The organism is Streptomyces sp. NPDC055632, assembly GCF_053618675.1.
Map to the genome: position 1 here is coordinate 312370 of NZ_JBSHHY010000001.1, position 230686 is coordinate 543055.

Consider the following 230686-nt stretch of genomic DNA (forward strand, 5'->3'; position numbering starts at 1 on the left):
CGATAAGGCCGTCAGCTCTTGGCCACCAGCTCCTTGAGCGCGGTGTTGAGCCGCAGGACGTTGACCCGGGGCTCGCCCACGAAGCCGAGGACGCGACCGTCGGTGTGGTCGGCGACCAGCTTGTCGACCTGGGCGACGGTGAGGTGGTTCTTCTCCGCGACCCGGTGGACCTGGAGCTTCGCGTACTCCGGGGAGATGTGCGGGTCCAGGCCGGAGCCGGAGGACGTCACGGCGTCGGCGGGGACGTCCGACGGCTTCACCGTGTAACCCTTCACCGAGTTGTCCTTGACCACGGCCGCCTTGGCGTCCTTGACCCAGGTGATCAGGTCCTCGTTGTCGCCGGAGCGGTTGGTGGCTCCGGAGAGGATGATCTTGTACTGGGTGTTGACGCTGTTGGCGCCCAGGCCGTTGGAGGGGCGGGGCTGGAACCACTTCAGGTCCGGGGCCGGCGTCTCCTCACCCTCCTTCACCGGCAGATTGTAGGTCTGGCCGATGAGTGCGGAGCCGACGACCTTGCCGCTCGCGTCCTCGATCTCGGAGCCGTTCGCCTTGCCGGGGAAGGCCACCTGCGCGATCCCGGTGACGGTCAGCGGGTAGAGCACGCCGCACACGACGGTGAGGACGAGGAGGGCACGCAGGCCCGCCCAGAGCACGCGGCCGGTGTTCGCTGCTGAGTTGTTCATCGTGGATCAGCCGATTCCGGGGACGAGGGAGAGGAGCAGGTCGATGATCTTGATGCCGAGGAAGGGGGCGATCAGGCCGCCGAGTCCGTATACGCCGAGGTTGCGGCGCAGCATCTTGTCGGCGCTGGTCGGCCTGTACTGGACGCCCTTCAGGGCGAGCGGCACGAGCGCGATGATGATCAGCGCGTTGAAGATGACGGCGGAGAGGATCGCGGACTCGGGCGAGGCCAGGCCCATGATGTTGAGCCTGTCCAGCGACGGGTAGGCGACCGCGAACATCGCGGGGATGATCGCGAAGTACTTCGCCACGTCGTTGGCGATCGAGAAGGTCGTCAGCGCGCCGCGGGTGATGAGGAGCTGTTTGCCGATCTCGACGATCTCGATGAGCTTGGTCGGGTTGGAGTCGAGGTCGACCATGTTGCCGGCCTCCTTCGCGGCCGACGTGCCGGTGTTCATCGCCACGCCGACGTCGGCCTGCGCGAGCGCGGGGGCGTCGTTGGTGCCGTCGCCGGTCATCGCGACCAGCTTCCCGCCCGCCTGTTCGCGCTTGATGAGGGCCATCTTGTCCTCGGGGGTGGCCTCGGCGAGGAAGTCGTCGACGCCGGCCTCCTCGGCGATGGCCTTCGCGGTCAGCGGGTTGTCTCCGGTGATCATGATGGTCTTGATGCCCATGCGGCGCAGTTCGTCGAACCGCTCCCGCATGCCGTCCTTGACGACGTCCTTCAGGTGGATGACGCCCAGGACGCGCGCGCCCTTGCCGTCCTCCAGAGCCACCAGCAGCGGCGTGCCACCAGCCTGGGAAATCCGGTCGGTGAGCGCCTGCGCGTCCTCGGAGACAATGCCGCCCCGCTCCTTCACCCACGCCACGACCGAACCGGTCGCGCCCTTGCGCACCTTCTTTCCCTCGAAGTCGACACCCGACATGCGGGTCTGGGCGGTGAACTCGATCCACTCGGCACCGGCCAGTTCGCCCTGGTGACGCTCGCGCAGGCCGTACTTCTCCTTGGCCAGGACCACGATCGAGCGGCCCTCCGGCGTCTCGTCGGCGAGGGAGGACAGCTGGGCGGCGTCGGCCAGTTCGGCCTCCGTGGTGCCCCTGACCGGGACGAACTCGGAAGCCTGCCGGTTGCCGAGGGTGATCGTGCCGGTCTTGTCGAGCAGCAGGGTGGAGACGTCGCCGGCGGCCTCGACCGCACGCCCGGACATGGCCAGGACGTTGCGCTGGACGAGCCGGTCCATGCCGGCGATGCCGATGGCGGAGAGCAGCGCGCCGATGGTGGTCGGGATCAGGCAGACCAGCAGGGCGGTGAGGACGATCAGCGAGGTCTGCTCGTCGGCGCCCGCGTAGATCGCGAACGGCTTCAGCGTGACGACCGCGAGCAGGAAGACGATGGTGAGGGACGCGAGGAGAATGTTGAGGGCGATCTCGTTGGGGGTCTTCTGACGTGCCGCGCCCTCGACCAGGTTGATCATGCGGTCGATGAAGGTCTCGCCGGGCTTCGTCGTGATCTTGATGACGATCCGGTCGGAGAGCACCTTGGTGCCACCGGTGACCGCGCACCGGTCGCCGCCGGACTCGCGGATCACGGGGGCGGACTCGCCGGTGATGGCGGACTCGTCCACGGACGCGACGCCCTCGACGACGTCACCGTCGCCGGGAATGATGTCGCCGGCCTCGCAGACCACCAGGTCGCCGACGCGCAGGTCGGTGCCGGGGACGCGCTCCTCGTTCTTGCCGATGAGTCGGCGGGCGACGGTGCCGGTCTTGGCCTTGCGGAGGGTGTCGGCCTGGGCCTTGCCGCGGCCTTCGGCGACCGCCTCTGCCAGGTTGGCGAAGATCGTGGTCAGCCAAAGCCAGGCGGTGATCGCCCAGCCGAACCAGTCCGTGGGGTCCATGACCGCCAGGACGGTCGTGACCACCGAGCCGACGAGCACCACGAACATGACCGGCGACTTGATCATCACGCGCGGGTCGAGCTTCCTGACCGCGTCCGGGAAGGACTTGACCAGTTGCTGAGGGTCGAAGAGACCCCCACCGACCCGCCCCGGGGCGTGGTGTCCCCCGGACAGGTCGCCGTGGGGCGCCTTGGTCGTAGTGACGGTGGACATGTCGTCCTCGTGCTTCTTTACGTCGTTGGTCATGCCGCGAGCCCTTCGGCGAGCGGTCCCAGCGCGAGCGCCGGGAAGTAGGTGAGACCGGTGATGATCATGATGGTGCCGACCAGCAGGCCGGTGAACAGCGGCTTCTCCGTACGGAGGGTGCCCGCCGTCTCCGGGACCGGCTTCTGCTCGGCCAGCGAACCGGCCAGGGCCAGGACGAACACCATCGGCAGGAACCGGCCCAGCAGCATCGCGATGCCGATCGTGGTGTTGAACCACTGCGTGTCGGCATTGAGGCCCGCGAACGCGGAGCCGTTGTTGTTGGCGCCCGAGGTGTAGGCGTAGAGGATCTCGGAGAAACCGTGCGCGCCGGAGTTGGTCATCGAGTTCGCCGGGGTGTCCAGGACGAACGAGGCGGCCGTGAAGCACAGCACCAGCGCCGGGGTGACCAGGATGTAGCAGGCGGCGAACTTGATCTCGCGGGTGCCGATCTTCTTCCCCAGGTACTCCGGGGTCCGGCCGACCATCAGGCCGGCGAGGAACACCGCGATGACCGCCATGATCAGCATGCCGTACAGGCCCGAGCCGACACCGCCGGGCGCGATCTCGCCGAGCTGCATGCCCAGCATGGTGATGCCACCGCCGAAACCGGTGTAGGAGGAGTGGAAGGAGTTCACCGCTCCCGTCGAGGTCAGCGTGGTGGCCACCGCGAACAGCGACGAGCCGGCGATCCCGAACCGGGTCTCCTTGCCCTCCATCGCACCGCCGGCCAGCTCGAACGCCGCTCCCCTGCCCGCGAACTCGGTCCACATCATCAGCGCCGTGAACCCGAGCCAGATCGCGGCCATCGTGCCCAGGATCGCGTACCCCTGCTTCAGCGAGCCGACCATCCGGCCGAACGTCCGCGTCAGCGCGAACGGGATGACCAGGATCAGGTAGATCTCGAAGAGGTTCGACAGACCGTTGGGGTTCTCGAAGGGGTGAGCGGAGTTGGCGTTGAAGTAGCCGCCGCCGTTGGTGCCCAGCTCCTTGATGACCTCCTGGGAGGCGACCGCGCCGCCGTTCCACTGCTGCGTGCCGCCGGTGAACTGCCCGACCTCGTGGATGCCGGAGAAGTTCTGGATCGCTCCGCACGCCACCAGGACGAGCGCGCCGACCACGGAGATCGGCAGCAGGATCCGGACGACGCCGCGGACCAGGTCGGCCCAGAAGTTGCCCAGCTCACCCGTGCGCGACCGCGCGAAACCGCGCACGAGGGCGACCGCCACGGCCATGCCGACCGCCGCCGAGACGAAGTTCTGCACCGCGAGGCCGCCGGTCTGCACGACGTGGCCCATGGCCTGCTCGCCGTAGTACGACTGCCAGTTGGTGTTGGCCACGAAGGACGCGGCCGTGTTGAACGCCTGGTCCGGGTCGATCGAGGCGAAGCCCAGCGAACCGGGCAGCGACCCCTGCACCCGCTGCAGCAGATACAGGAACAGCACGCTCACCGCGGAGAACGCCAGGACGCCACGCAGATAGGCCGGCCAGCGCATCTCGACGGTCGGGTTCGCGCCGATCGCCTTGTAGATCAACTTCTCGGGCTTGTAGTGCTTCTCCGAGGAATACACCTTGGCCATGTGGTCACCGAGCGGCCGGTACGACAGGCCGAGCGCGACGATCAGCGCCAGAAGCTGGAGGACTCCAGCAAGAACAGGACTCATCTCTTGACTCAGAACCTCTCCGGCTTGACGAGGGCGAGGACGAGATAGCCCAGGAGGGCGGCGGCCACGATCAGACCGACAACGTTCTCGACAGTCACAGCTTCGCCACCCCCTTGGCGATGAACGCCACCAGCGCGAAGACCGCGACCGTGGTGACGACGAAGGCCAGGTCGGCCATCGTGAACTCCCGATGAAGAAGAAAAGCGGATTCTCGGACGAGATGAGGAAACGCCCTTTTCAGCCGCCCACCGCCTTCGTTGACGACGCCCTTACGCCTTCGGCCCCCGTCTTGACGCGTCTCCTACGCGCAGCCGCTCCCGCAGGGGCCGGAACCCGGCCGTGACCCCTCCCTGAAAACGGCCGGACAAGAGCTCCACCTCACCACTAGTTCACGTACACCTGAATTCAGAACACCGTGTACCGTGGCCGAATGTTGAGCCTCACCTCCGACATCGACGTACTGACCCGTTTCGGCCGAGCCCTCGCCGACCCGATCCGCTGCCGCGTCCTCCTCGCGCTGCGCGAGGCCCCGGCCTACCCGGCCGACCTCGCGGAAGCCCTGGAGGTCTCGCGGACCCGGCTCTCCAACCACTTGGCGTGTCTGCGGGACTGCGGGCTCGTGGTGGCCTCCCCGGACGGCCGCCGGACCCGGTACGAACTCGCCGACGAACGCCTCGGCCACGCCCTGGACCACCTGCTCGCCGCCGTCGTCGCGGTCGAGTCGGACAAGACGTGCCCGGACGCCGACGAGAAGGGGTGCTGCTGATGGCCACCGGCATACCGCTCGGGCCGTCGCCGGCCCGCCGCGACACGCTCGCCCGGCGGATACGCCTGCTCGTCGCCGCAACCATCGCCTACAACGTCGTCGAGGCGGTCATCGCGCTCACCGCGGGCACGATCGCCTCCTCCACCGCTCTCGTCGGCTTCGGCCTCGACTCCGTCGTGGAAGTCTCCTCCGCCACGGCGGTCGCCTGGCAGTTCTCCGCCCGTGACCACGCCGTCCGCGAATCCCGCGAACGGCGCACCCTGCGGATCATCGCCCTCTCGTTCTTCGCGCTCGCCGCCTACGTCGCCTTCGACGCCGTCCGCGCGCTGACCGGCTCCGCCGGGGCGGACCGCTCGCTCACCGGCATCGCCCTGGCCGCCCTGTCCCTGGCGGTCATGCCGTTCCTCTCCGCCGCTCAACGCAGTGCGGGCAGCGAGCTCGGCTCCGCCTCCGCGGTCGCCGACTCCAAGCAGACCCTGCTCTGCACGTACCTCTCCGCCGTCCTTCTGGCCGGCCTGCTCCTCAACGCCATCGTGGGCTGGTCGTGGGCCGATCCCGTCGCCGCCATCGTCATCGCCGCCGTCGCCGTCAAGGAGGGTCGCGACGCCTGGCGGGGCAAGGGCTGCTGCGGGCCCGGCACGCTTCGGCCCGCGGTGTCGGCGGACACCTCCGCAACCAACACGCGCGGCTGCCACCCGGGATGTTCCTGCTGCTCCTGAGCGTGTGGAACCGGCCGCGGCCATGCCTTCGCCGGCACCCGTGCCCCGTCCGTGTCCATAGGACGGCCCTCGCTCCGGCACGCCCGGATCCCGCGCCAGGCCGGGCACCCGGTCCGTACGGCCTCAGGGTTCGGCGCGTACGGGAGTGGCAGGAGCGGGGCCTTCCGCGCGGCGCAGGGAGACCGCCATGGTCAGTCCGCCCCCGGGGGTGTCCTCTGGGGTGAGCGTGCCGCCCATCGCCTCGGTCAGCCCGCGGGCCAATGCCAGGCCGAGTCCGACGCCGGTGGTGTTGTCGGTGTCGCCGAGCCGCTGGAACGGCTCGAAGACGCGGTCGCGGTCGGCCTCCGGCAGGCCGGGTCCGCGGTCGACGACGCGTAGTTCGGCCCGGCCGGACAGGGCGCTGACACTGACGAGGACCGGCTGTCCGGGCGGGGAGTGGCGGACCGCGTTGGCAACGAGATGGGTGACGACCCTTTCCAGCAGGGGCGGGTCGGCGAGCACGAGCGGTGCATCCTCCGTTTCCCGCGCGATCACCCGGCTCCCCGCGTCCGGGAGCCCACCCAGGGCGGCGGGAAGGACCTCGTCCCAGGCGGTGGGACGGAGAGTGAAGGTCAGAGCCCCGGCGTGGAGGCGGCTCATGTCGAGCAGGTCCTCAACGAGCCGGCTGAGCCGGGCCATGGACTGGTCGGCGGCGGCGAGCAGTTCGTCGCGTTCCGCGGCGGTGAAGTCCACATCGGGGCTGCGCAGCGAGGCGACGGCGGCCCAGCCGGCCGCGAGGGGAGTCCGCAGGTCGTGACTGACGGCGGAGAGGAGGGCGGTCCGCGTCCGCTCGGCGGCCTTCACGGGTTCCGCCTCGGCCGCCGACTCGACGAGACGGGCGCGCTCGACCGCCGCGGTGATGTGAGCGGCGAAGGCGGCGAGGACCCGGTGTTCGGCGGCGGGCAGCACGCACCCCCGCAGGACGAGAAAGGCGTCGTCGCCGACGGCGACCTGGCTGGCGTCGGGGTCGTCCACAGGGCGGTCGACCAGTTCGGCGGAGTCTGCGCCGAAGGTCTCCCGCGTACGGGCGAGGAGCGCCGGAACGGTGTTCTCGCCCCGGGCGACGGACCCGGCGAGCGCAGCGAGGGTCCCCGCCTCGGCGGCGGCGCGGCGCGCCAGCCGCAGTGACCGATCGACGACCACCGTGCCGACTCCCGCAACCAGGACGAACACGCCGAGGACGATCATGTCGTCGGTGTCGTGGAAGGAGAACGTCCCGACGGACGGCAGGAACCGGCGGTCGAGCAGAAGGGACGCCGTGACCACGGCGAGGAACGCGGAGAGGAGGCCTCCGATACGGGCCGCCCCGACCACGGTCACCAGGAGGAGCAGCGCCTCGCCGGTCGGGTTCAGGGTTCCCCGGGCCCGATCGAGCAACAGGGTCAGCAGCACGGGGAGGACGATCCCGGCCGCCGGACCCGCGATACGGCGGGACAGCGGCAGAGCCCGGTGTCCCGCAGGCGCTCCGTGCCCTCGCCCGGCCCGCTCGTGCGTCAGCATGCGCACGTCGATGCCTCCGGAGAACGTGACGGCGGTCGCACCGACGCCGCGTTCGGCGAGGACCCTCAGTCCCCCTGGCCGCCGGAAGGGCGGACCGAGATCCGGGCACCCGTCCGGTGCTCCCGTCCCCGGACGCCCGGCGCCGGTCAGAACTTCTCCGGGTTGATCAGCGCGGCTGCCAGGTAGCCGACGATGCCGAGGGCAACGATGAGACCGACCACGTTCTCGATGGTCACGTACGATCAACTCCTCTTGGAGGAAGGCGGACGCCGGGACGCGGTTGTCCTCCCTGATCGAAACGGGGGCGGAGCAGCCGCTCATCCACTTTGACGCCGCCCTGTCGCGCAAACCGTGCACGCTGATGAAGCCTTGACGGGTCTCGTACGGGCGGATCACACGATCGGACGAGTCCGGCCGGCGAACGCGGATTCCGGAGGCACAGGGCGAGTCTCGTCACGGACACGTCCGGTACGCGCCTGGCCTGCGGCCACCTCCTGTCCCCACAGGCCGGAACCTCCTCGCGTCCGGTGCCCTCGATGGACGGCTGCCCCATCCCCCGCGAGGTGATCACCCTGCACCGCGTTCCGGCCCGGAAGAGCCCCCGACATGGTGCGGCGAAGGCGCATCGATCTCGGCGATGCTCAAGCGGCTTGGTTCACCCGCGCCCGGAGGTGATGCGGTCAGGCACTCGGGGGCAGGGACGCGGGCCTGCGCGACAACCACTGCGAGAACGCCCGCCGCGAGGGTCGCACCACCACCCTGCCATGGGTCTTCCCGCCGACCAGTTCGACCCGCAGCGTGGTCGGTGTGCAGGGCGGTGTCCGCACACGGGGGTGGCTGAGCCTGCAATGGACAAGGGTCAGGCCGTCGACGTCGACCTCGATGCCGGGCCCCGTGACCAGCGTGAGCCTCTTCCCCGTCATGGCCACGTCGATCCGCAGGGTGTCCTGCGTGATCACGGCCTCGGTGAAGTCGAGCGTCACGTCGCACCAGGTCACCGCGAGCTCCAGTCGCCGCGGCAGTACCCAGCGGCCCGTCCGCTCGACCTTGCCGCTGAAGACCTGCTCGATCCGGACGACGTCCTTGATCTCCGTGATCCGCGCCGGGCTGCCGTCGGCGCAGTCGGCAGATCGGCGGTGAGCACGGCCAGTTCGCTCAAGGTCCGCGCGGAGAGGGCGGTTTCCAGGCGCTCGTCCAGCTCGTCCGCGGTCAGCAGGCCGTCTCCCGCCGCGATGCGCAGCACATCGACCGCTCGATCCCGGTCCGCGTGGGAAGCCCGCAGCTCGGGCGGTGATCCGGGCGCGGAGTGCTTCGCGGTGGGTGAGTTCTCTCCCGACACGCTTCCGTCCCGGTCCTGTCGCAGATCTCCGCGCGACGCAGGCGGCGAAGTCATGACCTCGGCCGCCCGTCAGCCTTCACCGGGAAACCTGGCGGTCACCGAACTCGGCTGACAACGCCCACCACTCGCCGTGACGGATCGGCTTTCTCCGAGGTCTTCCTGACGCTCCTTCACCACATCAGTACAGTGCTTCGGCGGAAACCACCCATACGTCGTATGAGCCTCGTCAAAGCCTACGCTTCACCGCCGACCACAGGGTCCCGGGCGGCTAGATTCGTCTTCGGCGGCTCACCGGTCCGAGGACGTCAGTGGCTCGACCATCCCGGGTCGACAGGGGTGCGGGCCGTCTTGCCGTCCGACGCCCGCGCCTCCAGCCCGCGGCCCCGTGGTCCGTCCGCAGCCGTGCCGCGGGTGCCGGACGCACACACTCCTCCGGCACTCGCGTGCCGCGGACCCCGGTCGGCCCGTCCCCCTCTCCGGGGTTTCGGCCGCATGGACGGCCCGGTCTTCCCCAAAGCCTTCCGCAGCACGCTCCACCGTGTTCCCGAGGGGTTCGCGGCAAGCAGTGCGCGGCCCCTCGCCTCCGGAGGTTTCCCGTGATCCCGCACCCCGCCCACCAGCCGCCGGCCCCCGCACGGGCCTTCCGCACCGGAGCGCCCGGCATCGCGGCACTGGCCGAGCACGTCCTCGCCACCCGTCACGGCACCTGGTGGACCGACCGCGCCGCGTACCCCCGTGCCATCGCGGTGACGTGCGGTTCCCACGCCCTCCTGGCGGGCGATCCGACCGCGCTCGCCCCGGCCGACCTCTTCCCCTTGGCCGATCGGCGTGTGGCGGCTCCGGACCGGTTCCTGCCCGTCCTGGGCGCGGCCTTCGACCTGCTGCTTCCCTGGCACCGCATGTTGTACGTCCACCGTGCGGCCGGCGTGTCGACGCGGGTGCCGCGCGGAGTGATCGTCCGACGCCTGCGTGCCCAGGACGGACCGGCACTCGCCGCCGCACCGGGCCTCGGCCGGATCGACTCCACCTGGGACGGTCCCATGGCGCTCGCCCGGTCCGGGCACGGCTGGGCCGCCTTCGGCAGGAACGAGGTGCTGGCGGTGGCCTGTACCCGGTTCGTCGGAAGTCGGTACGAGGAGGTGGTCTGCGCCGCCGGCCCCGGAGAGCGGCGACGGCGCCTGGGCCCGGCCTGCCTCGCCGGGCTGACCGCCGACATCGCCGCCCGGGGGCGCACCGCCACCTGGAGCTGCTCACGCGACGACCGTGCGAGCCGTCTTCTCGCCTGGACCGGTGGTTTCCGGCTGGTCCGCGAGTACGTGGACCACACGACCGGCCCCCTCCACGTCAGCGGCGCGTCAAATCTGTCCACCGCCGCGTAAACAACGCGTAGCTCCACCCGGTTCCTCCGTCCCGAACGCCTAGCGTCAGCGCCATGCAGCCCCCGCTTCCCGCTCCCCGACCCGTACCCGGCCCCGTCGACGACGTACTGCACGATGCCGGCTGGGCGGGCGAAGCGCGTTCCGCCCTCGCGTGCGCGGGGCTGCTGCTCGGGACGTCGCTGGGTGTCGACGCCTGCGTGCACGAACCGACCCTGCTCGGCACAGCGGGGTGGATCGCCCTGGCCGCACTCCTGCTGGTGATCCTGCTGCCCGCACGGGTGGGCGTCGCACCGGGCCTGCTCGTGGTCCGGGGGCTGTGGCTCACCAGGACGGTCCGCATCGACCGGCTCACCTCGGTCTCCTGGCCGGAGGGCACCTCCCGGCGTCTGGTCCTGCGGGACGACGAGGGGTCGCGGGCCGAGGTCGACCTCCGGGTCCTCCTCGCCAACCCGGGGTTGTGGCTGCGGATCGAGGCAGGCGCCCGCGCCTCCCGGCAGCGCGGCTTCCTCACCCGTGGCACCGACGACCTCGCCCGACTCTCCCTGCACGTCCACGCGGAGACCACGCGCTCCGTCTTGAAGGTCTCCGGCCTGGAGTAGCCCTTCCGGAGCGTCCAGCACAAGCGCGGCGAGGACGGCCAGGTCGCTCGCCACGAGCCGGGCCTCCTCCGGCACCGGTAGCGATCCGGGCACGGGTGTCATCACGAAGTACCCGTGGCACCGTCCACGCGTGACGACCCGCAGCTCGATCTCACCGTCCGGCCGTCCTTGCCTGTCCAGGTCCCGGATCCAGCCTTCCACGGCCAGCGTTCCGTCCGGCCGGAGCCGTGACAGCCGATGGCGCCACGCATTCGGACGAACGCGAAGGCCTCGGTCCAAAGCCCTCCGGTGGCACCTGCCGACGAGGAACACCTCCCGAGCCCGACGAGTACGTCTTGACGCTTTCCTGACGCGCCCGCCCGGAAAGCCCGGGCAGACGCTGCTTACGCTGACTCGGCCGTCCGCACGATGGCCGGAAATATCCCCTCACCAGCAGTTTCAGGAGCACTCCATGGCCACCACGAAGGACAGGCACGTCGAAGGGTCCGGGCGGCTGCGCGCGTGGATGCTGGAGGGGCTCTCCGACATGGGCAAGGGCAGGCCGTCCCGTCCCAAGGAAGCCGCCCCGGACGCCGGGCACAAGGGCCAGCCCTGGTACCGGGTGATGTGCCTGACCGGCGTCGACTACTTCTCCACCCTCGGCTACCAGCCCGGCATCGCCGCCCTGGCCGCCGGGCTGCTCTCGCCCGTGGCGACGATCGTGCTGGTGGTGGTGACCCTGGCCGGCGCGCTGCCGGTCTACCGGCGGGTGGCCGAGGAGAGTCCGCACGGTGAGGGCTCGATCGCGATGCTGTCGCGGCTGCTGTCGTTCTGGCAGGGCAAGCTGTTCGTGCTCACGCTGCTCGGCTTCGCGGCGACCGACTTCCTCATCACGATCACCCTGTCGGCGGCGGACGCCTCCACCCACCTGGTGGAGAACCCGCACCTGGAGTCCGCCCTCCACGACAAGCAGCTGGTCATCACCCTGATACTGATCGCCCTGCTCGGCGCGGTGTTCCTCAAGGGCTTCCTGGAGGCCATCGGTGTCGCCGTCGCCCTCGTCGGAGCGTATCTCGCGCTCAACGTCGTCGTCGTGGTCACGGGCGTCTGGCACGTCGTGACCGAGGGCCACGTGGTGACGGACTGGTCCACCGCTCTGACCCAGGAGCACGGCAACGTCTTCGTCATGATCGGCGTGGCCCTGATCGTCTTCCCCAAGCTCGCGCTCGGTCTGTCCGGCTTCGAGACGGGCGTGGCGGTCATGCCGCACGTCAAGGGCGATCCGGAAGACACCGAGGCGAATCCCGCCGGCCGGATCCGCGGCACCAAGAAGCTCCTGACGACGGCCGCGCTGATCATGAGCGTCTTCCTGATCTCCACGAGCTTCATCACCACCGTGCTCATCCCCCACGAGGAGTTCGAGTCCGGCGGCGAGGCCAACGGCCGCGCGCTCGCCTATCTCGCGCACGAGTACCTGGGCAACGCCTTCGGCACCGTCTACGACGTGTCGACCATCCTCATCCTGTGGTTCGCCGGTGCCTCGGCCATGGCCGGCCTGCTCAACCTGATGCCGCGCTACCTGCCCAAGTACGGCATGGCCCCGCACTGGGCACGCGCCGTGCGTCCCATGGTGATCGTCTTCACCCTCGTCGCCTTCCTGGTCACCTGGATCTTCGACGCCGACGTCGACGCGCAGGGCGGTGCGTACGCCACCGGTGTCCTGGTCCTGATCTGCTCGGCCGCCATCGCCGTGACGATCGCGGCCCGCAAGGCCCGTCAGCGCGGCTGGACGATCGCCTTCGCCGTCATCTCGGTCGTCTTCCTCTACACCACGGTCGTCAACGTCATCGAGCGACCGGACGGCGTGAAGATCGGTGCCTGCTTCATCGTCGGCATCATCCTGATCTCCCTCCTGTCCCGGCTCGGCCGCGCCTTCGAGCTGCGCGTCACCCACGTCGAGCTCGACGAGATGGCGCGGCGCTTCGTCCAGGACACCGCCCGCCGCACCCCGCGCTTCGTCGCCAACGAACCCGACGCCCGTGACCTCGCCGAGTACCGCGCCAAGACCGAACAGGTCCGCGCCGACAACGACCTCCCCGACACCGAAGACCTCGTCTTCGTCGAGGTCACCGTCACCGACCCCTCCGAGTTCGAGGCCGGGCTCACCGTCCGCGGTGAGGTGCTGCACGGCCGCTACCGCGTCCTGACGGTCGAGGCCTCCTCCGTACCCAATGCCATCGCCGCCCTCCTCCTGCACACCCGTGACACCACGGGCACCTGCCCCCACGTCTACTTCGAGTGGACCGAGGGCAACCCGTTCAAGAACTTCCTGCGCTTCTTCCTCCTCGGCCAGGGCGAGGTGGCCCCGGTCACCCGCGAGATCCTGCGCGAGGCGGAGCCCGACCGGGACCGCCGCCCCCGCGTCCACGTCGGCTAGCGCGGCCCGAGCCGGAACCTCAGCCGGCAGACCACGGCGTCGGTGTCCCTGCGCACGGCGTGGGCGACGACCGCGCCGCGCTGGTTCTGCAGCAGGCGCTGCCACAGGTGCTCCGGCTCCACCTCGGGTACGAGAACGGTGACCCGAGCGCCCGGCTCGACCGTACGCAGCTCACGTACGTACGCGGAGACGGGGCGACCGAGCGCGCGCTTCTCGGACGAGAGCCGAATCAGCGGTACACCGGGGTTCCACAGCGCCCAGTCCCGTTCCAGGGCCTCCGTGGCGGCCAGGTCCTCGGCGTCCGGATGGCAGACGGTGACGGCCCGCACCTCGTCGCCGAGGGAGACGGCGGCGGTCAGGGCCTCACTGGTGAGCCGGGTCAGGGAGGAGACGGGAACGAGGACGAGGGAGCGCTCGCGGTGCGGCGGCTCGGGGATCCGGCCGACGCCGAGGCGCTCGCCGATCGTGCCGTACGCCCGGTGCACGGCCTCGAAGAGGAGGACGAGCAGGGGGAGGGCGATGACGATCAGCCAGGCGCCGTCATGGAACTTGACGGCCGTGACCACGATCGCGGAGACGCCGGTCAGGACGGCGCCGAGGCCGTTGAGGAAGGCCTTCGCGACCCACCGGGTTCCGCGTTCCCGTCGCCAGTGCAGGACCATGCCGGTCTGGGCGATCGTGAAGCCGACGAACACGCCGATCGCGAAGAGCGGCACGAGGGTGTTGGTGTCGCCGCCGGAGAAGACCAGGAGGCCGGCGGCGACGGCGGCGAGCCAGAGGACGCCGTGCCGGTGCACCTGGCGGTCGGCCTTGAGGCCGAAGACGTGCGGCAGGTAGTTGTCGCGGGCCAGGATCTTGAGCAGGACGGGCAGACCGCCGAAGGAGGTGTTGGCGGAGAGCGCGAGCAGCACCATGGTGGCGAACTGGACCACGTAGAAGGCCTCGTTGTGGCCGAGGGAGGCGTCGGCGAGCTGGGCGAGGACGGTGACGCCTTCCACCGGCTGGAGTCCGAAGCGGGAGATCAGTACGGACAGGCCGATCAGCATCACGCCGAGCAGCGCGCCGAGCGCGGCCTCCGCGCGCATCGCCCGGCGGGCCGCCGGGGCGCGGAACGACGGTACGGCGTTCGCGATCGCCTCGACCCCGGTGAGGGCCGAGCAGCCCGAGGCGAACGCCTTCAGCAGGAGCAGGGCGCCCACGGTGGTGGCGTTGTCGGCGAGGACGGGGGCGTGACCGGTGGAGGCGGCCGTGGAGACGGGGGCGTCGCGGAACAGGCCGACGACGATCAGGAGCAGGATCGCGCCGATGAAGACGGCCGTCGGGGCGATGAAGGCGCGGGCCGAGTCGACGATGCCCCGCATGTTCACCGCCGTGATGAGCCCGAGGACGCCGAGGCAGAGCACCAGCCGGTCGTCGTACAGCCCGGGGAAGGCGGAGGTGAGGGCGGCGACGCCTGCGGTGACGGCGACGGCCACGTTCAGGACGTAGTCGAGGACCAGCGAGGCGGCCGCGACCAGACTCGTACGACGCCCCAGGTGGGACTTGGCCACGGCGTAGGAGCCGCCGCCGTCGGGGAACGCGGCGATGACCTGGCGGTAGGAGGCGACGAGGACGGCCAGCAGTCCCGCGATGGCCAGGGTGACCGGGAGGGTGAAGCCGAGTCCGTGACCGCCGGCGGCGGCCAGGACGAGGACGATCGCCTCGGGCCCGTACGCCACCGACGCCATCGCGTCCAGCGACAGCGCGGCGAGACCGGTGACGGCCGTCAGCTTGTGCCGGCTCCCGGTGTCGGGTGGTTCGGCACCGGTGCCGCTCTTCTCGGTGGCCGGAGCGGTCGGAACGGCTGGAGCGGTCATGCGAACGGATCCCTTCGGACGTGGCTCCGCTCAGGGTGAGCCCCGGGGAGGAGGGTCCTGTTCACTCCTGCCGCGTTCTTGACGCGGGTCGGCCCGTTCCTCACGCTTCCCTGACGCCGGTCCGGCCTCGGCGTCAGGGAAGCGTGAAGACTTCCGGCGCGAGGGCCTGCCCGGAGGTCCGTCGGCCTACAGTCCTGCCATGAACAGGTACGACGGGAGGACGTCCGCCGACCGCCGGGTGCGCCGCATCTCGATGGCCCTCGCCGCCGCGGTCGTTCCGGTCGGCTCCTTGGGTGTGATCACCGACAGCATGTGGTTGCTCGGTGCAGGCGCGTGGCTCCTCATCGTCGCCTTCCTCATGGAGCTCGTGTACCGCCCCTGACCTGCCCTCGTGCGTCCCGAGTGGCGCGGATCTCCTCGTCGGGGAGGTCCGCGAAGAGGGAGCGGTGCCGTTCCTCGGCCCGTGCGGTCACGCGGGCCGGCGCGTCCTTGCCGGCGGGCGTCGGGGCGGACAAGGGCTCCACCAACCTGTCCGAACAACACACCTAGATGCGTGACTTCCGCAACGAGTGCCAGGCCGCACCCGCCAGCGCACGCGCGGACCGCGGTACCGAGAGGTGTTCGTGCTCCCGGTACAGCGCCCAGTTGAACGGGATCAGCGCCAGCTTGTTCGAGGACAGCGACCCCGCCCGTCCGGCCCGGTAGACCGCCAGCGGTTCCCGTACCGACCGGGCGTCCGCACCGTCACGCATGATCGACAGCCACATCGCGTAGTCCTGCCGCCGGGTCATGTCCGGCATCGGCCTCGTCCCCAGGACGTTGCGGTCGTACATGGCGGTCAGGGCCCCGATGTGGTCGTGGACCAGCATCGCACGGTAGTCCACCCGGGCCGGCGCCCACACCACCCGCCCGTTCGGGACGAAGTCGACGGCTTCCCCGGTGTGGTCGGCATCCATCTTATAGTAGGAGGTGAACGTCAGCGGCGTCCCGGCCGTCGCGGCGAAGGCGAGTTGCTTCTCCAGCTTCGTCGGGAGCCACCAGTCGTCGCTGTCGAGGAAGGCGACGTAATCGCCCCGGGCCCGCGCGATGGCCAGGTTCCGGGCCCGGGCCGCGCCTCCCTGCCGGTCCGCCGCCTCGAGCAGGACCCGCTCGTCCTGCCGGGCCAGCTCGCGCAGCAGGTCCATCGAGTCGTCCGAGGACGCGTCGTCGGTGATCAGCAGTTCGAGATCGGTGTGGGTCTGTGCCAGGACCGATCGAACCGAGGACCCGAGCGTGGCCGCCGAATCGTGTACCGGCATCACCACAGAAACCAGGGGCACAGCCGCTCCTCACCCGGACGGGATTCGTCATGAAGGTCGTCGTCGCCGGTCAAGGCTACGTGGGACTTCCGCACGGCTCCGCGCGGTACTCGACAACTCCCGCCGGTACGACATCACCGCCACTGGCCGTCGGCTTCGCGAACTGACGCTCCGAATGCGCTTACGCGGCAGGGCATCAGCGGTCTCGCCGCGCTGCGCATACGCAAATCCCGTCCATTCGATCCTTGCCTGACCCATCGTCAGGAAAGTCGGCGTGAAGCCGGCACCAGTACCGCGCGGAACCGCCGCTCACCGCCGCGAAACGCCAAGATCGACAACTTGCCTCACCCTCTCCGACCTGCGAAAACATTGTTCAGCGGCTCACCTGCCCATCTCGCCGGGAGGTACCCATGAGGATGCTGATCAACGTCCCCCAGTTTGGCGCGGCCGCAGGTCAGGGCCATGCTGCGGGTCCACTGGTCAGCAAACTCCCGGCATGAGTAAGGAGCGGTGTACATGGCGACCAGACTCATCCGTGGGATGGGCCGCTGTTTCAAGACCTGCAACTGCAAACGGCAGGGCGGATGCGCACACCCCTACGCTATCCGGTTCCGGGACGGAACGGGGAGGCAGCGCGAAGAGTCGGGCTACCCGACGCAGGACGACGCCCCGACCGCCTCACGCAGGTCTACAACGAGAAGCGCAGCACTCCAGTGCAGCAGGCCGAGATGAAGCGCACCCTGGGGAAGCAGCGCTTCGGGGAGTACACAAGCACATGGCTGCCGCGCCAGCGCCATTACGCGCCTGGCACGGTACACACAAGCGCCTGCTCGACAGTCGGATACTCCCAGCCCTCGAATCCCGCCGGATCAACAGCTTCTCGCCGACCGTCGACGACTTCACCATGTCGATGGAGGAGCGCAAGGTCGGCCTGGCAACCCAGCAAAACGCCTTCGACACCCTGAAGAAGATCCTGCTGGATGCCCGCCGCAGGGGCGGTATCACCGATGCCCCCTTCCAAATCCTGTCAACCGGGGCAAGAAGGGCTCGAAGATCCACTTGATCACGGAGCGTACGGGTCCACCCCTCTCGATCGGGATCTCCGGCGCGAAACTCCACGACAGTCAGGCCCCCCGGGCCCCTCGTCCGCGGTATCCCACCGATCCGAGTTGACCACGGCCGCGGGCAGTATCACCAAAGCCACCCGTGCCTACTCCCAGACCGGCGCCCCACGGTCATCCGGACGGCGGTGAATGGCGCCTCGACGGGCCACAAGCTGGACGTACTCCTCTCCGACCACCAGGGCACCGTCAACACGGTCATCGCCCTGGCGGCCGGCCAACAGATCACCCGCCGGACCTTCAAGCCGTACGGCGAACTGCGCGGCGCCAAGCCCTCCGCCTGGCCCAACAACCGCACCTACCTGGGCGTCGGCATCGGAGACGCCTCGGGCCTGACCCACATGGGCGCACGCGAATACGACCAAGCCGCGGGCCGCTTCGTCTCCGCCGACCCGCTCCAGATGAACGGGTACGCGTGCAGCCACAACAGCCCGATCTCCCGCAGTGACCCGACGGCCTGCGCGACCCGGACGAGTACAACTACTGGTCCCGCCAGCGGCAGGACATGTGGGCGGGCACGCCCTTCCCGCCCATCACCTCCTTCATTCCGGACGCCAGCAAGCCGCGGGCCGACATGCCCACTGTGGCCAACAAGGCCCTGCAGGGCGCGCTCCAGCAGGTCTATGCCAAGCCCCAGGCCCAGAAGGTCTACGGCGACGGGAAGATGGCGACCGCCCTGCTCCACGAAATGGACACGGGCACGAACCTCCCGAACAAGGACGAATGGCACATGAAGAAGGGCTGGAAGACCCTGAAGAGCCTCGGGGACATCCTGGAGAAGAACGCCAAGGCCAGGGCCGGGCTGGGCAAGGACAAGGACAAGGACATCCTCTCCGACGCCGACATGAGACTCGCCCGGGCGGAAGCGGCGGAGCTGTGGAACGCCCTCAACGCTCCCGACAAGACCGGCAGGATCAAGACCGTGGTGGACGGCGACCCCCAGATGAAGTCGGCCATGCAGAAGGCCCGGACCGCGGTCCTGAACACGGCGGCGCTCTCGCCGCTCACCGGTCGGACGTTCGAGGTCGTCCCGTTCAAGCCGCCGAAGCCGGTGGACGACGCGAAGAACCTGAGGGGCTTCGGCAAGACGTTCGGCATCGTCGGCGTCGGCGCCGGCGCCCTCTCGTACCCCGTGGATGTCTACAACTACGGTTGGGGGGAGGCATCCAAATCAGCTGTCGACTCGCTCCTGGACCCCTTCGGGATGAGCGAGACGATGTCGGGATACAGCGTTCGTTGCGGACTCTTCGGCGAAGGATGCCCCGCTCCTCCGATGGCTTGACAGGAAGAGGTGATCAGGAATGATCGCGGACCACTTCCTCGGGCACCTGCTCGACAGGGTTCCCGAGACGAGGCCCTTTCTGGAGGAGATGTACGAGGGCGGGCCGATCGAGGCGCTGCCGACCTGGGACACCGACCTGGACCTCTACGGGATCCTGCTCGACGGGCTGGTCAGGCCCGTCCTCCAGCCCGCCCTGGCCTCGTCGGAGCGGGACGAGAACCTGCTGAGGCGGTGCTTCGGCTACGTCGAAGAGGTCTATGAGGCCGACACCGACTTCACCCGGGGCGCGGTGTACTTCCAGGTCCTGGAGAGCCTCCTCGACGCCCGTGAGTACCTGGACAACGCGATCCCGTTCCTGCGGGGACACCTCGGGGAACCTGTCTCCAAGATGCTCAGGAACTATGAGGTCAAGGGCTACGAGGACGGCCTGCCGCCCCTCTGACCAGGAGCGGTGGCGGTACGGAAGGAAAGCGCCGAAGTGGGGGCCCGGGGCCCCCCCGCCCCCGGCGCCAAGGAAAAGGCCGCCGGACGAGGGCCCCCCCCCCCCCCTCCCCGGGGGGGGGGGGGTTCGGCCCTCACCGCCCCGTGGGGGCGCCCGGTTCCCACCGGGCGCCACTTCGGCGTTCCGCGTCGTGCGGGCCGGTCGGACGAGGACTCCCGAGGATGTGCCCTGAACTCCTAACGAAATGATCTTCGAGATGGCTGGATCGCCCGAGGAAGTATTGATCCGGGGGTGTGAGGTGGCTCGGCCGAAGCCGTGGCATGTCGATGACGAGCTGTGGGCGGTGGTCGAGCCGCTACTGCCCAAGGTGGAGCGTCGGGTCCGGCATCCGGGACGGAAGCGACATCCCGACCGGTTGGTGTTCCAAGGCATCCTGTTCGTCCTGCATACCGGGATCGCCTGGGAGCACCTTCCGCAGGAGCTCGGCTTCGGCTCAGGCATGACGTGCTGGCGGCGCCTGGCCGAGTGGGCCGAGGCCGGCGTCTGGCGCCGGCTCCACCCTGTCAGCTCCCCCCTTTCAGGGCCCGCATGTCCACCGAGTCGATCGCGCGGCGGGACCAGTCCGGCTCGCCCCGCCCGCCCGGTTCGTCCAGGACCGGACGGTGCAGCTCGGCCCACACCCGTGCTCTGCTCCACTCGGTGAACCGGCGGTGGGCCGTCGGTCCCGAAGGCCCGAACGAAGGCCCGAACGACGGAGGCAACTGCCGCCATGCACACCCCGACGTGGCCACGAAGATGATCGCAGCCAACACCTCACGGTCTCCCTACCGACGGCGACCGCCGCCCTGCGGCCGAGACGGAGCAGGCGGCACCACCCGCTCGAACAGCTCCCACAACTCATCCGGCACAAGACGCTCAACGATCCCCACGACGCCGGACTATCGGACAGCCCAAATGAGACGACCTCTAAGACCGTGTCCTATGTGGTGAGGCGGGCGAGTCGTTTGTAGCAGCAGAGGGCTGCGGCGAGGCCGAGGAAGGCCAGGTAGTTGTGGGGATGGCGTTCGTAGCGTCGATGGAGTCGGCGGCAGCCGGTGAGCCAGGACATGGTCCGCTCGATGACCCATCTGTGGTGTCCGAGCCGTTCTGATGACTCGATGCCTTGCGGGCGATACGGACTCCGATGCGCTTGCCGCGGAGCCACTTTCGCAGCTCAGGGATGTCGTACGCCTTGTCGGCGTGCAGGCGCCAGGGGTCGTTGACCCGCAGGATGTGCTCGTCCAGTGCCCGGCTCAGCCGGCGCAGGGTGCCGGCGTGCCGGGGATCGCCGGCCAGGTTCCTCACCTGGTCGGGGTCGGCGCGCAGGTCGTACAACTCCTCGTGGGGCTTGGGGCGCCAGAAGCGTTCCTGGGTGGTGTTCAGCCGGCCTGCGAGGTGCTCGCGTTCCCAGGACTGGTAGCCCTTGGCCAGCCAGGCGAACGCCTGGTGCTGTCCCCAGGGCCGGTGCGGCGCGTAGTTGCGCAGGTAGCGGTAGCGGGTGTCGCGCGGTGCGCACCATGTCGTGGCGCTCGTCCATCCGGTCCCGGCCGCCGAAGGCGTAGGGCGCGGGGCGATGCCTGCGGACGCCGAGGAAGGGCCGTCCCTGGACGTGGTCGGGATCTCCACCCCGGCCAGGGCCAGGACGGTGGGCCCGTGGTCCACCGAGGTCACAGCGCCCTCCTCCACCGAGCCGGCCGGCCGGCCGCGGGGCCGGATGGGCCCACTTCCCGGGGAACCGCACGATCAGGGCCGTGCGCATCCCCTCGTCGTAGCAGTGGCGCTTGCTGCGGGGCAGTACGCCGCCGTTGTCCGAGTAGAAGAAGACGACGGTGTCCTCGGCCAGTCCGGCCGTCTCCGGTTCGGCGAGCCGTGCGGCGATCCGGCCGTCCAGGGTCTCCATCGCGTCGTAGTAGTGGGCGAAGTCGGCGCGGATCTCCGGGGTGTCGGGAAGGTGGGCAGGCAGCCGGACCTCGGACGGCCGGGTGCGGCCGTCCCGCGCCGCGAACAGGCTGGACTCGTGGGTGGTCATGTCGTTGATCACCGCGAAGAACGGCGCCCCGGCCGGACGGTCGCGCCAGTGGGCCGTGGCGCTGGACTCGTCCCAGGTGGCGCCCATGTCGACGACGGTGTTGTAGTCGGTCTTGCTGTTGTTCGTGCAGTGGTAGCCGGCCCGGCGCAGGTACTCGGGGAAGCCGCGCAGGAAGTCCGGCACCTTGCCCAGCGCCCGCATGTGCTCGGCCGGGCCCGCGCTCTGCGGGTGGACGCCGCTGAGCAGCGCGAAGCGCGAGGGGGCGCAGACCGGGGCGCCGGAGTGGGAGTGCTCGTAGCGGATGCCCTCGCGGGCCAGCCGGGCCAGCGTGGGGGTGCGGGCGGTCCGGTCGCCGTAGGAGCCGAGGAACGGGTAGTGGTCCTCGGCCACCAGCCACAGGATGTCGGGCCGGTCCGCGGGCGGGCGCGGGACTCGGGCGGGCGCCGCCTCCCGGACGGGGGCGGCGGTGGCGGTGGCGGTGGCGGCGGGTACGGTCAGGGCGGCCGAGGCAGCGGCGATTCCGGCGAGGGCGGCGAAACCGCGCCGGGACAGCCCCGCGGAGCGGGGTGTACCGGAGGGTTCCCGACCGGGGTGCGGTGAGGACGAGGGCATGACGAAGCTCCAGGGGACGAAACGGGACGGAGCCGGATCGGGGTCCGTCGAGAGGTGAGGGGTCAGTTCGTCCGGGAGCGACACGGAGCGCTCGACTGCCGCACCAGATCGACGTGCGGGCGCGCGACGAGCAGCGGCCGGGCGTACGGGGCGGCGGGGTCATGGTCACCGCCATGAGAACGCGGTACGGAAGCGGTCAACGGCCGTCCGAGAGGTGGACGTCCCCGCCTCTGCCGCCGGGAAAGCACCGGGCGTCACCCGAGTGCCCGGACAGGAAGCGCCCGACCTGCCGGAGACCTAGCCTCGCCCTATGCGCACGACACGCACCGTGGACCTTGCCGACACCCGCCGGGTCATCGATGCGGCCATCGCCGGAGCGACCCGTATTTCCTCTCCCAGCAACATCGCCGTCGCGGACGCGGACGGGAACCTCCTGGCACACGTCCGGATGGACGGGGCGCAGCTCGGCAGCATCGAGCACTCCATCGACAAGGCTCACACCAGCGTCCTGTTCCGTTCGGCCACCGGCGATCCGGCACGGAACTCCGAGCCGGGCGGCCAGTTCTGGGGCATGGCCCTGTCGGGACTGGGCCGTGTACTGGTCTTCGCCGGAGGCGTGCCGCTCACGGTCGACGGCGAGGTGGTGGGCGCCGTCGGAGTCAGCGGCGGCTCGCGCGAGCAGGACACCGCCGTGGCCGAGACGGCGGCCACGGCCCTGTAAGCCCGCCGTTCGCGGGTACGAGCGGGTCGAAGACACCCGGTGTCCGGGGAAGCCGGGCACCAGCACGGGAAAGGCGTGACGACATGGCAGGACCGATCCTCATCACCGGCGCGGGCAGCGGCTTCGGCAAGGAGGTCGCGCTGCGGCTCGCCGGGGCCGGGCACGAGGTGATCGCGGGCGTGGAGATCATCGCCCAGGTCAGCGCGGTCCGCGCCGAGGCCCGGGAGCGGGGCGTCGAGCTGCGGGTCGAGAAGCTGGACGTCACCGACCCCGGCGACCGCGAGAACGCCTGGACCTGGGACGTCGAGGTCCTCCTCAACAACGCCGGCGTCTCCGAGGGCGGCGCCACGGCCGATATCCCCGAGGAACGGCTCCGGCGCCAGTTCGAGGTGAACGTCTTCGGCCCCGTCCTGCTCACCCAGGGCATCGCGAGGAGGATGGCGGCCCGTCGCAGCGGCCGGATCGTCTTCATGTCCTCGGTCGCCGGGCTCACCGTCGACCCGTTCACCGGCGCCTACGCGGGCTCCAAGCACGCCGTCGAGGCGTTCGCCGACGCCCTCGACCAGGAACTCGCCGAGTTCGGGATCACCGTGGCCACGATCAACCCCGGCCCGTTCCTCACCGGCTTCAACGACACGATGTTCGAGACGTGGAAGGAATGGCGCGACGATCCCGCCGACCGCCTCTTCGACTACGCGGAACTGGCCTTCCCCCACGAGCAGTACGACCCCGAACCGGTCTACGAGAAGACCGTCGAGGTTCTCCTCGGCAAGGACCGCCGCTACCGGCACCTGCTCCCCGCCGCCATGGAACCGCAGGCCCGCGAGCAGATCGACGCCCAGTGGGACCGGCGGCTCAACGACGGCCGGCGCCACGAACTCGTACAGAAGGCCCACGACATCACACCGGGCACGTCGGTCGAGTCCTGACGGGCTCCGACCGGTGTGCCGCCGTTCACCGGCCCTTTCCCGGTGGCGACTTGGAACGGCTCACGCGGGCCCCCGGAGGCACGAGGACCGTGGTGTTCAGTCTCCGGTCGTCGCCGGCCCGGCAGCATGCGGGAGCGGTTCGCTGGATCCGCGGATCACCAGGCGGGTGGGGACCGTGACGGTTCGGGCGCGGGTGCGGTCGCCGTCCAGACGGGCGAGGGCGGTCCTGGCTGCTGCCTCGCCGATGGCCGCCGGGTTCTGGGCCACGACGGTCAGGGCCGGTTCGAGCACGTCGCCGAGAGGCAGGTCGTCGAACGTGACCAGGGCGATGTCCTTGCGCCTCGCGCGGGTCAGTTGGGCCACGACCCCGAGGGCCATGATGTTGTTCGCCGCGAACAGGGCGGTGGGCGGGTGCGGCAGGCCCAGCAGTGCGGTGGTCTCGGCAGCGGCTGTTTCCTGGCTGTGGGCGCCGGTCACCAGGGTCCGGTCGTAGGGCAGGCCGGCCTCGGCGAGCGCCGCACGGTAGCCGGCGAGCCGCTCGCGCTGGGTGTAGAGCTTGGCGGGGAGGTCTCCGACGAAACCGATCCGGCGGTGGCCGCGGGCGATGAGGTGGGAGACGCCCTCGTGGACGCCCGTCCGGTTGGAGCTGACCACGCAGTCGGCGGAGAGGCCGACTCCCGGCCGGTCGAGGAACACCAGCGGCAGACCGGCCGTGCGCGGTGCCTTGAGATGGCTGTGGTCGGCGCCGAAGGCGGGGACGACCATCAGCATGCTGACCCGCCGGGCGAGGAAGGTCTGGATCAACGCCCTCTCCCGGTTCGGGTCTTCGGCCGAGGAGCCCATGAGCAGGGTGAGCCCCCGGCTGCGCACGAGGTCCTCTATGCCGCCGGCGACGGTTCCGAAGAAGGGGTTGCCGAGGTCGGGCACGACCAGGCCGACGGTGGTGTCGGGGCCTCCGACACGGATGTTGCGGGCCATCAGGTTCGGCTGGAAGCCGAGCTTCTCGACCGCCGCGAGCACCCGTTCGCGGGTCTGCGGGGAACTCGGCCCGTCCTCGTTGAGCACCCGGGACACCGTCTTGGCGCTGACGCCCACTTCTCTGGCGACATCGGCCAGTGTGGGGCGGCGGCTCGCGGCCATGTACCACCGTTCCTGTACGTTCGTCGGGCCCGGCCCCGCCGGGGAGCCGGGCCCGCTGTCCTGATCGTGCGGCGACCTCACGGTCTGCGCGGTGTCGCCTCTGCGGCGACTCAGTGGGCGGACACGCCTGCCGCTTGGGCGGCATCCGCGTCAGCCACGACCGTACCTCCATCGTCGTTCACCCGGAGCGCTCCCGTCATGATGGCGACGACTTCCGCCATGGAGTGGTCGGACGGCTTGATCAACGCCTCGCGCCGGCCGAGCCGGTGGATGTGGATGCGGTCGGCGATCTCGAAGACGTGCGGCATGTTGTGGCTGATCAGGACCACGGGCATGCCCTTGTCGCGGACCCGGCGGATCAGGTCGAGGACCTGCCCCGACTCCTTGACGCCCAGTGCGGCGGTGGGCTCGTCCATGACGACGACGCTTCTCGCCCAAGCGACGGACCGCGCGACCGCCACGGCCTGGCGCTGACCGCCGGAGAGGGTCTCCACCGGCTGGGTGAGCGACCGCAGTCCGATCTTGAGGTCGGCCATGTGGGCCGCCGCCTCCCGGCGCATGCGCTTCTTGTCGAGCATGCGCAGCGCGCTGCCGAGGAAGCCCGGCCGGCGCAGCTCGCGCCCGAGGAACATGTTGGACGCGATGTCCATGGAGGCGGCGACGGCCAGGTCCTGGTAGACGGTCTCGATGCCGTGCTGCCGGGCGCTCTGCGGTCCGGTGAACCTGATGGGTTCGCCGTTCAGCCGGATCTCGCCCTCGTCGGGGGTGATCGCGCCGGTGAGGGCCTTGATCAGGCTCGTCTTGCCGGCGCCGTTGTCGCCGATGACGGCGAGGACCTCGCCGGGCAACAGGTCGAAGTCGGCTCCGTCGATGGCGGTGACGTGGCCGTACCGCTTGACCAGGCCGCGGGCCTGGAGCACGGGCGTGACGTCGGCGGTGCTCATCGTGACTTCCTCCGGGAGATCTGGTCGACGGTCACGGCCAGGATGACCAGGACGCCGGTGATCAGGGTCTGGTAGATGGAGGCGACGCCCATCAGCTGGAGGCCGTTGCGGAACACCCCGACGATGAGGACGCCGATGAAGGTGCCGAGGACGGCGCCGCGGCCGCCGAAGAGGCTGGTGCCGCCGAGGACGACGGCGGTGATGCTGTCCAGGTTGTCGGTCTGCCCGGCCTGCGGGTCGCCGACGCCGGTGCGGGAGATCAGGAGCAGCGCGGCGATCCCGTAGACGGCTCCGGCCAGGGTGTAGAGGCCGATCGTCAGCCGGGACGTGCGGATGCCGTTGAGGCGGGCGGCCTCGGGGCTGTTGCCGAGCGCGTACACGTGCCGGCCCCAGGACGTGCCGCTCAGCGCGTAGGCGAAGAGCAGGAACAGGGCGATGGTGACGAGCGAGCCGTAAGTGATGTCGGTGTTGCCGAGCGGGAACGTTTCACCGAGGGCGGTCAACGGCGCCGGAAGGTTGGTGATCGTCTGCTCGGCCGAGTAGATGTGGGTCAGGGCGAACGCCACGTTCAGCATGCCGAGGGTGACGATGAACGGCGGGAGCGGGATCATCTGCACCAGCAGGCCGTTGACCAGACCGAAACCCGCGCAGACGACCAGACCGAGAGCGATCGCGACGAGCGGTGGCAGGCCGCCCTCGACAGCCGTCTTGGCGATGACGATGCTGCCGAACGCCATGACGGCGCCACAGGAGAGGTCGATGCCGGCGGTGAGGATGATCAAGGTCTGACCGATGGCCAGCGTGCCCACGACCATGACCTGCTGGACGATCAGCGAGAAGTTGCCGCCGGAGAGGAACTGATCGGTCGTCAGGGAGAAGAAGACGCAGGCCAGCAACAGGGCGACGAGTGGGCCCGTGGTCGGGGTGGCGAGCAGCCGGCGGACCGTGGTCGGTCCTTTCAGCTGGTCGTAGGGCAGGGGTGTGGCAGTCATGGTGGTCCTTGCCGGTGGTCGGCGGTCGACGGAGCGGGGTTCGTCAGGAGATGCCGGAGGGCTGTCCGGCGCGGGAGGCGTGCGCCGGAGCGCGCCGCGGGGGCGGATCCCCCGAAGGGCGCGGGCGGCTCGCCCTCAGGGGCGGGGAAGCCGGGTGCGGGCCGTTCGGCCGCAGGAGCGGCCGGTCGGGAAGGGGCTTTCGCGGCGCGCTCTGATACCGGCGCTCAGCCCCAGCACTTCTCCAGGCCGTACGCGGTGTCCTTGGCGTCGACACCCGCCTTGGCCGCGTCGGTGATGAGCGTGACGCCGGTGTCGGTGTAGCCGGAGGCCTTCTTGCCGTCCTTGGCGAAGTCGGCGACCGCCTTCACGCCCCGGGACGCCATCTCGAGCGGGTACTGCTGCGAGGTCGCCGCGATCTTGCCTTCCTTGACGGCCTTCGTGCCGGTGCAGCCGCCGTCGACGGAGACGACGAGCACCTTCTTCTCCAGCCCCTTCGCCTTGAGCGCGGTGTAGGCACCCAGCGCGGCCGGCTCGTTGATCGTGTAGACGACGTTGATGCCCGGGGCCTTCTGGAGACAGTTCTCCATCGCCGTCTGACCCTTGGCCTGGTCGCCGCCGGTGTCCTGCATGCACACGATCGACGGGTCGCCCTCCGCGACGCCGAAGCCCTTGAGGAAGCCCTGGTGGCGCTGCACCCCCACCGCGACGCCGGGCGCGAGGTCCAGCGTGGCGATCTTCGCCTCCTTGCCGGCCATGGCCGCCTTGGCGTACTGGCCGATGAGCTCGCCCGCCTTGACGTTGTCGGTGGCGAAGAGGGCGTCGGTGGCGTCCTGCGGATCGGTCGGGCTGTCGAGCGCGATGACCAGGATGCCCTTGGCGCGTGCCTTCTCGAGGGCGGGAACGATCGCCTTGGAGTCGTTGGGCGTGATGAGGATGCCCTTCACCCCGGAGTTGACCATGTTCTCGATCGCGGTGACCTGGCCCGCGTTGTCGCCGTCGAACTTCCCGGCCGCGCTCACGAGTTCGACGCCGTTGGTCTTCGCGGCCCGCTCGGCGCCTTCCTTCATCTTCACGAAGAACGGGTTCGTGTCCGTCTTGGTGATCAGCCCGACCTTGACCCCGCCGCCACCGGACCCGCCCTGCGCTCCGGAGCCGCAGGCCGTCAGGGTCAGCGCCGAGACGGCGGCGAGAGAGGTGAGCCCGATGGAGGCGAAGGTGATGCGGTTTCTGTGAAGCATGGCTGATCTCCTGCTGGACGAGGACGGTGTGGCCGGGATCGAGGTACCGCGGAGCGAAGGGGCTGCTGCTGCCGAACGCAGCCGAGTGGTGTCATCGTTGACCGATGTCATCGTTGACACCACTTGCGGAGGATGATGAACTCCATCACCCGGAAACGTCAATGCCTTCTCGCCGTCACAAATCGGCAACGCCGTCCGCCCGCACCGCCTCACGCCGAGAGCACCGCTCTTCGTGAGCCTCCTCAAAAGCCCTCGAAAACGCAGCCCTCCGCGCTGCCCACCTGGAGAGAACGAGCCATGCGCCTGCCTCTGGTCACCGTCCTCGGAGAATGCGTCGCGGACGCCTTCACCGTCCCCGCGCCCGTGCCGGGCGAGCTTTCCCTGCGGGTCCTGCCGGGCGGCGGCCCGGCGAACACGGCCGTGGCGCTCGCCCGTCTGGGAACGCCCGCCCGCTTCCTGGCGCGGCTGTCCGACGATGTCTTCGGCCGCCTGTTCCGCGGACATCTGGAAGCCTCGGGTGTCGACCTCACAGCCGCGATACACGCGCCCGAGCCCAGCACACTGGCCGTCGCCGAACTCGACGTCCAAGGACAGGCCGCGTACTCCTTCCACGCCCAGGGCACCGCGGACTGGCAGTGGACGGCGGACGAACTCGCCGCCGTGGACCTGACCTCCACCGCCTGCCTGCACTCGGGGTCCCTGGCCCTGGTGCGCGAGCCCGGCGGCACGATCGTGGAGGACTTCCTCACCCGCGCCTCCGCCACCGCCACGATCTCCGTCGATCCGAACGTCCGGCCGTTGCTCGTGGCGCCCGGGATCTACCGCGAACGCCTGCCGCGCTGGTGCGCGAGCGCGGACATCCTCCGCCTGAGCGAGGACGACCTGGAACTCCTGCTGCCCGGGTACACGATCGAGCGCGCCTGCGACGCCTGGCACGTGGCGGGTGTGCCGCTCGTCGTGATCACCCGCGGGAAGCGCGGCGCGGTCGCCTCGCTGAACGGCGAGCGGGTCGCCGTGCCGGCGCCTTCGACCGACGTGGTCGACACCGTCGGCGCGGGTGACTCCTTCACCGCGGGCTTCCTGCACCACCTCGGCGCCAAGGGGCTTCTCGGCGGGCGGCTGACGGACCTGCGGATCGACGATGTCTTCGACGCCTGCGCTTTCGGCTCTCGGGTGGCGGCGCTGACCTGCGGCGTCGTCGGACCGAACCCGCCGTGGGCCGACCAGTTGCGGCTGCCGGCGCCAGTGGCCGGACACATCGCCGGCTGAACCGGCGGCCAGAACGAACTCGGGCCGAACCATTGACGCGCGACCCCATGCCCGCACATCATCACTCCGCACTGGGTGTCATCGTTGTCTTATGTCATCGATGACACCCATCCTCCGGGTCGCCCCCACCGCCCGGCACTGCGAATCCCCCGGCGTCGTACCACCGCAGCGGACGCGGCCACGACGCCGCCGCCCCCAGTGCAGGAGAAACCATGAGCCGAGCCCCCGTACTCCGCCGTGTCCCGCTGCGCCTCACCGCCGCCGTGATGGCGACGTGCGCGCTCACCGTCTCCGCCGTCGCCCCGCAGGCGGCGGCGGAGGACAGCCGGCCGTACACGGAGACGCACCGCCCGCAGTTCCACTTCAGCCCCGCGAAGAACTGGTTGAACGACCCCAACGGACTGGTCTGGTTCAAGGGCGAGTACCACCTCTTCTACCAGTACAACCCGAACGGCAGCACCTGGGGCGACATGTCCTGGGGCCACGCCGTCAGCAAGGACCTGGTGCGCTGGCAGGAGCTGCCCCTCGCCATTCCCCACGACGACAAGGAAATGGTCTTCTCCGGCAGCGCGGTCGTCGACCACGGCAACACCACCGGGTTCGGCACCGGGCGGAACCCCGCGATGGTGGCCGTCTACACCAGCCACTACAAGGACACCGGCAAGCAGGCCCAGTCCCTCGCCTACAGCACCGACCGCGGCCGCACCTGGACCAAGTACGCCGGCAACCCCGTGCTCGACATCGGGTCGAAGGAGTTCCGCGACCCCAAGGTCCAGTGGCACGCACCCACCAAGAGCTGGCTGATGACGGTGTCACTGTCCACCGAGCACAAGGTCCGGTTCTACTCCTCCAAGGACCTCAAGAGCTGGACGCACCTGAGCGACTTCGGCCCGCGGAACGCCGTGGGCGGAGTCTGGGAGTGCCCGGACCTGTTTCCGCTGCCCGTCGACGGCGACCCCAAGCGCACCAAGTGGGTGCTCGTCGTCAACATCAACCCCGGTGGCATCGCCGGCGGTTCGGCCGCCCAGTACTTCGTCGGCGACTTCGACGGCACGAAGTTCACGGCCGACGACGACGGCTCCTACACGCCTCCCCCCGGAGTGGTGACGCAGGACTTCGAGGGAGCCGACTACGGCACCTGGCAGACGACCGGCACCGCCTTCGGCGACGGACCGGTCCCCTCGCCGGTGCCCGACCCCTCGGGCACGAGCGGGTTCGAGGGCAGGGGCTACGTCGACAGCTTCCACGGCAGCGACGCCGAGACCGGCACCCTCACCTCCGCGCCCTTCACCGTCACCAGCCCCTACCTCAACTTCAAGGTGGGCGGAGGCCGCCACCCGCACGTCCCCGACTCCGTGACGGGCGACTCCCCCGCACCCGCGGGCAAGGTCCTCGCCGACTTCGAGCAGGACGCGTACGGATCCTGGACCACCACCGGTACCGCCTTCGGCAACGGGCCCGCCCGCGGCACCCTCCCCGGGCAGACCCCGGTGTCCGGACACACGGGCACCGGTCTGGTGAACACGTTCCTGGGCGGCGACGCGACCACGGGCACCCTCACCTCGCCCGAGTTCACCATCACCGCCAAGCACCTCAACCTCCTCGTCGGCGGAGGCAACCACCCCTCCGGATCCGACGCGCCCACCGCCGTCCGGCTCGTCGTCGACGGCAAGACGGTGCGCAGCGCCACCGGCACCGACTCGGAGGCGCTCAACTGGGTCTCCTGGGAGCTGGGCGACCTCGCCGGCCGGACCGCGCGCATCGAGGTCGTCGACGAGAACACCGGCGGCTGGGGACACATCCTGCTCGACCAGGTCATGCTGTCCGACACCCCCGCACAGCCCCGCTCGACGGAGACCGCGGTCAATCTCCTCATCGACGGCAAGGTCGTCCACAGCGCGACCGGCGCGGACAGCGGAGTCCTGGACTGGGCCTCCTTCGACCTCCGCGCCCACCAGGGCAAGCGGGCCACCGTCCAGATCGTCGACATGAACACGGGCGGCTGGGGCCATGTCATGGCCGATCACTTCGTCGCCGCCGCCCAGCCCGCCCGCTCGCTCCTCCAGCGAGCCGACTGGGTCGACTACGGCAAGGACTACTACGCGGCCGTCTCCTGGGAGGACAGCCCGGACGGCAAGCGGAGCATGATCGGCTGGATGAACAACTGGCAGTACGGCAACGACACCCCGACCTCCCCCTGGCGCGGCGCGCAGAGCATCCCGCGGGAGATGGCCCTGCGCACGGTGGACGGCAGGATCCGGCTGACGCAGCGGCCCGTGTCCACCGTGAACTCGCTCCACGGTTCCCTGACCAGCGTGCGCAGCACCAGGATCGCGGAAGGCTCCGCGCCTCTGGCAGCAGGCCGCGCCGACGGCAAGGCACTCGACATCCGGGCTACGTTCACCCTCGCCGACGCCAAGCGCTTCGGCTTCAAGGTGCGCACAGGTCAGGGCCAGGAGACCGTCATCGGCTACGACAGGGAGACCCAGGAGCTGTACGTCGACCGGACGCGTTCGGGCGCGGTGGACTTCCACCGCGACTTCCCCGGCGTCCAGCGCGCACCGCTGACGACCAGGAACGGCAAGATCGAGCTCCGGATCCTGGTCGACTGGTCCTCGGTCGAGGTGTTCGGCGGTCAGGGCGAGGCCGTGATCACGGACCAGATCTTCCCCGACCCGGACAGCGACGGCATCCAGCTCTTCGCCGAAGGCGGCTCCGCCCGCCTGGACAGCGCCGACGTCCGGCAGATGCGGCCGTACCGCAGCTGACCGCCTGACCAGCCCGCCGACGGTGGGGAGGTGGCCACCGGTTCATGTCGGCCCGCGTCCCCACCGTTCCGCCCTGCCGGTGTCACCGGCGAGAGACAGGAGACAGAGCATGAACAAGACGCTGCTGGCCGAGTTCACCGTGCTCCCCGGAAACGAGGAACGCGTCGCCGAGCTCGTCCAGGACTACGCCGCCCGCGTCCGCGAAGAGCCCGGCAACCTGGCGTTCGAGGTGTACACCAAGGAATCCGCCCCCCTGGCGTACTGGATCTTCGAGGTGTACGCGAACGAGACCGCCTTCCAAGCCCACTTGGCGGCACCTTACGGTCCGCCGTTCAACGCGGTCCTCCAGCCGTTGATCCAGGAGGAGGAGTCCGTGCTCACCTTCCTGAACCCGCTCGGCTGAGGAACCGGCGACCACCTCGCACCCGCACTCCGCGTTGCTCGTGCGTCACCGTGCGCAGAAGATCAAGGCGTCGTGCCGGCCTCGCCTCCGGCACTGCCACCCGGCCGCTGCCTTGGACCGTGTCCTATGTGGTGAGGCGGACGAGCCGTTTGTAGCAGCAGAGGGCTGCGGCGAGGCCGAGGAAGGCCAGGTAGTTGCGGGGACGGCGTTCGTGGCGGTGGTTGAGCCCGCGGTAGCCGGTGAGCCAGGACATCGTGCGCTCGATGACCGATCTGCGGCGCCCCAGTCGTTCGCTGGACTCGGTGCCCTCGCGGGCGATGCGGACGCCGATGTGTTTGCCGTGGAGCCATTTCCGCAGCTCAGGGATGCCGTAGACCTTGTCGGCGTGCAGGCGCCGGGGTCTGAAGCGGCGGCCTCGGTGGGGGTCGTGTCTCGGTTCGGTGACCGAGGACCATGGGCTTCAGACCCTCGCTCTCGTACGTGACCGGCTGCCGCAGACGGGCGCCCGAGCGAGTCCTGGTCAGCGGTGACAGGTCTCTTGGTCAACCTTGGCGACGACGCTGCTCTGGCCCATACCCAGCATGTTGCGGCCACCCTGCCCACAACCAAGGACGACGACACGAAACGCTGGATCAGCGCGGTCCGCATCCTGATGTCCCACACCAGCCTGTCGGACAGCCGGCACCACATCTGCCGGGCCTTCGACCACGGCAATGCCCTCTTCCGCACCGTCATCGACCGGATCGCCCTCTATCCCGACCATCTTCACATCTCGGCCCCGGGTATCACCGCCCTCAACGAAGACGACCTGGCTGACCTCTACACCCGCCTGTGTCAAAGAGACGACCTGCACTGCCCCTTGCCTGACCACGGACCAGGCATTGCCTACCAGGCCACATCCACCGAGACACTCCACGAGTTCGCCGACAGTCTGATCCGACTGATCGCCGACAAAGAAACCCACCGGGCAGCCAACCGCCTCACCCGTATGGCCGCGTCCGGCACCGCCCACAACCCCAACCGGCTCCGCTCTCCGGCACGCCACACCGCACGCCAAGCCGCCCGAAACCAGCACGAGCCGCTGCCCGCACCTCAACTACGGAAGCTGGCCGCCGACCACGCCCTGCGCGTCATTACCAACGAAACCCAGCTCCTCGATGTCGTCATGGGAGCACTCGACGACGTACAACAAGCACTCTCAGGCCCCCATGGCATGGCCATCCTCCTATGGAACCGGTCCGCTGCCAAAGAGGTCTGCGCGATGTGGCCGATGTGGGAAGAAGACTTCAGCGACCTGGTCACGAGTCTGCTGAGGATCCACCTCACAGGCAGGCGCATCATCCTGAACCGCGAGGTCCAGGTAGACCGCCCAGGCACCAGCAGCGGCCGTACCGACATCCACATCCAGGCCACGGCCCCCACCCACAGGCCGATCCCCTCGCCGTGATCATCGAGAGCAAGGGCTGCTGGAACCCCGGACTGGATACCGCACTGACCGAGCAGCTTGTAGACCGCTACCTACGCCGCCCCCACACCGCGGGCATCTACCTGGTCGGCTTCTTCGACTGCGATCTTCGGGACTCAACGAGCAGAAAACGCTGCTCACCGAGGCACACCAAGAATGAAATCGAAAGCCGACAGCAGGAACAGGCACTCCAGCACACCGCCCCAGTCCTCGTCCGAGTCCTCGACTGCCGACCTCCCGCTGCCCAGGAAGACTGAAACCTGACGAGCTCGTGCACGGTAGGCGGTGAGGTGTCAAAGGCTTCAGCATGGTTCCGTGTTCGCATCTGCCATGCCGAAGCCAGGTTCGCTGTCTGCTGGTGAGACACTAGACCGGCGACGGCCTGGATGGTGTGACTCATGTTTTCGCGGCGGCCGAGACGGCGGGTCGGGGCACGCCAGTTTTCCAAGTGGGCGATGCCGTGCTCGACCCGGATCCGCCTCGGGGGTGCGCTTTGCGTCGGCGCTCGTGGATCTCCTCATACCGGTCCGGAGCATTCTTCTTGAACTTGCGGTGCGGTCAGGGTGATCACCCGTCCGCCGATCTGAGCACCCAGGCCTTGATGGCCGGCGTCGGCGAGGATCTCCACCGCGGGTCCGCCCGTCAGGAACTTGACCAGACCTAACCGGCGAGCATGGGTGATGTCCGCGCAGCTTCCGGGCTTGGCCGGGCTGCAGAACAACACCCGTCCGTCCTTGTCCGTGACCACCATGGTCTTGACGGCGTTCTGCTTGCTCTTGTCGGAGATGAACCTGTCCCGGTCCTTGCGTCCGGCGGCCGGCCGGCGGACCCGGATCTCGGTGCCGTCGATGATGCCGGTCTTCCCGTCGGCGCCGAGGTGGTCGATGACCTCGGCCAGGGTCCGCAACCGCACCCCAGGACTGATGGTGCAGCCGCGTTCGGCGAGCAGTGGCCGCGCCTCACCAACGGCGCGGGTGACGGTGGAGCGGTCCACTGCGGACCAGCAGGCCAGCACGTCGCGCGTGGCAGCGTGCCGGAAATGCACGAGGGCGGCCAGAAGCCGGTCGACGAAGACCGACCGGTGCTTCGCGCCGGCACCGATCGCCCGCTTCCGGAGCCTGGACGCAAGCCTGGCCCGGTGCCGTCCATGCCACAACGGGCCAAGCTCAGAAACGAGTTCAGCGATCACGTCGGCCGACAAGCCCGTGATCCTCCGGTCGCTGATGATCGCTGCACGAGACGCGTTCCCCACCACACGACCATGATCGACGATCAGAAGATCGACGCCTCACCACCTACCGTGCACGAGCTCGTCAACCATGTGGCGGCGCGCTCCGCTCTTCGGGGTCTCGCCGGCGACTGCGTGCAGGGTGATCCGGCGACTGCGGTCGCTGCTGGCCATCGTGCCCGCCGCCCACCCGGCCGACGCGGTGGAGTGGTCATGAATCATGGACGGCACACTGAGCGTTTTCCAACCTGGTCTCTGTGATCGCCAGTTGGGCTGACAGCGCAGTGAAGCCCCTGATAGATGGGTTTTCGACCGAGAGAACCGTCTCCGCCAAAGGCTTCACATGCTTGTGTACCCGTCGGGGATCGACGTGTCGAGTTCCGCTCTGCGTTTCCTGTCCGCCCGGCTGCGTGCCCATCGCCGCGAGCGTGGCACCCGCTGGCGGCGGCTGACCACCGGCTGCCAGGCCCTGTTGGCCCTGGCCCACCTGCGGTGCGGGCACACCTATGCCCAGCTTGCGGCCGGCTTCGGCGTCGGCACCACCACCGCCTACCGGTACATCGCCGAAGCTGTCGAGGTCCTGTCCGAGCTCGCCCCGGACCTGGCGAGTGCGGTCAAGGCCGCATCCCGCAAGGCGTTCGTGATCCTGGACGGGACACTACTGGCGATCGACCGGATCGCCGCCGACCGCCCGTTCTACTCCGGGAAGCACAAGAAGCACGGCATGAACGTGCAGGTCCTCGCCGACCCGTTCGGCCGCCTGCTGTGGGCCTCGCCCGCCCTGCCCGGCGCCGTCCACGACATCAAGGCGGCCCGCAGCCACGGCATCATCGATGCCCTTACCGACGGCGGCCTGGCCTGCTGGGCCGACAAGGGCTACCAGGGCGCCGACGGCACCGTCCGGGTCCCCCTCCGCGGCCGGTGGGAGCGACTGTCCGCAGGTCAGCAAGCCGTCAACATCGCCCACGCGCGCATCCGGGCCCTAGGCGAGCAGGCCATGGCCACCCTGAAGACCTGGCGCCTGCTACGCAAACTCCGCTGCAGCACCAATCGCATCACCAGGCTCGTCCAGGCGATCCTCACCCTGCACCTGAACTGCACAAACTGAGGTAGGCCGTCGTCCTTCACACGCCTCGACCTGGGGCTAGAAAAGACTCCATGAGTTTCGACATCTTCGTGTGCCGGTTCGAGAACGGTGAGCCGACCCGGTTGGACATGAGTGCTGCGCACGAGGTCCTCGACCCCTATGTGGTGGCAGGGGACCCCCGGACGAACTTCCTGCAGGTGTGTACGGCGGAGAGGGAGGAGGCGTATGTGTTCATCTCCAGCCCGGACAACATCACCTTCAACCGCTTCGGAGGCGGCGGAATCATGGACCTCCTGGCCGTCCTGCTGCGCCGGCTGGACGCCGTGCTCGTCGTCCCGGGCGGACCAACCATGATTCAGCGGGACGAGGACCGCGACCTTCTGCCTGCCGCTCTCAGGGACGAGTGGCCCGTCGTCGTGGCCCGCACCGGCGCGGAGATCGATCGGGCGATCCGGGCTTCTTAAACGAACGGACGAGGGGCCCATCCCTGGTGCGGGCCACCAGGAACGGCCTCGTGAAGACCGCTCTCGTCCTTCACCACGCTTCGACCTGAGGTTGGAAAAGGCTCACTGTCACCATCTCCCGCGTCTCGGGGACCTCAGTCCCTTCAGGTCGGGCCTCGAGGCCCGACCTGAAGCGATAGATTTGGGGTGCTTGTTCGACGCCGTGCCACGGTCGCCGGTGACGCTGACGAAGAGTGAAGGGAACGTGGGCCGAGTGCACCAGGTGGCTGTCGAGGAAGCCCTGGCCCAGCTGGCCGCCGCTTCCGCGAACTTCGGCTTTCTGCTGCCGCTGGAGCCCCTCCTACTGGTGTACGGCGCGGGTGCTGAGGCCGACGCGTACGACCGCCCGAAGCGGTCCCTCGCCCAGGCCCGGCAGTTCGCGGAGGTCCTGACCGCGGAGTCCGTCCGGCTGCTCGGTCCGGATTCCAGCGACGGCCCGGTGCACCGTGTGCTGGCCGAACTGCGCCGCTCCGGCGACCTCACACCAGACGGCGAGGCCGGACCGGACGACCGGTCCCGTGCCCGACGTCTCGTACGCCACTGCTTCGACCTGGGCGTCTGGTACTTCCGGCTGCGGACCGGAGTGCGTGACGCGCTCTCCTTCGTCCCGCCGGCCGAATGGGAAGACGCCCCGGTAGGCTCACCGCACCGGCAGATCCCCATGCGGGAGCAAGTGACTGGCTTGGCCACCCGGGTTGCCCTGCTCGACGAGTACGCCCCCGTGCTGCGGCGGTCCTTCGACCGGCGTGCGCCCGCTGAGACGGCCACCCACGCGCCCCTGAAGGCACGTTCGGCCCTCCTGGAGGCGGAGTGGCGCGTCGCGGATCTGCTGACCGAGGCAGGATGGGCCGTACGGAATGATTCGGACGCTCCGCACGAGCTACTGGTGCGGGGGGTTGCGGTGCGTGGCGCGACCCAACCGGACCAGGCAGCGGGACCAGACTACGTGCTCCGCGTCGACGGCCGGCCGGTGGGCACCGTTGAGGTGCGGCCCCGCGGCAAGGATCTGCGGGCTGCGCTGGCCCGGCCCAGTGAGGCTGGCACCCCGTCGACGGCATCCGCGGAGCAGCGGATGCCCTACACCTACGCCACCGACGGCGTCCGGGTGCTGTTTCAGAACGGGGATGACCCCGAGCCGCGCTTCCGGGAGATCTTCAGCTTCCACCAGCCGGATACCGTGGCCCGCTGGCTGCGGGAGGCCGTGGCCGATCCCCAGGCGCCGACGTTTCGGGGCCGCGTGCGCCGCCGTCTTCCGGACCTCGATGATGATGGCTATGCCCAGAGTGTTCTACGGTCGTGGCAGTACGACGCGGTGCGGGCGTTCGAGAGCTCGCTGCGCCGGGGCGAGCGCCGGGCCATTGTCCAGATCGCCGTGGGGGGCGGCCGAGCGGTCACGGCCGTCACCGTGGCCTACCGCCTGTTGCGGCACGCCCGGGCCCGCCGAATTCTCTTCCTAGTTGACCGGGTGGACCTCGAAAGGCAGGCACTGGCGACCTTCGCGGCGTACTCGGGTCCTGGCGAAGACGGCCGGAAGTTCACCGAGTCGTATCGGGTAGAGCGGCTGAGCTCGGACGTCGTGCCATCCCAGGAGGTCGTTGTAAGCACCGTGCAGCGGCTTCACAACGTCCTGTCCGGGGGCAAACCGGCGTCCGGAGTCCGCTACCGCCCCGATCTACCCCCCGAGTTCTTCGACCTCATTATCGCCGACGACTGTCACCGGTCCGTCTCCTCCCGATGGCGCGCGCTGTTCGATTACTTCGACGCGCCGGTGCTCGGCCTGACGGCTACCCCGACGGACCAGGCGCTGAAGGTCTTCCAGGGCAATCTGGTCAGCTCCTACACCTTCGCGGACGCCGTCGCCGACGGCCGAGCCGTGGACATCACCATCTACCGCATTGGCCGCCTCGACACGCGACCGGAGTGGGCGGCCGACACCCTGGAGGAGTTGGACCTCGACGCGAAGGAGACCCTCGGTCGCCGTCGCTCCGTGGTGAGCGGCCAAGCGCTCCACGCCGCGCTCACGGCGTTCAAAGAGGGGTTGCCGTCGATGTTCCCCGAGCGGGAGTGGCTCGGTTCCGAGAATGTGGCGCTGCCCAAGACCGTGGTCTACGCGGCCGACGACCGGCATGCAGACGAGGTGGTCGACGCTCTGCGCACGGTGTTCGGGCAGGGGCCTGGCTTTTGCCAGAAGGTGAGACTCAACGGCGGGTCACCGCACCTGTGGCTCTCGCAGTTCCGTAACACAGTCGAACTGCGGGTCATCGTCGTGGTGGGCCCGCTCACCGGTGCGGACATCGCCCCCGTCGAATGCCTCTTGTTCCTGCAGGACGTCAAGTCCTCAAATCGGTACTTCCAGATGCTTGCTGTCGGGACGCGCCCTATCGCGCCAGCGGAACTGCGGGCGGTCACCCCCGGCGCGTCGGCCAAAACCCACTGCGTGGTCGTGGATCCGGTCGACGTCACACGGCACCATGCTGGTCAATCTTCCTCAATGAGGAAGCGGGGGCGAGAGAAGGACGCGTACGAGGCACCGGCCGCTGCCGCAACGGTCGACGACGCCGAGGTCATGGAGCATTGGCGGTCCTTCCTCCGGGCGGGCAACGGCCCGGCACGGGAGCTGATCACCGGAACAAGGGCCCTGACTGAGGGGGACGTCCGGATGCTTAGCTCATGGGCCGAGTCTCTGGCACGACCGCCGCATAGCCTGACAGCGGAGCGGATCTGGAGCGCGTACGAACGCGCCGGTGTCACTGTGCCGGATCCCCGTCGGCCGCGGACAGCGAAGGGGCCCGTGGACCTCCTTGCCCTCGTCCGGCACGAAGCGGGCCTGGAGCCGCGCCCGCGCCCCTACCGCGACCAGGTCTTCGAACGGCTCGACGCGTGGATCGACCACCAGGAGCGCGGGGGACGGTCCTTCGACTCCGACCAGGTCTGGTGGATGGAGCACATCGCGGACGGCACGGCGGCCGGCGGACACTTCACCACCGCATCTCTCGACACCGTTCCCTTCACCCTCAGGGGCGGCACGTCGGGCTTCCTGCGCGCCTTCGGCGAGCAGGGTGCGGTCCGCCTGCTGGACGAGCTGCGGAGTGTGCTGGCGTGAGGGCGGGACTACCGTTCGGCTGGACCGAGGTTCCGCTGGGCGAGCTGTTGCGCGAGCCGCTGGCGGCGGGCCGGTCCGGTCAGGCCGTCCCGGGAGGGGTGCCCGTCCTGCGCCTGCCCGCGCTGCGGTCGGCGACGGCCGACCTCGCCGAGTCCCGAGAAGGTCCGTGGGCGTCGGCAGCGGAAGCGGAAGCGGCCGACCATCTGATCCGGCCGGGCGACATCCTGATGAGCCGCAATGGCGGGCCGGGGGCGCGGATCGGGCGGGCCGCCCTGGTCCGCGAGACCACCAGGCCCACGACGTACCCCGGCACCATGGTGCGGGTGAGGATCGACGAGCGGCTGATCGATCCCGAGTACCTGGTGTTGGCGTGGGCGTCCCGTGCCGTACGGCGCCAGATCGAGTCGTCCGTGCGTCAGGGCACCGGCATGGGGCACATCGCGGCACGGGATCTGGAACGGGTTCGGCTGCCGCTGCCCCCACGGTCAGAGCAGGAGCGGATCAAGACCTCTCTCGCCTTCTGGTTCGCCAGGGTCGACGATGAGGAAGCCGCCGTCCGCGACATCCTGCGGCGGGTGGAAGACCTCCGCGCCCTCGTGATCGACCGGGGCGTCCTCGGCCACACCACGAACGGGCCGCACGCGGACCCGGAGTCTTCTGCAGGCGCCCACCGTGCTCCCCTGCCCGCCGTCCCCGAGGGATGGCGATGGGCCACCCTCGGCGAGCTGGCCGAAGTCGTACGCGGGCCCGTGACAAACAGCCGGCGTGCCGACGACCCGCACGAGGTCGAGGTGGGCTCCCTGCGCCCGGCCGAGCTCCGGGGCGAGCGCTGGGCACACGAGCGGATACCGACGGTGCGGCTGGACGCCCGTAGAGCGGAGACGACCCGGTTGAGCCCCGGGGACGTCCTTTTTGTGCTGAGCGGACAGCCCGACAGCCTCGGCTTCGCCCGGGTGTGGGAACAGGACTCCTCACATCGCACGTACGTACCGAACCACCACGTGGCACGGGTCCGTATGACCGGGGACGCCCTGCACCCCCGGCTGCTCGCCCTGTACGCGAACGGGCCCGGCCGAAGCTGGCTATGGGGCGCCGCACGGAGCACAGTCGGCCTAGCCTCCCTGGGTCTCGACCAGCTGCGGCAGACTCCCGTACCCGTGCCTCCACTCGCCGAACAAGGCACGCTCTTGGCCTCCTTGGAGGCGTGGAACAGCGGACTCACCTCTGTTACGGCCTCGACCGAGGAAGCCTTGACAATGGCGGACCGGCTACGTGACGGCTGCCGGGAGCAGGCCCTCGCGGGCAGGCTGCCCCGCGGCGCAGCGCCGAGTAGCGAGAACGACGTACGACTCAAGGGAGCAGTGACCGTGCCGCCGACGACGCCCGCACGACTGCCTGTCAACCGACCTGAGGTGGAGCGCCAGGCCCAGCACCTTTGGTCCTCCTTCCCGCTACTGACCGACGACGGCCTAACAGCTTTGGAGTACAGCGAGCAGGTGACATACCTGCTCTTCCTCAAGACGGCGCAGGAGTTGCGGCGCCGACCCCTCAACCGCGTCGACGTCTTGGGGCGCGACGCTTGGGACGAGCTCGCGCTGCACGAGGGCACGGAACTGATCCAGCACTATGGCGCCCTGCTGGCGGAGCTTGGCGAGCGCGGCGGCGTAGTCGGCCGCATCTTCCGCAAGGCCCAGAACCGCCTCCGCCGCCCGCTGCACCTCCAGAACCTGATTCAACAGGTCGGGGAGGGGCTCCCGTGGTGGGACGAGCGGCCGGAGTGGCGCGCCCCGGTCTTCGATGCATTCCTCGCCCGGTGCGCTCAAGACTACCGGACCGCCGCAGGCCAGTACTTCACCCACCGGGAGCTCATCGACGCCATCGTCGCGTGCTGCCGTCCGACCGTCGAGGACACGATCGTGGACCCGGCCGCAGGCACCGGGGGATTTCTGGTGCGGTCCTTCGAGCACATCGCCCGGCACCTCCCGCCGGGCGTCCCGCCCGACCAGCGCGAGCAGCTGGCCCACGGCGCGATCCGCGGGACGGAACTGGTGGACGCGACGGCGCGCCTCGCCACCATGAACCTGTTCTTGCACGGCGTCGAGCGCCTCGACGGCAACCGGGCGGCCATCGAGGTGCGGGACTCCCTCGCGGTAAGCCCCCGCCGCCGGGCCACCCTCGTCCTCACTGATCCGCCCATGGGGCAGCGACGCTCAGTGACCTCGTCCACCGGCGCGTCCGACCTCCATGGCACCGAGGAGCTCGCCCTCACCCGGCCGGACTTCTGGGAGGCCACCAGCCATCAGCAGCTCAACTTCGTCCAGCACGTCTACACCCTGCTGGAGATCGGCGGCCGGGCCGCTGTCGTCGTACCGGACGGCGTCCTTTTCATGAAGGGCGCCGGGGAACGGGTACGGAGACAGTTGCTGAAACAGTGCGACGTGCACACCCTGCTCCGCCTCCCCATCGGGCTCTCCGCAGGCTTCTCAGGGGTAAAGCTCAACGTCCTGTTCTTCGAGAAGGCCGCGGCCCGCCCCGACGGATCGCCGGCCACCCGCCAGCTCTGGGTCTACGACGCGCGGACCGGACACACGGCCGTCGCCTATTCCCCGGGCTCCGGTCTCGACGCGTTCGTCGCCGCCTACCGGCCCGGGCACCCGCCCGAGACTCGCGCCGCGTCACCGGTGTTCAAGCCCTACTCCGTCGACGCGCTCCTCGCTACGCCCGGAGCCAACCTCGACCTCTACGCCGACCTGCGCGAGGAGAAGCTGGGAGAGGTTTCAGAGCCGCACCTGATCGCCCAGCAGATCTCCGAGCGGCTGGAGGACGCCTGGCGACGGTTCGCCAGGCTTGCGAAGGAACTCACGCCGCCGCGCGATGCCCGCACGTTCCGGTCCGGCTGAGGGGGGATCCAATGCAGCTGCTGCAACTGAGGCTGCCCGACTACCGCGGCCTGCGGGACTTCACCCTCGACCTGGAGAGCGCCGTCGACAAGGGGCAGGCCATCGCCGTACTGATTGGCCCCAACGGAGGCGGGAAGTCCCGGATCCTGCACGCGCTCGCGGAGCTTTTCGGGGCTCTCTACCGCTGCACCCTCGGCCATTCGGGCCGTACGGACTTCGGATACGTGGTGCGCTACCGGCTCCGCGACACGACCGTCGAGATCGTGCAGCCGTCCGCCGAGGCGGATCCGGTCATGTGGGTGACGGACGCCGCCGGGTCGCGCGACGATACACCGCGTCACGACTGGCTCCGCCACCTTCCCGACCACGTCTTCGGGTATCAGGTGCACGGCCGGGTCCCTTGGGGCTCCGAGTTCGAGCGCCACGTGCACTTCGCCGAGGCGGAGCTGGCGACGTGGCGCGAGCAGTGGACGGAGTCCTGGTTTGCCTGGCAGGACCGGCCGGAGAACGAGGAGGGGGTCTGGTCAGAACATCTGGAGCTGCCGATCACGTGCCCGCTATATGCCCCGGGATTCCTGTGCACGCCCGACTGGCTCCCCCTGGTCCTGCTCTCCCTGGCCGGCCAGTGGGCGGACGTCTTCGGCGACTACCTCAGGGAGCAGGCCAGGGTGGACGGGGTGGTATCCGCCACGCTGCACCTGCGCGCCCCCGCGTCGGTAGGGGAGGATCTGTCGGCCCTGCCGTACTGGGGGCTGGGCGGGCCGCCGCGCGCCCTGTTCGCCGAGGCGGCAGCATCCGGCCGCTTCGGACCGGTGCCGGAATCGGACCCGCTGTACAGCGCTGGCACCCCCGACGACGGGTTCGCCCTCACCATGAGCAGCCCCGAGGACCTGCTCGCCTTCCGCAACCTCTTCGACAGCGACCTGTCAATGTTCGGGCTCCTTTCCACTCTTCAGATGGCTGGCTACCTGACGGTCGACGTGCGCGTCCGCAAGGCGGATGGCGCCGTCGTCCGGTCGGACCAGCTGAGTTCCGGCGAACAGCAGATCCTCACCGTCCTCGGTCTACTACGGCTGCAGCGTGGTCAGGAGTCGCTCTTCCTGCTCGACGAACCCGACGCACACTTCCACCCCGAGTGGAGCCGACGCTGGTATTCGTCAGTCCAGAGCATGCTCGGCGATGGACAGCGCTCGCAGTTCATCGCCGCCACCCACGAGCCCCTTCTCGTCTCGAACATGCTGCGGCAGCAGATCCGGGTACTCGACACGGACGCCGACGGACGGACCACGGCGCTCGTCCCGGAGACCGCCCCGCGCGGCCAGGGGGCCGGCGGGCTGCTCACCTCGGACCTATTCCGTCTCCGAAGCCAACTCGATGAACACACCCAGGACCTGATCGACACCCAGTACCGCCTCATACCAGTGGCCGAGGACGACCCCGAGGCTCGCCAGGAACTCCAAGAGGTCACCGAGCAGCTCGACGGACTGGGCTTCGCCACATGGCGCCGCGATAAGGTGCTCTCTTCCTTCCTGGCGGAACTGCACCGTCGGCGCACGGAACTCGTCGAACGAGCCCGGAACGGGACTATGACGGGCGAGGAGCTAGAAACGACTGCACGTGTGCTCTTCGACGAGCGCTTCTCTCGGGGGGTCTGATCCCGGTGCGCCACGTGGACAACAGCGGACTCACCGCACCCCAGAAGTGGGCAGAGCGGGCCGCTAAGGAACTCGCGAAGCTTTATAAGGAGGCGAAGGACGCGGACAAGGAGCTCTCCTTCCGCGAGATGTGGCGGGAGGACGCGATCCGCGACCGGCTGATCGCTCTCATCGGGGAGAAATGCTGGTACTGCGAGACCAGGTTCGTCCGCTCGCCTTACCACATAGACCACTACCGGCCGAAGTCCGTCGTCGTTGGTGAGGCGGAGCGCCGCGGGTACTGGTGGCTCGCTTACGACCCTGCCAACTATCGTCTCTCCTGCCACCACTGCAACAGCGGCGGTGCCCGCTACGGCAATCAGAGCGCCGGTCCTGGCAAGGGAGCCCGCTTCCCCCTGCTAGGGCAACGCGCATCGGAGGGAGGGAGTCTGGATGGTGAGCTACCGGTTCTGCTCGATCCCGTGGTGGCCGAAGATGCCGAACTTATGGGATTCGACGGGCAGGGCTATGCTCGGCGGCGTCCCGAGCGGCCGTACTCCAAAGACGAAGTGGCACGAGACCTCTGCCGGGTGGACGAGACCATACGCATGCTCGCGCTCAACTCCGACCTACTCATCGAGAGCAGATCTACCCTGATCGGCAGGGTGGACGGACTCGTCCAGTTGTACCTCGCCAGCGGCGGCCACGCCGGCGCGGCGCTGTACGCCCGCACCGAGCTCGACCACTTGACCCAGACGACCGCCGAGTGGAGCGCGGCGGCCGCTGCGGCTGAACGCCTGGCCGTCCTCGCCCACGACCACTCGGGAGACGACGCGCCCCTTGAGGGAGGGGCGGGAAACGACGTCGCCGAACGCGCGAGCGACGGAACCGAGCCCCCTGCAGCCACGGCGACGGGCCATCGCATTGACCTGCGGACCCTGGTGGCCGCCTTACCCGCCGAGGCGTTCTCCGCAGGCGGGATCGCGCTGACAGGCCGAGGGAAACGGGGCCCGGCCAGGGCGACCCTGCTGGCGGACGGCAGCATCATGTGCTTCCAGCGGCCCTTGGCCACGCCCACGTCCGCGGCGCGGATGGCGACCGGCGACGACCAGGTTGATGGGTGGACCTTTTGGTCGTTGACGGTGGACGGCACGACCCGGACGCTCTCCGACCTGCGCGACTTCCTGATCACCCAAAACGGCTGAAGGACACCGCCTGCCACCACGCTCATCCAAACGGCTTGACCAGCCCGACACCGTCAGAACGAACGTCACTCATCGGAAATAAATGGACCATCACGGCGGTCCACTCCCCCTCAAACTCACTCAACGTTGCGAGCATGGCGGCCGCCAGGACAGTGGGCTGAACTTGTCCCGTACTCTGACAACAACTGAGAGACGAGGCGGTGCGATGAGACGCGGACGCTGGTAGACAGCGGCCGGGGCCCGTTCCGTGGAGGCGGCAGTCGGTCACTGCAGGCACGGAGCCAACCCGCGTTTGAAAGGGGGCCTTGACCGGACCGCAACAGCTCGGGCCACGAGCCTGTCGGGTTAGATTCACTCCAGGCCCTCGTCCGTCGCCATGGAGTCAACAGCTTCACATGTTCGAAGAGTTCGATACCGTCTCATTCAGCCCCGTGGGAGAGCAGCATGTGGTGTGCGGTGCCACCCCCGCCGGGTTCGGCGCACCGGTCTACGTCCAGAACCCGGACGCACAGCCGAACGACGTTTTGAGGAGTCTGCTTCAGCGCTACCCACAGTTGCCGAAAGGGTTGAAGTCCGCCGGCCAGCTCAAGGCGGCAGGGCTGCGCGCGTCGAACTTGTTCCGTCCCGACGCCTACGTACTCGGGCCTCCGCAGCTGATTGCCATCCCCGGGGCGCCCACAAGCACCGGGCGCACGACGCCGGAATGGGAAGAGACCGTATATCCGCCGTCGCCTGTCTACCGCGCGGATCAAGCTCTCCCCTTCTCGGCGCCACCCGATGCCGACGAAGCCCAAGCCATCCGCCATGCTGCGATCCGTTGGGCAGAAGATGTCCTCGACGACCCCGATACGGTCATTCTGGCCGTCAGCGCCATCGGGTCACCTGCTCCGTCCACCCCGCCTCTGGAACGGGCCGTGCCCTATGAGATAGCACTCACCTCGGCCGGTGGCCGCAAGAGATGGCATCAATTCATCAACCCCGAATGGGAAACGACATACCTGCAGCAGCTTCGACTCGGCCATACCGGCCCTGCGGAACTCGAAGCCGCCCCCCGTTTCCGCGAGGTAGCTGACACCCTGCTGCGCAGACTCCAGGGCAAGCGCGTCGTCACCTACGGACGCAACCTCCAGTACGCCGCGATCTACGCGGGGCTGGAGTACGCCTGGCTACGGGACGGCCTCCCCTACGGTGCCCTGTGGCCGGACACGGCGATCACACTCACGAAGTTGAACCGCAGCCGCTGGGAGTGCGCGCGTCTGCGCCACGGCGAGTTCCACAGCGACTGGGACTCGGCCGCCGGTCACTTCGCACTACCGACCGAGGAACCGGCCGCCGACGCACTCGACCGCTGCCGGATGACCGTTGCCCTACTGCGCCGCATGGCAGATCCGGCTCTGCGCTACGCGGAGCTGAATGCCCGGGCGGAGCACGCTGTGCGGGACGGCAAGAGCCACCGCCGCCGGCCCCAAGGTGGTCAGCGGCTGAGCCGCATCGCCGCATCCCGCCACGCGGTGCTCGAGCGCAGCCAAGGGGGCTGCGAGAACCCCCGCTGCCCTGATCCCCGCTACACCTCGGCACTCAGCCGCAATGGCTCCTACCTGTTGGAAGTGGATCACATAGACGACCACGCCAAGGGTGGCGCGGACCTTCCCAAAGCCATGATCGCTCTGTGCCCGAACTGCCATGCCCTGAAGACTCGCGGGAAGGTGACCGACGAGTTTCGTGCTCTCCTTCGCACTACGGCCCTAGCCAGACACCAGGAACTGCTCGCCGCGGCTCGATGAACCTGCCCCTTCATCGGCACCGACAAGCTGGCTGATGGTGTGTGCGGTGCCTAGCGCTTCTCGCGGAGGGTGCCCCAGGACCAAGATCCGTACCATACACGGGCCAGTGGCTCTGAGTCTGGACTTTCAACCGCCTGTTCGTGCCGGTCAGAGTCGTGTGGGCAGGTGTACCACCAGCAGACGAAGAACCTGCTGTCAGCCGTAGTCCCTTCAGGCGGCTTCCCACAGACCGGCATCCAGGATGCGGGCGGCCTTGGTGATACTGCCCGGCATCAGATGCCGGTACGTGCGATAGGTCTCCTCGATCGACTTGTGCCCCATCCACTCCGCCACGTCGGTGATCGGTATCCCATTCCCGAGCGCGTTCGAGGCGAAATAGTGCCGGAAGCCGTACATCCCGACACCATCCTCTGCTGGGAGGTCCTTGAAGAGCCTCTGCACACGCCGGCGTTCCATCGGCTCCGTGTAGTACCCGCTCGGGCCGCGCAGGAGATAACCCTCCTTCGTGGTGCCGTGCTCCTCCTCGTACCGCTTCATCGATTCCTTCACGGAGCGCGGCAGAGGGACCTCCCGGAACTCCCCCGCCTTGCGGTGCTTCAGCTTCGCCGGCTTGTGCGTGTTGGAATAGATCTGCTCATGCACCCGATAGACGTCATCCGCCACCACATTGTTGATGTTCACCGCCCGGGCTTCCCCGTTCCGCAAACCGCAGCCCACCATCATGACGATCTCAAGCGCGAGATATTCGTCAGCGACAGTCAGCGCCTTCTTGACATAGGTGAGCGACGGGATGACCACCTTCTTGCGAACGTAATCCGGTCCCTGGACGCCCCTCACAGGATCGTCCGCCATGACACCCTAGCCATACGCGTCCCGGAGAATCGCCTTGAGGACACGGAAGATGTTCACCTGGTTTCCGCACCCCACCCCGTCCGTCTCCAACTCGTCCAAGAAGCGCTCGACCACGATAGGCGTAACCGAGTTCAGTTTCCGCGACCCGAGACGAGGAACGATGTGCACGTTGATGGAGCTGTCCACGTGGCATCCCGTCGAGTACTCCGTCATCTTGCGCTGACGAGGCCGCCACTGCTTCGCATATTCCGCGATCGTCTGCTGCCCGAGTTCGCGGCGAACCTCGGCAACGGATGGTGCCGTTGTCTTTTTCCGCGTAGAACTGCGTGAGGCGCTCGATCGCGTCGTCCTGCGTGTCGTAGCCAGCCTCTTCTCACTGCTTACCAAGAGCATCCCGGAACCGAATCGTGTAAGGGTGCGGGCAACGCGTCGGCCTGGAGCAACCGCACTCCTTGAAGAACGACCCCATCCCACGAGCGAGCTGTCGAGCCATGTATCAAGCCTTCCGAACAGGGCGTCGGGCGGGGCAGCCGCTACCTGCCGCGGGTGCAGGTCAGCAAGCCGGACACCGTCCGGCCTGATGCTGACCTTTTGCTGACCTGGAGGCGGCAATCAGGGCCCTGAACTGCGAAAACACCCAAACGCTAGATCTTGGACTTGAACAGAGTGGGCAGTATTGGCGCGCCGGGCAGCGTTCGCCGGGTTCTTACGAACTCAAGCTGACCGCTTGTCGACATGACTCCGATAGCGCCGACAGAGCTACCGCATCTTCCTATGCCGCGTAGGGGAGTCTGTGGAGGGCACGGGGGCCCCGCGCGGTCGGCGGCAGCGGGCGGAAGGATCAAGCGGTGGTCGGTCGTGGTTTCGAGCATTCCGGCCGCGGTGGCCATTCCCAGTTCCGGGCGTCAGCCAGAACAATCGCATGGCAATGAGGTCAGCGTTCACCTTCCAGTGCCGCGTGAAGGCCTGGGGCGTCGGCCCGGGAGAGGGCGTCGATGATGTCCAGACAACGGCTGCGCATGGAGGGCGGGCTTTGGCGGTACAGCCGCAGGACCGCCGTCACCACATGACGGCCATGAGCCGCATGACGGGTTCGGATGTCGGCCAGATCGGCGCCCGCCTGGCCGACGATGTGCTCGCAGGCGTCCAATGCCGCCGGCGGGAGGGGGCCGGTCGGGTCGTGGAGTGCGAGGGCGAGTTCCCCCAGGTTGTCGGAGGAAGCCTTGCTGGCGATGAACGCCTGGACAAGCTCGTCGGCTTGGAAGGGAAGCAGGTCGAAGGCGTGCCTCATCACGGCCGACGCGTTGTTGCGAACCTCTTCGTCGTCATCATCGAGCAGCGGCAGGAGGCGTGTGTAGTGGTCGGGATCGCCGGCAAGGATCGTGGCCGCGCCACGACGGGCCGCGGTGTCCAGCTGCTGCATCGTGGTGGGCAAGTCCGGCGTGGCGTTTCCTTGGAGCGCCACCACGGCCCAGGTCTGCCCGGCGAGCTCCATTGTCTGCCGTGGACCATGGAGGGCCGCGTCAAGATGGGGGGCGAATCGCGAGGGATCTCGGGCCAGAGCTCCGATGAGCAGGCGCTGGGTCGTGTGCGCGTTGTGGACGTTGAGGTCCTGGTGCGTCATCAGCTGGTCCGCCGCGTCCAGCGCGGTCTGCGGATCGTGGTTCATCAAGGCGCGGACGGCTTCGGCGGCGCAGACGCGGACGGCGAGTACCGGGTCGGTGGCGAGTCGGAGGGTGAGAGGGCTGAGTTCGGACAAGTGGCGGGCGTCGCGGAAGAGAAGGGTCGCGCATGTAATGGCCGCTTGGCCCCGGGCGGCATTCAGACCTGCGGTCAGCAGATCTGTGCGGGTTCCTTCTCCGTCCAGGTCGCGGGTGTCCCGCTCGGGGCTGGAGGCCGTCGCATAGCTCGTGAGGAGGGGGAGCTGGGCGGAGGTAAAATGGTCGGGCGTGGCCTGGAGCGCACGGCACACCGTGGAGGCTGCCTCCTCGCCGAGAGTCCGGTGGGTGTGAAGCACCAGCTTCTCCCATGTCCCGGTTTCCAGATGGGGTGCGGCTGCTTCCACGATCGCGCACAGATACGCCCCGGGCATGTCGCGTCCGAGGGTGAGGGCGAAGGCGGCAAAGCGCGAGGGCTCCTGTCCGGCTCGGGCGCGGAGCGTGCCGGCGAGTTCGTGCACGCCGCCCTGGGGCGGCCACGACCGCTCGGCCCGGGGCTTGGCGTACTTGTCCAAAGCGCGACGCCATTGTTCGTCGGTCATGTGCGCCGCCGCACGGTCGCTGATCGGAGAAGTGGCCCACGCGGTGACGACCCCCGAGGGCGGGGAGGGGATGATTCCAGGGAACCTCCGTTCCAGCTCGTCGAGCCTCCGTCGAACCTTGTCGCTGCGACGTGCGGGGTCGATCGCCGACAGCAGTTCGTACTGGCCCCAGCCGCAACGGCTGGGATCTCCCTTCACCCCTCGGTGCTGCTCCGTCGTCGGGTAGTACCCGAGAAGCACTTCGGCCAGGTGGACAAGGGTGTCCTCGGTGCAGTCGGCCGTGGTGGCCGCGATGAGTTCACGGGACGCCCAGCGAGCACTGTCCACCCAGCCCAGACGGAGGTTTCGCTGGTCGCTGCAGAGCCAGTCGAGCGCCTCGTCAGCCGCCCCGAGGGTGGTGTGCAGGCGGCAGGTCAGGAAGCGTGCGATCTCCGTTGCCGATTCACTCAGTCTCGACAGCGCGTCGACCGCGGCGGCCGGGTCGGCGGCCGGCAGGGCACGGAAGGTAGTGTCGAGGGCCGAGAGCAGCTCGGCGCTGACGCTGCTGCCGTCCCATTGCCGATACGACCAGCGACTGCCTGACCTCCCGTCGGAGGTTTCGTCGGATTCGGAGGTGCGGAGCACGAAGGACAGGATGTTGTCCACGTAGGCCTTGGGCGCGGCGTCAGCGATCCGGGACAGGACGGTGTCGGCGGTCTGCGAGTGGGCCGAGAGGTACTCGCCCCCGAACGGCTTGCTGCTGCTGTCGGGGAGCTCTCGGGTCCGTGCTCGGTCGAGGAAGGCGCCGACGAGCATGGCTGCCTGAGCGGGGGCGGTCTCGGAGAGGCCGTAGAGCAGGGACCAGAAGTCGCTGTTGTTCGCGAGGGGGCCGCGTGCCTCGTCGGCCTGTCCGCTCTGGATCAGGTCGATGGCCAGGTCGACGAGGCCTGGGGTGAGGGACCACTCCATGAGCGTGAGGAGACGCTGTCGCCATTCGGGTGTGGTGCTGATGTGGGGGCGTACCAGTTCTGTTGTCCGCTCTGGCCTGTGCCGTGCCGCGACGAGCAGTTCGGCGAACGCAGCATCGACAGTTTCGGCAGCGCCCAGCCAGCGTTCCCATCTGCCGTCGTGGTCCGCCGCATCGAACCAGGCCGGCAGCGCCAGCAGTCGGCGCACCTTGCGCGCCCCTGGGCTCGCGCCCCAGGCGAACGCTTCGATAGCCAGCCAGTCCGCCGAGGTCGCGTCAAACTGTCCGAGGACGGTGGTGATCACGTCGTGCAGGTGGGACCGGATCCGGGTGGAGTTGAGCAGCCGTGCCGTGGTCTCACGGAACCGGTCGCGGTCCGTGCCGGCGAGGTGCTCGAGGATCTGGCGGGTCTGTGCCCTTCTGAAGAGATGCTGGCCGGAGTCGGCCAGGAAGTCGTGGACGTCCCTTCCGGTGGTGAGGAAGGACCGGGCGAAGAGGTAGTCGAAGTAGGTCTCGTGGAAGAAGCCGACATGTTCCTCGTCGCCCACGAGGACCCCTTGCGACTTCAAGGCCTCGACATCCTCCGGCGCATAGTTGTCGAGGAGAGCGAGGGGCGCCTGCAGACTCTCCCGTTCGCTCATGAAGGCACACAGAGCGCCGGTGATGCCCTGCCAGTCGAAGCGTTCCCTACGGACTCCGACACATCTGCGCGCCTCCTTGGTGTAACTGCCGTAGAGCTGCTGCAGAGTTCGGTAGGACACTGCGCGGGCGGCAGGGGGGAGGGTGCTGAAGACCGCCAGGTGCAGAGGGGTGCGCAGCAGCTCCAGCGTCACCGGGCTCAGGCTGTCGGGATCGTTCCCACTCGCGGTGAGTACGGCGCGCACCGACTCTTCGGCCAGCTCCCCCACTGGGAATCTTTCGGCTCGTGAATCCGCTGTAATCAGTATGCTGAGCCTGCCGTCCTGTTCGATGTCGACGGTGCGGGCCACCAAGAGCACCTTGATGTTCGGCGCAACCGAGAGTTGAGCGAGAACATCCTCAACGGCATCAAAAACATCCGCCATGCGACCGCTGTGCAGGCTGACAGCGTCCAGTTGGTCGATGACGAAGAGCCCAGGCCCCCCGTCGGCGACTCCGGGCAGCAGGATCCCGGGCGAATCCTGCAGATTCATCATGGCGCCGAGGTCCCTTGCCGTTCGCACCGACGGATCGGCTCGGTCCATACGAACGGCGGCGATCGGCCACCCGTAGCCTGCGAGCCGTTCCAGTACATCCGCGGCAACCGTCGACTTGCCCGAGCCCGCCCGTCCCTCGCACAGCACGATCTGCGGACCGTCCTCGGCCACCAATCGACCGTGCAGCTGGTCGAGGTGAGGGCGCGCGGCCAGTCCGCAGGCGGGCGCCCTACCGCGCACGCGCCGCAGGAACCCGTCCTTGGTGTCCGCCAGGGCATTGAGCGCATTGCTGTCCCCGGCCAATAGCCGGGGTCGAACTCCCTCAAGAGAGAGCAAGTAGTTGCGGATCTCGGACCCGGTGAGCCACTTGTGGAGGTTGTCGTCCAGGTATCCGCTCAGCTGCCTGACGATTCCCTCAGGATTCCCTACGAACAGTTGCTCGTAAGTGAGGTGGACCAGCTGGCGCAGGTTCTCCGGCGGGTGGTGCTCCACGTACACGGACTGGAGGTACCGCCAGGCGGTCTCCCGGGCCACGGGTCTGCCGTCATCGGCCCAAGTGCCACACAGGACCGTGAAGTCGTTCCCTTGGGTGTCGGTGAGAATCTCTTCGAATTCGGCGAGGGTGACAGCGGCCCTCGCACGGCCGGCGAGGTCGTGCAGTCTGGGTGCCCCGGTCGAGAGAACGAGTCGCACTTTCCTGCCGCCGACAAGGTGGCCGGAGACGGCCGCGAGAAGGGCTGCTGCGGATTTCAGCGCCCATGGCCCCTTCGAAGGCACGTCCTTCACCTGATCGCACCAGGTCTCCCCCTTGGCCACGAGCTGGAACTCGATGCCCTCACCGGCCTGCCCCGGAGGTTCAAGACGGATCCGGGAGGCCTTTCCGCGCAGGAGGTCCGCAACCTTCAGCGCGGTCCACCAGTTCTCGTACCGGTTGCCCGCTTTGTCTGCCGCCCCGCCCGCCAGCCCCATCGCTCATCACTTCCCCAGGACACCGCAACGGACTCCTCACCGGGGAGTCCACGGCCAAGAACTGTATTGCCTGCCGGCCCATCCGTGGCCTGCGTTTCGAGCATGCATCTCCACGTGGACACTCGCCATCCAACCAGCCACAGCTGAGCCCCAAGGCACCACACGAGGCCTGTCGGCATGAGATCGGCCACCTCTGGCCATGACGTACCAGTGCGCGACCGCGCCCCCATGTAGATAATTGCGCCATCATGCACAGACGCAAAGAGCACCCAGCCCAACCCGCCCCTGACGGGCAGTCAGAAAAGTCAGCAACAGGTCAGCATCAGCACCGCGCGAAACCGTCTCTGAGCACCATGAACCACCAAGATCAATAACCTGCCTCCCTCGCTCTGACCTGCGAAAAGCCTGCTCAGCCACATGCCTGCTAGTCTCATCAGGAGGTACCCATGAGGATGCTGATCAACGTCCCGGAGACCGTCGTCGCCGACGCGTTGCGCGGGATGGCCGCCGCGCATCCCGAGTTGACCGTGGACGTGGAGCGGCGGGTCGTGGTGCGGCGGGACGCGCCCGTGGCGGGGAAGGTGGCGCTGGTGTCCGGCGGCGGGTCCGGGCACGAGCCGTTGCACGGGGGGTTCGTGGGGCCCGGGATGCTCGCCGCGGCCTGCCCCGGCGAGGTTTTCACGTCGCCCGTGCCCGACCAGATGGTGCGGGCCGCCGCCGCGGTCGACAGTGGTGCCGGAGTGCTGTTCGTCGTCAAGAACTACACCGGGGACGTAATGAACTTCGAGATGGCGGCGGAGCTGGCCGAGGACGAGGGGATCCAGGTCGCCAAGGTGCTCGTGAACGACGACGTGGCGGTGACGGACAGCCTCCACACGGCGGGGCGGCGCGGCACCGGGGCCACGCTGTTCGTGGAGAAGATCGCCGGGGCCGCAGCCGAGGAGGGGGCCCCGCTGGAGCGCGTGGAGTCGATCGCCCGCCGGGTGAACGAGCGGTCCCGCTCCTTCGGGGTGGCCCTGAGCGCCTGCACCACCCCCGCCAAGGGCGGTCCCACCTTCGACCTCCCGGACGGGGAGCTGGAGTTGGGCGTCGGCATCCACGGCGAGCCGGGCCGCGAGCGGCGGGCCATGATGACCTCGCGGGAGATCGCGGACTTCACCGTCGACGCCGTCCTGGAGGACCTGCGCCCGTCCGGTCCGGTCCTCGCCCTGGTGAACGGGATGGGCGCGACCCCGCTCCTGGAGCTGTACGGCTTCAACGCCGAGGTGCAACGGGTGCTCACCGAGCGCGGGGTGCCGGTGGCCCGGACACTGGTGGGGAACTACGTGACCTCGCTCGACATGGCGGGCTGCTCGGTGACCCTGTGCGAGGCGGACGAGGAGCTGCTGCGCCTGTGGGACGCGCCCGTGCGGACCCCCGCCCTGCGCTGGGGACTGTGAGGCGGAGGGCGGAGCGACGGACGACGGCACGGGAGCGGGAGGCGGCATGACGGAGACCTACGGCGCGGAGTTCCTGACGCGCTGGCTGGCGGCGGTGGCCGGGAGCGTCGACCGCGAGGCGGACCGGCTCACCGAGCTGGACTCGGCGATCGGCGACGCCGACCACGGCGCCAATCTGAAGCGGGGGTTCGCCGCCGTGACCGAGACCCTGGCGAAGGAACCGCCCGGAACGCCCGGCGCGGTCCTCACCACCGCCGGACGGCAGCTGATCTCCACGGTGGGCGGCGCGTCCGGACCGCTGTACGGGACGCTCCTCCGGCGCGCGGGGAAGGACCTCGGCGACGACGAGCGGGTCGGCCGGGAGCGGCTCGCGGAGGCGCTCGGCGCCGGTGTGGAGGCCGTGTCGCAGCTGGGCGGGGCCCAGGTGGGCGACAAGACGATGCTGGACGCGCTCGTACCGGCCGTGGAGGCGCTGCGGGAGTCGTTCGCGGCGGCCCGCACCGCCGCCGAGGAGGGCGCCGTCGCGACGGTGCCCCTGCGGGCGCGCAAGGGCAGGGCGAGTTATCTGGGCGAGCGGTCGGTCGGGCACCAGGACCCGGGGGCGGCCTCGTCGGCCCTGCTGTTCGCGGCGCTCGCCGAGACGGCGGCCGCGGAAGAGTCTGTGGAAGGGGAGGAAGCATGAGCCCGTCGGGAGCGGACGGCGCGGCGCCCGTCGGCGTCGTGCTCGTCTCGCACAGCGCGTCGGTCGCCGCGTCGGTCGCCGAGCTGGCCCTGGGGCTCGCGGGCGGCGAAGGACCGCCCCTGGTGCTCCCGGCGGGCGGGACCCCGGACGGCGGTCTGGGGACGAGTTCCGAGCTGATCGGCGCGGCGGCGAGGGCCGTCGACCGGGGTGCCGGGGTGGCGCTCCTGGTCGACCTGGGCAGCGCCGTGCTCACCGTGAAGGCGATGCTGGCCGAGGGCGACGAGCTGCCCGGGGACTCCCGCCTGGTGGACGCGCCCTTCGTCGAGGGCGCGGTCGCCGCGGTGGTGACGGCGAGCGCGGGCGGGGACCTCGACGCGGTGGTGGCCGCGGCCTCGGAGGCGTACTCCTACCGGAAGGCGTGAGCGGCGGCGGGGATGCGGACCCGGAGTCCCGGGGGTCCGCGCTCCCGGGGTGCGCGCTCCCGGGGGTGCGCACCCGCCCGGGCACTTCCGCCCCGCTTTGCCGCCGCGCATCTGTTACCGAGTAGTAGACATCACGCCCCGATTCTTCTGCAACTAGTTGCAGAACCCGCAGGGGTCCCCTACAACAGGGGGTGACGATCCTGCGCGAGGAGGCGCCCTCATGACCCCGTACCCGCATCTGCTGAGCCCGCTCGACCTCGGGTTCACCACCCTGCCCAACCGGGTGATCATGGGCTCCATGCACGTCGGCCTGGAGGAGGCCGAGCACGGGTTCGAGCGCATGGCCGCCTTCTACGCCGAGCGCGCCCGCGGCGGCGTGGGCCTGATCGTCACCGGCGGCATCGCGCCCAACGAGGCCGGCCGCCCCTGGGACGGCGGGGCCAAGCTCACCACCGCCGAGGAGGTCGCCGAGCACCGGCTCATCACCGACGCCGTGCACCGGGAGGGCGGCCGGATCGCGATGCAGATCCTGCACTTCGGCCGGTACGCCTACCACCCCGCCCTGGTCGCGCCCAGCGCTCTCAAGGCCCCCATTAGCCCCTTCGCGCCGAACGAGCTGACCGACGCCGAGGTCGAGCAGACCGTCGAGGACTACGTCCGCTGCGCCGAGCTCGCCCGGGAGGCCGGGTACGACGGCGTCGAGGTGATGGGCTCCGAGGGCTACCTCATCAACGAGTTCATCGCCGCCGCGACCAACCGGCGCACCGACCGCTGGGGCGGCTCGTACGAGAACCGCGTCCGCTTCCCGCTGGAGATCGTCCGCCGGATCCGCGAGCGGGTCGGCGAGGACTTCATCCTCGTCTACCGCCTCTCGATGCTGGACCTCGTCCCCGGCGGCTCCACCCTGGAGGAGGTCGTCCGGCTGGCCAAGGAGATCGAGGCCGCCGGCGCCACCATCATCAACACCGGCATCGGCTGGCACGAGGCGCGCATCCCCACCATCGCCACCTCCGTGCCGCGCGGCGCCTACACCTGGGTGACGAAGAGGCTGATGGGCGAGGTCTCCGTCCCGCTCGTCACCAGCAACCGCATCAACACCCCCGAGGTCGCCGAGGAGATCCTCGCCGACGGGCGCGCCGACCTGGTCTCCCTGGCCCGGCCGTTCCTGGCCGACCCGGACTTCGTCGCCAAGGCCACGGCCGGCCGCGCCGACACCATCAACACCTGCATCGGCTGCAACCAGGCCTGCCTGGACCACACCTTCAGCCTGAAGATCACCTCCTGCCTGGTCAACCCGCGCGCCTGCCACGAGACCGAGCTCGTCCTCTCCCCCACCCGCCGCGCCAAGCGGATCGCGGTGGTCGGCGCGGGCCCGGCCGGGCTCGCCTGCGCGGTGTCGGCGGCCGAGCGCGGCCACTCCGTCACCCTCTTCGACGCCGCCGCCGAGATCGGCGGCCAGCTCAACGTCGCCAAGCGGGTGCCGGGCAAGGACGAGTTCGACGAGACCCTGCGCTACTTCCGCGTCCAGCTCGACGAGCGCGGCGTCGAGGTGCGCCTGAACACCCCGGTCGCGGCGTCCGACCTGGACGGCTACGACGAGGTCGTGGTCGCCACCGGCGTCTCCCCGCGCACCCCCGCCATCGAGGGCGTGGACCACCCGAGCGTCGTCAGCTACCTGGACGTGCTGCGGGACGGGGCGCCGGTCGGCGAGCGGGTCGCGGTCATCGGCGCCGGCGGCATCGGCTTCGACGTCGCGGAGTTCCTCACGGACGGCGGGGAGGGCGCGAGCCGGGACCCCGAGACGTACTTCCGCCAGTGGGGCGTGGACACCTCGTACGAGAACCGGGGCGGGCTGCGGACGCCCGAGCGGACCGCTCCCCCGCGCCAGGTGCACCTGCTCCAGCGCAAGGAGACCAAGGTCGGCGCGGGGCTCGGCAAGACGACCGGGTGGATCCACCGCACCGAGCTCAAGCACCGCGGCGTGGCCATGGTGGCGGGCGTGACGTACGACCGGATCGACGACGAGGGGCTGCACGTCACGATCGGCGGCGAGGCGCGGCTGCTCCCGGTCGACACGGTCGTGCTCTGCGCGGGCCAGGAGCCGCGGCGGGACCTGTACGAGGAGCTGGTGGCCGCGGGCCGCACGGCGCACCTCATCGGCGGCGCGGACGTCGCCGCCGAGCTGGACGCCAAGCGGGCCATCGACCAGGGCACCCGCCTCGCCGCCGCCCTGTGACCGCCGCGCGGTGACCGCCCCCGCCGCGCCCGTCGCGATCGCCGTGACCGCCCCGGTCACGGCGGTCGCGACGGGTCCCCGAACCTAGGATGCGAGCATGTCCCTCCCGCACGCGATCCTCACCGCGCTGCTCGAGAAACCGTCCTCCGGCCTCGAACTGACGCGCCGCTTCGACAAGTCGATCGGATACTTCTGGTCGGCCACGCACCAGCAGATCTACCGCGAGCTGGGAAGGCTGGAGCAGGCGGGGCACATCCGCGCCCTGCCCGCCCCGGTGCCCGTCCGGGGGCAGCGGAAGGAGTACGAGGTGCTGCCCGCGGGCCGCGCCGAGCTGGGCGACTGGGTCGCCAGGCGCGAGGACCCCAAGCCGATGCGCTCGTCCCTGCTGCTGCGGATGCGGGCGGCCGCGATGGTCGGCGCGACCGGGCTCAGGGCCGAGCTGGAGCGCCACCTCGCCCTGCACCGGGAGCAGTTGGAGGAGTACCTCGCGATCGAGGTCAAGGACTTCCCGGACGAACGGCGGAGCGCCGAGCCGGACCGGCTGCGCCATCTCGTCCTGCGGGGCGGGATCGACCTGGAGCGCTTCTGGGTGGAATGGCTGACCGACGCCCTTGCGGAACTGGATCGGGAGGGGTAGCCCCGGCGGTCGGGGGCCGGTGCCGGGCGATACTGGGGGCTGCCGGTTCCACGACACGAAAGGACTGGTATGGCCGACGACTTGGGGCACCGTACGACACGTCACGCGGTGGTCATCGGGGGAAGTCTCGCCGGACTGCTCGCCGCGCGGGTCCTCGCCGAGCACGCGGAGAGGGTGACGGTCGTCGAGCGCGACCGCCTCCCCGGGGAACCGGAGGCGAGGCCCGGCGTCCCGCAGGGCCGGCACCTCCACGTCCTCGTCGAGGGCGGGCAGCGGGCGCTCGACGAGCTGCTCCCCGGCTTCATGGACGAGCTGCGGGGACTCGGCGCGCCGAAGGTGGGCATGCCCGAGGACATGGTCCAGTGGCAGAACGGCAGGTGGTACCGCCGCACGTCCGCCGCCGTGCACTTCTACTCCGGCCCCCGCCCCCAGCTGGAGTGGCTGGTGCGGCGGCGGGTGCTCGCCGATCCGCGGGTCGAACTGGTCGAGGGCGTCGAGACCGTGGGCCTGGCCGGCGACTCCTCGCGCGTGCGGGGCGTGCGGCTGCGGGAGCGCGGCGCGGGGGCCGGCGGGGAGACCCGTACCCTGGCGGCCGATCTCGTGGTGGACGCCTCCGGGCGGTCCACGAGGGCCGCGGACTGGCTGGCGGGCATCGGCGCGGAGGCGCCGCACGAGGAGACCCTCGACACGGGTCTGGCGTACGCCACCCGGGTCTACGGGTCCCCGGCGGGCGGCCCGGACACGGACGCGCTCGGCTACTACGTCGTGCCGAACCCCTCGCAGCCGTACGGCGGTGTGGTGCTGCCGCTCGGCGACGGGCGGCACCTGGTCACCCTCTCGGGGCTGCGCGGCGACGAACCGCCCACCGAGGAGGGCGCGTTCGAGGAGTACGCCAAGCGGCTGCCGCACCCGGTGATCAGCGACTGGCTGGCCCGGGCGGAGCCGGAGTCGCCGGTGTACGGCTTCCGGAAGACCGCCAACGTCCGGCGCCGGTACGACCGTCCGGGGCGCCGCCCGGCGGGCTTCCTCGCCACCGGTGACGCGCTGTGCGCCTTCAACCCGATCTACGGGCAGGGGATGGCGGTCGCCGCGCTCGACGCGGTCGCGCTGCGCCGGGCGCTCGCGGACCCGAGGCGGACGCCGACGACCCGGGTGGTGCAGCGGGCGCTCCTGGACGCCTCGCGGCAGGCCTGGGACATCTCGGCGGGGTCCGACCGGAAGATGCCCGGCGCGACCGGTGACGCGGCGCGCTCCGGGGCGCTGGACCGGGCGGTCGGCTGGTACCTGGGCCGGGTGCTCGGCCGGGTCTCGGGCGACCCGGTGGTGGGGACGCCGTTCCGCGCGGCGATCGCCCTGACCGGTCCGCTGACGGCCCTGTTCGCCCCGTCGGTGGCCCGGGCGGTGCTCTTCGGGCCGCCCGTCGAGACGCCCGCCGAACCGCCCCTGCGGCGCGACGCGTAGGCCTTCCGGGTGAAGCCCCCGGGTGTCCGGGCCGGCGGCGGCCGCCGTCCGGTTCAGGCGCCCGGGGCCGCCGCGATCATGCCGGCGGCGATGGCCGCGCCGAGCGCCGCGTAGTCGTCGGCGTTCTGGTGGGCGTAGGCGAGCGCGAAGTCGGCGACGGCGCGGTCGAAGACGTCCGAGCCGCCGAGGTAGGCGGCGATGGCGACGCGGTCGCCGGAGCGGGCGTGGGCGCGGGCCAGGGCCCGGCCGCAGAGCCGCGCGTAGTCCCGCAGCATGCCCGGGGACATGGTCTCCACCTCGGCCGAGCCCTTCATGTCGCGCAGTTGGCGCCAGTAGAAGTGGCGCTGTTCGGGGCCGGTCATCCAGCCGAGGAAGATGTCGCCGGCGGCCTGGACGAGCCGTTGGCCGCAGACGACCCGCTGGCCCTGGTGGGGGTAGGCGGTCGGTGCCAGGTACTCCTCCAGGACGGAGTGGCCGGCCTCCTTGATCTGGAGGACGAGGGGGTCGCCCTCGTCCCGGCCTTCGAGGAGGAGGACGAAGCAGCGGGTGCCGACGCTGCCGACCCCGACGACCTTGCGGGCGGCGTCGAGGAAACGGTAGCGGTCGAGGAGGAGCCGCCGTTCCTCGGCGAGGGAGCTGCGGTAGTCGCTGAAGACCTTGCCGAGGGTGATCCGGTCGATGTCCGTGGTGCGTTCGAGGAGCGGCGGGTCCTCGACGAGGTGCCGGTGCCCGGTCGCGTCCGCCTCGGTGAGCTTGGCGAAGGCCTGGAGGCTGGTGCGCCGGCGGGCGCGGGCGAGCCGGCTCTCCAGGCGGGCGCGGTCGCTCCGGTGGACCAGGGCCAGGAGGTCGTCGGCGGCGATCCGCTCGTACCAGACGTCGAGCTCCCCGAGGCCGGCGAGGCGGCGCATGGACGTGCGGTACGACTCGACGGCGACGAGGGCGGCGCGGCGGGCCTTGGGCCGGGTGCCGCCGTTCTGGAGGACGGCGACGGTGATGCTCGCGGCGAGCCGCTTCACGTCCCATTCGAAGGGGCCGGGGAGGGTCTCGTCGAAGTCGTTCACGTCGAAGAGGAGCGTCCGTTCGGGTGAGGCGTAGACGCCGAAGTTGAGGAGGTGGGCGTCGCCGCAGAGCTGGACGATGAGCCCGGTGTCGGGCTGGGCGCCGAGGTCGGCGGCCATGACGGCGGCGGCGCCGCGCAGGAACGCGAAGGGGGAGGCCACCATCCTGCCGTACCGGAGGGGGACGAGGTCGGGCAGCCGGTCCTGGGCCTGGCGCTCCAGGACGCCCAGCGGATCGGGCCGCTGGGAGCTGGGTATCCAGCGGCCGTGGGAGGATCGGGAGACGTGCTTGCGGGCCTCCCTGCCCCGTGCGGCGCGCTCCGACGACGTCGTCATCCGGCCTCACCCGCCTCCTCCGCCGGGGCGGACTCGCCCCCGTCACCTGGAACCTCATTACAAGGCGCAACGCGTGTTTCGGCCACTCTTTCCGCCGGGACTGGCAAAATGGTTTAGACCAATGATAGGAATTGATCACCCATACGGCCCATGCGGTCACGCTGAGCAAAGAGAGGGTTGATCATGGCCGAGCCCGATTCCGGGGCGGCGGCGGAAGTGCCGCTCTACCTCCGGGTCGCCGCCGCCCTGCGTGAGGATCTCGCCCAGCGGCGCATCTCCCCCGGCAGCCGGCTCCCTTCGGAGCGTTCGCTGTCCCAGCGCTACCACGTCAACCGGCAGACCGTGCGGAGCGCGCTCCAGCTCCTGCGCGACGAGGGGCTCGTCGTCACCGACCGGCGCGGCACCTTCGCCGCGGGGCCGGAGGCGGAGGCCGGTGCCGAGGAGTCCGGGCCCGCCCCGAGGGCCCACCGGCCGAGCTTCCCCGGCGGGCCCCGCGCGGCGGGGACGCTGGTGCGGGCCTCGCTCGTCTGGGAGCCGCCGCCCGTCCCGCTCGCCCCGCGCCTCCTGCTCGCCCCCGGCGAACCGACGCTCGTCCACCGGCACGCGGTGCTCGATCCGCGCGGGGCGGCGCTCCAGCGGGCGGTGTCGTGGTTCTCCCGGCCGGCGCTCGCCGAGATCCCCCAGCTGGCCCGCTACCGGCGGGGCCGGGACGGCCGGCAGCAGCCCGATCTGCGGCTCCTCTACCACTGGATGCACCAGGCGGGGCTGCGGGTCGTCCACCGGGAGTCGGTGGGCGTCCCCGCCGACCCCGGGACGGCGGCCGGCGGCACGGCCCGGCTGCTGGTCCACCGGGTGGTCAGCGACCAGCACGGGCGCGCCCTGGAGATCACGGACATCGATGTCGCGGCCCGCTCGGCCGCCTGGACCTACGAGTTCAGCGCCTGAGGACGCGGACGCGGGGACGCCCGGGCGGCGACGGGCCGGCCCGGGCGTTCCCGTGCGGAGCACTCCGTACGAGGCCACGAAGCCCGTCCGGCGGATCGGAGTCGGGGGGACCCTAGACGATCCCCTCCGCGATGTCCGCCTCCTCGCGGGCCGTGCCGTACGCGGTCGGCGTGCCGTACGAGCGGCGGGCGACGTACCACCAGACGCTGGCCAGGACGAGGACGACGGCGAGGGCGATGACGGCGTAGTTCATGGTGTCGACCGTCACCGGCGACTTCTGCGGCAGGCAGAAGAGGACGGTCACCAGGGCCACCCAGACGACGGCGGTCCAGCCGATCGGCCTGCTCCAGCGGCCCAGGTTCCACGGGCCGGGGGTGAACCGCTTCCCGGCGCGCAGCCGCAGGTAGATCGGGATGGCGTAGGCGGGCGTGATGCCGATGACGTTGATGGCGGTCACCGCGCCGTAGGCGGTGGCCGAGTACAGCGAGGGCACGGCGATGAGCGCGGCCACGCCGACCGAGAGCCAGACGGCCGGGACGGGGGTCTGGGTGCGGGTGCTGACCTTGCGCCAGAGCGCCGAGCCGGGAAGGGCGTTGTCCCGGCTGAAGGCGAAGACCATCCGGCTCGCCGCGGCCACCTCGGCGTTGCCGCAGAAGAGCTGGGCGACGATCACGACGAGCAGCAGGGCGGTGGCCCCGCCGGTGCCGAGCGCGTCCAGGAGGATCTGGGCGGGCGGGACGCCGGTGGCGCTGTTCTGCGTGGCGGCGTAGTCCTGGATCGCGAAGGTCAGTCCGGTGAGCAGGGCGAAGCCGGCGATCCAGGAGACCCAGATGGCCCGCACGATGCCCTTGGCGGCGGCGACGGAGGCGTTCGAGGTCTCCTCGGAGAGGTGGGCCGAGGCGTCGTAGCCGCTGAAGGTGTACTGGGCGAGGAGCAGGCCGATCGCGGCGACGTAGAAGGGGTTGGCCCAGCCGGTGTCGTTGACGAACTCGGTGAAGACGAACTCGGCGGACTGGTGGCGGTCCGGGACGATCGCGAGGGCGCCGACGATGACGGCGACGCCGGCCAGGTGCCACCAGACGCTGACGGAGTTCAGGACGCTGACCAGGCGGACGCCGAAGAGGTTCAGGACGGCGTGGAGCAGCAGGATGGCCAGGAAGATGAGGAAGGTCGAGCCGGCCGTGGGCTGGAAGCCCCACTGGAGGTTGAGGAAGGCCCCGGTGAAGAGGGCGGCGCCGTAGTCGATGCCGGCGATGGCGCCGAGCAGGCCGAGGAGGTTCAGCCAGCCGGTGTACCAGCCCCAGCGGCGTCCGCCGAGCCGGTCGGCCATGTAGTAGAGGGCGCCGGAGGTCGGGTAGGCGCTGGTGACCTCGGCGAGGGCGAGGCCGACGCAGAGGACGAAGAGGCCGACGCCCGCCCAGCCCCACAGCATGACGGCGGGGCCGCCGGTCCCCAGGCCGAAGCCGTAGAGGGTCATGCAGCCGGAGAGGATCGAGATGACCGAGAAGCTGATCGCGAAGTTGCCGAAGCCGCCCATGCGGCGGGCGAGGACGGGCTGGTAGCCGAGCTCTCTCAGCCGCTCCTCCTCGTCCTGGACGGGCGGTGGCTTGCGTATCGCGTCGGTCGGGGCGTCGGTGCGGGCCATGGTTCCTCCGGGGACGGAAAACGGGTACGGGGGTGAGCGGAAGGTGCGTGCGGAAGGGCGGGCGCGGGCCGGGGCGTCAGTCGCCGAGACAGCGGGCGCGGGCCCGCAGGAAGAACTCCTCGGCGAGGGCGCGGTCGTCCGGGCGGGCGGTCCGGTCGGCCCACGGCAGCGTCGTGTAGTACGGGCCGAGCGCCTCGAAGACCCGGGTCGCGTCGGTGAAGCGGAGGGCGCCGAAGAGGGCGTGCGCCAGGTGGTTGAGGTCGAGCAGGGAGGCCTCGTCGACGGCGCAGAAGAAGAACCAGGTGTCCAGGGCCCGCTGGGCGTCGCGCACGGCGTCCTCGGCGACCCAGTGGAGGTCGAGGGCGCGCTCGTGGCCGCGCTCGCGCCGGTAGCGCTCGACGCGCACGTAGAGCGGGAGGGCGTGCAGGGCGGAGCCGACGGGCGCGGAGGAGGCGGCCCAGTGCGAGTAGTTGACGGCTTCGGAGAGCGGTCCGGAGCGCCGGGCGTAGACGAACTGGAGCATGCGGTGGTGCGCCTCGCGGTTGTGCGGGTGGCGCTTCTCCGACTCGGCGAGCAGGCCCCAGGGGCCGGGCGGCAGCATGGGGGCGGGCGGGGCGACCCGGTGCTCGGCCAGGTGCCGGGGGCCGTCGAGGGCGGCGAGGGCGAGCAGCCCGACCCAGGGCACCGGGTCGGCGGGCGAGCGGTCGACGGCCTCGTGGCAGGCGGCCCTGGCCTCCTGCCACAGCTGCCCGGCGCGGGCGTGGCCGGAGCGGTGGGCGCGCACGGCCCGCTCGACGGCGACGCGGCTGTGCATCACGGCCGCGGCGGGACTCCCGGGCTCCTCGTCGCGCCAGGTGCGGACGACGTCGGTGCCGGCGGCGACGGTGGCGAGGACCTGGGTGCGCCGGGTCCAGGCGCCCCAGTCGGAGGTCTCCTCGAGCAGTCGGGCCATGGCCACCCAGCGGCCGGTGCGTAAGTCCTGGAGGGCGTGGCGCAGGGCGTGGTCGTGGCCCGCCGGGTGGTAGACGGGCCGGAAGCCTTGGCCGGCCATCAGGGGGCGGGGCGTGGTGTGGGCGGCATGGTTCCTCGGTGGATGGGGAGGGGTGGTCAGCCCCTTGGACGGTGTCCCGGCCATTGATCGGCGATCACTATAGAGCGCTCTGGACTAGGCCGGTCCACTTTCTTTTTCTACGGCAACTATTAAGACAACGACTGAATTTGACTTACTGTCAGGTATGGCGGTGGACCTGACGGGGTCGTCCGGCGACGCTTGACGGAGCCCTCCGGCGGCGGCACCCTGACCCTTTTCGGTGAGCGGACGATCACCGAACGGAACCACCGACAGGAGCGGCAGGATGACGGGCGGCCCGGTACTCGCCGTCGACCAGGGCACGTCGGGCACGAAGGCCCTCGTCCTGTGTCCGGAACGCGGTGTCCTCGGCAGCGGCACGGCACCGGTCCGGCCCCGGTACCTGCCGGGCGGCCTGGTCGAGGTCGACCCGCGCGAGCTGTACGACTCCGTGGTCGCCGCGGGGCGGGCGGCGCTCGCCGAGGCGGGCGCACCGGTCGTCGCCGTGGGCCTCGCCAACCAGGGCGAGACCGTGCTCGCCTGGGACCCCGCCACCGGCGCACCGCTCACCGACGCGCTCGTCTGGCAGGACCGCAGGGCCGCCGGGATCTGCGCGGAACTCGCACCGCGCGCGGAGGAGCTGCGCCGTCTGACCGGCCTCCCGGTGGACCCCTACTTCGCCGCGCCGAAGATGGCCTGGATCCGCCGCCACGCCACCGGCGCGGGCGCCGTCACCACCAGCGACGCCTGGCTCGTCCACCGGCTCACCGGCGCCTTCGTCACCGACGCGGCGACCGCAGGGCGCACCGGGCTCCTCGACCTCGACACGGTCTCCTGGTCGCGGACCGCCCTCGACCTGTACGGACTCGGCGGCGAGCCGCTGCCCCGGGTGGTGGACTGCGACGCGCCCGTGGGCACCACGACCGCCTTCGGCCCGCCGCTCCCCCTCACCGGCCTCCTGGTGGACCAGCAGGCGGCGCTGCTCGCGCAGAGCGCCGACGACCCGGCCGCCGCCAAGTGCACGTACGGCACGGGGGCCTTCCTGCTCGCGCAGACCGGTCCCGAGCCGCTGCGGGCCGCCTCGGGCCTGGTGGGCTGTGTCGCCTGGCGGCTCGGCGGCAGGGTCACCCACTGCCTGGACGGCCAGGTGTACACGGTGGCGTCGGCCGTCCGCTGGCTCACCGACCTCGGCGTGATCGCCGGGGCCGGCGACCTCGACGCGGTCGGCGGCGCCGTCCCGGACAGCGGCGGCGTCACGTTCGTCCCCGCGTTCGCGGGGCTCGCCGCGCCCTGGTGGCGGGGGGACGTGCGCGGCTCGCTCACCGGCCTCGGCCTGGACACGGGACCCGGGCACCTGGTCCGGGCCCTGTGCGAGGGCATCGCCGCCCAGGTCGTGGAGCTCGCCTCGGCCGCGGCGGCGGACCGGGGCACGCCGCTGACCTCGCTGCGCGCCGACGGCGGCCTGACCCGGAGCGCGCTCCTCATGCAGACCCAGGCGGACCTGCTGCAACGGCCCGTCGAGGTCTCCGCCCTGCCCGACGCCACGGCCCTCGGGGTCGGCGCGGTCGCCCGCCTGGGCCGCTATCCGGGGCTCGCGCTCCAGGAGGCCGTACCGGAGTGGAAGCCGTCGGCGGTGTACGAACCCCGGATCTCCGCCGCCGAGGCGGAGGAGCGCCTCGCGCGGTTCCGCACGGAGGTGGCGGCGCTGCTGGAACGGCCGGGGGCGGCGGACGGCGACGGAGCCGGGACCGGATGAGGGGCGCGACGGAGGTGGTGCCCCCCAGGGAGGTCACCCGGTCGGGCCGCCTTCCCTCCGGCGGGGACGCCGTGTACGACGTCGTGGTCGTCGGGGCCGGGGTCGTCGGGGCCGCGATCGCCCGCGCGCTCGCCCGCCACCCCCTGCGGGTCGCCCTCGTGGAGGCCGCGAACGACGTGGGCGACGGCACGTCCAAGGCCAACACGGCCATCCTGCACACCGGTTTCGACGCCGTGCCCGGCACCCTGGAGGCGCGGCTCGTCCGCGAGGGACACCGGCTGCTCACCGCGTACGCGCGGGAGACCGGCATCCCCGTGGAACCGCTCGGCGCCCTGCTCGTCGCCCGGGACGAGCAGCAGCGCGCCGCGCTCCCCGGCCTCGCCGGGAAGGCCGGGCGCAACGGCCACCACGGCACCCGGATCGTCGGCGCCGCCGAACTGGCCGCACGCGAGCCCCACGTGGGTCCCGGCGCGCTCGCCGCGCTCGACGTGCCGGGCGAGTCGATCGTCTGCCCGTGGACGACCGTCCTCGCGTACGCCACGCAGGCCGTCCGCTCCGGGGTGGACCTGCACCTGAACTGCCGGGTGGAGGAGGTGCGTCCGGGCGATCCGCACCACCGGCTCGTCACCCGGCGCGGCACGCTCCGGGCCCGTCACCTCGTCAACGCCTGCGGACTGCACGCGGACGCCTTCGACGCCCTGGTCGGACGCGAGGACTTCACCGTCACCCCGCGCCGGGGCCAGCTGCTCGTCTTCGACAAGTTCGCCCGCGACCTGGTCCGGCACATCCTGCTCCCGGTGCCCGGCCCGCTCGGCAAGGGCGTGCTCGTCTCCCCCACCGTGTACGGGAACGTCATGCTCGGGCCCACCGCCGAGGACCTCGACGACAAGACCGCGACCGGCACGACGGCCGAGGGGATCGCCGGCCTCCTCGAACAGGGCGGCCGGGTGCTCCCCGCGCTGCTCGACGAGGAGGTCACGGCCGTCTACGCGGGACTGCGGGCCGCCACCGGCCGGGAGGACTACCGGATCGCCGCGCACCCCGCCCTGCGGTACGTGACGGTGGGCGGCATCCGCTCCACGGGGCTCAGCGCCTCCCTGGCGATCGCGGAGCACGTCCTCGGCCTCCTGGCCGACTGCGGACTCGACCCGGGACCGGAGCGGCCGCTCGCCCCGGTCCGCCTGCCGAACCTCGGCGAGGCCTTCCCCCGGCCGTACCGGGACGCCGGACTCATCCGCCGGGAGCCCGACTTCGGGGCGATCGTCTGCCACTGCGAGCGGGTCACCCGGGGCGAGATCAGGGCCGCGCTCGCCTCGACGATCCCGCCGGGCGGCCTCGACGGGCTGCGGCGCAGGACCCGCGCCCGGGGCGGCCGCTGCCAGGGCGCCTTCTGCGGCGCGGAGGTGCGGGCGCTGTTCGAGGGGACGCGGTCCGCACGGAAGAAGGACGGAGGAGACGGCCGGTGAACCGTACGGTCGACGTGCTCGTCGTGGGCGCGGGGCCCGCCGGGCTCGCCGCCGCCGCCCGGCTCGCGGCGGCGGGCGCGGGCCGCGTCGAGGTCCTGGAGCGGGAGCCGGCCGCGGGCGGGGTCCCGCGCCACTGCGCGCGCCCGGGGTTCGGCGCGGACGCGCGGGGACGGCCCCTGGACGGTCCCGGCTACGCGCGGCGCGCGGTGCGGGAGGCGGTACGGGCCGGAGCCGTCGTGCGGACCGGCGTCTCGGCCACCGGCTGGGCCGGGCCGCTCGCCCTGGACGTCACCTCTCCCGCCGGGCTCGAACGGATCGGGGCGCGCGCGGTGGTCCTCGCCACCGGGGCGCGCGAACGGCCCCGCAGCGCCCGGCTCATTCCCGGGACACGGCCCGCCGGGGTGCTGACCACGGGCGAACTCCAGCGGACGATCGCGCGGTTCGGAGCGCGGAAGGGGTACGCGGGGCGGAAGCACCTGGGCCGGGAGTACGTGGGCCGGCGGGCGGTGGTCGTCGGGGGCGGTCCGGTGGCCCGGGGCGCGGTGCGGACGCTGCGCTCGGCGGGCGTGGAGGTGGCGGCGGTCGTCGCCGAACTCCCCGCTCCCGCCACCGCGTTCGGAGCCGTGCCGGTGCTCACCGGCGCGGTCGTGACGGAGCTGCTCGGGCGCGGCCGGCTGACGGGGGTCGCGGTCCGGGGGCGGGACGGCCGGGCGTCCGTCCTGCGGTGCGACACGGTGGTCCTCACCGGTGACTGGATCCCCGACCACGAACTCGCCCGCGCCCGCGGGCTGCCGCTCGCCCCGGGCACGCGGGGCCCGGTGACGGACGGCGCCCTCCGCACCGCCGCTCCCGGGGTCTTCGCGGCCGGCGACCTCCTGCACGGCGGGGAACCGGCCCCGGTGGCCGCCGCCGAGGGCCGGGCGGCGGCCGACGCGGTGCTCGACCACCTCGGCGGCCCTCCCCGACCCGTGGGTACGGCTCCGATCACGGCGGCGGGGCCGCTGCGGTGGGTGACGCCCGGTCTCCTCGGCCCGGAGGCCACGACCCTGCTCGTGCGGCCCGAGCGGCGTCTCGTACGGCCGGTCCTGACCGTCTCGCAGGACGGCGCGCGGCTGCGGCGGGAGCGGCTGCGCGGAACGCTGGTGCCGTGGCGTTCCGTACGGCTCGGTCCCGACTGGACGCGCGGAGCGGACCCGGCGGGCGGACCCGTGACGGTCGAGGCGGAGGAATAGAGAGGGGAGCAAGGGGGGGCGCGAGGCTCCGGCGGACACGCGCCGGGGCACACCATCGCGGGTGTTCCGGCGGGCTGCGCGGGCGGGGGCCTTCGGAGACACTGGGCCCCATGCCGGTCAAACGCAGCGCGGGTCTCCTGGTCTTCCGCCGGACGGCGGACGGTGGCGTCGAGGTCCTCATCGGCCATATGGGCGGGCCCCTCTGGAAGTCCCGCGAGGAGGGAGCCTGGTCGATCCCCAAGGGGGAGTACGAGCCCGGCGAGGCGCCCGACGCGGCGGCCCGCCGGGAGTTCCGGGAGGAGCTGGGCCTCGCCGCCCCCGAGGGCGACTGGATCGACCTCGGGGAGAGCCGGCAGCGCAACGGGAAGCTCGTCACCGCCTGGGCCGTCGAGGGCGACCTGGATCCGGAGCGGATCGTGCCGGGCACCTTCACCCTGGAGTGGCCGCCCCGCTCCGGCCGCCTGGAGGAGTTCCCGGAGATCGACCGGGTCGGCTGGTTCGCCCCGGAGGCGGCGGCTCCGCTGCTCGTCGTGGGGCAGCAGGCCTTCCTGGAACGGCTGGCCGCCCGGCTCGGCGGGCGGGGCTGAGCCGGATTGTCAGAGGCGTGCGAGAAGGTGGTGGGAGCCGAACTGTCGAGAGGGAGCCCGACATGACCACGATCACCGCCGACGAGCGCGCGGCGGCCCAGGCGTATCTGCGGCTGCTCGAATCCACCCGGGCCGTGCTGACGGATCCGCGTCTCGCCCCGTACGCGGGGGCGATGCTCACCCGTCCGATGGCGGAGGCCGACGAGGCGCTCCGCACGGCCGGCCTCGCCGGGAACGAGGACCGGCTGCTGCGCGTCGTCTCCTCGCTGCGGTCCTTCTCCCCGACGGCGTGGGGCCGGGCGGGCTGAGGTCCCCGCCGGACGGTCAGCGGGCCGGGCGGACCGGGAGCGCCCGGACGCTGTTGCCGACGAAGCCGGCGTGGCGGGTCAGGCCGTCCTCCGGGACGGCCAGGTCCAGGTCGGGGAAGCGGGTGAAGAGCGCCTCCAGGGCGGTCGTGGCCTCCAGGCGGGCGAGCGGGGCGCCCAGGCAGTAGTGGGGGCCGTGGCCGAGGGAGAGGTGCTTGACCGGCGCGGTGCGGGTGACGTCGAAGCGGTCGGCGTCCGGGCCGTGGGCCTTCGTGTCGCGGCCCGCCGCCGAGTACCCGGCCAGGACGGGGGTGCCCCGGGGGACGAGGGTGCCGTCGACGGTGAGGTCGCGGGTCGGGTAGCGGAACGGGAAGTAGCTGACCGGGCTGTCCCAGCGAAGGGTCTCCTCCACCACGTCCGCCCAGGTCGCGCGGCCCGCGACGACCAGCGCGAGCTGGTCGCGGTGGTCGCAGAGCGCGCGGACCGCGTTGGTGATCAGGTTCAGGGTGGTCTCGTGGCCCGCGACGATCATCAGGAGCAGCGTGCCGATGAGTTCGGGCCCGCTGAGCCGGTCGCCGTCCTCGCCGTGGGCGGCGATGAGGGCGCTGGTGAGGTCGTCGCCGGGGGCGGCGGCCTTGGCGGCGACGATGGAGCCCAGGAGTTCGACGAGTTCCCGGTTGGCGGCGACGGCCCGCGCGGGCTCGGTGTCGGTGGCGACGACCAGGTTGGAGAGGTGGTGCAGCCGGTCCTGGTGGGCCGGGTCGACGCCGAAGAGTTCGCAGATGACGCCGAGCGGCAGCGGCAGCGCGTAGTGCCGGCGCAGGTCGGCGACGCCGTCCCCGGCCGCGGCGGCCGCGGCGAGTCCGTCGAGGAGTCCGGCGGTGACCGCTTCGACGCGCGGGCGGAGCTCCTCGACCCGGCGGACGGTGAAGGCGCTGCTGACCAGGGCGCGCAGCCGGCGGTGGTCGGCGCCGTCCGCGGTGGTCATGCCGGGCACGGTGGCGAAGGTGCGCAGCGGCCAGCCCTCGGGTATGCGGCCCTCGGCGAGGGCGGTGAAGTGCCGGGCGCCCTTGGCGACGTCGGGGTGGGAGAGGAACTCGCGCAGCGCGTCGTGGCCCAGTACCGCCATGCCCTCGACCTCGCCGGGCAGGACCACCGGGACCACGGCGCCCCCGGCGAGCAGCCGCGCGTTGTCCGCGTGCGGGCAGCCGCCCGCCGGGTCCATGCGGTGCGGCGGGCGGCCGGAGCCGGCAGCGGGGACGTCGGGGTGCGGTGTGTTCACGTTCACGGAAGGGGCTCCTGTCTGCGGAGACGGGCCGGTGCGGCACGCGAGCGGTCAGATCCTACGGCCAACCGTGCCGATTCCGCGGGGAGTTGTCCGGCGCGGCAGGGCGTCCGGCGGAGCGGTGGGCAGGGTGGGGCGGCGGACCGGGGCTCGGGGGGTCCCGTACGGAACGGCGGTGCTCCGGTGCGGGTGTGAGGGGGTGTCATCCGTGGTCTCCGCGCGCCCGGCGGCGGTCCCGGACCACCCGGTCGGCTCACGACTCGCCGCCGTACGCCACACCCGCTCCCCCGGTCGGCTCACTTCGATCTGCGGGTTCGTCACCGCCTCCCTACGGTGGCCGAATGATCGTCACGTCAGCTGTCCGTCACGCTGCCGCCGGTTCCGCGGCCCTGCTGTTCGTGCTGCCCGTTCCGGCGGCCGTCGCCTCCCCCGCCCCCACGGTCTCGTCCGTCTCGCCCACCTCCTCCGCCTCGTCCGCGCCTTCCGTCTTCCGGGCCTCCGCCGTCGGGGAGCCGACCCCGCCGGTGCGCCGGTACGTCGACCCGGCCCGGCTCGACCAGCGGGGCGTGCAGGTGCAGCCGCTGGCGGGCGCGCCCCGGCCGCCCTCGGCCTCCGCGCTGTCGTGGGTGGTCGCGGACGCGTCCACGGGCGAGGTGCTCGCCGCGCGGGACGCGCACCGGAAGCTGCCGCCGGCCAGCACGCTCAAGACGCTGTTCGCCCTCACCGCGCTCCCCCACCACGACCCCTCCGATCAGCACACCGTGGCCGATTCCGAGCTGACCGGCATCGGGGCGGGCAGCAGCCTGGTCGGGATCAAGGAGGGGTACACCTACAAGGTCTCGGACCTGTGGAACGGCGTCTTCCTCAGCTCCGGGAACGACGCGGTGCACGTGCTCGCCGCGATGAACGGCGGCTGGGACTCGATGGCCCGCAAGATGCAGGAGAAGGCCCGCTCCCTGGGCGCGAACGACACCCACGTGGTCTCCCCGGACGGCTACGACGCCCCGGGGCAGGTGTCCTCCGCGTACGACCTGGCGGTCTTCGGGCGGGCCGGGCTCCAGGACCCCGCGTTCACCCGCTACTGCTCGACGCGGTACGCGGACTTCCCGGCGGGCTCGTGGTCGTACGGGATCGCCAACACCAACCGGCTCCTGACCGGGGAGAACGGGGTGGACCGCTACCCCGGGCTCATCGGCATCAAGAACGGCTACACGAGCAACGCGGGCAACACGCTGGTCTCCGCGGCCAAGCGGGGCAACCGGACGCTCGTCGTGTCGGTGATGAACCCGCAGGAGGGCGGCGGGTTCGCCGTGTACGAGGAGGCGCGGTCGCTGCTCGACTGGGGCTTCGAGGCGGCGGGGAGCGTCCAGCCGGTGGGTTCGCTGCTGCCGGAGCGCCCGAAGGCCGAGGCGGACGCCCGGGCCGTGGCGGCGGCCCGTGACGGACGGGACGGTGCCGGGCCGAGGACGGCGCCCCGGGCGGGGGCGGAGGCGGGAGCCGTGCCCGCCGAGGCCTCCGGGACGAAGGACGCGCGGCCGGAGGAGACGGGGACGAAGGACGCGGGGACGGAGGACACCCCCGCGGAGGGGACCCCGGCGCGGAGCGCTCCGGCGTCGGGCTCCTCCGCGAAGGAGGCCCCGGCACGGGGCGCTTCGGCGGAGGGCGACCCCGCGCAGGGCGCACCGGCGAAGGACGGCCGGGCCGGGGACGCCCCCGACAAGGCCTCGGCGGCCTCGGACGCGTCGGCCGGTCTCCCGCTGGGCCTGATCGGCACGGCCTGCGCGGCGGCGCTCGCCCTGTGGCTGTGGCGGCGCCGGGCGGGCGCCGGCGGCTCCGCGCAGGGGTGAGGGCGGGCACGCGGCGCCGCCGGGACACCGGGCCTTACGCCCCGGCCCGGTCGGCGCCGCGCGCCCCCGCCCCCGGTCAGGCGCCGACGTACTCCGCGAGGTGCTCCGCCGTGAGGGTGGAGCGGGCGGCGACCAGGTCGGCGGGCGTGCCCTCGAAGACGATCAGGCCGCCGTCGTGACCGGCGCCGGGACCGAGGTCGATGATCCAGTCGGCGTGCGCCATGACCGCCTGGTGGTGCTCCACGACGATGACGGACTTGCCGGAGTCCACGAGCCGGTCGAGCAGGCCGAGGAGCTGCTCGACGTCGGCGAGGTGGAGGCCGGTGGTCGGCTCGTCGAGGACGTAGATCCCGCCCTTCTCGCCCATGTGGGTGGCCAGCTTCAGCCGCTGCCGCTCGCCGCCGGAGAGCGTGGTGAGCGGCTGGCCGAGGGTCAGGTAGCCGAGGCCGACGTCGGTGAGCCGGGCCAGGATCCGCTGCGCGGCCGGGGTGGCGGCCTCGCCGGAGCCGAAGAACTCCTCGGCCTCGGTCACGGACATCGCGAGCACCTCGCTGATGTCCCGGCCGCCGAGGAGGTATTCGAGCACGGAGGCCTGGAACCGCTTGCCCTCGCAGTCCTCGCAGGTGGAGGAGGTGCCGGCCATCATGCCGAGGTCGGTGTAGATGACGCCGGCGCCGTTGCAGGTGGGGCAGGCGCCCTCGGAGTTGGCGCTGAAGAGGGCCGGCTTGACGCCGTTGGCCTTGGCGAAGGCCTTGCGGATCGGGTCGAGCAGGCCGGTGTACGTGGCGGGGTTGCTGCGCCGGGAGCCGCGGATCGGGCTCTGGTCGACGGAGATCACGTCCTCTCCGGCGGGGAGCGAGCCGTGGACGAGGGAGCTCTTGCCGGAGCCCGCGACGCCGGTGACGACGGTGAGGACCCCGAGGGGGACGTCGACGTCGACGTCGCGCAGGTTGTGCGCGGACGCGCCGCGGATCTCCAGGGCTCCGGCGGGCTCGCGCACCGCGTCCTTGAGGGAGGCGCGGTCGTCGAGGTGGCGGCCGGTGACGGTGCCGGAGGCCCGCAGGCCCTCGACGGTGCCTTCGAAGCAGACGGTGCCGCCGGCCGTACCGGCGCCGGGGCCGAGGTCCACGACGTGGTCGGCGATCGCGATCGCCTCCGGCTTGTGCTCGACGACGAGGACCGTGTTGCCCTTGTCGCGGAGCTGGAGCAGGAGGTCGTTCATCCGCCGGATGTCGTGGGGGTGCAGGCCGACGGTGGGCTCGTCGAAGACGTAGGTGACGTCGGTGAGCGAGGAGCCGAGGTGGCGGATCATCTTGACGCGCTGCGCCTCGCCGCCCGAGAGGGTGCCCGCGGGGCGGTCGAGGGAGAGGTAGCCGAGGCCGATCTCCACGAACGAGTCGAGGGTGAGCTGGAGCGCGGTGAGCAGCGGGGCCACCGAGGGCTCGTCGAGGCCGCGGACCCAGGCGGCCAGGTCGCTGATCTGCATCGCGCAGGCGTCGGCGATGCCGACCTTCCCGATCTTCGAGGCGCGGGCGCCCTCGGCGAGCCGGGTGCCGTCGCACTCGGGGCAGGTGGTGAAGGTGACGGCCCGCTCCACGAACGCCCGGATGTGGGGCTGCATGCCTTCCTTGTCCTTGGCCAGGAAGGACTTCTGGATGCGGGGGATCAGACCTTCGTAGGTCATGTTGATGCCCGCGATCTTCATCCGGGTCGGCTCGTGGTGGAGGAAGGCGTCCCGTTCCCTCTTCGTGTACGAGCGGATCGGCTTGGCCGGGTCGACGAGGCCGGACTCGGTGTAGAGGCGGTAGTTCCAGCCGCCGGTGGTGTAGCCGGGGATGGTGAGCGCGCCCTCGTCGAGGGACTTGGAGTCGTCGTAGAGCTGGGTGAGGTCGATGTCGGAGACCGTGCCCCGGCCCTCGCAGCGCGTACACATGCCGCCGGTGCGCTCGAAGGTCGCCTTGACGGCCTTCTTGGCGCCCTTCTCGACGGTGATCGCGCCGCTCGCCCGTACGGAGGGGACGTTGAAGGAGTACGCGCTCGGCGGGCCGATGTGGGGCTTGCCGAGCCGGCTGAAGAGGATGCGGAGCATCGCGTTGGCGTCGGTGGCGGTGCCGACGGTGGAGCGCGGGTCGGCGCCGAGGCGCTGCTGGTCGACGATGATCGCGGTGGTGAGGCCTTCGAGGACGTCGACCTCGGGCCGGGCGAGGGTCGGCATGAAGCCCTGGACGAAGGAGCTGTAGGTCTCGTTGATCAGCCGCTGCGACTCGGCGGCGACCGTGTCGAAGACGAGGGAGCTCTTGCCCGAGCCCGAGACGCCGGTGAAGACCGTGAGGCGGCGCTTGGGGATCTCGATGCTGACGTCCTTGAGGTTGTTCTCGCGCGCGCCGTGCACACGGATCAGGTCGTGCCGGTCGGCGGCGTGCGGCACGGACGTCTGCTCGTCCGACCTGGTGGCCTTGCTCATCGTGTCTCCAGCTGTCGCGCGGGGCCGAAAGGGTGGTCCATCGCGTCCGGTCCTCGGACCGGGCCGCGATGCCCATGGCTGTCACGCTAATGGGGGCACGGTGACGACGCTTCTCGATTCCTGATCTCTTCCGGGGAGATCAGGCCCCGGGCAGGCCCTCCAGGGTCGGCCGGGCCGGGGCGCGGTTCCCGGTCACGTACCGTTCGGCGGCGCGGACCGCCGCGCGGGCGCTGCGCTCCCCCATCAGGACGCAGAGGGTGTACGCGGTGTCCTCGAAGCGCCGGCGGGCCGACAGGTCGCACGGCCGGGCGAGCACGGTCCGCTCCTGGGCGCGGTAGTGCCGGAGCAACCGGTCGACCGTGTTCCTGTCGGGCAGCAGCATGGCGTCCTCCTGTTCCTGCGTCGCTCCATACTGGCGGCCGTCGGCCACGCCCGCGACCCGCGCGGACACGGTGCGTGACGGAGGAGGAGGGCGCGGGGGTGCCGGGGTCCGGGGAGTGTGCTCCCCGGACCCGTTCCCGGGCCGTCAGCGCGGGGCGGCCGACCAGTCGACGATGCGGATCCCCGCCCCCGCCGCCTCGCGGCCCCGGCAGTGGGAGCGGTGGCGGCGCAGGACGGCGTCGATGTCGAGGTGGCGGGCGAACTCGGGGAGCGCGGCGAGGCGTTGGGCGTACGCCCAGAGGGCCGGGTGGGCGGCGACCCGGTCCATGGCGGCGGCGTCCAGGTGCCAGCGGTGGACGGTGTCGAGCTGCACGAGGGCGACCCAGACGTGGACGTCGGCGAGGGTCGGCCCGTCGCCGAGGACGTACGGGTGGCGGGCGAGGCGTTGCTCCAGGGAGCCGAGCGCGGCGAAGAGGACGCCGAGGGGCTCGTGGTGGGCGGCCTCGTCGTCGAGTCCGAGTTCGCCGGCCCGCTGGGCGGCCCGGTTGACGCTCCGCCCGCACAGCTCGGCCACGGCGTCGATCTCGGCGCGGTGCTCCTCGGGCAGCAGGTCGGGGCCGTCGCCGCGGAAGCGCAGGGCGAGGTCCCGGAGGATGTCGGGGACGTGGGTGGTGACGATCCGGCCGGTCCAGCCGTCGCTGAGGACGGGCGCGGCGGCGGGGCCGTCGTAGAGGTGGGCGCTGGCCTCGTACAGCGGGCGGAGGGCCGCGTACCCGCCGTCGGGCGCGTCGGGGGTGTCGGGCAGGACCGTGAGCGGGAGGGTGTCGTCGAGTCCGAGCAGGCCGTGGGCGAGGGCGATGCTCAGACAGTCGGGACTGGACGGTGCGACGTGGAGGCGGTAGCGGTGCGGCACGGCGTAGTGGCCGCTGCGCACGTCGCGGCCGATGCGGCCGCGGAAGGCGGGCACGGCGGAGGCGGGCAGCAGCGAGGACGGGACGACGGACATGCTTCTCCCTTGAGGGTGCTCGGTGCCGGGTCGGGGCGGCGCACGGCGGCAGCGGTCGACGGCGCGACGACGACGGCGGCCGAACGGGGCCCGGGACGGCGGAGATACGTGCAGGAGGAGACGGGCGGACCGCGACGGAGGGGGCCCGGCGGCGGAGGCGGCGCGGACCCGTCCGGGAGGCGGCGGCGACTACGCGGCGCTGCAGACCCGCAGCAGATCGATGTGGCGGCGGGACGTCAGGGGCAGGGAGCGCGGGAGGGGCGCGGCGGATGCGGTGTCCCTCCGGCCGGTGCGTCCCATGGTTTCCTACCCGTTCGCTCGGTTTTCCCGTCCATGAGTGTCCGGCCGGTCACGGGCCGCGTCAAGGGTGCGGTACGACCCGTCTCACGGCGCGGTACGCGCGTCCCACGACGAGCGGCGCGGCCGGCGGAACGGCGCGTCCGGCGGGCGGGCGGATCCGTCCCGACCGTACGGAATAATGCGCGCATGCGCATTTCAGCCAGGGCCGACTACGCGGTGCGTGCCGCCCTCCAGCTCGCCGCCGCCCGGGACGCGGGCCCGCTGAAGGCCGAGGCCATCGCGGAGGACCAGGGCATCTCGCACAAGTTCCTGGAGGGCATCCTCGGGGACATGCGCAAGGGCGGTCTGGTGCAGAGCCAGCGCGGCGGCAACGGCGGGTACTGGCTGGCCAGGCCCGCCGAGACGATCTCGGTCGCGGAGGTCATCCGCTGCGTGGACGGCCCGCTGGTCTCCGTGCGCGGGGAGCGGCCGCCGGAGCTGTCGTACACGGGCCCGGCCGAGTCGCTCCTGACGCTGTGGATCGCGCTCCGGGCGGGGGTCCGCGAGGTGCTCGGGGTCTCGCTCGCGGAGGTGGCGGCGGCGGAGCTGCCGCCCGGGATCGTCGCGCTCGCCGACGACCCGGAGGCCTGGACCAACCCCTGACCCGCCCCTGCCCCGCCCCGTCCAGCCGGGTCAACCCGGCACGACCTGCGCCCACTTGGCCGTATCTCACCGATCAAGACGACCTTGTCCAGCCTGCGGACGCCCCTTGGGGAGCGGCGGCCACCTCTGCCACTATCCCTACTATTCCAGTGGGGATACTAGGGATCATGTGAGGTGACGTGAGTACGCCGAGGAAATCGCCGAAGAGACCAGCTGTACGCACCGCCTCCGCACCGGCCGGCCGGGCCGTCGACCGGCCCGCCGACGACGAGATCTGGCCCCGCGTCACCCGGGAGCTCGCCGACGACCTCGCCGTGGACGCGCTGGCGAGGGACCGGGCCGGCAAGGCGCCCTTCGACGAGGTCGCCCGGCTCCAGGAGGCGGGCCTGCCCGCCCTCCTCACGGCACCGGGCCCGTCCCGGCGGGGCGCCGACCTGCGGGCCGCGTGCGCGGTCGTACGGGAGATCTCTGCCGCCGACAGCTCCGTGGGCGAACTCCTCGCCCACCACTACGCGCTGTCCTGGAGCAGCCGCTTCTTCGGCCCGGCGCACGAGGCCCACGCCCCCCGCACCGCGTCCGCGACGGAGGACCGGGACCCCGCGGCGGAGAACCCCGGCCCCGCGACGGAGACGGACGCCGCCCAGCGGCCGGACGCCGCCCGTCGCCGCCCGCTCGCCCTCGACGTGTGTACGGCCGAGGAGCGCTGGCTGCTCGCCGGAGGCGTCGAACCGCCGCGCACCGCGACCGACCCCGGTCTCACGCTCACCCCCGCCGGGGGCAGCGGCGGCGGCTGGATCCTCGACGGGCGCCGCGCCTTCGCGTCCGGCGTCACGGTGGCCGACCGGCTCGTCGTCGGGGCCCGCCCCGGCGGCACCGGCGACCTCCTGGTCGTCCTGGTGGACCCGGCGCATCCGGGGGTGTTCACCGACGCGGGCACGGACCGGGTCGGGCAGCGCCTGGCCGGCGCGGGCACCGTCACCTTCGACCACGTCCCCGTACCGCCCGAGCACGTCCTCGGCGTCCTCCCCCACGACGAGCACGCCGTCGCCCCGTTCACCACCCTCGCCCCGCTCGCCCTGCGGCTGCTCCTCACCCAGGTCGGACTCGGCGTCGCCGAGGGGGCGCTGGCCGAGGCCCGGGACATCAGCCGCGCCGACCAGGCCGGCCCGGCCCCGGCCGGCGGCGCGGGCGGCCCGGTGGCGGCGGACGGCACCGCCCCGGTCGGGTCCGGGGACGACCCGTACCTCCTCCTCGCCTACGGGGAGCTGGCGACCGCCGCGCACGCCGCCGCCGCGGTGGTGGAGCGGGCCACGGACGCCCTCGCCCGCGGCCTGCACACCGAGTGGTCGCTGACCCTGGAGGAGCGCGCCGACATCTCCGTCCTGGTCGCGGCGGCCGAGACCGTCACGGGCCGGGCGGCCGTCCACATCACCACCCGGATCCTCGAACTCGTCGACGGCACGGCGGGCGCCGACTCGCGGGGCGGCGGACCGGGGTTCGACCGCTTCTGGCGCAACGCCCGCGCGCTCACCGCCCCGACGCGGGCTGACCACCGGCTCCGGGACATCGGGGACCACTACCTCAACGGCACCCACGCGCGGCTCACCCTGCTGGCCTGATCCGGACCGGTCCTGAGCACCCGTCACGGCGGAAAACCGCATGTCGGGACGTACGGCCCTGCCGTCGGGCGGCCGTTGGGCCCAAGCTGGGGGGAGAGGGTCCGCCGGCCGGGCGGACCCGGCACCGCACCAGACGGAGGCAGCCCGATGAGTCGTGAGATCGTCGCAGGAGTGGACGGTTCCCCGGAGAGTCTCGCCGCGGCGGACTGGGCCGCCCGCGAGGCCCTGCACCGGGGCCTCCCGCTACGGCTCGCGCACGCCTGGCGCTGGGAGCCCCTCGATCTCCCCCTGGTCCAGGACCCCGAGGCCCAGGGGCGGGCCGCGCACGCGGTCCTGCGCGAGGCCGAGGCGGAGATCGCCCGCCGCCACCCGGGCCTGGAGCTCTCGGCCGAGGTGCTGCCCGACACCCCGGTCGCCGCGCTGCTCGACACCGAGGAGCGGGCCGAGATGCTCGTCATCGGCTCGCGCGGCCACGGCCCCGTCGCCGGGTTCCTGCTCGGCTCGTACGGGCAGCAGATCATCGCCGCCGCCACCCGTCCCGTGGTGGCCGTCCGGTCGCGCGACGGCGAAGGGGCCGAGCCGCCCGCCGGGTCCGTGCTCGTCGGCCAGCTCGGCGGCCCGGAGGACAGCGCCGCCGCACTCGGCTTCGCCTTCGCGACCGCCGCCGCGCGCGGGGCGTCCGTGCGGGCCGTGCGGGCGTGGAGCCTGCCGGCCCTCTACGCGTACAGCCCGGCCTCGATGCGGCTCGCCGACGAGGCCGGCGGGCTCGTCCCGTACGAGGAGAAGGCGCTGCGCGAGGCCCTCGACCCCTGGCGGGAGAGGTACCCGGAGGTCCGGGTCGAGGAGCACGTCGAACTGGGCAGCGCGGGACAGGTGCTGCTCTCCCAGTCGGGGGCCGCGCAGCTCCTCGTGGTCGGGCGACGGGCCAAGCGGGGGGCCGTCGGGCCGCGGATCGGCTCCGTGGCGCACGCGGCACTCCATCTGGCGCCCTGCCCGGTGGCGGTCGTTCCGCAGGGCTGAAAGGCTTCGGGACGAGCTGACGCGCCGGGTTGACGAGGAGTGTCGGGACGGCCGGGGCCGGAAAGGGTTGTCACGTCGCCCCGGCGGCTCCGCCCCGGGGCCGGCCGTCCGGCGACCCCGGCGAGAGAGCGGAGCACCATGCGGTACCACGTCCGTCCCCGACCCTCCGACCGGCCCGCGCGGGCGGGCGGCCGGCCCCGCGGGAGAGGCGGGGCGCGGCGGCGCCCGGGTCTCCGCACGGTGGTCGGCGTCGCGGGGGCGGCGGCCGTCGCGCTCACGGTGGCGGCGGGGACGTACCCGGCCTCGACGGCGGTCACCGCCTCCCCCGCGTCCGTACGGGCCGAGCCCGAACCGGAGTTCCGGCCGGGACAGCTCCGCACGCAGGTGCGGGAGCAGCGTCCCGTCCTGATCGCCGGGAGCGGGGCGGCGGGTGTCGGGAGGGCCGAGCGGTACGCCAGGGACGTCGTCGCCCTCGTCAACGCCGAGCGCGCGGAGGCCGGTTGCCGGTCGCTCCGCTCCGAGAGGCGGCTGCGGGCGGCGGCCCAGGGACACGCCGACGACATGGCCGCCCGCGACTACTACGCGCACTCCGGTCCGGAGGGCCGGGACGGGGGCGACCGGATGACGAGCGCCGGCTACGCGTGGTCGACCTGGGGGGAGAACATCCACCGCGGGCCGAAGAGTCCGGCCCTGGCCGTGGCGGACTGGATGGGGAGCCCCGGCCACCGGGCGAACATCCTCAACTGCGCCTTCAAGGACATCGGCGTCGGCGTGAACCTGGGCTCCGACGGCCCCTGGTGGGTGCAGAACTTCGGTGCCAGGCGCTGATCAGGCCGTCCGGCCGGACGGTCGGCCATCCGGACGGCCGTCATTCCCGTCCGGGGGCGGGGGCGGCCAGCTTCTGCACCCAGATCGTGCCCCGGGGGCCGGGCACCGACGCCACGCCGGTGTCCCGGTAGCGGCAGTCGAGCATGTTCTCCTCGTGCATCGAGCCGTCGCGCCAGTCCTCGACGACCTCCTCCGGGCCGGTCGCGCCCCTGGCCAGGTTCTCGGCCCAGGCGCTCCAGGAGTAGCCCTCGGCGCTGATCCGCGCGTCCGCGAGGTCGCCCTCCGGGCTGCTGTGCCCGTAGTAGCCCCGCGCGACCATGTCGCGGGCGTAGGCGCGGGCCGCCGCGACGAGCCGGGGATCGGTGCGCAGCGGGGCGCAACCCGCCTCCGCCCGCAGCCGGTTGACGAGACCGGTCACCCGCTCCCCGGAGGTGGGCGGCGGGGGCGGGGTGGTGCGGCGGGGTGTCGGGGTGGTGGTCGTCGGTACGGGGGCGGGGGTGGTGGTCGTCGGGGCCGGGGTCGGGGTCGTGGTGGTCGGGGCGGGTGTCGCCGGGGGCGCGGCGAGGGGCCGCTCGGGCCGTACGCGCGCCTCCGGCTCGGAGGGTACGAGGAGGGCGACGGCGCCGAGCACGGCGACGGCGGCGACCCCGGCGACGACCGTCCCGCGCCCGGGGGCCCACCGGCCGGCGGGCTCTCCGCCGCCACCGGGCCGTACGGCGGAACCGTCCGCGGGCGCGGCGGACCCTCCGTCCGGGGCGGTCCCGGGCACGGCGGCCTCCCCGTCCGGGCCGTGTCCGGAACCGGCGGGCTCCCCGTGCCCCGCGAGTTCCGCGTCCGGCCACCCGTCCGCCGTCGTCGCGGCGAGGCCGAGCGGGGGCACGAGCCCGATCCCGACCAGCAGGCCCTCGACGGGGGCGAGGCCCCGGCGGCCCGTCACCCGGGCCGTACAGGCGTCGCAGGCGCGCAGGTGGCGGGCGATCCGCTTGCGCCAGAGCGGGGACGGCCGGCCGTCCCAGGGGCCGAGGATCTCCGTCAGCTCCGGGCACGGCGGCAGGGCGTCCAGGGCGCGGACCACCGCCCGGCCGGTCTCCAGGCGCTCCTTCATGCGCTGGACCCGCACGGCGGCGTGCTGCGGGGGGACGCCGAGGCCCTCGGCGAGTTCGGCGCGGGTCAGCTCGCCGGCGGCCTCCAGCCACCACAGGGAGAGGAGTTCGCGGTCGTCGCCGTCGAGCCAGCGGGTGGCGCGGGCGACGTCGCGGCGCTGCCCGGAGAGGCCGAGGCGGAGGACGGTGAGCTCGGTGAAGTCGCCGGCCGGGTCGGCGAGGTCCACGGCGTGGTCGAGGCCCGGGACGGGGGCCTGCCGGCGCTCGTGCCAGCGGCGGCGTATCCCGTTCATCGCTATGGCGACGATCCAGGACCGGAACCTGGCGGGGTCGCGGAGGCCGGGCAGGCCGTCGAGGGCGCGGACCATCGTCTCCTGGACGATGTCGTCCGTGTCGGCGTGGCCGTCGAGGGCGCGGCCGACGACGTTGTGGACGAGCGGCAGGTAGGCGCGGACCAGCTCGTCCCTGGCGCGGACGTCACCGGCCCTGGCCGCCTCCACCAGGGCGGTGGTGCGGCGCTCGTCGCTGTGCATGGGTCTGCTCCCTCGTCCCGGGTCCGTGTTCCCCGTCTTTCGGAGACCCGTGGGCGCGGGAGGGATAACACTTCTCGTGGTGACGGATGCGTGTCGTACTCGGGTGCTCGTGGTGCTCGGATACGGGTGGTGTTCGTCCGGGTGCGGACGGTGCTCGGGTGCCGGTGGTGCTCGGGGGTTCGGTGCCCGGGCGCCGGTCCTACACCAGGGGCCCGGGCAGTCTCGGGACCGTGGCCCCGTTTCCCTCCCGGACGGCCTCCACGACGGCGTCGTGGAGATCCCGGCTCTCCTCCTCCGTTGCGCAGGGGACGGGACTGCCCGACATGGTGAACCAGTCGGACGCGCCGCTGTACTGCACGGCCACACGTGCTTCGCGCTCGGTCCAGGTGGTGTGCACGGTCAGATCGCCCGTGACGGTCCCGGCCTCGTCGGTCAGCACCCCGCCTCGTCCGGTGTAGACACCGGTGGTCGTCCAAGATGCCCAACTCATCCATCCAGGTTCACACCCGGATGCCACATGCGCCACCGACGGGACCGCCCCGGCCGGAGGAGTTTCCGGCCGGGGCGGTACGGGGCCGCGCGCCGGATCAGGCGAGGGACGCGAGGGCCTCGTTGAGGGTGGCGGACGGGCGCATCACGGCCGCGGCCTTGGCCGGGTCGGGCTGGTAGTAGCCGCCGATCTCGGCCGGGGAGCCCTGGACGGCGATCAGCTCGTCGACGATCTTCTGCTCGTCGGCCGCGAGCTTCTCGGCGAACGGGGCGAAGGCCTTGGCGAGCTCCGCGTCCTCGGTCTGGGCGGCCAGCTCCTGGGCCCAGTACAGGGCCAGGTAGAAGTGGCTGCCGCGGTTGTCGATGCCGCCGAGGCGACGGGTCGGCGACTTGTCCTCGTTGAGGAAGGTGCCGGTGGCGCGGTCGAGGGTGTCGGCGAGGACCTGGGCGCGGGTGTTGCCCGTGGTGGTCGCGAGGTGCTCGAAGGAGGCGGCCAGGGCGAAGAACTCGCCGAGGCTGTCCCAGCGGAGGTAGTTCTCCTTGACGAGCTGCTGGACGTGCTTCGGGGCGGAGCCGCCGGCGCCGGTCTCGAAGAGGCCGCCGCCCGCCATCAGCGGGACGACCGACAGCATCTTGGCGCTGGTGCCCAGCTCCAGGATGGGGAAGAGGTCGGTCAGGTAGTCGCGCAGGACGTTGCCGGTGACCGAGATGGTGTTCTCGCCGCGGCGGATGCGCTCCAGGGAGAACTTCGTGGCCTCGACCGGGGACAGGACGCGGATGTCCAGGCCCTCGGTGTCGTGCTGCGGCAGGTACTGCTCGACCTTGGCGATGAGCCGCGCGTCGTGGGCGCGCTCGGCGTCCAGCCAGAAGACGGCCGGGTCGCCGGTGGCGCGGGCGCGGGTGACGGCGAGCTTGACCCAGTCCTGGATGGGCAGGTCCTTGGTCTGGCAGGCGCGGAAGATGTCGCCCTCGGCGACCTCCTGCTCCAGGACGGTGTCGCCCGCGGAGTTCACCAGGCGCACGGTGCCGGCCTCGGCGATCTCGAAGGTCTTGTCGTGGGAGCCGTACTCCTCGGCCTTCTGCGCCATGAGGCCGACGTTCGGTACGGAGCCCATGGTCGACGGGTCGAAGGCGCCGTGGGCGCGGCAGTCCTCGATGACGGCCTGGTAGACGCCGGAGTAGCTGTGGTCCGGCAGGACTGCGAGGGTGTCGGCCTCCTGGCCGTCCGGGCCCCACATGTGGCCGGAGGTGCGGATCATGGCCGGCATCGAGGCGTCGACGATGACGTCGGACGGCACGTGCAGGTTGGTGATGCCCTTGTCGGAGTCGACCATCGCGAGGGCGGGGCCCTCGGCGAGCTCGGCCTCGAAGGAGGCCTTGATCTCGGCGCCCAGGTGCGGGACGCCGTCCAGGCCGTTGAGGATCGAGCCGAGGCCGTCGTTCGGGGAGAGGCCGGCGGCGACGAGGACCTCGCCGTACTTGGCGAAGGTGGCCGGGAAGAAGGCGCGCACGACGTGGCCGAAGACGATGGGGTCGGAGACCTTCATCATGGTGGCCTTGAGGTGCACGGAGAAGAGCACGCCCTCGGCCTTGGCGCGGGCGACCTGCTCGCTCAGGAAGGTGCGCAGGGCGGCGGCGCGCATGACGGCGGCGTCGACGACCTCGCCGGCGACGACCTTCAGCGGCTCGCGCAGCTCGCTGACGGTGCCGTCGGCGGCGGTGAACTCGAAGCGGAGGGTGTCGTCGGCGTCGATGACGACGGACTTCTCCGTGGAGGCGAAGTCGTTCTCGCCCATGGTGGCGACGTTGGTCCTGGACTCGGGGGTCCAGGCGCCCATGCGGTGCGGGTGGGCCTTGGCGTAGTTCTTCACCGAGGCGGGGGCGCGGCGGTCGGAGTTGCCCTCGCGCAGGACCGGGTTGACGGCCGAGCCCTTGATCTTGTCGTAGCGGGCGCGGATCTCGCGCTCCTCGTCGGTCTTCGGGTCGTCCGGGTAGGCCGGGAGGGCGTAGCCCTGGGCCTGGAGCTCGGCGACGGCCGCCTTGAGCTGCGGGATGGACGCCGAGACGTTCGGCAGCTTGATGATGTTGGCCTCGGGCGTCTTGGCCAGCTCGCCCAGCTCGGAGAGGGCGTCGGCGATGCGCTGGCCCTCCTCCAGGTACTCCGGGAAGACGGCGATGATGCGGCCCGCGAGGGAGATGTCCCGCGTCTCGACCGTGACTCCGGCCTGCGAGGCGTACGCCTGGATCACGGGCAGGAACGAGTACGTCGCCAGGGCAGGCGCCTCGTCGGTGTGGGTGTAGATGATGGTCGAGTCAGTCACCAGGGTGCTCCGCTCCACGTCTGCGTATGCGAGATTGCTCGACATCAAGATATCTCGTGATCGCGGTCCTCGGTAAAGGGCCCCACGAGCTCGTCGTCCTCCGGGGCCCCGTCGGCCTCGGCGAAGGGGCCGCCGAGCCGGTACGGGGGCGGGGGGCCGTCCACGTCGACGTGGCGGAGCAGGAGGAGCAGGACGATTCCGGCGGCGGCGGTCACACCGGCGGCGAGGGCCTGTCCGCAGCGGTGGGCGAGCCGGAGCTCGGCCGGGTCGTAGGGGGCGGTGGCGGGCAGGGCGAGGGTGTCGCCGAGCAGCCAGATCCCGGCGGCGAGGCCGCCGGCCGCGACGAGGACGAGCGGGACGAGCACCAGGAGGGCCGCCGGGGCGGGCAGGCGCCGGGGCGCGGGGCGCACCTCGCCCTTGCGGGCCCGGAGGGCCAGGATCCCGCAGAAGACGGCGAGGACGAGGAGGGCGGCGGCGATGACGTCGCCGGGCCGGTGCCGGCCGTCGGCGAGGGTGTGCGCGCCGACGGCGGCGGCCCAGAGGGTGGCGGCGCCGACGGCGGGGGCGCGCAGCCTGTGGGGGACGACGAGGGCCAGGCCGAGGGCGACGCCCAGGGCGAGGGCGGTCTGGACGCTGGGGAAGCCGCTGGGCAGGAGGGCGGCGGCGCCGGTGGCGCGGGGGCGGGGCGCGTACAGCCGGAGCAGTCCGGTGAGGGCGAGGGCGGTGACGACTCCGCCGGCGGCGAGGCCGGTGAGGACGTACCGCCTGCCTATGAGGCCGACGGCGAGGAGGAGGACGCAGCCGAGGCCCAGCGAGAGGGTGGTGAGCCCGGCGAGGGAGGGGTGGTCGCGGAGCAGGGTGGCGGCGGGGGTGTCGGCGCGCCGGCCGGCCGTGGCGGCGTCGCCCCAGCGACGGCCGGTCGCGGTGAGGACGAGCCCCGCGTAGACGACCGTGAGCAGGAGGACGGCCCCGAGGCAGCCGCGCCGGGCCCGGGTGCGGACGCGGGTGGTGAACGAGTCGGCGGCCTCGCCCGCGATGGCGGCGTACCACCAGGTGTCACCGGCCCTGAGCGGCCTCGGGGAGCCGCCGGTGCGGGGCCTGTCGTAGGAAGCCATGCCCCGATTCGAACCCACGCCCGGCCGCCCCGCCCGCTGGGCTCGTCCGAACGACACGCCGGGCGCCGGGGCGGGGCCGGGAACCGGGCGGGCGGTCCGCGCGTCTGCCCCGGAGACCGTACGCGCACTCCGGGGGGAGACGTCTCACATGTCGATGCCGCGCAAGATCGGAATCGGGCTGCTGGTCCTGGTCGCGTTCGGGTTCCTGGCGCCGAACGGCTGGTACGTCCTGGGCGCGATCGTGATCGCCCTGGTGGTCGCGGGGTTCGTGGCCTTCGAGGCGATGAGCGAATCGCACCGTTCGCACCGGCCCGACGGGCGCCGGTTCCGGCCGGGCCGGGGCGGGGACGGCCGCTGGATCGTCCACGACGAGGACAGGGGTCCCCGCCCCTGACCGGTGGGAGGGGCCCCTTCTCAGCGCTCCCGGCGCGGGCGCCGGGCGAGGATCACGAGGACCAGGGCGCAGAGGAAGCCGGGGACGGAGAGGACGCCGATCCCGTTCCTCAGGGCGGGGTCGTCCGGGAACGCCGAGAGCGCCAGGACCACGAGCGCGCCCGCCATCACCAGCTGGGCCCGGCCGAAGAGGCCGACCCGGTGGACGTGCCGGCGCTGTGTCGGAAGCAGCCGGCCGGTGCGGAGGGCGACCGTACCGCCGGCGGCGAGCAGCAGCGCGAGGATCCCGGAGGGAAGCGCGAGGTACGCGAATTGCCAGGACACGGTCCGCCCCCTGTGGTTCCGGCACCGTGCCGGGTCGGCGCGATCATGTCACAGGGGGCGCGCGGCCGGTCAGGAGGAGGCGCGGACCACCAGTTCGGTGGGGAGCATCCGGCGGGGCTGGTCGTCGGGGGCGCTGGGCGAGGCGATCTCCTGGAGGAGCAGGCGGGCCATGGCGCGGCCCATCTCCTCGATGGGCTGGCGCACGCTGGTGAGCGGCGGGTCCATGTGCCGGGCGACGGCCGAGTCGTCGACGCCGACGAGGGCGACGTCCTCGGGGACCCGGCGGCCCGCCTCCCGCAGGACGGCCCGGGCGCCCGCCGCCATCACGTCGGAGGCGGCGAAGACGGCGTCCAGGTCGGGCCGGCGGTCCAGGAGTTCCCGCATGGCCCGGCGGCCGCCCTCCTCGGTGAAGTCGCCGTTCGCGACGAGCGCTTCGTCGGCCGCGAGCCCCGCCTCGGCGAGGCCCTCGCGGTAGCCGTCGAGGCGGCAGCGGGCGACGTACATGTCGAGGGGGCCGGTGACGGTGGCGACGGCGCGCCGGCCGCGCGCGGCGAGGTGGGCGACGGCGGTCCGGCCGGCGCCGGTGTTGTCGGAGTCGACGAAGGCGACGCTCTCGTCCCTGGAGCGGCGGCCGTTGAGGACGGCGGGCAGGCCGAGGGCGCGGACCTGGTCGGGCAGCGGGTCGTCCCCGTGCACGGAGACCAGGAGGACGCCGTCGACGCGCTGGGCGGCGAGGTACTGCTCGAAGCGCTGCCGCTCCTGTTCGCTGCGGATCAAGGTGAGGAGCAACTGCTTGTCGGCGTCGGCGAGTTCGGCGCTGACACCGCGGATGATGTCGAGGAAGTACGGCTCGGCGAAGAGCCGCGCCTCGGTCTCGGGGACGACCAGGGCGACGGCGTCGGTACGGCTGCCGGCGAGGGCGCGGGCGGCCCGGTTGGGGACGTAGCCGAGTTCGGCGACGGCCCGTTCGACGGCGGCCTTGGCCTGTTCGCTGACCTTCGGGGAGCCGTTGATGACCCGGGAGACCGTGCCGCGGCCGACTCCGGCCCGCGCGGCGACCTCCTCCAGGGTGGGCCTGCCGGTCTGCCGCCCGCTCACCGCCATGTGCCGCTCCTCCCCGCCGGGCCGCCGGCCCGCCTGCGTCGCCCGCGAACCTATCAGGCGCGGCGGGACGCTCCCGGGGCGCGGCGGAGGGCCCCGGGCCTCCGCACGGAGCCCGGAGCGACCCGGGCGCCACTTTCCGTACCCCTCCGACCGCCCTCCGTATTGCCGCAGGTCAAACCGACCTTATGTGCATAAGACACTCTTTCGGCGTACCGTCGTGGGGTTCCCTTCCTCTTCGACGCCCCGGGAGAGCGCGTGCCCCGCTCCAGGACCGACCACGACCCGACGCCCCGCGAGGGGCGCCGTCCGCGTCTCCGGACGGCCGCGATCGCGACAGGTGTGGTCGCGGTGGCCGCCGGCGGCCTGTACGGTGCGGGCCTGCTCGCCACCGGGGACGACATATCCGCCGGCACCCGGGTCTCCGGCGTGGACATCGGCGGCATGAGCCGCTCCCAGGCCGAGACGAGACTCGCCGCCGAGGCCCCGGCCGAGTGGAAGGCGCCGATCCCCGTGCGGGTCGGCGACCTCGCGTCGACCGTGGACCCGGCCGCCGCCGGGCTGAGCGTGGACGTGGCGAAGACCGCCGAGCTGGCGGCCGACCCCTCCCGCGACCCCGTCACCGTCGTCCGGCGCCTCTTCTCCTCCGGCGAGCGCGACATCCGGCCGGTCTTCGCGTACGACGAGGCCAAGGCGAAGGCCACCGTGGCCGACCTGGCGAAGCGGAACGACCGCGCGGTCCGCGAGGGCTCCGTCGCCTTCCGCGGCGGGAAGGCCGTCGCGACCCAGCCGGTCACGGGCCGGAAGCTGGACACCGCCCGGTCCGTCGAGTCCCTCCGCTCGGCCTACCCGGCCGCCACGGGCGCGTCGCCGGTCGCCCTCCCCGTCGCCCTGACCCAGCCGAAGCTGCCCGCCGCCGAGGTGAACCGCTTCCTCGACACGTACGCGAAGCCCGCCCTCTCCGGCCCCGTGACGCTCACGGCGGGGAGCGAGCGCCTGCGGATCTCCCCGGCCACGCTGGGCGACCACCTCACCGTGAAGAACGACGACGGGCACCTCAGCGGGGTCCTCGACGCGGACGCGCTGCTGCGCGACCCGGACGTGGCGCGGCCGCTCGCCTCGCTGACGAACGCGCCGACGCAGTCGACCCTCGGCGTGCGGAACGGCAAGGTCGTCGTGGAGTCGGAGGGCCGGCCGGGCCACGAGGTGACCGCGAAGGCCCTCGGCGACGCCGTCCGCCCGCTGCTCGCGAAGACCGGCGACGCGGCCCGCACGGCCGCGGTGGCCACCAAGGTGACCCGGCCCGACCTGACCTCCGACTCGCTGGCCCGCCTCGGCATCACCGAGCAGATGTCGTCGTTCACGGTGAACTTCCCCTCGGCCCCCTACCGGACGACGAACATCGGCCGGGCCGCCGAGCTGATCAACGGCTCGCTCGTGCAGCCCGGCGCGGTGTGGAGCTTCAACAAGACGGTCGGCGAGCGCACCCCGGACAACGGCTTCGTCGACGGCACGATGATCCTCGACGGCCAGTACCGGTCCGCGCCCGGCGGCGGCGTGTCCGCCATGGCCACCACCGTCTTCAACGCCATGTTCTTCGCCGGGGTGAAGCCCGTCGAGTACGGCGCCCACTCCTTCTACATCGAGCGCTACCCGGCCGGCCGCGAGGCGACCGTCGCCTGGGGCAGCCTGGACCTGAAGTTCCGCAACGACACGGGCAAGCCGATCTACATCAAGGCGAGCGCGACGGACTCCTCGGTCACCGTGAGCTTCCTCGGGACGAAGAAGTACGACTCGGTGGAGGCGGTCGCCGGTCCGCGCACCAACCTCACGCAGCCCGCGAAGCGCGAGGGCACGGGCAAGGCCTGTGTGCCGCAGCCGCCGCTGGAGGGCTTCGACATCTCGGTGGACCGGGTGTTCAAGAACGGCGGCGCCGAGGTCAAGCGGGAGACCTTCAAGACCCACTACACCCCGCGCGACGAGGTGACCTGCACGGTGGACGGCGGGGAAACCCCCGAGAAGGTCCCGGCGAAGACTCCGCAGGAGATCGCCGACGGGCGCTGACGCGCGCCTCCGGAAGGGTGTCTTCCCGTCCGGCCCGGGCATCACTTCGGAGCGCGGCCCGCAGGGGTCCGCCGGAAGCACCCCGGGGCACCTCGGACCGGGGCGCGGCCTTCCGGGCGGACGCCTGGTTCCCGACGGGCCGCCCGATCCGTCGGAGGCCCGCCTTGGCACAGCGCACCGACCCCTGCGAGCGGCTGCTCGGCGACGCCGTGCGCGCGGGCGTCGTCCCCGGCGCCGTCTGGGCCGCGGGCGACGCCCGCACCACCCTGTCGGCCGGGGCCGTCGGCGTCCTCGACCCGGCGGACCCCGCCGGGCCGACGCGCCCCGACACGCTCTTCGACGTCGCGAGCCTCACCAAGGTCCTCGCCGTCTGGGCCGTGACCGGCACCCTCGTCGACGCCGGCAAGCTCGACCCGTCCGCCCCGCTCGGCTCGTACTGGCCGGAGGCGGCCGGCCGACCGCTCGCCGGGGCCACGGCCCACCACCTCCTCACCCACACGGCGGGCCTGCCGCTGCGCGCCAACCTGCGGCACCTGTACGGCTCCGATCCGCAGGACGTGCGGGACGGGGTGCTGTCCGAGCCGCTGCGGCACCGGCCCGGGGAGGCCGTCGCGTACACCGACCGGGCGTCCCTGGTCCTCGGCTACCTCGCCGAACACCTCACCGGGCTGCCCCTCCCCCGGCTCGTCGGGGAGCGGGTCTGGACGCCCCTCGGCATGACGGAGACCCGGTACGGACCGCTGCCCGCCGCCCTGAGGGAGCGGTGCGCGCCGACGGAGTACGACGAGGAGAGCGGCGTCCGGCTCAGGGGCACCGTCCACGACTTCTCGACCCGGCTCCTCGGCGGCGCCTGCGGCATCGCGGGCGTCTTCACCACCGCCGGCGACACCGGCCGCTTCCTGCGCCACCTCCTCGACCCGGTGCCCGGCACCTTCTCCGCCGGGTGGACCGCCGCCTCGCTGCGCGTGCGCACCGGCCGCCTCGACCCGCCGCGCGGGCTCTTCTGGCACCCGGCGCCGGGCACGGGTCCGGCGGACGACGTCTGGGCGCACTTCGGCTTCACCGGCACGGGCCTCTGGGTCTCGCCCGCGCGGGGCCGCTGGGCCGTCCTGCTGACCAACCGGCTCTACCTCACCCGCGACCCCGGCCCGCTGGCCCGGGTCAGGGACGCCTTCCGGGCCCTGGTCTTCCCCTGACCGGCCGCCCCCGCCCGCCCCGTCCGCGCCCCCCGTCCGCCCGGCTCTCGGAACGGGACGGAGCCCCAGGACACAAGGGGCCCTCGTCACACCCGGAACCCCTTGATCGATCGAATGGGCCGGGGGTTACCATATGAGCGCCGCCTAGCTCGAAAGATAAACTTGTGACTGTCAATGACGACTCGTTCACCAGCTGGAAGAACCGCGAGGAGATCGCGGAGTCGATGATCCCGATCATCGGGAAGCTGCACCGGGAGCAGGACGTCACCGTCCTCCTCCACAGCCGCTCCCTGGTGAACAAGTCGGTGGTCAGCATCCTCAAGACCCACCGCTTCGCCCGGCAGATAGCCGGCGAGGAGCTGTCGGTCACCGAGACGCTCCCCTTCCTCCAGACGCTCACCACCCTCGACCTCGGCCCGTCCCAGATCGACATCGGCATGCTGGCCGCCGACTACAAGACCGACGACCGCGGCCTCTCGGTGGCGGAGTTCACCGCCGAGGCCGTCGCCGGCGCCCTCGGCGAGAACAAGATCGAGCGCCGCGACGGACGCGACGTCGTCCTCTACGGCTTCGGCCGCATCGGCCGCCTCGTCGCCCGCCTCCTGATCGAGAAGGCCGGTTCGGGCAACGGCCTGCGGCTGCGCGCGATCGTGGTGCGCGGCGGCGGCGAGCAGGACCTCGTCAAGCGCGCCTCGCTGCTGCGCCGCGACTCCATCCACGGCCAGTTCCAGGGCACGATCACGGTCGACGAGGAGAACAGCTCCATCGTCGCCAACGGCAACACCATCAAGGTGATCTACGCCAACGACCCCTCCGAGGTCGACTACACGGCGTACGGCATCGAGAACGCCATCCTGATCGACAACACGGGCAAGTGGCGCGACCGCGCGGGCCTCTCCAAGCACCTGCGCCCCGGCATCGACAAGGTCGTCCTGACCGCGCCCGGCAAGGGCGACGTGCCGAACATCGTGCACGGCGTCAACCACGACACGGTCAAGCCGGACGAGCGGATCCTGTCCTGCGCCTCCTGCACCACCAACGCGATCGTCCCGCCGCTGAAGGCGATGGACGACGAGTACGGCGTGCTGCGCGGCCACGTGGAGACCGTCCACTCGTTCACCAACGACCAGAACCTCCTGGACAACTACCACAAGGCCGACCGCCGCGGCCGTTCCGCGCCGCTCAACATGGTGATCACCGAGACCGGTGCCGCCTCGGCCGTCGCCAAGGCGCTGCCGGAGCTGAAGGCCCCGATCACCGGCAGCTCGATCCGCGTCCCCGTCCCGGACGTCTCGATCGCGATCCTGAGCCTGCGCCTGGGCCGCGAGACCACCCGCGACGAGGTCCTGGAGTACCTGCGCGACGTCTCGCTGCACTCGCCGCTGAAGCGCCAGATCGACTTCACCACGGCCCCCGACGCCGTCTCGATGGACTTCGTGGGCTCGCGCCACGCGTCGATCGTCGACGCCGGCGCGACCAAGGTCGACGGCGACAACGCGATCCTGTACCTGTGGTACGACAACGAGTTCGGCTACTCGTGCCAGGTCATCCGGGTCGTCCAGCACGTCTCCGGCGTGGAGTACCCGACCTTCCCGTCGCCGGCGGTCTGATCCCCGCGACGCCCGACGACGCGCCGCGCCCTTCCCGGAGGGCGCGGCGCGCCGCCGTTCCCGGGGCGGCGAACCGGACGCGCGGTCGCCGGCGTCCCTCCCGCCATGGAGACGTTCATGCACGGGACGCGCCAGCTGCTGCGCTTCACGGTCCTCGAGGTGCGCTGCTGCGCCTTCGCCGTCGCGCTCGTCGGCGGGATCGCCGCCTCGACGCTGCTGCCGGAACTGCCGATCGCCCGCTACGACCTGCTCCTCCTGTACGGCATCGGGCTCACGCTCCTCGCGTGGCGGGTCGGCTGGGACACCGGCCGGGACGTCGCCGTGATCGCCGGCTGCCACGCCATAGGCCTGCTCTTCGAGCTGGTCAAGGTGCGGATGGGCTCGTGGAGCTATCCGGAGGAGGCGCTGACGAAGTTCGGCGGCGTCCCCCTGTACGGCGGGTTCCTGTACGCGGCCGTGGGCAGTTACGTGTGCCGGGCCTGGCACCTGTTCGACCTGCGGCTCACGGGCTACCGGCCCCGGGCCACGGCGGTCCTCGCCGGCGCCGTGTACGTGAACTTCTTCAGCCACCACTGGCTGCCCGACGCCCGCTGGGCCCTGGCCGCCCTGCTGCTCGTCGCCACGGCGGGCACGCGGGTGCGGTTCCGGGTCGGGGCCCGGGACCACCGGATGCCGCTGGCCCTGTCGTTCGTCCTGATCGGCTTCTTCCTGTGGGTGGCGGAGAACGCGGCGACCTACGTCGGGGCCTGGAGCTACCCGCACCAGCTCGGCGGCTGGCAGCCCGTGCCGCTGTCCAAGTTCGGCGCGTGGGCGCTGCTCATCAGCGTCACCTTCGTCCTGGTGGCCGGCGGGGGCCGGGGCGGTGGCCGGGAGGACGGCAGGAGCGCCGGCCGGGGCGGTGGCCGGAAATTTGTTCTCGGCGGCTCCGGGTGAGAAATTCGTGGGTTTCCCGCACGGGCGCCGACGACGTGCTACAGTCGATGTCAGTTGCAGTTGTGGTTCCCAAATACTTACAAGTGCCTTCGACGATTCGACATCGTCAGGCACTTGATTTGTTTTCGGTGCAGTTTCCGGACGGGGCAATCATCACGGCGACTCCGGGATCCGCACAGTGCGGCTCCCAGGGCTACGCCCCGAAAAGGAGATATGACATGGCTACTGGCACCGTGAAGTGGTTCAACTCGGAAAAGGGCTTCGGCTTCATCGAGCAGGAGGGTGGCGGCCCGGACGTGTTCGCCCACTACTCCAACATCGCCACCTCCGGCTTCCGTGAGCTCCAGGAAGGCCAGAAGGTGACCTTCGACGTCACGCAGGGCCAGAAGGGCCCGCAGGCGGAGAACATCCTCCCCGCCTGACGTTGACACGTCCGACGCGGCCGGTGCCCTCACCCGTGTGGTGAGGGCACCGGCCCGTCGCGTTTTCCGGATTTCCCACGGACCGGAGGCCGTTTCCCGCTCCCGCGGCGCGTCCGGATCCGCACGCATCACCCCTCACGCACACGCCGTCGCACGGCATTTCGGTACGTCGCGGAAATTCACGGGTCAACCGCCCGTCGTGAATTCCTCGGAACGCACCGTTTCCAGGAAGGTCACATGAACGACACGCCCCGTACGGACGACACGCGGAAGGCCGAATGCGCGCCGTCCCCGATACCGGCCACCGGCTTCGCCGAGCTCGGCCTGCCCGCCGAGGTGCTCCGGGTGCTCGGCCGTCTGGGCGTCGACGAGCCGTTCCCGATCCAGGCCGCCACCGTGCCCGACGCCCTCGCGGGCCGCGACGTCCTCGGGCGCGGGCGGACCGGGTCCGGCAAGACGCTCGCCTTCGGACTGCCGCTGCTCGTGCGGACCGCCGGGCGCCGCGCCGAGGCGCGCAGGCCGCTCGCCCTGGTCCTGGTGCCCACGCGGGAGCTGGCCCAGCAGGTCACCGACGCGCTCGCCCCGTACGCCACCGCGCTGGGTCTTCGTCTGGCGACCGTGGTCGGCGGCGTGTCGATCGGCCGGCAGGCGGGCGCGCTGCGCGACGGGGCCGAGGTCCTGGTCGCGACGCCGGGCCGCCTCATGGACCTCGTGGAGCGCAAGGACTGCCGGCTCGACCGGGTGGCGGTCACCGTCCTCGACGAGGCCGACCAGATGGCCGACCTGGGCTTCATGCCGCAGGTCACCGAACTCCTCGACCAGGTGCGCGCCGAGGGGCAGCGGATGCTGTTCTCGGCCACGCTCGACCGGAACGTCGACCTGCTCGTCGAGCGCTACCTCACCGACCCGGTCGTGCACTCGGTCGACCCGTCGGCCGCCGCCGTCTCCACCATGGAGCACCACGTGCTCCACGTGCACGGCCCCGACAAGTTCGCCACCGCCACCGAGATCGCGGCCCGCGACGGGCGCGTGATCATGTTCCTGGACACCAAGCACGCCGTGGACCGCTTCACCAGGCACCTCCTCGGCAGCGGCGTACGGGCCGCGGCGCTGCACGGCGGCAAGTCCCAGCCGCTGCGGACCCGCACCCTGGACCGCTTCAGGAGCGGCGAGGTGCCGGTCCTGGTCGCCACCAACGTGGCGGCGCGCGGCATCCACGTCGACGCGCTCGACCTCGTCGTCAACGTCGACCCGCCGGCCGACGGCAAGGACTACCTGCACCGCGGCGGGCGCACCGCGCGCGCCGGCGAGTCCGGCGTCGTCGTCACCCTGGTCACCCCCGAGGAGCGGCGGGACGTGGCCCGCGTCATGGCGGACGCGGGCATCCGCCCCCACGTCACCCGGGTCCGCTCCGGCGAGGCCGAGCTGACCCGCATCACCGGCGCCCGGAAGCCCTCGGGCGTCCCGGTCGACGGCAGCGCCCCGACCCAGGAGGGCGCCAAGCGCGGCGGCGCGGCCTTCCGCGGCATCGGCACGGTCCCGGGCCGTCCGGGCCGCGCCAAGAACGAGTCCCGCCGCGCCGCCGAGGCCCGGAAGACGGCCGAGGCCCGGCGGGCGGCGAAGGTCCGCAGGGGCGGCTGACCGGCCCCGGCGGGCGGGGCCGGGCCCGGGGCGTGTGCCGGGAGTCCCGCCTGCCCGGCCCTGATCCGCCGGACACGCCCTAGTAGGGGTGCCCCACGGCGATGAGCAGGGCGGCGACGGCGGCGTTGGTCAGGGCCGCCGCGAAGAAGTACCCGATGTGCGCCCGGGCCCCGGTGCCGGACGGTGGCGCGAGGGCGTCGGGCGTCCTGGTCTGCCACCAGACGAAGGCCGCGAGGAGGACCCCGGCGACCGGAACCAGGGCGACGTGGCCGGTGAAGTACGGAACGGCCCCGGCGATGCCGGTGATCCCGCAGGCGCCGAGCAGCACGCCGCGCCCGTCGGGGCGGACGCCGGTGCGGCCCGGCCGGTCGTGCACCAGGACCGCCGCTCCGAGCGCGGCGGCCAGGGCGAAGGGGACCGCGGCGAACAGGCACCAGCGCCAGCCCAGGTCCAGGGGGAACAGCCAGCCCGCGAGCAGGCCGAGCGCCGGACCGCCGCCCGCGACCGCGACGTGGGTCCCGAAGGCCTTCCGGCGTTCCCCGGGGTCGGGGAAGGACCCGGCCACCAGGGCCGGTACGGACGACGAGACCAGCGCGGCGAAGACGCCCTGCAGGGCGCGGGCTGCGATCCACACCTCGGACGAGGGCGCCATGCCGCCGAGGACGGCGGCCGCCGCGAAGCCCACCAGACCGCCCGTCAGCATCCTCTTGCGGCCCATGAGATCGGCGATCCGGGCGCCGAGCGGCAGAAGGCAGACGAAGGCCAGCACATAGGCGACGGGCATCACGTCCAGGTAGACGGTGGACGTCACCCTCACCCCGTCGACGGGGAGCCCCAGGTCCCTGCCGACGTCCCGCCGCATCACCGCCGTGTTGGCGAACGCCGCATCGGCCAGCACGGCCGACTGCGCCAGGGCGAGCGCCGCCAGGCCCCACCAGCGCCGGGGAGGAGAGACCTCCGGTTCCGGGGGACGGGCCGGGGACGGGGGCGCGCCCGGGCCTCCGGGCGGCGGTACCCGGGGCGCTCCGAAGCCGGGAGCGGCCCCGAAGGGGGCGGAGACCGTCGGGGCGTACGGGGGCGGCGGGGGCGTCGGCCCGCCGAGGTGGAGGCGGGGGTCCGGCCACGCGGCGACGGCGTCGCCGGACCCGGCGAGCACGGCGGGAGCGACGGGGGCGACGGGCGCGGCGGGGGCGTAGTCAAGGAGGTGGGCGGCGCGGCGGCCGAGCTGGGCCAGCACCGACCCCGGCAGCCACTCCCCGGCCCGGTCGGGCGCCGTGCGCGAGGCCACCTCCCGGGGGGCGGGCCGCTTGGCCGGATCCTTCTCCAGGCAGGCGCGTACGAGGTCGACGAGCGGGTCCGGCACGCCGGTCAGGTCCGCCTCCTCCTCGGCGATCCGGAAGAGGTGGGCGTTCAGACCGGTGTCCGTCGCACCGAAGAGCAGGCGTCCGGTCGCGGCGTAGACGAGGAGCGCGCCCAGGCAGAACACGTCGGACGCCGGGGTGAGTTCGAGGCCGCGCACCTGCTCCGGCGACATGAAGCCCGGCGAGCCGATCAGCATCCCGGTGCGGGTGTGCAGACTGTCCCCGGTCAGGCTGTCCATCGCCCGTGCGATGCCGAAGTCGATGACGCGGGGGCCGTCCACGGTGATCAGGACGTTGGACGGCTTGAGGTCACGGTGGATCAGACCCGCCCCGTGCACGGCCCCCAGGGCGAGGGCGAGGCGGTTGGCGAGGGTGCGGACCGAGGGCTCGGGCAGCGGCCCGAAGTCCCGGGCGACGACGGTGGTCAGGTCGGGACCCGCGATGTACTGCGTCGCCACCCACGGCACCGGCGCCTCGGTGTCGGCGTCGAGCACGGCCGCCGTCCACTCCCCTCCCACCCGGCGGGCGGCCGCCACCTCGCGCGCGAACCGGCGGCGGAACTCGGGGTGCCGGGCGTGCTCGGCCTGCACCACCTTCACCGCGACCGTCCGTCCGGCCTCCGACCGGCCGAGGTACACCAGGCCCATGCCGCCCGCGCCCAGCCGGGCGACGATGCGGTACGGGCCGATGGCGACCGGATCCTCGGGCATCAGCTGTTCCACGGAAGAAACCTCCGGGTCGTGACGTTCTTCCTCACCGACGGGGATTCGCGGCGCCGGCCGGCGCCGCTCCGGACGAACCCGGGGCCCGCTCCCGGGCCGTACCGGATCCGCCCCGCGACCGCGCTCACGAAGGACGTCCCATGAAGATCGGTATCATCGGCGCCGGCAACATCGGCGGCAACCTCACCCGTCGTCTCACGGCCCTCGGTCACACCGTGTCCGTGGCCAACTCCCGCGGCCCCGAGACGCTCACCGCGCTCGCCGAGGAGACCGGGGCCACCCCGGTCCCCGTCACCGAGGCCGCCGACGGCGCCGAACTGGTCGTCGTGACCATCCCCTTGAAGAACCTCCCCGACCTCCCCGACGACGTGCTCGCCGGCGCCGCCGAGGGCTTCGTCCTCGTCGACACCAACAACTACTACCCCCGGGAGCGCGACGGGCGGATCGCCGCCATCGAGGACGAGGGCCTGACCGAGAGCCGGTGGACGGAGAAGCAGTTGGGCCACCCGGTCGTCAAGGCGTTCAACGGCACCTACGCCCAGGACATCCTCGACCGTCCGCGCCCGGCCGGCGACCCCGAGCGGATCGCCCTGCCGATCGCCGGTGACGACGAGGCCGCCAAGGCCACCGTCCGCGCCCTCGTCGACGAGCTCGGCTTCGACACGGTCGACGCCGGCGGCATCGACGACTCCTGGCGGCAGCAGCCCGACACTCCCGTGTACGGGCTCCGCGCGGGTGCCGACGCCGTGACGAAGGCCCTCGCCGAGGCGTCTCCCGAGCGTCCCGCCTCCTTCCGGGGCTGAGCGCACGGGGCTCCGCCCGGCCCGGAGGACCGCGCGTCCCCGGGCCGGGCCCCTCACGAACCCTCCGGGGCGAAGGACAGCATGCGGGGCCTGTGCTGCGCGTCGTCGCCGTTGACGCCCGACGGGGTGATCACGATCCGGCCCTTCACGTGGGCCAGGTTTCCGGCCGCCATGAGGTACTCCACGGAGAGCGCCGACGCGGGGTGGCGCAGCACCTGCTTCTTCGTGTCCGCGCCGCCCGGGCCCAGCCGCATGATGCCGCCCGGCCGGTTCGGCGAGGCTCCCTCGTAGACGAGCGCCCGGGTGCCGCCCTCCGCCCGCAGGGGATGGAGGGTGGTGTCGCCCCCGCTCTTCACGCCCCAGAGGAGCTTCCCGGTGCCGAGGTCGTAGGCGCCGACCCGGTCGGTCCCGCCCAGGTAGACGGCCCGTTCGTCGACGAGGCTGCCCTTGCAGTTCTGCATGTTCTCGCCCGACTCCCCCGTGTCGGCGCAGTACGCGAACCCCTTCGCCCTGGCGTCGACGGTGGCACGGAGCCTTCCGCCGGGCCCGAGGGAGACGACCCGCCAGTCGTCGGTGAGTTTCTCGGCGTGGAGGGTGGTGAGCACCACCGGGTCGACGGAGAGCGCCTTGCCGATCTTCCAGCCGGGCCGGGTCCGGTAGCGCCAGAGCACCTTGCCGGTGCGCGGGTCGATCTCCCGGAGCTGGCTGTACGTCTTGCTGCGGTCGACGCTGATCGCGCAGTCGGAGCTCACCAGGAGACGGGGGCCGCCCGCCACGTCGTCGGGGTAGCACTCGCCGGGGTTCTCCATGGGGATGTCGTAGAGCTCGGACCCGTCGCCGACGCGGTACGCGGTGGCCGTCATGGTCTGGGTGACCGCGAGGACGTCGCCGCTGATGGCGGTGTTCACGGTGATCGCGTGGTCCCGGGGGCCCGTCTCGGTCAGCTCCTTGTGCCAGCCGGCCTTCCCCGTCCGCAGGTCGATCATCCGGAGCTGGTTGCACCGGTTCCCGTTCTGGGCCTGGCTGCTCTTGTAGACCACGACGACCTTGCCGTCGGGGGTCGGATGGACCGGTGTCTCGCAGACGGGGGCGGGCAGCGGCACGCTCCACACCTCGGCGCCGTCGGAGAGGCGGTGGGCGACGACCCTCCGGTGCACGGCCTGGACGACGGTGTCGCCGACGACCCACAAGTCGTAGAGCTTGACGCTCCGGCGGGGCAGGTCGGTGCGGTCGTCGACGATCCACGCCGTGGCGTCCCCCGGCCCGCGCCCGGCGTTGATCTCCTCGGTCGTGGGGATCTTCTCGGGCACGGGGGTACGGGAGGTGGTCGGCGTCCCGGAGGGGGTCGCCGTTCCCGTCGCCGCGGGCGGCGAGTCCGTCCCGCCCTGCCGGTCGCTCCGGACGGCGTACGCCCCGACGCCCGCCAGGAGCAGGAGGGCGACGATCCCGGCGATCACCGGTCCCCCGCCGAGGCGCCGGCGGCGGACGGGCGCCGGGGGCGGGGTCGGGGTGTACCCCTCCGGGGCGTACGGGTTGTCGGGAACCGTCTGCTGCGGCGGGCGTTGCCCGTACCAGGGCTGCGGCGGGCGCTCCATCGGTCCTTCCCCTTCTTCACGTTCTTCGCGCTTCACGTTCTTCGCGCCGGCCCGGCTCGGTGCGGATCCGGCCCGAGGCCGTCGAACGGCCCCTGTGGCGCGGCGCGTTCGCCGGACGGTCCGGCGGCCGCGGGGCGGACGCGCGAGGGAGCGGACGGGCGCGCCTCGCGGACCGTTTCGGCCAGATCGGGTCCGGCGCGCGGGGCGGCGGCCCGGGGCCCCGACGGCCGCGGGGCGGCAGCCGACACTGCCGCCCCGCCCTGTGCGTCGTCACCCGGCACCTCCGCCCCCCGTCGATGCGTGGGTGCCCGACACAACTCGGCCAACCCTGTCGCCCGGCGTTGCAAGGGCGATGAAATCCTGTTGAAGAAAGGGTCTTGGAGAACTGCGCGGGCACGGGGCGCACGGAGAACACGGGGACGGCGAAGTGGACGAGCGGGCAGCGGGGCCGGGCGGGGTCCCGGCCGGTGCGGGGGAACACCTGCGGATCGAGCTGCTCGGGTCCGTACGGGCCCGGCGCGGCGACAGACGGATCGCCCTCGGTCCGGTGCGCAGACAGGCGGTCCTCGCCGCCCTGGTCCTGCGCGCACCGGCCTTCGTGACGTACGAACGCCTCCTCGACGACGTCTGGGGCGCCGAACCCCCCGGCACCGGCCACCGGGTCCTGCCGAGCTACGTCTACGCGCTGCGCAAGGCGCTCGACGAACCGGACGCCGGTCCCGGCGGGTCGGTGGTCCTCGGCGGGCGCGGCGGCTACCGCTTCGTGCCCGAGGGGGCCGGGACCGATCTCGCCGAACTCGCCGAACGGACCGCCCACGCCCGGCGGGCGAAGGCCGCCGGCGACCTCGGGGCGGCGCTCGACCACGGGGGCCGGGCCCTGGAGCTGCTCCACGGCGAGCCCCTGCCGGGGCTGCCGGGGCCCCTCGCCGGGAGCGAGCGGCAGCGCCTCGCCCGGCAGCGGCGCGCGCTGCTCCAGGACCGGGCGGAGTGCCTCGTCCTGCTCGGGCGTCACACGGAGGCCCTGGACGGCCTCATGGCGGCGCCGCCGGCCCCGCCGCACGACGAGCCGCTCGCCGCCCTGCGGATGCGCGCGCTGTACGGCAGCGGCCGGCAGGCCGAGGCGCTCGCCGTCTACGGGGAGACGCGGCGTCTGCTCCTCGACGAACTGGGCGTGGAGCCCGGCGAGGAGCTGCGCCGGGTGCACCAGGCCGTCCTGCGGCGGGACGACCGGCTGCTGCTCGGCCGGGCGACGGCCGGCACGGGTGCCGGTGCCGGTACTGGTTCCGTCGCCGGTGGCGGATCCGGTGCGGGTGCCGGCGCCGGTGCCGGACGCCGCCCCGCTGTCGAGGCCGTCTCCGGCGACGGCGAAAGCGCTTCCCGCCTCTCCGGCGGCGACGTCGAGCACCACCTCGCCGACGGCCCCGCTCCCCCGGGCGTCCCCCGCCCCCGGCACGACGAGCGCCCCGGGCACCCGGACCGGACCGGCGCGTCCGAGCGGACCCGCCGCCCCCGGCGGCACCGCAACGAACTCCCGGGCGACACCGCCTGTCTGATCGGACGTGAGGCCGAACTCGCGCTGCTCACCGCGCCGGTGTCCCCGGGAGCGGTGTCCGTGGTGACCGTCGACGGCACGGCGGGGGTCGGCAAGACGGCCCTGGTGGTGCGGGCCGCCTGGGCGCTGGCCGACGCCCACCCCGACGGCTGCCTGTTCGTGGACCTGCACGCGCACGGCGCCGCCCACGAGACCGTCGACCCGCGGCGGGCCCTGCGCCGGCTGCTGCGCGCGGTCCGCGACCAGGGGCACGGGGTCCCCGACGCACCGCACGGCGCCGAGGACGGGGACGACCCGGACGACCTGACGGAGTTGGTCACGGCCTGGCGGGCCGCCACGAGCGGGCTGAGGCTGCTGCTCGTCGTGGACGACGCCCGCAGCGCCGAGCAGGTGCGTCCGCTGCTGCCCGCCGGGCCCGGGAGCCGGGTCCTCGTCGCGGGCCGGCAGCGGCTGCCCGGCCTCGACGCCGACGCGCGGCTCACCGTGGAGCCGCTGGACACGGGGGTCGCGGTCGGGCTGCTCCGCGAGCTCCTCGGCACGGACCGGGCGGACCGCGAGCCCGAGGCGGCCCGCGAACTCGCCCGCCGCTGCGGCGGACTGCCCCTGGCGCTGCGCATCGCGAGCGCCCGGCTGCAGAACCGCCCGTCGTGGACCCTGGCCTTCCTGGCCGGGCGGCTGTCCGACGACGCGCGCGGCCTCGGCGAGCTGCGGGCCGAGGACCGCAGCGTGGAGGCCGCCTTCCGGATGTCGTACGACCAGCTGGCGCCCGGACTGCGGCGCGGGTTCCGGGCGGTGGGCCTGGCCCCGACGGCGCGCTTCGACGACCTCGTGCTCGCCGTCGTGCTCGGCCGTTCCCGGGAGTACGCCGAAGGGGTCCTGGAGGACCTGGTCGACGCGAGCCTGGTGCAGCAGCCGCACCCCGGCCGCTACCGGCTGCACGATCTCGTACGGGCGCACGCGCGGCAGCTCGCCGCGGAGGCGCCCGAGGAGGCCGCCGCAGACCGGGACGCCGTGCTGCGGCTCTACACGGCCGCCGGGCGGCTCGCCGCGGACTGGGGTCCGGACGCGTTCCCCACCGGGCCCGAGGGCGCCGGCGGCGCTCCGTTCGCGGACTGGCGGGAGGCGGCCGCGTGGCTGGGCGCGGCGGGCGGGGAACTGGTGGACGTGGTGGCCTACGCGGTCGCCGCCGGGGAGTTCGACCACGCCTGCTGGATCGCCGAGGCCCTGGCCGACCACCTGCTCGGGCAGGGGCACCACCACGAGTGCCGGACCGCCCTGGAGCTCGCCCTGTCCTGCGCGGACCGGGCCTCCGACCGGCGGATGCCCGCCGCGCTGCGCAACTGCATGGGCTTCCTCGACGTGCACCGGGGACGGTTCCGGCAGGCGTACTCCTGGTTCGAGGAGGCGCTGCGGCACGGCGCCGGCCACGGCGACCCCCGGGACCGCGTGCGGGCAGTCGCCGGCATGGGGGTCTCGGAGTGGATGCTGGGCCGCGTCGAGGAGGGCACCGCCCGGCTGGAGGAGGCGGTGGAGCGGGCGGTCGGGCTCGGCGACGACTGGCTGGCCGGGATCGTGACCTGCAACCTCGGCGCGATCCGCCACCGGCAGGGGCGGTACGAGGAGGCCCTGGAGTTCTACGCCACCGCCCTGGCGCTCGCCGAGAAGGGCGGGCGGCCCCGGACGATCGCCGGCAGCCTGTGCTTCGTCGCCGAGGCCCAACTGGCCCTCGGCCGGACCGCGGAGGCCGTCGGGCTGCTGCGGCGGGCGGCCGACCTGGCCCGTGAGGTCGAGGACCCGCCGCTGCGGGCGGCGACCCTCTCGCGGCTCGCCGCCGCCGAGCACGTCCAGGGCCGGCTGGGTCCGGCCGTCGACACCCACCACGAGGCCCTGTCGGCGCTGACCCGGCACACCAGCACGTGGCTGGAGATGCAGGTCCGCGTCCGGCTCGGCGGCACCTACGCGGCCGCGGGCCGGCACGCCGAGGCCCGCCGGGAGTTCGAGGCCGCCCTCGCCCTGCCCGGGGCGGACGACCACCCCCACGAGTGCGCCCTGGCCCGCGACGGCCTGGCCGGCGCGGTGCCGCCCCCGTGGGAACGCTTCTGACGGCACGACGGCACGACGGCCCGGGGCCGTACGGGCCCCCGCGCACCGAACACCGCGAGCGGTACGCGGGGGCCTCCGGTCGGCCCGGGGCGGCGAGAGCCACTCCTCCGCACCGGGGAGGCCGACACGGGTCAGTCAAGCAGTCCCCGCCCCGTCGGGACGATTGGACCGGGACACAGAAAACGGCCCTCTCGCGGGGCGTGGACACAGTGGATCATCCAAGAGGCCGACGGGCCGCCAAGGGTCACATCTGCCAGGTGAATGCTCGATTTCGTCTCGCCGATGCGATTCTCGGCGAGGAGGGCGGTCCGTGGTGTCGTTCCCCGGTGCCGGGGCGGGCGGGCGGTCAGAGGGTGACGATCGTCGCCTCGGTCGCCTTGATGCCGGTCCAGACGGATACGCCGTCGGCGAGGCCGAGTTCGGCGGCGGCCTGGGGGGTGATCTCGGCGACGAGGTCGGGCGCCCCGTCGGAGGTGACGAGGACGCGGAGGCGGCTGCCGCTGGCGGTGATCTCGCGCACGGTGCCGGGCCAGACGTTGCGGGGGCTGCCGGCGGGCTTCTCGCGGTGCAGGGACACCGCCTCGGGCCCGACGATCGCGAGCGCCGGGGTGCCGGGCGGCGGGGGCTCGGCGGCGACCAGGGTGCCGCCGCCGTCGAGGGCGAGGCCGTCGGGGGTGGCGGTGCCGGGCCAGGCGTTGCGGCCGAGCATCCGGGCGACCCAGGGCGACCGGGGGTGGCGGGTGACCTCCGCCGGGGTGTCGTCCTGGAGGGCCCGGCCGTCCTGGAGGACGAGGACGCGGTCGGCGAGGGAGACGGCCTCGACGGGGTCGTGGGTGACGACGAGGCAGACGCCGCCGAAGCCGGCGAGGTGGGTGCGCAGGGTGTGCCGGACGTGGGCGCGGGTGGTCTGGTCGAGGGCGGCGAGGGGTTCGTCGAGGACGAGGAGCCGGGGGCGGGCGGCGAGCGCCCGGGCGAGGGCGACCCGCTGGGCCTGGCCGCCGGAGAGCTGCGCGGGCTTCCGGTGCCCCAGGTGGCCGACGCCGAGGCGGTCGAGCCAGGCCTGCGCCTCGCGGCGGGCCTCGGAGCGGGCGACGCCCTGGGCGCGCAGGCCGTAGGCGGTGTTGGCGAGGGCCGACATGTGCGGGAAGAGCGCGCCGTCCTGCGGCACCCACGCGACGTGGCGGCGGTGCGGGGGCAGGGCGGTGACGTCCTCGTCGCCGAGCCGGAGGTCCGCGCGGGCGCGCGGGGTGAGGCCCAGGAGGGCGCGGAGCAGGGTGGTCTTGCCGGCGCCGTTGGGGCCGACGACGGCGATGGTGGTGCCGGGTCCGGCGTCCAGGGTGAGCCGGGTGAAGCCGGTGACGTCGGCGTGCAGGGCCCAGCGCCCGCCGGGCGGGGCGCTCTCCGCCGTGGCCGGTACCGCCGCGGCCGGTCGTCCCGCGGCCGGTCCCGCCGCGGCCGGCTCCCCCGTGGTCCGTTCCCCCGTCGTCGGTTCCTCCGTGGGGGCGGGGCGGCGCCTCCCGTCCGCCGGGGTGCCGGTCCAGCGTCCGCGCAGGGCGATGAGGACGCCCATGGCGATGGCCAGGAGCAGGAGGGAGACGGAGGTGGCGGCCTCGGGTTCCTCCTGGAGCAGCAGGTAGACCTGGAGCGGGAGGGTCTGGGTCGTCCCGGGCAGGTTTCCGGCGAAGGTGATCGTCGCGCCGAACTCGCCGAGGGCCCGCGCCCAGGTGAGCGCCGCGCCCGCGAGGACCCCGGGCGCCACCATCGGGAGCGTGACGGTGAAGAAGACGCGGACCGGCGAGGCTCCGAGGGACGCCGCCGTCTCCTCGTACCGGGGCCGGAGGCCGCCGAGCGCGCCCTCCAGGCTGATGACGAGGAACGGCATGGCGACGAAGGTCGCCGCGACCACCGCGCCGGAGGTGTGGAACGGCAGGGTGATGCCGAAGGTGCCCTCCAGCCACGGCCCGAGCAGTCCGCGCCGGCCGAAGGCCAGGAGCAGCGCGACGCCGCCGACGGTCGGCGGCAGCACCATCGGCAGCAGCACGAGCGAGCGGACGAGCGCCTTGCCGGGGAAGGAGACCCGCGCGAGCAGCCAGGCGAGGGGGACGCCGAGGAGCAGCGAGAGGCCGAGCGCCCAGAAGGAGACGAGGAGCGACAGCTTCAGCGCCTCGACGGTCCCCGGCGCGGTCAGGTGGCCGCCGAGCTCTCCCCACTCGGTCCGCACGAGGATGCCGATCAGGGGCAGCGCCAGGAAGGCCACGGCCGCCAGCGCGGGCAGCGCGAGGGCGAGGGGCGGCCGGGAGCTCCCGGGGCGCCTCGCGGCGACGCGTATGCCTGATCGTTTCATCGTCTGTCCCGGAGAGGTGGGGTGGAGCGGAGGGGCTGCCCGGTCCCCCGGTGCGGGCAGCCCCTCCCGATCGTGGACGATCCCGTACGTTACGGCTTCTGGAAGCCGGCGTCCTGGAGGATCTTCTGCCCCTCCGGCGAGGACAGCCAGGCGACGAACGCGGCGGCGGCGTCGGCGTTCTTCGACTCCTTCAGCGTGGCCGCCGGGTACTGCGCGACGGCGTTCTGGTCGTCGGGGATCTCGACGGCGTCGACCTTGTCCTTCGCGCTCTCGGCGTCGGTCTTGTAGACGAGGCCGGCGTCGGCCTCGCCCAGCTCGACCTTGCTGAGCACGGCGCGCACGTTGGGCTCCTGGGAGACCGGCTTCACCGCGATCCTCTGCTTGTCGAGGACCTGCTTGCTGTACTTGCCGGCCGGGACCTCGGGGGCCGCGAGGACGACCTTGAGCTTGGTGTCCGCGAGGTCCTTCAGGTCGTCGACCTTGTGCGGGTTGCCCTCGCCGGTGGCGATGACGAGACGGTTCTTGGCGATGACCGCCGGGGTGCCGGTGTCGGCCTTCACCTTGTCCATGCTCTTGGTGTCGGCGGTCACCAGGACGTCGGCGGGCGAGCCCTGGGAGACCTGGGCGACGAGCTCCTGCGACCCCGCGAAGGAGAAGGTGAGCTTCGTACCGGGGTGGGACTTCTCGTACGCGGCGCCGGCCGTCTTGAACACGTCGGTCAGGGACGCGGCGGCGAGCACGGTGAGGTTCGCCGCGGGGGCGCCGGTCGCGGAGCCGGAGGCGGTGGCCGTGGAGCCGCCGGTGTCCTTCTTGCCGTCGTCGCTCGAACAGGCCGCGAGCGGGACGAGCAGGGCGGCGGTGAGGGCGCCGGCGGCGGCACGGCGCCCGGTGAGGGTGAGGGACATGAGGGTCTGGACTCCTTGGAGACGGATCGGAAGTGCGGGGAAGAGGCCGGCCGCGCCGACGGCCGAGGTGTTTCGGTGGTGCGTGAGGGGTGGTCAGGTGCGGTCGATGTGCACGCTGGTCGACTTCACGCGGGCGGTGGCCTGCATGCCGACTTCCAGTCCCAGTTCCTCCACGGCCTCCCGGGTCAGGAGGGAGACGAGCCGGTGCGGACCGGCCTGGATCTCGACCTGGGCCGCGACGTCGCCGAGCTTGATCGCCGTGACGATGCCGGGGAAGGCGTTGCGCGCCGACGTGTACGACGCGTCCTCGTCGTCGCCCTGCGCGATCTCCACGGAGAACGCCGCGAGCGACTTCCCGTCGATGACGCGCCGCCCGCTCTCGTCGCGGTGGGTGGCGACCCGGCCCGCGTCCGCCCAGCGGCGCGCGGTGTCGGGGCTGACGCCCAGCAGACGCGCTGCCTGCCCGATGGTGTAGGACTGCATATGCGACACCGTAGGCCGTTCCCACTCTCATCTGCAAGAAAGTCGTGGGACTCTCCATCGCGGATGAGAGGAGGGTGGTAGGAACCGACGAGAGGGGTCGCCCTCCGGTCTCACGCCTCGGACGGAAGGCTTCCGGTGAGCCGAGGGGGGCCGATCCAGATGCCCGTGACGGCGCTGACGTAGCGGGCTCCGCAGCGGTCGGACGGGACGACGAGCTGCGGGCCGGCCCCGTCGAGGTCCCGGTCGTCCATCCGGGTCGCGAGGAGGACGGGGGCGTCGCCGAAGTCGGCGTCGATCTCCGCCCACGACAGGAGCGCGTGGTGCCCGTCGCCGCCGCTCACGGCGACCAGGAAGCGGGCGCGCTCCTTGCGGCGCGCGGGGTCGAAGCGGGGCAGCGCCCCGGCGACGACCTCCCTCAGGAGGGGCCCGGCGAAGGTGTGGTGCTGGGGCCCGGCGGTGGCGCAGTCGAAGACGACGTCGGCCCGGTGCTGCTCCCAGCCCCGGCGCAGGTCGGCGACGGCGAGCACGGCGGGGCGGGCCACGTCCCCCCGGAGCGCGAAGGAGCCGGCGGGGACGAGGACGGGAGCGGGGACGGGGGTGGGAGTGGGGACGGGGGTGGGAGTGGGAGTGGGGACGGAGGTGGGGACGGGTGCGGCGGCGGGTGTCGGGTGGGGTGCGGCGTTCGGTCGGCTCATCGTCGGTCCCCTCGCGGCGGTCGGTGCGGCGGCTGCGCGCAGTGATACCCGACCGGTGGAGCGAGGAATCGTGATTGCCATGGAAACAAGGTGTACGGGGCTGCATTTGTGGGCTTTCTACGAGTCTTCGCCTCGCCGTTGCCCGGCCTTTCGGCCGACGCCCCGGGCCTGCCGGTCGAGGGCGAGCCAGACGCGGTCGCGGGTCACCGGCAGTTCGGTGAAGCGGATGCCCGTGGCGTCCCGCAGGGCGTTGGCGAAGGCGGGGGCGACCGGGTTGAAGGGGCTCTCGCTCATCGACTTGGCGCCGAGGGGGCCGATGGCGTCGTTCGTCTCCGTGAAGTGGACCTCGGTGCGGGGCACGTCGGCGTACTGGGGAAGCCGGTAGCGGCGGAACGCGGCCGTAATGACCTCGCCGCGCCCGTCGACGCGCACGGTCTCGAAGAGGGTGGCGCCGAGGGCCTGGGCGACCCCGCCCTCGACCTGGCCCCGGCACTGCATCGGGTTCATGACCTTGCCGGCGTCGGCCGCGTGGACGCTGCGCAGGATGCGGACCTCCCCGGAGCCGGGGTCGACGGCGATCCGGAACCACTGGGCGTTGAAGGCGACCGAGCGCGGCGAGCCGCCCCAGTGCCCGTCCGCCGCCAGCTCCTCCGCGGCGCCGCGCGCGTGCCCCGCCTCGTACAGCTCCTTCAGGGTCACCGTACGGCCCGCGCAGTCGACGGACTCGGCGCCGAGCACGCACAGGTGCCGGGCCGTTCCGGTGTGCCGGGCGGCGAGGGTGCGGAGGCGTTCGGCGAGCGAGGTCGCGGCGAGCAGGACGGCCTTGCCCGCGACGACGGTGCCGGCGGAGCCGAAGGCGCCGGTGTCGTGGCGCACGACGTCGGTGTCGGACTGGCGGACCGTGAGCCGGTCCTCGGTGGTGTTGAGGGCGCCGGCGGTGATCTGCTTGTGGACGGTGGTGGTGCCGTTGCCGAACTCGGCCGTGCCGACCGCGATGTCGTACGTCCCGTCCTCCAGGAGCGAGACGCGGGCGTCGGCGTAGTGGCCGCCGGGCGGGCCGGTGGCGATCATCGCCATGCCCGTGCCCTGCCCGACGAGCCAGCCCTCGGGGGCGTCCTCGGCGCTGCGGTCCCCGGCGAGGGCGTTCCGCACGACGGAGAGGCACTGGTCGAGTCCGTACGAGGCGATGTGGAGGTCCTCCTCCTCGCCGATCGGGCTGTGCATGCCCTCCCCCGGGCCGATGACGTTCTTCTCCCGGAAGGCGAGCGGGTCCATGCCGAGGCGGCGGGCGAGCTCGTCCATCACCGACTCGACGGCGAAGGTGACCTGGCCGAGGCCGTAGCCGCGGAAGGCGCCCGCCGGGACGACGTTGGTGTAGACGGAGTAGGCGTCGACCTTCTTGTGCGGGGCGCGGTAGACGGCGAAGGACTCGCCGACGCTGTGGAACATGACGGCCGGGCCGTGGTTGCCGTAGGCGCCCGTGTTCGACACCACCCGCATCCGTACGGCCGTGAGGGTGCCGTCCTTCCGGGCCCCGACCTTGATGCGGACGGTGAACGGGTGGCGGGTGGTCGCGCCGTGGAACTGCTCGGCCCGGGTGTACTCCAGCTTGACCGGCCGGCGCAGCTTCAGTGCGGCGAGGGTGACGACGTCCTCGGTGAGCATCTCCTGCTTGCCGCCGAAGCCGCCGCCGACCCGGCCCGCGACCACCCGCACCTCGTCCTCCGGCAGGCCGTACAGCGCGCACAGGGCCCGCCGGGTCAGGAACGGGGTCTGGGTGGAGGAGCGGACGGTGAGGCGTTCGCCCGTGCCGTCCTCCTTCGGCTCGAAGTACGCGACGCAGCCGTGGGTCTCCAGGCTGGCGTGCTGGACCCGCTGGGTGCGGAAGGTCTCCTCGTACACGACGTCCGCCTCCGCGAAGCCGTCCTCGACGGAGCCGATCTCGCCGTGGACCTCGCCCGCGACGTTGTTCCCGACCCGGGCGATGCGCTCCTTCGGCCCCTTGCCCGCGTGGAGGACGGGGGCGCCGGGGCGCATGGCCTCCTCCGGGTCGGTCACGTGCGGCAGTTCCTCGTACGTGACCTCGATCCGGCGGCAGCCCTCCTCGGCGGCCCCCTCGCTGTCGGCGACGACGGCGGCGACCCGCTGGCCGACGTACCGGACGACGTCGTCCAGGACGCGGGTGTCGTCGGGGTCCTCGGTGGGGTGCTCGTGGCGGGCGGAGGAGTAGAGCGTCCCGGGCGCGTCCTCGTGGGTGAGGACGGCGACCACGCCGGGGACGCGCAGCGCGGCGGCGGTGTCGATCGCGACGATCCGGGCGTGCGGGTGCGGGGAGCGCAGCAGCTTCATGTGCAGCAGGCCCGGGACCTCGACGTCGAAGGTGTAGCGGGCGGTGCCGGTGACGACCTGGGGGCCGGCGGGGGCGCCGACGTTGCGGCCCACCGCCTTGCCCGCGCACGGGCGTTCGACGTGCTTCACGCCCCGTACGGCGTCCTCGATCGCCCGGTAGCCCGTGCAGCGGCAGATGTTGCCCTTGAAGGCGCGGGGCAGGTCGTCGAGCTTGCCGTCGTCGTGCGGGGCGCCCCGCTCGGCCTCCAGGGCGGCGGTGGTCATGAGGAACCCGGCGGTGCAGAAGCCGCACTGGTAGCCCTGCGCGTCGAGGAACCTCCGCTGTACGGGGTGGAGTTCGCCGTCCGGGGAGGCGAGTCCCTCGACGGTCGTGACGGCGCGGCCCTCCGCCCGTACCGCCGGGTACAGGCAGCTGTGGACCGGTTCGCCGTCGACGTGGACGGTGCAGGCGCCGCAGTCCCCGGCGTCGCAGCCCTTCTTCACCCCGAACCAGCCGCGCTCGCGGAGGTAGGTGCGCAGGCACTGGCCGGCGCGCGGCTCGGTGTCGAACGGGCGCCCGTTGACGTGGAGTTCGAAGCTCATCGGGTGCCTTCCTCGCGGGTGTCGGGGGCGGTCGGTTCGCGGCGGGCCTCACCGGGGCCGCCGGGGACGGTCGGTTCGCGGTAGGCCTCACCGGAGCCGCCGGAGAGGGTCGGTTCGCGGCGGGCCTCACCGGGGCCGCCGGGTGCGGTCAGTTCGCGGCGGACCTCCTCGGCGAGGCGCAGGCCCATGTGCCGCCGCCACTCGGGCAGTCCGTGGATGTCGTCGAACCACTCCCCGGGGGCCACCGCGGAGTCGATCGCCGCACGGAGCCGTCCGGCGGTGGGCGGCAGCGGGAACCAGAACCGGAACGGGCGGGTGGTGGCCGCGGTCACCGTGACCGCCAGCGAGCCGTCCACCGGGTCGAGCGTCCCGATCACCAGGGCCCCGGACCGGCCGAGCCCGTACAGGGACGCCTGCCGGAAGGCGGTGCGGCAGGCGAGGGCCCGCGCGGGCAGCGTCACCGAGCGCAGCAGTTCGCCCTCCGCGAGGTCCTTGACGCCCGCGCCCCTGATGAATTCGGCCACCTTCACCTCGCGCGTGGAGCCGTCCTGCGCCTGGAGGAGGCAGCTTCCGTCGAGGGCGGCGGTGAGCGAGATCATCGGCCCGGCCGGGAGGCCGTTGCACAGGTTCCCGCCGACGGTGGCCATGTTCCAGATCTTGAACGAGGCGAGGAAGGCCCGGCAGCACTGCTCGAAGAGCGGGGCGGCGGGAGCGTCGAGGAGGCGCCGTCCGAAGCGGGAGAGCTGGGTGATCGTGCAGGTCGCCGCGATCTCCAGCGAGCCGTCCCGGTGGCGCGTGAGCGGCTCCCAGCCCATCCGGCCCAGGTCGACGAGGCGGCGCAGGTGCGGCTGCGGCTCGGAGAGCAGATAGGTTCCGCCGCCCAGCCACGCGTCCCCGGGGCGCCAGGGCTCGCGCAGACGCGCGTCCCTCACGTCCGTGATCGTGTTCAGATCCATTCCGCCCCGCCTTCCGACCGATGTCTTCAGGCCAGTGAAGCCCGGGGACGAGGCGGGGCACGACTGGACGGGAACCCGGAAATCGTCCGTCTCCCGGACCTCCGCCCTGGATGATCCACCAGGAACTGTTCTCCGCCCGGAGCCGTGCATCTACGATGCAGCGACTCGCATTCGCCTCGTGAATGTGAGCGCGGGCCCGTCCCGCGACCGCGCAAGGAGCCTCGTATGCACGTCGACCACCTCCTCCGGCTCGACCGGCTGGACCTCTCCCTCGTCTGGGGCGACGAGGCGCTGCTCGGCCAGGAGATCTCCGGGGTGACCGCGACCGACCTGGAGGACCCGGAGCGCTTCCTCCAGCCGGGCGAGGTCGTGCTGAGCGGGCTCGTGTGGTGGAGCCGGGACGGCGCGCCGGCCAGGACCGACCGCTTCGTGTCGGCCCTGCGCCGGTCGGGTGCCGTGGCGCTGCTCGCCGGTGAGGAGACCCACGGGCACGTGCCGCGCGAGCTGGTCGACGCGTGCCGGAGGCACCGCGTCGCCCTCGTCGCCGTGCCCCCGCACACCAGCTTCCGGGCCGTCACCGAGGCCGTCTACCTGCGCCAGTGGGGCGAGCTCAACCGGTACCCCACCGGCCATCACGCCCTGCCGGAGAACGTCCGCCTGGACCTCGACCGTGCCCTGGAGGGCGGTGCGACGACCGGCGAGCTGCTCGACCGGGCCTTCGCCCACCTCGGCACGCCCGCCTGCCACCTGCTCACCGCCAGCGGCCGGACCGTGGCCCGCACCGGCGGTACGGCGGAGCTTCCGGCCCGGGAGGCCGCGGAGGTCCTGCGCGACGGGCGGGGCACGACGCTGCGCGTCGAGGCGGAGGGCACGGACTTCGACACCTGGCACCTGCACCTGCCGGAGGAGGGGCGGGTGCCTCCGAGGGTCCTCCAGGAGATGTCCGAGCTCCTCGGCCGGCACCGGCGCCGCCGGGACCGGCACCGGGCGGCGCGCGGCCCCGCCGCCGCCCGGCTGGTGGAGGCGATCGGCGCCGCGCGCGCCGACACCGAGCGCCTGCGGAGCGCGCTGGCCTCCTGCGGCCTGGCGGACCGGGCCGCGTACACGGTGGTCGTCGCGGCCCTGGAACCGGACGGGAACGGCGGTGCCGACGGGGTCGCCGCGCTCACCGAGGCGCTCGGCCACCTGCCGTCCGTCGCGTTCGCCGTCGCTCCGGGCGCCGGCGACGAGGCGACGGCCGTCCTCGCCCACGAGGGGGACGCGGCGGACGGTGCGACGGGCGGCACGGCGGACGACACGGCGGCGCGGCTGCGCGAGGTGTGGCCGCTGATCCGGGCCTGCCGGCCGGAGAGCACCTGGCGGGTCGGCCTGAGCCTGCCCGCCACTACCCCCACGGAGCTGAACACCGCGCTGGCGCAGGCCCGTTACGCCCTGGCGGCGACTCCCGCCGCGCCGTCGCCGCCCTCGTCGGCCCCGTGCGTCGCCGGGCTCCGCGACCTCGACGGGCTGGCCCTGCTCCTCGCCGGCGTCCCCGCCGACGTGCGGGACGTCTACCGCACGACGGTCCTCGGTCCCCTGATCGGCGCCGGGCGGGGGTCGGGGACCATGCTCCTGGAGACCCTGGAGGCCTTCCTCGCGCACGACTGCTCCTGGACGAGGACCGCCGAGGCGCTGCACATCCACGTCAACACGGTCCACTACCGCGTCGAGCGCATCGAGTCCCTCACCGGCCGGGACCTGTCCCGCCTCGACGACCGGGTGGACCTGCGCGCCGCCCTCCTCTGCCGCTGAACCGGTCCCGGACCCGGGCCCGGCGGGAACGGGCCGTGGCGGTTCAGCGCAGGTCGACGTGGACGTTGGTCGACTTCACCCGGGCGGTGACCGTGACCCCGACCTCAAGGCCCAGCTCCTCGACGGCCTCGCGGGTCACGAGGGACACCAGCCGGTGCGGACCCGACTGCACCTCCACCTGCGCGGCCACGTCGTCGACCCGCACCCCGGTCACGATCCCCACGAAGGAGTTCCGCACCGAGGTCGACACGTCGTCCTCCGGGACGGCGTGCAGCCCGGCCCCCCGTTCCCGGGCGAAGGCGGCCAGGGCCGCGCCCTCGATCACCCGCCGGCCGGCCCCGTCGCGCTCCACGGCCGGCCTGCCCCCGTCCGCCCACCGGCGAACGGTCTCCGAACTCACTCCGAGCAGCCGCGCGGCCTGCCCCATGCTGTACGACGGCATCCCCGCACTCTAGGGGGTGTCGGACGGATCACGCCCGCGCCCGCGTCGTCCACCGGGTGGCGACGGGTGCTCACGGCGCCCCGCCTCCCGTCGTGCGTCCGGTGTAACGTCCCGTGCCCGGGGGGCGTGATCGTCCGGAAACCGGGGCTTCCTACGGTCGTGGGGGTGGGAGACCTCCCACCCGGGAGGACGACGACGAGGGGTGCCGATGGAGCCGGAGGGCGGGACTTCGCGAACGGTCTGCTCGTACTGCGGGGTCGGCTGCGGCATCGTCCTCGACGTCGCGCGCGACCCGGCGACCGGGCTGCGGAGGGTCGTGAAGGCGTCCGGCGACAAGGCGCACCCGGCCAACTCCGGACGGCTGTGCACGAAGGGGGCCACGAGCGCCGACATGACGGCGGCACCGGGCCGGATCGGGAAGGCGCTGGTCCGGGCGGAGCGCGGCGGCGAGCCGGTCGAGACGGACGTGGACGCCGCCGTCGAGGCGGTCGCGGGGCGGCTGCGCGCGATCCTGGACGAGCACGGGCCCGACGCGCTGTCCTTCTACGTCTCCGGGCAGATGTCGCTGGAGGCGCAGTACCTGGCGAACAAGCTGGCCAAGGGCTTCGTCCGCACCCACCAGATCGAGTCGAACTCCCGGCTGTGCATGGCGTCGGCCGGTTCCGGCTACAAGCTGTCGCTCGGCGCGGACGGGCCGCCCGGCTCGTACCGGGACCTCGACCACGCGGACGTCTTCCTCGTGATCGGCTCCAACATGGCGGACTGCCACCCGATCCTCTTCCTGCGGATGATGGACCGGGTGAAGTCGGCCGGGGCGAAGCTGATCGTCGTCGACCCCCGGCGCAACGCCACCGCCGACAAGGCGGACCTCTTCCTGCCGATCCGGCCGGGCACCGACCTCGCCCTGCTCAACGGGCTGCTGCACCTCCTCGTCGAGAACGGGCACGTCGACGAGGAGTTCGTCGCGGAGTTCACGGAGGGCTGGGAGGAGATGCCCGCCCTGCTCGCCGACCACCCGCCCGCGAAGGTCGCCGGGATCACCGGCCTCCCCGAGGCGGACATCCGGGAGGCCGCGCGGTGGATCGGCGAGGCCGGGGCGTGGACGAGCTGCTGGACCATGGGGCTCAACCAGTCCACGCACGGCACCTGGAACACCAACGCGCTCGTCAACCTGCACCTCGCGACCGGCGCGATCTGCCGTCCGGGCGCCGGCCCCTTCTCGCTCACCGGCCAGCCCAACGCCATGGGCGGCCGGGAGATGGGCTACATGGGGCCGGGGCTGCCCGGCCAGCGGTCGGTGCTCGTCGACGCCGACCGCGCCTTCGTCGAGGAGCTGTGGAACGTCCCCGAGGGGACGCTGCGGGCCGAGGCGGGGCGCGGCACGGTCGACATGTTCGAGCGGATGGCGGCCGGGGACATCAAGGCCTGCTGGATCATCTGCACCAATCCGGTCGCCTCGGTCGCCAACCGCAGGACCGTCATCGACGCCCTGGAGGCCGCCGAACTCGTCGTCACCCAGGACGTGTTCGCCGAGACCGAGACCAACGCGTACGCGGACGTGGTGCTGCCGGCCACGCTGTGGGCGGAGTCCGACGGCGTCATGGTCAACTCCGAGCGGAACCTCACCCTCGTCCAGGGGGTCGTCGACCCGCCCGGGCAGGCCCTGCCCGACTGGCTGCTCATCGCCCGGGTCGCCTGCGCGATGGGCTTCGCCGAGGGCTTCACGTACGCCTCCGCCGAGGAGGTGTTCGAGGAGCTCAAGCGGGCGTGGAACCCGCAGACCGGCTGGGACCTGCGCGGCGTGACGTACGAGAGGCTGCGCGCCACCCCCGTCCAGTGGCCGGCCGCGACCCTCGACGGCCCCGACCGCAACCCGGTCCGGTACGTGAACGACGGCGTCAGCCAGACGCTCCTGGAGCGCGAGGACGGCACCCGGCCCCGGCTGGCCTTCCCGACGGCGAGCGGGCGCGCCCGGTTCTTCGCGCGCCCGCACCTGCCGGCGGCGGAACTGCCCGACGACTCCTACCCGTTCGTCCTGAACACCGGGCGCCTCCAGCACCAGTGGCACACGCTGACCAAGACCGGCAAGGTCGCCAAGCTCGCGAAGCTGAACCCCGGTCCCTTCGTCGAGATCCATCCCGAGGACGCGGCGGCGCTCGGCATCGCCGAGGGCGACGGCGTGGAGATCGCCTCGCGGCGCGGGCGCGCCGTCCTGCCCGCCGTGGTCACCGACCGGGTCCTGCCCGGGAACTGCTTCGCCCCGTTCCACTGGAACGACCTGTTCGGCGAGTACCTCGGCATCAACGCCGTCACCAACGACGCCGTCGATCCGGTCTCCTTCCAGCCCGAGTTCAAGGTGTGCGCGGTGACCCTCGCGAAGACGGCCGCCCCCGTGCCCGTACCCGTCGCCCGCCCGGAGGAGGAGCGGGCACAGGCGGCGGGACGGGCTCCGGAGGCGGGACGGGAGCCGGACGGAGGGGCCGTGCCCGCGCTCGCCGCCCTGTTCGGCGTCGCGGACCTCGCCCCTCCCCCGTTCACCGAGCCGGAGCGCCACTACCTCGCGGGCTTCCTCGCCGGACTCGCCGGACCCCCCGGGCTCTCCGGGCCCGCCGGAGCGTCCGCCGACGGCCGCGTGCCGGTCCTCCCGGCGTCCGCGCCCTTCGCGCCGGAACGCGGGCTCTGGGTCGACGGGGTGCTCGCCGGGGCGTTCTCGCGCGCCGCCGCACCGGCGGCCGCACCGGCTCCGGACCCGTCCGGCGGCCCGGCGCAGGACGGGCAGCGGGCCGTCCCCGCGCGCCGTCTGCTGGTCCTGTGGGCCTCCCAGACCGGCACGGCCGAGGAGTTCGCCGCCACCGCCGCCGGCCGGCTCGCCGAGGCCGGGCACTCCCCGGCCCTCCTCCCGATGGAGGGCGCGGACCCCGGGGAGATCGGCCCCGACGCGGACCTGCTGGTGGTGACCAGTACGTTCGGGGACGGCGACGCCCCGGACAACGGAACGGCCTTCTGGCAGGCGCTGGCCGCCCCCGACGCCCCGCGCCTCGACGGCGTCCGCTTCGCCGTCCTGGCCTTCGGCGACTCCGGCTACGCCGACTTCTGCGGCCACGGCCGGCGCGTCGACGAGCGCCTCGCCGCACTCGGCGCCACCCGCCTCCACCCCCGTACCGACTGCGAACCCGACCACGAGGAGGGCTCCGGGGCCTGGCTCGCGGCGCTCCTGCCGCTGCTCGCCGCCCCGGCCCCCGGGTCGGCCCCGGCCCCGGTGCCGTCTCCCTCCCCGGCCCGTGGGCCCGTCCCCGCCGGGCGGGTCGCGGACTCCGGGGCGGCGCGGCCCCCGGAGTACACGAAGGCCTCCCCGTTCGCCACGCTCCTCGTCGGCAACCGGCTGCTGAGCCTGCCCGGTTCCCAGAAGGAGGTGCGGCGGTTCGCCTTCGACACCCGGGGCGGCGAGCTCGCGTACGAGGCGGGCGACGCGCTCGGGGTGTGGCCGGTGAACGGCACCGGTCCGGTCGCCGAGTGGCTGGCGCTCACGGGGCTCGACCCGGACGAGCCGGTCGACGCGGGCGGCGCCGGGCCCCTCCCGCTGGCCGAGGCCCTGCGGACCCGCCTCGACGTCACGCGCGTCACCCCGGACCTGCTGAGGTTCGTGGCCGAGCGCTCCGGGAGCCACGACCTCAGGCGGCTGCTGCGCCCCGGCAACAAGGACGAGCTGGCGAAGTGGGGGTGGGGCCTCCAGATGGCCGACGTGATCGGCGGCTTCCCCGTCCGCGCCTCCGCCGCCGAGTGGACCGGGGTCCTCAAGCGCCTCCAGCCGCGCCTGTACTCGATATCCTCCAGCCCGCTGGCCCACCCGGGCGAGGTCCGGCTCACCGTCTCCGTCGTGCGCTACACCAACGACCGCGGCCGGGACCGCACGGGCGTGTGCTCCGCCTACCTCGCCGACCACGCCGACGACGGCCCCGTCCAGGTCTTCGTGCAGCGCTCCCCGCACTTCCGGCCGCCCGCCGACCCCGCCACGCCCATGATCATGGTCGGCCCCGGGACGGGCGTGGCCCCCTTCGTCGGCTTCCTGGAGGAGCGCCGGGCCCGGGGCCACACCGGCCGCAACTGGCTGTTCTTCGGCGAGCAGCGCGAGGCCACCGACTTCTACTACCGCGAGGAGCTGGAGGAACGGCTCGCCTCCGGCCATCTGCACCGGCTCGACACCGCCTTCTCCCGCGACCGGCGCAACAAGGTCTACGTCCAGGACCGCATGCGCGAGCACGGCTCCGTCCTCTGGTCCTGGCTGCGGGACGGCGCGCACTTCTACGTCTGCGGCGACGCCGCCCGCATGGCCAAGGACGTCGACCGGACCCTGCGCGAACTCGTCGCCCGGCACGGCGGGATGGGCGCCGAGGAGGCGGCCGCCTACGTCGAGCGGATGGCCGCGGACCGGCGGTACGTCCGCGACGTGTACTGACCCCGGGCGGCGGGACGGACCGGACCGGCACCGTTGCGCCAAGCCGTGGCCGGAATCCCCGAAAACCCTTCCGTACCGCCCCGGTGCCGGAGAATCGGGGGCATCGACAGGAAGCACCGGGGGGATCTTCATGCCGCGATGGAAGGAACTGCCGGCGGACCTCGAGGGCAGCGAACGCCAACTGCTCGCCTGGTTACGCAGACTGAAGGACCACAGCGGTCTCAGCCTCGCCGCCCTGGCGGGCCGGACCAGCTACAGCCGCTCCTCGTGGGAGCGGTACCTGAACGGGAAGAAGCCCGTGCCGCGCCGGGCGGTCGAGGAACTGGCCCGGGAATGCGGGACGGAGCCCACCCGACTCATCGTGCTGTACGAGGTCGTCGAACGGGCCCGCGCCAAGGCGCCCGGCCGGGCGGGCGAACCGCCCGCCGGCGCGGAACCCGCGCCGGCGGAGGCGGAGGGGAGCGAAGGGGCCGAGGAGCCCGGGCGGACCGGGGAGAGCGGGGCGGAGAGGCCGTCCGCGCCGGCGCGTGCCCCCTCACCGGCCCGGCTGCTGCTCGCGGCGGTCCTCGTCGCCGCCGTGTCCTTCGGCGCCGGACTGCTGACGGCCGGTGCCTGGGACGACGGGGACGAGGCGGGGGCGAAGGCCGCGGTGGCCGGGAGCGGGTACCTGCGCGGTCAGTCCTACCCCTGCGAGGCGCGGCGCGGGGACGGCGGGCTGCGGGCGGGGCACAGCGACACCCGCGAGATGCTGCTCGACATCAACAGCACGGGCTTCGACGTGGTGGAGGCCCAGTGCCTGCTGCACGCGAAGGGGTTCGGCCCCGGAGCCTTCGACGGACTCTACGACGAGCGGACCAAGAAGGCGGTCAAGGACTTCCAGCGGAGCCGCCGTCTGGTCGCCGACGGCATCGTCGGTCCCGACACCTGGGGGGAGCTGCGCCGGTGAGCGCCTCCGCGGGCGAGCAGCTGGCGGAGGACCTCAGGGAGGTCAGGAGGCGGTCCGGGCTGAGCCTGGCCGCGCTCGCGGCCCGTACCCCCTACAGCAAGTCGTCGTGGGAGCGGTACCTCAACGGCCGGAAGCCCGCGCCCCGTCAGGCCGTCGAGGCGTTGTGCGCGCTGACGGGCGAGCCGGGCGGGCGGATGCTGGCGCTCTGGGAGCTGGCGGACGCCGAGTGGAGCGGCCGGGCAAGGGCCGGGGCCGCCTCCGGGCCGGCGGCCGTACGGGCCGGCCCGGCCGCGTCGCACGCGCCCGTCGCACCGGTGGCGGACACGCCGGAGGGCGCCGCCCGTGGCCGCCGGTGGCCACGGGGCCCTTCCCGCGCCGGTGTCCGCCGGTGGTCGGTGGCCGTCGCGGTCGCCGTGGTCGCGGCGGGCGGCCTGAGCGCCTCCTCCCTGGTCGGCGCCGGGGCCGGGGGGCGGGCGGGTGCCGTGACGGAGTCCCCGGTGCGCAATCCGGGCTGCCGGGGCAGCACGTGCGAGGGCCGGAGCCCCACGGAGATGGGCTGCGGCGGATCCGGGATGATCACCACGCTCGCCACCCGCACCACCTCCGACGGGCGGCGGCTGGAGCTGCGGCACGCCGAGCTCTGCCACGCCGTGTGGGTCCGGGCCACCGGCCTGGAGGCGGGGGAACGGGTGCGGCTGACGCTGCCGGCCGGGCGGACCCAGCAGGTCGTCGCCGAGGGGCACAGCGTGGACGGCCGGTACCTGTCGACACCGATGTCCGCCGGTGACGGCGGCGGAGGCGTCGCGTTCTGCCTGGAGCGGCCGGGCGGCGACTCCGAGTGCTTCGAGGGCTGAGCCGGCCGGGACGCGGGTACGCACCGGAGGGGCGCGGCCCGCTCCGGTGCGTACGGTGGTCCGTGGCCGTTCACGAGCCGGCCGGGAGCGGATCAGCGGCTGATCCGCCCGGGGCGCGGCCGGGGGCCGGTCAGGAGTTGGCGTACCGCCTGAAGGCGGCCTTGGTGCCGTCCCCGGCATCGCCGTCGATGGCACCGGTGTAGCCCCAGTTGGACTTCAGCCAGCGCTGGAGCGCCTTGATGGTGCCGTCCCCGACGATGCCGTCGATGTCCCCGGTGTAGCCCCAGTAGGCCCTCAGGAAGCGCTGCATCGCCTTCCAGCTCTCGGTGCCGAGCTGGCCGTCGATGGCGCCGTTGTAGCCCCAGTAGTCCCTCAGGTCGCGCTGGACCTTCTTGGCCTGCGTCGAGTTGAGGCCCAGGTTGTTCACCGCGAACACGGAGACGGACTCGGCGCCCGCGACCGTCCCGGAGACCTGACCGGTCGCGGCGAAGCTGGTACCCGCGGCCGCCACGCTTCCGCCGGCGATGGCGACGGCGGTGGCGACGCCTACGAACGTTTTGGTCATGGTGCGCATGCTGGTTCCCTCTCCCTCGTGGATCCGACCGGGTCGGCCGGTTCGGGAGCAACACTGCGGGGCGGGAGGGAGGGGCCGCCACGGCCGCCGGAGAAGTGACGCGGGTGTGGGACGTCCCACGCGCGGACCTGCGGGGACGCGGTGCGCGGTGGCGGGACGGTGGGACGCCCGTGACGGGCCGGGCCCGCGAGGGGCCGGCCCGTTCGCCGGGCCGGGGCTAGCCGGCGGTGATGCGCAGGACGCCGGTCACCGTGCCCTGGAGGTAGGCGCCGTCCGGGGCGACGGTGCCGGCCATCTGGAGCGTGTCGTACAGGGATCCGATGCCGACCTGCTTGGAGCGGGTGACGCGGCCGGTCTCCGGGTCGATCTGGACGTAGCGGTACGGGTCGAGGACGCCCGTCCCCTTGGTGCCGGGGATGAGCGGGTCGCGCAGGACGGTGTGCAGGGTGTTCGTGGCGGTGGACAGCTTCGGGACGGCCGCCGAGCGCAGGGTGTTGTCCCAGACCGTGGCGCAGCCGGTGCCGTCGGGGCGGATGTCCACCCGGGTCAGGCCGCCGGCGAAGTCGGCCGAGGAGGGGACGGACGGGCCCGCGCCGTCGGGAAGCGCCGGGTACGGGTAGCCGTAGGTGCCGGCGACGAAGACGCTGTCGCCCGCGCCGATCGGCGAGTTCTCGCTGCCGGGGCCGCCGGCGGCCTGGAGGACGGGGATCGAGCAGACCTCCGCGCCACCGGCCGTGCGGTACACCTTGAGGCGGACGGTGGTGTCGGCGTTGTCGACGATCGCGACGTAGTCGGTGCCGGTCTTCGGGCCGAGGAAGGTCGGGGTGGAGCCGCTGCCCCAGCTCAGCAGGCCGGGCTTGCGGGCCCGGCCCCGGTCGTACGCCTGCCGCCAGGCGATCGTCGGGGTGCCGTCGGCGTCCGCGGTGAGCAGGTAGGTGGCGTGGGTGCTGGTGACGGCGGTGCCCTCGGGGGCGGTGGAGATGCTGTTGGCGACGCGCTCGCCGGCGGGCAGGCGCAGGGTGGTGACCCGTCCGGTCCGGTCGTCGGCGAGGCCGACCACGCCGTTGCCGGTGGCGAACCAGACGCGCCCCTGCCAGTCCGGCGAGAGGCCGGTGACCGCGTCGTCGGCGGGGACGGCGGAGGCGAGGGAGAGGCTCCGGTCGACGGAGAGGTGCCACTTCCCCGAGGCGTCCTTGCGGTGGGCGACGCGCAGGAGGCTGCGGCTGCCGTCCACGACGACGAGCCGGTCCTCGTCGTCCAGGTAGGCGTAGACGCCGCCGAGGAGCGAGCCCTTGGTGAGCTGGAGGGTCGTGAGGGAGGAGCCGTCGGCCGGGTCGAGGAGGTGGACGGTCGGGACCTGGCCGAAGATCGGGGTGCACAGGACGACCGGGTGGCCGTCGGAGCCGACGAGGACGGTGGGGCAGGCGGAGGCGAGGGCCACCCGCTTCGACGCGAGGGAGCCCGCGCCGGGGCCCGCCAGCGGGGTGGTGTCCGAGGAGCCGGTGTCCCCGTGCATGGTGGCGGTACCGTCGGGGCCCGCGTACGGGTTGTGCGGCGGTACGGGGGCGAAGTCGGCCGTGGGCGCGGCTCCGGCGGGGACGGCGGTGGCCGCGAGGGCGAGGGCGGAGAACAGCGCGGCGACCAGGGGCCTGCGGCGGGTACGGGGGCGCGCGGACGGGACGGGCATGGCGGGGACGGGATCCTTCCGGGAGGGGGTGCGGGGCGGGTGCGTACGCGGGCGCGGGGGAGGCCCGTACGGGCGGAGTGGTGCGTACGGGCGGGGCGGCGGGCACGGGTGGGCGGGCCCCCGGTCGGCGCTCCCGGGATCGCCGGGAGGGCAGGAGACCGATGGGGCTGGTGGGACTGGTGAGACCGATGGGGCTGAGGGGATCAGCGAGGCTGATGAGTCCTGTGGGGCCGGCCGGGCGTTACGCGGCCGGGGCCCGGCTCCGGCGGACGGAGGCGGGCCGGGGGCGACGGGCGGCGGCCGGGACGGGCATCCCACGACGACGACGGCGACGGCCGAGCGGGTGTCCCGAGGGCGGCGGCTACGGTCGGCGTCCGCGGTCGCGCAGGACCGCGGCCGGGGTCAGCGCCCGCTACAGAGGGCGCCGGACGTACGCGCGAGGTCGACGTGGCGTCGTCGCGTGAGGGTCGTCCGGCTGCTCTTCATGCACATGATCGAACCAGGTGCCCGTCGGCGGGGTCAAGGCGCACCGGCCGCCGTTCCACGGAGTGGGACGGCGGGGCGGTCGGCTCCAACGCCCGTCCCGCGCACGGGGTTTCACCTCGGTGTCACCACCGGCCGCCGAAACCCCGTCCGGGTCCGCGCCGGTGCCGGTGTCGCCCGGGCCTCCGCTCCACGGGGTCGAAGAGGTTCACCGCCAGGGCCGCCATGACGAGGCCCGCCGCCAGGAGCAGGCCGTGCGGGACGAGCCCTCCGACGACGACGGCGGCGAGGGCGAGGGTCATGGCCAGCCAGGCCCGGCCGCGCCGGTGCTCGCGGGGGCGCCGGGGGCGGCCTTCGCGCAGGCCGCGGGCGAGGCGGGGGTCGTCGCGCCACAGGACGGCCTCCAGGTCGGCCTTCAGGTCGGCGATCCTCTCCTCGTCGGAGTCGCCCATGGTGTCCTCACTCCTCTCGGTGGCCCGGCGGGGCGTCGGTCAGGCCAGGACGAAGTAGCGCAGCCAGACGTACAGGCCCGCGATGGCGGTGGTGACGGCGGTGACGACCAGGCCGTACCTGCTGAACTGCCAGAAGGAGATGGGGTGGCCCGCGCGTTCGGCGATGCCGACGGTGACGACGTTGGCGGAGGAGGCGATGATCGTGGCGTTGCCGGCGAGGTCCGCGCCCAGGGCGAAGGACCACCAGAGCACGCCGGCCCGTTCGGTCCCGCCGGAGGACTCGACGATCTGGGAGACGACCGGGCTGACCGAGGCGACGAACGGGATGTTGTCGATGACGGCGGAGGGCACCACCGAGCCGAAGAGCAGGGCCATCGAGGTGCCGAACAGCTTCCCCTCGGTGGCCCGGGCCGCCGCCTCCCCGATGTCGGTGATGACCCCGGTCCGCACCATGGCGCCGACCATGACGAAGAGCCCGGCGAAGAACGCCAGCGTCTGCCACTCCACGTCCGCCACCACCTTCTCGGGCTTCAGCCGGGAGACGGCGAGCAGGATCAGTCCTCCGCTGACGGCCACGACGGAAGGTTCCAGGTGCAGGGCGGTGTGCAGGACGAAGCAGACCATCACCAGGCCGATGACGACGCCGCTGACTACGAGGAGCCGCTTGTCGGTGATCGCCTCCCGTTCGTTCATCGCCATGACCCGTTCGGCCCGTTCCGGGTCGTACGAGAAGGAGCTCCGGAACATCCAGCGGGCCATCACCGCGAACACCAGGATCAGGAAGGTGGTGATGGGTGCCATGTGGAGCAGGAAGTCGTTGAAGGAGAGGCCGGCCCGCGAGCCGATCATGATGTTGGGCGGGTCGCCGATCAGGGTGGCGGCGCCCCCGATGTTGCAGGCCATGACCTCGGCGATCAGGTACGGCACGACGGGGAGCCCGAGCTTGCCGCAGACCGCGATCGTGACCGGGGCGATCAGGAGGACGGTGGTGACGTTGTCCAGCCACGCCGACAGGACGGCGGTGGTGAGGATCAGGAGCACCATGAGGCGGTACGGGCGCCCCCGTGAGCGTTTCGCGGCCCAGATGGCGACGAACTCGAACACGCCGGTGCGTTTGAGGACGGAGACGATCAGCATCATGCCGAGGAGCAGGAAGAGGACGTTCCAGTCGATGCCCGTGTGCTCGGAGAAGAAGGCGTCCTCCGGGCCGGTCGCCCCGATGAGCAGCATCGCGACCGCGCCGCCGAGGGCCGCGGCGACCCGGTGGACCCATTCCGTGGCGATCAGTACGTAGACGGCCGCGAACACCGCGACGGTCGCCCACGTGGTCACGCTCACGGCGGACCCGCCGGGTGGGGACGGCGGCCGGGTTCGGGCGGGGTCTCCGGAGCGGTGCGGGGGCTCCGTGGTCTGCAGGGGGGAGGTGTCATGGGCGCGGACTCCGTTCGTGCCATGGCCCGGAAGGCCGGCGCCACCGGCCGGACCCGCACTCCGTGCGCCCCGCCCCGCGCACCGACGCGGCGACCGGGTCGCCGGGCGATCCTCCACCCCACCATCCCCCGGGGCACCGTCCGTCCACATCGGGGCCGGCACCCATTTCCGCCCGTCGCACGCGGTTCCGGCCGCCGTCGCCAGAAGTGTCCGGCATGCCCGTTTCAAGGGGCGTGTTCGCGGCAAGTCGCCCGGCATGATGCAGATCGGCTACACGATGATGACCGAGCAGGCCGGACCCCGTGAGCTGGTGGGGCACGTGGTCGAGGCGGAGCGCGTCGGATTCGACTTCTCCGTGATCTCGGACCACTCCTTCCCGTGGCTGGACTCGCAGGGCCACGCCCCGTACGCGTGGAGCGTCCTGGGTGCGGCGGCGCAGGCCACCTCCCGCATCCCGCTGATGACGTACGTGACCTGTCCGACCTTCCGCTACCACCCGGCGATCGTGGCGCAGAAGGCGGCGACCGTGCAGTTGCTGTCGGAGGGCCGGTTCCGGCTCGGCCTCGGCTCGGGCGAGATCCTGAACGAGCACGTCGTCGGCGAGGGCTGGCCCTCGGCGGGCGTCCGCCTGGAGATGCTGGACGAGGCCGCCGGGATCATCCGCGACCTGTTCTCCGGCGAGTACGTGACCCACCGCGGGACCCACTTCCAGGTCGAGAACGCCAAGCTGTGGGACGTCCCCGACACTCCCCCGCCCATCGGGATCGCCGTGTCGGGCCCGCACTCCTGCAAGGTCGCCGGGCACCGGGCGGACCTGGTGATCGCCACGGAGCCGAAGGGAGAGCTGCTCGACGCCTTCGACGAGCACGGCGGCGCGGGCAAGCCGCGCGTCGGCCAGGTGCCGGTCTGCTACGACCCCGACCGGGACGCGGCGGTGGCGCGCGCGCACGACCAGTTCCGCTGGTCGCTGGGCGGCTGGGGCGTCAACTCCGAGCTTCCGCTGCCCTCCGGGTTCGCCCAGGCCACCGAGACCGTGCGGCCCGAGGACGTGGCGGAGAGCATCCCGTGCGGCGACGACGTCGACGCGTTCGTGGAGGCCGCCCGCCCGTACGCCGAGGCCGGGTTCACCGAGCTGGCCCTCGTCCAGATCGGCGGCGGGCACCAGGAGCCGTTCCTGCGCTGGGCGGAGAAGGAGCTGCTGCCGGCCCTGCGCGAGCTCTGAGGACGGGACGGAGGCGGGGCACCGACCGTGAGCGAATGGATCTTCTCCGCGAGGGTATCCGCCGTTCCGAACCGAACTGCCCCGTCTCCGACAGGAAGGGCGATCATGCTTCTCACCTCTCTCTCCGCCGCCGCACCGTCTTCCCTCCTGGCCGCGAGAGGTTCTTCCTCGCTCCTGCTGATCGTGGTCGGCGTGGTGGTGGCGGCCCTGCTGCTCGGCGCGTTCTGGTGGGGCTCCCGGCGGGTGGCCCGGCGGAGGCAGGCCCCGGGCGTGGTACAGCCCCCGGCGGCGGAGGCCCGGCGGGACTCCTGGCAGCCGCCGGAGGAGTCCGAGCGGGAGCAGGGCCGCTGAGGCACGGGCCATGAGGATCCCGATACGGAACTCCGAGGAGGCGTCCGCGCCGGCGGACCGCGTGCCGCCGGTGCCCGGCGCCCCGTCCCGGGCGAAAGGCCGATCGCTGTGACCCAGGTGACCCCTCCCCTCGGCGGGGACCTCGCCGCGCCGCCCGGGAACGGGCGGGCGGACACGCCGCGCGTATACCGGCTCCCGGGGGTGTACGCACCCCAGGGGGACACCACGCTGCTGCTCGCGAACCTGGCGCGCGAGGAGTTCCGGCACGGCGCGCGGTCGCTCGACCTATGCACCGGGACCGGTGTCGTCGCGGTCGCCTCCGCCCTGCGGGGCACGCGGGCGACCGCCGTGGACATCTCGCGCGCGGCCGTCACCACGGCCCGCCTCAACGCGCTGCGGCACCGCTGCCGGGTGCGGCTGTTCCGGGGCGACCTGGAGGCCCCGGTGGCGCACGAGCGCTTCGACCTGATCACCGTGAACCCGCCGTACGTGCCCTGTGAGGACCCCGCGCTGCCCGTGCGCGGCCCCCGGAGGGCCTGGGACGCGGGGACGGACGGACGCCTCCTGCTCGACCGGGTCTGCGCCCGGGTGCCCCGTCTGCTCACCTCCACCGGAACCCTGCTCGTCGTGCAGTCGTCGCTCTCCGGCGTCACCGCCACCCTGGACGGTCTGCGCCGGGCCGGGCTGCGCGCCCGGGTGGCCGACCGTCGCGTCCAGCCCTTCGGCCCGGTGATGTCCTCCCGCGAGGACTGGTTCGCCGCCCGGGGGCTCGTCCCGCCCGGGACGCGCGCGGAGGACCTGGTCGTCATCCGCGCGTCCCGCGCGTGATCCCCGGCCCCTCCCCCGCCGCACCGCCCGCGCATGGGCGCGGCCCGGCGGGGCAGCCGCGCAGCAGAGGAAACGAGACAGCCGATGGGTGGTGTGTGATGTCCCCTTCCCCGGACGTACGGCCCGGGGCCGTGCCCCCGGTGCGGACGGAAGGCCCCGCGCGGAGCGCGCCGACCCTGGTCCGGCCCCTGGACGACGGGCCGATGCTCGTCGAGGGGCCGGTGGACGTCGTCATGCCCGACGGATCGGTGCGGCACTGCGAGCGGCCCGTGGTCGCCCTGTGCACGTGCCGGCGGAGCCGCCGGGCCCCGTTCTGCGACACCAGCCACCGTCACCGGCAGCGGCGCCCCCGCCCGGCGGCCGACTCCCCGGAGGACCCCACCTCATGACCGCCGCCCCGCAGACCGTGCGCACCGCCTCCGGCGCGCCCGGGGTCCCCGAGGCCCGCGGCGAGGTGTCGCGGGCGGTCCGGCGACGGCTGCTCGGCGACCCCGGGGCGCTGCCCGACGGCCCCGAGGTCGCGCGCTGCGATCCGTACGGCGAGGACCTCCAGCTCGCCCTGCACCTCTGCTACGCCCTGCACTACCGGGGGTACGACGGGGTTCCCGAGACCCTCGAATGGGACCCTCACCTGCTCAGGACCCGCGCCCTCCTGGAGCACCGCTTCGAGAGCGCGCTGCGCCACGACCGCCGGCACCGCGGGGACGTGGACGAGGAGCTGGGCGCCCTGCTCGTGGAGCCCGCCGAGCCCACCGGCGTCTCCGCGTTCCTCGCCTCGCGGGGAGAGCGGTGGCAGGTGCGGGAGTACGCGGCGCTCCGCTCCGTGTCGCAGCTCCGGGAGGCCGACCCGTACCTCTGGGTGATCCCCCGGCTGCGCGGCCGCGCCAAGGCGGCGATGGTGGCGATCGAGTACGACGAGTTCGGCTGCGGGCGCGCCGACCGGATGCACGAGCGGCTCTACGCCGACCTCATGGTGGACCTGGGGCTCGACCCCGCGTACGGGCGGTACGTGGACGCGGTGGGGGCCGAGACGCTGGCGGCCGTGAACCTGTCGACCTTCCTCGCCCTGCACCGGCGGCTGCGCGGCGCGCTGGTGGGGCACTTCGCCGTCGTCGAGGTGACCTCGCCGCCGGCCGCCGCCCGGCTCGTCGAGGCGATGCGGCGGACGGGCGCGGGTCCGGCGGCGGAGCGCTACTACGACGAGCACGTGGAGGCCGACGCCGTCCACGAACAGCTCGTGCGCCGGGAGGCCGTGGGCGGCCTCCTGGAGGACGAGCCGGACCTCGCGCCCGACGTGGCTTTCGGCATCGCGGCGACCGGCTTCCTGGAGGACCGGCTCGGCGCTCGCGTGCTGAACTCCTGGACGGAGGGCCGGAGCGCGCTCCGGACCCCGCTCGCCCCTGAAGGCCGCGAGGACTCCGACGACCGCGACCGGATCGTGTCCGGGAGGTAGCGCCGTCCGCCCGGCGGGGCCCGGCCCGCGGGCCGGGTCCCGCCCTCCCTCAGCCGTGCTCCCCCACCGCCGCCACGGCGTCCGCCGCCGTGCTCCCTCCCGCGCCGGGCTCCGGCTCCCAGCGGAGCAGGTCGCCCGGCTGGCAGTCGAGGACCTCGCAGAGGGCGCCGAGGGTGGTGAAGCGCACCGCCTTGGCCCGTCCGTTCTTCAGCACGGCGAGGTTGGCCGGGGTGATGCCCACGCGTTCCGCGAGTTCGCCCACGGACATCTTGCGCCGGGCCAGCATCACGTCGACGTCCACGACGATCGGCATCAGATCACCTCGGCGAGCTCGGCCCGCATCCGCTTCGCCTCGGCCTCGCGCTCGACGGCCTGGGCGAGGAGCATCCGCAGCACGAGCACGATCAGGGCCACGCCCAGGACCGCCAGGCTCGCCCCGCAGATCAGGAGCACCACGCCCGGGGCGGCGGCCTCGCCGGGCGCCAGGAGGACGGCGAACGCGAACACCAGGGCGGCGCCCGTGGCGAAGGCACCGGTGACGACGTCCACGTAACGGAAGGCGCCGTGCGAGAACACCGTGCCGCGCCGCACCATCGTCACGAGCCGCCACACGCAGACCAGTACGGTCTGCGCGGTCAGCGCGCCCAGGACGACGAGCACGAGCACCGGTGTGCGGAGGTGGGCGTACTCCGGCCTGAGCCCGTCCAGGTCGGCGGCCAGGAGCGGCACCATCACCGTCTCCACGAAGACCGAACCCGCGAGCAGTCCCGCGAGCACGGCCCGCAGGGCGAACACCGTCAGCTTCCCCATGACATCCCCTTCGATCGAAAACCGATAATAAGCTATCGATAGTCGATAGGTACGGCAAGACGGGGGTGCCGTGAGGGCGGAGGGGGCGTGGGTCAGGGCTCGCGGCGGAGGAGCAGGAGGGCGACGTCGTCGGTGCGGTGCGCGGGGTTCTTCACGTGCCGGATCAGGCCGTCCGCGAGCGCGTCCAGGTCCCCGGGCCGGGACCGCGCGAGGCGGCCGGACAGCTCCGCCGTGGCCGTGCCGATGTCGACGCCGGGCGCCTCGACGAGCCCGTCGGTGTAGAGGGCGAGGACGGAACCGGCCTCCCAGGGCACCTCCGCCGTGGCGTACTCGACGTCCGGGGCGATCCCGAGGAGGAGGCCCGGCGGGACCTCCAGGAGCCGGGTCCGGCCGTCGGGCGCGCGCAGGAGCGGCGGCGGATGCCCCGCCGTGGCGAGCCGCAGGCGGTGGCGGGCCAGGTCGAGTTCGACGATCAGACAGCTGGTGAAGCGGTCCGGGTCCAGGTCGTTCAGGAGCCGGTTGGTCCGGGCCAGGATGTCACCCGGCGACGCGCCGGCCGTCGCGTGCGCGTGGACGGCGGTGCGCACCTGCCCCATGAGGGCGGCGGCGTTCGGATCGTGCCCCTGGACGTCGCCGATGACGGCGATGACGGTGTCGGGCGCGGCGCGAATGAGGTCGTAGAAGTCGCCGCCGACGTCCATGCCGTGACCCGCCGGCAGATAGCGGGCGGCGACCCCGACGCCCGGGAGCGGGAGCAGGCCGTGCGGGAGCAGGCTGGTCTGGAGGCTGTGGGCGAGGGAGTGCTTGGCGTCGTAGAGCCGGGCCCGGGCGAGCGCCTGGGCGATGAGGCCCGCCAGGGAGGTGAGCAGGGCCCGCTCGGCCGCCGGGAAGGAACGCGGCCGGGCGTAGGAGAGGATCAGGGAGCCCACCGGGCGGCCCGAGGCGATCAGCGGCAGGAACGCCCAGGCGGAGCGGTCCTCGTAGCGCGGGGCGTGGGGATGGGCGCGGTACAGGTCCTCGGGGCTGGTGAAGAAGACGGGGACGCCGGTGGCGAGGACCTGGGCGTCGGCGACCTCGGCCGTCAGGGGCGTGCCGTCGTACCGGTCCACGAACTCCTGGCGGTAGCCGCGGTGGCCGATGATGCGCAGCCGTCCCTCGTCCGCGCTCATCAGGACGAGGCCCTGCGGGCCGAAGGCGGGCACGATCTGGTCGGCGACGAGCTCGACGACGTCGTGGACGCCGGCCGCCTCCGCCAGGGTCGCCGCCATGTGCATGAGGTGGTACACGGCTCCGGCGCCCACGGGCTCGGCGTGCCGGGAGGTCGGGGCCGGCCCCCCGGAGGGGACGGACGCCTCGAAGACCCCGGGCGAGGCCGAGGTCCCGTGCGTGGCGGAGATGCCGTGCGTGGCGGAGATGCCGTGTGCGGTGGAGATGCCGTGTGCGGTGGAGATGCCGGGCGTGGTGGAGATGCCGGACGGGACCGGCGTCCCGGGCGGGGCCGGGGTCCCGTGCGGGGCCGGCGTCTCGTGCGGGGCCGGCGTCTCGTGCGGGGCCGGGGTCCCGGGCGGGGCCGGGGTCCCGGGCGGGGCCGGGGTCCCGTGCGGGGCCGGGGTCCCGTGCGGAGCCGTCGCGCCCGTCCCGGCCGCCCTTCCTCTCCCCTCCCCTTCCTCCTCTTCCTCGTCGCCCGTCGTGGCGGGTCCCGCCACCCGGGTGATGTGGACGCTGATGCCGGTGCCGTCCGGATACAGCTCGAACAGCAGCCGCGTCGCCGGACGCCGCGCGACGGTGAAGGACGTCGGCTGGCGGCTGACCACCGCCGCGCGGTAGCGGTCCTCGAAGACGGGGTCGTTCAGCCAGAGCAGCGCCTCCCACGGGCGCTTGCCGAGCAGCGCCGCCGCGCCCGCCTGGAGCAGCTCCGCGGCGGCGGTGTTGAGGAAGGTGAGGCGTCCGTCGAGGTCCATGGCGCAGCAGCCGACGGGCAGCCGTTCGGCGAAGCGGAGGGCGGACCGGGACAGGACGGGGTCGGCCTCCGGGGGCCGGTCCGGGTGCACGACGCGCGGTTCGGAGGGGTAGGACGCCGGTTCCCGCTCGGCCGCCCGGCGCAGCAGGCGGGCCGCCCGGCGGCCGAAGTCGTCGAGCGCCGCTCGCTCGTGCTCGTCGAGGTGGGGCGGGTGCCAGACCGGCCACAGCAGGACGGTCCCGCCCCGCACGGCGTCGTCGTCGGCGATCGGGGCGGCGGCGAGGAGGAAGTCGTACGGCAGCACGATGCCCACGCGCGGGTAGCGGCGGGCGATCTCCTGCCGACCTCCCAGCCACACGAGTTCGCGGTCGCGCATGGCGTCGACCACCGGGATCGGGGCGTCGACCGGGATGCGGACCCAGGGGGCCGCGATCTCCTGGGAGACGCCCGACACCAGGGCCAGGCGCAGCATGTCCTCGCCCGGGACCCGGAGGTACATCAGACCGACCGAGGCCCCGGTGTCGCGCATCACGTCGGCGAGGACGGCCTCCAACCGTCCCGCGCCGAAGACGTCATCGGCGTCCGCGTCCGCCGGCTCTCCCATATCCGGACCCTACGCCGGGCCCGTCCGGGCCGCTCGACAGGACCGGCCCATCGGTGGACCGCGCCGGGCGGGCCCCAAGGAAGCTCAACTTAGGTTAGGCTCAGCTAAGTCCCGATCGAAGGGTGAGGGGGTGCGGGCACATCCGCTTTTCGTGTTCCTTCCGGAAGGTCGCGAACGATTCCACGGACGACGACACGAAACGGCGACCGGGGCGGGGACACGGCCGAGAGCCCGAACGGCGCCGCGCACGGCGACCGGTCCCGCGACGCACCCCGTCCGCGAGGCCGGCGGCGCGCGGGGCCGGGTCCCGTCGCGCGGCCCCCGTCCGGCGGGGCGCCGCGAGACGTTCGCCGGGACGCACGGCCGAGGGCCCGCGCCGGCAACCCCGCGCCCCCACCCTGGAACGGCGTTCCGCGGCCCCCTCCCCGGGGCGGCGGCCCCCACACGTACGGAGAGAGACGGAAGAACATGACCGTAAGGGTCGCGGTGGCCGGTGCGAGCGGCTACGCGGGCGGGGAGCTCCTCCGCCTGCTGCTGTCGCATCCCGGCGTGGAGATCGGCGCGGTGACCGCGCACAGCAGCGCGGGCCGCACCCTCGGCTCCGTGCAGCCGCAGCTGGCGGAGCTCGCGGACCGGGTCCTCGGCGAGACCTCGGCGGCCGCCCTGCGCGGTCACGACGTGGTCTTCCTGGCCCTGCCGCACGGGCAGTCCGCCGCGTACGCGCGGGAGTTGGACCCCGGCACGCTGATCGTGGACTGCGGGGCGGACTTCCGCCTGCGCGACCCGGCGGCCTGGGAACGCTTCTACGGCTCCGAACACGCCGGGACCTGGCCGTACGGCCTCCCGGAACTCCCGGGCGCGCGTGACGAGTTGAAGGGCGCGACGCGGATCGCCGTGCCCGGCTGCTATCCCACGGCGGTCACGCTCGCGCAGTTCCCCGCGCACGCGGCCCGGCTCGTGGAGCCGGAGGTCGTGGTCGTCGCGGCCAGCGGGACGTCGGGCGCCGGACGGGCCCTCGAACCGCACCTCCTCGGCGCCGAGGTGATGGGCTCCATGAGCCCGTACGGGGTCGGCGGCGGCCACCGGCACACCCCCGAACTCGTCCAGAACCTCTCCCTGGCGGCCGGCGAGCGCGTCACCGTCTCCTTCACCCCGACGCTCGCCCCGATGCCCCGGGGCATCCTCGCCACCTGCTCGGCACGGCTCCGCCCCGAGGCGCTCGCCGCGGGCCCGGAGGCGGTGCGCGAGGCCTACGCGTCCGCCTACGCGGACGAGCCGTTCGTCCGGCTGCTGCCGCCCGGGCAGTGGCCCTCGACCGCCGCCGTCCTCGGGTCCAACACGGTCCAGGTGCAGATCGCCGTGGACCCGGACGCCGGCCGGCTGGTCTGCGTGAGCGCCGTCGACAACCTGACGAAGGGCACCGCGGGTGGCGCGGTGCAGAGCATGAATGTCGCCCTCGGCCTGCCGGAACGGCTGGGCCTGCCCACGAATGGAGTCACTCCGTGAGCGACGCACGCGCAGCCACCGGTCCGCAGACGACGACGAAGCCCGCACCTCTGCGCTGTGCGGGCGGAGAAGCGAACGGAGAAGCACAGTGAGTGTGACCGCTGCACAGGGGTTCCTCGCCTGCGGCATCGCCGCCGGCATCAAGGAGTCCGGTGACCGCGATCTGGCCCTGGTGGTGAACCGGGGGCCGTCGCGCGCCGCCGCCGGCGTCTTCACCTCCAACCGCGTCCAGGCCGCGCCCGTGCGCTGGTCCCGGCGCGTCCTGGCCGACGGCCGGATATCCGCCGTCGTCCTCAACTCCGGCGGCGCCAACGCCTGTACGGGACAGGCCGGTGCCGTCGACACGCGTCTCACGGCCGAGCGGACGGCGGACGCGGTGGACGTGGACCCGCACGAGGTCGCGGTCTGCTCCACCGGCCTGATCGGCGTGCGGCTGCCGATGGACCGCGTCCTCGCGGGCGTCGACGCGGCCGGGCGACTGCTCTCGCCGGACGGCGGCGAGGACGCGGCCGTCGCGATCAGGACGACGGACTCGGTCCACAAGACCGCCTCGGTGACCCGGGACGGCTGGACGGTCGGCGGCATGGCCAAGGGCGCCGGCATGCTCGCCCCCGGCCTCGCCACCATGCTCGTCGTCCTCACCACCGACGCCGACGTGGACGCGGACGCCCTCGACGGGACGCTCCGCGCGGCGGTGCGCACCACCTTCGACCGGGTGGACTCGGACGGCTGCATGTCCACCAACGACACCGTCCTGCTGCTCGCCTCGGGCGCGTCCGGGACCGTCCCCGACCCGGCGGCGTTCACCGAAGCCGTGCACGCGGTCTGCCTGGACCTGGCCGGGCAGCTCGTGGCGGACGCCGAGGGCGCCTCCAAGGAGATCGAGGTGCACGTCGTCGGCGCGGCCTCCGAGGAGGACGCCGTCGAGGTGGGCCGCTCCATCGCCCGCAACAACCTCCTCAAGTGCGCCCTGCACGGAGAGGACCCCAACTGGGGCCGGGTGCTCTCCGCGATCGGCACCACGGCGGCCGTCTTCGACCCGGACCGGCTCGACGTGGCGATCAACGGCGTCTGGGTGTGCCGGGACGGCGCGGCGGGCGAGTCCCGGGACAAGGTCGACCTGTCGGACCGGCGGATCACGATCACCGCCGACCTGCGGTCCGGCGACGCGTCGGCGGTCCTCTGGACCAACGACCTGACGGCCGAGTACGTCCACGAGAACAGCGCGTACAGCTCATGAGCGGGCCCGGGACGACACGGACGGGGACGCTCCCCCACGCGCGGCCGGGCGAGGCCCCGGCCACCACGGCCACCACGGCCACCACGGCCGCCCCGGCCGCCGGCACGGTCACCGCGGCCGCCGACCTGCCCTGGGCCGAGGAGCTCCGGGGCCGGACGGTCGTCGTCAAGTTCGGCGGCAACGCCATGGTGGACCCGGCGCTGCACCGGACCTTCGCGCAGGACGTCGTGGAGCTGTGGCACGCGGGCCTGCGGCCGGTCGTGGTGCACGGCGGCGGGCCGCAGATCAGCGCCATGCTCGACCGCCTCGACCTGGAGGTCCGCTTCGAGGCGGGCCTGCGGGTGACCACGCCCGAGACCATGGACGTGGTCCGCATGGTGCTGACCGGGCAGGTGCAGCGGGAGCTGGTCGGCGCCCTCAACGCCCACGGCCCGTTCGCCGTGGGCCTGTCGGGCGAGGACGCGCACACCATGACCGCCGTGCGGCGCCCCGCGTGGGTGGACGGCCGGTCCGTGGACATCGGTCTCGTCGGCGAGGTCGTGGCCGTGGAGACCGCCGCCGTGCGGGCCCTCCTGGAGGCGGGCCGCATCCCCGTCGTCTCGCCCGTCGCGCGGGGCGAGGACGGGGAGGTCTACAACGTCAACGCCGACCTCGCGGCCTCCGCGCTCGCCGTGGCGCTCGGCGCGGACCGCCTGGTGGTCCTGACCGACGTCGAGGGGCTGTACGCGGACTGGCCGCGCAGCACCGAGGTCGTCGCCCGGCTGACGGCCGGTGAGCTGGACGCGCTGCTCCCGGGCCTGGCGAGCGGCATGCTCCCGAAGATGGAGGGCTGCCTGCGCGCGGTCCGCGCGGGCGTCCGCGCGGCCCGGGTCGTCGACGGCCGGGTGCCGCACGCGCTCCTCGGCGGCGTCTTCGCCGCGGACGGGCCGGGCACCACCGTGGTCCCGGACCCCGAACCGGAAGCCTCCCCCTCCCCCGCATCCGCTTTCCCGTCCGAGGAGGACGACGCGTGACCGCCCCCGACAGCACGAGAACCCTCACGGACCGCTGGCGCGCGGTCATGATGGACACGTACGGCACTCCCCCGCTGGCCCTGGTCCGGGGCGAGGGCAGCACCGTGGAGGACGAGTCGGGCCGTACGTACACCGACTTCACCGGCGGGATCGCGGTCAACACCCTGGGCCACGCCCACCCGGCCGTCGTCGCGGCCGTCCGGGAGCAGGCCGAACGGCTCGGCCACGTGTCGAACCTGTTCGTCGCCGAGCCGCCCGTCGCCCTGGCCGAGGAGCTGCTCCGGCTCTTCGGCCGGCGGGGCAGGGTCTTCTTCGCGAACTCGGGCGCGGAGGCGCTCGAAGCGGCCTTCAAGATCGCCCGCCGGACGGGCCGTCCGCACGTGGTCGCCGCCGAGGGCGGGTTCCACGGGCGCACCATGGGGGCCCTGGCGCTCACCGGCCAGCCGGCGAAGCGCGAGCCCTTCCTGCCGCTGCCCGGTGAGGTGACGCACGTTCCGTTCGGGGACGTCGGGGCGCTGCGCGCGGCCGTCACGGAGGAGACCGCGGCGGTCGTCCTCGAACCGGTCCAGGGCGAGGGCGGGGTCGTCCCCGCGCCCGAGGGGTATCTGCGGGCCGCGCGGGAGATCACCCGGGCGACCGGCACGCTGCTCGTCCTGGACGAGGTGCAGACCGGGATCGGCCGGACCGGCCACTGGTTCGCCCACCAGGCGGACCGGGACGTGGACCCCGACGTGGTCACCCTCGCCAAGGGCCTGGGCGGCGGGCTCCCGATCGGCGCCGTGGTCGCCTTCGGCTCGGCGGCCGGGCTCCTCGGCCCCGGTCAGCACGGCTCCACGTTCGGCGGCAACCCGATCGCGTGCGCGGCCGGGCTCGCCGTCCTGCGGACCGTGGAGGCCGAGGGACTGCTCGCCCGGACCGTGCGGTCGGGCGAGCGGCTGCGCCGGGGGATCGAGGAGCTGAAGCACCCCGGCGTCGCCGAGGTGCGGGGCGCCGGCCTCCTCCTGGGCGTCGTGCTCGCCGAACCGCGGGCCGCCCTGGTCCAGCGGGCGGCCCAGGACGCCGGCTTCCTCGTCAACGCGGCGGGCCCGGCCACCGTGCGGCTCGCTCCCGCCCTGACGGTGACGGAGGAGCAGATCGACGCCCTGGTGGCGGCGCTGCCGGGGATCCTCGACGCCTGAGCGCGACGGAGGGCGGGCCCGGGAAGCCGGTACGGCTCCGGGCCCGCCCTCCGTCATGGCGTACCGGCGTCAGGGGGCGTCGTCGCACTCGGGGGACGTGGTCACGGTTTCTTCCCCTCCGTCGCCTCGCGGCCGTCCACGAAGGTCGCCACGACCTCGATGTCCCCGATCCGGAAGGGGTCGACGGCGTGCGGGTCGTCGACGGGGTGCAGGACGCCGTCGCGTTCGGCGAAGGCGGTGCGCAGCGACTCGTGGCGGACCGCCACGTCGGCGAGCGCGGCCGCCAGGGCCTCCGCGTCCAGGCCGCCGGGCGAGCGGAGCACCAGGGCGTGGTCGACGGCGGGGAAGCGGCGGGACGCGTTCCATCGGAGGCACTGGACGGGCGCGGCGGGCCGGAGCCCCTCGGGGGCCCCGGCGGGCAGGAGCGCCGGGCGGGCCGCGGCGGCGCCCTTCAGCTTGGCCTCCGGACCGGCGACCGTGAGGGCGTCGAAGACGTCCCGGATGCTCAGCTCGACCCCGAACTCGGCCCGGATGCGGCCCAGGAGCCGCATCGAGGCCATGGAGTGGCCGCCGAGCGCGAAGAAGTCGTCGTGGACGCCGACCCGGTCGAGGCGGAGGATCTCGCGGAACGGTCCGGCGAGCCCCTCCTGCGTCTCGTTCGCCGGGCCGGTGTCGCCGGTCATGGCGGCCCAGTCCTGCGCGGGCAGCGCCTTCCGGTCGAGCTTGCCGTTGGGTGTGAGGGGCAGCGGTCCGTCGAGCGCGACGACGAGCGCCGGGACCATGTACTCCGGCAGGAGGCCGGCCGCGTGGGCGCGCAGCTCCTGCGGGTCGGGCTCCCGCTCCTCCGCCTCCGGCACGCCTCTGCCCCGCCTCCGGCACGCCTCCGGCACGGCGTAGCCGACCAGGCGCACGGCCGGCCGTGGGGCCGGCGGCGGACGGGCGGAGGGGTGCGGAGGGGCCGTCGACGGCTACTTGACGGCCGTCAGGAGCGGCTCGATCTCGTCGATCGCGTAGGGGATCGAGAGGACCGTGTTGAAGGAGAAGGCGGCGCCGATGTCCGGGTCCTGGTAGGGCACGAACAGGTCGCGCTTCTCCTGGTTGACCTTCAGCTTCTTGTAGAGGGGCTCGGCCTTGATGCGGTCGTTGGCCTCGGTGCTGGAGGTGACCCAGACGAGGCGGTCGGTGTCGAGCACGTTCAGCTTCTCGGCGCTGAGCTCGGCTACGTTCCAGCCCGGCTTGGCGAGGGTGTCGATCTCTGGCTTCAGCTTGAAGCCGAGCTCGGAGAAGAAGATCGACTTGGGGTCGGTCTCGGTGAAGGCCGAGTACTTGCCGACCTCGAAGCTGTCGGCCACGGCCAGGGTCTCGCCGGCCCACTCGGGGTGCTTCTCCCGGACGGCCTTGAAGCGGGCGTCGACGTCGGTGATCAGCTTCTCGGTCTCGGGGCCCTTGCCGAGCGCCTTGCCGATCTGGCGGGTCATGACCTGCCAGGGGGCGCCGTAGTCCGGGTGTTCCTTGGGCTGGGCGACGACCTTGGCGATCTTGGAGAGGGTGTCGTACTGCTCCTTCTTCATGCCCGAGTACTGCGCGATGATCAGGTCCGGCTTGAGGGCCGCGATCTTCTCGACGTTGTACTCGTCGCGCTCGCCGACGACCTGCGGCGGCGTGGAGCCCCACTTGTCCTTGGCCCAGGGCCACTTGCCGTACGGCTGCTCCTTGAACCAGTCCACCGAGCCCACCGGCTTGACGCCCAGGGCGAGCACCGCGTCCTGGTCGGAGAGGCCGAGCGTGACGACCTTCTCCGGCTCGGCGTCGATCGTCGTGCTGCCGTACTTGTGCGCGACGGTCACCGGGAAGGCTCCGGCCGACGACGTGCTCGCGCTCGGCTCGCCCGACGGCTTGGCGCCCTCGGTCTTCTCCGTGCCGCTCCCACAGGCGGCCAGAGCGAGCGCGGCGACGGCGGCGACGGCCGCGCGGGGGACGTTTCCGGCGAACCGCGCCAGAGCGGGGCGTGTACCAGTGGACACGTGTGTTCCTTTCACGGGGACTTCACGGTGCTGCCGCGCACGCCCGGCGCGAGGCGCTGCCGGTGGTGCGCGGCGGTGTGGGGGGTGGAGCGAGGAGGCCGCCCCGGGCCCGCGCGAGCGGTCCGGCGGCCGTGCGGTCCGGCGGTCTAGCGGCTCGTGCCGATGCCGGCGGTCTAGCGGCTCGTGCCGATGCCGCCGGCGATCGGGCGGACCGGATCGGAGGAGTCTCCCGGTCCCCGTTCGAGGATCGACTCCAGGATCTCGCCGACCCTGATCGCGGTGTTGGAGAGCAGGGACGACGTGATGCCGTGCGTGTGCTCGGTCCCGCCCTGGAGGTAGATGCCGCAGCGCAGTCCGGGGTCGGCGGCGACGCGGTAGTCGCGTTCGACGCGGACGCGGCCGAGTTCGTCGCGGCGGCAGCGGTCCGCGACGTCACCGAGGAGGCCGAGGCCGTCGGCCTGCCGGTAGCCGGTGGCGAAGACCACGACGTCGGCCTCGATGACGCCGTCCTCGCCGGTGACGAGGTTGGCGACGGTGGCGCGGACGCCGTCCGGTCCCTCCTCGACCCCGGTCAGGCGGGACACGTTGATGAAGCGCAGCCGTTCGTTGCCGAGGACCTTCTCCTGGTACGCCTGGCGGTAGAGGTCGTCGATGAGGTCGACGTCCACCACGGAGTAGTTGGTGTTGCCGTGGTACTCCATCAGCTTGCGCTTGATGTCGTCGGGCGCCGTGTAGTACTCGTCGACCGCCGCGGGGTCGAAGATCCGGTTGGCGAACTTGCTGTCGTCGGCGGGGCTGTAGCCGTAGCGCGCGAACACGGAGCAGACCTCCGCGTCCGGGAAGCGGCGGTGGAGGTAGGCGACGTTCTCGGCGGCGCTCTGGCCGGCGCCGACGACCACGAAGCGGGCGGGGTCGGCGCCTTCGAGGCCGTCGGCCTTGGCGAGCAGTTCGGAGCTGTGCCAGACGCGGTCGCCGCGCTCGACGCCCTCGGGCATGAGCGGGCGCAGTCCGGTGCCGATGACGAGGTTGCGGGCCCGGTGGACCACGGTCTCGGTGCCGGAGCGGGCCGTCACGTCCAGGTACTCGATCACGCCGTCGCGGACGACGGGCTCCACCGAGACGACCTCGTGGCCGTAGGAGACCATGTCGTCGACCTTGGCCGCCGCCCACTCGAAGTAGTCGTGGAACTCGACGCGCAGCGGGAAGAGGCTCTTGTGGTTGACGAAGTCGACCAGCCGCCCCTTGCTCTGCAGGTAGCAGAGGAAGCTGTACTCGCTGCTCGGATTCCGCAGGGTCACCAGGTCCTTGAGGAAGGAGACCTGCATGGTGGCGTCGTCGAGCAGCATGCCGCGGTGCCAGCCGAAGACGGGCTGCCGCTCGAAGAAGTGGGCGGTGACCGCCTCGTCCCTGCCGACACGCGCGTTGTGCTCGGTGAGCGCGATCGCCATGGCCACGTTGGACGGCCCGAAGCCGATTCCCATGAGGTCGTGGATCACCGGCGCGTCACCAGGAAGAGCCTGCGACATGTCACTCCCATCGTGCGGGACAGCCGCCTGTCAGGCGCACTGTCAGGCGCACTGTCAGGCGTGGGGAAGGGCGGGGTCCGGACGCACCGGTGACGGGGACATCACCGATCGAACTTAGGTAAAGCTAACCTGATCTGCCCGGGCTGTCGACGGGGGCGAATCGGACACGGACCATGCCGGCCCGGCCAACTGACCGATGGAGGCGCCCTGTTGTATCCTTAGGTTAGCCTTGCTTTACTTGCGAGTGATCCACCGCTCTCCCGAGGAGTAACTTGCCCATGCGGGTCGTCATGTTCGGCCATCAGACCTGGGGCCACCGCACCCTGCGGGCGCTCCTGGAGTCCGAGCACGACGTGGTGACGGCGGTGACGGTGGTAACCCATCCCAGGAGCGAGCACGCCTACGAGAAGATCTGGAGCGACTCCGTCGCCGATCTCGCCGAGGAGCACGGCGTTCCCGTGGCCGTCCGCAACCGACCGGACGACGAAGAGCTGTTCCAGCTCCTCAAGGACGCCGACCCGGACATCATCGTGGCCAACAACTGGCTCACCTGGATCCCGCCGCGCATCTGCACCCCGCCCCGGCACGGCACGCCGAACGTCCACGACCCGCCGCTGCCCAAGTACGCCGGGTTCTCGCCCCTGATCCGGGCCCTCTTCAACGGCGAGACCGAAGTCGGCGCCACCGCCCACATGATGGACGACGTCCTCGACGCCGGCGACATCGCCCTGCAGCGCGCGGTCGCGGTCGGACCGAAGGACACGGCCACCGACCTCTTCCACAAGGCCGTCGACCTCATCGCCCCGGTCACCGTCGGCGCGCTCGACCCGATCACCTCGGGACACACGGACTTCACCCCGCAGGACCGGTCGCAGGCCACCTTCTCCCACAAGCGGGCCGAAGAGGACGTCAGGATCGACCGGACCTGGCCGGCCGAGGTCCTGGAGCGGCTGGTGCGCACCCAGTCCGCGCCGTACCCCAGTGCGTTCACCTTCCACCGGGAGGGCGAGGACGTGGTGATCGTCGCCGGCGCCGGCGCCCGCACCGGCCGCGACCACGGGCTCGCGGACGGCCGGGAATCGCCCGCCACGGAGTACTTCACCTCCATGGGCGGCCATCCGACCACCCGTCCCTGACGGGCGGTCACCGAGAACACCAGTCCGCCCCGGACGGTCCCGGGGCGGACCGGCATCGTAGAGCAAAATTAGGTTAGGCTCACCTAACACAGATGGTCCGTGCGGCAGTTCGGACCGTCGCGTACGGCACGTGGACAGCGAGGAACAGCGATGGAGCAACCGGTCTTCTCCGGCACCGCACACGATCCGAGCGGCGCGCGGTTCGCCGTCGTCGGCATATCGAACATGCCGACCGACTGGGCGCAGGTGCTCAAGGGCCTCGCGGGCGCCGACCTGACGCTCCTCACCGCCCCGCCCGCCACCGCCGTCGCCGCGGCCGCCGTCGTCGAGAGCGCGGATCCGAAGGCCGGCGCGGACCGCCCGGCCGCCGGGCCCCCGTCCATGAGCATGACGCCGCCCAGCGTGCTCGACCTCAACGCGTACCTGATGTACGCGCTCGGCAAGGCGGCGCGGCGCAGGCTCCAGGACCGGCTGACCGCACGGGGGTTAAGGCTCTGGCACCTCACCGTGCTCGCCCTCCTCTCCGATCTGGGCCCCCAGATGAAGACCGTCCTCGCCGCGCGGCTCGACATGAACGCCAGCGACCTGGTGCGGATCGTCAACGACCTCGTCAAGACGGGGTACGTGGTCTGCGCCCGGGACCCGGAGGACCGGCGCCGGATCGTGGTGCGCCTGACCCCCGAGGGCGGGTCCGCCCTGGCCGAGCTGGGCGCGGACATCACCTCGGCGGACGACGAGATCCTCGCCCCCCTCGACTCGGAGGAGCGCCGGCTCCTCTCCTCGCTGCTGCGCCGCGTGCACACCCATCTGGAGGCGGGAGCGAGAACGGCCGTGCGCCCCTGACGCGGGGCGCGCGGCCGTCCGTACCCGGGAGGACCCGGAAAGCCCCGGAAGACCGGAGGAGACACGGGAGGACCGGGAAGACCCGGCGGTCCTCAGCGGCGGCTGCGGACGAGCAGGTGGAGGAAGTACGGCGTGCCGATGACGGCCGTCATCATGCCGGCGCCGAGCTGGGCCGGTGCGATCACCGTCCGGCCCACCAGGTCCGCGGTGCAGACGAGCACCCCGCCGAGGAGCACCGCCACCGGGACCACGCGCGCGTGCCGGCGGCCCACCAGGGCGCGGGCGGCGTGCGGGGCGACGAGACCGACGAAGCCGATCGTGCCGGCGGCGGCCACCGCGGTGGCGCTGAGCAGGACGCTCAGCACGAGGAAGCCCAGGCGCCCGCGGCCGAGGTCGAGCCCGAGGAGCCGGGGGGTGTCCTCGTCGAGCGAGACGAGGTCGAGCTCCGCGCGCCGCAGGACGGCGACGACCAGACCCGCCGTCAGGACCACGGCGAGGGGCACCGCGTCGGGGAAGGTCCGCCCGTAGGTGGAGCCCGACAGCCAGGTGAGCGCCTTCGCCGCGTTGAACGGGTCGGTGAGGACGATGAGCAGGCTGATGAGGGCGGCGCTCGCGGTGGCCGCGCCGAAGCCGACGAGCACGAGCCGGTTCTGCTGGAACCCGCCGCGCGCGGCGAGGCCGAAGACCAGGACCGAGCTGACGGCGGCGCCCGCGAACGCGGCGCCGGCCACGCTCCACGAATCGGCCAGCGGCACCGTGGTGACGAGGAGGACGGCGCCGAGCGCGGCGCCGTGGGAGACGCCGAGGATGCCGGGCTCCGCCAGCGGGTTGCGGGTGACGGCCTGGACGAGCGTGCCGGACAGGGCGAGGGCCGCGCCCGCGAGGAGCGCCGCGACGACCCTGGGCACCCGGGTGTCGAGCACGAAGGTGACGGTCCGGCCCGCCCGGCCCTGGGCCCAGTTCACGACGTCGCCCAGGAGCAGCTTGGAGTCGCCGAGCAGCACACTCGCGACGACCACGCCGACGACCAGGACGACGAGCACGCCGGTGGTGACGAGGAAGGCGGTCCGGCTCCTGATGCGCAGCTTCTCGACCGGCGTGGCTCCGGCGGTGTCCTTGACCCTGACGGCCATGGCGATCAGGAAGACGGCGCCGACGAGGCTGGTGACGATGCCGGTCGGCACGGCGACGGCCACGTCCGCGGGGATGACGGCGCGCAGCAGCACGTCCGAGCCGAGGACGAGGGCGGCGCCGGTGAGGCCCGCGACCGGCAGGCCCACGCGGGAGCGGTGCAGCCGCTGGGCCCGGCGCGCCAGGCCGCGGACGAGCGCGGGGGCGCACAGGCCGACGAAGCCGATCGGTCCGGCGAGCGTGACCGCGGCGGCCGAGAGGAGCGCGGCGAGGACGACGGCCGTGACCCGGGTGGAGCGGACGGGGACGCCGAGGCCGCGGGCCGCGTCGTCGCCGAGGGCCAGGGCGTCGACCCGGCGGGCGAGCAGGATCAGTCCGGCGAGGGCGGCGAGGGCGACGGGCGCCATCTGCAGGACGCCGTCGAAGCCGTTCTGCGAGATGCTGCCCTGGTTCCACTGGTAGAGGCCCTCGGTCTCCTTGGGGAAGAGCAGGAGCAGGCCCTCGGTGACGGCGGTGAGGCCGAGGGTGAGGGCGCTTCCGGCGAGGACGAGCCGGACGGTGCCCGCGCCGAGGCCGGAGAGGCCGAGGACGACGGCGGCCGCGGCCAGGCCGCCGGCGAAGGCGACCCCGGAGGTGGCGAAGAGCGGCAGCGAGACGCCGGTGACGGCGGCGAGGCCGAGCGCCAGGTAGGAGCCGGCGTTGACCGCGAGGGTGTCCGGCGAGGCGATGACGTTGCGGCTGACGGCCTGGAGGGCGGAGCCCGCCATGCCGAGGGCGGCCCCGACGAGAAGTCCGGCGACCGCCCGGGGCAGCCGGGAGGCGATGACGACGGACGCGTCGGTGGGGTCGGCCCGGCCGGTGAGGGCCTTCCAGACCTCGGCGCCGCCGACGGCGGCGGTGCCCTGGGTGACGTCGACGAGGGCGAGGCCCGCCACGAGGAGGGCCAGTGCGGCCGTCACCGCGGCCGCGCTCCTCCGGGACGTGACCGTCGTCGGACGGGTGGAGGGGGTGGTTGCGGTGACGGCCATGGTGTTACTTCGTCAGCTCCCCGACGGCGGAGTCGATGTACTTGCCCATCGACTCGGGTCCGCCGAACATCCAGATGCCGTCGGGCAGGCGGTGGACGTTGCCCTTCTTGACGAACGGCAGGGAGGTCCAGACCTTGTCCTTGGTGAGGACGCCGCCGAACGGGGTGCTGCTCGGGTCCTGCTCGTTGGCGATGTAGGCGAAGTGCACGTCGCCGAGCTTGGTGAGGCCCTCGACGTCGGTGCTGCCGAGGCCGTAGGCCGGGTCGCCCTTGACGGTCCAGGCGTTCTTCAGGCCGAGCCGCTCGTTGACGGCGCCGATGAGCGAGCCGCTGGTGTAGGGCCGGATGGAGACCTGGTTGGAGACGAGGTAGCCGTCGGCGAAGGCGTACCGCGCACCGGCGAGACCGGCGGTGGCGAGCTTCTTCCTGCCGTCCTCGATCTTGGTGTCGAAGTCCTTCTTGAGCTGGTCGGCCTTGGCCGTGGTGCCGGTGGCCCGGGCGATGAGGTCGAGGTTCTTCGTCATCCGCCCGATCGGGTCGGCCCCGTCGGCGGCCTTGAGCTCCAGGACGGGCGCGACCTTGCGCAGCTGCTTCACGACGGCCGGCTTCAGGTCGTCGGTGGCGACGATGAGGTCGGGCGCGAGGGCGGCGACGGTCTCCACGCTCGGCTCGCCGCGGGTGCCGATGTCCTTGGCGTCGTTCTTCAGCGGGACGGCGGTGTCCCACGTCTTGTAGCCCTTGACGTCCGCGACGCCGACGGGGGCGACGCCGAGGGAGATGAGGCTCTCGACGACGTTCCACTCGGTGCCGACGACCTTCTTGGCGGGGCCGTCGAGGACGACCTTGGCACCGGTGGAGTCGGTGAGGGTGATGCTCTCGGCGGTCTTCTCCGCCTTCTTGTCCGCGGCGGGCTCGGTGGTGCCGCAGGCGGTCAGGGCGAGGGCCGCGACGGTGGCGGTGGCCGTGGTGAGGAGGAGGCGTCTCATGAGGGAGTGGTGAGCCTTTCGCTTCGCGTGTGGTGCCGTCCGACGGCGCGCGTGCGCAGCCGGCCGGTCAGGGGGTCGGTGTCGACTTCGATGCGGATGCCGTACGTGTCGGTCAGCCGCTCCGCCGTCAGGACGTCCTGCGGGGAGCCGTCGGCGACGACCCGTCCCGCGTGGAGGAGCGCGACCCGGTCGGCGACGGCGGCCGCCTGGTCGAGGTCGTGCAGGACGGCTCCGACGGCGATGCCGTGGTCGTCCGCCAGGTCGCGGACGAGGTCGAGGAGTTCGACCTGGTAGCGCAGGTCGAGGTAGGTGGTGGGTTCGTCCAGGAGCAGGACGCCGGTCTCCTGGGCGAGGCAGCTCGCGAGCCAGACGCGCTGGAGCTGTCCGCCGGAGAGGTGCTCGGCGCCCCGGTCGGCGAACTCGGCGACGCCCGTCAGGGCGAGGGCGCGGTCCACGGCGGCGCGGCCGTCCGGGTCGGCCTTCCCCCAGCGGCCCCGGTACGGGTAGCGGCCGAACTCGACCACGTCGCGCACGGTCAGGCCGCCGGGCGTGGGGCGCCCCTGGGTGAGCAGGGCGACGTGGCGCGAGAAGTCGCGGGGGGACAGCGCGAGGCCGTCGGTGGCGTCGTCGATGACGAGCGTGGCGGTCCGCGGCTTCTGGAGCCGCGAGATCGTCCGCAGGAGCGTCGACTTCCCGCTGCCGTTCGGACCGACGAGGACGGTGACCTCGCCGGGGCGCAGCGTCAGCGCCGCGTCGTGGACGACGTCGACGCCCTCGTAGGCCACGGTGACTCCCGTGGCCGCCAGTTCGTGGCCGCGGGGACCACCGACCGCGGATCTCTCTTCTCCAGCTCGCACAGCCGTAGGTTAGCCTAACCTAAGTGTTAGGCGAAACGGGGGGTTGTCTCTGCGCGGGCAAGACGGAAATCCGCCAATCCGTCGGCCGTCGACGCACGGCGGGTAGGGGGCCGGAGAGGACTTCCCCTTCCGGACGGAGCGGACCGACCGTGTGCACTGCCGAGGACTATCCCGTACGGGCCGCCGCCCGGGCGCGCACCCCCGCCGGCCTCGACGCGCGGCTCGTGCGGTGCCGGGCCTGCCCGCGCCTGGTGGCGTGGCGGGAGGAGACCGCCCGCACCGGGCGCGCCGCGTTCCGGGGCCAGGAGTACTGGGGGCGCCCGGTGCCCGGCTTCGGCCCGCCGGACGCCTCCCTCCTGATCAGCGGCCTGGCGCCCGCCGCGCACGGCGGGAACCGCACCGGCCGGATGTTCACCGGCGACCGGGCCGGCGACCTGCTGTACGCGACGCTGTACGAACTGGGCCTGGCCTCGCGGGAGACGGTCACGGGCCTCGACGACGGCCTCGAACTGTACGGGGTGAGGGTCACGGCGCCGGTGCACTGCGCCCCGCCCGACAACCACCCCACGCCCGGCGAGCGGGACGCCTGCCGCCCCTGGCTGGCCCGCGAGGCGCGGCTGCTGCGCCCGACGCTGCGCTCCGTCGTCGTCCTGGGCGGCTTCGGCTGGCAGGCGGCGCTGCCCGCCCTGGCCGGGGCCGGCTGGCTCGTGCCCCGGCCGCGCCCGAAGTTCGGGCACGGCGTGCGGACGGTCCTGGCCCCGGCCTCCCCGGGGGACCCTCCGCTCACGGTGTTCGGCAGCTACCACGTGAGTCAGCGCAACGTGTTCACCGGACGGCTCACGCGGGAGATGCTGCGCGAGGTGCTCGCGGAGGCCGCCCGCACGGCCGGCCTCCCGGTGACGGGGTGAACCCGGGCCGGCCGGGCGTCACACGTCCTGGACGCGCCGGAACGGCCGGTCCGCCTCCAGCTCGAACGCGAGCTCCAGAAGGGTCCGTTCGGCGCCGGGCCGCCCCGCGAACATGACGCCGACGGGCAGCCCGTCCTCCGTCGCGCCCACGGGCAGGGACAGCGACGGCGTGCCCACGACGTTGTCGATCGGCGTGAACGCGACGTACGCGAGGATCCGCTCGATCAGCGTCGGGTACGGGACGCCCGGGGCGAGGTGGCCGAGCCGGGGCGCGGGGTGGGCGAGGACCGGGGAGAGGACCAGGTCGAGGCCGCGGAAGGCCGCCGCGTACGCCTCCTTCGTGCGCCTGAGCCTGCGCAGGACGCCCAGGGTGCTCCGCCAGTTCTCCAGGTAGGCCGCGCGCAGGCCCCGGCTGAGGCCGTCCATGCGGTGGCGGTCGAAGTCGGCGCCGAGGGTGCGGCCCGTGGTGCCGAGGAGGAACGACAGGAAGCCCCAGTAGGTGAGGAAGTCGCCGGTGAAGCGGGGGTCGACGGCGATCTCCACCGGCTCCACCGCGTGGCCGAGCCGTTCGAGCCGCGCCGCGGTCTCCGCCACGGCGGCCCGGGTCGCGTCGTCGGAGGTGACGCCGGTCGGCGAGTCGAGGAGGAAGCCGACGCGCAGCCGGCGCTCCGAGGGGCCCTCCACCAGGCCGAGGGGCGGCATCTTCGGGTTGCGCCAGTGCCGCTCGGCGGCGGCGAGGAAGGCGGCCGAGTCCCGTACGGAGCGGCTGACGATGCCGTCGGAGACGATGTCGAGCGGGAGTTGGCGGCCCTGGGCGCTGGGCACGACCCGGCCCCGGCTCGGCTTGAGCCCGACGAGGCCGCAGCAGGCGGCCGGGATCCGGATGGAGCCGCCGCCGTCGTTGGCGTGCGCGATCGGTACCGCTCCGGCGGCCACGAGCGCCGCGCTGCCGCCCGAGGAGCCGCCCGCCGAGCGGTCGGTGTTCCAGGGGTTGCGGACGGGTTCGGCGCCCTCGTACTCCGTGGACGGGCTGAAGCCGAACTCGGGGAGCCTGGTCTTGCCGAGGACGGTGACGCCGCTGCTGAGGAACTGCCGGGTGAAGGCCGCGTGCCGGCGGGCGGGCCTCGGCGTGAAGGCGGCGCTGCCGTGGCCGGTGGGCAGTCCCCGGTAGTCGGTGTTGTCCTTGACGAAGGTCGGCACTCCGGCGAGGAGGCCCGCTCCCGGTCCGGGCAGCGGGTGTTCGGCGTGCGCCTGGACGGCGTGGAGCCGCCCCTCCACGGCCCGTACGCGCTCGGCCGCGTCCCGGGCCGCCTCGGCGGCGCTCACCTCGCCCCGCCGGATCGCCGCCGCGAGGCCCACCGCGTCGTGCTCCCCCAGTGCGTCGTCCCGGAAGGCGTGCACCGTGGTCCGTTCGTCGAAAGTCGTCACCGCTGCCCCAAGTCCCCGCGTGTGGTCGGTCGGCCCCCATCATCGCGTACCCATGGGTAACAGGCGAGCCCCGGAAGGAAGGTGAGTTCTTTTCAACCATCCCGAAGGAGAAATAGTTAGGTTAGGCTAAGCTAACTGGATTTCACGCGCCCGGCCCACGGCCGCCGCGGCAGGGAGGGAACAGCCATGGGACTGCCGGCCATCGATTCCTACGCCATGCCCGACCGGTCGGCCCTCCCCCGCTCCAGCGCCCCCTGGCGCATCGACCCGGAGCGCGCCGCCCTGCTCGTCCACGACATGCAGAACCACTTCGTCGGACGCTTCCCGGCCCGGCAGCCGCCCGTCGTGGACCTCGTCGGCAACATCGTGGCGCTGCGCGAGCTGGCCGGGGCCCTCGGCCTGCCCGTGGTCTTCAGCGCCGAGCCGACCGTGCAGCGCGGGCTCGCCGCGGACGTCTGGGGACCGGCGATCGGCGACGGCCCCGGGGACGCCGCGATCATCGAGCCCCTCACCCCGCGCCCCGGCGAGCACCTGCTCCCCAACGCCCGGCAGAACGCCTTCCTCCGCAGCCACCTCGGCCGGCTGCTGCGCGAGGAGGGGCGCGACCAGCTCATCATCTGCGGGGTCTACGCCCACCTCGGGGTGCTGCTGACCGCCGCCGACGCCTTCATGAACGACATACAGCCCTTCGTCGTCGCCGACGCCGTGGCCGACTACTCCGCCGAGGAGCACGAGATGGCCCTGCGCTGGGCCGCGCGCAGCGGCGTGGTCTGTACGACCGACGACCTGCTGCGCGGCCTGCTCCTCGGCAGGAACCGGCGCGACGCGTAACGCGGGTGGCGCCCCCGAGGGAGCGCCACCCGCCGGACACGCCCTAGGAGGCCGCGCGCTCCAGGGTCCAGAGGCGGTGGTCCCAGCCGACGTCGGCGCGGGAGCGCACGGCGAGGCCCGCGGCCGCGGCGAGCGCGGCGACCTCCTCGGCGTCGCGCACCCCGGAGCCGAAGGCGCACTTGAGGCGCAGGTGGTGCAGGACCGCCTCCATGTCCTCGGGGTCGCCGGTCGCGACCTGCTCGACCAGGAGCAGGGTGCCCTCCGGCGCGAGCGAGGCGGCGGCCTCGGAGAGGGTGTGCACCGCGTCCTCGTCGTCCTGCCACTCCAGCTGGCGCGACATCAGCAGGGTGCGCGTGCCGGCCGGTACGGCGCCGGAGCCGGCGACCAGGTCGATCCGGGGCAGCAGGTCCTCGTCGATGATCGCCTCGCGCAGCACCCGGAGCACCGAGGGCATGGCGACGATCCGCGCGCGCAGCTCCGGGAACTCCTTGACCAGGGTCTCGACGACGGTCGCGACGCCGTGGCCGGTTGCGGTCAGCTCGGTGACGGCCGACCAGTCGTGGGCGCGCAGCACGCCGGGGGCGATCCAGCGGGCCTCGTCCTCGACGGCGGCGCGGGCGGTGTCGGCGATCCGCGACTCCCGGGCCATCTCCTCGGTCAGGGTGCGTCCGGCGAGGGTGCGGTAGCCGGCCTTCCCGGTGCGGACGGTGTGCAGCAGACCGGAGAGGGAGGCGTCGAACGCGGCCTCGGCGCCCTCCAGGTGGTACTCCTCCGCCGAGTGGTCGTCCTCGACCAGCTCCTCGCTGATCGGGGTGAGGCTGTAGTCGCCCTCGCCGTCGGTGGCGAGCAGCTCGATCCCCACGAGGTAGTCCAGGAGGGCCTTGAGGGTGGCCGGGTGGGCCTCGGCGCCCCGGGCGATCTCGGCGGCGCTTCGCACGCCCCGGTCGACCAGGTCGAAGACGCCGAGGGTGACGGCGGTGCGGATGGCGTAGGGGGGCGCCAGGTCGGTGAGTTCGTGGAGGCGCTCGTGCGCGTCGTCCTCGTCCTCCTCCGTCACCACGGGGGCGTCGGGCAGCGCCTCGGCCGAAGCGGAGTCGGCGGGGACGGCGGGCGCGGTGCGGCGCCAGTACCCCGTGATGTGGGTCTGCTCGCGCGGGACCCGGCGCTCCGTCGCCAGGTGGCGGCGGATGCCCTTGAGGGTGACGGCCTCGCCGGCGACCCAGGCGAAGACGGTGCCGGGCAGCCAGTCGGCGGCGCGGACGGCCTGCTCCAGGAGGTCGGTGGTGCCGGCCGGGGCGCCGTTCCGGGAGAGCCAGACGATCTCGGCGTCGGCCTTGGTGGGCAGCTCCTGGCGGTGGCTGTCCTCGCCGACCTCGATGAAGACGCGTGCCTTGGTGCCCTCGGGCATCTCGGCGAGCCAGCGGCCGATGGCCGGCAGGGCGGTCTCGTCGCCGACGACGAGGATCCAGTCGGCGCCCTCGGGGTGGCTGTGGGACATCTTCGGGCCGGCGATCCAGGCGCTGTCGCCCGGGCCCGCGTTCTCGGCCCAGGTGGAGGCGACGCCGCCGTCGTGGCGGACGAAGTCGAAGACGATCTCGCCCTTGTCGGGGTCGTGGCCGACCGGGGTGTAGTCCTTGGCGACGGGCCGCCCGTCCGACCAGTCGAGGCTGCTCACCTGCTGCCGGGGCAGGACGAGGCGCCCGGTCTCGTCGGCGAAGAAGAACTTCACGTGGTCGTCGAAGCCCTCGGTGCGCAGGGCGGGGAGTTCCAGGCCGTCCTTGACGAAGGCGTCGAGCTGGGGCCCGCCGAGGGTGAGGCGGCGCATCCCGGGGGTGAGGTTCTCGGCGCGCAGCACGGTCAGCTCGCGCAGCACGATGGGGAAGGTGACGACCGAGCGGGGGCTGCGGGTGGGCATGGGTGCTGCTCCTTCGTGCGCGGCGCCGGGCGGGCGCCGCGGGACGGGCCGGTGGGCCGGGCGGGCCGGTGGCGCGGTGCGCCCGGCCCACCCGGCCCGGGCGGGTGGTGAGGTGCTCCCCGGCGGGAGCGGGGGTCACTTGCCGGCAACGGCCCCGGCGAGGATCGGCGTCAGCTTCTCGACGATCCAGGGGGCGCTGAGGGCGTCCGGGTAGGCGACGGCGGAGGAGAGGGTGTTCTCCGAGGGGATGACCGCGTAGTGCTTGCCCTTGACGACCTGGAGGGACTGGAAGAGCTTGTTGCTCTCCAGCTCCTTGGCGCTGAGCAGGCCGTTGTCGCCGAAGGGGTACGTCATGAGCAGGACGTCGGCCTCCAGCTCGTCCAGGTTCTCCAGGCTGACGGCGTTCTTGTCGGCCTTGTAGTTCTTGGCCTTGTCCGTCTTCTTGAAGCCGAGCTGCTCGAAGACGCCCGGGTCCTGGTCCGCGTAGGACATGAAGGTGATCTGCTCGGGGTGGACGACCGCGTAGGTGTACGTCTTGCCCTTGAACTCCGGGTGCGCGGCGGCCGCGTCGGCGGTGGCCTTCTCGTTGGCGGCGATGACCTTCTCGGCCTCGGCGGTCATGCCGAGCGCCTTGGCGGCGGTCTTCAGGCGCTCCTGCCAGGTGAGGGTGTCGGAGTGCGCCTTGTCGGTGAAGGTGACGACCGGGGCGATCGGCGCGAGCTTGGCGTAGTCGGTGTCCATCGACCAGGTGTTCATGCCGAGGATGACGTCCGGGGCCTCGGCGGCGATGGCCTCGTAGTCGGTGCCGTCGGTGTCGTCGTACTTCTTGAGCTTGCCGGCGCCGAGCTTGGTGAGGGCGCGCTGCTTGTACTCGGGGACGGGGCCGCCGTCCTCGGCGTCCGGGGTGATGACCGGGACGATGCCGAGGGCGAGGGCGATGTCGGTGTCGCCGTCGGAGACGGTGGCGACCTTGAGCGGCTTCTTCGCGACCTCCGTCTTGCCCCAGGCGTTGGGGAGGGTGACCGGGAAGGCGGCCTCGGCGGCGCCGGTGCTCGCGCCGGCGGACGGCTTCTCGCCGCCGGTCTTCTCGCCCTTGTCGTCCTTGCCGCCGCAGCCGGCGAGCAGGGCGGCGCACGCGACGGCGGCGAGGAGGGTACGGGCGGTGGAGCGCCGTGCGAACGGTCTGGCGGGGCGGTTCATGGTCAGTTCTCCTGCGAGTGGTGACGGCGGCCGAGGGGGAAGATCTGCGGCCTGGCGTTGTGGGGGTGGGGTACGACGACGCACGTGAGGCCGAAGACCTCGGCCACGGTCCGTTCGTCGAGGACCTCTTCGGGCGGGCCCTGCCGGATGACGCGTCCGTCGCGCATGGCGACGATCGTCGAGGCGTACAGGGCAGCCTGGTTGAGGTCGTGGGAGACGAGCACGATGGTCTTGCCCGTCTGTTCGTTGAGGTCCGCGAGGAGGTCCATGACCTCGATCTGGTGCGCGACGTCCAGGTAGGTGGTGGGTTCGTCGAGCAGCAGGGTGGGGGTGTCCTGGGCGAGGGCGAGGGCGATCCACACGCGCTGGCGCTGGCCGCCGGAGAGCTGGTCGACGGGGCGGTCGACGAGTTCGGCGGTGCCGGTGGCCCGGAGGGCCTCGGCGATGATCGCGTCCTCGCGCTCGTCGCGGCGGCGGCCGAACCGGCGGTGCGGGTGGCGGCCGCGCCAGACCAGGTCGCCGACGGTGATGCTCTCGGGGGCGACCGGGGACTGCGGCAGGACGCCGAGCCTGCGCGCCACCTCGCGGGTGGGCAGGCGGTGGATGTCGGCGCCTTCGAGGAGGACCGATCCGGCGGCCAGGGGCAGCAGTCGGGCGATGGACTTGAGGAGGGTGGACTTGCCGCAGGCGTTGGGGCCGACGAGGGCGGTGATGCGGCCCTTCTCGATCCGCAGGGAAAGGTCCTCGATGACGGGCGTCTTCCCGTACCCGGCGCTGATGCCGCGGGCTTCGAGCTGGTGGGGCGCGGTGGCCTCGGGGCTCTCGGTCTGCGGGGTCACGGTGTGTGTCACGAGGCTCCCTGCCTGCGTCGAAGGATCAGCCAGACGAAGTAGGGGGCGCCGAGCAGCGCGGTGAGGACGCCGGTGGGCACCGGACTGATCAGGGGTGCGTGCTGGGCGAGGACGTCGGCGCCGATGACGACGACGGCGCCGATGAGCGGGGCGAGGAGGGTGGAGCGTTCGGTGCCCACCAGGCGCACGGCGATGGGGCCGCTGATGAGGGAGACGAAGCCGATGGGGCCGACGACGCTGGTGGCGAGGGCCGCGGCGGCGGCGCCGAGGAGCAGGACGCCGACGCGGGAGGCGGTCACCCGGGTGCCGAGGCCGGAGGCGAAGTCGTCGCCCAGGGTGAGGGTGGCGAGGGGGCGGGCGAGGAAGAGCGCGGCGAGCGCGCAGGCGCCGAAGCCGACGGCGAGGGTGGTGACGCCGTCCCAGTCGGCGGCGCTGGTGCTGCCGACCGTCCAGCGCATGGCGATGGCGATGCTCTGCTGGTCCGCCACGGTGAACAGGTAGTTGGTGTAGGCGGTGCAGACCGCGCTGAGCCCGATGCCGACGAGGACGAGGCGGTACGTGTCGACCCCGCCGCGCCAGCTCAGCGCCTGGACGGCGGCGACGAGGACGAAGGAGCCGATGACGGCGGCGACCGGGACGCCGAGGGTGAAGGCGGCGGGCGCGTAGAGCAGGGCGGTCGCGGCCCCGGCGCCCGCGCCGGCGGAGATGCCGACGATGTCGGGGGTGGCGAGCGGGTTGCGGATCAGCCGCTGGTAGAGCGAGCCGGCCAGGCCGAAGAGGGCTCCGGCGAGGAGCGCGGAGAGCGCCCTCGGCATCCGGAGCTGGAAGATCATGTAGTCGGCGAGGCCGTCCCGCAGGCCGAGGGCGGCGGGCAGGACGTCGGCGGGGTCGAGCCGGCCGATGCCGCCGAGGAGCACGGAGGCGGCGGTGAGTCCGAGCAGTGCGACGGTGAGCACGGCGGCGGTCACGGCGGCGCGTCGGTTGCGGGCGCGGCGGTCGGAGCGCAGGTGCGCGACGACGGCGGGCGTGGTCGGGGAGTCCGGCCGCGGGGACCGGGTGTCGAGTGCGGTCATCACATCCGCACCAGGTCGCGGCGGCGGGCCAGCCAGACGAAGAAGGGGGTGCCGACGACGGCCGTCATGAGGCCCACCTGGACCTCGCCGTGGTCGAGGACCAGCCGGCCGGCCGTGTCGGCGCCGGTGAGCAGGACGGCGCCGACGGCCATGGAGACCGGCAGGGACCAGCGGTGGTCCGGTCCGACGAGGAGCCGTGCGCAGTGCGCGGCGACCAGGCCGACGAAGGCGACGGGGCCGACGGCGGCGGTGGCGGCGGCGCAGAGCAGGACGGCGACGGCCGCGGCGGTGAGACGGGCGCGTTCGACCCGGACGCCGAGGGCGCGGGCGGTCTCGTCGCCGAGGCCGAGGATGTTGAGGGTGCGGCCCAGCGGCAGGGCGAGGAGCAGCCCGACGATCACGAAGGGCATGACCTGGCTGAGGACCTCGGCGCGGCCGGTGAGCTGGCCGACCGACCAGAAGCGGAGGTGGGCGAAGGCCTCCTTGTCGCGGACGACGAGGAGGGTGATGAGGGAGGACATCACGGCGGCCATGGCGACGCCGGCGAGGACGAGGCCGACGGCCGAACTCCCGGCATCGGTGCGGGTCCCGATGAGGTAGACGAGGGTGGCGGCCACGGAGGAGCCGAGGAGGGCGAGCCAGAAGTAGCCGCCGGCGTCGGTGACGCCGAGGAACATGATGCCGAAGACGACGAACATCGAGGCGCCCTGTTCGACGCCGAGGATGCCCGGGTCCGCGAGGGGGTTGGCGGTGAGTGCCTGCATGACGAGACCGGCGGCGCCGAGCGCCGCGCCCACCGCGAGGCCGAGGAAGGTCCGGGGGATGCGCTCGGTCCACAGGACGTGGGTGTCGAACGCCTGGTCACCGGGGTTGAGCAGGATCCGGACGACCTCCAGGGGCGAGATGTCCCGGGCGCCGAGACCGATGCCCGCGACGAGGGTCACCACCACCGCCGCCACGGCGAGTACGGCGACGGCCGTGCCCCGGGAGGCCCGGGTGCGGACCGGGGGAACGCCCGGTCTCCGTTCCGGTACCGGGGGTTTCACCACCGACGGGGGCGGTTGTGTCATCTGTTGTCCTTGTTCTCACGGCTCGTACGGCGACTTAGGTTACCCTTGCCTAACCTTCGGGGATCCAACCCGGAGGCCGACCGATCACATCGAGGGACCGGGGTGCGACCGGGTCCCTGACCCCGGGGGGTGGCCTTGACGGCCGACGGAAGAACGCGGACCACGGACGAGGACCTCATCACGGCGACGGGCCACCCGACGCACGTGCACGACTTCCACCAGCTCCTGTACGCGCCCCTGGGGCGGATCACCGTCACCACGCCGGACGGCGAGCACGAACTCACCTCGCCCCTGGCCCTGTGGCTCCCGGCGGGCACCCCGCACAGCGCCCGGTTCGACCCCGAATCCCTGGTCCTGGCCGAGCCGTTCGATCCCGTCGCGCACCGCCTGCCGTTCACCCGGACCACCGCGATCCGCCTCGACGGCGCCGTGCGCCGGCAGTTGCTCGCCCGGACCCTCGGGGCGGGTACGGAGGCCGACGACGCGACGGTGTTCGCCGCGCTGACCTGCACCCGGACCCGCCGGGACGTCCGGCTGCCGCTTCCCCGCCCGACCAGCGAGGCGGCGCGCGCCGTCGCCGGGACCCTGCTGCGCAGGCCCGACGACCAGCGCACCGCGACGGAGTGGGCCGAGAGCCTCTACGTCAGTTCGACGAGCCTGCGCCGGGCCTTCCGCACCGAGACCGGACTCGCCTTCTCCGAGTGGCGGACCCGGGTGCGCCTCAACCACTCGCTGGAACTCCTGACCCAGGGGCACCAGGTCGGAGCGGTCGCCGCCAAGGTCGGCTTCACGAGCACGAACGGCTACATACTGGCGTTCCGGCGGCACTTCGGGCGCACTCCCGGGGCCTGGACCAAGGAGTGCGCGGGACGCTCCGCGGGGTGAGGCGGGGCGGACCCGAGGGGCCCCTCCGGGCGGGAAGCGGGTGCCGGGGAGCGACTTGACAGTCATCGTCCTCTAGGTGACTTTAGGCAAGCCTTACCTAAACGCCCAGCCCCTGGGCGCCCCCACCGACCCGATCCAACGGCCCTCCGCGTCCCGCCCCGCCGGGCGGGCGGACTCCGGGCCGCACCGGCGCGAGGAGAGAACCCATGACCGCGACCAACCCCTTCGAGGACGACGACGCCCGCTACTACGTGCTCGTCAACTCCGAGAACCAGCACTCGCTCTGGCCGGCCTTCGCCGAGGTGCCGGACGGCTGGACCGCGGTGCACGGCGAGGACTCCCGGCAGGGCTGTGCCGCGTACACCGAGGAGCACTGGACGGACCTGCGTCCGGCGAGCCTCGCCGCCCGCTCCTGAGGCGGATGCGCACCCGGCGCCGCGTCCCGGCCGGCCCCTCGGCCGGGAGCGGCCCGCTCCGGCCGCGTCACCCGACGGCGCGGACCAGGACCCGGGAGCCGCGCGCGGGGTCGAGCGAGGCCCGCCACGCGGGCGGCACCTCCTCCTCGCCGCCGACGGCGAACCCGTACCTCAGGAACAGCGGTCCGCTGCCGGTGGTCGCCGTGAACACGCGGACGGCGCCCCGCGCGGCGGCCCCGCCGAGGGCGGCGTCGAGCAGCGCGGAGCCGACGCCCCGCCCCTGATGCCCGGGAGCGGCGCAGAAGTTGTAGAGCACGACCGCCATCCGCCCCCGCGCGTCGGTACGGGTACGGAGCCCCACGCAGCCCGCGAGCCCCTCGCGCCCGGCCTCCACGACCAGGAAGTCGGCCGCGCGAAGGGTGAGTTCGGCGACCGTGCGCTCGCGCAGGGCCCCTTCGCGCACGAACGGCCGGGACAGCCGGTGGACCGCGCCGACGTCCTCGCTCCCGGCGGTCCGGACGGCGGCGACGGGGGCGGACGGGAGCTCCGGGCGGGACGGGGCAGTGCTCAACGTCTTCCCGCTCTCTGGTGACTGACGACTCGACGGACCGCCGTGACGCCACGGCACCCGTTTGACTGCACGACGATAAGTTAGGTAAGCCTTACCTAACCAAGCTTGATCCATCGGACGGGAAGAAGAGGACCCACCCATGGCCGACACGGCCGGACAGCAGACCTTCGCCCTGGAGCGGCTCGCGCGCGACGTCGCCGACGTGCTCTACGTCGAGGCCGAGGAGGTCGACCCGGACGAGAGCCTGCTCGACCAGGGCCTCGACTCGATCCGGCTGATGGCCCTGGTCGAGACGTGGCGCGCCGAGGGCGCCGAGGTCGGTTTCGTCGAACTCGCCGAGCGCCCCACCCTCCGCGACTGGGCCGCCCTCCTCGGACAGCCGTCGGGAGCGTCCCGTGCGAGCCGGTGACTTCCTGGTCGACATCACCCCGCTGCGGACCAGCCGGGACTTCCGGGCCATCTTCATCGCCCGGATCGTCTCCCTCTTCGGTCTCGGCATGGCGATGGTGGCGCTCTCCAAGCAGGTCTACGACCTGACGGGATCCACCTTCGGCGTCGCCGTCTCCAGCATGATCATGAGCGTCACCGTCCTGGTGGGCTCCCTCTGGGGCGGCTGGGCGGCCGACCGCATGGACCGGCGGAAGCTGATCCTGTGGGCCCGCGCCTCCGCCGCCCTCGCCTTCGCCGGCCTCGCGGTCAACGCCTTCACGCCCGAACCGGACCTGTGGGCGGTCTACCTGTGCGTCGCGTGGGACGGACTCGCCACCGGGGTGAGCGTCACCGCCCTGATGGCCGTCGCCCCCACCCTGGTCCGCCCCGACCAGCTCCCCGCCGCCGGCGCCCTGATCTCCCTGACCGGTGAGATCGGCTCGGTCGCCGCCCCCTTCCTCGGCGGCGTGCTGCTCGCCCTGGCCGGTCCCGCACCGGTCTTCGCCTTCACCGCCGTCACCACCGGCGTCACCACCCTGCTGCTGCTCAGGCTGCGGCCGCTGCCCCCGGTCGAGGACGACGAGGACGACGACACCGAGGACTCGGGCTCGCCGCTCGCCGCCTTCCGGTACGCGGTGCGCAACCGCGTCGTCGGCGGCCTGCTCGCCCTCGGCGGGATCAACGCGCTCTTCAACATGCCGGTGGTCCTCTTCCCCGAGATGGTCGACAAGCGGTTCGGCGGCGGCGACGTCATGCTCGGCCTGCTGTACACCGCCCCGGCCGTCGGCGCGATCCTCGTCTCCGCCACCAGCGGCTGGATCACGCGCGCCGCCCGCCCCGGACGCCTGCTGCTCACCGCCGCCTTCGTCGGCGGCCTGGCCATCATCGGCTTCGGCCTCAGCGGCAGCGCCGCCCTCGCCTTCGCGATGCTGGCCGTGGGCGGCGCCGCCGGCACGGTGTACGAGATCCTCGAGTACGCCCTCGTCCAGCACAACACCCCGGACCGGCTGCGCGGCCGCATGGTCAGCGTCCTCACCGCCCAGGGCACCACCGGCGACGTCGTCGGAGACGTCGAAGTCGCCCTGGTGGCCAAGTGGTTCAGCCCGGCCGGCGCCGCCGTCGTGAACGGCGTGGTGTGCGCGGCGGCCGCCGTGGTCGTGGCCGTCACCGTCCCCGGCCTGCGCAGGGCCACCCTCCCCCGCGAGGAGGAGGAGCACGAGGACGACGGCCCGCCCGGCGACGCCGTCCCGGCCCCCGTCGGCGCGGCCCCTTCCCTCGCGAAGCCCGCCCCCGTCGGCGCGGCCCCTTCCTCCGCGAAGCCCGCCCCCGCCGGGGGCGCCCCGTCGGCCACCGGCTGACACCGACCGGGCGGGGCGCCGCCGGTGCCACCGGCCCGGCACCGTCCCGGCGCCCCGCCCTCCTTCCCCTCCCCCCTCCCTCCCCCTCTCCGTCCCGTCCCGCGGCCGGCTCCGAGCCGCCGCGGGTGACCCCTGGAGCAAGATCCATGACCGAGCGTGCTCTGCGACGCCTCGCCCTGACCGGGGCCCAGACCGGAGTCTGGTACGGCCAGCGGCTCGACCCCGACTCCCCGGTCTACAACGTCGGGCAGTACGTCGCCGTCGACGGCGCGCTCGACACCGGCCTCTTCGCGACGGCCCTGCGCCGGGTCGTCGGGGAGTGCGAGGCGCTCACCGTCCGCTTCGAGGAGGACGAGAACGGACAGCCCGTCCAGCTCCTCGCCGACGCGCCCCCGACCGGGCCCGTCGTCGAGGTCGTGGACCACCTCGGCGCCCCGGACCCGGAGTCCGCCGCACTCGCCGCGATGCGCGCCGACATGGCCGCGCCCGCCGACCCGGCCGGCGCCCCGCTGTTCGGCTTCGCCCTGCACCGGGTCGCCCCGGACCGCACGCTCTGGTACCAGCGCGTCCACCACATCGCGCTCGACGCCTACGGCTTCTCGCTCCTGTCCCGACGCACCGCCGAGGTCTACACGGCGCTCGCGAACGGCGAGGAGCCCGCCCCCTCGCCGTTCGGCCCGCTGTCCGCCGTCGTCGACGAGGAGGCCTCCTACCGGGACGGCGAGCGGTACGCCGCCGACCGCGCGTACTGGCGGGACCGGCTCGCGGACCGGGGCGACCACGAGCCGCTGGCCGGCGCCTCCTTCCCGGCCGCCCCCGACTTCCTGCGCGCCTCGGCCGCGCTCGACCCCGGGGCCACCGCCGGGGTGTTCGCGCTCGCCCGCGCCGCGAAGGCCACCTGGGCGGACGCCGTGACGGCCGCCTTCGCCGCCTTCCTGCACCGCTCGACCGGCGAGCGGGACGTCCTGCTCTCGCTGCCCGCGATGGCCCGCCTGGGCTCGGCCTCCCTCTCCGTCCCGGCGATGGTGGTCAACGTGCTGCCGCTGCGGGTCGCGGTCCGCCCGGACCTCCCCCTGGCCGAGCTGGTCGCCGAGGTCGCCGCCGGCGTCCGCGACCTGCGCCGCCACCAGCGCTACCGCGCCGAGGACATCCGCCGCGACCTCGGCCTCGTCGGCCGCGACCGGGGCCCGCTGGGCCCGATGGTCAACGTCAAGGCCTTCGACAACGCCCTCGACTTCGCCGGCGCCCCCGGCACCGTGCACAACGTGGCCGCTGGACCGGTCGACGACCTCACCCTGGCCGTCCGCCACGACACGGCCGCCGGCCGGATCGCCTTCGAGCTCGACGCCAACCCGCTCGCCTACGACGCCGAGGGCCTGAACGCCCGCTGCGCCGAGTTCGTCCACTTCCTCACCGAGGCCGTGACCGCCGGCCCCGGCACCCCCGTGGGCCGCCCCGACCTCCTCGACGGCGCGCTCCTGGAGACGCTCGCCGGGCAGGCCGCCGCGACCGCCCGCGCGACGGCGCCCGGCACCGTCGTCGAGGCCTTCGCCGCACAGGTGCGGGAGCGCCCCGAGGCCGTCGCGCTCGTCGCGGGCGCCGAGGAGCTCACGTACGCGAAACTCGACGCCCGCGTCGACCGGCTGGCCCGCCTCCTCGCCGCGCGCGGCGTCGGACCCGAGCGGTTCGTCGGCATCGCCCTGCCGCGCGGCGCCGACCTGATCGTGGCCCTGCTCGCCGTGCTCAGAGCGGGCGGCGCCTATCTGCCGCTCGACCTCGAATACCCGGCCGAGCGGCTGGAGTTCATGGTCGAGGACGCGCGCCCGGTGTGCGTCCTCACCACCCTGGCCGCCGCGCCCGACGCCCCCGACGTGCCCGGCACCGAGACCCTCGTCCTGGACTCCCCCGACGCGCTCGCGGCACTTGCGGACCTGGCCGACGAGCCCGCCCCGGCCCTGCCGCTCCCGGACGGCGGCCACCCGGCGTACGTCATCCACACCTCGGGCTCCACCGGCCGCCCCAAGGGCGTGGTGATCCCGCACTCCGCGCTCGCCAACTTCCTGCGCATGCAGGCCCACGAGCTGGCCATGGAGCCCGGCGACGGGCTCGTCGCCGTCACCACGGTCTCCTTCGACATCGCCGCCCTGGAGATCCACGTCCCGCTGATCAGCGGCGCGGCGGTCGTCCTCGCGGGCCGCGACACCGTCCGCGACCCGGCGGCGCTCGCCGCCCTGGTCGAGGCCCACCGGCCGACCGTGATGCAGGCGACGCCGTCGCTGTGGCACGCCCTCCTGGAGGAGGGCGCCCCGAGCGCCCTGGCCCGCACCAGGGTCCTCGTCGGCGGCGAGGCGCTGCCCGCCGCCCTCGCCGAGCGCCTCGCCCGCACGGCCGCCTCGGTGACCAACGTGTACGGGCCGACCGAGGTGACCGTCTGGGCCACCTCCTCCGCCCTCTCCCCCGAGCACACCGGCACCCCGGACATCGGCCTGCCGTTCTGGAACACCCGCGCCCACGTCCTCGACTCGGCGCTCCGCCCCGTCCCGCACGGCCGCCCCGGCGAGCTGTACCTGTCGGGCGACCAGCTCGCACGCGGCTACCTCGGCCGCCCGGCGCTCACCGCCGAGCGGTTCACGGCCGACCCGTACGGCCCGGCCGGCTCCCGCATGTACCGCACCGGCGACCTGGTGCGCCGCCGCCCCGACGGCGTCATCGACTTCCTGGGCCGCGCCGACGACCAGGTGAAGGTGCGCGGCTTCCGCATCGAACTCGGCGAGATCGAGACCGCCCTGACGGACCGTCCGGAGGTGGACCGGGCCGTGGTCGTGGTCCGCGAGGACATACCCGGCTCCCCGCTCCTGGTCGGCTACGTCACCGGCGCGGGCGGCTCCGCCCCGGACGCGGCCGGGCTGCGCGCGGCCGTCGGCGAGCGCCTTCCCGCGCACATGGTGCCGTCGGCCGTGGTGGTCCTGGACGCCTTCCCGCTCACCGCCAACGGCAAGGTCGACCGGCGTTCGCTGCCCGTGCCCGACCTGGCCGGGTCCGCCGCGACCGCCGGCCGGACCCCGCGCGACGCCCGCGAGGAGATCGTCGCCGGGGCGTACGCCGACGTCCTGGAGCTGGCCTCGGCCGGCCCCGACGACGACTTCTTCGACCTCGGCGGGCACTCGCTGCTCGCCGCCCGCGTCGCCGCCCGGCTGCGCACCGCGCTCGGCGCCGACTGCGGCGTACGGGACGTGTTCGAGGCCCGTACGCCCGCGGCCCTGGCCGAGCGGCTCGCCGCCCGCACCGCGTCGGGCGCCCGTCCGGCGCTCACCGCCGGGGAGCGGCCCGGGACGCTTCCGCTGTCCGACGCGCAGCACCGGCTCTGGTTCCTGCACCAGCTCGAAGGCCCCGGCGCCACGTACAACATCCCGTTCGTGGCCCGGTTCGGCACGCTCCTGGACCCGGCGGCCCTGGACGCGGCCCTCGGGGACGTGGTGGCCCGGCACGAGACGCTGCGCACGGTCTTCGCGGAGCACGACGGCGAGCCGTACCAGCGGATCCTGCCCCCGGCCGGCGCCGGGGTGCGGCTGCGCGTGGAGGAGACCTCCACGGACGGTGTCGACGCGGCCGTGGAGACGGCGCTCGGCCACCTCTTCGACCTGTCGGCCGAGGCCCCGGTGCGGGTCACCCTGGTCCGCGACGCCGAGCGCGGCACCGACGCCCTGGTGGTGCTCCTTCACCACATCGCCAGCGACGAGTGGTCGATGGGCCCGTTCCTGAACGGCCTCGAACACGCCTACGCGGCCCGGCTCCGGGGCGAGGCCCCGGAGTTCGCCCCGCTGCCGGTGCAGTACGCCGACTTCGCGCTCTGGCAGCGCGAGGCCCTGGGCGACCCGGCGGACCCGGAGTCCCCCGCCGCCCGGCAGGCCGCGTACTGGCGCGAGGCGCTGGCCGGACTGCCGGCCGAGGCGACCCCGCCCGCCGACCGACCCCGGCCCGCCGAGCCCGACAACGCGGGCGGCATGGTGCACCACGAGGTGCCCGCCGCCCTCGCCTCCGGCATCCGCCGCCTGGCCCGCGACTCCGGCACCAGCGTCTTCATGGTCGTCCACGCGGCCGTCGCCACCCTGCTCCACCGGCTCGGCGCGGGCGACGACATCCCGCTCGGCAGCCCGGTCGCCGGCCGGTCCGACCCGGCCCTGGACGGTCTCGTCGGCTTCTTCGTGAACACGGTGGTGCTGCGCGCCGACCTGTCCGGCGACCCGACGTTCGCCGCCCTCCTGGAGCGGGTGCGCGGCACCGACCTGGCCGCGCTCGACCACGCCGACCTGCCGTTCGACGCGGTGGTGGAGGCGGTCAACCCGGAGCGCTCCCTCACCCGGCACCCGCTCTTCCAGACCATGGTGTCGCACAGCACCGTCACCCAGGACGTGCGCGCCCTGTTCGGCCTGGACGCGGCCGTGGACCGCACCGACCCGGGCGTCACCAAGTTCGACCTCGACGTCACCTTCTCCGACAGCGCCCACGGCGACGAACTGGACCTGGAGGTCTTCTACTCGTCCGCCCTGTACGACCGGGCCACGGCCGACGCGCTCGCCGCCCGCCTCCTGCGCCTCCTGGAGCAGGCCGTCGCGTCCCCGGAGACCCCGGTCTCCGCGTACGAGCTGCGCTCCGAGGAGGAGCGGGCGCTCCTGGAGCGGTGGAACGACACCGCCGTGGACCACCAGGACGCCCTCGCCGTGGACCACCCGGCCGACACCGCCGTGGACCACTCCGCCGGCCGCCCCGGCGCCACCGTCGTGGAGATCCTGGCCGAGCGCGCCCGGCAGACGCCCGACGCGACCGCCCTGGTCTGCGGCGACCTGCGCCTCACCTTCGCCGAGCTCGACGACCGGGTCACCCGGCTCGCGCTGCTGCTCGCCGGGGAGGGCGTCGGCCCGGACGCCGTCGTGGCGCTCGCCGTGCCCCGCTCGGCCGAGTCCGTCGTCGCCGCCTTCGCCGTCCTCAAGGCCGGCGGCGCCTACCTGCCGCTCGACCTGGACCACCCGGAGGAGCGCCTGGCGTACATGCTGGGCGACGCCGCGCCCGTCTGCGTCGTCACCACCCGGGCCGTGGACGGTCGGGTCCCGGACGCGAACGGCGCGGCCCGGCTCGTCCTGGACGACCCGGCGGTACGGGACCGGCTGGCGGCCGCCGAGGGCCCGGCGCCCCGCGCGCCCCGCCCGGACGACCTGGCGTACGTCGTCTACACCTCCGGCTCCACCGGCCGCCCCAAGGGCGTCGGCCTGCACCACGCCGGTCTGACGAACCTGTACCGGGACCACGAGCGGCAGCTCTACCGGCCCGTCGCGGAGCGGCTCGGGCGGCACGTGCGGGCCCTGCACACCGCCTCGTTCTCCTTCGACTCCTCGTGGGAGCAGCTCCTGTGGCTGATCGCGGGCCACGAGCTGCACGTCCTCGACGAGTACGGGCGCCGCGACGCGGACGCCGTCGTCGCCCACGTGCGGGAGGCGCGGATCGACGCGCTCGACGTCACCCCGTCGTACGGCCGCCACCTGCTCGACGCGGGCCTGCTCACCGGCGACCACCGCCCCCCGCTGTTCCTGCTCGGCGGCGAGGCCGTGCCGCCCGCCCTCTGGACGGAGCTGCGCGCGGTCCCCGACGTGGAGACGGTGAACTACTACGGTCCCACCGAGTTCACGGTGGACGCCCTGGTCGCCCGGGTCACCGACTGCGCGACCCCGGTGGTGGGCCGCCCGCTCGACAACACCCGGGCGCACGTCCTGGACGCCCGGCTGCGGCCGGTGCCGCCCGGCGTCCCCGGCGAGCTGTACCTCGCGGGCGTCCAGAACGCCCGCGGCTACCTGGGCCGTTCCGTGCTCACCGCCGAGCGGTTCGTGGCCGACCCGTACGGCCCGGCCGGCTCCCGCATGTACCGCACGGGCGACCTGGCGCGCCGCCGCGCCGACGGCCTGATCGAGTTCCTGGGCCGCGCCGACGACCAGGTGAAGATCCGCGGCTTCCGCGTCGAACTCGGCGAGATCGAGGCCGAACTGACGGCCTGCGAGGGCGTCGCCTCGGCCGCCGTCCTGGTCCGCGAGGACGTCCCGGGCGTGCCGCGCCTGGTGGCGTACACGACCGGCGGCGCCGACCCGGACGCGGTGCGCCGCGAGGTCGCCGGACGCCTGCCCGAGTACATGGTCCCGGCGGCGGTCGTCGCCCTGGACGTCCTGCCGGTGAACGTCAACGGCAAGCTGGACCGGACCGCCCTGCCCGCGCCCGCCGTGACGGCCGCCGCGCCGTCCCGCGCCCCGCGCGGCGAGACGGAAGAGCGCATCGCGGAGGCGTTCTCGGAGGTCCTGGGTCTCGCGCCGGTCGGCGCCGAGGACGACTTCTTCGCGCTCGGCGGCCACTCCCTGCTCGCGACGCGCCTGGTGGCCCGGGTGCGGGCGGCGGGCCGCGCCTGCTCGGTGCGGGACGTGTTCGAGGCGCGGACGGTCGCGGCCCTCGCGGCCCGGGTCGCGGAGCGGACCGCCTCCGAGCGGCCCGCCCTCGTCCCCGCCGTACGACCGGAGCGGCTGCCGCTCTCGTACGCGCAGCGGCGCCTGTGGTTCCAGTACGACATGGACGGCGCGAGCTCCACGTACACCGTCCCGCTGGCCCTGCGGCTGCGGGAGCGGCCCGACGCCGACGCCCTGCGCGCCGCGTTCGGCGACCTGGTGGCGCGCCACGAGGTGCTGCGGACCGTGTTCGCGGAGGCCGACGGCGAGCCGTACCAGCGCGTCCTGGCGCCCGGCGAGGCCCGGGTGCCGTTCACGGTCCGCGAGGTGGCCCCGGAGGCGCTCGCGGACGCGGTGGAGGCGGCGATCGCGGAGCCCCTGGGCCTGGAGGACGAACTCCCGCTGCGCGTCACGCTGTTCGGCGCGTCCGACGGCGAGCACGTGCTCGTCGTACTGCTGCACCACATCGCGACCGACGAGTGGTCCACCGGACCGCTCCTCACCGACCTGGACACCGCCTACACCGCCCGCCTCGCGGGCCGGGCCCCCGCGTTCGCCGAACTCCCCGTCCAGTACGCCGACTACGCCCTCTGGCAGCGCGAACTCCTCGGCGACGCGGCGGACGCGTCCTCCCTGGCCGCCCGCCAGTCCGCCTTCTGGCAGGGCGCCCTGGCGGGGCTGCCGGAGGAACTGGCGCTGCCCGCCGACCGGCCCCGGCCGGCCGTCCCGACCCACCGGGGCGACACCGTCACGGCCGAACTCCCGGCCGAGCTCGTGGCCCGTCTCGACCGGCTGGCGGCGGACTCCGGCGCGACGATGTTCATGGTCGTGCACGCGGCCGTCGCGGCCCTGCTCCACCGGCTCGGCGCCGGGGACGACATCCCCCTCGGCACCCCGGTCGCGGGACGCGGCGACAGCGCCCTCGACGGGCTCGTGGGCTTCTTCGTCAACACGGCCGTCCTGCGCACCGACCTGTCCGGCGACCCGTCCTTCACCGAACTGCTCGGCCGCGCCCGCACGGCGGGCCTCGCGGTCCTCGACCACGCCGACCTGCCCTTCGACGCCGTCGTGGAGGCCGTCGCGCCGGTCCGCTCGCTCGCCCGCCACCCGCTGTTCCAGACGATGGTGGCGTACGAGGGCGGCGGCCCGGACCTGTCCCGGCTGCTCGGCACGGACGCCGGGGAGTTCCCGGTGCGGGGCGGCGCGGCCAAGTTCGACCTGGAGATCCTGTTCCGGCGCGCAGAGGGTGCCGAAGGTGTCGGCGGTGCCGGCATGACCTGCGGCGTGCGGTACGCGACCGACCTGTTCGAGCGCGCGGGCGCCGAGCGCCTGACGGAGCGGCTCGTCCGCCTCCTGGACGCCGTGGCGGCCGCGCCCGACGCGCCCGTCTCCTCGGCCGCGCTGATGGACGGGGACGAGCGGCGGCGGGTCCTGGAGGAGTGGAACGCGACCGAGCGGGTCGTGGACGGCCCCCGGACACTGGCGGACCTGGTGGCGGCGGGCGCGGCGAAGGCCGAGGGCCCGGCCCTCGTCTTCGAGGACGAGGAGCTGTCCCGCACCGAGTTCGACGCACGCGTCAACCGCCTCGCCCGTCTCCTGATCGGCCGGGGCGTGGGACCGGAGTCGGTCGTCGCCGTCGCCCTGCCGCGCTCGTTCGGCCTCCTCATCGCGATCCACGCCGTGGTGCGGGCCGGTGGCGCCTACCTGCCGCTCGACCTCACCCTGCCCGCCGACCGCCTCACCCACATGACGGACACCGCGCGTCCGGTGTGCGTCCTGACCGACCTTCCGTCGCTCGGCGCGCTGCCGGACGGCGTGGAGGCCGAGCCGGTGGTCCTGGACGCGCCCGAGGTGCGCGCGGAGCTGGACGGCCTGGCCGACACCGCGGTCACGGACGCGGACCGCTCGGCCCCACTGCTCCCGCGCCACCCGGCGTACGTCATCTTCACCTCCGGCTCCACCGGACGCCCCAAGGGCGTCATGGTCGAGCACGAGGCCATCGTCAACCGCCTCCAGTGGATGCAGGGCACGTACGGGCTGACCTCGGCCGACCGGGTCCTGCAGAAGACGCCGACCACGTTCGACGTCTCCGTCTGGGAGCTGTTCTGGCCGCTCGCCCAGGGAGTGCCGCTCGTCGTCGCCCGGCCCGAGGGCCACCGGGACCCGGAGTACCTCGCGGAGCTGATCCGCGAACGGCGCGTCAGCGTGCTGCACTTCGTGCCGTCGATGCTCCAGGCGTTCCTGGACTCGGTGGACGTGGCGGACTGCCCGGGCCTGCGCCTGGTCGTGTGCAGCGGCGAGGCCCTGCCCACCGGCCTGGTGGACCGGTTCCACGCCTCCGCCGGAGGCCACGCGGTCGCCCTGGAGAACCTCTACGGCCCCACCGAGGCCGCCGTCGACGTCACCGCCGCCACCGCCCTCCCGGGCGCCGCGACGGCCTCCGCCTCCATCGGCAGCCCGGTCTGGAACACCCGCGTCCACGTCCTGGACGGGCGCCTCCGGCCCGTCCCGGTCGGCGTGCCCGGCGAGCTCCACCTCGCCGGAATCCAGCTCGCCCGCGGCTACCTCTCCCGCCCCGACCTGACCGCGGAACGATTCGTCGCCGACCCGTACGGCCCCGCCGGCTCCCGCATGTACCGCACGGGCGACCTCGTCGTCCGCCACGCGGACGGCCGGATCCAGTACCTCGGCCGCACCGACGACCAGGTCAAGCTGCGCGGCCTGCGGATCGAGCTCGGCGAGATCGACGCGGTCGTGGCGTCCGCCCCCGGCGTGGCGCACGCGGTGACGCTGGTCCGCGAGGACCGGCCCGGCGTGCAGCGGCTCGTGGGGTACGTCGTCGGCACCGGCGACGGGCCGGTCCCCGTGGACGCGGTGCGCGCCCACGCGGCCTCCCGCCTGCCGGAGTACATGGTCCCGAACGTGTTCCTGGAGATCCCGGCCGTTCCCCTCTCCCCCAACGGCAAGCTCGACCGCCGCGCCCTGCCCGTGCCGCCGGACGCCGTCGCCGGGCCCTCGCGGGCGCCGAGGGACGCGCGCGAGGAGATCCTGCTCGGGATCGTCGCGGCCGTGCTCGGTCTGGAGACGGCCGGTGTCGAGGACGACTTCTTCGACCTCGGCGGCCACTCCCTGCTCGCGGCCCGCGCGGCGAGCCGGATGCGGTCCGCCCTCGGCGTGGAGTGCTCGGTGCGGGACGTGTTCGAGGCGCGGACGGTCGCGGCCCTCGCGGCCCTGCTCGCGGAGCGGACCGCCTCCGAGCGGCCCGCCCTCGCCCCCGCCGTACGGCCGGAGCGGCTGCCGCTCTCGTACGCCCAGCGGCGCCTGTGGCTCTTCGACAGCGTGCGGGGTCCGGGGACCGCGTACAACGTGCCCTTCGCGGTCCGTCTCGACGGGCCCGTGGACGCGGCGGCCGTGCGCGCCGCGGTGGAGGACGTGGTGGCGCGGCACGAGGTGCTGCGGACCGTGTTCGCGGAGGCCGACGGCGAGCCGTACCAGCGCATCCTGGCGCCCGGCGAGGCGCAGGTGCCGTTCGCGGTGCGCCGCGTCCCCGCCGGCGCCCTGGCCGCCGAGGCGGAGGCCGCCTCCCGGTACGTCTTCGACCTGGCCCGGGAGATCCCGGTGCGGGTGACGCTGCTCAGCGCGTCCGACGAGGAGCACGCCCTCGTGGTGCTGCTGCACCACATCGCGACCGACGAGTGGTCCACCGGACCGCTCCTCACCGACCTGGACACCGCCTACGCGGCCCGCGCCGCCGGCCGGGCCCCCGCATTCGCCGAACTCCCCGTCCAGTACGCCGACTACGCCCTCTGGCAGCGCGAACTCCTGGGTGACGCCGAGGAGTCGGAGTCGACGGCGGCGCGCCAGGCCGCGTACTGGCGGGAGGCGCTGGCCGGGGTCCCGGAGGAGCTCGGGCTGTTCACCGACACCCCGCGTCCGGCGACGCCGACGCACGGCGGTGACGTGGTCCCGTTCGGCGTCTCCGCCGCGACCGGCGCCGGGCTCGCCCGGATCGCCCGCGACTCCGGCGCGACGATGTTCATGGTCGTGCACGCGGCCGTCGCGGCCCTGCTCCACCGGCTCGGCGCCGGGGACGACATCTCCCTGGGCGCCCCGGTCTCCGGGCGCGGCGACGAGCGGCTCGACGGGCTCGTGGGCTTCTTCCTGAACACGCTCGTGCTGCGCGCGGACGTGTCGGGCGAGCCGACGTTCGCCGAGCTGGTCGACCGGGTGCGGAACGCCGGGCTCGCGGGCTTCGCGCACGCCGACCTGCCGCTCGAAGCGGTGGCGGAGGCGGTGGGCGCGGCCCGCTCCCAGGCCCGCAACCCGCTCTTCCAGGCGATGGTGACCTACCACTCGGTGTCCACCGAGGTCTCCTCGCTCTTCGGGGCCGCGGCCCGTGAACTGCCGGTGGAGATCGGCGGGTCGAAGGTCGACCTGGAGTTCGCGTTCGGCGGCTCGGAGGACGACGGACGGATCGAGGGCGGTCTGCGGTACGCGACCGACCTCTTCGGCCGGCCGGGCGCCGAGCGGCTCGTGGAGCGGCTCGTCCGCCTCCTGGACGCCGTGGCGGCCGACCCGGGCGCCCCGGTCTCCTCCCTGGACCTGATGGACGGGGACGAGCGGCACGCCCTGGAGGGGTGGAACGCGACGGAGCGGGTCGTGGACGGTCCGCGCACCCTCGCGGACCTGGTGGCGGCGGGCGCGGCAAAGGCCGAGGGCCCGGCGCTCGTCTTCGAGGACGAGGAACTGTCCCGTGCGGAGTTCGACGCGCGGCTCAACCGGCTCGCCCGTCTCCTGATCGGCCGGGGCGTGGGACCGGAGTCGGTCGTCGCCGTGGCCCTGCCGCGCTCGCTCGACCTCCTCATCGCGATCCACGCCGTCGTCCGCGCGGGCGGTGCCTACCTGCCGCTCGACCTCACCCTGCCCGCCGACCGCCTCACCCACATGTGCGAGACGGCCCGGCCGGTCGCCGTCCTCACCGACACGGCCTCGGCGCCGGACCTTCCGGCGGGACTCACGGCGGAGCGGATCGTGCTCGACTCGGCCGCCGTGGCGGCGGAGTGGGCCGGTGCGGACGCGCACGCGGTGACGGACGCGGACCGCTCGGCCCCGCTGCTCCCGCGCCACCCGGCGTACGTCATCTTCACCTCCGGCTCCACCGGACGCCCCAAGGGCGTCATGGTCGAGCACGAGGCCATCGTCAACCGCCTCCAGTGGATGCAGGGCACGTACGGGCTCACGCCCGCCGACCGGGTCCTCCAGAAGACGCCGACCACGTTCGACGTCTCCGTGTGGGAGCTGTTCTGGCCGGTGGCGCAGGGCGTGCCGCTGGTCGTCGCGCGGCCGGACGGGCACAAGGACCCGGAGTACCTGGCCGAGGTGATCCGCGAACGGCGGGTCAGCGTGCTGCACTTCGTGCCGTCGATGCTGGCCGCGTTCGTCGCGGGGGTGGAGGTCGTGGACTGCCCGGGCCTGCGGCTCGTGGTGTGCAGCGGCGAGGCCCTGCCGACGGACCTGGTGGACCGGTTCCACGCCTCCGCCGGGGGCCGCGCGGTCGCCCTGGAGAACCTCTACGGTCCGACCGAGGCCGCCGTGGACGTCACCGCCGCCACCGCCCTCCCGGGCGCCGCGACGGCCTCCGCCTCCATCGGCTCCCCGGTGTGGAACACCCGCGTCCACGTCCTGGACCACCGGCTGCGGCCCGTCCCGGTCGGCGTGCCCGGTGAGCTGTACCTCGCGGGCATCCAGCTCGCCCGTGGTTACCTCTCCCGCCCCGACCTGACCGCCGAGCGGTTCGTGGCCGACCCGTACGGCCCCGCCGGCTCCCGCATGTACCGGACCGGCGACCTGGTCGTCCGTCACGACGACGGGCGGCTCCAGTACCTCGGCCGCACCGACGACCAGGTCAAGCTGCGCGGCCTGCGGATCGAGCTGGGCGAGATCGACGCGGTGCTCTCCGGGGCCCCCGGGGTGGCCCGGGCCGTCTCGGTGGTCCGCGAGGACCGGCCGGGCGTGCGCAGGCTCGTCGCCTACGCCGTCCCGGCGGGCGACGGGCCGCTGGACCCGGACGCGCTGCGGGCGCACGCGGCGACGCGCCTCCCGGAGTACATGGTCCCGGCCGTGATCCTGGAGATCCCGTCCGTGCCGCTCTCCCCGAACGGCAAGCTGGACCGGCGCGCCCTGCCGGTGCCGCCGGAGCCCCGCCCCGCGACGGCACCGACGGCGACCGCCCCGGTGGCCGCCTCCGAGACGCCGGCCGAGCTGCTCGCGCGGCTCATGGCCGAGGTCCTGGGGCTGCCCGCCGTGGGTCCCGACGACAACTTCTTCGAGCTGGGCGGCGACAGCATCGTCTCCATCCGGTACGTCAGCCAGGCCCGCAAGGCCGGGTTCACGGTGACGGCCCGCCAGGTGTTCCAGCACCCGACGCCGGCCGGTCTGGCCGCCGTCGCCGCGCCCGCCGCCCCGGCGGGCAAGGCGCCGGAGCGTCCGGCCGAGCAGGCGACGGGTCCGCTGGTCCTGCCGCCGGTGGCGCACTGGTTCGCGGGGCGCGGCGGCGCGTACCGCCGGTTCTGCCAGGCCCGTCTGGTGCTGCTGCCCGCCGGGGTGCGGCACGCGGACCTGGAGACCGCGCTCCAGGCGGTCCTGGACCGGCACGACGGTCTGCGGCAGGTGCTGACCGTGGCGCGGCCCGGGGTGTGGAGCGCCGAGGTCGCCCCGGTCGGCTCGCTGAAGGCGGCCTCGGTGCTGCGGACGGTGGACGCGGCCGGGCTCGACGCGGAGGCCCTGCGGGAGCTGGTCTCCCGCGAGTCGGACCGGGCGGCGGACGAGCTGGACCCGGAGTCCGGGCGGACCGTGCGGGCCGTGCGCTTCGCCGCCGGTCCCGGCGAGCCGGGCAGGCTGCTGCTCGTCGCCCACCACCTGGTGGTGGACGAGGTGTCGTGGCAGATCCTGCTGCCGGACCTGCGGGCCGCGTGCGAGGCGGCGGCGGAGGGGCGGACGCCCGCCCTCGACGCCGTGCCGACGGCGCTGCGCACCTGGACGGCGGGGCTGCTCGCCGAGGCGCAGAGCGCGCGCCGGACCGCCGAGCTGGACCGGTGGCTCGCCGAGTCCGCGACCGGCGGGCGGCTCCTGACGGACCGTGCCCTCGACCCGGCGCGGGACACGGTGGCGACCGCGCGGCGGCTCACCGTGCGGCTCTCCGCCGAGCGCACCGAGCCGCTTCTGACCGCCGTGCCGCAGGCCTTCCACGGCACGGTCAACGACACGCTCCTGACCGCGCTCGCGCTCGCCGCGGGCGACTGGGCGGCCCGGCACGGGAAGCCGGCGAACGGCCTGACCGTGGAGCTGGAGGGCCACGGGCGGGAGCAGGACCTCGTCCCGGGCGCCGACCTGACCCGTACGGTCGGCTGGCTGACCGGCGTGTACCCGCTGCGGCTCACGGCGGACTCCTACGACGCGCGTGCGGTCGTGGGCGGGACGCAGGACGCCGGGGCGGCCCTGAAGGAGATCAAGGAGCGGATCCGCGGGGTCCCGGACGGCGGGATCGGCGCCGGGCTGCTGCGGTACGCCAACGCCGCCACCGCCGGTCTGTTCGACCCGGAGGACCGCCCGGAGATCCTGTGGAACTACCTGGGTCGGCAGACCGCCGTCCGGCAGTCCGCGTGGGGCCCGGCCGAGGAGGCCGACGCGCTCGCCGTCGGCCCGGAGCCGGACGCCCCGCTCGCGTACCCCCTCCAGGTGGACGCGGAGGTCGAGCAGGGCCCGGACGGGCCGGAGCTGGCCGCCTCCTTCCTGTGGGCGGGCGACGCGCTGTCGCAGGACGCGGTCGCGGCGCTCGCGGACGGCTGGACGGCCGCCCTCGACGCGCTCGCGGCCTGGGCCGCGGGCGGGGTCACCGCCGGGCACACCCCGTCCGACCTCGACCTGCTCGACCTCGACCAGAACCAGATCACCATGCTCGAAGAAATGTGGAGGGCCCAGCAGTGACGCAGGCTCGTATCGAGGACATGCTGCCGCTGTCCCCCCTTCAGCAGGGCATGCTGTTCCACTCCGTCTACGACGACGGGGCGGCCGACGTCTACACCGTGCAGGTGTCGGTGGGGCTCGCGGGCCCCGTCGACGCCGACCGCCTGGAGCGGGCGGCCGCGGCGCTGCTGCGCCGGCACCCGAACCTGCGGGCCGGCTTCTGGCACGAGGGGGTGCCGCAGCCGGTGCAGTTCGTGCCGGCGGAGGTCCCCTTCGCCCTGGAGCGGGTGGACCTGACGGAGGGCGGCACTGCGGGTGCCGCAGGTTCGTCGGTGGAGGACCGGCTCGCCGGGCTGCGCCGGGCCGAGCTGGCCCGCCGCTTCCAGCTGCACCGGCCGCCGCTGCTGCGCCCGGTCCTCGCCCGGGTGGGCGAGGACGACCACCGCCTGGTGATCACGGTCCACCACATCCTGGTCGACGGCTGGTCGATGCCGCTGCTCGTGGGCGATCTGCTCGCCCTGTACGCGGCGGACGGGGACGCCTCGGGGCTGCCGCCGGTGCGCCCGTACCGCGCCTATCTGAAGTGGCTGAAGGAGCAGGACGCGCCGGCCGCCGAGGCCGCCTGGCGCGACGCGCTGGCCGGGGTCGAGGAGGCGACGCTGGTCGCGGAGCCCGACCCGGCGCGCACCCCGGTGCGGCCGGGCGTGCGGTCCCTGGAGCTGTCGGAGGGGGCCACCGCCCGTCTGACGGCGGCGGCCCGCCGTCTGGGCACCACGCCGAGCACCCTGATCCAGTGCGCCTGGGGCCTGCTCGTCGGCGGTCTGACGGGCCGTCGCGACGTGCTGTTCGGTCTGACCGTGTCGGGCCGTCCGGACGAGATACCCGGCGTCGAGTCGATGCTCGGCCTGTTCATCACGACCGTGCCGGTGCGGCTCTCGGTCCGCAACGAGGAGACCGTCGAGGGGCTCCTCCGACGCTTCCGCGACGAGCAGAACGCCCTCCTGGCCCACCACCACCTCGGGCTGCGGCTCATCCGGAAGCAGAGCGACGCGGGAGAGCTGTTCGACACCCTCGTCGTCATCGAGAACTACCCGGTGGACCCGGCGGCGCGCGAGACCGTCGCCGCCGGGGTGCGGGTGAGCGGGGTCGAGGCGGAGGACGCCACCCACTACCCGCTGACCCTCGCGGTCTCCCTGGACGAGCGGGCCCTGCTGCGCCTGGAGTACCGCCCGGACGTCTTCGACGACCGGCGCGCGGGTCTGATCGCGGACCGGCTGGCCCACGTCCTGGACCGGATCGCGGACGAGCCCGGCACCGCGGTCGGGGCGCTGCCCCTGCTGCCGGAGGCCGAGTCGGCGCGGGTGCGCGGGAGCTGGCCGGGGACGGTGCGGGACGTGCCGGCGGGCACGGTCGCGGACGTGTTCGCGGAGCGGGCGGCCCGTACCCCCGACGAGGTCGCGGTGGTGTGCGGCGGGGAGTCGCTCACCTTCGCGGAGGTCGACGCGCGGGCCGCGCGGCTCGCGTCGCTGCTCGCCGGCCGGGGCGTGGGCCCCGAGTCGGTGGTGGCGCTCGCCGTGCCGCGCTCGGCGGAGACGGTGGTGGCGATCCTCGCCGTCCTGCGGGCCGGCGGCGCGTACCTGCCGCTGGACCTGGACTACCCGGCGGAGCGGCTCGGGCTGATGGTCGACGACGCGCGTCCGGTGTGCGTGGTGACCACCGCGCGCGGTCTGGAGCTGCTGCCGGAGGCCGGTGACGGGCCGGAGCGGCTCGTCCTGGACGCGCCGGAGACGGCCGCCGCCCTGGCCGCGGCCCCGGCGGAGTTCGCCTCCCCCGCCGTCGCGGACGGGCACCCGGCGTACGTCATCTACACGTCCGGCTCGACCGGGCGCCCCAAGGGCGTCGTCCTCACCCACGGCGGCCTGTCCAACCTGTACGCCAACCACGTCGCGGACGTCTTCGGCCCGGTGGTCGAAGCGACCGGCGGCCGACGGCTGCGGGCCCTGCACACGGCGTCGTTCAGCTTCGACACCTCCTGGGAGCAGCTGTTCTGGCTGGTCGCCGGGCACGAGCTGCACGTCCTGGACGAGACGGGCCGGCGGGACGCCGAGTTCGTCGTGTCGTACGTGCGGGAGCACCGGATCGAGACGATGGACGTCACCCCGACGTACGCGCTCGGCCTGCTCGACCAGGGCCTCCTGGACCCGGCCGCGCACCGTCCGGCGCTGCTGCTGCTCGGCGGCGAGGCGGTGCCGGAGGCGCTGTGGTCGGCGGTGCGGGCGGCGACCGGTGTGATGTCGGTGAACCTGTACGGCCCGACCGAGTACACGGTGGACGCGCTCGCGGCGGACCTGGCGGCCTCGGCCACCCCGGTGGTGGGCCGGCCGATCGGCAACACGCGCGCGTACCTGCTCGATGCGGCGCTGCGGCCGGTGCCGGCCGGGGCGACGGGCGAGCTGTACCTCGCGGGGCACGGCATCGCGCGCGGCTACCTGGGCCGGTTCGCGCTGACGGCGGAGCGGTTCGTGGCCGACCCGTACGGCGCCCCGGGGTCGCGGATGTACCGCACGGGCGACCTGGCGCGGCTTCGCGCCGACGGGGAGGTCGAGTACCTGGGCCGGGCCGACGACCAGGTGAAGGTCCGGGGCTTCCGGATCGAGCCCGGCGAGGTCGAGTCCGCGCTCGCGGCGGTCGGCGGCGTCGGCGCGGCGGCCGTGGTGGTCCGCGAGGACACGCCGGGGGTGAAGCGGCTCGTCGGCTACGTGACGGGCACGGCCGATCCGGCGGCGGTCCGCGAGGAGCTGGCCGCGAGCCTGCCCGACCACATGGTCCCGGCGGCGGTCGTGGTCCTGGACGCGCTGCCGTTCACGGTCAACGGCAAGCTGGACCGGGCGGCGCTGCCCGCGCCGGTGTTCGGCGGCTCCGAGGGGTCGCGGCCGCCGAGCGGGGAGCGCGAGGAGGCCCTGTGCCGGGTCTTCACCGACGTCCTGGGGCTCGCGTCGGTGGGCGTGGACGACGACTTCTTCGCCCTGGGCGGCGACAGCATCGTCTCCATCCAGCTGGTGACCCGGGCCCGCAAGGAGGGCCTGGTGCTCTCCCCGCGCGACGTGTTCGAGCGGCGGACGGTCGCGGCGCTCGCGCTCGCGGCCCGGACGCCGGAGGAGAAGGCGGCGGCCACGGCGGCGCCGGACGCGACCGCCCCGCTGGTGGAGCTCGACGAGTCCGGCCGGAAGGTCCTGGAGCAGGTCTTCCCGGGCGCCGAGGAGGTGCTGCCGCTGGCGCCGCTCCAGGAGGGCCTGTACTTCCACGCGCAGTACGACGACCGGGCGCTGGACGTCTACCTGATGCAGAACTTCGTGGAGCTGCGGCACGCCGTGGACACGGCCGCGCTGCGCTCGGCGTTCGACGCGATGCTGCGCCGCCACCCGAACCTGCGCTCGGCGTTCTGGCACGAGGGCCTGCCGGGCCCGGTGCAGGTGGTGCCCGCCGCGTGGGAGCTGCCGTGGGAGGTCCGCGACCTGACGGGGCTCGACCGGGCCGCGCAGGACGAGGCGCAGCGGGAGTTCTCGCTTGCGGACGCGGCGACCCGGTTCGACCTGTCGGCGCCGCCGCTGATGCGCGTGACGCTGCTGAAGTTCGCCGAGGACCGCTGGATGCTGTGCGTGACGCAGCACCACATCCTCACCGACGGCTGGTCGGAGTCGCTCTTCTTCGAGGAGCTGTTCGCGCTGTACGGGGCGGGCGGGCGCGAGGAGATCCTGCCGCCGGTCACGCCGTACCGGGAGTACCTGCGCTGGCTGGCGGGCACCGACGGGGACGCGGCGCGGGCCGCCTGGCGCGACCACCTGTCGGGCCTGGACCAGGCGACCCTGGTGGCGCCGGCCGATCCGACGCGGCAGCCGGTGACCGCCGAGGTGGTGGACATCGCGCTCGGCGAGGAGGTCAGCGACCGGCTGCGGTCGTTCGCGCGGGGCTCCGGCGTCACCCTGAACACGGTCCTCTCGGCGGCCTGGGCGCTGTCCCTGTCCGGGATGACCGGCCGGGACGACGTGGTGTTCGGCGCGACGGTCTCGGGCCGTCCGGCGGACGTGCCGGGCGTCGACCAGATGATCGGCATGTTCATGAACACGCTGCCGTTCCGGGTGACGCTGCGCCCCTCGGAGACGCTGCGGGACCTGCTCGTCCGGATGCAGGGCGAGCACGCCGACCTGCTGCCCCACCACTACCTGGGGCTCGGCCCGATCCAGCAGGGCACGGGGATCGGCCAGCTCTTCGACACGCTGTACGTGTTCCGGAACACGCCGCTCGACGACGCGGCGCGCGAGGAGGCGGTGGAGCGGTACCGGATCGGCTGGACGCACAGCGTCGACGGCACCCACTACCCGCTGACCCTCGCCGTCACGCCGGAGCGCTCGCTCGAACTGAGCCTGGCGTACCGGCCCGACCTGTACGACCGGGAGACCGCCGAGCGGCTCGCGGGCCGGCTGCGGCTGCTCGTGGAGCAGTTCGCGGCGGGCGGGGCGACGCCGGTGGGCCGGCTGCGGACCCTGGAGTCCGCCGAGCGGGCCGAGCTCCTCGCCCTGGGCGACGACACCGGCTACGACGTGCCGGACGTGCCGCTGGTGGACCTGTTCGCCCGGCAGGCGGCGCGGACCCCGGAGGCCACGGCGCTCGTCTTCGAGGACGAGCGGCTGACCTACGCGGAGCTCGACGAGCGGGCCAACCGGCTCGCGCGGGCGCTGATCGCGCGCGGAGCCGGTCCCGAGCGGACGGTGGCCCTCGGCCTCCCGCGTTCGGCGGACTTCGTGGTCGCGCTGTTCGCGGTGCTGAAGGCGGGGGCGGCGTACCTGCCGCTGGACCTGGACCACCCGGTGGACCGGCTGGCCGCGATGGTCGAGGACGCGGTGCCGGTCTGCCTGGTCACCGTGGACGCCGTGCGGGGCCGGGTCCCGGTGGTGGACGGCGTGCCGCCGCTCGCCCTGGACGACCCGGCGACGGTCGCGGAGCTGGCCGGGCTGTCCGGCGGTCCGGTCGCGGAGGAGGAGCTGACCGAACCGCGCGACGGCCGCCACCCGGCGTACCTGATCTACACCTCGGGTTCGACCGGCCGCCCCAAGGGCGTGGTCGTGCCGGGCTCGGGTCTGGTCAACATGCTCCTCAACCACCGGGAGCGGATCTTCGACCCGGCAGTGAAGCTGGCGGGCGGGCGCCGGATGCGGGTCGCGCACACGGTGTCGTTCGCGTTCGACATGTCGTGGGAGGAGTTCTTCTGGCTGGTCGACGGGCACGAGGTGCACGTCATCGGCGAGGAGCTGCGGCTCGACCCGGCGGCCCTGACGGCGCACTACGACCGGGTCGGCATCGACGTCGTCAACGTCACCCCGTCGTACGGGCAGCAGCTCGTCGACGCGGGCCTGCTCGACGCGGACCGGCACCGTCCGGCGCTGGTCCTGCTCGGCGGCGAGGCCGTGCCGGACTCCCTCTGGTCGCTCCTGGAGGAGACCGAGGGGACGATGGGCTACAACCTGTACGGGCCCACCGAGTACACGATCAACGCGCTGGGCGCCGACGTGGAGGAGAGCGTCTCGTCCTGCGTGGGCCGGCCGATCTTCAACACCCGCGCCCATGTGCTCGACAGCGCGCTGCGGCCGGTGCCGCGCGGGGTGCCGGGCGAGCTGTACCTGGCGGGCGCGGGTCTGGCCCGGGGCTACTTCGCGCGTCCGGCGCTGACGGCGGAGCGGTTCGTGGCCGACCCGTTCGGCGAGCCGGGCACGCTGATGTACCGCACGGGCGACCTGGTGCGCTGGCGCGAGGACGGGCGGATCGACTACCTGGGCCGGGCCGACCACCAGGTGAAGATCCGCGGCTTCCGGATCGAGCTGGGCGAGATCGAGTCGGCGCTCGCCGCCGCTCCCGGGGTGGCCGCCGCCGCGGTGGTCGTGCACACCGGGGCGAACGGCGTGAAGCGGCTCGTGGCGTACACCGTGCCCGCCTCGGACGCGGTCCGCACCGACCCGGAGGCGGAGACGGCGGCGCTGCGCGCCCTGCTGTCGGCGACGCTTCCCGAGTTCATGGTGCCGTCGGCGTTCGTCGAACTCCCGGCGCTGCCGCTGACGGTGAACGGCAAGGTGGACCGGGCCGCGCTGCCCGCCCCGGTGTTCGCGGACGCGGGCGGCGGCCGGCCGCCGAAGGACGCCCGCGAGGAGCTGCTCTGCGGGATCTTCGCGGACGTGCTCGGTCTGGAGCGGGTCGGCGTGGAGGACAACTTCTTCGAGCTGGGCGGGCACTCGCTGCTCGCGATGCGGCTCGTGGGGCGCATCCGTGACGAGCTGGGCGTGCCGGTGCAGGTGGGCACGGTCATGTCGGCGCCGACGGTCGCGGACGTGGCGGCCCGGATCGGGTCGGACTCGCGCCGGGACGCGCTGCGGGTGCTGCTGCCGCTGCGCGAACGGGGCACGAAGGAGCCGCTGTTCTGCTTCCACCCGGCGTCCGGGTTCGGCTGGCAGTACACGGGGCTGCTGCGCCACCTGGACGCGGACCGGCCGCTGTACGGCGTGCAGTCGCCGGGGCTGGCCGGGGCGCTGCCGGACGCGGCCGACGTGGCGGAGCTCGCCGAGCTGTACCTGACGGCGATCCGGGAGGTGCAGCCGGAGGGTCCGTACCACTTCGCGGGCTACTCCTTCGGCGGGACGGTGGCGCACACGCTGGCGTCGATGCTCCGGGAGCGGGGCGAGGAGGTCGCCTTCCTGGCGCTGCTCGACGCCTATCCGCCGGAGCGGGACGACTGGTCGTACCTGGACGGGCCGGACTGGCGCGAGCGCCTGGAGCGGGAGGAGAACGGCTTCCTGCTCTCGGTGGCGGGCCTGGGCGCGGAGGAGTCCGGGCGCGGCGGGGTGACGCGGGAGGAGGCCGTCGCGGCGATCCGGGACAGCCAGGGCCTGCTGGCCGGGTTCGACGAGGAGCTGCTGCGGGCGATCGTGGACACCAACGTGCACTGCGTACGGCTCCTTTCGCGGAGCACGACCCGTCACTTCGACGGCGACGTGCTCTTCTTCACGGCCTCCCGCACGACCGCGCCGGAGGACGCGCCGGGCACGGTGTGGCCGGCGCACGTGTCGGGGGCGCTCACCGAGCACGTCCTCGACCGGGGCCACGACGAGCTGATGGCCCCCGAGGCCCTGGCGGAGATCGGTCCGCTCCTGGACGGGGCGCTGCGCGCCGCCGCAGGAAAGCGCCCGGTTCCCGTACGGGCGGGGGCCGTTCGGCGGGCTCCGGAGCGCGAACGCCTTTGAACGGCCCCTGGGAACCGATGGGCAACCGATGAAACTTAGGCTAGGCTTACCTAAGTACGAGGAGAGATCGTGACGGATATCAACGGACCGGGCAGACCCGGACCGGGCGGAGACGGGCCGGGCGGCGACGCGCCGAACGGCACCGGCGGCGGTGCCGGCCCCCACGGCACCGGCCCGCGCGGCGAGTTCGCGGGCCGCGTGGCACTGGTCACCGGTGCCGCCCAGGGCATCGGCGAGGCGGTGGTGCGCGCCCTCTCCGCGCGCGGAGCCACCGTCGCGGCGACCGACCGCTCGGAGCAGGAGCTCAAGCGGAGCGTCGCCCGGCTGTCCGAGGACACCGGCGCGGACCCGGCCGCCGGGCCGGTCGTCCCGTACCGGCTCGACGTCACCGCGGCGGACGACGTGGCGGAGACCGTGGAGCGCGTCTCGCGCGAACTCGGCCCCGTGGACATCCTGGTGAACGTCGCCGGGGTGCTGCGGACCGGACCGGCCGTCGAGACGACGGACCGCGACTGGGCGGACGTCTTCGCGGTCAACACGACCGGGGTCTTCCACCTGTCCCGCGCCGTCGTCGCCGGCATGGCCGACCGGGGCTCCGGCTCCGTGGTGACGGTCGCCTCCAACGCCGCGGGCGTGCCCCGCGCGGACATGAGCGTGTACGCCGCCTCCAAGGCGGCCGCCGTGGCCTTCACCAAGTGTCTGGGCCTGGAGGTGGCCGCCCGGGGCGTGCGCTGCAACGCCGTCTGTCCCGGTTCCACCGACACGCCGATGCAGCGCTCGCTCTGGGCCGGCGACTCCGTCCCCGGCAGCGTCCTCGACGGCGATCTCGCCGCCCACCGCACCGGCATACCCCTGCGCCGCATCGCCCAGCCGGAGGACATCGCGGAGGCGGTCGTCTTCCTCGCCTCCGACCGGGCCCGCCACATCACCATGCAGGACCTCTACGTCGACGGCGGCGCCACCCTGCGCTGACGGCCCGCGCGGCGCGGACCCCGGCCCGGGAGTCCGCGCCGCCCACCCACCTCACCGAACCAAGGAGCCCACCCGTGTCGACGGTCCCCCAGGTCGCCGCGCACCCGCCCGCGTCCGCCTCCATACCCGCGCCCTCCCCCGCGCCGCTCGCCGCGCCCGCGCCCGTCCCCGCGCCCGCGCCCGTCCGCTCCGCCCCCACGTCCTCGGCCGTCGGCGCCGCCACCGGACTGCTCGACGCCTTCCGCGCCGGCGACCGCTTCCTCGCCACGCCCACCCGGACCCTGCTCGCCCACGGCGTGCTGGGCGAGGTCCCGCACGGCACCGACCCGATCGCCGAGCGGGTGGCCGACGCCCTCGCCGAGGCCCGCGCCGGACGCCACGCCGCCCCCGTCGTGATGGGCGCCATCCCCTTCGACCAGGACGCCCCGGCCGCGCTCGTCGTGCCCGAGACGGTCCGCACCGGACCGGCCCTCGCCTCCGACCCGCTCGTCGCGCTGCCCGCCGACGCGCCCCGCGCCGGCGCCTGGACAGTCCGCCCCCATCCGGAGCCGGAGGCGTACGCCAAGGGCGTCGCCGCCGCCGTCGACCGCATGTGGAAGGGCGAGTTCAGCAAGGTGGTGCTCGCCCGCACCCTGGAGGTCACCGGCACCGACGAGCTGGACATCGCCGCCATGGTCCGCCGGCTCGCCCGCCGCGACCCCTGCGGCTACACCTTCGCGCTGCCCACCCACCCCGGCCGCACCCTGCTCGGAGCCAGCCCCGAACTCCTGGTGTCCCGGCGCGGCGACCGGCTCGTCTCCAACCCGCTGGCCGGCTCCACCCCCCGCAGCGACGACCTCGCCGAGGACGTGCGGCGCGCGGCGGCCCTCCTGGAGTCCGCCAAGGACCTGCACGAGCACGCGGTCGTCGTCGACGCCGTGCACCAGGCGATGGCCCCGTACTGCTCCTCCATCGACGTGCCCGCCCGGCCGTCGCTGATCCGCACCGCCGCCATGTGGCACCTCTCCACCACGGTCACCGGCACCCTGGCCCACCCCGAGGTGTCGGCCCTGGAGATCGCCTCCTCGCTCCACCCGACCCCGGCGGTCTGCGGCACCCCGACGCCGCTGGCCCGCGAGGTCATCCGGGAGACCGAGCCCTTCGACCGCGGCTTCTTCACCGGCATCGTCGGCTGGGGCGACGCGGACGGCAACGGCGAATGGGTCGTCACCATCCGCTGCGCCGAGACCGAGGAGCGGACCCTGCGCCTGTACGCGGGCGCCGGCGTCGTCGCCGCGTCCGTGCCGGAGGACGAGACCGCCGAGACCGCCGCGAAGTTCCGCACCTTCCTGCACGCCGTGGGAGCCGAGCTGTGACCGCTCCGACCCGTCCCTTGTCCCCCGGGGAGCCGTCCGGGGACGTCCCGTACACCGCCCCCACCTGGCCGGCGGAGTTCGCCGAGCGGTACCGGGCGGCCGGCTGGTGGGAGGGCGTCACCTTCGGGACGATGCTCCGCACCCGGGCCGAGGCGCACCCCGACCGCGTCGCCGTCGTCGACCACGCGGGCCCCGGCGGCGCCCGGCGCGCCTGGACCTACGCCGAACTCGACCTGCGCGCCGACCGGCTCGCGGCCGGCCTCGCGGCCCGGGGCATCGGCGCCGGCGACAAGGTCGTCGTCCAGCTGCCCAACGTCGCCGAGTTCCTCGAAGTGGTCTTCGCCCTCTTCCGCCTCGGCGCGCTGCCCGTCTTCGCGCTGCCCGCGCACCGCGAGTCGGAGATCTCCTACTTCTGCTCCTTCACCGGGGCCGCCGCCTATGTGATCCCCGACGTCCACGGCGGCTTCGACCACCGCGCCCTGGCGACCACGGTCCTCGCCCGCTCCCCCGAGCTGCGGCACGTGTTCGTCGTCGGCGAGGACGCCGGGGCCTTCGAGGCGCTGGCCGACGTCCCGGCCGAGCCCGTCGACCTGCCCGACCGCGACCCCTCCGAGACGGCGTTCCTCCAGCTCTCCGGCGGCAGCACCGGCGTGCCCAAGCTGATCCCCCGGACGCACGACGACTACGTCTACTCGCTGCGCGGCTCCGCCGAGATCTGCGCGCTCGACGAGGACGGCGTGTACCTGTGCGCGCTGCCCGCCGCCCACAACTTCCCGCTCTCCTCGCCCGGTTCGCTGGGCGCCCTGTACGCGGGCGGGCGGGTCGTCATGTGCCCGCGGCCGGCCCCCGACGTGGCGTTCCCGCTGATCCAGGACGAGGGCGTGACCATCACCGGCCTCGTGCCGCCGCTCGCGCTCGCCTGGATCGACGCCGCCCCCGGCTCCGCGTACGACCTCTCCACCCTCGACGTGCTCCTGGTCGGCGGCGCGAAGCTCTCCGACGAGGCGGCCCGCCGGGTCCGGCCCGCCCTGGGCTGCACCCTCCAGCAGGTCTTCGGGATGGCCGAGGGCCTGGTCTGCTACACCCGGCTCGACGACGACCCGGAGACGGTCGTCACCACCCAGGGCAGGCCGATCTCCCCCGACGACGAGATCAGGGTCGTCGACGACGAGGACGAGGACCTGCCGGTCGGCGCGACCGGCCACCTGCTGACCCGGGGGCCGTACACGATCCGCGGCTACTGGAACGCGCCGGAGCACAACGCCCGCGCGTTCACCGAGGACGGCTTCTACCGGACCGGCGACCTCGTCCGGCTCACCCCGAGCGGTCACCTGGTGGTCGAGGGGCGCGCCAAGGACCAGATCAACCGGGGCGGCGAGAAGATCGCGGCCGAGGAGGTCGAGAACCACCTCCTGGCCCACCCGTCGGTGCACGACGCCAACGTGGTGGCCGAGCCCGACCCGTACCTCGGCGAGCGCAGCTGCGCGTACGTGATCCGCCGTCAGGGCGCGGAAGGGGTCAAGGCACTGGTGCTCAAGCGCTTCGTGCGGGAGCGCGGGCTCGCCGCCTACAAGGTCCCCGACCGGATCGTCTTCGTCGACGCCTTCCCGACGACGGGCGTCGGCAAGATCTCCAAGAAGGACCTCCGCGCGGAGAGCGCGGGCACCTGACCGACCGCCTCCCGCACCCCCTGCCCCACCCTCCTCGAAACGGACCGTCATGAGCCTCCCCGCCGTCCCGCCCTACCCGATGCCCCGCCCCGACGACCTGCCGGCCAACCGGGTGGACTGGACCGTCGACCCGGACCGCGCCGTGCTCCTCGTGCACGACCTCCAGAACCACTTCCTCACCCCGTTCGACGCGGAGGCGGAGCCGCTCACCGCGCTGCTCGCCAATCTGAACCGGCTCCGCGAGGAGGCCGCCCGGCTCGGCGTGCCCGTCGTCTACACCGCCCAGCCCGGCGGGCAGACGCCCGAGCAGCGCGGCCTCCAGCAGGACTTCTGGGGCCCCGGCGTCCCGGACGACCCGCACGCCGTGGCCATCGCGGACGCCGTCGCGCCCGAGCCCGGCGACATCCGCCTCACCAAGTGGAAGTACAGCGCCTTCGTCCGCACCGACCTCCTGGAGCTGCTGCGCGAGCAGGGCCGCGACCAGCTCGTGGTCACGGGCGTGTACGCGCACATCGGGGTCCTGATGACGGCCTGCGACGCGTGGATGAGCGACATCCGGGCCTTCGTCGTCGCGGACGCCGTGGCCGACTTCTCCGAGCGCGAGCACCGGATGGCCCTGGAGTGGGCGGCGGGCCGCTGCGCCGTCGTCACGACGACCGACCGGGTGTTCTGACCCGCCGTGCGCCACGAAGAGGTCCCGGGCCACCCGGGAGTGGTGACGGCCCGCGTGTCGGAGGCCGCGGGCCCGGCCCGCGCGCTCGCGTCCGTGCTGGACGACGACGAGCGCGCCCGGGCCGCCCGCTTCCGGTTCCCGGCGGACGCGGACCGGCACCGGGTCGCCCACGTGCTGCTCCGGCTGGTCCTGGGCCGTCACGTGGGCGAGCCCCCCGGGCGGCTCGTCCTCCTCCGGCGGCCGTGCGCCGGCTGCGGCGGCCCGCACGGCAAGCCGTACCTCCGGGGCCACGACTCCGCGCACTTCTCGCTCTCCCACGCGGGGGACCGGGTCCTGGTGGCGGTCGCGCCGGTGCCGGTCGGCGTGGACGTCGAGGCGGTCCCGGAGGCCGGCCTGGTGCGGGACATGACGGGCGCCCTCCACCCGCGCGAGCGGGCGGAGCTGGACGCCCTCCCGGCCTCCGCCCGGCCGGCCGCGTTCGCCCGCTGCTGGACCCGGAAGGAGGCCGCGCTCAAGGCCTCGGGCACGGGCTTGGCGCGGGGCGCCGCCGAGCCGTACGCGGGCACCGCCGCCCGGCCGGCCCGGATCCCCGGCCTCCACCTCGTCGACCTGCCCCCGCTCGACGGCCACCTCGCCGCCCTGGCGCTGCTCTCCCCGCCCGAAAGGGCGTGACGCCCGGGGCCCGTTCGTCCGGCACGTAACACCCCTCCGGCCTTCCGCTCCGTGGCCCCCGGCCTCCCGGCGCACCGCGACCCTCCGTCGCCTCTCCGCCGCCACCCGGCCCCGGCATGCCGTTCACCCGCATGGCCCACAGGGTTCCGGGCACCCGGGGGAAGGGGTCTTGCGGGGGATCACGCGACGGAGAGGGAACCATCCATGGCTTCTGAAGTGTCACGGGCCTCCTCACCAGGCCCGGAAGAGTCGTCGACGGTCACCACCGCCGTCCCCTCCCGCCTCGACCGCCTGCCGTGGTCGCGGTGGCACTGGATGATCGTGATCGGCCTCGGCACCGTCTGGATCCTGGACGGCCTGGAGGTCACGATCGTCGGCAACGTCGCCGGCCGCATCGCCGAGGACGGCAGCGGCCTGGACATCACCGCCGCGCAGATCACCGGCGTCGCCGCGGCCCTGTACGTGGCGGGCGCCTGCTCGGGCGCCCTGTTCTTCGGCTGGCTGACCGACCGCTACGGCCGCAAACGCCTCTTCATGGTGACGCTGGTCGTCTATCTGGCGGCGACCGCGATGACGGCGCTGTCGTTCGAGACCTGGTGGTTCTTCCTCTTCCGGTTCCTCACCGGCTTCGGCATCGGCGGCGAGTACGCGGCCATCAACTCCGCCATCGACGAGCTGATCCCGTCGCACTACCGCGGCCGGGTCGACCTCATCATCAACGGGAGCTACTGGCTGGGCGCGATCGGCGGCTCCCTGCTGTCCATCGTGATGCTGGACACCGACATCTTCCCGAAGGACCTCGGCTGGCGGCTCAGCTTCGCCCTCGGCGTCGTCCTCGGCCTGGTCATCCTGCTGGTGCGCCGGCACGTCCCGGAGAGTCCGCGGTGGCAGTTCATCCACGGCCGGGGCGACGAGGCGGAGGAACTCGTCGGCGCCGTGGAGAAGGAGATCGAGGAGGAGAAGGGCGTCCGGCTGCCCCCGCCGGACCGCGAGATCACCATCCACCAGCGCAAGAGCATCGGCTTCGGCCTGATCGCCAAGACGGTCTTCCACTCCTACCCGCGCCGGGCGGTCCTCGGGCTCTCGCTCTTCATCGGGCAGGCGTTCCTCTACAACGCCATCACGTTCGGCTTCGGCACCATCCTGATCACGTTCTTCGACGTGCCCACGGGCAGCACCGGCTACTACTTCGCCGTGATCGCCGCGGGCAACTTCATGGGGCCGCTGCTGCTCGGCAAGCTCTTCGACACGGTCGGCCGCCGGATCATGATCTCGTCGACGTACCTGCTCTCCGGCATCCTCCTGTTCGGCACGGCCTGGCTCTTCGACCGCGGCTCGCTGACGGCCACGACGATGACGGCCTGCTGGTGCGTGGTGCTGTTCTTCGCGTCGGCGGGCGCCTCCAGCGCGTACCTGACGGTCTCCGAGATCTTCCCCATGGAGACCCGCGCGATGGCCATCGCCTTCTTCTACGCCCTCGGCACGGCGGCCGGCGGCATCAGCGGCCCGCTGCTCTTCGCGGACCTGACCGCGTCCGGCGTCGTCGGCGACACGGTCCTCGCCTTCCAGGTCGGAGCCGGGCTGATGTGCGCCGCCGGCCTCGTCGCCGCCTTCCTGGCGGTCAACGCCGAGCGCCGCTCCCTGGAGGACATCGCGGAGCCCCTGTCGACGGTGCGGCCGACCTCCTCCGCCGACGCCTGAGGTCCGGCGCCGGGCGCCCGACACCCGATGCCTCCGGGGGACGTTTGGATCCCCGAAATCGGCGCAAACGTTCGATGTAAGCGTTCGATAAGCACGGAACGGGCCGCACGGCACACGCGAAGGAGACGGGAACCATGGGAATCATCGCTTGGATCGTCATCGGACTGCTGGCGGGCCTCATCGCGAAGGCCCTGACCCCCGGGCGCGACCCGGGCGGGTTCATCATCACCACGCTGCTCGGCATCGCGGGCGGCCTCCTCGGCGGCTGGCTCGGCAAGGTGATCTTCGGGGTCGACTCCATCGACGGCTTCTTCGAGCTGTCGACCTGGATCGCGGCCATCATCGGCTCGGTGATCCTGCTCCTCCTCTACCGCCTCTTCACCGGCGGCTCGCGACGCCGCGCGTGACGGCGTGAGGCCAGGTCACCCGGCCCCCCGCACGATCCGCGCACGACGCGCGCACGGCCCTCCCCGGGCCCCGCACACGGCCCCGCCCCCGGTTCCCCCGAGGGCGGGGCCGACGCGCGTCCGGCGGCCGGAGGTCCGCTCCCCCGGTCCGTCCGCTACCGTGGGGCGCGCTTTCCGCCCGGGCCGACCGCGCCCGGGCGCTCCGTCCCGCACACCGAGGAGGTCCGTGTGTCGCCCGTCACTTCCACCGGCGCGCCCGCGGGCCACGGCGTTCCGCCGACGCCCCGAAAATCCGCCGGACGCGCCCGGCCGACCCCCGCTTCCCGGATCTTTTCCGGAAAGCCGGGGGATTTCTGTTATCGGCCCGGCGCCCGGCGGTCTCCCATGTGTTGGCCCCCGAGGACGACCGGAACAGGCAGGGTGATTCGAGCATGAGTACACAGCAGCTCACGGAGCTGGTCAGGGCCGCGCAGAGCGGGGATCCGCAGGCGCAGGACCGCCTCCTCACCCACCACCTGCCGCTGGTCTACAACATCGTGGGCCGGGCGATGAACGGCCACCACGACGTGGACGACGTCGTGCAGGAGACGATGCTGCGGGCGCTCGCCGGGCTCGGCGACCTGCGCGCCCCGGACAGCTTCAGGTCCTGGCTGGTGGCCATCGCGATGAACGTCGTCCGGGGCCACTGGCACCGGCAGCAGAACTCCTTCGTCACGGGCGGCCTCGACGACGCCCGCGACCTCCCGCAGCCGGGCGCCGACTTCGTCGGCCTGACCGTGGTCCGGCTGAACCTCTCCGGCCAGCGGCGCGAGACCGCCGAGGCGACCCGCTGGCTGGAGCCGGACGACAGGGCCCTGCTGTCCCTGTGGTGGCTGGAGTGCACGGGCGACCTGACCCGTCACGAGGTGGCCTCGGCCCTCCAGCTCTCCCCGGAGCACACGGCGGTGCGCGTCCAGCGCATGAAGGCGCAGTTGGACGCCGCCCGTGTCGTCGTGCGGGCCCTCACCGAGAACCCGCTCTGCCCCGACCTGCGGTACGAGCTCGGCGGATGGGACGGGCGCCCCTCCGGGCTCTGGCGCAAGCGAATAGCCAGGCACGCCCGCGCGTGCGCCCACTGCGCCGGCCTGTCCCACGGCCTCTACCCGGCCGAGGGCCTGCTCGCCGGACTGCTCCTCGTCCCCCCGGCCGGACTGCTGCTCGCGGCCTTCCGCGAGCGGGCGGGCCTCGACCTCGCCACCGCGACCGCCCCGCTCGGCACCCCCGCGTACGAGCCGGTCTCGTACGGACAGATGCCGTCCGGACAGGCTTCGTACGGGCAGACCCCTTACGGGCAGGCCTCGTACGGGCAGGCCTCGTACGAGCAGGCGGGAACGGCCGGCCACCAGGGCGGTCACCAGCAGCCGGGACCGACCGACCACGGAATACCCCAGGCCGGCGGATACGCCCACGAACCGTCCGAATACGCCCACGAATCGGCGGAGTACGCGTACGAGCCGCTGGAGCCGGCCGGGTACGAGTCGGCGGGAGCGGCCGGACCGGGCTCATCGCCCACCGTCGGCGCCCGCGGCGCCCGCGCCACGCGCCGCCGCCGGCGGGAGCAGCAGCAGCGCGGGCGCCGGCGCGTGGCCATCGCCGCGAGCATGGCGGTGGCCGCCGTCACCGGAGGGGCCTTCACCCTGGTCAACGGTCCCGACGAGGACGACCTGACGGCCCTGGACGCGCCGCGCGCCTCGACCGTGGACCTCACGGTCCCCGCGTCGGCCCCGGCCGGGGGCTCGACGGCGACCACCGCCTCGGCCGCGGTCACGCCCACGGCCACGCCGTCGGGCACGCCCCGCCCCAGCAGGACCGTCTCCGCCAAGCCCAAGGCCACCCCGTCCGCCTCGGCTCCGGCCACCACGACGGCCGCCGCCCCGCAAACCTCGCGGCCGGCCGTGGCCAAGCCGACCCGCAGGCCCACCCAGGCGCCCGTCACGAAGGAGCCGACGACCCCGAGCCGCCCCACGGCCACGAAGCAGGACTCCGGCCACAGCTCCGTCGAGGAGCAGGTGATCGCCCTGGTCAACGCCGAGCGGGCCAAGGAGGGCTGCGGCGCCGTCACCGGGAACTCCCTCCTGGCCAGGGCCGCCCAGGGCCACTCCGACGACATGGCCGCGCGGGACTTCTTCGACCACACCAACCCGGACGGCGCCGGACCCGGCGAGCGCGTCACGGCCACCGGGTACGGCTGGTCCACCTACGGCGAGAACATCGCGATGGGCCAGCGGACGGCGGAGCAGGTGATGGAGTCCTGGATGAACAGCCCCGGCCACCGCGCGAACATACTGAACTGCTCGTTCAAGGAGCTGGGCGTCGGCCTGCACACGGGCGACGGCGGCCCCTACTGGACCCAGGTCTTCGGCGCGCGCTGACCCGGGGTCCCGCGCCGGGTCCGGCACCGGGGTTACGGTCGGCGGCATGGTTGGTGATCGTCAAGGGTGGCTCCGGTGCCTGCTCGGCGGGGCCGTGTTCGTCGTGGGCATGGCCGGCACCACGCTGCCGACCCCGCTCTACCCGCTCTACCAGGAGAAGTTCGGGTTCTCCGAGCTGACGGTGACCGTGGTGTACGCCGTGTACGCCTTCGGGGTCATCGGAGTGCTGCTCCTGGCGGGCAACGCCTCGGACACGGTCGGCAGACGCCCGACGCTGCTGTGGGGCCTCGGGTTCGCGGTGGCGAGCGCCGTCTGCTTCCTGTGCGCCGACGGCCTGGGGTGGCTGTACGCGGGCCGGCTGCTCTCGGGCCTGTCGGCGGGGCTGTTCACGGGCGCCGCCACCGCCTACGTCATGGACCTGGCGCCGCCGGGCGGCGCGTCCCGGGCGACGCTCGTGGCGACGGCCGCCAACATGGGCGGCCTCGGCTGCGGCCCCCTGCTCGCGGGACTGCTCGCGGAGTACGCCCCCGAGCCGCTGCTGCTCCCGTTCGCCGTGCACCTCGCCCTGGCGGTCCTTTCGGCCGTCGTCGTCCTGCGGCTGCCGGAGACCGTGCGGGAGGTCCGGCCCCCGTCCGCCGTACGGCCCCGGTGGCCCGCCCTGCCCGCGCCGGTCCGCCCGGTGTTCGTGCCCGCGGCGCTCGCCTCCTTCGTGGGCTTCGCCCTGTTCGGGGTGTTCACCTCGGTCAGCCCCGCCTTCCTGGCGCGCTTCCTGCACGTGGACAACCACGCCGTGACCGGTCTGGTCGTGGCCCTCGCCTTCTTCTCCTCCACCGCCGGGCAGCTCGCCGTCGGCCGCGTCGGGGTGCCCCGGTCCCTGCCCCTGGGCTGCGCCGTGCTCTTCGCCGGCCTGGCCCTCCTGGCGGGCGCGCTCGCCACCGAGCTGTTCGCGCTCGTCGTCCTGGCCGCCGTCGTCGGCGGCACCGGACAGGGCCTGACCTTCCGCGCGGCCCTGTCCGCCGTCGCCGGGGCCGCGCCGGAGGACCGGCGCGCGGCGGTGATCTCGACCCTGTTCCTGGTCGCGTACACGGGGATCTCGCTCCCCGTGATCGGCGTCGGCCTCCTGAGCGGGCCGCTCGGTCTGGAGCGGGCCGGCCTGGTGTTCACCGGCTGCATGCTGCTGCTCGTGGCCTGCGCCGCCGCCTATCTGCTCCGGCGGCCGGTGGGGGCGGGGACCCGGTAGGACGGCGAGGACCTCACGGCAGGAGCTCGACGTACCCGTCGGTGCCGTGCACGCGGATCCGCCGCCCGTCCTCGATCAGCCGGGTGGCCCCGGCCACGCCCACGACGGCCGGCAGGCCGTACTCCCGGGCGATCACCGCCCCGTGGGTCATCAGGCCGCCGACCTCCGTGACCAGACCCGCGATGCCGACGAACACGGGCGACCAGCTGGGGTCGGTGAAGGCCGTGACCAGGATGTCGCCCGCTTCGAGGTCGGCCTCCTCCATGTCGAGGACGACGCGGGCCCTGCCCTCGACGGTGCCGGCGGAGACCGGCAGCCCGGCGAGGGCGCCGTCCGGCACGTCGTCCCGCCGGTAGGACCCGTCGAGGGCCTCGCCGTCCGAGGTCAGCACCCGGGGCGGGGTGAGCGCCCGGTACGCCCGGAACGCCTCCTCGCGCCGCCGGATAAGCCCCTCGTCCACCCGCCCCGTGCGCACGGCCTCGTGGAACTCCTGGAACGTGAGGTGGAAGACGTCCTCCGCCGCGGCGAGGACACCGGCCCGCACGAGCCGCCCGGCCTCTTCCATCAGGGCCCGCTTGTAGACGAAGGAGCGGCTGACGATGTCGTACTTCGGATACTCGCGGTATCCGGCGAAGGTCCGGACCCGGTCGATCATCCGCTTGGTCTCGTCGGCCTTCCGCTCCCCGTCGGGCAGGGCCCGCAGGCGGGTCAGGACGTCCCGCTCCTTCCTCCGCGCCTCCCGCAGCCCCTTCTCGAAGCGCCGCTCGGCGGCGCCCGGCCCGAAGTTCCTGACGTTGTCGAGGATCGCGGGCACGAGGGCGGTGGGGCGCTCGCGCCAGCGCGGCCGCGTGATGTCGATCTCGCCGACGCAGCGCATGCCGTACCGGTCGAGGTAGGCCTCCAGGGCGTCGCGCGCCCCGGTCCCGCCGGGGAGCTTCGGCAGCTCGTCGAGGAAGCCGTCGTCCTCGGCGTCCTCCAGGAAGGCCACGACCTCCGGGTGGGGGCGGATCGCGTCGGCGACGTCGAGCAGGGCGAGGCCCATCTCCGACGTGACGTTGTCGGGGGCGGACAGCGTCAGCGCGTCGGCCGCGTTCTTCTCGCCCAGCCATTCGAAGAGCTTGTCGTTGAGCCACCAGGTGGCCTCCGTGCCCGCCGTGAGCACCTGGAAGCTCAGCGGATCGCCGAGGACCCGCTTGTGCTCCTCGAAGGCTTCGAGGAGGAAGTCGAACAGCTCCGGTCCGCTCTTCGTCCGGATGTCGCGCTCCAGGGCGGCGACGGACGCCCGGCTGCGTTCGATCAGCCCGGTGACGATCGCCGGGTCGGTCCCGACGGAGGCGGGCGCCCCGCCGGCCGCGGGCGCGCCGGGACCGGCGTCCGGCAGCGACGGGACGAAGCCGTCGCGGTCGAGGACGGTCTCCAGGGCGTCCCGGATCAGCGGGTCGCCCTTCCCGATGACCTCCAGGAGGCCGGCGCGGCTCGCGGGCGAGGCCAGGCGCCGGGTGACGTCGACGAACAGCCTCCCGCCGGCCTCGTGCATCGGCACCATGGCCGTGAGCTGCCACATGGAGTACCCCAGGGGCTTCATGGCGTCGGTCATCATCTGCTGGTGCCCGACCGAGACGTAGACGTGGTTCTCCCCGTCGCCGGCCTCGGGAACGGGGAACAGCGTGGTGATCGGCCGGCTCTGGACGATCACGAAGTCGTCGTCGACCAGACACCACTCGATGTCCTGCGGACGGCCGAAGTGCGCCTCGATCCGCCGCCCGAGCCGCACGAGCCGCACGACCTGCTCGTGCGTCAGCGCCGGCCGCTCCCGCTCCTCCGCGTCGACCGCCACCTCCCGCGTGCCGCCGCCGGGCAGGGGACGGAGGGCGTGCCGTTTGGCGGCGATCGTCGCGGCGACGACCCGGTCGTCCCGCACGGTGAAGACGTCCGGGTTCACCAGGCCGGAGACCAGGGCCTCGCCGAGCCCGAGTCCGGCGTCCACCGTGGCGGTCCTCCGGTCGCCCGTGACGGGGTCGGCCGTGAACAGGACGCCGGCCGCGCGGGGGAAGGCCATCCGCTGGACGACCACGGCCATGCGGACCGTGCGGTGGTCGATGCCGTTGCGGTGGCGGTAGACGACGGCCCGCTCGGTGAACAGCGAGGCCCAGCAGCGGCTGACGTGCCGGAGGACCTCCTCCGCGCCCACGACGTTCAGGTGACTGTCCTGCTGGCCGGCGAAGGAGGCCGTCGGCAGGTCCTCCGCCGTGGCGCTGGAGCGGACGGCGTAGGCGTCGTGCTCGCCGAACCGAGCGAGCGCGCCGGTGACCGCCTCCGCGACGTCGTCCGGGACGGCGACCGCCTCGACGGCGCCGCGGATCTCCGCGCAGACCGCACGGATCGCGTCCCGGTCGTCCCGGTCCTCCGGGTCCAGGAGGGACAGCCGGTCGAGCAGCCCGTCGAGCGCCGGCGTCCGCTCCACGACCCGCCGGAAGGCCTCCGTCGTCACGCAGAATCCGGCCGGTACGCGGACGCCGTCGAGCCGCGACAGCGCACCCAGGTGCGCGCCCTTGCCGCCGACGAGCGCGATCGGCGTCTCGTCGGTCTCCTGGAGGTCCCACACGTACCGCGCGTTCATCGCGCTCCTCTTTTCCGCAGGTCGTGGCCGAGCCCGACGATTCTGCGCCACGACGGGGGCCTTGCCGCAAGTCCCCCGGTGCGCTATAAGTTGAGCATGGCGAGGAGAGCGATCTCCTCGCCTTCGTCGTTCCCTCTCCGGGCCCTCTACGGGCCCTCTGTGGTCCTTCTGCGGTCCTTCTCCGGGCGGATCGGGACGCCGGGGCGTTGTCAGTGGGGCCCTATAGCTTCGGAGTTGTTCGAGAAGCTGTGCGAGAGGGGCGGACTCATGGGTGTCCGGCATGCGTTGAGGGTCGTACTGGTCGACGTGAACGCCGAGGTGGTGGCGGCCTGGCGGTCCGCGTTCGCGGACACGCCCGAGGTCGAGATCCGGCGGGGCTCCCTCCTGGACGTCGACGCCGACGCGTGGGTGTCCCCCACCAATGCCAGGGGCCTGATGGACGGCGGCGTCGACGCCGTCGTCAAGCGGTACCTCGGCGCCGGCATCCAGGTGCGGGTGCAGCGGGCGATCCGCGAGCGGTTCGGCGGGAGCCTGCCTGTGGGCAGCGCGGTGTGCGTCCCCTCCGGGGCCGCCGTGCCCCGCTATCTGATCTCGACGCCGACCATGCGCCAGTCCTCGCAGGACGTCGGCGAGACCATGAACGTGGCCCTGGCGTGCGCGGCCGCGTTCCAGGCGGTGCACCTGCAGAACCGGGCGGAGCCCGGCAGCGTCCGGTCGGTGGCGCTGGTGGGTCTGGGGGCGCAGACGGGGCGGGTGCCCGCGCAGGTGTGCGCCAATCTGATGTGGACGGGCTACACCCTGTTCCACGACCACGGGTTCGCGGACTACGACGAGTTGAGGGCCGCGGTACTGGGGCAGCTCGACGACATCCGGGGAGCGGGGTCCGCGCGGCGGGTCCGGATCGACGTGCCGCGACGGCCTTCCTTTCGCCGCTGACCCGAAGGCGCCGCAGGCCCCGCAGGCCGACGCCGTCCCCACCGACGCCGTCCCCACCGACTCCGCCCCCTCCGTACCGAATCCCGGGAGTTCCGCCCCCATGAGCGATGCCGACGTCTCCGCCGCGGGTGATCCGCTGAAGCTGGCCGAGCTGTTCACCGGTGGCGGCGAGCCGTGGCTGCCGCTGCTCGCCCCGGTGATCGGGGCGCAGCCGGGGGCCGCCGACTTCATCGGCCCGGGGCGGAGCCCGGAGGTGGTGCCGGTGAGGGAGCTGACGTTCCAGGCCCTCAAGCCGCATCCGCCGCACAAGTGGAAGGTGGTCGCCTTCGGCCAGAACCCGTATCCGCGGGCGGAGAGCGCGACCGGCATCGCGATGTTCGACAACACCTTCAACGACTGGAAGGACAGCCAGTTCGGCCGGGTGGTCAGCATCCGCTGCATCATCAAGGCCGCCGCGATGTGGAAGTACGGCATCGTCAAGAAGACGCCGATCGCCGACGTCCGGGCCCTGTTGAAGAAGGAGGACACGGTCCCGCCGCCGGAGTGGTTCCAGGCGATGCTGACCCAGGGCGTGCTGCTGCTCAACGCGTCCCTGACGGCGAGCGCGGACGGGTCGGTGCCGACCGACCGGCACACCGCGTTCTGGCGGCCCGTGGCCGAGCAGATCGTGGAGGAGATCCTCCGGGCCAAGCAGGAGGCCCCGGAGGAGGACCGGGGCGTGGTGTTCGCCTGGTGGGGCGCGCACGCCCGGAACCTGAAGCGGGTCGTCCAGCGGCTGGAGAAGAAGTACCCGGGGGTCGAGGTCCGGCACCTGGACCACGCGAATCCGGCGGCGCAGGGGGACGTCTTCTGCGAGGGCGACCACTTCGCCCGGGTGAACGACGCCCTGGCGGCGGTGGGGGCCGAGCCGGTCGACTGGCTTCCGGTGAAGGGCTGGGACCGGGAGGCGGCGGGGTCCGGAGCACCGGAGGGCGGTGGGGTCGCGGAGCGGATGGGGGCGTTCATCGCCTCGACGATGGAGCTGCACCAGCTCTATCTGGAGCGGCTCACGAGCGTCAAGGACGAGGGGCTCGTCCTGCCGCCGATCACCGGCGTGTTCGACACGCCGCTGATGGACTTCCGGAAGGCCGTCGAGCCGGTGGCGCGGGTGCTCCGGAAGCTGGACGGGCACATCGAGCGGTCGAGCCGGTTCGGGGAGGCCAGGGCCGCGTCGGCGGAGGACGCCGGCGGGCTGTCCGCCGACGCGATCTCGGCGCTCCACCTGTACACGTGCGAGTCGGCGTTCTACCGCGAGATCAACGCCGTGCTGCGGTCCCCGGACCGGGAGCGGCTGGTGCCGTACCTGCCGTACCTGCGGCTGCTGTTCTCGGCGGTGGCGGAGCTGCCGGCGCGGAAGGAGCCCCTGTGGCGGGGCGTGGCCCTCGACCTGCGGTCGCAGTACCCGGTGGGGCGGACGGTGACCTGGTGGGGCGTCTCCTCGTGCACGTCCGAACCGGCCGTGGCCCGGGGGTTCCTGGGGAACCGGGGCAAGCGGACCCTGTTCGAGGTGACGCCGGCGAGGGCGGTGGGGATCCGGCGGTTCTCCGCGTTCACCGGCGAGGAGGAGTACATCCTCACGCCGGGCACCCGACTGGAGGTGACGGAGGTGAAGGCCGAGCGCGGGGGCCTGTGCACCGTGCGGCTGATGGAGCTGGAGGGCCCGGGCCCGGTGTCCTGAGCGGCCGCTCCGGAGCGGTTCGCCTCGGGCGGTCCGCCTCGGAGCCGTCCGGCTCAGAGCAGTCCGACGGTGTGGGGCGGGGCGTAGACGTGGCGGGCGAGGTGTTCGCCGCCGCAGCGGACGACGAGGTCCCGGTGCGGGCCGGGTTCCCGCTCGCGGGCGATCCGCTCCCGGTGGTGGGCGCAGGTCTCGCAGCCGGGGTCCCAGTCGGGCAGGAGGTCGCGGTGGCGGGCGGCGAGGTGGGTGCCGAGGGCGATCTGGGTGGTCACGGTGCTGTCGAACGGGTCCCAGTCGACGCCGCGTTCGCCGGTGAGGCGGAGTTCGGCGATCCGGTCGCCGACGCTCCGCATGGTGCGGTAGAGGCCGGCGCACTCGTCGCAGTCCCACATCCAGGGCGGAGGCAGGGGCCACTCGTGGCCGGGGTCGATCTCGTCCGGGCTCATGGAAGGCACGATAGTGCGCGGGAGCCGGGGCGCCGGGTCCTTTCCCCGATACAGGGGGCTACCGCCCGGTACCGGGGGCGCGGCGGCCCGGGGCGCGCTATGACGCCCTCCGGGCCGTCGGCGGAACGCCCAACTCCGCCGGTAGGGAAGCCCTTTGGGTAGGGTCGGAGGCCTGAGAAAGGACGATCTTGCCCCTCACGACACTGCTGATACCCACCCCGGACGGCCGGGCCGACGCCTTCGCCGCCTTCCCCGACGACGGCGGACGGCACCCCGGGGTCCTGCTGTACACGGACGCCTTCGGCACGCGGCCCGTCCTGGAGCGGATGGCCCGCGAGCTGGCCGGACACGGCTACTACGTGCTGGTGCCCCACCTCCACTACCGGCACGGCCCCGCGCCGGTGGTCGAGCTCCCCGCGCACATCGACGCGGAGACCCGGCCCGCCCTCTTCGAGCGGCTGCTCCCCGTCGTCGAGGCGCACACCACCGAGCGCGCCCTGCGGGACGCCGAGGCCTACCTCGGGTTCCTCACCGCCCGGCCCGAGGTCCGGGCCGGGCCGGTCGCCGCGATCGGCTACTGCCTGGGGGCCGTCCTGGCGCTGCGCACCGCGGCGGCCCGCCCCGACCTGGTGGCCGCGGTCGCCGGGTTCCACCCCAGCCCCCTGGTCACCGACGCGCCCGACAGCCCGCACCTCCTCGCCCCCGCCCTCGCCGCCGAGGTCCACATCGGCCTCGCCGGGAACGACATGACGCCCGGGACGATCGAGGTGCTCGGCCGGGCCCTGGAGGACGCGGGCGTGGACCACACCTGCGAGGTCTACCCCGGTTCCCTCCACGGCTTCACCATGGAGGACACCGACGCCTTCGACGCGCCCTCCCTGCGACGCCACTGGGACCGCCTGCTCCCCCTCCTCGACCGCACCTTGAACGGGGGCAGGGACCGGTCCGCCCCCTGACGTCCGGTCGGACGGCGGCACGGGGAACGGCCTCACCGGAAGGGGGGGCGGTGAGGCCGTTCGGTTCCCGTGGGGGAGGTGGGGAGAGGCGAGCCGTCACTCCATGGGGGCGAGCATGCCCTTGCGGAGGCGGGCCAGGTTGCGGGAGAGCAGCCGGGAGACCTGCATCTGGGAGATGCCGAGCCTCTTGCCGATCTCCGACTGCGTCAGCTCCTCCACGAACCGCAGGTGGAGCAGCAGCCGGTCCCGCTCGCCGAGTTCGGCGACGAGGGGCGCGAGGGCGTGGAAGTCCTCGAAGAGCTCGAGCGCCGGGTCCTCTTCTCCTATGAGGTCGGCGAGCATGGCGCCGCCCTCCTCACCCTCGCCGCCGACGCTGGCGTCGAGCGAGGTGGAGTTGTAGCCGTTGGAGGCGATCCGCGCCTCGATGACCTCGTCCTCGGAGAGGTTCATCAGGGTCGAGAGCTCCGCCACGCTCGGCGAGCGGCCGAGGCGGGAGCTGAGCTCCTCCGTCGCCTTGGCCAGCTCCACGCGGGCCTCCTGGAGGCGGCGGGGAACGTGGACGGCCCAGGAGGTGTCGCGGAAGAACCTCTTGATCTCCCCCACGATGCAGGGGACGGCGAAGGTGGTGAACTCCACCTCGCGGGAGATGTCGAACCGGTCGATGGCCTTGATGAGGCCGATGGTGCCGACCTGGACGATGTCCTCCATGTCGTCGCCGCGGGCCCGGAAGCGGCCGGCCGCGTAGCGCACGAGCGACATGTTCATCTCGATCAGCGTGTTGCGGGCGTACTGGTACTCGGGCGTTCCCTCCTCCAGTACCGCCATCCGGTCGAAGAACACCTTCGACAGCTCGCGCGCGTCCTTCGGCGCCACCTTGCCGGGGGCTTCGAGTACGGGAAGGCCCCCCGCGGTCTTCTCGGCGCCGGTCTTCGTCTCGGTCAGCACGGTGATCGGCATTCCGATGACCCCCTCTTTCGTCGACAACCAGTTCTTCCCCCGGACCGCCCGCATACCCCGGCTCTCACGGAGCATGCACATCTTTTTGAAAATTTCTCTCCGGGGTGTGCGGAGCCCTCGTCCGGGCAGTGTCAGACGAGGGCGAGGCGCGCCCTGACCCGCTTCCCGGAGGGGTGCGGCTCGACGCTGACGCTCTCGCAGACGGCGACGACGATCTCCACGCCGTGCTGGCCGATGCGGCCGGGGTCGTGGCCCCGGGGCACGGGAGAGGCCTCCAGGCCGTCGAACACCGAGATCTCCAGAGCCTCCTCGAACAGTTCGAGGAGCAGCCGGCAGGGGCCGGGCGCGTGGCGCACGGCATTGGTCACCAGCTCGCTGACCACCAGGCGCGCGAGGTCGACACGCTCGCGGGCGACCGGCCGGCGTCCCGCGGCCGGTGAGGCGGTGAGGAAGTCGGCGGTGAAGTCGCGGGCGGACGCGACCATGCCGTCGTCGGCGTCCGCACCGTCGTAGTCGACGCTCGCGTACAGCAAGGGCTCCTGTGTCGCGCGCTCCGCGGCGATCGCGTCCGTCATCGGCCTGCCTCCCCTCACACGGCTCGGTGCCGTGCTTCGTACCTCATCCTGCGCACCTTCCCTCCTTTGCGATTTCCACACCGTCAGCCTCCGAGAACGCGCACACGGCCTTACTCATACGGCGGAAGGCCCGGGAAGTGCTCCGCGATCCCCGTCCGCGTCCGCGCGCGGCCCGGCGGGCTCGCGGCCGTGCCAGTCCAGACAGAGTACGAGAACGTCGTCCGGCAGTCCGCCGGGGGCTTCCTCGCGCAGCGCCCGGACGACGGCGCGGGGGGCGTCCGCGCAGTCCGTGCGGCGGGCTCCCTCGATCGCGCGGCGCACCGAGCGGTCGAGGTCCGTGTCGCCGCCGCCCGGCGGGGCCTCGCCCCGGTCGCAGGCGACGAAGACGAGCCGGTCGCCGGGGAGGACGCGGAGGCGCTGGGTGGCGTAGACGGTGTCCTCGAACATGCCGAGGGGCAGTTGCCGCTCCAGGTCGATCCGCTCGGCCGCCGCGCCCCGGCCGCGCCAGACCGTGGGCGAGCCGGCGTCGACGACCAGCACCTCGCCGGTGGCGCGGGCGAAGCTCAGCAGGAGGGCGGAGAGGGACCGCTCGCCCCGGTGCTGCCCGTAGAGCGCCTGGTCGGTCAGGCTGGCCTGGCCGACCAGGTCGAGTCCGGCGCGCCGGGCGTTGCGGATGGCGTTCAGGGCGAGGCTGCTGACCAGGGCGGACGGGGTGTCGGGGCCGGCGCCGTTGGCGACGACCAGGGTGAGCTCGTCCTCGGTCGCGCACCAGTCCAGGACGTGTCCGCCCGAGGTGTAGGAGGGCTCCCAGTAGGCGTGCAGGTCGAATTCCGGACCGGTGCACGCCCGCCCGGGGAGCACGCCCCACTGCATCTCCGCCGGAACGCTGAGGGCGTTCGCCCTGCGCGTCCGGCGGTACAGGTCGGTGTGGCGGTCGGCGACGCGCAGGGCGTGTCCCAGCGTCTCGGCGATGTCGGCGAGTTCCTCGGTCGCCGCGGGAGTGGCCAGGTCCGAGGGGAGGACGACCACGAGGACGCCGTACCGCTCGCCGCGAACCGTCACGGGAAGGTACGCGGTCGCCGTGGGCCCGTCACCACCGAAAAGATATGGTTGCTGTGTGGAAAGCGCGCGACCTGCGGGCCCCGGCCCCACGGCCACGTGCCGCATCCCGTCCGGAGCCTGCACGGGCTCGACGGGGCGCAGCGACGTGAGCCCGTAGTCGAGGAGCAGGAGATCGGCGGAGAGCACGGCGAACCGCCGGGCCAGATCGACACGGAGGGAGTCCAGGAGGCGGTGTGGCGGCGCCCCGCGCAGAGCGCGTTCCACTGTCACGTGTCGATCCACCGAACCCGTACCGCCTTCTGGAGAGATGTGGAGATGACCGGCGCGTCGCGAGGCCGACGCCTTCGGCCCCGGACGCCTGAGGAGTGTCGGTAGCCATGGACACGAACCCCGCCCCGTCCCCGCGGGAGCCGCAGGAGACGGCACAGGCCGCCCGGGAGCTCATCGAGCTTCTGGAGGTGCTGTGGGAGCGCGGCCGGGACATGGTGTCGTCGACACCGGTGTCGGCGTCTCAGCTCCGCGTGCTCTACAGCCTCGACCGCGAGGAGGGCATCAACCTCCGTGCACTGGGGGAACTGCTCGGTTCCGCGCCGCCCTCGGTGAGCCGCATGTGCGACCGCCTGGAGGCGCTGGGGTTCGTGCAGCGGCTGCCCAGTCCGGTCAGCCGCCGGCAGCTCGAACTGCACCTGACCGTCCGCGGCAAGGCGTACCTGCGCGATCTGCGGGGCCAGCGGGAGGAGGCCCTGCTCGCGGTCATCTCCGGCATGACCCCGGCGAGCCGCAAGGCGCTGCTGCGCGGGCTGACGGGCTTCCAGGACGCACTGGACAAGGAAAGACCGTCGGCGCCCCCGGTGCGCCGGGGCGCGCCGCTCAAGGACGTCCGGTCCGCTTGACCCCCGCGCGCCGCGCGCGCCGCCCAGTCGCGTAGCCCATGTCCCACTTGTCACCCTCTGCCCGCCCATGACGCGTCCACCCCGGACGCGAGCCAGGTGTTTCCCCAAGGATACAGTTGCCGCACGGCAACTGTTGACACCGGGCGTACGGGCGGGCGCGCGAGGGGCGCGTCAGGCGTCGGAGCCCACCGGAAGGCCGCCTCCCGACAGGCCGGGACCGAGGAGACCGGGGCCGGAATCGAGTCCGTCCTCCTGCCGTCCGTACCAGTCGAGGCAGACGACGAGCGCGTCGTCCTCCAGCGGGGCGTCGCCGTGGTACGCGGCGAGTTCGCGCAGCACCGCGCTCGGGACCTGCGAGGACGGCAGCAGCTTCGTGGCGATGAGCGCGCGGGCCAGCGCCCGGTCCCCGTACGTCTCCCCGTCGGGGGAGGCCGCGTCGTACACCCCGTCGCTGCCGAAGAGCAGCCGGTCCCCCGGGCGCACCGCGAGGCGCTGCGGTACGTAGACGGTGTCCTCGAACATGCCCAGGGGCAGCTGGGCCTCGAACGAGACGGGTTCGACGGAGCGGTCCCGCAGCCGCCACAGGCGCGGCGAGCCGGCGTCCACGGCCTCCACCCCGCCCGTGGCGAGGTCGAAGCGCAGCAGGAGCACCGAGACGAAGGCTCCGCCGCGGTACTGCGCGTACACGGCCTGGTCCGCCAGGGCCGCCTGGTCGGCGAGACCGAGGCCGGCGCGGCGGGCGTTGCGGAGCGCGTTGATGGCGAGGGTCGACAGGAGGGCGGCCTCGATGCCCTCCCCCATCCCGTTGGTGACCGTGAGGGTCAGGTGGTCGGCCGAGGCCGACCAGTCGTAGTTGTCCCCGAAGATCGCGTAGGCCGGCTCCAGGTGCGCGCCGAGGGTGAACTCGGGGCGGACGCAGGAGCGGCCCGGCAGGAGCTGCCACTGCATCTCGGCCGCCAGCGTCAGCCGGGTGGCCCGCCGCGCGAGGTCGTACAGGTCCGTGTCGCGCTCGGCCACCAGGATCTCGTGACCGAGCGCGTCGCAGACGTGCAGCAGCTCGGGCAGCAGGGGCACGAGGTCGCTGCCCGGCGGCAGGACGACGGTGAGGACGCCCATCCGGTCCCCCCGGACGGTGACCGGCAGGTGTACGGAGACGGCCTCGGTGTCACGGGTGACGTACGGCTCCTGGGCGCCGAAGGCGCGCCCCTGCGGGCTGTCGTGGATGAGGACCGGCGGGGTCGGCTGGGGCACGCGTTCGACGAGCTGGAGCGACCGCAGCGCGTAGTCGGCGAGGCGGAGCTCCACCCGCAGCGCTCCGCACTGCTTCCGCAGGGCGTCCGCCACGACGCCCACCAGCAGGTGCGGAGCGGCCCGGCGCAGTGCCCGCTCGACACCGGTGATCTCGTCCACGTGTTCCGGCTTCTCCTTCTCGTCCCCGTCCGCGGTCCTCTAGCCCTCGTGCCCGGCCGCGACGAGCGCGTCCGCCACGTCGGCGTGCAGGGGCGTCGTCATCGTCAGGCCCGTGATCTCCAGGATGCGGCGCACGGCCGGGGTCGGCGCGGCGAGATGGAGGTCTCCCCCGGACTCCCGTGCGTCCCGCCCGGCTCTGATCAGGACGTTCAGGCCGGAGGAGTCCATGAAGTCCAGGGCGGAGAGGTCCAGGACGAGGTGGCGGCGGCCGTGCAGGAACTGATTGGCCAGGTGGTGGTGGAGCATGGTGGCCGTCTCGATGTCGAGCTCGCCGCCCACGGACAGGATCGCCGTGTCGGCGTCACGGATCTCCACTTCGACGTCCAGGTTCACTTCGCGTTCGGGCATGCTCTTCCTGCTTTCCACGGGTGGGGTGATGGTCGGTGGGGCGTACGGTCAGGTGACGCGCACGCCGATCAGGCACGTGTCGTCGTCGGTGTCGGACTTGCTGTGCGTGAGCAGCAGGTCGAGACGCCGTTCCAGTCCGTCGGCCGGCGCTCCGGCCGTGGCGAGCAGCTGGTCCAGGGAGTCGTGCACGGACGTGTCCCGCCGCTCGACGAGGCCGTCGGTGTACATCAGGACGGTGTCCTCGGCCTCCAGCTGGATCTCCGCCTCCTCGTACTCGGCCTCGGCGAGGGCCCCGAGCAGCAGCCCTTGGAGGAGCGGCAGCGTGGTGGCCCGGTCGCCCCGTACGAGCACGGGCGGGAGGTGTCCCGCCCTGGCCCAGCGCAGGGTGCGGGTCGTGGGGTCGAAGACGCCGCAGACGGCGGTGGCCGTGACCTGGGCGGTGAGGTGGTGGGCCACGTTGTTCAGCCAGGACAGGAGCTGTCCGGGGCCCGCGCCGGTCACGGCGAGGCCGCGCAGGGCGTTGCGCAGCACGACCATGCCGGTGGCGGCCTCTATGCCGTGGCCGGCGATGTCGCCGACGCACAGCAGGATCTTCTTGGACGGCAGGACGACGGCGTCGTACCAGTCGCCGCCGACCAGGGACTCGGTCTCGGCGGGCCGGTAGCGCACGGCGACGTCGAGGCCCGGGGCGTCGAGCGGGGCCTTGGTCGGCGGCATGATGGCGTGCTGGAGCTGGAGGGCCAGCCGGTTGCGCTCCGCCGACTCCTGTTCGGTCACGGCGAGCTGGTCGCGGGTGGCCGCCAGGGCGACCTCCGTCCAGTGCTGCGCGGAGATGTCCTGGTAGGCGCCCCGCACGGCGAGGAGCCGCTCGTCGATGTCGAGGGAGGGCTCGGCGATCACCCGGATGTGGCGGGTCACCCCGTCCCCGCGGAGCATGCGGAAGGCCACCGAGCTCGCCCGCCGCTGGTGCAGCACGGCGTGGAGGAAGCGGCCGATGGCGACCGCGTCGTCGGGGTGGGCGTGGGCGGTGAGGTCGCGCAGGGAGACCGGCCCCTCGGTCATGTCCCGCCCGAAGAGGTCGAAGAGCTGTCCGTTCCAGGTGATCTCCCCGGTCAGGACGTCCTCCTCGAAGCCGCCGATGCGGCCGAGGCGCTGGGCGTGCTGGAGCAGGCTGGCGAGCCGGGCGGTCTCGTCCTCGATGCGCCAGATGAGGAGCACGCTGTCGCCGTGCCGGCTGATGCTGAGGTCGGCGGCGGACGCGAGCGGCACCTGGTCCACGAGGGCGGTGAGGCGGGTCCGCCGGGCGCGGAAGGGCTCCCCGGTGGCGTAGACGCGCTCGATCCGCTCGAAGAGCTCGTTCTCGCCGGCCGTGGTGGGGTACGCCTCCAGGAGCAGGGCGCCGTCGACGACGCCGCGCGAGCGGCCCGCCGGGTCCTGGAAGTGCTCGTTGGCGTGGCGGATGCGGAAGTCCCGCAGGCGCCCCTCGTCGTCCAGGTGCGGGGTCAGGACCAGGGCCGGGTCGTAGAGGCCGTCGGCGAGTTCCACGAGCTCCGACGCCCCGGCGGCCGCGGGCGAGAGCGCCCGGGTCCGCACCGGCTGGAGGGGGAGGGTCTCCAGGGTGTGGGCGCACAGTTCGGCGAGGGCCTCGATCTGGCGCTCCACCGCCTGCGGCTGGGGCTCCAGCGGCCGGGACCAGCAGATCTCCAGGACGCCGTGGATCCGTCCGCCGGTCCCGGCGGGCACCGCCACCCGGCCGCCGTCGGGGTGGCGGGTGTGGCCGATCGAGGGGATGCCGACGGCCGCGAGCGAGCGGAACCGCACGGTCCGGCGGGCGGTGAGGGCCTCCCGGGCCACGGTGGCCACGCCGGGCGGCACGTAGCGCCAGCGGGCGGGCTCGTCGGCGCCGAAGCCCGCGTGACCGCAGAGGGTCAGGGAGGCGTCGGGGCCGGTGGTCCAGATGGCGACGGCGCTGGCGCCCAGGGGCGCGAGGGCGTGTTCGAGGAGCGACTCGGCGACGGCCTGGCTGTCCCCGGCGTTGAGCGCGGCGCTCTCGGCCGTGCGCAGGCGCACGGCGACCGACCCGTCGGCCCCGGTGTCCGTTCCGTCGGCCCCGGCCTCCGTCCCGGACCCGTCCGGCTCCCGTACGGTCCTGACGAAGTCGTCGGCTACCTCGGCGACCTGGTCGTGGGCGGCCTGGTTGATGATGTCCGCGGCCAGTTCCAGCTGGGAGAGCCCGGCCTGGCCGGCCAGTTCGGCGAGCTGCTTCGCGGCCTGGGCCGGGCCGCAGCCGAGCCGCTCGACGATGACGCCCTTGGCGAGCTCGATCAGGGCGCGCCCCTCGGCCGCGGCGTGCGCGGCGCGCACCTCCCCGCGCAGCCGCTCCACCGTCTCGGCCAGCCGGCCCACGGTCGAGCGGTCGTCCGGCGACCGCGCCTCCTCCTCTTCCCCGGAGGTGGCGGGCACGGCGGGCTCGGCCGGTGTCGGAGCGCCGTCCCCGTGGGGACCGACGGCGGGGTATCCGCCGTGGCGGTGGGGAGCACTCATGACGCGGACTCCTCAGGGGGACGGCGGCCGGGGCCGCGGGCGGACGGAGGGAAGAGCGGAGGGCGGGAGGGCCGCGGCGGGCCCGTGGTCTAGCCGTCGTGCAGCCACCGGCGGATGCAGGCGATGAGGTCGTCGGCGTCGACCGGCTTGGTCACGTAGTCGCTGGCGCCCGAGGCGAGGCTCTTCTCGCGGTCCCCCGGCATGGCCTTGGCGGTGACCGCGATGACGGGCAGCCCGGTGTGGGCGGGCATCTGCCTGATCTTCGCGGTGGCGGTGTAGCCGTCCATCTCCGGCATCATGACGTCCATCAGGACCAGATCGATGTCGGGGTGCGCGGCCAGCGCCTCGATCCCCTTGCGGCCGTTCTCGGCGTGCAGGACCTTGATGCCGTGCAGCTCCAGGATGCCGCTCAGGGCGTAGAGGTTGCGGGCGTCGTCGTCGACCACGAGGACCGTGCGGCCGTGCAGGGCGGTGTCGATGGTCTGCGGCGCCGGGGGCCGGTGCTCGCCGCGCACCAGGGGCACGACGTCGCCCGGCTGGTCCGCGGACAGGTGCAGGGCGATCCGCTCGCGCAGTTCGTCGAGGCTGGAGAGCAGTTCCAGCGGGCGCCGGCGGGCCCGGCTCTGGAGGGCCCGCTCGTGCTCGGCGGTGAGCCTGCGGTTGTTGTGGGCGAGGACGGGGACGGTGCGCAGCGCCTCGTCGCCGTCCATGGCGTCCAGGAAGTGCAGGGCCTCGCCGTGGGCCATGTCGACCTCGAGCACGACGCAGTGGAACGGCTGGGTGGCGAGGGCGGTCGCGGCCTCCTGCGGGCCCACGGCCGTGATCAGCTCGATGTCCTCCCGGTCCGCGCGGTCGCGGCCCGCGGCCAGCTCCACGACGGCGTTCTCCGCGACGAGCGAGAGCAGGCCGCGCGGGCGCTCCTCGATCACGAGGAGGCGCCGGATCTGCCGGGCCGTCGGGGCGGCGGGCAGGGCGGGGCGGAGGGCGGAGGCGTCGGCGGGGAGTTCCGCGGCCTCCTCGGCCTCCTCGGCCCGAAGGGCCGACGCGTGGACGGACTGCTCCTTGAAGTCGTCCCGGGCGACGGGCAGGTAGAGGGTGAAGGTGCTTCCTTCGCCGGGCTCGCTGGCGACCGTGAGGGCGCCGCCGAGCAGGTAGGCGATCTCCCGGCTGATGGAAAGGCCGAGTCCGGTGCCGCCGTACTTGCGGTTGGTGGTGCCGTCCGCCTGCTGGAAGGCGCCGAAGATGGCGTCCAGGTGCTGGGCGGCGATGCCGATGCCGGTGTCCTTGACCCGGAAGGCGACGACGGGGCCGCCGCGGTGGACCGTGGGGGGCAGCTCGGCGTCCGAGGCGGGCTCGATCCGCAGCTCGACGCTGCCGCGTTCGGTGAACTTGACGGCGTTGGAGAGCAGGTTGCGCAGCACCTGCCGCAGCCGGGAGTCGTCGGTGACGAGGTCCACGGGCACGCCGGCGGCGGTGGAGACGGTGAAGGTGAGGCTCTTCTGCGTGGTGAGCGGCCGGAACGTGGCCTCGACGTAGTCGAGGAGGCGGCGCAGCGCCACCCGTTCCGGGTTGAGGTCCATCTTCCCGGCCTCCACCTTGGACAGGTCGAGGATGTCGTTGATCAGCTGGAGCAGGTCGGAGCCGGCGGAGTGGATGATGCCGGCGTACTCGACCTGCTTGGCCGTGAGGTTGCGGGTCGGGTTCTGGGCGAGGAGCTGGGCCAGGATCAGCAGGCTGTTGAGCGGGGTGCGCAGCTCGTGGCTCATGTTGGCCAGGAACTCGGACTTGTACTTGGAGGCGAGGGAGAGCTGCTGGGCGCGGTCCTCCAGCTCCTGCCGGGCCTGCTCGATCTGCAGGTTCTTGGCCTCGATGTCGCGGTTCTGCGAGACGAGCAGGGCCGCCTTCTCCTCCAGTTCGGCGTTGGAGCGCTGGAGCTCCTCCTGCTGGACCTGGAGCTCCTCGGAGCGCGCCCGCAGCTCGTCCGCGAGGCGCTGGGACTCCCCCAGGAGCTCGTCGGTGCGGACGTTGGCGACGATCGTGCTGAGGTTGACGCCCACCGTCTCCATGAGCTGCTCCAGGAAGTCCCGGTGCACGGAGGTGAAGGGGGTGAAGGAGACCAGTTCGATGACGCCCAGGACCTGGTCCTCGACGACGATCGGCAGCACGATCAGGCTGCCTCCCGCGGTCCGGCCGAGGCCGGAGGAGATGTACACGTAGTCGCCGGGCACGTTGTCGGCGGCGATGGTGCGGCGGCTGCGGGCGGCCTGGCCGACGAGGGACTCGCCGAGGCGGAAGCGGTCGCGGCTGTCCGCGGGACGCCCGTAGGAGCCGACGAGCTTGAGCTCGACGCCCTCCGCGCCGTCCTCGGCGAGGTAGAACGCGCCGTACTGGGCGGCCACCAGCGGGGTCAGTTCGTCCATGACGAGTTCGGCGACGACGGCGAGGTCGCGGTGGCCCTGCATCAGCTCGGAGATGCGGGCGAGGCTGGACTTGAGCCAGTCCTGTTCCTGGTTGGCCCGGGTGGTCTCGCGCAGCGAGCCGACCATCGCGTTGATGTTGTCCTTGAGCTCGGCCACCTCGCCGGAGGCGTCGACGGTGATGGAGCGGGTCAGGTCGCCCTCGGCGACCGCGCTCGCGACCTCGGCGATGGCGCGCACCTGGCGGGTGAGGTTCCCGGCCAGCTCGTTGACGTTCTCGGTCAGGCGCTTCCAGGTGCCGGAGACGCCCTCGACCTCGGCCTGACCGCCGAGGCGGCCCTCGCTGCCGACCTCGCGGGCGACGCGGGTGACCTCGGCGGCGAAGGAGGAGAGCTGGTCGACCATGGTGTTGATGGTGGTCTTCAGCTCCAGGATCTCGCCCTGGGCGTCGACGTCGATCTTCTTCGAGAGGTCGCCGTTGGCGACGGCGGTGGTGACCTGGGCGATGTTGCGGACCTGGCCGGTGAGGTTGTTCGCCATCGAGTTGACGTTGTCGGTGAGGTCCTTCCAGGTGCCGGCCACGTTCGGCACCCGGGCCTGGCCGCCGAGGCGGCCCTCGGTGCCGACCTCGCGGGCGACGCGGGTCACCTCGTCGGCGAACGCCGACAGGGTGTCGACCATCGTGTTGATGGTGTCGGCGAGCGCGGCGACCTCGCCCTTCGCCTCCACGGTGATCCGGCGGGAGAGGTCGCCGCGGGCCACGGCGGTGGCGACCTGGGCGATGGAGCGCACCTGGCCGGTGAGGTTGGACGCCATCACGTTGACGTTGTCGGTGAGGTCCTTCCAGGTGCCCGAGGCGCCCCGGACGGTGGCCTGGCCGCCGAGGTTGCCCTCGGTGCCGACCTCGCGGGCGACGCGGGTCACCTCGTCGGCGAACGCGGAGAGCTGGTCGACCATCGTGTTGATGGTGTTCTTCAGCTCCCGGATCTCGCCCTGGGCGTCGACGTCCACCTTCTTCGAGAGGTCGCCGTTGGCGACGGCGGTGGCGACGTGGGCGATGGAGCGCACCTGGGCGGTGAGGTTGCCCGCCATGGAGTTGACGGAGTCGGTGAGGTCGCGCCAGGTGCCGGAGACGCCCTTGACGTCCGCCTGGCCGCCGAGGATGCCCTCGGTGCCGACGTCGCGGGCCATGCGGGTGACCTCGTCGGCGAAGGAGGAGAGCTGGTCGACCATCGTGTTGATGGTGTTCTTCAGCTCCAGGATCTCGCCGCGGGCGTCGACGTCGATCTTCTGGGAGAGGTCGCCCTTGGCGACGGCGGTGGCGACGTGAGCGATGTCACGGACCTGGGTGGTGAGATTGCCTGCCATCGCGTTGACCGAGTCGGTGAGGTCGGCCCAGGTGCCGGAGACGCCGGGGACCTCCGCCTGGCCTCCCAGGGTGCCCTCCGTGCCGACCTCGCGGGCGACGCGCGTCACCTCGGAGGTGAAGAGGGAGAGCTGGTCGACCATGCCGTTGAAGACGCTGGAGATCTCGCCCATGAGACCGCCCGCCTCGTCGGGCAGCCGGGTGCCGAAGTCCCCGTCGCGCACGGCGGTGAGGCCGGCCAGGAGCTGGCGCAGCTCCGCCTCTCCCACGGCGGCCGGTCCCGGCCGCCGCGCGGCCGAGGAGCCCTCGATCGTCGTCTCAGACATGCCTCATCCTCGTTCGCTCGCCAGGCACCACAGCGGTCCTGAATACGACCACGGCCGCAGGTCGGACCGCCGCTCTCCCGGTACGACTCCGACCTCGACCGTTGTCATACGACAATAAACGACGACCCTACTCCCCCGTGATCGTCACGAGGAGGGCGGTGGGGAGGCAAGAGGCCGGAACGAGCCGGTACGAAGGGGCCCGGGCCGCACCGGAGGTGTCGAGTCCTCGCCACCGGACTCCGCCCCTCCGACCGCATACAACGCGGGGGCCCGGGTAAGCGGCGCATCGAACCGGGCGGTCGGCGCCCTGACGGCGAGGGGAGACCCACTGTGTTGATGGCCCATCCCGCGGTGTTGAGCAACCTGATCGAGCAGTACGAGACGCTGAGGTTGCTGCACGCGGAGAACGGAAGCCCCGAGGTGCGACAGCGCATGGACGACATCGCGTACACACTGTGCGTCTCCACGGGCACGCGCGACGTGGACACGGCGCTGATCGCCGCCCGCCACCGGCTGCCCGGTGCGCGTCCCGAGGACGACTCGGTGCTGATGGCCTGATTCCGCACGCCGGACCCGGCACGACCCCTCCGCGGGGACGTGCCGGGTTCCGTCGTTTCCGGGGGCATTCCGGTTTCCGGGGGTGTGTTCCGTTTCCGGGGGCGTGCCGTTTCGGGCCGGGCGCGCACGACCGCGCCCGCCACCGGTGTCGGTGGCGGGCGCGGTCGGTGCCGGCGGGGTGCCGGTTACCAGCGGTACCAGCGGCCCGAGCCGCCCTTCGGCCGGGCCACGAAGCCGAGGAGCCAGAGGACGAGCACGATCACGGCCACCCACCAGAGGGCCTGCACCGCGAAACCGGCACCGAAGAGGATCAGCACGAGCAGCAGAACCAGCAGAAGAGGAACCATTTTTTCAACCTCCGAATTTTCACGTATCCCCGCGCCCGTTCTTCGGCCCTCCGGAAATCCACGCCACGCGGACGTGAACGGAATTATTTCTTTCCGATGGCCGATAAAAAGGATCCGGGACACTACACAAACAAAAATATCGTCAAAGAATTAAAGGGAGCGCCTTCGGGGAAGAACGTCGCCCCACGGGAGGGACGGTCCCGGTGCTCCGGAACCGCCCCTCGGCGGGTGTCAGATGCGACCGCCGGTGAGCCGGGTGAGCGGGCCGCGCGAGCGCGTCCCCGTCCGGCGCCCCAGGACGTACGCGCCCGTGAGCGCGGCCGCGCTCACGGCGGCGGTACCACTGGTGAGCGCCTTGCGGGAGCGCACGGCGGTCCACACGAGGCCGCCGGTGCCCCGGACGGCGTGGACGGCCGCGAGGGTCTTCTCCGCGAGGGGCGCGGGAAGCGCGGTCAGGACGCCGCCCACCGCTTCTCCGGTCTCCCCGGCACCCTTCTCCGTCTTCCCGGCCCGGGCCGGGGACGAGGTCGGGGCCGGGGCCCCGGCCTGGGCGCGGAACGTGCCGCCGCCGTTTCCGGTGCCGTCGGAAGCAAAGGGCGAACCGTTCCGACGGTACTGGTTTTCGTTGCTCTTCTCCGATGCACTCATATTCTTCGTGTAGCCGGACCGGGCCGGAACAAACCCTTTCTCACGGGAATTCCCGCCGGCCCCCGGCAGGCCGGCCCAGGGCCTCCGAAAGACCGTCCTCCTCTTCTTCGAGGAGGCGGCGCACGCCCGGCTCGCCCCGGCGGACGGTCCCGAGCCGCAGGGGGACGGTGGTGGTCCGCCGGCCCGCCGCCGCGAGCACGCCGTGGTGGGCCCTGACCACGCCCGCGAGCCAGTCCGGGTCCTCCATCCGCGCGCGCAGGGGCGCCTCGTCGAACTCGGCCTCCGGGACCGCCTCGACGACGGCGGTGAGGCCCCGGTGCTCGACGGTCGCGAGCCCGCCGCCGAGCGTCACGTCGGGCGGCGGGTCGGCGGGCTGCCCGTCGACGTCGGCGGACCGGACGACGGCGTACACGTACAGCAGCGGTTCGTCGGTGAGCGGTCCCACGGGATCAGCCCGCCTCGACGAAGCTGTACGGGGGAAGCGGCCCCATCACCTGCTCCCGCAGGTGCTCGTGCTCCTGGTGGAGGGCGCGCACGGCCTCCAGGAACTCGTCCCGCCGCTCGCGTTCCACCAGGAACGACAGGTTGACGAGGTGGCCGGTGTCCCCCGGTCCGTGCACCGTGGCCGCCGCGTGGGCGGAGAGGGTCCGCTCGACGAGGACGGCGTCGGCCCGCTCGCGTTCGGCGACGGCCCGCGCGACCAGCTCGTCGAAGACGCTCCGCTCCTCGTGGCTCGCGCCGCCCGACGCGCGGTCGGCGACGTGCCGGGCCATCAGGTCGGGGTCGTCGGTGAGCACCGCGTGGAGCACCGCCTCCGCGTCGTGGTGCACCTTGAGGTTGAACTCGTCCTTGCCGGCGAGCGCCTCCAGACGCTCCGCGTAGAGGTCGTGGTGCTCCTCCAGGACCGCGGCGACCGTGGCGTCGTCGGGGGAGATCCTGCCGAACCGCAGGGGCAGGACCGGGCCGTCCTTGGCGGCCTCGATCACGACGTGCTGGTGCGCGAGGAGGTCGCGGCGGTCCGCCTTCACCTCGGTCGTGGCGTCGCTGCACAGGGCCACCAGGTCGCCGCCGCGCACGGTGCGCACCGGCCTCGGAGGGTTGCCGATGCCCTCGATGGCGTCGGGGAGTTCCCGGCCGGCGGGGGCGATGCCGTAGACGTACGTACTCATTCCTTCTCCTCCCGGTGGTGCGGAAGCGCGGCGGCGCGGCCCGTCGGCGCTGCTCCCGCTGGTGCTCTTCTCCTCGCGGGCCGGGACGTCCAGGCCCTCCACCCGGGTCGGTGCGGCGACGCCCGAGATCTCCACGGCCGCCTCCTCGGGCTCCGGACGGGTGCTCGGAATCCGCCTGCCCGCCGGACGCGACTCCACGCCCGTTCGTCGCGGACCGGTGCGAACGGTCCCTTCCCGGACGTTCCCCCGCATCGGCTCCGCCCTCGCGGGCAGGCGGGACGGGAACCCCGTACACCGGAGCCCCGGCACACCGGCGGCCCCCGTACACCCGTACACCCGTACACCCGTACACCCGTACACCCGTGAAAGGACATCCCGTGACTCGTACCGTCGCCAAGGTGATCGTCGACGCCCTCGCCGACCTCGACGTCGGCCACGTCTTCGGCGTGGTCGGCGACGCCCTCAACCCCCTCACCGACGCCATCCGCACGACGGACGGCGTCGAGTGGGTCGGCTGCCGGCACGAGGAGGCCGCCGCCTTCGCCGCCGGGGCGCGGGCCCAGCTGTCGGGCCGCCTCGGCGTCTGCATGGGGACGGTGGGGCCGGGGTCGGTCCACCTCCTCAACGGGCTGTACGACGCGGCCAAGAGCGGCGCCCCGGTCCTCGCGATCTGCGGCCAGGTCCCGCTGTCCGAGGTCGGCGGCGACTACTTCCAGGAGGTGGACAACGACCTGCTGTTCCGGGACGTGGCCGTCTACCGGGCCACCGTCACCTCGCCCGAGCAGATGCCGAGGCTCCTGGAGTCGGCGGTCCGGGCGGCCGTGACCCGCGGCGGCGTGGCGGTCCTCACGGTGCCGGGGGACCTCGGGGACCGGGAGGTCGAGGGCGACCGTCCCGTGCGGTTCGCCCTCCCCCGGCCGGCCGTGACCCGCCCTGACGACCCGGCCCTGGCCGAGGCCGCCGAGCTGATCGGCGGGGGCTCCCGGGTCACCCTCCTCGTGGGGCGCGGCGCGCAGGGCGCGCGGGAGGAGGTGCTGCGCCTCGCCGAGCACCTCTCGGCCCCGATGGTGCTCACCCTCAAGGCCAAGGAGGGCTTCGAGGCGGACAACCCCTACGAGGTCGGGCAGACGGGCCTGATCGGCAACCCGGCCGCCGCCCACGCCCTGGACGGCTGCGACACCCTGCTCATGCTCGGCACCGACTTCCCGTACCGCGACTGGTATCCGGAGGACTGCCGGGTGGTGCAGATCGACCTGCGGGAGGAGCGCCTGGGCCGCCGCGTCCCGGTGGACGTCGGGCTCGCCGGGGACGTCGGGGCCACGCTGCGGGCCCTGCTGCCGCTGCTCGCGCCGGTCGGGGACCGCGCCCACCTCGACGACGCCCGCGAGCGGTTCCTGAAGTGGGAGGAGGAGCAGGCCGGCCTCGCCCACCCGGACCATGACAAGCGGCTGGTGGGGCGGGTGCGGGCGATGTTCGACAACCGGGACCACGAGATACGGCCCGAGGCGCTCGCCGCGGCCGTGGACCGGCACGCGGCCGAGGACGCGGTCTTCACCTCCGACACCGGCATGGCCACCGTCTGGCTCTCGCGCTTCGTGCGCATGCGGGGCAGCCGTCGGCTGCTCGGCTCCTACAACCTGGGCTCCATGGCCAACGCCATGCCGCAGGCCCTCGGCGCCCAGCTCTGGGACCGCGACCGCCAGGTGGTGGCGTTCTGCGGCGACGGCGGTCTGAGCATGCTCCTGGGCGACCTCATGACGCTCCGGTCCGAACGGCTCCCGGTCAAGCTGGTCGTCTTCGACAACCGCCGGCTCGGCATGGTCAAGCTCGAACAGGAACAGGCCGGCCTCCCCGAGTTCGGCACCGTCCTCGACAACCCCGACTTCGCGGCCGTCGCCGAGGCGGTGGGCCTGACCGGCATCCGCGTCACCGACCCGGCGGACCTGGACGACGCCGTGCGCCGGGCCTTCGAGACTCCGGGCCCGGTGCTCCTCGACGTCCTGACCAACCCGGAGGAGGTCGCCGTCCCCGGCAAGCCGACCGTCGCCCAGGGCTGGGGCTTCGCCATCGCCAAGATCAAGGAGAACCTGCCGTCCGGCAGCAACTGAACCACCCCACAAGGGCGTTCTGGTCAGGAGCCCCGGCTCGCGGACGATGCGTCCGGGGCTCCCGCGGAATCCGGAACGTCGAGGGCGGGTTCATGTGGATGCGGGTGGGTGCGGTCGTGCGGGCGGCGGCGGGTATGACGACACTCGGCTTCCCGGTGTGCCACCACCTGGTCCGCGCCCGTCGTCCGTCACGGCCCGTACCGGACGGCGCCGCCCCGGGGCCGTCCGCGCATCTCGTCGATCGCATCGCCCGCAAGGGTGTTCAGTGCGAGGTTCCGACGCTGCTGGTCCAGACACGCAAGGGTGTGGGCTCGGGCCCTGTCACGGCCTGCTCCAAGCGGCTCTCCGCGTCGTCCGGGTCCGGCCGGGCGACGACGCCGGGCATGCTGTCGGCGAGAAACCCCTCGACGACCGGACCAAGACGGTCGGAAACCACGTAAGAGCTGTTGAACGGCAGCTCATCCGGAGGAACGGAGCCGGTCGAGCACCGGAGCTGCCCGGACTGCCCGTCGTGCCACACATAGAACGTCGCCACTCCGGAAAAGCCCAGCTCGCGAACGCGTTCCCGGATGCCGGCAGCAGTCCGCTCGAAGGCAGCGACCACCTCGGCGGCAGAGAACGACCGCCCGTCCTCGTCCTCCGCACCCAGCGACCAGGTGTTGGTCTCCCACTCCACCCGCCGGTCACCCGGCCTCAACACCAACGGCTCTTCGGCCACTTCGGCGATCCACGTCAACAGCACTGAGCCCTCTTCATCATCGTTGACAGCCGCCCTGACTGCCATCGACCGCATCGCCGCGGACGAGCCGTACTGCTCGATGAAACACCGCAGGCACAGCCGTGAACGTGCGGGTCATCGCCCGCCCCGACGGCACACCGCTGTGATTCTCCCACGCAACACCGGCTGACCTGCAACCACTCGGGGTGAAAGAGGCTCGATGAGCCGTTCATGACGGGTCTCGTTGAGCGGCTGGTGCCGGACGGGTCGTGTGTGCCGTTCCGGCGGATGGTGCCTCCGGCCGAACGGGGTGGACCACAGCGGCGCGCCGGTGGTCGGGTCGAAGGCGGCCGCGTACGGTTCGGCGTTCGCGGGGGCGCCGTCGCTCCACGGTTTGCCGGGGTCGCCACAGGCGAGGAGGACGGTGACGTGCCGTTCGGCCGGCGCCGCCCTGCCCGGGAGACAGTGCTGGGGAACGGCCGCCGTCCAGCGCGGCGCACCGGTGCGTACGTCGACCGCGCGCAGCCCCTTGTCGGCGAGCACGGCGAGGCCGCCGCCCGCGGCGACCGGGTCGGGCTCGAAGCGGCTCTTGTCGTCGGCGGCGGGGATCGGGGCGTGCCAGAGCTCGCGGCCGTCCTTCAGGTCGATCGCGGCGACCGGCGGAGCACGCCGGCGGGGTGCCCGTCGTCGCCCAGGAGGCCGTCGAGGACGAGCCGGTCGCGCAGGGCCCGTATCGCGGGCTCGTCGTACCGGGCCCGCAGGGGCCAGGGCGCGTTCCCCTCCTCGTCCGCCGCCCGGGCCGCGAGGTCGAGCGCCGTCCTCTCCGTCTCGTCCCGGGGGCCCCGGCCCAGGGGTCGGAGTGCGACGCGCCGCTTCGGGACCCGCCGCGCTTCGAGGCGCCGGCCCGCGTGCATGCGCAGCAGGGCGATCTGGACGACGCGTTCGCCGCGGCCGTGCAGATAGGCGAGTTCGTACAGGTCCAGGCGCTGCTCCGGCGTCCGTGGCGGCCGGATCCCGGCCGTCATGGCGTGGTGGGCGCGCCGCAGGGTCGCCGCCGTGGTCCGTACGGTCATGAGCGGGGCCAGTGACAGCGCGGCCCCGAGCAGGTTCCCCCACCACGTCCCCATGTGCTTCCCCCTCGTGGAACGGTGCGCTTCACCCCCTGTCTGACCGCGCCGGGCCGGTACGAGACATTCCCCGTACCGGCCCGGCGCGGTCCGGACGCCCTCCTCAGCCGGCCGTCGCGGCCTCTCCGTCCGCCTCGATCTCGGCCCACACCGTCTTGCCGTCGGTGGTGTAGCGCATGCCCCAGTTCTCCGCGAGGGTGGCGCAGATGAGGAGGCCCCGGCCTCCCTCGTCGACGGCCTTGGCGTGGCGCAGGTGCGGGGCGGCCTGGCCGGCATCGGTGATCTCGCAGATCAGCGTGGTGGAGTCGGTGATGAGGCGGAGGGTGACCGGGGCTGCGCCGTAGCGGATGGCGTTGGTGACGAGTTCGCTGACGACGAGCGTCGCCGTGAACGGGTCGGCGGGGTGGTTCCACCTCCGGAGCTGCTCCTCGACGTGCCCGCGCGCGATGCCGACGGCGGAGAAGTCGAAGGGGACGGTCCACTCGGCCAGTTCGTCCGACGACAGGTGCCGGGTGCGGGCGACGAGCAGGACGCGGTCGGGGGCGAGGAGCCGGGCGACGTCGTCCGCCATCGCCTCCGGGGAGCGCCCCGGGTGCGCGAGGGCGTTCACCAGGTCCTCCGTCCGCGTGCCGCCCTCGCCGGGTGCCATGCACAGGGTGCTGCCCTCGGGGAGGACCAGGGAGGCGCAGGCGAAGGGCGGTCCCTCCGCGCCGAGCAGCGGGCCGTCGTCGACCGGCCGGGTGTCGACCGATCCGTCGGGGCGGACGACGGCGAACAGCGAGGTGCCGGCGCGCGCGATGTCGAGCCGGCCGCCGACCGGGTCGTGGACGGCGACGGTGCAGCTCGCCGTCGCCCCGTCTCCCTCGGGCCCGGTCTCCTGCTCCCGGGCGAGCCGGAGGGTCGTGGCGTGGAGGCGGGCGAGCAGTTCGTGCGGTTCGAGGTCGAGGGTGGTCAGGCTGTAGACGGCGGTCCGCAGCCGGCTCATGGTGGCGACGGCGCTGAGCCCGGCCCGGTCGACCTGGCCGACGACGAGCGCCACCCGGGCCCCCGACAGGGGGACGACGTCGTACCAGGAGCCGACGCCGCTGCCGTCGGGCTGGTTGCGCCGGGCGACGTCGACGGCCTTCTGGGTGGCCTCCTCCTGGCGCAGCGGCCAGCTCTGGAGCGCCGTCATGACGATGTGCTCGCGGGTGAACCGCAGGGCGTTCTCCAGGCAGGTCGCCGTGCGGGTGGCGATGCCCTCGGCCAGTTCGAGGTCGTCCTCGTCGTACGGTTCGGCCCCTTCCGCGCGCTGGAGGACGACGGCCCCGAAGACCTGTCCCCGGACGAGCAGCGGGGCCACGAGCCTTGTGCCGCCGGCCCGTTCGCCGCGTTCCGGCGGGAGCAGCCGGGGCTCCGTCGGCAGCACCTTCCCGAAGATCCCGGGGAGCAGGAGGGCGCCGGCCGTCGGGATCCGGGGGCCGGTCTCCGTCCCGCCGGTCGCGGTGCAGCGCAGCAGGGGGGCCGGGTCGTGGGAGCGGAGGCCGGGCTCCCTGCCCCTCAGTACGGCGTCGGTGAGGGCGACCACCACCGTGTCGGCGAACCGCGGCACCACGACGTCGACCAGTTCCCGGGCCGTGCGCTCCACGTCCAGGCTGGAGCCGATCCGCTCGTGGGCGTCGTGGAGCAGCCGGAGGCGGGCCTGCGCCCGTTCGCGTTCGGTGACGTCCGTGCTGGTGAGGACCACGCCCAGGACCCGTCCGGCGGCGTCGACGAGGCGGTGGGCGGCGACGGAGAAGACGTACTCGCTGCGCGGGTCGGTGAACGGGTGCCCCCGGACGAGGTGGTCGAGCCTCGGCCGGCCGGTGGCGAGGACCTCCCGCAGCATCTCCTCGTCGACGTCCACCCCGATGGGGGCGTACGCCTCAGCGGCGGGCAGGCCGACGATCCGCTCGGCCGGGATGCCGCGGATGCCGACGGCGACCGGGTTGACGCGGACGACGCGCAGCTCCGTGTCGAGGACGTGGAGGCCGACGTCCGACTGGGTGAAGATGGCGTCCAGGACCGCCTCGTCCCACTGGTCCGGGGTGCCGGAGCCGGGGTGCCTCCCGGAGTCCGCGTCCATGCGTCACTCCTCCTTGTCGGGCCGGGGCGGTCGTGTCAGGCCAGGGTGGTGCGCAGCGCGGTCCAGGCGACCTCGGGGTCGGAGAGGCCGTGGTACATCGGCGGGACCTCCCTGTCGACGTCGAAGTGGTGGTGGACGGCGGTCATGGCGGAGCGGACCGCGTACTCGGCGGTGGAGACGACGTCCTCGGGGATCTCGACGAACTGGCCGAGGAAGGCGAAGTTCCGGGCCCCGTCCGGGACGACGAGGGGGCGGTCGGAGGCGCTCCGGCGCTGGAACTGCGCGGTGGCGTAGGGCATCTGGGCGGTGGTGATCCGGGTGGTCTCCCGCACCTCGTCGGCGATGTCGTCGAAGCCGAGGTGGCCGAGGAGTTCGTCGAGGATCTCGGCGCCGGTGCAGTCGTCCATCGGTTTCGGCACGTGGTCGCCGGGGACGTCGCCGAACAGCGCGTGCCCCCACAGCGTGTACGTGTCCTCCTCCTGGTCGCGGAAGTGGGGCTGGGGCGGCACCGCGACCGAGAGGAGCCAGCGGGAGTCCTTCCAGGTCGTCAGGGCGCCCTCGCCGGGGACGTTGCCGGTGTACTTCTGGATGCGGTCCAGGAGGAGGCTGCCGGTCGTGGTGAGGGTGAAGGACTCCCGCTTGGTCTCGTCGATGTTCCCGCAGAAGGCGTGGGGGCGCCCGAAGTCCGGGGCGTTCCTGGCGACCGACTCCCACAGGCGCCAGGAGCCGTCCCGTCGGTCGCGGACCAGTTCGGGGACGGTGGTGCTGTCGCCGTAGGAGGTGTCGGCGGTCGCCGAGCCGAGGGTCAGGAAGGCGTAGTCGTCCTCGCCCAGCTCGATCGTCCCGGCCTCGGCGCCGTTGCGCCGCAGGTGGAGGCGGGAGAGGCGGCGGGCGGCGGGTCCGGAGAAGTCGGCGTCGGCGACGGTGGTCCCGAAGTCGGTGCGCACGCCCCGGGCGGTGAGCCATTCCTGGATCGGGCGGACGACGGAGTCGTACTGGTTGTACCTGCCGCGCCGGATCCCGGACAGGGTGTGGAGGCGGCCGAACTCCTGCACGAAGGCGAGGAGGTGGCGCTTGAGCTCGACGGCCGAGTGCCAGGTCTGGAAGGCGAAGGTCGTGCGCCACATGCACCAGAAGTGGGTGGTGAAGAAGTGCGGCCGGAAGAAGTCGTCGACGCGCCGGGCCCCGATCAGCCGCTCGGGCAGGGCGAGCAGCCGGGTCATGTCGGCGCGGTCGCGGGCGTCCAGGCCGAGTTCCGAGGCGTCGGCGATCGTGCGGTCGCCGTTGACGATCCGGGCCCTGGCGTGGGTGGGGTGCTCGATGTCGAAGGCGCGCATCTCCTGCCGTACGGAGACCGCCGGGTCGTCCAGGGTCGGGATCGTCTCCAGGAGGTTCCACAGGCACACGGAGTGCTCGTCGTCGAACATCGGGCCGCCCCGGGTGACGTGTCCGCCCTCGCGCGTCGGGGCGGGGACGCCGTCCAGCGAGCCGCCCGCGACCGGAAGCTGCTCCAGGACGCGCACGTTCTCGCCGGGTACGCCCGCGTCCCGGACGAGGAAGACGGCCGCGGCGAGCGAGGCGATGCCGCCGCCGACCAGATGGACCTTGGAGCGCTTCGATGCCGGCACGGGCTGACCTCCGGTTTCGGTGGACGGACGCGACGCGGGCGGTGGGCGGGCGCGGCCCTGGTGTCGACCCTCGCCCGGGGCGGTGGGCCGGGCGAGGCGGAAGGGGCCGTACGGGTGAGGGACGTCCTCGCCCCGCCGCACGCGCGTGCGGCGGGGCGGGAACGGGGCCGTACCGGTTACGACGCCGGGACGGTGTCCTCGAAGGCGGTGCCCGCCGAGCGGTAGGCGGCGACCTTGGCGGCCACCTGCGCCGGGGTCAGGACCCGGTCCTTGACGTGCAGGACGTAGTCGACCTTCTGGTCGTAGGAGCGGGGGGTCGTCGAGGTCTGGCCGGCCAGGTCGATCAGCCACTGGTTGAAGTTGATCGACATCGGGCGTTCGGGCAGGTAGCGGGCGTCGTGCCGGCCGAACTCCTGGCCGTCGACGTAGTACACGATGCTGTTGTCGTGGACGGTCAGGACGAGGTCGTGCCAGCCCGCGTAGCTCGCCCGGACCTCGGAGTGCTGGTTGACGGCCTCCCAGGGGTCGGGCCGGTAGGTCTCCCACGAGGTGGTGTAGAGGATGTTGGCGGGCTCGCCCCAGCCGCCGTTGGGCAGGTACTCGAAGTCGTACTCGGCGTAGTCGTCGGCCATCGGGGCCTTGAGGTCGTTGATGGTGAAGAAGGTCTGGACGACCCGGTCGCCGTCGGGGCCCGACACCGGGGCGTCGGAGAAGCGGACCCGGGCGGCGTAGGTGCCGTTCTTGAACTTCGTCGCCTTCGTCAGGACCTCGGTGTGCCGGGTGGACTCGCCGGTGCCCGCGGTGGAGGACCGCAGGTTCATGATCGAGTTGGTGCCCTCCTTGGCGAAGGTGACGTTCTCGGGCGCCCAGGTGGCGCCGGGCACGCCGGGGCCGCCGGCGTTGGAGCGGACGCTCCAGCCGTGCGAGTTGATCGTCGGGTCGGTGTGCCCGGTGTAGTTGAAGTCGTCGAAGAGCGCGGCCCCGTTGGGCGGCGGGGTGGTCGGGTCGGTCGGCGTGGGCGTCGGGGTGGGGTCGTTGCCGGCGGGGGCGGTGCCCCAGGCGGGGACGCCGCCGACGGTCGCGGTGACCTTGGTCCAGTTGGCGTACGCGGTCTGCGCCGGGCCGAAGGAGTAGTCGTCGTTCTGGTTCAGCGGCTGCCAGTTGGAGCGGTGGAAGCGCAGCTGCAGGTCGCCGGTGTCCGCGCCGGGGGCGAGGGTGCCGGCCCCGGCGGTGAAGCCGACCTCCAGGTAGCGGTCGGCGGTCGCGGTCGGGTTGGCCAGGGTGCCGAAGGTGCCGGTGACGTTGGCGCAGCCCTTCACGGCCCAGGAGCAGGCGTAGGTGTACGAGGCGCCCGCGTCGGCCTTGAAGTAGTAGCGCACCTTGACCTGGCTCAGCGGCACGCCGGTCGTGCCGGTGTTGACCACCTTGAGCCAGGGCTCGACCTGGTCGCTCCCGGTGGCGCTCTGGCGGTACTGGACGGCGACGGCCTCGCCCGCGGCGGCGGCCGGGAGGGCGGTGAGGGCGGTGGCGCCGAGCCCGGTCACCGCGGCGACGGCGAGCGCGGCACGGAGGCGCAGGGTGCGCGTCCTGGTCTGGTCGCTCATGGGGGTTCCTCTCCTCGGAGGTGTCAGGGACGGGGGACGGGGATTGCGGTGGTGGAGAGACGGCGCGGCACCCCGAGGGCGTCGAGCCGGGTCCTGTGGTGGCGCAGGCGCTCCTGGAAGCCGGGCCAGTCGTGGCGGCCGGTCCAGACGACCTCCGCGAGGGCGCAGAGCCGGGGGAAGGTGAGGTACTCGGCGTGCGCCGTGGTGGGGACGTACTCGGTCCACAGCTGGACCTGGGAGCCGAGGACCCGGGCGGCCTCCTCGGGGCTCCAGTCGGCCGGGGCCGGGTCGTTGCCGTGGACGGTGCGCAGGTCGACGACCTCGCCGGCCTGGCCGGGCGGTTCGGCGGGGCTGGTGGACTGGGGGTAGTCGAGGTAGGTGGTGCGGTGGGGGGCCATGACGACCCGGTGGCCGCGGCGGACGGCGGTGCGGCCGTGGTCGGAGTCGCGCCAGGGCATGACGGTGAAGTACTCCGGGAGGTCGGCGCCGTTCTCGGTCCAGCTGAGCGGCCGGCGGTCGGCCCGCAGGAGGTGGTCCCCGACGCGCTCCATGAACCAGCCGTGCAGGGCGTCGGGCCCGGGGAGGCCCTCCTCGGCGACCCGCCGGAGCGCGTCCGGGGACGTGTGCCACTCGGTGGTGGGGCACTCCTCGCCGCCGATGTGGACGTACGGGGAGGGGAAGACGTCCATCACCTCGTCCAGGACCGTGCGGCAGAAGTCGAGGGCCGTGTCGTGGACGCCCAGGATGGTGTCGCACACGCCCCAGCGGTCCCACACGTCGTAGGAGCGGCCCGGGGTGTTGCCCAGCTCGGGATAGGCGGCGAGGGCGGCGCGGACGTGGCCGGGCATCTCGATCTCGGGCACGACGGTGATGCCGCGCTCCGCCGCGTAGGCGACGAGTCCGGTGAGTTCGGCGCGGGTGTAGGCGCCGCCGTGGGGCGCTCCGCCGACCTCGGTGAGGCGGGGCAGGGCGGGGACCGGCATGCGCCAGCCCTGGTCGTCGGTGAGGTGGAGGTGGAGGACGTTGAGCTTGTGGAGGGCGAGGAGGTCGACGTACCGGCGCAGGTAGGAGACGGGGCGGAAGCGGCGGGCGACGTCGAGCATGGAGCCGCGCCAGGGGAAGCGGGGGGTGTCGGTGATCTGCACGCAGGGGACGGTCCAGGCGACGCCGGCGACGGGCTCGTCGGCGAGCGCGTCGACGGGCAGGAGCTGGCGGAGCGTCTGGACGCCGGCGAGGAGGCCCGCGGGGCGGGCGGCCCGGAGCAGGACGCCCCCGGTGCCGACGGTGAGGCCGTAGCCCTCCTCGCCGAGGCCGGTGAGGGCCGGGTCGAGGGCGAGGACGACGGCGCCGTCCGGGCGGGCGGGCAGCGGCAGGCCGGTGGCCGGGCCGAGCAGGGTGCGCAGCAGCCGGGCGGCGCCCTCGGCGCCGGGGGTGACCTTGAGGGCGGTCGCGGCGTCGAAGGTGAACCGGCCGGGCAGCGGCGAGAGGTGGGTGGGGTCGGGGACGAGGCGGGGCAGGGGCATCGCGGTGCGTTATCCCTTCACGGCTCCGCCGGTCATTCCGGCGGCGACCCGGCCCTGCAGGACCAGGAAGAGGACGAGGACGGGCAGGGCGAAGAGCGTGGAGGCGGCCATGGTGGCGCCCCAGTCGGTGCCGAAGACGTTGGAGAAGGACGAGAGCCAGACGGGCAGGGTGCGGTCGTCCTGGTCCTTGATGATCAGCATGTTGGCGAAGGCGAACTCGTTCCAGGCGGTGATGAAGCCGAAGAGCGAGGTCGCGAGGAGGCCGGGGGCCAGCAGCGGGAGGGTCACCCGGCGGAAGGCGGCGGCCCGGGTGCAGCCGTCGACCTGCGCGGCCTCCTCCAGTTCGGCCGGGACGCCGGCCAGGAAGGAGCGGAGGGTGACGACGGTGAAGGGCAGGGTGATCATGAAGTAGATCAGGCTGAGGGTCACCAGCCGGTCGAGCAGGCCGGCGTCCCGGGCGATGACGTACATCGGGATGAGCAGCGCCTCCCAGGGCGCCATCTGGGCGATGAACACCATGAGGAGGAAGGCGCGCCGGCCGCGCCAGCGCATCCGGGCGACGGCGAAGGCGGCGGCGAGGGCCACGACGAGGGCGAGCAGGACGCAACCGGCGGTCACCAGCAGGCTGTTGCCCCAGAAGGTCCAGAAGCCGTCCGCCGCGACGGCGTGCTCGAAGTGCTCCAGGGTGACGGAGACGGGCAGGAAGCCGGGGGTCTCGGACTGGATGTCGCGGGTGGGCCGGAAGGCGGTGAGGACCATCCAGTACACCGGGAAGACGGCCAGGAGGAAGACGGTCACGGCGGCGGTGTTCAGGGGGAGCCGCCGCAGGGCGCGGGGGGTCGCCCGGCGGCCTCGCGTCGGGGCGGGGCGTGCGGGGCCGCCGGTCGGTGTGCCGCCGGAGCGGGGGCGTGCGGGGGCCACCGGCCGGTGTTCCGTGGGGGCGGGGCGTGCGGGGGTCACCGGTCGGCCTCCTGTCGGAGCAGTTGGCGGAAGTAGGCGATCAGGACGGCCACGAGGATGAGGACGGTGAGGGTGGAGACGGCCGCCCCGAGGTCGTAGCGGTGCAGGGACTGGGCCACCCGGTAGGCGTAGACCGGCAGGGTGGTCGTCGCCTCGCCGGGGCCGCCCTTGGTGACGGCCCAGATCTGGGCGAAGCAGCGGAAGACCCAGATGACTTCGAGGCAGAGGACCAGGCCGAAGATCGGCCGCAGGAGGGGCAGGGTGACCGAGCGGAAGATCCGCCCGGCGCCGGCCCCGTCGAGCCGGGCCGACTCGTACAGCTCGGCGGGGACGGTCAGGAGCGCCGAGTGCAGCGTGATGGCGGCGAAGGGGACCGACTGCCAGACCACGAGGAGGACCAGGACGGTGAACGCGGCGGGGCCGTCGGCCAGCCACGAGTAGCCCTCGAAGGACTCGAACCCGAGCCGGACGAGCACCCAGTTGACCACGCCCAGGCGGGAGGCGAAGAGCCACTGGAAGACGGTCGTGGTGGCGATGACCGGGCTGGCCCAGGCGAGGACGAGTCCGCTGGTGACCAGGATCCGCATGCGGCGGCCGAGCCGCTGCATCATCAGGGCGACCAGGGTGGCGATCACCATGATCAGGACGACGTTGACCAGGGTCCACCAGAGGGTGCGCCGGACGACCTCCCAGAAGACGGGGTCGGCCAGGACGGTCCGGTAGTTGTCGAGCCCCGTGAACCCGGCGCCGCCGCGGATGAGTTCCCCCATGCCGTACTCCTGGAAGGAGATCAGCAGGTTGCGGACGAGGGGGTAGCCGAGGAGGAGCGCTCCGCCGAGGACGGTCGGGGCGACGAGGAGGTAGGGCCACGGGGAGGGCCCGAGGGGGCGTCTCACGAGCCGAGGGTCCTGGTGATGCTCTCGGACGCGGTGCGGGCCGCGGTGGCGGGGTCGGTGCCGGTGAGCACGGCGGTCATGTACTGCTTGACCGGGTTGGTGGCCTCGACGGCCGCCCACTGCGGGGAGTTGGGGGTGGCCCGGCCCTGTGCGGCTCCGGCGGCCATGACGGCCGTGCCCTCGTCGTCCTGGACGACCCGGGCGAGGGAGGTGCGGTTGGGGACGTAGCTCATCGTCCTGGCCATGTCCGTCTGCCACTTCTCGCCCGCCAGCGCCTTGACCACCCGGTAGGCGGCGTCGGGGTGGGTGGAGGCCTCGGGGACGATGAAGTCGGAGCCGCCGGTGAAGACGGCGCCGGGCCGGTCGGCCGTGCGGCCGGGGAGGGGGAAGAAGGCGAGTTTGCCCTTGAGGGCGGGGTTGATCTCCTCGACGATCTTCGCGCCGCCGGGGACGGCGACGATCTGCGCGACGTCGCCCTTGGCGAAGACCTCGGCCTGCGGGGGCTTGGACTCGTCGGCATCCTTGGGCCCCTTGCCGAGGGCCTGGAGCTTCCGGTAGAAGTCCATGCCGGCGAGGGCCTGCGGGGTGTCGAGCGCGCCCTTCCACGTGTCGCCGTCCCGGACGGCGAGGTCGCCTCCGGCCTCCCAGACGAAGCCGGAGAGGGTGTACCAGTTCTGGCCGGGGAGGTAGATGCCCTGGACCTTGCCCTTGTTGAGCTTCTCGGTGGCGGCGAGCCATTCGTCCTGGGTCTTCGGCGGGGTGACGCCGGCCCGGGCGAAGAGGTCCTTGTGGTAGATCACGACGCGGCTGGCCCCGTACCAGGGGATGCCGTACTGCTTGCCGTCGACCTTCCCGGGCTCGGCGAGGCCGGGGAGCCAGTCGGCGCCGTTCAGTTCGGCGACCTTGTCGCTGAGGTCGCGGACGCCGCCGCTGGCCGCGTACTGGGCGACCTGGGTGTTGCCGACCTCGATGACGTCCGGGGCGTCCTTGCTGGCGAGGGCGGCCGTGACCTTCTCGCCGATGCCGTCCCACTCCTGGATCTGGATGTCGAGGTCGATGTCCTGGTGCTCCGCCTCGAAGCCGGTGCGGAAGCGGTCGAGGAAGGCGTCGGTGACGCTGTCCTTCATGATCCAGACGGTGACCTTCTCCGGTCCTCCGGAGGCCTTCGGGTCGTCGGAGCCGCCGCAGGCGGTGGCGGCGAGCGCGACGGCCGCCGCGAGGGCGACGGTTCTACTGAGGGGACGGATCTGCACGGGCACCTCGCTGCATGGTTGACCAATTGGTCAAGTGGTCAGGTGTGTGAGCAGAAGGTGGCACGGACCGTTCCGGCCGTCAATCCCTTGGAAAACATGCGCCGTTCACTCGACCACAGGTCAACTCGTCGGGTTAACATCGGGTTTACCAGTTGACCAGCCACGACCGGCTGACCAGTCAGGGAGAACGGCATGTCAGGGAGAGCGGCATGAAGGACGGCTCCTCCAGCGGAGTGCTGAAGCGGGAGCGGGTGCGGGAGCACCTCCTCGGTCTGATCGAGGCGGGCGGCCCGGGCGACCCCATCCCGTCGGAGCGCACCCTCTGCGCCGCCCTCGGCGTCTCGCGCCCCACCCTGCGCGCGGCCGTCGACGAGCTCGTCGCCACGGGCGCGCTCGTACGGGAGCACGGTCGCGGCATGTTCGTCGCCCCCGCCAAGATCGTGCAGCAACTCGCCCCGGACGAGGCGGCCTTCGCCGTCCCCCGCGCCTCGGGCACCTGGTCCAGCACCGTCCTGGAGTCCGCCACGGTCCGGGCCGGGGCCCGCATCGGCCGCCGGCTCCGCCTCTCCCCCGCCGCCGGGCTGCTCTACGTCGCCCGCCTCCGCCTCGTCGACGGCTCGCCCATGGCCATCGAGCACCTGCACATCCCGGCGGACCTCGTCGGCTCCGCGCTCACCCCGGAGGAGCTGGAGGCGGGCGACCTCTACGACCACCTGCGGGAACACCACCGGGTCAGGGTCAAGGAGGCGACCCAGTCGATCGAGCCGACCGTCGTCAGCGAGGACGAGGCCGCGCTCCTGGACGTGCCCGTCCTCTCCCCCGCGCTCCTCATCGAGCGCCTCACCCTCGACGCGGAGGGACGGCCCGTCGAGTACGTCCACTCGGTCTACCGGGGCGACCGGTACCGCATCGTCTCCCGCCTCGACTTCACCCGCGACGGCGTCGTGACCTCCTCCACCGAGGGGGATGCATACTGACCGGCGGACGGCACGGCGGGAGGGGCGGGCATGGAGCTCAAGCGGGAACGGGT

171 protein-coding genes and 8 pseudogenes (1 of these 179 cut by a window edge) are annotated in these 230686 nt (G+C 73.1%); 92 read left to right on the forward strand and 87 right to left on the reverse strand.

Features of this window, described 5'->3' with window-relative positions; genetic code table 11:
• Positions 1 to 11 precede the first annotated feature (11 nt).
• Genes ACWGSR_RS01390 through kdpF (ACWGSR_RS01405) form a run of 4 tightly spaced genes read right to left on the reverse strand, consistent with a single transcriptional unit; the run spans position 12 to position 4584 of the window.
• A complete protein-coding gene (locus tag ACWGSR_RS01390; RefSeq protein ID WP_453562874.1) occupies positions 12 to 683 on the reverse strand; it encodes a potassium-transporting ATPase subunit C in 672 nt (223 codons plus the stop codon).
• A 6-nt stretch (positions 684 to 689) separates the two neighbouring features.
• The gene (gene kdpB / locus ACWGSR_RS01395) at positions 690 to 2825 is read right to left on the reverse strand and encodes a potassium-transporting ATPase subunit KdpB (protein WP_453562876.1); all 2136 of its coding nucleotides are present in this window, start codon (positions 2823 to 2825) and stop codon (positions 690 to 692) included.
• Complete coding sequence (kdpA, locus tag ACWGSR_RS01400; RefSeq protein ID WP_453562877.1) at positions 2822 to 4486, reverse strand: potassium-transporting ATPase subunit KdpA; 1665 nt, start codon at positions 4484 to 4486, stop codon at positions 2822 to 2824. Before kdpA ends, kdpB begins: the two co-directional genes overlap by 4 nt.
• Before the next feature lie 8 nt (positions 4487 to 4494).
• Positions 4495 to 4584 carry a K(+)-transporting ATPase subunit F gene (kdpF, locus tag ACWGSR_RS01405; RefSeq protein WP_331917799.1) on the reverse strand — a complete coding sequence of 30 codons (90 nt, stop codon included), beginning with the start codon at positions 4582 to 4584 and terminating at the stop codon, positions 4495 to 4497.
• Positions 4585 to 4916: 332 nt separating this feature from the next.
• Here kdpF (ACWGSR_RS01405) and ACWGSR_RS01410 point away from each other — a divergent pair, with 332 nt between their 5' ends.
• Together ACWGSR_RS01410 and ACWGSR_RS01415 are read left to right on the forward strand one after the other, a co-directional pair.
• Entirely contained in the window at positions 4917 to 5252 is a 336-nt protein-coding gene (locus ACWGSR_RS01410; RefSeq protein WP_376241296.1) for an ArsR/SmtB family transcription factor, read from the forward strand.
• A complete protein-coding gene (locus ACWGSR_RS01415; protein ID WP_376241294.1) occupies positions 5252 to 5971 on the forward strand; it encodes a cation transporter in 720 nt (239 codons plus the stop codon). The genes ACWGSR_RS01410 and ACWGSR_RS01415 overlap by 1 nt, the downstream gene beginning before the upstream one ends.
• 123 nt (positions 5972 to 6094) lie before the next feature.
• Here the strand turns inward: ACWGSR_RS01415 and ACWGSR_RS01420 are convergent, their stop codons facing one another.
• The 4 genes from ACWGSR_RS01420 to ACWGSR_RS01435 all read right to left on the reverse strand — a co-directional run bounded on the left by ACWGSR_RS01420 (position 6095) and on the right by ACWGSR_RS01435 (position 8903).
• Entirely contained in the window at positions 6095 to 7402 is a 1308-nt protein-coding gene (locus ACWGSR_RS01420; protein WP_453562878.1) for a sensor histidine kinase, read from the reverse strand.
• Positions 7403 to 7656: 254 nt separating this feature from the next.
• The gene (kdpF, locus tag ACWGSR_RS01425; protein WP_376241291.1) at positions 7657 to 7746 is read right to left on the reverse strand and encodes a K(+)-transporting ATPase subunit F; all 90 of its coding nucleotides are present in this window, start codon (positions 7744 to 7746) and stop codon (positions 7657 to 7659) included.
• A gap of 444 nt (positions 7747 to 8190) precedes the next feature.
• Entirely contained in the window at positions 8191 to 8508 is a 318-nt protein-coding gene (locus ACWGSR_RS01430) for a hypothetical protein (protein ID WP_453562881.1), read from the reverse strand.
• Positions 8505 to 8903 carry a DUF1707 SHOCT-like domain-containing protein gene (locus ACWGSR_RS01435; RefSeq protein WP_376241287.1) on the reverse strand — a complete coding sequence of 133 codons (399 nt, stop codon included), beginning with the start codon at positions 8901 to 8903 and terminating at the stop codon, positions 8505 to 8507. Before ACWGSR_RS01435 ends, ACWGSR_RS01430 begins: the two co-directional genes overlap by 4 nt.
• Before the next feature lie 542 nt (positions 8904 to 9445).
• Here ACWGSR_RS01435 and ACWGSR_RS01440 point away from each other — a divergent pair.
• From ACWGSR_RS01440 to ACWGSR_RS01450, 3 genes are all read left to right on the forward strand, one after another.
• Positions 9446 to 10228, forward strand: coding sequence for a GNAT family N-acetyltransferase (locus ACWGSR_RS01440; RefSeq protein WP_453562883.1), 783 nt, complete (start codon positions 9446 to 9448; stop codon positions 10226 to 10228).
• Between the two features lie 53 nt (positions 10229 to 10281).
• A complete protein-coding gene (locus ACWGSR_RS01445) occupies positions 10282 to 10827 on the forward strand; it encodes a hypothetical protein (protein WP_453562885.1) in 546 nt (181 codons plus the stop codon).
• A 451-nt stretch (positions 10828 to 11278) separates the two neighbouring features.
• Positions 11279 to 13243 (forward strand): amino acid transporter, encoded by a 1965-nt coding sequence (locus ACWGSR_RS01450; protein ID WP_453562886.1) that lies wholly within the window; start codon positions 11279 to 11281, stop codon positions 13241 to 13243.
• Here ACWGSR_RS01450 and ACWGSR_RS01455 read toward each other — a convergent pair.
• The gene (locus ACWGSR_RS01455; RefSeq protein ID WP_453562888.1) at positions 13240 to 15099 is read right to left on the reverse strand and encodes an APC family permease; all 1860 of its coding nucleotides are present in this window, start codon (positions 15097 to 15099) and stop codon (positions 13240 to 13242) included. The genes ACWGSR_RS01450 and ACWGSR_RS01455 overlap by 4 nt on opposite strands.
• Before the next feature lie 199 nt (positions 15100 to 15298).
• Here ACWGSR_RS01455 and ACWGSR_RS01460 point away from each other — a divergent pair, with 199 nt between their 5' ends.
• Positions 15299 to 15481, forward strand: a complete 183-nt coding sequence (locus ACWGSR_RS01460) for a hypothetical protein (protein WP_453562889.1) — start codon at positions 15299 to 15301, stop codon at positions 15479 to 15481.
• A gap of 163 nt (positions 15482 to 15644) precedes the next feature.
• Here ACWGSR_RS01460 and ACWGSR_RS01465 read toward each other — a convergent pair whose 3' ends face one another.
• The gene (locus tag ACWGSR_RS01465; protein ID WP_453562890.1) at positions 15645 to 16418 is read right to left on the reverse strand and encodes a glycosyltransferase family 2 protein; all 774 of its coding nucleotides are present in this window, start codon (positions 16416 to 16418) and stop codon (positions 15645 to 15647) included.
• A 754-nt stretch (positions 16419 to 17172) separates the two neighbouring features.
• On the opposite strand from ACWGSR_RS01465, the gene ACWGSR_RS01470 reads away from it, so the two are divergent.
• The 6 genes and pseudogenes from ACWGSR_RS01470 to ACWGSR_RS01495 all read left to right on the forward strand — a co-directional run.
• On the forward strand, positions 17173 to 17460 hold the full coding sequence (locus ACWGSR_RS01470) for a hypothetical protein (protein WP_453562892.1): 288 nt from the start codon (positions 17173 to 17175) through the stop codon (positions 17458 to 17460).
• Positions 17415 to 17577 (forward strand): annotated as a pseudogene (locus tag ACWGSR_RS01475) (IS5/IS1182 family transposase); the annotation flags it as partial. The gene ACWGSR_RS01470 and the pseudogene ACWGSR_RS01475, both read left to right, overlap by 46 nt.
• 69 nt (positions 17578 to 17646) lie before the next feature.
• Positions 17647 to 17913, forward strand: a pseudogene (locus ACWGSR_RS01480) (RHS repeat-associated core domain-containing protein); the annotation flags it as partial.
• A gap of 179 nt (positions 17914 to 18092) precedes the next feature.
• A complete protein-coding gene (locus ACWGSR_RS01485) occupies positions 18093 to 18800 on the forward strand; it encodes a hypothetical protein (RefSeq protein WP_453562893.1) in 708 nt (235 codons plus the stop codon).
• A 19-nt stretch (positions 18801 to 18819) separates the two neighbouring features.
• Positions 18820 to 19242: a DUF7674 family protein gene (locus ACWGSR_RS01490; RefSeq protein WP_453562895.1), complete on the forward strand. Its 423-nt coding sequence runs from the start codon at positions 18820 to 18822 to the stop codon at positions 19240 to 19242.
• A 298-nt stretch (positions 19243 to 19540) separates the two neighbouring features.
• A pseudogene (locus tag ACWGSR_RS01495) lies at positions 19541 to 19801 on the forward strand (transposase); the annotation flags it as partial.
• Between the two features lie 13 nt (positions 19802 to 19814).
• Here ACWGSR_RS01495 and ACWGSR_RS01500 read toward each other — a convergent pair.
• The 3 genes and pseudogenes from ACWGSR_RS01500 to ACWGSR_RS01510 form a co-directional block, all read right to left on the reverse strand.
• Positions 19815 to 20171: pseudogene (locus tag ACWGSR_RS01500) on the reverse strand (transposase); the annotation flags it as partial.
• Between the two features lie 50 nt (positions 20172 to 20221).
• A pseudogene (locus tag ACWGSR_RS01505) lies at positions 20222 to 20499 on the reverse strand (transposase); the annotation flags it as partial.
• Positions 20456 to 21922, reverse strand: coding sequence for a sulfatase-like hydrolase/transferase (locus ACWGSR_RS01510; protein WP_453562897.1), 1467 nt, complete (start codon positions 21920 to 21922; stop codon positions 20456 to 20458). The gene ACWGSR_RS01510 and the pseudogene ACWGSR_RS01505, both read right to left, overlap by 44 nt.
• A 310-nt stretch (positions 21923 to 22232) precedes the next feature.
• On the opposite strand from ACWGSR_RS01510, the gene ACWGSR_RS01515 reads away from it, so the two are divergent.
• The gene (locus ACWGSR_RS01515) at positions 22233 to 22643 is read left to right on the forward strand and encodes a GlcG/HbpS family heme-binding protein (RefSeq protein WP_453562899.1); all 411 of its coding nucleotides are present in this window, start codon (positions 22233 to 22235) and stop codon (positions 22641 to 22643) included.
• 83 nt (positions 22644 to 22726) lie between these two features.
• Entirely contained in the window at positions 22727 to 23572 is an 846-nt protein-coding gene (locus ACWGSR_RS01520; RefSeq protein ID WP_453562901.1) for an SDR family oxidoreductase, read from the forward strand.
• Between the two features lie 96 nt (positions 23573 to 23668).
• Here ACWGSR_RS01520 and ACWGSR_RS01525 read toward each other — a convergent pair whose 3' ends face one another.
• The 4 genes from ACWGSR_RS01525 to ACWGSR_RS01540 form a co-directional block, all read right to left on the reverse strand.
• Positions 23669 to 24712 carry a LacI family DNA-binding transcriptional regulator gene (locus ACWGSR_RS01525; protein WP_453562902.1) on the reverse strand — a complete coding sequence of 348 codons (1044 nt, stop codon included), beginning with the start codon at positions 24710 to 24712 and terminating at the stop codon, positions 23669 to 23671.
• A 110-nt stretch (positions 24713 to 24822) separates the two neighbouring features.
• Positions 24823 to 25656 carry an ATP-binding cassette domain-containing protein gene (locus ACWGSR_RS01530; RefSeq protein WP_453562904.1) on the reverse strand — a complete coding sequence of 278 codons (834 nt, stop codon included), beginning with the start codon at positions 25654 to 25656 and terminating at the stop codon, positions 24823 to 24825.
• On the reverse strand, positions 25653 to 26648 hold the full coding sequence (locus ACWGSR_RS01535) for an ABC transporter permease (protein ID WP_453562905.1): 996 nt from the start codon (positions 26646 to 26648) through the stop codon (positions 25653 to 25655). Before ACWGSR_RS01535 ends, ACWGSR_RS01530 begins: the two co-directional genes overlap by 4 nt.
• A 224-nt stretch (positions 26649 to 26872) precedes the next feature.
• Positions 26873 to 27886 carry a substrate-binding domain-containing protein gene (locus ACWGSR_RS01540; protein ID WP_453562907.1) on the reverse strand — a complete coding sequence of 338 codons (1014 nt, stop codon included), beginning with the start codon at positions 27884 to 27886 and terminating at the stop codon, positions 26873 to 26875.
• Positions 27887 to 28183: 297 nt separating this feature from the next.
• On the opposite strand from ACWGSR_RS01540, the gene ACWGSR_RS01545 reads away from it, so the two are divergent.
• From ACWGSR_RS01545 to ACWGSR_RS01555, 3 genes are all read left to right on the forward strand, one after another.
• Positions 28184 to 29155 carry a carbohydrate kinase family protein gene (locus ACWGSR_RS01545; protein WP_453562908.1) on the forward strand — a complete coding sequence of 324 codons (972 nt, stop codon included), beginning with the start codon at positions 28184 to 28186 and terminating at the stop codon, positions 29153 to 29155.
• 212 nt (positions 29156 to 29367) lie between these two features.
• Positions 29368 to 31923 (forward strand): GH32 C-terminal domain-containing protein, encoded by a 2556-nt coding sequence (locus ACWGSR_RS01550; RefSeq protein ID WP_453562910.1) that lies wholly within the window; start codon positions 29368 to 29370, stop codon positions 31921 to 31923.
• Between the two features lie 109 nt (positions 31924 to 32032).
• A complete protein-coding gene (locus ACWGSR_RS01555) occupies positions 32033 to 32326 on the forward strand; it encodes a putative quinol monooxygenase (RefSeq protein ID WP_453562911.1) in 294 nt (97 codons plus the stop codon).
• A gap of 124 nt (positions 32327 to 32450) precedes the next feature.
• Here ACWGSR_RS01555 and ACWGSR_RS01560 read toward each other — a convergent pair.
• Positions 32451 to 32808, reverse strand: a pseudogene (locus tag ACWGSR_RS01560) (transposase); the annotation flags it as partial.
• Between the two features lie 56 nt (positions 32809 to 32864).
• Between ACWGSR_RS01560 and ACWGSR_RS01565 the strand changes: the two are divergent.
• Both ACWGSR_RS01565 and ACWGSR_RS01570 read left to right on the forward strand, forming a co-directional pair.
• Complete coding sequence (locus ACWGSR_RS01565) at positions 32865 to 33773, forward strand: hypothetical protein (RefSeq protein ID WP_453562913.1); 909 nt, start codon at positions 32865 to 32867, stop codon at positions 33771 to 33773.
• Positions 33770 to 34048: a hypothetical protein gene (locus ACWGSR_RS01570; RefSeq protein WP_453562914.1), complete on the forward strand. Its 279-nt coding sequence runs from the start codon at positions 33770 to 33772 to the stop codon at positions 34046 to 34048. Before ACWGSR_RS01565 ends, ACWGSR_RS01570 begins: the two co-directional genes overlap by 4 nt.
• Before the next feature lie 260 nt (positions 34049 to 34308).
• Here ACWGSR_RS01570 and ACWGSR_RS01575 read toward each other — a convergent pair whose 3' ends face one another.
• The gene (locus ACWGSR_RS01575; RefSeq protein ID WP_453562916.1) at positions 34309 to 34992 is read right to left on the reverse strand and encodes a transposase family protein; all 684 of its coding nucleotides are present in this window, start codon (positions 34990 to 34992) and stop codon (positions 34309 to 34311) included.
• 370 nt (positions 34993 to 35362) lie between these two features.
• Between ACWGSR_RS01575 and ACWGSR_RS01580 the strand changes: the two genes are divergently transcribed.
• The 7 genes from ACWGSR_RS01580 (at position 35363) to ACWGSR_RS01610 (ending at position 47235) form a co-directional block, all read left to right on the forward strand.
• Entirely contained in the window at positions 35363 to 36127 is a 765-nt protein-coding gene (locus ACWGSR_RS01580) for an IS5 family transposase (RefSeq protein WP_453562918.1), read from the forward strand.
• A gap of 50 nt (positions 36128 to 36177) precedes the next feature.
• Positions 36178 to 36570, forward strand: coding sequence for a hypothetical protein (locus ACWGSR_RS01585; RefSeq protein ID WP_453562920.1), 393 nt, complete (start codon positions 36178 to 36180; stop codon positions 36568 to 36570).
• A 262-nt stretch (positions 36571 to 36832) separates the two neighbouring features.
• Positions 36833 to 39712, forward strand: a complete 2880-nt coding sequence (locus ACWGSR_RS01590) for a DEAD/DEAH box helicase family protein (protein WP_453562921.1) — start codon at positions 36833 to 36835, stop codon at positions 39710 to 39712.
• On the forward strand, positions 39709 to 42612 hold the full coding sequence (locus tag ACWGSR_RS01595; protein ID WP_453562923.1) for an N-6 DNA methylase: 2904 nt from the start codon (positions 39709 to 39711) through the stop codon (positions 42610 to 42612). The genes ACWGSR_RS01590 and ACWGSR_RS01595 overlap by 4 nt, the downstream gene beginning before the upstream one ends.
• Positions 42613 to 42623: 11 nt before the next feature.
• Positions 42624 to 44267, forward strand: a complete 1644-nt coding sequence (locus ACWGSR_RS01600) for an AAA family ATPase (protein WP_453562924.1) — start codon at positions 42624 to 42626, stop codon at positions 44265 to 44267.
• Between the two features lie 14 nt (positions 44268 to 44281).
• Positions 44282 to 45451, forward strand: coding sequence for a restriction system modified-DNA reader domain-containing protein (locus tag ACWGSR_RS01605; protein WP_453562926.1), 1170 nt, complete (start codon positions 44282 to 44284; stop codon positions 45449 to 45451).
• 395 nt (positions 45452 to 45846) lie between these two features.
• On the forward strand, positions 45847 to 47235 hold the full coding sequence (locus tag ACWGSR_RS01610; protein WP_453562927.1) for an HNH endonuclease: 1389 nt from the start codon (positions 45847 to 45849) through the stop codon (positions 47233 to 47235).
• Between the two features lie 210 nt (positions 47236 to 47445).
• Here ACWGSR_RS01610 and ACWGSR_RS01615 read toward each other — a convergent pair.
• Both ACWGSR_RS01615 and ACWGSR_RS01620 read right to left on the reverse strand, forming a co-directional pair.
• A pseudogene (locus ACWGSR_RS01615) lies at positions 47446 to 48556 on the reverse strand (tyrosine-type recombinase/integrase).
• 465 nt (positions 48557 to 49021) lie between these two features.
• Complete coding sequence (locus tag ACWGSR_RS01620; RefSeq protein WP_453562929.1) at positions 49022 to 53437, reverse strand: hypothetical protein; 4416 nt, start codon at positions 53435 to 53437, stop codon at positions 49022 to 49024.
• A gap of 446 nt (positions 53438 to 53883) precedes the next feature.
• Between ACWGSR_RS01620 and dhaK the strand changes: the two genes are divergently transcribed.
• From dhaK to ACWGSR_RS01650, 6 genes are all read left to right on the forward strand, one after another.
• Positions 53884 to 54876, forward strand: coding sequence for a dihydroxyacetone kinase subunit DhaK (gene dhaK, locus ACWGSR_RS01625; RefSeq protein WP_453562931.1), 993 nt, complete (start codon positions 53884 to 53886; stop codon positions 54874 to 54876).
• A 46-nt stretch (positions 54877 to 54922) separates the two neighbouring features.
• The gene (gene dhaL / locus ACWGSR_RS01630; protein WP_453562933.1) at positions 54923 to 55558 is read left to right on the forward strand and encodes a dihydroxyacetone kinase subunit DhaL; all 636 of its coding nucleotides are present in this window, start codon (positions 54923 to 54925) and stop codon (positions 55556 to 55558) included.
• Positions 55555 to 55980, forward strand: coding sequence for a PTS-dependent dihydroxyacetone kinase phosphotransferase subunit DhaM (locus ACWGSR_RS01635; RefSeq protein ID WP_376238430.1), 426 nt, complete (start codon positions 55555 to 55557; stop codon positions 55978 to 55980). Before dhaL ends, ACWGSR_RS01635 begins: the two co-directional genes overlap by 4 nt.
• A gap of 220 nt (positions 55981 to 56200) precedes the next feature.
• Positions 56201 to 58216, forward strand: a complete 2016-nt coding sequence (locus tag ACWGSR_RS01640; protein ID WP_376238433.1) for an FAD-dependent oxidoreductase — start codon at positions 56201 to 56203, stop codon at positions 58214 to 58216.
• Positions 58217 to 58313: 97 nt separating this feature from the next.
• Complete coding sequence (locus ACWGSR_RS01645; protein ID WP_376238436.1) at positions 58314 to 58853, forward strand: PadR family transcriptional regulator; 540 nt, start codon at positions 58314 to 58316, stop codon at positions 58851 to 58853.
• A 69-nt stretch (positions 58854 to 58922) separates the two neighbouring features.
• Positions 58923 to 60314: an FAD-dependent oxidoreductase gene (locus ACWGSR_RS01650; protein ID WP_453562935.1), complete on the forward strand. Its 1392-nt coding sequence runs from the start codon at positions 58923 to 58925 to the stop codon at positions 60312 to 60314.
• 53 nt (positions 60315 to 60367) lie between these two features.
• Here ACWGSR_RS01650 and ACWGSR_RS01655 read toward each other — a convergent pair whose 3' ends face one another.
• On the reverse strand, positions 60368 to 61708 hold the full coding sequence (locus ACWGSR_RS01655) for a DUF2252 domain-containing protein (RefSeq protein WP_453562937.1): 1341 nt from the start codon (positions 61706 to 61708) through the stop codon (positions 60368 to 60370).
• Positions 61709 to 61891: 183 nt separating this feature from the next.
• On the opposite strand from ACWGSR_RS01655, the gene ACWGSR_RS01660 reads away from it, so the two are divergent.
• The gene (locus tag ACWGSR_RS01660) at positions 61892 to 62653 is read left to right on the forward strand and encodes a GntR family transcriptional regulator (RefSeq protein ID WP_453562939.1); all 762 of its coding nucleotides are present in this window, start codon (positions 61892 to 61894) and stop codon (positions 62651 to 62653) included.
• A 112-nt stretch (positions 62654 to 62765) separates the two neighbouring features.
• On the opposite strand, the gene ACWGSR_RS01665 is transcribed toward ACWGSR_RS01660, so the two are convergent.
• Positions 62766 to 64298: an amino acid permease gene (locus ACWGSR_RS01665; protein ID WP_383429150.1), complete on the reverse strand. Its 1533-nt coding sequence runs from the start codon at positions 64296 to 64298 to the stop codon at positions 62766 to 62768.
• A gap of 76 nt (positions 64299 to 64374) precedes the next feature.
• The gene (locus ACWGSR_RS01670) at positions 64375 to 65349 is read right to left on the reverse strand and encodes a hypothetical protein (protein ID WP_376238510.1); all 975 of its coding nucleotides are present in this window, start codon (positions 65347 to 65349) and stop codon (positions 64375 to 64377) included.
• A 304-nt stretch (positions 65350 to 65653) separates the two neighbouring features.
• On the opposite strand from ACWGSR_RS01670, the gene ACWGSR_RS01675 reads away from it, so the two are divergent.
• The 5 genes from ACWGSR_RS01675 (at position 65654) to ACWGSR_RS01695 (ending at position 70716) form a co-directional block, all read left to right on the forward strand.
• Positions 65654 to 67123: an FGGY family carbohydrate kinase gene (locus tag ACWGSR_RS01675; protein WP_453562941.1), complete on the forward strand. Its 1470-nt coding sequence runs from the start codon at positions 65654 to 65656 to the stop codon at positions 67121 to 67123.
• Positions 67120 to 68589, forward strand: a complete 1470-nt coding sequence (locus tag ACWGSR_RS01680; RefSeq protein ID WP_453562943.1) for an FAD-dependent oxidoreductase — start codon at positions 67120 to 67122, stop codon at positions 68587 to 68589. The genes ACWGSR_RS01675 and ACWGSR_RS01680 overlap by 4 nt, the downstream gene beginning before the upstream one ends.
• A complete protein-coding gene (locus ACWGSR_RS01685; protein ID WP_453562945.1) occupies positions 68586 to 69821 on the forward strand; it encodes an FAD-dependent oxidoreductase in 1236 nt (411 codons plus the stop codon). Before ACWGSR_RS01680 ends, ACWGSR_RS01685 begins: the two co-directional genes overlap by 4 nt.
• A gap of 110 nt (positions 69822 to 69931) precedes the next feature.
• On the forward strand, positions 69932 to 70408 hold the full coding sequence (locus ACWGSR_RS01690; protein WP_376238457.1) for an NUDIX domain-containing protein: 477 nt from the start codon (positions 69932 to 69934) through the stop codon (positions 70406 to 70408).
• A 62-nt stretch (positions 70409 to 70470) separates the two neighbouring features.
• The gene (locus ACWGSR_RS01695; RefSeq protein WP_366372896.1) at positions 70471 to 70716 is read left to right on the forward strand and encodes a hypothetical protein; all 246 of its coding nucleotides are present in this window, start codon (positions 70471 to 70473) and stop codon (positions 70714 to 70716) included.
• A 16-nt stretch (positions 70717 to 70732) separates the two neighbouring features.
• Here the strand turns inward: ACWGSR_RS01695 and ACWGSR_RS01700 are convergent, their stop codons facing one another.
• Positions 70733 to 71938, reverse strand: a complete 1206-nt coding sequence (locus ACWGSR_RS01700; RefSeq protein WP_376238513.1) for a cytochrome P450 family protein — start codon at positions 71936 to 71938, stop codon at positions 70733 to 70735.
• 401 nt (positions 71939 to 72339) lie between these two features.
• Here ACWGSR_RS01700 and ACWGSR_RS01705 point away from each other — a divergent pair, with 401 nt between their 5' ends.
• Positions 72340 to 73845 carry a D-alanyl-D-alanine carboxypeptidase family protein gene (locus ACWGSR_RS01705; RefSeq protein ID WP_453562948.1) on the forward strand — a complete coding sequence of 502 codons (1506 nt, stop codon included), beginning with the start codon at positions 72340 to 72342 and terminating at the stop codon, positions 73843 to 73845.
• A 76-nt stretch (positions 73846 to 73921) separates the two neighbouring features.
• Here the strand turns inward: ACWGSR_RS01705 and ACWGSR_RS01710 are convergent, their stop codons facing one another.
• The 3 genes from ACWGSR_RS01710 to ACWGSR_RS01720 form a co-directional block, all read right to left on the reverse strand.
• Positions 73922 to 76309: an ATP-binding cassette domain-containing protein gene (locus ACWGSR_RS01710; RefSeq protein WP_376238464.1), complete on the reverse strand. Its 2388-nt coding sequence runs from the start codon at positions 76307 to 76309 to the stop codon at positions 73922 to 73924.
• Positions 76310 to 76448: 139 nt separating this feature from the next.
• A complete protein-coding gene (locus tag ACWGSR_RS01715; RefSeq protein ID WP_376238467.1) occupies positions 76449 to 76760 on the reverse strand; it encodes a DUF5133 domain-containing protein in 312 nt (103 codons plus the stop codon).
• A 75-nt stretch (positions 76761 to 76835) separates the two neighbouring features.
• On the reverse strand, positions 76836 to 77696 hold the full coding sequence (locus ACWGSR_RS01720; RefSeq protein ID WP_453562949.1) for a glutathione S-transferase C-terminal domain-containing protein: 861 nt from the start codon (positions 77694 to 77696) through the stop codon (positions 76836 to 76838).
• Positions 77697 to 78182: 486 nt separating this feature from the next.
• Between ACWGSR_RS01720 and ACWGSR_RS01725 the strand changes: the two genes are divergently transcribed.
• The 4 genes from ACWGSR_RS01725 (at position 78183) to ACWGSR_RS01740 (ending at position 82105) form a co-directional block, all read left to right on the forward strand.
• Positions 78183 to 78638 (forward strand): RrF2 family transcriptional regulator, encoded by a 456-nt coding sequence (locus ACWGSR_RS01725; RefSeq protein WP_376238473.1) that lies wholly within the window; start codon positions 78183 to 78185, stop codon positions 78636 to 78638.
• A 179-nt stretch (positions 78639 to 78817) separates the two neighbouring features.
• Entirely contained in the window at positions 78818 to 80257 is a 1440-nt protein-coding gene (locus ACWGSR_RS01730; RefSeq protein WP_453562951.1) for an acyl-CoA dehydrogenase, read from the forward strand.
• A 147-nt stretch (positions 80258 to 80404) separates the two neighbouring features.
• Positions 80405 to 81277: a universal stress protein gene (locus ACWGSR_RS01735; protein WP_453562953.1), complete on the forward strand. Its 873-nt coding sequence runs from the start codon at positions 80405 to 80407 to the stop codon at positions 81275 to 81277.
• 240 nt (positions 81278 to 81517) lie between these two features.
• Positions 81518 to 82105, forward strand: coding sequence for a CAP domain-containing protein (locus ACWGSR_RS01740; RefSeq protein WP_453562955.1), 588 nt, complete (start codon positions 81518 to 81520; stop codon positions 82103 to 82105).
• Positions 82106 to 82145: 40 nt separating this feature from the next.
• Here ACWGSR_RS01740 and ACWGSR_RS01745 read toward each other — a convergent pair whose 3' ends face one another.
• The 4 genes from ACWGSR_RS01745 to ACWGSR_RS01760 all read right to left on the reverse strand — a co-directional run bounded on the left by ACWGSR_RS01745 (position 82146) and on the right by ACWGSR_RS01760 (position 87666).
• On the reverse strand, positions 82146 to 83741 hold the full coding sequence (locus ACWGSR_RS01745) for a sigma-70 family RNA polymerase sigma factor (protein ID WP_453562956.1): 1596 nt from the start codon (positions 83739 to 83741) through the stop codon (positions 82146 to 82148).
• A 199-nt stretch (positions 83742 to 83940) separates the two neighbouring features.
• A complete protein-coding gene (locus ACWGSR_RS01750; RefSeq protein ID WP_053640858.1) occupies positions 83941 to 84231 on the reverse strand; it encodes a hypothetical protein in 291 nt (96 codons plus the stop codon).
• A 97-nt stretch (positions 84232 to 84328) separates the two neighbouring features.
• Positions 84329 to 86551: an NADP-dependent isocitrate dehydrogenase gene (locus tag ACWGSR_RS01755; RefSeq protein WP_453562957.1), complete on the reverse strand. Its 2223-nt coding sequence runs from the start codon at positions 86549 to 86551 to the stop codon at positions 84329 to 84331.
• Positions 86552 to 86595: 44 nt separating this feature from the next.
• Complete coding sequence (locus ACWGSR_RS01760) at positions 86596 to 87666, reverse strand: phosphatase PAP2 family protein (protein ID WP_453562959.1); 1071 nt, start codon at positions 87664 to 87666, stop codon at positions 86596 to 86598.
• Between the two features lie 148 nt (positions 87667 to 87814).
• Here ACWGSR_RS01760 and ACWGSR_RS01765 point away from each other — a divergent pair, with 148 nt between their 5' ends.
• Entirely contained in the window at positions 87815 to 88060 is a 246-nt protein-coding gene (locus ACWGSR_RS01765) for a hypothetical protein (RefSeq protein WP_376238491.1), read from the forward strand.
• A 20-nt stretch (positions 88061 to 88080) separates the two neighbouring features.
• Here ACWGSR_RS01765 and ACWGSR_RS01770 read toward each other — a convergent pair whose 3' ends face one another.
• The gene (locus tag ACWGSR_RS01770; protein ID WP_453562961.1) at positions 88081 to 88383 is read right to left on the reverse strand and encodes a hypothetical protein; all 303 of its coding nucleotides are present in this window, start codon (positions 88381 to 88383) and stop codon (positions 88081 to 88083) included.
• 69 nt (positions 88384 to 88452) lie between these two features.
• Positions 88453 to 89487 (reverse strand): LacI family DNA-binding transcriptional regulator, encoded by a 1035-nt coding sequence (locus ACWGSR_RS01775; protein ID WP_376238496.1) that lies wholly within the window; start codon positions 89485 to 89487, stop codon positions 88453 to 88455.
• Between the two features lie 255 nt (positions 89488 to 89742).
• On the opposite strand from ACWGSR_RS01775, the gene ACWGSR_RS01780 reads away from it, so the two are divergent.
• The 6 genes from ACWGSR_RS01780 (at position 89743) to ACWGSR_RS01805 (ending at position 97350) form a co-directional block, all read left to right on the forward strand.
• On the forward strand, positions 89743 to 91548 hold the full coding sequence (locus ACWGSR_RS01780) for a VanW family protein (RefSeq protein ID WP_376238499.1): 1806 nt from the start codon (positions 89743 to 89745) through the stop codon (positions 91546 to 91548).
• Positions 91549 to 91712: 164 nt separating this feature from the next.
• Positions 91713 to 92744: a serine hydrolase domain-containing protein gene (locus ACWGSR_RS01785; protein ID WP_453562963.1), complete on the forward strand. Its 1032-nt coding sequence runs from the start codon at positions 91713 to 91715 to the stop codon at positions 92742 to 92744.
• A 164-nt stretch (positions 92745 to 92908) separates the two neighbouring features.
• Positions 92909 to 94354 (forward strand): glyceraldehyde-3-phosphate dehydrogenase, encoded by a 1446-nt coding sequence (locus ACWGSR_RS01790; protein WP_376238504.1) that lies wholly within the window; start codon positions 92909 to 92911, stop codon positions 94352 to 94354.
• Between the two features lie 117 nt (positions 94355 to 94471).
• Positions 94472 to 95287: a DUF817 domain-containing protein gene (locus ACWGSR_RS01795; RefSeq protein WP_453562965.1), complete on the forward strand. Its 816-nt coding sequence runs from the start codon at positions 94472 to 94474 to the stop codon at positions 95285 to 95287.
• A 218-nt stretch (positions 95288 to 95505) separates the two neighbouring features.
• Positions 95506 to 95709 (forward strand): cold-shock protein, encoded by a 204-nt coding sequence (locus ACWGSR_RS01800; protein WP_033201600.1) that lies wholly within the window; start codon positions 95506 to 95508, stop codon positions 95707 to 95709.
• 237 nt (positions 95710 to 95946) lie between these two features.
• Complete coding sequence (locus ACWGSR_RS01805; RefSeq protein WP_453562966.1) at positions 95947 to 97350, forward strand: DEAD/DEAH box helicase; 1404 nt, start codon at positions 95947 to 95949, stop codon at positions 97348 to 97350.
• Between the two features lie 79 nt (positions 97351 to 97429).
• On the opposite strand, the gene ACWGSR_RS01810 is transcribed toward ACWGSR_RS01805, so the two are convergent.
• The gene (locus ACWGSR_RS01810) at positions 97430 to 99433 is read right to left on the reverse strand and encodes a bifunctional serine/threonine protein kinase/MFS transporter (RefSeq protein ID WP_453562968.1); all 2004 of its coding nucleotides are present in this window, start codon (positions 99431 to 99433) and stop codon (positions 97430 to 97432) included.
• Positions 99434 to 99558: 125 nt separating this feature from the next.
• On the opposite strand from ACWGSR_RS01810, the pseudogene ACWGSR_RS01815 reads away from it, so the two are divergent.
• A pseudogene (locus tag ACWGSR_RS01815) lies at positions 99559 to 100236 on the forward strand (NADPH-dependent F420 reductase); the annotation flags it as partial.
• Positions 100237 to 100289: 53 nt separating this feature from the next.
• Here ACWGSR_RS01815 and ACWGSR_RS01820 read toward each other — a convergent pair.
• Positions 100290 to 101831 (reverse strand): outer membrane protein assembly factor BamB family protein, encoded by a 1542-nt coding sequence (locus tag ACWGSR_RS01820; RefSeq protein WP_453562969.1) that lies wholly within the window; start codon positions 101829 to 101831, stop codon positions 100290 to 100292.
• A gap of 427 nt (positions 101832 to 102258) precedes the next feature.
• Between ACWGSR_RS01820 and ACWGSR_RS01825 the strand changes: the two genes are divergently transcribed.
• Positions 102259 to 105486 (forward strand): AfsR/SARP family transcriptional regulator, encoded by a 3228-nt coding sequence (locus ACWGSR_RS01825; protein ID WP_453562971.1) that lies wholly within the window; start codon positions 102259 to 102261, stop codon positions 105484 to 105486.
• A 346-nt stretch (positions 105487 to 105832) separates the two neighbouring features.
• Here ACWGSR_RS01825 and ACWGSR_RS01830 read toward each other — a convergent pair whose 3' ends face one another.
• The 6 genes from ACWGSR_RS01830 to ACWGSR_RS01855 form a co-directional block, all read right to left on the reverse strand.
• Positions 105833 to 107830 (reverse strand): ABC transporter permease, encoded by a 1998-nt coding sequence (locus ACWGSR_RS01830; RefSeq protein ID WP_453562973.1) that lies wholly within the window; start codon positions 107828 to 107830, stop codon positions 105833 to 105835.
• An 89-nt stretch (positions 107831 to 107919) separates the two neighbouring features.
• Complete coding sequence (gene modA, locus ACWGSR_RS01835; RefSeq protein ID WP_376239964.1) at positions 107920 to 108735, reverse strand: molybdate ABC transporter substrate-binding protein; 816 nt, start codon at positions 108733 to 108735, stop codon at positions 107920 to 107922.
• Between the two features lie 93 nt (positions 108736 to 108828).
• Positions 108829 to 109218: a TOBE domain-containing protein gene (locus ACWGSR_RS01840; RefSeq protein WP_376239962.1), complete on the reverse strand. Its 390-nt coding sequence runs from the start codon at positions 109216 to 109218 to the stop codon at positions 108829 to 108831.
• A 110-nt stretch (positions 109219 to 109328) separates the two neighbouring features.
• Positions 109329 to 109913 (reverse strand): molybdopterin-dependent oxidoreductase, encoded by a 585-nt coding sequence (locus ACWGSR_RS01845; RefSeq protein ID WP_453562976.1) that lies wholly within the window; start codon positions 109911 to 109913, stop codon positions 109329 to 109331.
• A 117-nt stretch (positions 109914 to 110030) separates the two neighbouring features.
• Entirely contained in the window at positions 110031 to 112844 is a 2814-nt protein-coding gene (locus ACWGSR_RS01850; RefSeq protein ID WP_453562978.1) for a molybdopterin-dependent oxidoreductase, read from the reverse strand.
• The gene (locus ACWGSR_RS01855; protein WP_453562979.1) at positions 112841 to 113800 is read right to left on the reverse strand and encodes an FAD binding domain-containing protein; all 960 of its coding nucleotides are present in this window, start codon (positions 113798 to 113800) and stop codon (positions 112841 to 112843) included. The genes ACWGSR_RS01850 and ACWGSR_RS01855 overlap by 4 nt, the downstream gene beginning before the upstream one ends.
• Positions 113801 to 114025: 225 nt before the next feature.
• Between ACWGSR_RS01855 and ACWGSR_RS01860 the strand changes: the two genes are divergently transcribed.
• Positions 114026 to 115591 (forward strand): PucR family transcriptional regulator, encoded by a 1566-nt coding sequence (locus tag ACWGSR_RS01860; protein WP_453562981.1) that lies wholly within the window; start codon positions 114026 to 114028, stop codon positions 115589 to 115591.
• Positions 115592 to 115634: 43 nt separating this feature from the next.
• Here the strand turns inward: ACWGSR_RS01860 and ACWGSR_RS01865 are convergent, their stop codons facing one another.
• Positions 115635 to 116033, reverse strand: a complete 399-nt coding sequence (locus tag ACWGSR_RS01865) for a TOBE domain-containing protein (protein WP_376239951.1) — start codon at positions 116031 to 116033, stop codon at positions 115635 to 115637.
• Between the two features lie 208 nt (positions 116034 to 116241).
• On the opposite strand from ACWGSR_RS01865, the gene ACWGSR_RS01870 reads away from it, so the two are divergent.
• From ACWGSR_RS01870 to ACWGSR_RS01880, 3 genes are all read left to right on the forward strand, one after another.
• Positions 116242 to 120489, forward strand: coding sequence for a molybdopterin-dependent oxidoreductase (locus ACWGSR_RS01870; RefSeq protein ID WP_453563100.1), 4248 nt, complete (start codon positions 116242 to 116244; stop codon positions 120487 to 120489).
• 130 nt (positions 120490 to 120619) lie between these two features.
• The gene (locus ACWGSR_RS01875) at positions 120620 to 121435 is read left to right on the forward strand and encodes a peptidoglycan-binding protein (protein WP_453562983.1); all 816 of its coding nucleotides are present in this window, start codon (positions 120620 to 120622) and stop codon (positions 121433 to 121435) included.
• Positions 121432 to 122289 (forward strand): helix-turn-helix domain-containing protein, encoded by an 858-nt coding sequence (locus ACWGSR_RS01880; protein WP_453562984.1) that lies wholly within the window; start codon positions 121432 to 121434, stop codon positions 122287 to 122289. The genes ACWGSR_RS01875 and ACWGSR_RS01880 overlap by 4 nt, the downstream gene beginning before the upstream one ends.
• A gap of 130 nt (positions 122290 to 122419) precedes the next feature.
• On the opposite strand, the gene ACWGSR_RS01885 is transcribed toward ACWGSR_RS01880, so the two are convergent.
• The 5 genes from ACWGSR_RS01885 to ACWGSR_RS01905 form a co-directional block, all read right to left on the reverse strand.
• On the reverse strand, positions 122420 to 122863 hold the full coding sequence (locus tag ACWGSR_RS01885) for a peptidoglycan-binding domain-containing protein (protein WP_453562986.1): 444 nt from the start codon (positions 122861 to 122863) through the stop codon (positions 122420 to 122422).
• 217 nt (positions 122864 to 123080) lie between these two features.
• A complete protein-coding gene (locus ACWGSR_RS01890) occupies positions 123081 to 124550 on the reverse strand; it encodes a hypothetical protein (RefSeq protein WP_453562987.1) in 1470 nt (489 codons plus the stop codon).
• Positions 124551 to 124952: 402 nt separating this feature from the next.
• Positions 124953 to 125042, reverse strand: coding sequence for a putative leader peptide (locus tag ACWGSR_RS01895; protein WP_376328514.1), 90 nt, complete (start codon positions 125040 to 125042; stop codon positions 124953 to 124955).
• A 116-nt stretch (positions 125043 to 125158) separates the two neighbouring features.
• Positions 125159 to 125485, reverse strand: a complete 327-nt coding sequence (locus tag ACWGSR_RS01900) for a DUF3040 domain-containing protein (RefSeq protein WP_376239937.1) — start codon at positions 125483 to 125485, stop codon at positions 125159 to 125161.
• A gap of 39 nt (positions 125486 to 125524) precedes the next feature.
• Entirely contained in the window at positions 125525 to 126823 is a 1299-nt protein-coding gene (locus ACWGSR_RS01905) for an ArsB/NhaD family transporter (protein WP_376239934.1), read from the reverse strand.
• Between the two features lie 349 nt (positions 126824 to 127172).
• Here ACWGSR_RS01905 and ACWGSR_RS01910 point away from each other — a divergent pair, with 349 nt between their 5' ends.
• The 5 genes from ACWGSR_RS01910 (at position 127173) to ACWGSR_RS01930 (ending at position 130770) form a co-directional block, all read left to right on the forward strand.
• The gene (locus ACWGSR_RS01910) at positions 127173 to 128138 is read left to right on the forward strand and encodes an LLM class F420-dependent oxidoreductase (protein WP_376239932.1); all 966 of its coding nucleotides are present in this window, start codon (positions 127173 to 127175) and stop codon (positions 128136 to 128138) included.
• A 105-nt stretch (positions 128139 to 128243) separates the two neighbouring features.
• A complete protein-coding gene (locus ACWGSR_RS01915; protein ID WP_376239929.1) occupies positions 128244 to 128489 on the forward strand; it encodes a DUF6479 family protein in 246 nt (81 codons plus the stop codon).
• A 108-nt stretch (positions 128490 to 128597) separates the two neighbouring features.
• Positions 128598 to 129317: a HemK2/MTQ2 family protein methyltransferase gene (locus ACWGSR_RS01920; protein ID WP_376239925.1), complete on the forward strand. Its 720-nt coding sequence runs from the start codon at positions 128598 to 128600 to the stop codon at positions 129315 to 129317.
• Positions 129318 to 129415: 98 nt separating this feature from the next.
• Positions 129416 to 129706 (forward strand): CDGSH iron-sulfur domain-containing protein, encoded by a 291-nt coding sequence (locus tag ACWGSR_RS01925; protein ID WP_376239922.1) that lies wholly within the window; start codon positions 129416 to 129418, stop codon positions 129704 to 129706.
• Positions 129703 to 130770 carry an iron-containing redox enzyme family protein gene (locus tag ACWGSR_RS01930; protein WP_453562990.1) on the forward strand — a complete coding sequence of 356 codons (1068 nt, stop codon included), beginning with the start codon at positions 129703 to 129705 and terminating at the stop codon, positions 130768 to 130770. Before ACWGSR_RS01925 ends, ACWGSR_RS01930 begins: the two co-directional genes overlap by 4 nt.
• 49 nt (positions 130771 to 130819) lie before the next feature.
• Here the strand turns inward: ACWGSR_RS01930 and ACWGSR_RS01935 are convergent, their stop codons facing one another.
• From ACWGSR_RS01935 to ACWGSR_RS01945, 3 genes are all read right to left on the reverse strand, one after another.
• Positions 130820 to 131083 carry a helix-turn-helix domain-containing protein gene (locus tag ACWGSR_RS01935; RefSeq protein WP_376239916.1) on the reverse strand — a complete coding sequence of 88 codons (264 nt, stop codon included), beginning with the start codon at positions 131081 to 131083 and terminating at the stop codon, positions 130820 to 130822.
• The gene (locus ACWGSR_RS01940; protein ID WP_376239914.1) at positions 131083 to 131580 is read right to left on the reverse strand and encodes a DUF2975 domain-containing protein; all 498 of its coding nucleotides are present in this window, start codon (positions 131578 to 131580) and stop codon (positions 131083 to 131085) included. The genes ACWGSR_RS01935 and ACWGSR_RS01940 overlap by 1 nt, the downstream gene beginning before the upstream one ends.
• Before the next feature lie 92 nt (positions 131581 to 131672).
• Positions 131673 to 134144, reverse strand: a complete 2472-nt coding sequence (locus ACWGSR_RS01945; RefSeq protein WP_453562991.1) for a PP2C family protein-serine/threonine phosphatase — start codon at positions 134142 to 134144, stop codon at positions 131673 to 131675.
• Between the two features lie 468 nt (positions 134145 to 134612).
• Between ACWGSR_RS01945 and argC the strand changes: the two genes are divergently transcribed.
• From argC to ACWGSR_RS01965, 4 genes are all read left to right on the forward strand, one after another.
• Positions 134613 to 135650 (forward strand): N-acetyl-gamma-glutamyl-phosphate reductase, encoded by a 1038-nt coding sequence (gene argC, locus ACWGSR_RS01950; RefSeq protein ID WP_453562992.1) that lies wholly within the window; start codon positions 134613 to 134615, stop codon positions 135648 to 135650.
• An 88-nt stretch (positions 135651 to 135738) separates the two neighbouring features.
• Positions 135739 to 136890, forward strand: a complete 1152-nt coding sequence (gene argJ, locus ACWGSR_RS01955; protein ID WP_453562993.1) for a bifunctional glutamate N-acetyltransferase/amino-acid acetyltransferase ArgJ — start codon at positions 135739 to 135741, stop codon at positions 136888 to 136890.
• A complete protein-coding gene (argB, locus tag ACWGSR_RS01960; RefSeq protein ID WP_453562994.1) occupies positions 136887 to 137903 on the forward strand; it encodes an acetylglutamate kinase in 1017 nt (338 codons plus the stop codon). The genes argJ and argB overlap by 4 nt, the downstream gene beginning before the upstream one ends.
• 47 nt (positions 137904 to 137950) lie before the next feature.
• Positions 137951 to 139081 carry an acetylornithine transaminase gene (locus ACWGSR_RS01965; protein ID WP_453563102.1) on the forward strand — a complete coding sequence of 377 codons (1131 nt, stop codon included), beginning with the start codon at positions 137951 to 137953 and terminating at the stop codon, positions 139079 to 139081.
• 101 nt (positions 139082 to 139182) lie between these two features.
• Here the strand turns inward: ACWGSR_RS01965 and ACWGSR_RS01970 are convergent, their stop codons facing one another.
• The 3 genes from ACWGSR_RS01970 to ACWGSR_RS01980 form a co-directional block, all read right to left on the reverse strand.
• Positions 139183 to 139938 carry a phosphopantetheine-binding protein gene (locus ACWGSR_RS01970; protein WP_453562995.1) on the reverse strand — a complete coding sequence of 252 codons (756 nt, stop codon included), beginning with the start codon at positions 139936 to 139938 and terminating at the stop codon, positions 139183 to 139185.
• Between the two features lie 111 nt (positions 139939 to 140049).
• Entirely contained in the window at positions 140050 to 141105 is a 1056-nt protein-coding gene (locus ACWGSR_RS01975; protein ID WP_453562996.1) for an iron-siderophore ABC transporter substrate-binding protein, read from the reverse strand.
• Positions 141106 to 141278: 173 nt separating this feature from the next.
• Positions 141279 to 142631, reverse strand: a complete 1353-nt coding sequence (locus ACWGSR_RS01980) for a lysine N(6)-hydroxylase/L-ornithine N(5)-oxygenase family protein (RefSeq protein WP_453562997.1) — start codon at positions 142629 to 142631, stop codon at positions 141279 to 141281.
• A gap of 278 nt (positions 142632 to 142909) precedes the next feature.
• Here ACWGSR_RS01980 and ACWGSR_RS01985 point away from each other — a divergent pair, with 278 nt between their 5' ends.
• Together ACWGSR_RS01985 and ACWGSR_RS01990 are read left to right on the forward strand one after the other, a co-directional pair.
• The gene (locus ACWGSR_RS01985; RefSeq protein ID WP_453562998.1) at positions 142910 to 143767 is read left to right on the forward strand and encodes a methionyl-tRNA formyltransferase; all 858 of its coding nucleotides are present in this window, start codon (positions 142910 to 142912) and stop codon (positions 143765 to 143767) included.
• Between the two features lie 150 nt (positions 143768 to 143917).
• Positions 143918 to 144610, forward strand: coding sequence for a MarR family transcriptional regulator (locus ACWGSR_RS01990; RefSeq protein WP_453563000.1), 693 nt, complete (start codon positions 143918 to 143920; stop codon positions 144608 to 144610).
• A 92-nt stretch (positions 144611 to 144702) separates the two neighbouring features.
• On the opposite strand, the gene ACWGSR_RS01995 is transcribed toward ACWGSR_RS01990, so the two are convergent.
• From ACWGSR_RS01995 to ACWGSR_RS02005, 3 genes are read right to left on the reverse strand one after another with little or no spacing between them, the layout of a single operon-like run.
• A complete protein-coding gene (locus tag ACWGSR_RS01995) occupies positions 144703 to 146769 on the reverse strand; it encodes an iron ABC transporter permease (RefSeq protein ID WP_376232176.1) in 2067 nt (688 codons plus the stop codon).
• Between the two features lie 4 nt (positions 146770 to 146773).
• Entirely contained in the window at positions 146774 to 147754 is a 981-nt protein-coding gene (locus tag ACWGSR_RS02000; RefSeq protein WP_453563002.1) for an iron-siderophore ABC transporter substrate-binding protein, read from the reverse strand.
• Entirely contained in the window at positions 147751 to 148611 is an 861-nt protein-coding gene (locus tag ACWGSR_RS02005; protein ID WP_453563003.1) for an ABC transporter ATP-binding protein, read from the reverse strand. The genes ACWGSR_RS02000 and ACWGSR_RS02005 overlap by 4 nt, the downstream gene beginning before the upstream one ends.
• A 149-nt stretch (positions 148612 to 148760) precedes the next feature.
• Between ACWGSR_RS02005 and ACWGSR_RS02010 the strand changes: the two genes are divergently transcribed.
• Positions 148761 to 149519 carry a uracil-DNA glycosylase gene (locus ACWGSR_RS02010; protein WP_453563004.1) on the forward strand — a complete coding sequence of 253 codons (759 nt, stop codon included), beginning with the start codon at positions 148761 to 148763 and terminating at the stop codon, positions 149517 to 149519.
• 18 nt (positions 149520 to 149537) lie between these two features.
• Here ACWGSR_RS02010 and ACWGSR_RS02015 read toward each other — a convergent pair whose 3' ends face one another.
• The gene (locus tag ACWGSR_RS02015) at positions 149538 to 150947 is read right to left on the reverse strand and encodes an amidase (RefSeq protein ID WP_453563006.1); all 1410 of its coding nucleotides are present in this window, start codon (positions 150945 to 150947) and stop codon (positions 149538 to 149540) included.
• 186 nt (positions 150948 to 151133) lie between these two features.
• On the opposite strand from ACWGSR_RS02015, the gene ACWGSR_RS02020 reads away from it, so the two are divergent.
• Positions 151134 to 151778, forward strand: a complete 645-nt coding sequence (locus tag ACWGSR_RS02020) for an isochorismatase family protein (RefSeq protein ID WP_453563008.1) — start codon at positions 151134 to 151136, stop codon at positions 151776 to 151778.
• Positions 151779 to 151821: 43 nt separating this feature from the next.
• On the opposite strand, the gene ACWGSR_RS02025 is transcribed toward ACWGSR_RS02020, so the two are convergent.
• The 5 genes from ACWGSR_RS02025 to ACWGSR_RS02045 all read right to left on the reverse strand — a co-directional run bounded on the left by ACWGSR_RS02025 (position 151822) and on the right by ACWGSR_RS02045 (position 157887).
• On the reverse strand, positions 151822 to 153693 hold the full coding sequence (locus ACWGSR_RS02025) for an SIP domain-containing protein (RefSeq protein ID WP_453563009.1): 1872 nt from the start codon (positions 153691 to 153693) through the stop codon (positions 151822 to 151824).
• Between the two features lie 135 nt (positions 153694 to 153828).
• On the reverse strand, positions 153829 to 154893 hold the full coding sequence (locus ACWGSR_RS02030; protein ID WP_453563010.1) for an ABC transporter substrate-binding protein: 1065 nt from the start codon (positions 154891 to 154893) through the stop codon (positions 153829 to 153831).
• Positions 154894 to 154895: 2 nt separating this feature from the next.
• On the reverse strand, positions 154896 to 155744 hold the full coding sequence (locus ACWGSR_RS02035) for an ABC transporter ATP-binding protein (protein WP_376232188.1): 849 nt from the start codon (positions 155742 to 155744) through the stop codon (positions 154896 to 154898).
• Entirely contained in the window at positions 155741 to 156817 is a 1077-nt protein-coding gene (locus ACWGSR_RS02040; RefSeq protein WP_453563012.1) for a FecCD family ABC transporter permease, read from the reverse strand. Before ACWGSR_RS02040 ends, ACWGSR_RS02035 begins: the two co-directional genes overlap by 4 nt.
• Positions 156817 to 157887, reverse strand: coding sequence for a FecCD family ABC transporter permease (locus ACWGSR_RS02045; RefSeq protein ID WP_453563013.1), 1071 nt, complete (start codon positions 157885 to 157887; stop codon positions 156817 to 156819). The genes ACWGSR_RS02040 and ACWGSR_RS02045 overlap by 1 nt, the downstream gene beginning before the upstream one ends.
• Before the next feature lie 129 nt (positions 157888 to 158016).
• Between ACWGSR_RS02045 and ACWGSR_RS02050 the strand changes: the two genes are divergently transcribed.
• Complete coding sequence (locus ACWGSR_RS02050; protein ID WP_453563015.1) at positions 158017 to 158772, forward strand: AraC family transcriptional regulator; 756 nt, start codon at positions 158017 to 158019, stop codon at positions 158770 to 158772.
• Positions 158773 to 158978: 206 nt separating this feature from the next.
• Complete coding sequence (locus tag ACWGSR_RS02055; RefSeq protein WP_376232195.1) at positions 158979 to 159188, forward strand: MbtH family protein; 210 nt, start codon at positions 158979 to 158981, stop codon at positions 159186 to 159188.
• 67 nt (positions 159189 to 159255) lie between these two features.
• Here the strand turns inward: ACWGSR_RS02055 and ACWGSR_RS02060 are convergent, their stop codons facing one another.
• Positions 159256 to 159759, reverse strand: coding sequence for a GNAT family N-acetyltransferase (locus ACWGSR_RS02060; protein WP_453563017.1), 504 nt, complete (start codon positions 159757 to 159759; stop codon positions 159256 to 159258).
• Positions 159760 to 159898: 139 nt separating this feature from the next.
• Between ACWGSR_RS02060 and ACWGSR_RS02065 the strand changes: the two genes are divergently transcribed.
• From ACWGSR_RS02065 to ACWGSR_RS02125, 13 genes are all read left to right on the forward strand, one after another.
• A complete protein-coding gene (locus ACWGSR_RS02065) occupies positions 159899 to 160168 on the forward strand; it encodes a phosphopantetheine-binding protein (protein WP_376232198.1) in 270 nt (89 codons plus the stop codon).
• Positions 160155 to 161546 carry an enterobactin transporter EntS gene (gene entS, locus ACWGSR_RS02070; protein ID WP_453563018.1) on the forward strand — a complete coding sequence of 464 codons (1392 nt, stop codon included), beginning with the start codon at positions 160155 to 160157 and terminating at the stop codon, positions 161544 to 161546. Before ACWGSR_RS02065 ends, entS begins: the two co-directional genes overlap by 14 nt.
• A 146-nt stretch (positions 161547 to 161692) precedes the next feature.
• Entirely contained in the window at positions 161693 to 176014 is a 14322-nt protein-coding gene (locus tag ACWGSR_RS02075) for an amino acid adenylation domain-containing protein (protein WP_453563020.1), read from the forward strand.
• Positions 176015 to 176034: 20 nt separating this feature from the next.
• Complete coding sequence (locus ACWGSR_RS02080; RefSeq protein WP_453563103.1) at positions 176035 to 183282, forward strand: amino acid adenylation domain-containing protein; 7248 nt, start codon at positions 176035 to 176037, stop codon at positions 183280 to 183282.
• Between the two features lie 198 nt (positions 183283 to 183480).
• A complete protein-coding gene (locus ACWGSR_RS02085; protein WP_376232294.1) occupies positions 183481 to 184254 on the forward strand; it encodes a 2,3-dihydro-2,3-dihydroxybenzoate dehydrogenase in 774 nt (257 codons plus the stop codon).
• A gap of 227 nt (positions 184255 to 184481) precedes the next feature.
• Positions 184482 to 185609, forward strand: a complete 1128-nt coding sequence (gene dhbC / locus ACWGSR_RS02090) for an isochorismate synthase DhbC (RefSeq protein ID WP_376232296.1) — start codon at positions 184482 to 184484, stop codon at positions 185607 to 185609.
• Positions 185606 to 187279: a (2,3-dihydroxybenzoyl)adenylate synthase gene (locus ACWGSR_RS02095; protein WP_453563022.1), complete on the forward strand. Its 1674-nt coding sequence runs from the start codon at positions 185606 to 185608 to the stop codon at positions 187277 to 187279. The genes dhbC and ACWGSR_RS02095 overlap by 4 nt, the downstream gene beginning before the upstream one ends.
• A 49-nt stretch (positions 187280 to 187328) precedes the next feature.
• A complete protein-coding gene (locus tag ACWGSR_RS02100; RefSeq protein WP_383429027.1) occupies positions 187329 to 187952 on the forward strand; it encodes an isochorismatase family protein in 624 nt (207 codons plus the stop codon).
• Positions 187953 to 187958: 6 nt separating this feature from the next.
• Positions 187959 to 188624 (forward strand): 4'-phosphopantetheinyl transferase family protein, encoded by a 666-nt coding sequence (locus tag ACWGSR_RS02105; protein ID WP_453563024.1) that lies wholly within the window; start codon positions 187959 to 187961, stop codon positions 188622 to 188624.
• 204 nt (positions 188625 to 188828) lie between these two features.
• Positions 188829 to 190325 carry an MFS transporter gene (locus tag ACWGSR_RS02110; RefSeq protein ID WP_453563026.1) on the forward strand — a complete coding sequence of 499 codons (1497 nt, stop codon included), beginning with the start codon at positions 188829 to 188831 and terminating at the stop codon, positions 190323 to 190325.
• A 134-nt stretch (positions 190326 to 190459) separates the two neighbouring features.
• A complete protein-coding gene (locus ACWGSR_RS02115; protein WP_376232205.1) occupies positions 190460 to 190732 on the forward strand; it encodes a GlsB/YeaQ/YmgE family stress response membrane protein in 273 nt (90 codons plus the stop codon).
• 431 nt (positions 190733 to 191163) lie between these two features.
• Positions 191164 to 193143 (forward strand): sigma-70 family RNA polymerase sigma factor, encoded by a 1980-nt coding sequence (locus ACWGSR_RS02120; protein WP_453563028.1) that lies wholly within the window; start codon positions 191164 to 191166, stop codon positions 193141 to 193143.
• Between the two features lie 46 nt (positions 193144 to 193189).
• Positions 193190 to 194383 carry an MFS transporter gene (locus ACWGSR_RS02125; RefSeq protein WP_376232208.1) on the forward strand — a complete coding sequence of 398 codons (1194 nt, stop codon included), beginning with the start codon at positions 193190 to 193192 and terminating at the stop codon, positions 194381 to 194383.
• Between the two features lie 13 nt (positions 194384 to 194396).
• Here the strand turns inward: ACWGSR_RS02125 and rph are convergent, their stop codons facing one another.
• Positions 194397 to 197003, reverse strand: coding sequence for a rifamycin-inactivating phosphotransferase (rph, locus tag ACWGSR_RS02130; protein WP_453563030.1), 2607 nt, complete (start codon positions 197001 to 197003; stop codon positions 194397 to 194399).
• 267 nt (positions 197004 to 197270) lie between these two features.
• On the opposite strand from rph, the gene ACWGSR_RS02135 reads away from it, so the two are divergent.
• Both ACWGSR_RS02135 and ACWGSR_RS02140 read left to right on the forward strand, forming a co-directional pair.
• Positions 197271 to 197939, forward strand: a complete 669-nt coding sequence (locus ACWGSR_RS02135) for a macro domain-containing protein (protein WP_376232211.1) — start codon at positions 197271 to 197273, stop codon at positions 197937 to 197939.
• A 100-nt stretch (positions 197940 to 198039) separates the two neighbouring features.
• Positions 198040 to 199656 (forward strand): ADP-ribosyltransferase domain-containing protein, encoded by a 1617-nt coding sequence (locus tag ACWGSR_RS02140; protein WP_453563032.1) that lies wholly within the window; start codon positions 198040 to 198042, stop codon positions 199654 to 199656.
• A 53-nt stretch (positions 199657 to 199709) separates the two neighbouring features.
• On the opposite strand, the gene ACWGSR_RS02145 is transcribed toward ACWGSR_RS02140, so the two are convergent.
• Positions 199710 to 200099: a hypothetical protein gene (locus ACWGSR_RS02145; RefSeq protein WP_376232215.1), complete on the reverse strand. Its 390-nt coding sequence runs from the start codon at positions 200097 to 200099 to the stop codon at positions 199710 to 199712.
• 188 nt (positions 200100 to 200287) lie between these two features.
• On the opposite strand from ACWGSR_RS02145, the gene ACWGSR_RS02150 reads away from it, so the two are divergent.
• Positions 200288 to 201055 carry a dienelactone hydrolase family protein gene (locus ACWGSR_RS02150; protein WP_453563033.1) on the forward strand — a complete coding sequence of 256 codons (768 nt, stop codon included), beginning with the start codon at positions 200288 to 200290 and terminating at the stop codon, positions 201053 to 201055.
• Between the two features lie 96 nt (positions 201056 to 201151).
• Here the strand turns inward: ACWGSR_RS02150 and ACWGSR_RS02155 are convergent, their stop codons facing one another.
• The 3 genes from ACWGSR_RS02155 to ACWGSR_RS02165 all read right to left on the reverse strand — a co-directional run bounded on the left by ACWGSR_RS02155 (position 201152) and on the right by ACWGSR_RS02165 (position 203919).
• Positions 201152 to 202012 carry an RNA polymerase sigma factor SigF gene (locus ACWGSR_RS02155; RefSeq protein WP_376232218.1) on the reverse strand — a complete coding sequence of 287 codons (861 nt, stop codon included), beginning with the start codon at positions 202010 to 202012 and terminating at the stop codon, positions 201152 to 201154.
• A 131-nt stretch (positions 202013 to 202143) separates the two neighbouring features.
• Positions 202144 to 202587, reverse strand: coding sequence for an ATP-binding protein (locus ACWGSR_RS02160; protein ID WP_376232219.1), 444 nt, complete (start codon positions 202585 to 202587; stop codon positions 202144 to 202146).
• A gap of 114 nt (positions 202588 to 202701) precedes the next feature.
• Positions 202702 to 203919, reverse strand: a complete 1218-nt coding sequence (locus ACWGSR_RS02165) for a PP2C family protein-serine/threonine phosphatase (RefSeq protein ID WP_453563035.1) — start codon at positions 203917 to 203919, stop codon at positions 202702 to 202704.
• A gap of 107 nt (positions 203920 to 204026) precedes the next feature.
• Here ACWGSR_RS02165 and ACWGSR_RS02170 point away from each other — a divergent pair, with 107 nt between their 5' ends.
• Positions 204027 to 204542, forward strand: a complete 516-nt coding sequence (locus tag ACWGSR_RS02170; protein WP_376232223.1) for a MarR family winged helix-turn-helix transcriptional regulator — start codon at positions 204027 to 204029, stop codon at positions 204540 to 204542.
• Positions 204543 to 204713: 171 nt separating this feature from the next.
• On the opposite strand, the gene ACWGSR_RS02175 is transcribed toward ACWGSR_RS02170, so the two are convergent.
• The 4 genes from ACWGSR_RS02175 to ACWGSR_RS02190 form a co-directional block, all read right to left on the reverse strand.
• A complete protein-coding gene (locus tag ACWGSR_RS02175) occupies positions 204714 to 205952 on the reverse strand; it encodes a PP2C family protein-serine/threonine phosphatase (protein WP_453563036.1) in 1239 nt (412 codons plus the stop codon).
• A gap of 39 nt (positions 205953 to 205991) precedes the next feature.
• Positions 205992 to 206360: an STAS domain-containing protein gene (locus ACWGSR_RS02180; protein ID WP_376232225.1), complete on the reverse strand. Its 369-nt coding sequence runs from the start codon at positions 206358 to 206360 to the stop codon at positions 205992 to 205994.
• Between the two features lie 48 nt (positions 206361 to 206408).
• On the reverse strand, positions 206409 to 208904 hold the full coding sequence (locus tag ACWGSR_RS02185) for a SpoIIE family protein phosphatase (protein WP_453563037.1): 2496 nt from the start codon (positions 208902 to 208904) through the stop codon (positions 206409 to 206411).
• Between the two features lie 89 nt (positions 208905 to 208993).
• Positions 208994 to 213013, reverse strand: coding sequence for a HAMP domain-containing protein (locus ACWGSR_RS02190; protein WP_453563038.1), 4020 nt, complete (start codon positions 213011 to 213013; stop codon positions 208994 to 208996).
• 330 nt (positions 213014 to 213343) lie between these two features.
• Between ACWGSR_RS02190 and ACWGSR_RS02195 the strand changes: the two genes are divergently transcribed.
• Positions 213344 to 213571 (forward strand): DUF5133 domain-containing protein, encoded by a 228-nt coding sequence (locus ACWGSR_RS02195; protein ID WP_366372808.1) that lies wholly within the window; start codon positions 213344 to 213346, stop codon positions 213569 to 213571.
• Positions 213572 to 213756: 185 nt separating this feature from the next.
• Here ACWGSR_RS02195 and ACWGSR_RS02200 read toward each other — a convergent pair whose 3' ends face one another.
• From ACWGSR_RS02200 to ACWGSR_RS02215, 4 genes are all read right to left on the reverse strand, one after another.
• A complete protein-coding gene (locus ACWGSR_RS02200; protein ID WP_366372807.1) occupies positions 213757 to 213918 on the reverse strand; it encodes a DUF5670 family protein in 162 nt (53 codons plus the stop codon).
• Between the two features lie 231 nt (positions 213919 to 214149).
• Positions 214150 to 214566, reverse strand: coding sequence for a hypothetical protein (locus ACWGSR_RS02205; RefSeq protein WP_453563040.1), 417 nt, complete (start codon positions 214564 to 214566; stop codon positions 214150 to 214152).
• A gap of 40 nt (positions 214567 to 214606) precedes the next feature.
• On the reverse strand, positions 214607 to 215011 hold the full coding sequence (locus ACWGSR_RS02210) for a GvpL/GvpF family gas vesicle protein (protein WP_453563041.1): 405 nt from the start codon (positions 215009 to 215011) through the stop codon (positions 214607 to 214609).
• A gap of 4 nt (positions 215012 to 215015) precedes the next feature.
• Positions 215016 to 215735, reverse strand: coding sequence for a GvpL/GvpF family gas vesicle protein (locus ACWGSR_RS02215; RefSeq protein ID WP_376232297.1), 720 nt, complete (start codon positions 215733 to 215735; stop codon positions 215016 to 215018).
• Between the two features lie 377 nt (positions 215736 to 216112).
• Between ACWGSR_RS02215 and ACWGSR_RS02220 the strand changes: the two genes are divergently transcribed.
• On the forward strand, positions 216113 to 217843 hold the full coding sequence (locus ACWGSR_RS02220; RefSeq protein WP_453563043.1) for a thiamine pyrophosphate-dependent enzyme: 1731 nt from the start codon (positions 216113 to 216115) through the stop codon (positions 217841 to 217843).
• 262 nt (positions 217844 to 218105) lie between these two features.
• On the opposite strand, the gene ACWGSR_RS02225 is transcribed toward ACWGSR_RS02220, so the two are convergent.
• The 10 genes from ACWGSR_RS02225 to ACWGSR_RS02270 all read right to left on the reverse strand — a co-directional run bounded on the left by ACWGSR_RS02225 (position 218106) and on the right by ACWGSR_RS02270 (position 229656).
• Positions 218106 to 218627 carry a hypothetical protein gene (locus ACWGSR_RS02225; protein WP_453563044.1) on the reverse strand — a complete coding sequence of 174 codons (522 nt, stop codon included), beginning with the start codon at positions 218625 to 218627 and terminating at the stop codon, positions 218106 to 218108.
• Positions 218628 to 218696: 69 nt separating this feature from the next.
• The gene (locus ACWGSR_RS02230) at positions 218697 to 219209 is read right to left on the reverse strand and encodes an outer membrane protein assembly factor BamB family protein (RefSeq protein WP_453563104.1); all 513 of its coding nucleotides are present in this window, start codon (positions 219207 to 219209) and stop codon (positions 218697 to 218699) included.
• Positions 219200 to 219688, reverse strand: a complete 489-nt coding sequence (locus ACWGSR_RS02235) for a TIGR04222 domain-containing membrane protein (RefSeq protein WP_453563046.1) — start codon at positions 219686 to 219688, stop codon at positions 219200 to 219202. The genes ACWGSR_RS02230 and ACWGSR_RS02235 overlap by 10 nt, the downstream gene beginning before the upstream one ends.
• A 103-nt stretch (positions 219689 to 219791) precedes the next feature.
• Positions 219792 to 221792: a SpoIIE family protein phosphatase gene (locus ACWGSR_RS02240; RefSeq protein ID WP_453563047.1), complete on the reverse strand. Its 2001-nt coding sequence runs from the start codon at positions 221790 to 221792 to the stop codon at positions 219792 to 219794.
• 35 nt (positions 221793 to 221827) lie between these two features.
• Entirely contained in the window at positions 221828 to 223420 is a 1593-nt protein-coding gene (locus ACWGSR_RS02245; protein WP_376232239.1) for an oleate hydratase, read from the reverse strand.
• A 176-nt stretch (positions 223421 to 223596) separates the two neighbouring features.
• Entirely contained in the window at positions 223597 to 225024 is a 1428-nt protein-coding gene (locus tag ACWGSR_RS02250) for a cellulose binding domain-containing protein (RefSeq protein WP_453563048.1), read from the reverse strand.
• Positions 225025 to 225047: 23 nt separating this feature from the next.
• Positions 225048 to 226547 carry a beta-N-acetylhexosaminidase gene (locus ACWGSR_RS02255; protein ID WP_453563050.1) on the reverse strand — a complete coding sequence of 500 codons (1500 nt, stop codon included), beginning with the start codon at positions 226545 to 226547 and terminating at the stop codon, positions 225048 to 225050.
• Between the two features lie 9 nt (positions 226548 to 226556).
• The gene (locus tag ACWGSR_RS02260; protein ID WP_376232244.1) at positions 226557 to 227507 is read right to left on the reverse strand and encodes a carbohydrate ABC transporter permease; all 951 of its coding nucleotides are present in this window, start codon (positions 227505 to 227507) and stop codon (positions 226557 to 226559) included.
• Positions 227504 to 228403, reverse strand: coding sequence for a carbohydrate ABC transporter permease (locus ACWGSR_RS02265; protein ID WP_376232245.1), 900 nt, complete (start codon positions 228401 to 228403; stop codon positions 227504 to 227506). The genes ACWGSR_RS02260 and ACWGSR_RS02265 overlap by 4 nt, the downstream gene beginning before the upstream one ends.
• Positions 228400 to 229656, reverse strand: coding sequence for an extracellular solute-binding protein (locus ACWGSR_RS02270; protein ID WP_376232246.1), 1257 nt, complete (start codon positions 229654 to 229656; stop codon positions 228400 to 228402). The genes ACWGSR_RS02265 and ACWGSR_RS02270 overlap by 4 nt, the downstream gene beginning before the upstream one ends.
• 209 nt (positions 229657 to 229865) lie before the next feature.
• Here ACWGSR_RS02270 and ACWGSR_RS02275 point away from each other — a divergent pair, with 209 nt between their 5' ends.
• Positions 229866 to 230633 carry a GntR family transcriptional regulator gene (locus tag ACWGSR_RS02275; protein WP_376232248.1) on the forward strand — a complete coding sequence of 256 codons (768 nt, stop codon included), beginning with the start codon at positions 229866 to 229868 and terminating at the stop codon, positions 230631 to 230633.
• Positions 230634 to 230663: 30 nt separating this feature from the next.
• Positions 230664 to 230686: the start of a GntR family transcriptional regulator gene (locus ACWGSR_RS02280; RefSeq protein ID WP_376232249.1), read on the forward strand. It continues 742 nt past the right edge of the window; the window shows 23 of its 765 coding nt (coding positions 1–23); its start codon is at positions 230664 to 230666; its stop codon lies beyond the right edge, outside the window.

Bases quoted from the DNA above. Each gene is read 5' to 3' on its own strand.
- ACWGSR_RS01490 (WP_453562895.1), top strand. From the start codon at position 18,820: ATGATCGCGGACCACTTCCTCGGGCACCTGCTCGACAGGGTTCCCGAG.
- ACWGSR_RS02080 (WP_453563103.1), top strand. From the start codon at position 176,035: ATGCTGCCGCTGTCCCCCCTTCAGCAGGGCATGCTGTTCCACTCCGTC.
- ACWGSR_RS02020 (WP_453563008.1), top strand. From the start codon at position 151,134: ATGGGACTGCCGGCCATCGATTCCTACGCCATGCCCGACCGGTCGGCC.
- ACWGSR_RS01435 (WP_376241287.1), bottom strand. From the start codon at position 8,903: ATGACTTCGCCGCCTGCGTCGCGCGGAGATCTGCGACAGGACCGGGAC.
- ACWGSR_RS02250 (WP_453563048.1), bottom strand. From the start codon at position 225,024: ATGAGCGACCAGACCAGGACGCGCACCCTGCGCCTCCGTGCCGCGCTC.
- ACWGSR_RS02040 (WP_453563012.1), bottom strand. From the start codon at position 156,817: ATGACCGCACTCGACACCCGGTCCCCGCGGCCGGACTCCCCGACCACG.
- ACWGSR_RS01750 (WP_053640858.1), bottom strand. From the start codon at position 84,231: ATGAGTTGGGCATCTTGGACGACCACCGGTGTCTACACCGGACGAGGC.
- ACWGSR_RS01775 (WP_376238496.1), bottom strand. From the start codon at position 89,487: ATGGCGGTGAGCGGGCGGCAGACCGGCAGGCCCACCCTGGAGGAGGTC.
- dhaK (WP_453562931.1), top strand. From the start codon at position 53,884: ATGAGGATGCTGATCAACGTCCCGGAGACCGTCGTCGCCGACGCGTTG.
- ACWGSR_RS02190 (WP_453563038.1), bottom strand. From the start codon at position 213,013: ATGTCTGAGACGACGATCGAGGGCTCCTCGGCCGCGCGGCGGCCGGGA.
- ACWGSR_RS01695 (WP_366372896.1), top strand. From the start codon at position 70,471: ATGACCACGATCACCGCCGACGAGCGCGCGGCGGCCCAGGCGTATCTG.
- ACWGSR_RS01700 (WP_376238513.1), bottom strand. From the start codon at position 71,938: ATGGACCCGGCGGGCGGCTGCCCGCACGCGGACAACGCGCGGCTGCTC.
- dhaL (WP_453562933.1), top strand. From the start codon at position 54,923: ATGACGGAGACCTACGGCGCGGAGTTCCTGACGCGCTGGCTGGCGGCG.
- ACWGSR_RS02215 (WP_376232297.1), bottom strand. From the start codon at position 215,735: ATGAGTACGTACGTCTACGGCATCGCCCCCGCCGGCCGGGAACTCCCC.
- ACWGSR_RS01930 (WP_453562990.1), top strand. From the start codon at position 129,703: ATGACCGCCGCCCCGCAGACCGTGCGCACCGCCTCCGGCGCGCCCGGG.
- ACWGSR_RS01830 (WP_453562973.1), bottom strand. From the start codon at position 107,830: ATGAAACGATCAGGCATACGCGTCGCCGCGAGGCGCCCCGGGAGCTCC.
- ACWGSR_RS01675 (WP_453562941.1), top strand. From the start codon at position 65,654: ATGACGGGCGGCCCGGTACTCGCCGTCGACCAGGGCACGTCGGGCACG.
- ACWGSR_RS01540 (WP_453562907.1), bottom strand. From the start codon at position 27,886: ATGCTTCACAGAAACCGCATCACCTTCGCCTCCATCGGGCTCACCTCT.
- ACWGSR_RS01710 (WP_376238464.1), bottom strand. From the start codon at position 76,309: ATGAGCAAGGCCACCAGGTCGGACGAGCAGACGTCCGTGCCGCACGCC.
- ACWGSR_RS02240 (WP_453563047.1), bottom strand. From the start codon at position 221,792: ATGGACGCGGACTCCGGGAGGCACCCCGGCTCCGGCACCCCGGACCAG.
- ACWGSR_RS01840 (WP_376239962.1), bottom strand. From the start codon at position 109,218: ATGCAGTCCTACACCATCGGGCAGGCAGCGCGTCTGCTGGGCGTCAGC.
- ACWGSR_RS02180 (WP_376232225.1), bottom strand. From the start codon at position 206,360: ATGCCCGAACGCGAAGTGAACCTGGACGTCGAAGTGGAGATCCGTGAC.
- ACWGSR_RS01935 (WP_376239916.1), bottom strand. From the start codon at position 131,083: ATGCCGATCGTCGTGGACGTCGACGTGATGCTGGCCCGGCGCAAGATG.
- ACWGSR_RS01670 (WP_376238510.1), bottom strand. From the start codon at position 65,349: ATGGCCGGCCAAGGCTTCCGGCCCGTCTACCACCCGGCGGGCCACGAC.
- ACWGSR_RS01665 (WP_383429150.1), bottom strand. From the start codon at position 64,298: ATGGCCCGCACCGACGCCCCGACCGACGCGATACGCAAGCCACCGCCC.
- ACWGSR_RS01620 (WP_453562929.1), bottom strand. From the start codon at position 53,437: ATGGGGCTGGCGGGCGGGGCGGCAGACAAAGCGGGCAACCGGTACGAG.
- ACWGSR_RS02155 (WP_376232218.1), bottom strand. From the start codon at position 202,012: ATGCCGATCACCGTGCTGACCGAGACGAAGACCGGCGCCGAGAAGACC.
- ACWGSR_RS01680 (WP_453562943.1), top strand. From the start codon at position 67,120: ATGAGGGGCGCGACGGAGGTGGTGCCCCCCAGGGAGGTCACCCGGTCG.
- kdpB (WP_453562876.1), bottom strand. From the start codon at position 2,825: ATGACCAACGACGTAAAGAAGCACGAGGACGACATGTCCACCGTCACT.
- ACWGSR_RS02000 (WP_453563002.1), bottom strand. From the start codon at position 147,754: ATGAGACGCCTCCTCCTCACCACGGCCACCGCCACCGTCGCGGCCCTC.
- ACWGSR_RS01820 (WP_453562969.1), bottom strand. From the start codon at position 101,831: ATGGAGCGCCCGCCGCAGCCCTGGTACGGGCAACGCCCGCCGCAGCAG.
- ACWGSR_RS01915 (WP_376239929.1), top strand. From the start codon at position 128,244: ATGCTTCTCACCTCTCTCTCCGCCGCCGCACCGTCTTCCCTCCTGGCC.
- ACWGSR_RS02145 (WP_376232215.1), bottom strand. From the start codon at position 200,099: ATGAGCCCGGACGAGATCGACCCCGGCCACGAGTGGCCCCTGCCTCCG.
- ACWGSR_RS02120 (WP_453563028.1), top strand. From the start codon at position 191,164: ATGAGTACACAGCAGCTCACGGAGCTGGTCAGGGCCGCGCAGAGCGGG.
- ACWGSR_RS01875 (WP_453562983.1), top strand. From the start codon at position 120,620: ATGCCGCGATGGAAGGAACTGCCGGCGGACCTCGAGGGCAGCGAACGC.
- ACWGSR_RS01660 (WP_453562939.1), top strand. From the start codon at position 61,892: ATGGCCGAGCCCGATTCCGGGGCGGCGGCGGAAGTGCCGCTCTACCTC.
- ACWGSR_RS02100 (WP_383429027.1), top strand. From the start codon at position 187,329: ATGAGCCTCCCCGCCGTCCCGCCCTACCCGATGCCCCGCCCCGACGAC.
- ACWGSR_RS01585 (WP_453562920.1), top strand. From the start codon at position 36,178: ATGAGTTTCGACATCTTCGTGTGCCGGTTCGAGAACGGTGAGCCGACC.
- ACWGSR_RS02065 (WP_376232198.1), top strand. From the start codon at position 159,899: ATGGCCGACACGGCCGGACAGCAGACCTTCGCCCTGGAGCGGCTCGCG.
- ACWGSR_RS01390 (WP_453562874.1), bottom strand. From the start codon at position 683: ATGAACAACTCAGCAGCGAACACCGGCCGCGTGCTCTGGGCGGGCCTG.
- ACWGSR_RS02255 (WP_453563050.1), bottom strand. From the start codon at position 226,547: ATGCCCCTGCCCCGCCTCGTCCCCGACCCCACCCACCTCTCGCCGCTG.
- argB (WP_453562994.1), top strand. From the start codon at position 136,887: ATGAGCGGGCCCGGGACGACACGGACGGGGACGCTCCCCCACGCGCGG.
- ACWGSR_RS01530 (WP_453562904.1), bottom strand. From the start codon at position 25,656: ATGAGCACCGCCGACGTCACGCCCGTGCTCCAGGCCCGCGGCCTGGTC.
- ACWGSR_RS01645 (WP_376238436.1), top strand. From the start codon at position 58,314: ATGTCCCTCCCGCACGCGATCCTCACCGCGCTGCTCGAGAAACCGTCC.
- ACWGSR_RS01640 (WP_376238433.1), top strand. From the start codon at position 56,201: ATGACCCCGTACCCGCATCTGCTGAGCCCGCTCGACCTCGGGTTCACC.
- ACWGSR_RS01860 (WP_453562981.1), top strand. From the start codon at position 114,026: ATGCACGTCGACCACCTCCTCCGGCTCGACCGGCTGGACCTCTCCCTC.
- ACWGSR_RS01895 (WP_376328514.1), bottom strand. From the start codon at position 125,042: ATGTGCATGAAGAGCAGCCGGACGACCCTCACGCGACGACGCCACGTC.
- ACWGSR_RS02185 (WP_453563037.1), bottom strand. From the start codon at position 208,904: ATGAGTGCTCCCCACCGCCACGGCGGATACCCCGCCGTCGGTCCCCAC.
- ACWGSR_RS02275 (WP_376232248.1), top strand. From the start codon at position 229,866: ATGAAGGACGGCTCCTCCAGCGGAGTGCTGAAGCGGGAGCGGGTGCGG.
- ACWGSR_RS01940 (WP_376239914.1), bottom strand. From the start codon at position 131,580: ATGGGGAAGCTGACGGTGTTCGCCCTGCGGGCCGTGCTCGCGGGACTG.
- ACWGSR_RS02135 (WP_376232211.1), top strand. From the start codon at position 197,271: ATGGGTGTCCGGCATGCGTTGAGGGTCGTACTGGTCGACGTGAACGCC.
- ACWGSR_RS01415 (WP_376241294.1), top strand. From the start codon at position 5,252: ATGGCCACCGGCATACCGCTCGGGCCGTCGCCGGCCCGCCGCGACACG.
- ACWGSR_RS01580 (WP_453562918.1), top strand. From the start codon at position 35,363: ATGCTTGTGTACCCGTCGGGGATCGACGTGTCGAGTTCCGCTCTGCGT.
- ACWGSR_RS01735 (WP_453562953.1), top strand. From the start codon at position 80,405: ATGAGTCGTGAGATCGTCGCAGGAGTGGACGGTTCCCCGGAGAGTCTC.
- ACWGSR_RS01985 (WP_453562998.1), top strand. From the start codon at position 142,910: ATGCGGGTCGTCATGTTCGGCCATCAGACCTGGGGCCACCGCACCCTG.
- ACWGSR_RS01610 (WP_453562927.1), top strand. From the start codon at position 45,847: ATGTTCGAAGAGTTCGATACCGTCTCATTCAGCCCCGTGGGAGAGCAG.
- ACWGSR_RS02235 (WP_453563046.1), bottom strand. From the start codon at position 219,688: ATGGGGACGTGGTGGGGGAACCTGCTCGGGGCCGCGCTGTCACTGGCC.
- ACWGSR_RS01760 (WP_453562959.1), bottom strand. From the start codon at position 87,666: ATGGCTTCCTACGACAGGCCCCGCACCGGCGGCTCCCCGAGGCCGCTC.
- ACWGSR_RS02205 (WP_453563040.1), bottom strand. From the start codon at position 214,566: ATGAGTGCATCGGAGAAGAGCAACGAAAACCAGTACCGTCGGAACGGT.
- ACWGSR_RS02125 (WP_376232208.1), top strand. From the start codon at position 193,190: ATGGTTGGTGATCGTCAAGGGTGGCTCCGGTGCCTGCTCGGCGGGGCC.
- ACWGSR_RS01925 (WP_376239922.1), top strand. From the start codon at position 129,416: ATGTCCCCTTCCCCGGACGTACGGCCCGGGGCCGTGCCCCCGGTGCGG.
- ACWGSR_RS02110 (WP_453563026.1), top strand. From the start codon at position 188,829: ATGGCTTCTGAAGTGTCACGGGCCTCCTCACCAGGCCCGGAAGAGTCG.
- ACWGSR_RS02025 (WP_453563009.1), bottom strand. From the start codon at position 153,693: ATGCCCACCCGCAGCCCCCGCTCGGTCGTCACCTTCCCCATCGTGCTG.
- ACWGSR_RS01900 (WP_376239937.1), bottom strand. From the start codon at position 125,485: ATGGGCGACTCCGACGAGGAGAGGATCGCCGACCTGAAGGCCGACCTG.
- ACWGSR_RS01865 (WP_376239951.1), bottom strand. From the start codon at position 116,033: ATGCCGTCGTACAGCATGGGGCAGGCCGCGCGGCTGCTCGGAGTGAGT.
- ACWGSR_RS01845 (WP_453562976.1), bottom strand. From the start codon at position 109,913: ATGAGCCGACCGAACGCCGCACCCCACCCGACACCCGCCGCCGCACCC.
- ACWGSR_RS01745 (WP_453562956.1), bottom strand. From the start codon at position 83,741: ATGCACAGCGACGAGCGCCGCACCACCGCCCTGGTGGAGGCGGCCAGG.
- modA (WP_376239964.1), bottom strand. From the start codon at position 108,735: ATGTCCCTCACCCTCACCGGGCGCCGTGCCGCCGCCGGCGCCCTCACC.
- ACWGSR_RS01800 (WP_033201600.1), top strand. From the start codon at position 95,506: ATGGCTACTGGCACCGTGAAGTGGTTCAACTCGGAAAAGGGCTTCGGC.
- ACWGSR_RS02030 (WP_453563010.1), bottom strand. From the start codon at position 154,893: ATGAACCGCCCCGCCAGACCGTTCGCACGGCGCTCCACCGCCCGTACC.
- ACWGSR_RS01485 (WP_453562893.1), top strand. From the start codon at position 18,093: ATGCCCACTGTGGCCAACAAGGCCCTGCAGGGCGCGCTCCAGCAGGTC.
- rph (WP_453563030.1), bottom strand. From the start codon at position 197,003: ATGAACGCGCGGTACGTGTGGGACCTCCAGGAGACCGACGAGACGCCG.
- ACWGSR_RS02055 (WP_376232195.1), top strand. From the start codon at position 158,979: ATGACCGCGACCAACCCCTTCGAGGACGACGACGCCCGCTACTACGTG.
- ACWGSR_RS01650 (WP_453562935.1), top strand. From the start codon at position 58,923: ATGGCCGACGACTTGGGGCACCGTACGACACGTCACGCGGTGGTCATC.
- ACWGSR_RS02160 (WP_376232219.1), bottom strand. From the start codon at position 202,587: ATGACGGACGCGATCGCCGCGGAGCGCGCGACACAGGAGCCCTTGCTG.
- ACWGSR_RS01535 (WP_453562905.1), bottom strand. From the start codon at position 26,648: ATGACTGCCACACCCCTGCCCTACGACCAGCTGAAAGGACCGACCACG.
- ACWGSR_RS01765 (WP_376238491.1), top strand. From the start codon at position 87,815: ATGTCGATGCCGCGCAAGATCGGAATCGGGCTGCTGGTCCTGGTCGCG.
- ACWGSR_RS01850 (WP_453562978.1), bottom strand. From the start codon at position 112,844: ATGAGCTTCGAACTCCACGTCAACGGGCGCCCGTTCGACACCGAGCCG.
- ACWGSR_RS01795 (WP_453562965.1), top strand. From the start codon at position 94,472: ATGCACGGGACGCGCCAGCTGCTGCGCTTCACGGTCCTCGAGGTGCGC.
- ACWGSR_RS01545 (WP_453562908.1), top strand. From the start codon at position 28,184: ATGCGCCTGCCTCTGGTCACCGTCCTCGGAGAATGCGTCGCGGACGCC.
- ACWGSR_RS01455 (WP_453562888.1), bottom strand. From the start codon at position 15,099: ATGACCGCTCCAGCCGTTCCGACCGCTCCGGCCACCGAGAAGAGCGGC.
- ACWGSR_RS01965 (WP_453563102.1), top strand. From the start codon at position 137,951: ATGATGGACACGTACGGCACTCCCCCGCTGGCCCTGGTCCGGGGCGAG.
- ACWGSR_RS01515 (WP_453562899.1), top strand. From the start codon at position 22,233: ATGCGCACGACACGCACCGTGGACCTTGCCGACACCCGCCGGGTCATC.
- ACWGSR_RS01550 (WP_453562910.1), top strand. From the start codon at position 29,368: ATGAGCCGAGCCCCCGTACTCCGCCGTGTCCCGCTGCGCCTCACCGCC.
- ACWGSR_RS01460 (WP_453562889.1), top strand. From the start codon at position 15,299: ATGAACAGGTACGACGGGAGGACGTCCGCCGACCGCCGGGTGCGCCGC.
- kdpA (WP_453562877.1), bottom strand. From the start codon at position 4,486: ATGAGTCCTGTTCTTGCTGGAGTCCTCCAGCTTCTGGCGCTGATCGTC.
- ACWGSR_RS01705 (WP_453562948.1), top strand. From the start codon at position 72,340: ATGATCGTCACGTCAGCTGTCCGTCACGCTGCCGCCGGTTCCGCGGCC.
- ACWGSR_RS02045 (WP_453563013.1), bottom strand. From the start codon at position 157,887: ATGACACAACCGCCCCCGTCGGTGGTGAAACCCCCGGTACCGGAACGG.
- ACWGSR_RS01945 (WP_453562991.1), bottom strand. From the start codon at position 134,144: ATGGGAGAGCCGGCGGACGCGGACGCCGATGACGTCTTCGGCGCGGGA.
- ACWGSR_RS02200 (WP_366372807.1), bottom strand. From the start codon at position 213,918: ATGGTTCCTCTTCTGCTGGTTCTGCTGCTCGTGCTGATCCTCTTCGGT.
- ACWGSR_RS01690 (WP_376238457.1), top strand. From the start codon at position 69,932: ATGCCGGTCAAACGCAGCGCGGGTCTCCTGGTCTTCCGCCGGACGGCG.
- ACWGSR_RS01990 (WP_453563000.1), top strand. From the start codon at position 143,918: ATGGAGCAACCGGTCTTCTCCGGCACCGCACACGATCCGAGCGGCGCG.
- ACWGSR_RS01910 (WP_376239932.1), top strand. From the start codon at position 127,173: ATGATGCAGATCGGCTACACGATGATGACCGAGCAGGCCGGACCCCGT.
- ACWGSR_RS01885 (WP_453562986.1), bottom strand. From the start codon at position 122,863: ATGCGCACCATGACCAAAACGTTCGTAGGCGTCGCCACCGCCGTCGCC.
- ACWGSR_RS02140 (WP_453563032.1), top strand. From the start codon at position 198,040: ATGAGCGATGCCGACGTCTCCGCCGCGGGTGATCCGCTGAAGCTGGCC.
- ACWGSR_RS01410 (WP_376241296.1), top strand. From the start codon at position 4,917: ATGTTGAGCCTCACCTCCGACATCGACGTACTGACCCGTTTCGGCCGA.
- ACWGSR_RS01870 (WP_453563100.1), top strand. From the start codon at position 116,242: ATGGAGCCGGAGGGCGGGACTTCGCGAACGGTCTGCTCGTACTGCGGG.
- ACWGSR_RS01555 (WP_453562911.1), top strand. From the start codon at position 32,033: ATGAACAAGACGCTGCTGGCCGAGTTCACCGTGCTCCCCGGAAACGAG.
- ACWGSR_RS01470 (WP_453562892.1), top strand. From the start codon at position 17,173: ATGGCTGCCGCGCCAGCGCCATTACGCGCCTGGCACGGTACACACAAG.
- ACWGSR_RS01510 (WP_453562897.1), bottom strand. From the start codon at position 21,922: ATGCCCTCGTCCTCACCGCACCCCGGTCGGGAACCCTCCGGTACACCC.
- ACWGSR_RS01980 (WP_453562997.1), bottom strand. From the start codon at position 142,631: ATGTCGCAGGCTCTTCCTGGTGACGCGCCGGTGATCCACGACCTCATG.
- ACWGSR_RS01600 (WP_453562924.1), top strand. From the start codon at position 42,624: ATGCAGCTGCTGCAACTGAGGCTGCCCGACTACCGCGGCCTGCGGGAC.
- ACWGSR_RS01720 (WP_453562949.1), bottom strand. From the start codon at position 77,696: ATGTCCGTCGTCCCGTCCTCGCTGCTGCCCGCCTCCGCCGTGCCCGCC.
- ACWGSR_RS01655 (WP_453562937.1), bottom strand. From the start codon at position 61,708: ATGACGACGTCGTCGGAGCGCGCCGCACGGGGCAGGGAGGCCCGCAAG.
- ACWGSR_RS02170 (WP_376232223.1), top strand. From the start codon at position 204,027: ATGGACACGAACCCCGCCCCGTCCCCGCGGGAGCCGCAGGAGACGGCA.
- ACWGSR_RS01995 (WP_376232176.1), bottom strand. From the start codon at position 146,769: ATGGCCGTCACCGCAACCACCCCCTCCACCCGTCCGACGACGGTCACG.
- ACWGSR_RS01805 (WP_453562966.1), top strand. From the start codon at position 95,947: ATGAACGACACGCCCCGTACGGACGACACGCGGAAGGCCGAATGCGCG.
- ACWGSR_RS02225 (WP_453563044.1), bottom strand. From the start codon at position 218,627: ATGGCAGTCAGGGCGGCTGTCAACGATGATGAAGAGGGCTCAGTGCTG.
- ACWGSR_RS01890 (WP_453562987.1), bottom strand. From the start codon at position 124,550: ATGCCCGTCCCGTCCGCGCGCCCCCGTACCCGCCGCAGGCCCCTGGTC.
- ACWGSR_RS01450 (WP_453562886.1), top strand. From the start codon at position 11,279: ATGGCCACCACGAAGGACAGGCACGTCGAAGGGTCCGGGCGGCTGCGC.
- ACWGSR_RS01525 (WP_453562902.1), bottom strand. From the start codon at position 24,712: ATGGCCGCGAGCCGCCGCCCCACACTGGCCGATGTCGCCAGAGAAGTG.
- ACWGSR_RS01635 (WP_376238430.1), top strand. From the start codon at position 55,555: ATGAGCCCGTCGGGAGCGGACGGCGCGGCGCCCGTCGGCGTCGTGCTC.
- ACWGSR_RS02115 (WP_376232205.1), top strand. From the start codon at position 190,460: ATGGGAATCATCGCTTGGATCGTCATCGGACTGCTGGCGGGCCTCATC.
- ACWGSR_RS01520 (WP_453562901.1), top strand. From the start codon at position 22,727: ATGGCAGGACCGATCCTCATCACCGGCGCGGGCAGCGGCTTCGGCAAG.
- ACWGSR_RS01725 (WP_376238473.1), top strand. From the start codon at position 78,183: ATGCGCATTTCAGCCAGGGCCGACTACGCGGTGCGTGCCGCCCTCCAG.
- ACWGSR_RS01445 (WP_453562885.1), top strand. From the start codon at position 10,282: ATGCAGCCCCCGCTTCCCGCTCCCCGACCCGTACCCGGCCCCGTCGAC.
- ACWGSR_RS02075 (WP_453563020.1), top strand. From the start codon at position 161,693: ATGACCGAGCGTGCTCTGCGACGCCTCGCCCTGACCGGGGCCCAGACC.
- ACWGSR_RS01855 (WP_453562979.1), bottom strand. From the start codon at position 113,800: ATGGATCTGAACACGATCACGGACGTGAGGGACGCGCGTCTGCGCGAG.
- argC (WP_453562992.1), top strand. From the start codon at position 134,613: ATGACCGTAAGGGTCGCGGTGGCCGGTGCGAGCGGCTACGCGGGCGGG.